Annotated in this window: 206 protein-coding genes, 5 tRNA genes, 1 pseudogene, 2 riboswitches and 1 other annotated feature (2 of these 215 cut by a window edge); of the genes and pseudogenes, 125 read left to right on the forward strand and 87 right to left on the reverse strand. The window is 56.8% G+C overall.

Features of this window, described 5'->3' with window-relative positions:
- Together EBL_RS06395 and EBL_RS06400 are read left to right on the forward strand one after the other, a co-directional pair.
- Positions 1 to 411, forward strand: partial view of a Bcr/CflA family multidrug efflux MFS transporter gene (locus EBL_RS06395; protein WP_002439844.1) — the 3' end only. The gene continues 771 nt to the left of window position 1, outside the view; the window shows 411 of its 1,182 coding nt (coding positions 772-1,182); its start codon lies off the left edge, out of view; its stop codon occupies positions 409 to 411.
- A 346-nt stretch (positions 412 to 757) separates the two neighbouring features.
- The gene (locus tag EBL_RS06400) at positions 758 to 1,102 is read left to right on the forward strand and encodes a YejG family protein (RefSeq protein ID WP_002439845.1); all 345 of its coding nucleotides are present in this window, start codon (positions 758 to 760) and stop codon (positions 1,100 to 1,102) included.
- A 3-nt stretch (positions 1,103 to 1,105) separates the two neighbouring features.
- Here EBL_RS06400 and yejF read toward each other — a convergent pair whose 3' ends face one another.
- The 10 genes from yejF to yeiP all read right to left on the reverse strand — a co-directional run bounded on the left by yejF (position 1,106) and on the right by yeiP (position 13,563).
- Positions 1,106 to 2,695, reverse strand: coding sequence for a microcin C ABC transporter ATP-binding protein YejF (gene yejF / locus EBL_RS06405; RefSeq protein ID WP_002439846.1), 1,590 nt, complete (start codon positions 2,693 to 2,695; stop codon positions 1,106 to 1,108).
- Between the two features lies 1 nt (position 2,696).
- Positions 2,697 to 3,713, reverse strand: coding sequence for a microcin C ABC transporter permease (locus EBL_RS06410; RefSeq protein ID WP_002439847.1), 1,017 nt, complete (start codon positions 3,711 to 3,713; stop codon positions 2,697 to 2,699).
- On the reverse strand, positions 3,710 to 4,807 hold the full coding sequence (locus EBL_RS06415) for a microcin C ABC transporter permease YejB (RefSeq protein WP_002439848.1): 1,098 nt from the start codon (positions 4,805 to 4,807) through the stop codon (positions 3,710 to 3,712). Before EBL_RS06415 ends, EBL_RS06410 begins: the two co-directional genes overlap by 4 nt.
- A gap of 9 nt (positions 4,808 to 4,816) precedes the next feature.
- Positions 4,817 to 6,625 carry an extracellular solute-binding protein gene (locus EBL_RS06420; RefSeq protein WP_002439849.1) on the reverse strand — a complete coding sequence of 603 codons (1,809 nt, stop codon included), beginning with the start codon at positions 6,623 to 6,625 and terminating at the stop codon, positions 4,817 to 4,819.
- A gap of 51 nt (positions 6,626 to 6,676) precedes the next feature.
- Entirely contained in the window at positions 6,677 to 8,233 is a 1,557-nt protein-coding gene (locus tag EBL_RS06425) for a cyclic di-GMP phosphodiesterase (RefSeq protein WP_002439850.1), read from the reverse strand.
- A gap of 186 nt (positions 8,234 to 8,419) precedes the next feature.
- Entirely contained in the window at positions 8,420 to 8,986 is a 567-nt protein-coding gene (mepS, locus tag EBL_RS06430) for a bifunctional murein DD-endopeptidase/murein LD-carboxypeptidase (protein WP_002439851.1), read from the reverse strand.
- A gap of 421 nt (positions 8,987 to 9,407) precedes the next feature.
- Positions 9,408 to 10,121, reverse strand: a complete 714-nt coding sequence (locus EBL_RS06435; RefSeq protein WP_014715936.1) for a phosphatase PAP2 family protein — start codon at positions 10,119 to 10,121, stop codon at positions 9,408 to 9,410.
- Positions 10,122 to 10,150: 29 nt separating this feature from the next.
- A complete protein-coding gene (locus EBL_RS06440; protein WP_002439853.1) occupies positions 10,151 to 11,128 on the reverse strand; it encodes a CobW family GTP-binding protein in 978 nt (325 codons plus the stop codon).
- Positions 11,129 to 11,269: 141 nt separating this feature from the next.
- The gene (locus EBL_RS06445) at positions 11,270 to 12,727 is read right to left on the reverse strand and encodes a mannitol dehydrogenase family protein (RefSeq protein ID WP_002439854.1); all 1,458 of its coding nucleotides are present in this window, start codon (positions 12,725 to 12,727) and stop codon (positions 11,270 to 11,272) included.
- A gap of 263 nt (positions 12,728 to 12,990) precedes the next feature.
- Positions 12,991 to 13,563 carry an elongation factor P-like protein YeiP gene (gene yeiP / locus EBL_RS06450; RefSeq protein ID WP_002439855.1) on the reverse strand — a complete coding sequence of 191 codons (573 nt, stop codon included), beginning with the start codon at positions 13,561 to 13,563 and terminating at the stop codon, positions 12,991 to 12,993.
- A gap of 311 nt (positions 13,564 to 13,874) precedes the next feature.
- Here yeiP and EBL_RS06455 point away from each other — a divergent pair, with 311 nt between their 5' ends.
- From EBL_RS06455 to EBL_RS06465, 3 genes are all read left to right on the forward strand, one after another.
- Positions 13,875 to 15,398 (forward strand): sulfatase-like hydrolase/transferase, encoded by a 1,524-nt coding sequence (locus tag EBL_RS06455; protein ID WP_014715937.1) that lies wholly within the window; start codon positions 13,875 to 13,877, stop codon positions 15,396 to 15,398.
- A 131-nt stretch (positions 15,399 to 15,529) separates the two neighbouring features.
- On the forward strand, positions 15,530 to 15,784 hold the full coding sequence (locus tag EBL_RS06460) for a YkgJ family cysteine cluster protein (RefSeq protein WP_002439857.1): 255 nt from the start codon (positions 15,530 to 15,532) through the stop codon (positions 15,782 to 15,784).
- Positions 15,785 to 15,992: 208 nt separating this feature from the next.
- Entirely contained in the window at positions 15,993 to 19,016 is a 3,024-nt protein-coding gene (locus EBL_RS06465; RefSeq protein ID WP_002439858.1) for an autotransporter domain-containing protein, read from the forward strand.
- A 40-nt stretch (positions 19,017 to 19,056) separates the two neighbouring features.
- Here the strand turns inward: EBL_RS06465 and setB are convergent, their stop codons facing one another.
- Entirely contained in the window at positions 19,057 to 20,238 is a 1,182-nt protein-coding gene (setB, locus tag EBL_RS06470) for a sugar efflux transporter SetB (protein ID WP_002439859.1), read from the reverse strand.
- Between the two features lie 343 nt (positions 20,239 to 20,581).
- Here setB and fruB point away from each other — a divergent pair, with 343 nt between their 5' ends.
- Genes fruB through fruA form a run of 3 tightly spaced genes read left to right on the forward strand, consistent with a single transcriptional unit; the run spans position 20,582 to position 24,349 of the window.
- The gene (gene fruB, locus EBL_RS06475; protein ID WP_034920037.1) at positions 20,582 to 21,712 is read left to right on the forward strand and encodes a fused PTS fructose transporter subunit IIA/HPr protein; all 1,131 of its coding nucleotides are present in this window, start codon (positions 20,582 to 20,584) and stop codon (positions 21,710 to 21,712) included.
- Complete coding sequence (gene fruK, locus EBL_RS06480; RefSeq protein WP_002439861.1) at positions 21,713 to 22,651, forward strand: 1-phosphofructokinase; 939 nt, start codon at positions 21,713 to 21,715, stop codon at positions 22,649 to 22,651.
- Between the two features lie 15 nt (positions 22,652 to 22,666).
- On the forward strand, positions 22,667 to 24,349 hold the full coding sequence (gene fruA / locus EBL_RS06485; protein WP_002439862.1) for a PTS fructose transporter subunit IIBC: 1,683 nt from the start codon (positions 22,667 to 22,669) through the stop codon (positions 24,347 to 24,349).
- Between the two features lie 61 nt (positions 24,350 to 24,410).
- On the opposite strand, the gene nfo is transcribed toward fruA, so the two are convergent.
- Positions 24,411 to 25,268, reverse strand: coding sequence for a deoxyribonuclease IV (nfo, locus tag EBL_RS06490; protein ID WP_002439863.1), 858 nt, complete (start codon positions 25,266 to 25,268; stop codon positions 24,411 to 24,413).
- A 73-nt stretch (positions 25,269 to 25,341) separates the two neighbouring features.
- Positions 25,342 to 26,394: a YeiH family putative sulfate export transporter gene (locus EBL_RS06495; RefSeq protein ID WP_002439864.1), complete on the reverse strand. Its 1,053-nt coding sequence runs from the start codon at positions 26,392 to 26,394 to the stop codon at positions 25,342 to 25,344.
- Positions 26,395 to 26,519: 125 nt separating this feature from the next.
- On the opposite strand from EBL_RS06495, the gene yieE reads away from it, so the two are divergent.
- Positions 26,520 to 27,386: a DNA-binding transcriptional regulator YeiE gene (gene yieE, locus EBL_RS06500; protein WP_002439865.1), complete on the forward strand. Its 867-nt coding sequence runs from the start codon at positions 26,520 to 26,522 to the stop codon at positions 27,384 to 27,386.
- 162 nt (positions 27,387 to 27,548) lie between these two features.
- Positions 27,549 to 29,021, forward strand: coding sequence for an amino acid permease (locus tag EBL_RS06505; protein WP_014715938.1), 1,473 nt, complete (start codon positions 27,549 to 27,551; stop codon positions 29,019 to 29,021).
- A gap of 51 nt (positions 29,022 to 29,072) precedes the next feature.
- Here the strand turns inward: EBL_RS06505 and fghA are convergent, their stop codons facing one another.
- On the reverse strand, positions 29,073 to 29,903 hold the full coding sequence (gene fghA / locus EBL_RS06510) for an S-formylglutathione hydrolase (RefSeq protein WP_002439867.1): 831 nt from the start codon (positions 29,901 to 29,903) through the stop codon (positions 29,073 to 29,075).
- A 268-nt stretch (positions 29,904 to 30,171) separates the two neighbouring features.
- On the opposite strand from fghA, the gene folE reads away from it, so the two are divergent.
- The 3 genes from folE (at position 30,172) to EBL_RS06525 (ending at position 32,435) form a co-directional block, all read left to right on the forward strand.
- Positions 30,172 to 30,840 (forward strand): GTP cyclohydrolase I FolE, encoded by a 669-nt coding sequence (folE, locus tag EBL_RS06515; RefSeq protein ID WP_002439868.1) that lies wholly within the window; start codon positions 30,172 to 30,174, stop codon positions 30,838 to 30,840.
- Positions 30,841 to 30,866: 26 nt separating this feature from the next.
- Positions 30,867 to 32,021 carry a DUF418 domain-containing protein YeiB gene (gene yeiB / locus EBL_RS06520; RefSeq protein WP_002439869.1) on the forward strand — a complete coding sequence of 385 codons (1,155 nt, stop codon included), beginning with the start codon at positions 30,867 to 30,869 and terminating at the stop codon, positions 32,019 to 32,021.
- A gap of 186 nt (positions 32,022 to 32,207) precedes the next feature.
- The gene (locus tag EBL_RS06525; protein ID WP_002439870.1) at positions 32,208 to 32,435 is read left to right on the forward strand and encodes a hypothetical protein; all 228 of its coding nucleotides are present in this window, start codon (positions 32,208 to 32,210) and stop codon (positions 32,433 to 32,435) included.
- On the opposite strand, the gene sanA is transcribed toward EBL_RS06525, so the two are convergent.
- The 5 genes from sanA to EBL_RS06550 all read right to left on the reverse strand — a co-directional run bounded on the left by sanA (position 32,436) and on the right by EBL_RS06550 (position 36,448).
- Positions 32,436 to 33,161 (reverse strand): outer membrane permeability protein SanA, encoded by a 726-nt coding sequence (sanA, locus tag EBL_RS06530; RefSeq protein ID WP_002439871.1) that lies wholly within the window; start codon positions 33,159 to 33,161, stop codon positions 32,436 to 32,438.
- Between the two features lie 129 nt (positions 33,162 to 33,290).
- Positions 33,291 to 34,175, reverse strand: a complete 885-nt coding sequence (gene cdd / locus EBL_RS06535) for a cytidine deaminase (RefSeq protein WP_002439872.1) — start codon at positions 34,173 to 34,175, stop codon at positions 33,291 to 33,293.
- A gap of 127 nt (positions 34,176 to 34,302) precedes the next feature.
- A complete protein-coding gene (locus EBL_RS06540) occupies positions 34,303 to 34,998 on the reverse strand; it encodes a CidB/LrgB family autolysis modulator (RefSeq protein WP_002439873.1) in 696 nt (231 codons plus the stop codon).
- A complete protein-coding gene (locus EBL_RS06545) occupies positions 34,995 to 35,396 on the reverse strand; it encodes a CidA/LrgA family protein (RefSeq protein WP_002439874.1) in 402 nt (133 codons plus the stop codon). The genes EBL_RS06540 and EBL_RS06545 overlap by 4 nt, the downstream gene beginning before the upstream one ends.
- Positions 35,397 to 35,530: 134 nt before the next feature.
- Positions 35,531 to 36,448 carry a LysR substrate-binding domain-containing protein gene (locus EBL_RS06550; RefSeq protein ID WP_002439875.1) on the reverse strand — a complete coding sequence of 306 codons (918 nt, stop codon included), beginning with the start codon at positions 36,446 to 36,448 and terminating at the stop codon, positions 35,531 to 35,533.
- 122 nt (positions 36,449 to 36,570) lie between these two features.
- On the opposite strand from EBL_RS06550, the gene mhbT reads away from it, so the two are divergent.
- The 6 genes from mhbT (at position 36,571) to dusC (ending at position 42,580) form a co-directional block, all read left to right on the forward strand.
- Positions 36,571 to 37,917, forward strand: coding sequence for a 3-hydroxybenzoate transporter MhbT (gene mhbT / locus EBL_RS06555; RefSeq protein ID WP_002439876.1), 1,347 nt, complete (start codon positions 36,571 to 36,573; stop codon positions 37,915 to 37,917).
- 28 nt (positions 37,918 to 37,945) lie between these two features.
- The gene (gene gtdA, locus EBL_RS06560) at positions 37,946 to 39,001 is read left to right on the forward strand and encodes a gentisate 1,2-dioxygenase (protein WP_002439877.1); all 1,056 of its coding nucleotides are present in this window, start codon (positions 37,946 to 37,948) and stop codon (positions 38,999 to 39,001) included.
- A 17-nt stretch (positions 39,002 to 39,018) separates the two neighbouring features.
- Positions 39,019 to 39,720: a fumarylacetoacetate hydrolase family protein gene (locus EBL_RS06565; protein ID WP_002439878.1), complete on the forward strand. Its 702-nt coding sequence runs from the start codon at positions 39,019 to 39,021 to the stop codon at positions 39,718 to 39,720.
- 14 nt (positions 39,721 to 39,734) lie between these two features.
- Positions 39,735 to 40,376, forward strand: coding sequence for a maleylacetoacetate isomerase (gene maiA, locus EBL_RS06570; RefSeq protein ID WP_002439879.1), 642 nt, complete (start codon positions 39,735 to 39,737; stop codon positions 40,374 to 40,376).
- Between the two features lie 13 nt (positions 40,377 to 40,389).
- Entirely contained in the window at positions 40,390 to 41,583 is a 1,194-nt protein-coding gene (locus tag EBL_RS06575) for a 3-hydroxybenzoate 6-monooxygenase (protein ID WP_002439880.1), read from the forward strand.
- Between the two features lie 64 nt (positions 41,584 to 41,647).
- Positions 41,648 to 42,580 (forward strand): tRNA dihydrouridine(16) synthase DusC, encoded by a 933-nt coding sequence (dusC, locus tag EBL_RS06580; RefSeq protein ID WP_002439881.1) that lies wholly within the window; start codon positions 41,648 to 41,650, stop codon positions 42,578 to 42,580.
- An 11-nt stretch (positions 42,581 to 42,591) separates the two neighbouring features.
- Here dusC and EBL_RS06585 read toward each other — a convergent pair whose 3' ends face one another.
- Positions 42,592 to 43,176, reverse strand: a complete 585-nt coding sequence (locus EBL_RS06585; RefSeq protein ID WP_002439882.1) for a DedA family protein — start codon at positions 43,174 to 43,176, stop codon at positions 42,592 to 42,594.
- A gap of 195 nt (positions 43,177 to 43,371) precedes the next feature.
- On the opposite strand from EBL_RS06585, the gene EBL_RS06590 reads away from it, so the two are divergent.
- Both EBL_RS06590 and pbpG read left to right on the forward strand, forming a co-directional pair.
- The gene (locus EBL_RS06590) at positions 43,372 to 43,959 is read left to right on the forward strand and encodes a Yip1 family protein (protein ID WP_002439883.1); all 588 of its coding nucleotides are present in this window, start codon (positions 43,372 to 43,374) and stop codon (positions 43,957 to 43,959) included.
- A 169-nt stretch (positions 43,960 to 44,128) separates the two neighbouring features.
- On the forward strand, positions 44,129 to 45,055 hold the full coding sequence (gene pbpG, locus EBL_RS06595) for a D-alanyl-D-alanine endopeptidase (RefSeq protein ID WP_002439884.1): 927 nt from the start codon (positions 44,129 to 44,131) through the stop codon (positions 45,053 to 45,055).
- A gap of 42 nt (positions 45,056 to 45,097) precedes the next feature.
- Here pbpG and dld read toward each other — a convergent pair whose 3' ends face one another.
- Positions 45,098 to 46,831 carry a D-lactate dehydrogenase gene (gene dld, locus EBL_RS06600; protein ID WP_002439885.1) on the reverse strand — a complete coding sequence of 578 codons (1,734 nt, stop codon included), beginning with the start codon at positions 46,829 to 46,831 and terminating at the stop codon, positions 45,098 to 45,100.
- Between the two features lie 192 nt (positions 46,832 to 47,023).
- On the opposite strand from dld, the gene bglX reads away from it, so the two are divergent.
- From bglX to EBL_RS06625, 5 genes are all read left to right on the forward strand, one after another.
- On the forward strand, positions 47,024 to 49,324 hold the full coding sequence (gene bglX / locus EBL_RS06605; RefSeq protein WP_002439886.1) for a beta-glucosidase BglX: 2,301 nt from the start codon (positions 47,024 to 47,026) through the stop codon (positions 49,322 to 49,324).
- 144 nt (positions 49,325 to 49,468) lie between these two features.
- Positions 49,469 to 50,380 carry a glycine betaine ABC transporter substrate-binding protein OsmF gene (gene osmF / locus EBL_RS06610; RefSeq protein WP_002439887.1) on the forward strand — a complete coding sequence of 304 codons (912 nt, stop codon included), beginning with the start codon at positions 49,469 to 49,471 and terminating at the stop codon, positions 50,378 to 50,380.
- Positions 50,381 to 50,385: 5 nt separating this feature from the next.
- On the forward strand, positions 50,386 to 51,537 hold the full coding sequence (locus tag EBL_RS06615) for an ABC transporter permease (RefSeq protein ID WP_002439888.1): 1,152 nt from the start codon (positions 50,386 to 50,388) through the stop codon (positions 51,535 to 51,537).
- Positions 51,524 to 52,459 (forward strand): ABC transporter ATP-binding protein, encoded by a 936-nt coding sequence (locus tag EBL_RS06620; protein ID WP_002439889.1) that lies wholly within the window; start codon positions 51,524 to 51,526, stop codon positions 52,457 to 52,459. The genes EBL_RS06615 and EBL_RS06620 overlap by 14 nt, the downstream gene beginning before the upstream one ends.
- Positions 52,456 to 53,187, forward strand: a complete 732-nt coding sequence (locus EBL_RS06625) for an ABC transporter permease (RefSeq protein ID WP_002439890.1) — start codon at positions 52,456 to 52,458, stop codon at positions 53,185 to 53,187. Before EBL_RS06620 ends, EBL_RS06625 begins: the two co-directional genes overlap by 4 nt.
- On the opposite strand, the gene EBL_RS20830 is transcribed toward EBL_RS06625, so the two are convergent.
- Together EBL_RS20830 and EBL_RS06635 are read right to left on the reverse strand one after the other, a co-directional pair.
- Positions 53,168 to 53,275 carry a membrane protein gene (locus EBL_RS20830; RefSeq protein WP_014715940.1) on the reverse strand — a complete coding sequence of 36 codons (108 nt, stop codon included), beginning with the start codon at positions 53,273 to 53,275 and terminating at the stop codon, positions 53,168 to 53,170. The genes EBL_RS06625 and EBL_RS20830 overlap by 20 nt on opposite strands.
- Positions 53,276 to 53,393: 118 nt before the next feature.
- The gene (locus EBL_RS06635; protein WP_002439891.1) at positions 53,394 to 55,628 is read right to left on the reverse strand and encodes a TonB-dependent siderophore receptor; all 2,235 of its coding nucleotides are present in this window, start codon (positions 55,626 to 55,628) and stop codon (positions 53,394 to 53,396) included.
- Between the two features lie 253 nt (positions 55,629 to 55,881).
- Here EBL_RS06635 and fes point away from each other — a divergent pair, with 253 nt between their 5' ends.
- The 4 genes from fes to yajD all read left to right on the forward strand — a co-directional run bounded on the left by fes (position 55,882) and on the right by yajD (position 61,816).
- Positions 55,882 to 57,102: an enterochelin esterase gene (gene fes / locus EBL_RS06640; RefSeq protein WP_002439892.1), complete on the forward strand. Its 1,221-nt coding sequence runs from the start codon at positions 55,882 to 55,884 to the stop codon at positions 57,100 to 57,102.
- A gap of 17 nt (positions 57,103 to 57,119) precedes the next feature.
- Positions 57,120 to 57,338, forward strand: coding sequence for an MbtH family protein (locus EBL_RS06645; protein WP_002439893.1), 219 nt, complete (start codon positions 57,120 to 57,122; stop codon positions 57,336 to 57,338).
- Positions 57,338 to 61,237, forward strand: a complete 3,900-nt coding sequence (locus tag EBL_RS06650) for an enterobactin synthase subunit F (protein WP_002439894.1) — start codon at positions 57,338 to 57,340, stop codon at positions 61,235 to 61,237. The genes EBL_RS06645 and EBL_RS06650 overlap by 1 nt, the downstream gene beginning before the upstream one ends.
- Before the next feature lie 231 nt (positions 61,238 to 61,468).
- Positions 61,469 to 61,816 (forward strand): HNH nuclease YajD, encoded by a 348-nt coding sequence (gene yajD, locus EBL_RS06655; protein WP_002439895.1) that lies wholly within the window; start codon positions 61,469 to 61,471, stop codon positions 61,814 to 61,816.
- A gap of 581 nt (positions 61,817 to 62,397) precedes the next feature.
- Here the strand turns inward: yajD and EBL_RS06660 are convergent.
- Genes EBL_RS06660 through fepD form a run of 3 tightly spaced genes read right to left on the reverse strand, consistent with a single transcriptional unit; the run spans position 62,398 to position 65,197 of the window.
- The gene (locus EBL_RS06660; protein WP_002439896.1) at positions 62,398 to 63,204 is read right to left on the reverse strand and encodes an ATP-binding cassette domain-containing protein; all 807 of its coding nucleotides are present in this window, start codon (positions 63,202 to 63,204) and stop codon (positions 62,398 to 62,400) included.
- Complete coding sequence (gene fepG, locus EBL_RS06665) at positions 63,201 to 64,157, reverse strand: iron-enterobactin ABC transporter permease (RefSeq protein WP_373278369.1); 957 nt, start codon at positions 64,155 to 64,157, stop codon at positions 63,201 to 63,203. Before fepG ends, EBL_RS06660 begins: the two co-directional genes overlap by 4 nt.
- 32 nt (positions 64,158 to 64,189) lie before the next feature.
- Complete coding sequence (gene fepD, locus EBL_RS06670) at positions 64,190 to 65,197, reverse strand: Fe(3+)-siderophore ABC transporter permease (protein WP_002439898.1); 1,008 nt, start codon at positions 65,195 to 65,197, stop codon at positions 64,190 to 64,192.
- A 112-nt stretch (positions 65,198 to 65,309) separates the two neighbouring features.
- Between fepD and entS the strand changes: the two genes are divergently transcribed.
- Positions 65,310 to 66,572: an enterobactin transporter EntS gene (entS, locus tag EBL_RS06675; protein WP_002439899.1), complete on the forward strand. Its 1,263-nt coding sequence runs from the start codon at positions 65,310 to 65,312 to the stop codon at positions 66,570 to 66,572.
- Here entS and fepB read toward each other — a convergent pair.
- Positions 66,549 to 67,517: a Fe2+-enterobactin ABC transporter substrate-binding protein gene (gene fepB, locus EBL_RS06680; protein ID WP_002439900.1), complete on the reverse strand. Its 969-nt coding sequence runs from the start codon at positions 67,515 to 67,517 to the stop codon at positions 66,549 to 66,551. The two genes, entS and fepB, sit on opposite strands and share 24 nt — an antisense overlap.
- Before the next feature lie 188 nt (positions 67,518 to 67,705).
- Between fepB and EBL_RS06685 the strand changes: the two genes are divergently transcribed.
- From EBL_RS06685 to kdgT, 9 genes are all read left to right on the forward strand, one after another.
- A complete protein-coding gene (locus EBL_RS06685; protein ID WP_002439901.1) occupies positions 67,706 to 68,878 on the forward strand; it encodes an isochorismate synthase in 1,173 nt (390 codons plus the stop codon).
- 11 nt (positions 68,879 to 68,889) lie between these two features.
- Positions 68,890 to 70,500 (forward strand): (2,3-dihydroxybenzoyl)adenylate synthase, encoded by a 1,611-nt coding sequence (locus EBL_RS06690; RefSeq protein WP_002439902.1) that lies wholly within the window; start codon positions 68,890 to 68,892, stop codon positions 70,498 to 70,500.
- A gap of 19 nt (positions 70,501 to 70,519) precedes the next feature.
- Entirely contained in the window at positions 70,520 to 71,386 is an 867-nt protein-coding gene (locus EBL_RS06695; RefSeq protein WP_002439903.1) for an isochorismatase, read from the forward strand.
- Positions 71,383 to 72,135 carry a 2,3-dihydro-2,3-dihydroxybenzoate dehydrogenase gene (gene dhbA / locus EBL_RS06700; RefSeq protein WP_002439904.1) on the forward strand — a complete coding sequence of 251 codons (753 nt, stop codon included), beginning with the start codon at positions 71,383 to 71,385 and terminating at the stop codon, positions 72,133 to 72,135. Before EBL_RS06695 ends, dhbA begins: the two co-directional genes overlap by 4 nt.
- Position 72,136: 1 nt before the next feature.
- Entirely contained in the window at positions 72,137 to 72,550 is a 414-nt protein-coding gene (gene entH / locus EBL_RS06705; RefSeq protein ID WP_002439905.1) for a proofreading thioesterase EntH, read from the forward strand.
- 260 nt (positions 72,551 to 72,810) lie between these two features.
- On the forward strand, positions 72,811 to 74,916 hold the full coding sequence (cstA, locus tag EBL_RS06710; RefSeq protein ID WP_002439906.1) for a pyruvate/proton symporter CstA: 2,106 nt from the start codon (positions 72,811 to 72,813) through the stop codon (positions 74,914 to 74,916).
- Positions 74,917 to 74,974: 58 nt separating this feature from the next.
- A complete protein-coding gene (locus EBL_RS06715) occupies positions 74,975 to 75,172 on the forward strand; it encodes a YbdD/YjiX family protein (protein WP_002439907.1) in 198 nt (65 codons plus the stop codon).
- 104 nt (positions 75,173 to 75,276) lie between these two features.
- Complete coding sequence (locus EBL_RS06720; protein WP_002439908.1) at positions 75,277 to 76,437, forward strand: pyridoxal phosphate-dependent aminotransferase; 1,161 nt, start codon at positions 75,277 to 75,279, stop codon at positions 76,435 to 76,437.
- Positions 76,438 to 76,810: 373 nt separating this feature from the next.
- A complete protein-coding gene (gene kdgT, locus EBL_RS06725; RefSeq protein ID WP_002439909.1) occupies positions 76,811 to 77,815 on the forward strand; it encodes a 2-keto-3-deoxygluconate transporter in 1,005 nt (334 codons plus the stop codon).
- A gap of 54 nt (positions 77,816 to 77,869) precedes the next feature.
- On the opposite strand, the gene dsbG is transcribed toward kdgT, so the two are convergent.
- Entirely contained in the window at positions 77,870 to 78,637 is a 768-nt protein-coding gene (gene dsbG, locus EBL_RS06730; RefSeq protein WP_002439910.1) for a thiol:disulfide interchange protein DsbG, read from the reverse strand.
- A 339-nt stretch (positions 78,638 to 78,976) separates the two neighbouring features.
- Here dsbG and ahpC point away from each other — a divergent pair, with 339 nt between their 5' ends.
- Positions 78,977 to 79,540 (forward strand): alkyl hydroperoxide reductase subunit C, encoded by a 564-nt coding sequence (ahpC, locus tag EBL_RS06735; protein ID WP_002439911.1) that lies wholly within the window; start codon positions 78,977 to 78,979, stop codon positions 79,538 to 79,540.
- A gap of 162 nt (positions 79,541 to 79,702) precedes the next feature.
- Positions 79,703 to 81,268 carry an alkyl hydroperoxide reductase subunit F gene (gene ahpF, locus EBL_RS06740; protein WP_002439912.1) on the forward strand — a complete coding sequence of 522 codons (1,566 nt, stop codon included), beginning with the start codon at positions 79,703 to 79,705 and terminating at the stop codon, positions 81,266 to 81,268.
- Between the two features lie 84 nt (positions 81,269 to 81,352).
- Here ahpF and uspG read toward each other — a convergent pair whose 3' ends face one another.
- Both uspG and metG read right to left on the reverse strand, forming a co-directional pair.
- Positions 81,353 to 81,781: a universal stress protein UspG gene (gene uspG / locus EBL_RS06745; RefSeq protein WP_002439913.1), complete on the reverse strand. Its 429-nt coding sequence runs from the start codon at positions 81,779 to 81,781 to the stop codon at positions 81,353 to 81,355.
- A gap of 199 nt (positions 81,782 to 81,980) precedes the next feature.
- Positions 81,981 to 84,011, reverse strand: a complete 2,031-nt coding sequence (metG, locus tag EBL_RS06750; RefSeq protein WP_002439914.1) for a methionine--tRNA ligase — start codon at positions 84,009 to 84,011, stop codon at positions 81,981 to 81,983.
- A 152-nt stretch (positions 84,012 to 84,163) separates the two neighbouring features.
- Between metG and apbC the strand changes: the two genes are divergently transcribed.
- Positions 84,164 to 85,273 carry an iron-sulfur cluster carrier protein ApbC gene (apbC, locus tag EBL_RS06755; RefSeq protein ID WP_002439915.1) on the forward strand — a complete coding sequence of 370 codons (1,110 nt, stop codon included), beginning with the start codon at positions 84,164 to 84,166 and terminating at the stop codon, positions 85,271 to 85,273.
- A 62-nt stretch (positions 85,274 to 85,335) separates the two neighbouring features.
- Here the strand turns inward: apbC and EBL_RS06760 are convergent, their stop codons facing one another.
- On the reverse strand, positions 85,336 to 85,656 hold the full coding sequence (locus tag EBL_RS06760) for an RcnB family protein (protein WP_002439916.1): 321 nt from the start codon (positions 85,654 to 85,656) through the stop codon (positions 85,336 to 85,338).
- Between the two features lie 329 nt (positions 85,657 to 85,985).
- On the opposite strand from EBL_RS06760, the gene EBL_RS06765 reads away from it, so the two are divergent.
- Positions 85,986 to 86,621 (forward strand): prepilin peptidase, encoded by a 636-nt coding sequence (locus tag EBL_RS06765; RefSeq protein WP_002439917.1) that lies wholly within the window; start codon positions 85,986 to 85,988, stop codon positions 86,619 to 86,621.
- A 9-nt stretch (positions 86,622 to 86,630) separates the two neighbouring features.
- Here the strand turns inward: EBL_RS06765 and EBL_RS06770 are convergent, their stop codons facing one another.
- Positions 86,631 to 87,599 carry a LysR substrate-binding domain-containing protein gene (locus EBL_RS06770; RefSeq protein WP_174270543.1) on the reverse strand — a complete coding sequence of 323 codons (969 nt, stop codon included), beginning with the start codon at positions 87,597 to 87,599 and terminating at the stop codon, positions 86,631 to 86,633.
- A gap of 81 nt (positions 87,600 to 87,680) precedes the next feature.
- On the opposite strand from EBL_RS06770, the gene EBL_RS06775 reads away from it, so the two are divergent.
- The 11 genes from EBL_RS06775 to arnF all read left to right on the forward strand — a co-directional run bounded on the left by EBL_RS06775 (position 87,681) and on the right by arnF (position 100,810).
- A complete protein-coding gene (locus tag EBL_RS06775; protein ID WP_002439919.1) occupies positions 87,681 to 88,772 on the forward strand; it encodes a tartrate dehydrogenase in 1,092 nt (363 codons plus the stop codon).
- 367 nt (positions 88,773 to 89,139) lie between these two features.
- Positions 89,140 to 90,744, forward strand: coding sequence for a BCCT family transporter (locus EBL_RS06785; RefSeq protein WP_002439920.1), 1,605 nt, complete (start codon positions 89,140 to 89,142; stop codon positions 90,742 to 90,744).
- Between the two features lie 19 nt (positions 90,745 to 90,763).
- The gene (locus tag EBL_RS06790; protein WP_002439921.1) at positions 90,764 to 91,927 is read left to right on the forward strand and encodes an aromatic ring-hydroxylating oxygenase subunit alpha; all 1,164 of its coding nucleotides are present in this window, start codon (positions 90,764 to 90,766) and stop codon (positions 91,925 to 91,927) included.
- A 68-nt stretch (positions 91,928 to 91,995) separates the two neighbouring features.
- Positions 91,996 to 92,958 carry a PDR/VanB family oxidoreductase gene (locus EBL_RS06795; protein ID WP_002439922.1) on the forward strand — a complete coding sequence of 321 codons (963 nt, stop codon included), beginning with the start codon at positions 91,996 to 91,998 and terminating at the stop codon, positions 92,956 to 92,958.
- A 440-nt stretch (positions 92,959 to 93,398) separates the two neighbouring features.
- The gene (gene arnB / locus EBL_RS06800) at positions 93,399 to 94,538 is read left to right on the forward strand and encodes a UDP-4-amino-4-deoxy-L-arabinose aminotransferase (protein ID WP_002439923.1); all 1,140 of its coding nucleotides are present in this window, start codon (positions 93,399 to 93,401) and stop codon (positions 94,536 to 94,538) included.
- A gap of 1 nt (position 94,539) precedes the next feature.
- Positions 94,540 to 95,532 carry an undecaprenyl-phosphate 4-deoxy-4-formamido-L-arabinose transferase gene (arnC, locus tag EBL_RS06805; protein WP_002439924.1) on the forward strand — a complete coding sequence of 331 codons (993 nt, stop codon included), beginning with the start codon at positions 94,540 to 94,542 and terminating at the stop codon, positions 95,530 to 95,532.
- Positions 95,529 to 97,511 carry a bifunctional UDP-4-amino-4-deoxy-L-arabinose formyltransferase/UDP-glucuronic acid oxidase ArnA gene (gene arnA / locus EBL_RS06810; protein WP_002439925.1) on the forward strand — a complete coding sequence of 661 codons (1,983 nt, stop codon included), beginning with the start codon at positions 95,529 to 95,531 and terminating at the stop codon, positions 97,509 to 97,511. Before arnC ends, arnA begins: the two co-directional genes overlap by 4 nt.
- Positions 97,508 to 98,425 (forward strand): 4-deoxy-4-formamido-L-arabinose-phosphoundecaprenol deformylase, encoded by a 918-nt coding sequence (arnD, locus tag EBL_RS06815; RefSeq protein ID WP_002439926.1) that lies wholly within the window; start codon positions 97,508 to 97,510, stop codon positions 98,423 to 98,425. Before arnA ends, arnD begins: the two co-directional genes overlap by 4 nt.
- Positions 98,426 to 98,427: 2 nt before the next feature.
- Positions 98,428 to 100,116: a lipid IV(A) 4-amino-4-deoxy-L-arabinosyltransferase gene (gene arnT / locus EBL_RS06820; protein WP_014715943.1), complete on the forward strand. Its 1,689-nt coding sequence runs from the start codon at positions 98,428 to 98,430 to the stop codon at positions 100,114 to 100,116.
- Positions 100,113 to 100,442 carry a 4-amino-4-deoxy-L-arabinose-phosphoundecaprenol flippase subunit ArnE gene (gene arnE / locus EBL_RS06825; RefSeq protein ID WP_002439928.1) on the forward strand — a complete coding sequence of 110 codons (330 nt, stop codon included), beginning with the start codon at positions 100,113 to 100,115 and terminating at the stop codon, positions 100,440 to 100,442. Before arnT ends, arnE begins: the two co-directional genes overlap by 4 nt.
- Positions 100,442 to 100,810 carry a 4-amino-4-deoxy-L-arabinose-phosphoundecaprenol flippase subunit ArnF gene (gene arnF / locus EBL_RS06830; protein WP_002439929.1) on the forward strand — a complete coding sequence of 123 codons (369 nt, stop codon included), beginning with the start codon at positions 100,442 to 100,444 and terminating at the stop codon, positions 100,808 to 100,810. Before arnE ends, arnF begins: the two co-directional genes overlap by 1 nt.
- 53 nt (positions 100,811 to 100,863) lie before the next feature.
- On the opposite strand, the gene EBL_RS06835 is transcribed toward arnF, so the two are convergent.
- The 4 genes from EBL_RS06835 to EBL_RS06855 form a co-directional block, all read right to left on the reverse strand.
- The gene (locus EBL_RS06835) at positions 100,864 to 101,988 is read right to left on the reverse strand and encodes an LA_2272 family surface repeat-containing protein (protein ID WP_002439930.1); all 1,125 of its coding nucleotides are present in this window, start codon (positions 101,986 to 101,988) and stop codon (positions 100,864 to 100,866) included.
- Positions 101,989 to 102,665: 677 nt separating this feature from the next.
- Positions 102,666 to 103,088, reverse strand: a complete 423-nt coding sequence (locus EBL_RS06840) for a hypothetical protein (protein ID WP_002439932.1) — start codon at positions 103,086 to 103,088, stop codon at positions 102,666 to 102,668.
- A gap of 337 nt (positions 103,089 to 103,425) precedes the next feature.
- Complete coding sequence (locus EBL_RS06845; RefSeq protein ID WP_002439933.1) at positions 103,426 to 103,917, reverse strand: Hcp family type VI secretion system effector; 492 nt, start codon at positions 103,915 to 103,917, stop codon at positions 103,426 to 103,428.
- Between the two features lie 248 nt (positions 103,918 to 104,165).
- Entirely contained in the window at positions 104,166 to 104,687 is a 522-nt protein-coding gene (locus EBL_RS06855; RefSeq protein ID WP_002439935.1) for a DUF2778 domain-containing protein, read from the reverse strand.
- A gap of 231 nt (positions 104,688 to 104,918) precedes the next feature.
- On the opposite strand from EBL_RS06855, the pseudogene EBL_RS20835 reads away from it, so the two are divergent.
- A pseudogene (locus tag EBL_RS20835) lies at positions 104,919 to 105,192 on the forward strand (integrase); the annotation flags it as partial.
- Between the two features lie 39 nt (positions 105,193 to 105,231).
- On the opposite strand, the gene EBL_RS06860 reads toward EBL_RS20835, so the two are convergent.
- The gene (locus tag EBL_RS06860) at positions 105,232 to 105,654 is read right to left on the reverse strand and encodes a hypothetical protein (RefSeq protein ID WP_002439936.1); all 423 of its coding nucleotides are present in this window, start codon (positions 105,652 to 105,654) and stop codon (positions 105,232 to 105,234) included.
- Positions 105,655 to 106,086: 432 nt separating this feature from the next.
- Positions 106,087 to 106,183, forward strand: a riboswitch (TPP riboswitch).
- A 36-nt stretch (positions 106,184 to 106,219) separates the two neighbouring features.
- Here EBL_RS06860 and thiM point away from each other — a divergent pair.
- The 3 genes from thiM to fbaB all read left to right on the forward strand — a co-directional run bounded on the left by thiM (position 106,220) and on the right by fbaB (position 109,023).
- Positions 106,220 to 107,008, forward strand: coding sequence for a hydroxyethylthiazole kinase (gene thiM, locus EBL_RS06865; protein ID WP_002439937.1), 789 nt, complete (start codon positions 106,220 to 106,222; stop codon positions 107,006 to 107,008).
- A 2-nt stretch (positions 107,009 to 107,010) separates the two neighbouring features.
- The gene (gene thiD, locus EBL_RS06870; RefSeq protein ID WP_034920040.1) at positions 107,011 to 107,814 is read left to right on the forward strand and encodes a bifunctional hydroxymethylpyrimidine kinase/phosphomethylpyrimidine kinase; all 804 of its coding nucleotides are present in this window, start codon (positions 107,011 to 107,013) and stop codon (positions 107,812 to 107,814) included.
- A 156-nt stretch (positions 107,815 to 107,970) separates the two neighbouring features.
- A complete protein-coding gene (fbaB, locus tag EBL_RS06875) occupies positions 107,971 to 109,023 on the forward strand; it encodes a class I fructose-bisphosphate aldolase (RefSeq protein ID WP_002439939.1) in 1,053 nt (350 codons plus the stop codon).
- A gap of 224 nt (positions 109,024 to 109,247) precedes the next feature.
- Here fbaB and trhP read toward each other — a convergent pair whose 3' ends face one another.
- On the reverse strand, positions 109,248 to 110,618 hold the full coding sequence (trhP, locus tag EBL_RS06880; protein WP_002439940.1) for a prephenate-dependent tRNA uridine(34) hydroxylase TrhP: 1,371 nt from the start codon (positions 110,616 to 110,618) through the stop codon (positions 109,248 to 109,250).
- 251 nt (positions 110,619 to 110,869) lie between these two features.
- On the opposite strand from trhP, the gene relB reads away from it, so the two are divergent.
- Positions 110,870 to 111,109: a type II toxin-antitoxin system antitoxin RelB gene (gene relB, locus EBL_RS06885; protein ID WP_002439941.1), complete on the forward strand. Its 240-nt coding sequence runs from the start codon at positions 110,870 to 110,872 to the stop codon at positions 111,107 to 111,109.
- A complete protein-coding gene (locus tag EBL_RS06890) occupies positions 111,109 to 111,396 on the forward strand; it encodes a type II toxin-antitoxin system RelE family toxin (RefSeq protein ID WP_002439942.1) in 288 nt (95 codons plus the stop codon). The genes relB and EBL_RS06890 overlap by 1 nt, the downstream gene beginning before the upstream one ends.
- A 76-nt stretch (positions 111,397 to 111,472) precedes the next feature.
- On the opposite strand, the gene baeR is transcribed toward EBL_RS06890, so the two are convergent.
- From baeR to yegD, 7 genes are all read right to left on the reverse strand, one after another.
- Positions 111,473 to 112,198, reverse strand: coding sequence for an envelope stress response regulator BaeR (gene baeR / locus EBL_RS06895; RefSeq protein ID WP_002439943.1), 726 nt, complete (start codon positions 112,196 to 112,198; stop codon positions 111,473 to 111,475).
- Positions 112,195 to 113,589 carry an envelope stress sensor histidine kinase BaeS gene (gene baeS / locus EBL_RS06900; protein ID WP_002439944.1) on the reverse strand — a complete coding sequence of 465 codons (1,395 nt, stop codon included), beginning with the start codon at positions 113,587 to 113,589 and terminating at the stop codon, positions 112,195 to 112,197. The genes baeR and baeS overlap by 4 nt, the downstream gene beginning before the upstream one ends.
- Positions 113,589 to 115,004 (reverse strand): multidrug transporter subunit MdtD, encoded by a 1,416-nt coding sequence (gene mdtD / locus EBL_RS06905; protein WP_002439945.1) that lies wholly within the window; start codon positions 115,002 to 115,004, stop codon positions 113,589 to 113,591. Before mdtD ends, baeS begins: the two co-directional genes overlap by 1 nt.
- A gap of 4 nt (positions 115,005 to 115,008) precedes the next feature.
- Positions 115,009 to 118,095 (reverse strand): multidrug efflux RND transporter permease subunit MdtC, encoded by a 3,087-nt coding sequence (mdtC, locus tag EBL_RS06910; protein WP_002439946.1) that lies wholly within the window; start codon positions 118,093 to 118,095, stop codon positions 115,009 to 115,011.
- Positions 118,096 to 121,218 (reverse strand): MdtB/MuxB family multidrug efflux RND transporter permease subunit, encoded by a 3,123-nt coding sequence (locus tag EBL_RS06915; RefSeq protein WP_002439947.1) that lies wholly within the window; start codon positions 121,216 to 121,218, stop codon positions 118,096 to 118,098.
- Positions 121,218 to 122,477, reverse strand: coding sequence for an MdtA/MuxA family multidrug efflux RND transporter periplasmic adaptor subunit (locus EBL_RS06920; RefSeq protein WP_002439948.1), 1,260 nt, complete (start codon positions 122,475 to 122,477; stop codon positions 121,218 to 121,220). Before EBL_RS06920 ends, EBL_RS06915 begins: the two co-directional genes overlap by 1 nt.
- Positions 122,478 to 122,668: 191 nt before the next feature.
- Positions 122,669 to 124,024, reverse strand: a complete 1,356-nt coding sequence (yegD, locus tag EBL_RS06925) for a molecular chaperone (protein ID WP_002439949.1) — start codon at positions 124,022 to 124,024, stop codon at positions 122,669 to 122,671.
- Between the two features lie 101 nt (positions 124,025 to 124,125).
- Here yegD and alkA point away from each other — a divergent pair, with 101 nt between their 5' ends.
- From alkA to asmA, 4 genes are all read left to right on the forward strand, one after another.
- Positions 124,126 to 124,968, forward strand: a complete 843-nt coding sequence (alkA, locus tag EBL_RS06930; RefSeq protein ID WP_002439950.1) for a DNA-3-methyladenine glycosylase 2 — start codon at positions 124,126 to 124,128, stop codon at positions 124,966 to 124,968.
- A gap of 116 nt (positions 124,969 to 125,084) precedes the next feature.
- Positions 125,085 to 125,726 carry a uridine kinase gene (gene udk, locus EBL_RS06935; RefSeq protein WP_002439951.1) on the forward strand — a complete coding sequence of 214 codons (642 nt, stop codon included), beginning with the start codon at positions 125,085 to 125,087 and terminating at the stop codon, positions 125,724 to 125,726.
- Between the two features lie 103 nt (positions 125,727 to 125,829).
- Positions 125,830 to 126,411: a dCTP deaminase gene (gene dcd / locus EBL_RS06940; protein ID WP_002439952.1), complete on the forward strand. Its 582-nt coding sequence runs from the start codon at positions 125,830 to 125,832 to the stop codon at positions 126,409 to 126,411.
- Positions 126,412 to 126,435: 24 nt separating this feature from the next.
- Entirely contained in the window at positions 126,436 to 128,301 is a 1,866-nt protein-coding gene (gene asmA / locus EBL_RS06945) for an outer membrane assembly protein AsmA (RefSeq protein ID WP_002439953.1), read from the forward strand.
- 54 nt (positions 128,302 to 128,355) lie between these two features.
- Here the strand turns inward: asmA and EBL_RS06950 are convergent, their stop codons facing one another.
- Positions 128,356 to 129,933, reverse strand: a complete 1,578-nt coding sequence (locus tag EBL_RS06950) for a TerC family protein (RefSeq protein ID WP_002439954.1) — start codon at positions 129,931 to 129,933, stop codon at positions 128,356 to 128,358.
- Positions 129,934 to 130,293: 360 nt separating this feature from the next.
- Between EBL_RS06950 and galF the strand changes: the two genes are divergently transcribed.
- From galF to EBL_RS07010, 12 genes are all read left to right on the forward strand, one after another.
- Positions 130,294 to 131,184: a UTP--glucose-1-phosphate uridylyltransferase GalF gene (gene galF, locus EBL_RS06955; RefSeq protein WP_002439955.1), complete on the forward strand. Its 891-nt coding sequence runs from the start codon at positions 130,294 to 130,296 to the stop codon at positions 131,182 to 131,184.
- A gap of 218 nt (positions 131,185 to 131,402) precedes the next feature.
- Positions 131,403 to 132,170 carry an ABC transporter permease gene (locus EBL_RS06960; protein ID WP_002439956.1) on the forward strand — a complete coding sequence of 256 codons (768 nt, stop codon included), beginning with the start codon at positions 131,403 to 131,405 and terminating at the stop codon, positions 132,168 to 132,170.
- A complete protein-coding gene (locus tag EBL_RS06965) occupies positions 132,170 to 132,910 on the forward strand; it encodes an ABC transporter ATP-binding protein (protein ID WP_014715946.1) in 741 nt (246 codons plus the stop codon). The genes EBL_RS06960 and EBL_RS06965 overlap by 1 nt, the downstream gene beginning before the upstream one ends.
- A gap of 13 nt (positions 132,911 to 132,923) precedes the next feature.
- On the forward strand, positions 132,924 to 134,825 hold the full coding sequence (locus tag EBL_RS06970) for a DUF4422 domain-containing protein (protein ID WP_002439958.1): 1,902 nt from the start codon (positions 132,924 to 132,926) through the stop codon (positions 134,823 to 134,825).
- Between the two features lie 17 nt (positions 134,826 to 134,842).
- Positions 134,843 to 135,997, forward strand: a complete 1,155-nt coding sequence (gene glf, locus EBL_RS06975; protein ID WP_002439959.1) for a UDP-galactopyranose mutase — start codon at positions 134,843 to 134,845, stop codon at positions 135,995 to 135,997.
- Complete coding sequence (locus tag EBL_RS19725; RefSeq protein ID WP_002439960.1) at positions 135,994 to 136,890, forward strand: glycosyltransferase; 897 nt, start codon at positions 135,994 to 135,996, stop codon at positions 136,888 to 136,890. The genes glf and EBL_RS19725 overlap by 4 nt, the downstream gene beginning before the upstream one ends.
- Positions 136,891 to 136,898: 8 nt before the next feature.
- Positions 136,899 to 138,032 (forward strand): glycosyltransferase family 4 protein, encoded by a 1,134-nt coding sequence (locus EBL_RS06985; protein ID WP_002439961.1) that lies wholly within the window; start codon positions 136,899 to 136,901, stop codon positions 138,030 to 138,032.
- Positions 138,033 to 138,260: 228 nt separating this feature from the next.
- On the forward strand, positions 138,261 to 139,673 hold the full coding sequence (gene gndA / locus EBL_RS06990; RefSeq protein WP_002439962.1) for an NADP-dependent phosphogluconate dehydrogenase: 1,413 nt from the start codon (positions 138,261 to 138,263) through the stop codon (positions 139,671 to 139,673).
- A 448-nt stretch (positions 139,674 to 140,121) separates the two neighbouring features.
- Entirely contained in the window at positions 140,122 to 141,234 is a 1,113-nt protein-coding gene (locus EBL_RS06995; RefSeq protein ID WP_002439963.1) for an acyltransferase family protein, read from the forward strand.
- A gap of 7 nt (positions 141,235 to 141,241) precedes the next feature.
- Positions 141,242 to 142,219, forward strand: coding sequence for a glycosyltransferase family 2 protein (locus EBL_RS07000; RefSeq protein WP_002439964.1), 978 nt, complete (start codon positions 141,242 to 141,244; stop codon positions 142,217 to 142,219).
- Between the two features lies 1 nt (position 142,220).
- The gene (locus tag EBL_RS07005) at positions 142,221 to 143,486 is read left to right on the forward strand and encodes a glycosyltransferase (protein WP_002439965.1); all 1,266 of its coding nucleotides are present in this window, start codon (positions 142,221 to 142,223) and stop codon (positions 143,484 to 143,486) included.
- A gap of 101 nt (positions 143,487 to 143,587) precedes the next feature.
- Positions 143,588 to 144,937, forward strand: coding sequence for a glycosyltransferase family 2 protein (locus tag EBL_RS07010; protein ID WP_014715948.1), 1,350 nt, complete (start codon positions 143,588 to 143,590; stop codon positions 144,935 to 144,937).
- A gap of 165 nt (positions 144,938 to 145,102) precedes the next feature.
- Here the strand turns inward: EBL_RS07010 and EBL_RS07015 are convergent, their stop codons facing one another.
- The 10 genes from EBL_RS07015 to hisG form a co-directional block, all read right to left on the reverse strand.
- Positions 145,103 to 145,414, reverse strand: coding sequence for a hypothetical protein (locus EBL_RS07015; protein WP_002439967.1), 312 nt, complete (start codon positions 145,412 to 145,414; stop codon positions 145,103 to 145,105).
- A gap of 259 nt (positions 145,415 to 145,673) precedes the next feature.
- Positions 145,674 to 146,684 (reverse strand): acyltransferase family protein, encoded by a 1,011-nt coding sequence (locus EBL_RS07020; RefSeq protein ID WP_002439968.1) that lies wholly within the window; start codon positions 146,682 to 146,684, stop codon positions 145,674 to 145,676.
- Between the two features lie 247 nt (positions 146,685 to 146,931).
- Positions 146,932 to 147,543 carry a bifunctional phosphoribosyl-AMP cyclohydrolase/phosphoribosyl-ATP diphosphatase HisIE gene (gene hisIE, locus EBL_RS07025; protein WP_002439969.1) on the reverse strand — a complete coding sequence of 204 codons (612 nt, stop codon included), beginning with the start codon at positions 147,541 to 147,543 and terminating at the stop codon, positions 146,932 to 146,934.
- Entirely contained in the window at positions 147,537 to 148,313 is a 777-nt protein-coding gene (gene hisF / locus EBL_RS07030; protein WP_002439970.1) for an imidazole glycerol phosphate synthase subunit HisF, read from the reverse strand. The genes hisIE and hisF overlap by 7 nt, the downstream gene beginning before the upstream one ends.
- Positions 148,295 to 149,029 (reverse strand): 1-(5-phosphoribosyl)-5-[(5-phosphoribosylamino)methylideneamino]imidazole-4-carboxamide isomerase, encoded by a 735-nt coding sequence (hisA, locus tag EBL_RS07035; RefSeq protein WP_002439972.1) that lies wholly within the window; start codon positions 149,027 to 149,029, stop codon positions 148,295 to 148,297. Before hisA ends, hisF begins: the two co-directional genes overlap by 19 nt.
- Entirely contained in the window at positions 149,029 to 149,619 is a 591-nt protein-coding gene (gene hisH / locus EBL_RS07040; RefSeq protein ID WP_002439973.1) for an imidazole glycerol phosphate synthase subunit HisH, read from the reverse strand. Before hisH ends, hisA begins: the two co-directional genes overlap by 1 nt.
- Entirely contained in the window at positions 149,619 to 150,686 is a 1,068-nt protein-coding gene (gene hisB, locus EBL_RS07045; protein WP_002439974.1) for a bifunctional histidinol-phosphatase/imidazoleglycerol-phosphate dehydratase HisB, read from the reverse strand. The genes hisH and hisB overlap by 1 nt, the downstream gene beginning before the upstream one ends.
- Positions 150,683 to 151,765 carry a histidinol-phosphate transaminase gene (hisC, locus tag EBL_RS07050; protein WP_002439977.1) on the reverse strand — a complete coding sequence of 361 codons (1,083 nt, stop codon included), beginning with the start codon at positions 151,763 to 151,765 and terminating at the stop codon, positions 150,683 to 150,685. Before hisC ends, hisB begins: the two co-directional genes overlap by 4 nt.
- A complete protein-coding gene (hisD, locus tag EBL_RS07055) occupies positions 151,762 to 153,069 on the reverse strand; it encodes a histidinol dehydrogenase (RefSeq protein WP_002439979.1) in 1,308 nt (435 codons plus the stop codon). Before hisD ends, hisC begins: the two co-directional genes overlap by 4 nt.
- A gap of 5 nt (positions 153,070 to 153,074) precedes the next feature.
- On the reverse strand, positions 153,075 to 153,974 hold the full coding sequence (gene hisG, locus EBL_RS07060; protein ID WP_002439981.1) for an ATP phosphoribosyltransferase: 900 nt from the start codon (positions 153,972 to 153,974) through the stop codon (positions 153,075 to 153,077).
- Between the two features lie 44 nt (positions 153,975 to 154,018).
- Positions 154,019 to 154,144: a sequence feature (His leader region), on the reverse strand.
- A gap of 204 nt (positions 154,145 to 154,348) precedes the next feature.
- Between hisG and EBL_RS07065 the strand changes: the two genes are divergently transcribed.
- Together EBL_RS07065 and EBL_RS07070 are read left to right on the forward strand one after the other, a co-directional pair.
- Positions 154,349 to 155,176 (forward strand): SDR family oxidoreductase, encoded by an 828-nt coding sequence (locus EBL_RS07065; protein WP_002439982.1) that lies wholly within the window; start codon positions 154,349 to 154,351, stop codon positions 155,174 to 155,176.
- Positions 155,177 to 155,660: 484 nt separating this feature from the next.
- A complete protein-coding gene (locus EBL_RS07070; RefSeq protein ID WP_002439983.1) occupies positions 155,661 to 157,022 on the forward strand; it encodes an APC family permease in 1,362 nt (453 codons plus the stop codon).
- Positions 157,023 to 157,083: 61 nt separating this feature from the next.
- Here the strand turns inward: EBL_RS07070 and sbcB are convergent, their stop codons facing one another.
- Positions 157,084 to 158,511: an exodeoxyribonuclease I gene (gene sbcB, locus EBL_RS07075; protein WP_002439985.1), complete on the reverse strand. Its 1,428-nt coding sequence runs from the start codon at positions 158,509 to 158,511 to the stop codon at positions 157,084 to 157,086.
- A gap of 227 nt (positions 158,512 to 158,738) precedes the next feature.
- On the opposite strand from sbcB, the gene dacD reads away from it, so the two are divergent.
- The 5 genes from dacD (at position 158,739) to EBL_RS07100 (ending at position 162,901) form a co-directional block, all read left to right on the forward strand.
- Entirely contained in the window at positions 158,739 to 159,905 is a 1,167-nt protein-coding gene (dacD, locus tag EBL_RS07080) for a serine-type D-Ala-D-Ala carboxypeptidase DacD (RefSeq protein WP_002439986.1), read from the forward strand.
- A 137-nt stretch (positions 159,906 to 160,042) separates the two neighbouring features.
- A complete protein-coding gene (gene sbmC / locus EBL_RS07085) occupies positions 160,043 to 160,510 on the forward strand; it encodes a DNA gyrase inhibitor SbmC (protein WP_002439988.1) in 468 nt (155 codons plus the stop codon).
- Between the two features lie 120 nt (positions 160,511 to 160,630).
- Positions 160,631 to 161,689, forward strand: coding sequence for an FUSC family protein (locus tag EBL_RS07090; protein WP_002439989.1), 1,059 nt, complete (start codon positions 160,631 to 160,633; stop codon positions 161,687 to 161,689).
- A 179-nt stretch (positions 161,690 to 161,868) separates the two neighbouring features.
- Entirely contained in the window at positions 161,869 to 162,207 is a 339-nt protein-coding gene (locus EBL_RS07095; RefSeq protein WP_002439990.1) for a DUF496 family protein, read from the forward strand.
- 232 nt (positions 162,208 to 162,439) lie between these two features.
- Positions 162,440 to 162,901 (forward strand): helix-turn-helix domain-containing protein, encoded by a 462-nt coding sequence (locus tag EBL_RS07100; protein ID WP_002439991.1) that lies wholly within the window; start codon positions 162,440 to 162,442, stop codon positions 162,899 to 162,901.
- A 78-nt stretch (positions 162,902 to 162,979) separates the two neighbouring features.
- Here EBL_RS07100 and EBL_RS07105 read toward each other — a convergent pair whose 3' ends face one another.
- Positions 162,980 to 163,846 carry a GHMP family kinase ATP-binding protein gene (locus EBL_RS07105; RefSeq protein ID WP_002439992.1) on the reverse strand — a complete coding sequence of 289 codons (867 nt, stop codon included), beginning with the start codon at positions 163,844 to 163,846 and terminating at the stop codon, positions 162,980 to 162,982.
- Positions 163,847 to 163,953: 107 nt separating this feature from the next.
- Positions 163,954 to 164,113, forward strand: a riboswitch (cobalamin riboswitch).
- A gap of 101 nt (positions 164,114 to 164,214) precedes the next feature.
- Between EBL_RS07105 and EBL_RS07110 the strand changes: the two genes are divergently transcribed.
- Genes EBL_RS07110 through cobT form a run of 20 tightly spaced genes read left to right on the forward strand, consistent with a single transcriptional unit; the run spans position 164,215 to position 180,686 of the window.
- Complete coding sequence (locus EBL_RS07110; RefSeq protein WP_002439995.1) at positions 164,215 to 165,597, forward strand: cobyrinic acid a,c-diamide synthase CobB; 1,383 nt, start codon at positions 164,215 to 164,217, stop codon at positions 165,595 to 165,597.
- Positions 165,594 to 166,556, forward strand: coding sequence for an adenosylcobinamide-phosphate synthase CbiB (gene cbiB, locus EBL_RS07115; RefSeq protein ID WP_002439998.1), 963 nt, complete (start codon positions 165,594 to 165,596; stop codon positions 166,554 to 166,556). The genes EBL_RS07110 and cbiB overlap by 4 nt, the downstream gene beginning before the upstream one ends.
- A 12-nt stretch (positions 166,557 to 166,568) precedes the next feature.
- A complete protein-coding gene (locus EBL_RS07120; RefSeq protein ID WP_002439999.1) occupies positions 166,569 to 167,198 on the forward strand; it encodes a cobalt-precorrin-8 methylmutase in 630 nt (209 codons plus the stop codon).
- Positions 167,198 to 168,340 (forward strand): cobalt-precorrin-5B (C(1))-methyltransferase CbiD, encoded by a 1,143-nt coding sequence (gene cbiD / locus EBL_RS07125; protein WP_002440002.1) that lies wholly within the window; start codon positions 167,198 to 167,200, stop codon positions 168,338 to 168,340. Before EBL_RS07120 ends, cbiD begins: the two co-directional genes overlap by 1 nt.
- Entirely contained in the window at positions 168,334 to 168,936 is a 603-nt protein-coding gene (locus EBL_RS07130) for a cobalt-precorrin-7 (C(5))-methyltransferase (RefSeq protein WP_002440003.1), read from the forward strand. The genes cbiD and EBL_RS07130 overlap by 7 nt, the downstream gene beginning before the upstream one ends.
- Positions 168,926 to 169,507 carry a decarboxylating cobalt-precorrin-6B (C(15))-methyltransferase gene (locus EBL_RS07135; RefSeq protein ID WP_002440005.1) on the forward strand — a complete coding sequence of 194 codons (582 nt, stop codon included), beginning with the start codon at positions 168,926 to 168,928 and terminating at the stop codon, positions 169,505 to 169,507. Before EBL_RS07130 ends, EBL_RS07135 begins: the two co-directional genes overlap by 11 nt.
- Positions 169,491 to 170,264: a cobalt-precorrin-4 methyltransferase gene (locus EBL_RS07140; protein ID WP_002440007.1), complete on the forward strand. Its 774-nt coding sequence runs from the start codon at positions 169,491 to 169,493 to the stop codon at positions 170,262 to 170,264. Before EBL_RS07135 ends, EBL_RS07140 begins: the two co-directional genes overlap by 17 nt.
- Positions 170,245 to 171,318, forward strand: coding sequence for a cobalt-precorrin 5A hydrolase (locus EBL_RS07145; RefSeq protein WP_002440008.1), 1,074 nt, complete (start codon positions 170,245 to 170,247; stop codon positions 171,316 to 171,318). The genes EBL_RS07140 and EBL_RS07145 overlap by 20 nt, the downstream gene beginning before the upstream one ends.
- Positions 171,312 to 172,037 (forward strand): precorrin-3B C(17)-methyltransferase, encoded by a 726-nt coding sequence (locus EBL_RS07150; RefSeq protein WP_002440011.1) that lies wholly within the window; start codon positions 171,312 to 171,314, stop codon positions 172,035 to 172,037. Before EBL_RS07145 ends, EBL_RS07150 begins: the two co-directional genes overlap by 7 nt.
- Positions 172,034 to 172,828, forward strand: coding sequence for a cobalt-precorrin-6A reductase (locus tag EBL_RS07155; protein WP_002440013.1), 795 nt, complete (start codon positions 172,034 to 172,036; stop codon positions 172,826 to 172,828). Before EBL_RS07150 ends, EBL_RS07155 begins: the two co-directional genes overlap by 4 nt.
- Positions 172,825 to 173,619 (forward strand): sirohydrochlorin cobaltochelatase, encoded by a 795-nt coding sequence (gene cbiK, locus EBL_RS07160; protein ID WP_002440014.1) that lies wholly within the window; start codon positions 172,825 to 172,827, stop codon positions 173,617 to 173,619. The genes EBL_RS07155 and cbiK overlap by 4 nt, the downstream gene beginning before the upstream one ends.
- Positions 173,616 to 174,329, forward strand: a complete 714-nt coding sequence (locus tag EBL_RS07165) for a cobalt-factor II C(20)-methyltransferase (protein ID WP_002440016.1) — start codon at positions 173,616 to 173,618, stop codon at positions 174,327 to 174,329. Before cbiK ends, EBL_RS07165 begins: the two co-directional genes overlap by 4 nt.
- Entirely contained in the window at positions 174,326 to 175,063 is a 738-nt protein-coding gene (gene cbiM, locus EBL_RS07170) for a cobalt ECF transporter S component CbiM (protein ID WP_002440020.1), read from the forward strand. The genes EBL_RS07165 and cbiM overlap by 4 nt, the downstream gene beginning before the upstream one ends.
- On the forward strand, positions 175,060 to 175,341 hold the full coding sequence (locus tag EBL_RS07175) for an energy-coupling factor ABC transporter substrate-binding protein (RefSeq protein ID WP_002440023.1): 282 nt from the start codon (positions 175,060 to 175,062) through the stop codon (positions 175,339 to 175,341). Before cbiM ends, EBL_RS07175 begins: the two co-directional genes overlap by 4 nt.
- On the forward strand, positions 175,328 to 176,005 hold the full coding sequence (locus EBL_RS07180; protein WP_002440025.1) for an energy-coupling factor ABC transporter transmembrane protein: 678 nt from the start codon (positions 175,328 to 175,330) through the stop codon (positions 176,003 to 176,005). The genes EBL_RS07175 and EBL_RS07180 overlap by 14 nt, the downstream gene beginning before the upstream one ends.
- Positions 176,006 to 176,014: 9 nt before the next feature.
- On the forward strand, positions 176,015 to 176,812 hold the full coding sequence (locus tag EBL_RS07185) for an ATP-binding cassette domain-containing protein (RefSeq protein WP_002440026.1): 798 nt from the start codon (positions 176,015 to 176,017) through the stop codon (positions 176,810 to 176,812).
- A complete protein-coding gene (locus EBL_RS07190; protein ID WP_002440027.1) occupies positions 176,809 to 178,314 on the forward strand; it encodes a cobyric acid synthase in 1,506 nt (501 codons plus the stop codon). Before EBL_RS07185 ends, EBL_RS07190 begins: the two co-directional genes overlap by 4 nt.
- Positions 178,311 to 178,859: a bifunctional adenosylcobinamide kinase/adenosylcobinamide-phosphate guanylyltransferase gene (cobU, locus tag EBL_RS07195; protein WP_002440030.1), complete on the forward strand. Its 549-nt coding sequence runs from the start codon at positions 178,311 to 178,313 to the stop codon at positions 178,857 to 178,859. The genes EBL_RS07190 and cobU overlap by 4 nt, the downstream gene beginning before the upstream one ends.
- A complete protein-coding gene (gene cobS, locus EBL_RS07200) occupies positions 178,856 to 179,596 on the forward strand; it encodes an adenosylcobinamide-GDP ribazoletransferase (protein ID WP_002440031.1) in 741 nt (246 codons plus the stop codon). Before cobU ends, cobS begins: the two co-directional genes overlap by 4 nt.
- Positions 179,597 to 179,630: 34 nt before the next feature.
- Positions 179,631 to 180,686: a nicotinate-nucleotide--dimethylbenzimidazole phosphoribosyltransferase gene (gene cobT, locus EBL_RS07205; RefSeq protein WP_174270547.1), complete on the forward strand. Its 1,056-nt coding sequence runs from the start codon at positions 179,631 to 179,633 to the stop codon at positions 180,684 to 180,686.
- On the opposite strand, the gene EBL_RS07210 is transcribed toward cobT, so the two are convergent.
- Together EBL_RS07210 and proP are read right to left on the reverse strand one after the other, a co-directional pair.
- Positions 180,683 to 181,378: a 4'-phosphopantetheinyl transferase family protein gene (locus tag EBL_RS07210; protein WP_002440034.1), complete on the reverse strand. Its 696-nt coding sequence runs from the start codon at positions 181,376 to 181,378 to the stop codon at positions 180,683 to 180,685. The two genes, cobT and EBL_RS07210, sit on opposite strands and share 4 nt — an antisense overlap.
- Before the next feature lie 94 nt (positions 181,379 to 181,472).
- Positions 181,473 to 182,972, reverse strand: a complete 1,500-nt coding sequence (proP, locus tag EBL_RS07215) for a glycine betaine/L-proline transporter ProP (protein WP_126298295.1) — start codon at positions 182,970 to 182,972, stop codon at positions 181,473 to 181,475.
- 474 nt (positions 182,973 to 183,446) lie between these two features.
- On the opposite strand from proP, the gene EBL_RS07220 reads away from it, so the two are divergent.
- The gene (locus EBL_RS07220; protein WP_002440038.1) at positions 183,447 to 184,487 is read left to right on the forward strand and encodes an XdhC family protein; all 1,041 of its coding nucleotides are present in this window, start codon (positions 183,447 to 183,449) and stop codon (positions 184,485 to 184,487) included.
- On the opposite strand, the gene EBL_RS19730 is transcribed toward EBL_RS07220, so the two are convergent.
- From EBL_RS19730 to EBL_RS07245, 6 genes are all read right to left on the reverse strand, one after another.
- Positions 184,381 to 184,989 (reverse strand): nucleotidyltransferase family protein, encoded by a 609-nt coding sequence (locus tag EBL_RS19730; protein WP_002440039.1) that lies wholly within the window; start codon positions 184,987 to 184,989, stop codon positions 184,381 to 184,383. The genes EBL_RS07220 and EBL_RS19730 overlap by 107 nt on opposite strands.
- A complete protein-coding gene (locus tag EBL_RS07225; protein WP_002440041.1) occupies positions 184,989 to 187,247 on the reverse strand; it encodes a xanthine dehydrogenase family protein molybdopterin-binding subunit in 2,259 nt (752 codons plus the stop codon). Before EBL_RS07225 ends, EBL_RS19730 begins: the two co-directional genes overlap by 1 nt.
- Positions 187,247 to 187,717, reverse strand: coding sequence for a (2Fe-2S)-binding protein (locus EBL_RS07230; RefSeq protein ID WP_002440042.1), 471 nt, complete (start codon positions 187,715 to 187,717; stop codon positions 187,247 to 187,249). The genes EBL_RS07225 and EBL_RS07230 overlap by 1 nt, the downstream gene beginning before the upstream one ends.
- A gap of 2 nt (positions 187,718 to 187,719) precedes the next feature.
- Positions 187,720 to 189,102 (reverse strand): cytochrome c, encoded by a 1,383-nt coding sequence (locus tag EBL_RS07235; protein ID WP_002440044.1) that lies wholly within the window; start codon positions 189,100 to 189,102, stop codon positions 187,720 to 187,722.
- Positions 189,068 to 189,604 carry a MarR family winged helix-turn-helix transcriptional regulator gene (locus tag EBL_RS07240; protein WP_002440046.1) on the reverse strand — a complete coding sequence of 179 codons (537 nt, stop codon included), beginning with the start codon at positions 189,602 to 189,604 and terminating at the stop codon, positions 189,068 to 189,070. Before EBL_RS07240 ends, EBL_RS07235 begins: the two co-directional genes overlap by 35 nt.
- Before the next feature lie 212 nt (positions 189,605 to 189,816).
- Positions 189,817 to 189,892 (reverse strand) — tRNA-Asn (locus EBL_RS07245).
- 213 nt (positions 189,893 to 190,105) lie between these two features.
- Here EBL_RS07245 and EBL_RS07250 point away from each other — a divergent pair.
- Positions 190,106 to 191,536 (forward strand): EmmdR/YeeO family multidrug/toxin efflux MATE transporter, encoded by a 1,431-nt coding sequence (locus tag EBL_RS07250; RefSeq protein ID WP_002440047.1) that lies wholly within the window; start codon positions 190,106 to 190,108, stop codon positions 191,534 to 191,536.
- Positions 191,537 to 191,580: 44 nt separating this feature from the next.
- Here EBL_RS07250 and EBL_RS07255 read toward each other — a convergent pair whose 3' ends face one another.
- Entirely contained in the window at positions 191,581 to 193,131 is a 1,551-nt protein-coding gene (locus EBL_RS07255) for an MFS transporter (protein WP_002440048.1), read from the reverse strand.
- Positions 193,132 to 193,823: 692 nt separating this feature from the next.
- Here EBL_RS07255 and uxuA point away from each other — a divergent pair.
- A complete protein-coding gene (uxuA, locus tag EBL_RS07265) occupies positions 193,824 to 194,900 on the forward strand; it encodes a mannonate dehydratase (RefSeq protein WP_002440050.1) in 1,077 nt (358 codons plus the stop codon).
- 181 nt (positions 194,901 to 195,081) lie between these two features.
- Positions 195,082 to 195,996, forward strand: coding sequence for a L,D-transpeptidase (ldtA, locus tag EBL_RS07270; protein ID WP_002440051.1), 915 nt, complete (start codon positions 195,082 to 195,084; stop codon positions 195,994 to 195,996).
- 42 nt (positions 195,997 to 196,038) lie between these two features.
- Here the strand turns inward: ldtA and EBL_RS07275 are convergent, their stop codons facing one another.
- The 14 genes from EBL_RS07275 to EBL_RS07340 all read right to left on the reverse strand — a co-directional run bounded on the left by EBL_RS07275 (position 196,039) and on the right by EBL_RS07340 (position 213,205).
- Positions 196,039 to 197,565, reverse strand: coding sequence for an APC family permease (locus EBL_RS07275; protein ID WP_002440052.1), 1,527 nt, complete (start codon positions 197,563 to 197,565; stop codon positions 196,039 to 196,041).
- Positions 197,566 to 197,668: 103 nt separating this feature from the next.
- On the reverse strand, positions 197,669 to 198,709 hold the full coding sequence (locus tag EBL_RS07280) for a heme-dependent oxidative N-demethylase family protein (protein ID WP_002440053.1): 1,041 nt from the start codon (positions 198,707 to 198,709) through the stop codon (positions 197,669 to 197,671).
- A 14-nt stretch (positions 198,710 to 198,723) separates the two neighbouring features.
- On the reverse strand, positions 198,724 to 199,692 hold the full coding sequence (locus EBL_RS07285) for a PDR/VanB family oxidoreductase (protein ID WP_002440054.1): 969 nt from the start codon (positions 199,690 to 199,692) through the stop codon (positions 198,724 to 198,726).
- The gene (locus EBL_RS07290) at positions 199,689 to 200,288 is read right to left on the reverse strand and encodes a dimethylamine monooxygenase subunit DmmA family protein (RefSeq protein ID WP_002440055.1); all 600 of its coding nucleotides are present in this window, start codon (positions 200,286 to 200,288) and stop codon (positions 199,689 to 199,691) included. Before EBL_RS07290 ends, EBL_RS07285 begins: the two co-directional genes overlap by 4 nt.
- Positions 200,289 to 200,524: 236 nt before the next feature.
- Positions 200,525 to 201,985 (reverse strand): sigma-54 interaction domain-containing protein, encoded by a 1,461-nt coding sequence (locus EBL_RS07295; protein WP_002440056.1) that lies wholly within the window; start codon positions 201,983 to 201,985, stop codon positions 200,525 to 200,527.
- Positions 201,982 to 203,112: a PAS domain-containing protein gene (locus EBL_RS07300; RefSeq protein WP_002440058.1), complete on the reverse strand. Its 1,131-nt coding sequence runs from the start codon at positions 203,110 to 203,112 to the stop codon at positions 201,982 to 201,984. The genes EBL_RS07295 and EBL_RS07300 overlap by 4 nt, the downstream gene beginning before the upstream one ends.
- Before the next feature lie 312 nt (positions 203,113 to 203,424).
- On the reverse strand, positions 203,425 to 204,750 hold the full coding sequence (gene shiA, locus EBL_RS07305) for a shikimate transporter (protein WP_002440060.1): 1,326 nt from the start codon (positions 204,748 to 204,750) through the stop codon (positions 203,425 to 203,427).
- 36 nt (positions 204,751 to 204,786) lie between these two features.
- Positions 204,787 to 206,001 carry an MFS transporter gene (locus EBL_RS07310; RefSeq protein WP_002440061.1) on the reverse strand — a complete coding sequence of 405 codons (1,215 nt, stop codon included), beginning with the start codon at positions 205,999 to 206,001 and terminating at the stop codon, positions 204,787 to 204,789.
- Between the two features lie 204 nt (positions 206,002 to 206,205).
- Complete coding sequence (locus tag EBL_RS07315; protein ID WP_002440062.1) at positions 206,206 to 208,179, reverse strand: PhoX family protein; 1,974 nt, start codon at positions 208,177 to 208,179, stop codon at positions 206,206 to 206,208.
- Positions 208,180 to 208,327: 148 nt separating this feature from the next.
- Complete coding sequence (locus tag EBL_RS07320; protein WP_014715954.1) at positions 208,328 to 208,639, reverse strand: hypothetical protein; 312 nt, start codon at positions 208,637 to 208,639, stop codon at positions 208,328 to 208,330.
- Positions 208,640 to 208,707: 68 nt separating this feature from the next.
- The gene (locus EBL_RS07325) at positions 208,708 to 210,117 is read right to left on the reverse strand and encodes a PAAR domain-containing protein (protein WP_002440065.1); all 1,410 of its coding nucleotides are present in this window, start codon (positions 210,115 to 210,117) and stop codon (positions 208,708 to 208,710) included.
- Positions 210,118 to 210,665: 548 nt separating this feature from the next.
- Positions 210,666 to 210,741, reverse strand: a tRNA-Asn gene (locus tag EBL_RS07330).
- A 168-nt stretch (positions 210,742 to 210,909) separates the two neighbouring features.
- Positions 210,910 to 212,358, reverse strand: a complete 1,449-nt coding sequence (locus tag EBL_RS07335) for an AMP nucleosidase (RefSeq protein ID WP_002440068.1) — start codon at positions 212,356 to 212,358, stop codon at positions 210,910 to 210,912.
- Positions 212,359 to 213,129: 771 nt separating this feature from the next.
- Positions 213,130 to 213,205 (reverse strand) — tRNA-Asn (locus tag EBL_RS07340).
- 287 nt (positions 213,206 to 213,492) lie between these two features.
- On the opposite strand from EBL_RS07340, the gene nac reads away from it, so the two are divergent.
- The 4 genes from nac to EBL_RS07360 all read left to right on the forward strand — a co-directional run bounded on the left by nac (position 213,493) and on the right by EBL_RS07360 (position 216,315).
- Entirely contained in the window at positions 213,493 to 214,410 is a 918-nt protein-coding gene (gene nac / locus EBL_RS07345) for a nitrogen assimilation transcriptional regulator NAC (RefSeq protein ID WP_002440070.1), read from the forward strand.
- Between the two features lie 105 nt (positions 214,411 to 214,515).
- On the forward strand, positions 214,516 to 215,466 hold the full coding sequence (gene cbl / locus EBL_RS07350; RefSeq protein ID WP_002440072.1) for an HTH-type transcriptional regulator Cbl: 951 nt from the start codon (positions 214,516 to 214,518) through the stop codon (positions 215,464 to 215,466).
- A gap of 258 nt (positions 215,467 to 215,724) precedes the next feature.
- Complete coding sequence (locus EBL_RS07355) at positions 215,725 to 215,982, forward strand: AbrB/MazE/SpoVT family DNA-binding domain-containing protein (protein ID WP_002440074.1); 258 nt, start codon at positions 215,725 to 215,727, stop codon at positions 215,980 to 215,982.
- The gene (locus EBL_RS07360; protein WP_002440075.1) at positions 215,983 to 216,315 is read left to right on the forward strand and encodes a type II toxin-antitoxin system PemK/MazF family toxin; all 333 of its coding nucleotides are present in this window, start codon (positions 215,983 to 215,985) and stop codon (positions 216,313 to 216,315) included.
- Positions 216,316 to 216,381: 66 nt separating this feature from the next.
- Here the strand turns inward: EBL_RS07360 and EBL_RS07365 are convergent.
- Positions 216,382 to 216,457: transfer RNA gene (locus tag EBL_RS07365), tRNA-Asn, on the reverse strand.
- Positions 216,458 to 216,556: 99 nt separating this feature from the next.
- Positions 216,557 to 217,342: a DgsA anti-repressor MtfA gene (gene mtfA / locus EBL_RS07370; RefSeq protein WP_002440077.1), complete on the reverse strand. Its 786-nt coding sequence runs from the start codon at positions 217,340 to 217,342 to the stop codon at positions 216,557 to 216,559.
- Positions 217,343 to 217,436: 94 nt separating this feature from the next.
- Here mtfA and EBL_RS07375 point away from each other — a divergent pair.
- From EBL_RS07375 to EBL_RS07395, 5 genes are all read left to right on the forward strand, one after another.
- Positions 217,437 to 217,526, forward strand: a tRNA-Ser gene (locus EBL_RS07375).
- 172 nt (positions 217,527 to 217,698) lie between these two features.
- A complete protein-coding gene (locus tag EBL_RS07380; RefSeq protein WP_002440078.1) occupies positions 217,699 to 218,337 on the forward strand; it encodes a GrpB family protein in 639 nt (212 codons plus the stop codon).
- Between the two features lie 145 nt (positions 218,338 to 218,482).
- Positions 218,483 to 218,746, forward strand: coding sequence for a cell division protein DrpB (drpB, locus tag EBL_RS07385; RefSeq protein ID WP_034920043.1), 264 nt, complete (start codon positions 218,483 to 218,485; stop codon positions 218,744 to 218,746).
- Between the two features lie 172 nt (positions 218,747 to 218,918).
- Positions 218,919 to 220,355, forward strand: coding sequence for a DNA cytosine methyltransferase (locus tag EBL_RS07390; protein ID WP_174270544.1), 1,437 nt, complete (start codon positions 218,919 to 218,921; stop codon positions 220,353 to 220,355).
- Positions 220,339 to 220,812 (forward strand): very short patch repair endonuclease, encoded by a 474-nt coding sequence (locus tag EBL_RS07395; RefSeq protein WP_002440083.1) that lies wholly within the window; start codon positions 220,339 to 220,341, stop codon positions 220,810 to 220,812. Before EBL_RS07390 ends, EBL_RS07395 begins: the two co-directional genes overlap by 17 nt.
- On the opposite strand, the gene yedA is transcribed toward EBL_RS07395, so the two are convergent.
- Entirely contained in the window at positions 220,809 to 221,708 is a 900-nt protein-coding gene (gene yedA / locus EBL_RS07400; RefSeq protein WP_002440085.1) for a drug/metabolite exporter YedA, read from the reverse strand. The genes EBL_RS07395 and yedA overlap by 4 nt on opposite strands.
- 179 nt (positions 221,709 to 221,887) lie before the next feature.
- Between yedA and EBL_RS07405 the strand changes: the two genes are divergently transcribed.
- The 3 genes from EBL_RS07405 to dgcQ all read left to right on the forward strand — a co-directional run bounded on the left by EBL_RS07405 (position 221,888) and on the right by dgcQ (position 225,011).
- Positions 221,888 to 222,802: a DUF808 family protein gene (locus EBL_RS07405; protein WP_002440086.1), complete on the forward strand. Its 915-nt coding sequence runs from the start codon at positions 221,888 to 221,890 to the stop codon at positions 222,800 to 222,802.
- Positions 222,803 to 222,927: 125 nt separating this feature from the next.
- On the forward strand, positions 222,928 to 223,101 hold the full coding sequence (locus EBL_RS19745; RefSeq protein WP_002440087.1) for a YodC family protein: 174 nt from the start codon (positions 222,928 to 222,930) through the stop codon (positions 223,099 to 223,101).
- A gap of 227 nt (positions 223,102 to 223,328) precedes the next feature.
- Complete coding sequence (gene dgcQ, locus EBL_RS07410; protein WP_002440089.1) at positions 223,329 to 225,011, forward strand: cellulose biosynthesis regulator diguanylate cyclase DgcQ; 1,683 nt, start codon at positions 223,329 to 223,331, stop codon at positions 225,009 to 225,011.
- 229 nt (positions 225,012 to 225,240) lie between these two features.
- On the opposite strand, the gene EBL_RS07415 is transcribed toward dgcQ, so the two are convergent.
- Positions 225,241 to 225,477, reverse strand: a complete 237-nt coding sequence (locus EBL_RS07415) for a YodD family protein (RefSeq protein ID WP_002440091.1) — start codon at positions 225,475 to 225,477, stop codon at positions 225,241 to 225,243.
- Positions 225,478 to 225,638: 161 nt separating this feature from the next.
- Here EBL_RS07415 and dsrB point away from each other — a divergent pair, with 161 nt between their 5' ends.
- Positions 225,639 to 225,830 (forward strand): protein DsrB, encoded by a 192-nt coding sequence (gene dsrB / locus EBL_RS07420; protein WP_002440092.1) that lies wholly within the window; start codon positions 225,639 to 225,641, stop codon positions 225,828 to 225,830.
- Between the two features lie 315 nt (positions 225,831 to 226,145).
- Positions 226,146 to 226,937, forward strand: coding sequence for a MurR/RpiR family transcriptional regulator (locus EBL_RS07425; protein ID WP_014715955.1), 792 nt, complete (start codon positions 226,146 to 226,148; stop codon positions 226,935 to 226,937).
- Positions 226,938 to 227,028: 91 nt separating this feature from the next.
- Here the strand turns inward: EBL_RS07425 and yedF are convergent, their stop codons facing one another.
- Positions 227,029 to 227,262: a sulfurtransferase-like selenium metabolism protein YedF gene (gene yedF / locus EBL_RS07430; RefSeq protein WP_002440094.1), complete on the reverse strand. Its 234-nt coding sequence runs from the start codon at positions 227,260 to 227,262 to the stop codon at positions 227,029 to 227,031.
- Positions 227,262 to 228,476 carry a selenium metabolism membrane protein YedE/FdhT gene (yedE, locus tag EBL_RS07435; RefSeq protein ID WP_002440095.1) on the reverse strand — a complete coding sequence of 405 codons (1,215 nt, stop codon included), beginning with the start codon at positions 228,474 to 228,476 and terminating at the stop codon, positions 227,262 to 227,264. The genes yedF and yedE overlap by 1 nt, the downstream gene beginning before the upstream one ends.
- Positions 228,477 to 228,686: 210 nt before the next feature.
- Here yedE and yedD point away from each other — a divergent pair, with 210 nt between their 5' ends.
- The 3 genes from yedD to dcyD all read left to right on the forward strand — a co-directional run.
- Positions 228,687 to 229,103, forward strand: coding sequence for a lipoprotein YedD (gene yedD / locus EBL_RS07440; RefSeq protein ID WP_002440096.1), 417 nt, complete (start codon positions 228,687 to 228,689; stop codon positions 229,101 to 229,103).
- Between the two features lie 139 nt (positions 229,104 to 229,242).
- Positions 229,243 to 230,043 carry a cystine ABC transporter substrate-binding protein gene (gene tcyJ, locus EBL_RS07445; RefSeq protein ID WP_002440098.1) on the forward strand — a complete coding sequence of 267 codons (801 nt, stop codon included), beginning with the start codon at positions 229,243 to 229,245 and terminating at the stop codon, positions 230,041 to 230,043.
- A gap of 120 nt (positions 230,044 to 230,163) precedes the next feature.
- Positions 230,164 to 230,686, forward strand: partial view of a D-cysteine desulfhydrase gene (gene dcyD / locus EBL_RS07450; protein WP_002440099.1) — the 5' portion only. 464 nt of this gene lie beyond the right edge of the window; the window shows 523 of its 987 coding nt (coding positions 1-523); its start codon is at positions 230,164 to 230,166; the stop codon falls past the right edge of the window.

The following is a 230,686-nucleotide window of genomic DNA, read 5'->3' on the forward strand; positions in this document are numbered from 1 at the left end:
AATATCGCCTTTTTATTCCTGGTGACGGTGTTTAACAGCCGCTTTGTGCGCCGGATTGGGCCGCTGCGGATGTTCAGCGCCGGGCTGCTTATTCAGCTGGGTATGGCGCTGTGGCTGGTGGTGAGCCTGCTGCTCGGGCTGGGGTTCTGGTCAATGGTGCTGGGTGTGGCGGCGTTTGTGGGCTGCGTGTCGATGGTCTCCTCTAACGCGATGGCGGTGATCCTTGATGAGTTCCCCCACATGGCGGGGACTGCATCGTCACTGGCCGGGACGTTCCGCTTCGGTATTGGCGCCCTGACCGGGGCGCTGCTCTCGCTGGCGGATTTCCGCTCCGCCTGGCCGATGGTGTGCTCGATTGCGATTTGCGCCAGCTGCTCGGTCTGGTTCTGGCTTGCGGCCCGCCGGGCCTGAGTGCGCAAAAACCTGCCTGAAGGGCGAGATCTCGCCCTTTTCATTAATCCATATCAAGAAAAAAACCGCCAGGAAGACTACAATTGTTTCGAATTTGTAACTCTGTTCATAACAAAAAGCTAAATAATGTAGTGAAAAAAGTTGAGATAGATCTCGAAAAAAGGTACATATAGCGCCAGTAACGAGTTGGTTGCATAAAAATCATTATATTGTTAATGATATGTATGTTTACGAGGTCGCCGCTAAATGGACTGGCAAACCAGAAAATAAAGTCTGCATACAATGTGTTAACGCCAGGCGTAGGGACATTGATGATTTTTTGCGTCACGCTTCCGGGGAATCTGCTGTGAATACTTTACAACTTTCAATTATCCACCGCCTGCCTCAGAGCTATCGCTGGCTGGCGGGTTTTACTGGTTCAAAAGTTGAACCGATTCCGCAACCGGCGTCAGGTTGTGAAGGGTGCCTGGTGGGCCTTAAGCTGCTCAGCCCCAGTGACGAAAACGCCTGGCCGGTAATGTACAGCCTGAGCCAGGCGCTTACGGATATTGCCGTGGACAGCTCCGTGCTTGAGTGTGAAGGGGAGCCCTGCCTGTTTGTAAACAGCCAGGACGAATGCACCGCCACCTGTCGGCTGAAAAATTTTGGCGTGGCCATTGCGGAGTCTTTTTCCGCCACTAACCCGTTCTGAGACTCAGAGCGGGTTGAGTAACCGCCGGGTATATTCCGCCTGGGGGGCGGCGAACACACGCGCACACTCTCCCTGTTCCACCACTTCGCCCTTGCGCAGGACCACCACCTGGTGGCACAAAGAGCGGACCACCTGCAGATCGTGACTGATAAAAATATAAGCCAGCCGGTGTGTACGCTGGAGCGATTTCAGCAGTTGCAGGATCTGCGCCTGCACTGAGCGATCCAGTGACGATGTGGGCTCATCCAGAATAATCAGCTGAGGCTCTAAAATCAGCGCTCTGGCAATGGCGATACGCTGGCGCTGGCCCCCGGAAAACTCCGCCGGGTAGCGGTGGCGGGTTTGTGGATCCAGCCCCACCTCATTCATGGCGCTAATGACCCGCGCCTCCCGCTGTGCGGCACTCAGCGCCGGCTGATGCACCCGTAACCCTTCTTCAATAATCTGTAAGACATCAAGCCGCGGGTTGAGTGATGAGTTCGGATCCTGAAACACCACCTGGATGCGCGGGCGTACCGGCAGCATCTGCTTGCGCCCCCAGTCGCTGATCGGCATACCGTCGAAGGTCATTTTCCCGAGAGACGGAATTAAGCGCAGCAGCGCAAGGCCGGTGGTGCTCTTACCGGATCCGGATTCCCCCACCAGACCCAGCGACTCTCCCGGGCGCAGCGTAAAACTCAGCTGCCGGAGGCCGTAGTGGTAACCCTGAATACGTTTAAGTAATCCCCGCCGGACGGCAAAGCGCACCTGGAGATCTGCCACTTCCAGTAGCGGCGGCGTACCGGCAGGCAGCGGATTGGGCTCGCCGGTGGGCTCGGCGGCGATCAGCTTGCGGGTCCAGGGGTGCTGCGGGGCGCTGAATAACTGCGCGCAGCTGTTGTGCTCAATACAGCGGCCCTGGCGCATCACGGCCACATTGTCCGCCAGGCGTTTTACCAGGTTCAGGTTGTGGGTAATAAACAGCAGCCCCATATTGAGCTCCTGTTTCAGCTCCGCCAGCAGGCGCAGGATCTGGGCCTGTACCGCCACATCCAGAGCGGTGGTGGGCTCGTCGGCAATCAGCAGCTCCGGGCGGGTGAGCAGCGCCATGGCGATCATCACCCGCTGGCGCTCACCGCCGGATAACTGGTGCGGGTAATCCGCCAGCCGCTGGCGGGCGTTGTGGATCCCCACCCGATCCAGGCAGTCGAGGATCTCGCCCCGGGCCGCCTCTTTACGCATGCCCCGGTGCAGGGACAGCACCTCATAAAGCTGCTTTTCCAGGGTGTGCAGCGGGTTGAGCGAGACCATCGGCTCCTGGAAGATCATGGCGATTTTATTCCCGCGGATCTGGCGCAGGATCTTCTCCGGCGCCCGCAGCAGCGGCTGGTCGCGGTAGTAAATCTCCCCGCCCGGGTAGCAGGCGGGCGGCTCCGGTAACAGGCGCAAAACGGACAAGGCGGTAACGCTTTTCCCGGAGCCGGATTCGCCCACCAGCGCCAGGGTCTCCCCGGCATCGACCTGGAGCGACACCTCATTCACCACCTGGTGCAGCTGCCCGGCCTGGCGAAAAGCGACAGATAACTGATCGATACGTAGCAGGGGGGCGGTCATCTTAACGGCTCCTTGACGGGTCGAAGGCATCGCGCACCGCCTCAAAAATAAAAATCAGCAGCGAGAGCAAAATCGCCAGGGTAAAGAAGGCGGCGATCCCAAGCCAGGGGGCCTGCAGGTTGTTTTTCCCCTGTAGCAGCAGCTCCCCGAGAGAGGGCGAGCCCAGCGGCATCCCGAAGCCGAGAAAATCCAGCGAGGTCAGCGTAGAGATAGATCCGCATAAAATAAACGGCAAAAAGGTGAGGGTGGCGACCATGGCGTTAGGCAGCATATGGCGCAGAATAATCACCCGGTCACTGACCCCCATAGCCTGTGCCGCGCGGATATAGTCAAAGTTACGGGTGCGCAGAAATTCCGCGCGTACCACACCGACCAGCGACATCCAGCCAAACAGGGCGGTGATCCCCAGCAGCCACCAGAAACCGGGCTGAACAACGCTTGAGAGCAGAATAATCAGAAACAGTGTCGGCATGCCGGACCAGACCTCAATAAAGCGCTGCCCCCAGAGATCCAGCCTTCCCCCGTAGTAGCCCTGTACCGCCCCGGCCATAACGCCCAGGACACTGGTGCATAATGTCAGCATCAGCCCGAACAGAATGGAGATGCGGGTGCCGTACAGAATGCGGGCCAGCACATCGCTGCCGTTTGCGTCGGTCCCCAGCCAGTTGGTGGCCGAAGGGGGGGAGGGGAACGGGCTCCGGGTGGCAAAATTGATGGTGTTATAGCTAAAGCGCACCGGCGCCCAGAGCACCCAGCCGTGCTGCTCCAGGCGCTGGCGCAGCCAGGGATCCTGGTAGTCTGCCCGGGTGGTGAGCGGGCCGCCGAAATCGCTCTCTGCGTACTGGGTGAATGCCGGGAAGTACCAGCGATCCTGGTAGTGCACCGCCAGGGGCCGGTCGTTGGCGATAAGCTCAGAAAACAGGCTCAGCACAAACAGGGTGGCAAAAATCCACAGGGACCAGTACCCCCGGCGGTTATGGCGAAATCTGGCCCAGCGGGCCTGGTTTACCGGGCTCATCCGCGCCTCTCAAAGTCAATACGGGGATCAACCAGGGTGTAGGTGAGATCGCTGAGAATATTCATCAGTAAGCCAATCAGGGTGAAAATATACAGGGTGCCGAAGATAACCGGGTAGTCCCGGGAGATGGTCGCCTCATAGCCCAGCAGCCCCAGGCCATTAAGGGAGAACATCACCTCAATCAGCAGCGAGCCGGTAAAAAACATGCTGATAAAGGTGGCGGGAAACCCGGCGATAACCAGCAGCATGGCGTTGCGAAACACGTGGCGCCAGAGGATCTGCTGTTCATCCAGCCCTTTGGCCCGGGCGGTGACCACATACTGCTTGCGAATCTCATCCATAAAGGCGTTTTTCGTCAGCATGGTCAGGGTCGCGAAACCGCTAATCACCGTTGCCAGCACCGGCAGGGTAATGTGCCACAGATAATCGGTGATTTTCTGATACCAGGGCAGGGTGTCAAAATTGGCCGAGACCAGACCGCGCAGCGGGAACCAGTCCAGGTAATTTCCCCCGGCAAACAGCACAATCATCAGAATGGCGAACAAAAACGCCGGGATAGCATAGCCGATAATAATCGCCGTGCTGCTCCAGATATCAAAGGCACTGCCGCTGGAGACGGCTTTGCGGATCCCAAGGGGTATCGAGACCAGATAGATAATCAGGGTGCTCCACAGCCCCAGAGAGGCGGAGACCGGCAGACTGTCGCCTATCAGGTGCAGCACAGAGGCGCTGCGAAACAGACTGTTGCCGAAGTCAAAGCGCAGATAGTCCCCGAGCATGGTGAAATAGCGCTCGTGCAGCGGTTTATCAAAACCGTAGCGGCGGGTGATTTCGGCGATCACTTCCGGATCCAGCCCCCGGGCGCCCCGGTACTGACTGTCGCCGATATTGCCCACCCCGGTAGTGGCGTGGCCGGCTCCGGCCATATCGCTGCCGGTGCCGGGAATGCCGCTGGTGTGGCCGAACTGTATGGCGGCAATGGCCTGGTCCACCGGGCCACCGGGAGCAATCTGAACGATAAAAAAGTTAATGGTAATAATGGCCCACAGGGTGGGGATAATCAGCAGCAGGCGCCGCAGTAAATAACTTGCCATCCTTGTCCCTTAACGTCGCGCAGCGGGCAGATGCCGGGCTTTGTTGATGTCGTACCACCAGTTGTCGAACCCCAGGGAGTATACCGGGCGCATGGTCGGGCGGGAGAATTTATCCCACCAGGCCAGATGGTCAGAAGCCACATACCACATGGGCAGCATATACTGGTTCCAGGTCAGCACCCGGTCCAGCGCGCGCCCCAGCGTCAGCAGTTGTTGTTTATCCCCCTGGTGGCGGATTATCTGCCCTATCAGGCTGTCCACCACCGGATCCCGGACCCCGGGCGCGTTCCAGGTGGAATCCACATACGCAGAGGCCCAGAGGATCTGTAAATCTGAGCTGGGCCAGGGGCTGGCACTGTAAACCACGGGGGTCATATCGTAGTCCCGGCTGCGGCGGCGGTTGGTGAACTGGGAGTTATCGACCTGGCGCACCTCCATGGTTATTCCCAGGCGCTCTAAATTGTGCCGGAAGGGGAGCACCCACTGGTTATTACCGGCGCTGCTGAGCAGCAGCTCGAAGCGCAGTGGCTTGCCGGTGTGGGTGTTCACCAGTTGTTGATCTTTCAGCTCCCAGCCTGCCTGCCTGAGCAGCTCCAGGGCTTTCATCAGGTTATTCCGGTCAAAGCCATCCCCGCGGGAGAGCGGCGGTTGCCAGATGTGGGTAAACACCCCGGCGGGAAGCTGCGCTTTCCACGGGGCCAGCAGGATAAGCTCCGCCGCGTCCGGGTAGTCGCGGGCGGCGTATTCCGTATTCTGGAAATAGCTGTCTACCCGCTTGTAGCCGCCATAAAACAGGGCTTTGTTCATCCATTCAAAATCAAAGGCCAGGCTGATGGCCTCCCGTACCCGGCGGTCGGCGAATACCGGGCGCTGGATATTAAACGCCAGCCAGCGGGTATCCTGTGCGGAGGTATTGGGCTGATCCTCTTTGACGATATAACCGGCGGTGAAGTTTTTGCCGCTGTAGCGGGTGGCCCAGTTTTTGGCGCTGCTTTCGCTGCGAAAGTCGAAGGCGCCCGCTTTGAACGCCTCAAAGGCGACGTTATCGTCCAGATAATAGTCGTAGCGGATGGTGTCAAAATTCCAGCGCCCCCGGTTCACCGGCAGGCTGGCGGCCCAGTAGTCTTTTACCCGGCTGTAGGTCACATACTGGCCCATGCGCCAGTCGCTGATACGGTAGGGGCCACCTGCCAGCGGCGGGCGGGAGAGCGGATCGCTGAGTTTATGATCCTGCCAGAATGCCTGCGGCAGGATGGGTAGCGTCAGCAGGCCGAGGATGCGCTCTTTTGCCGGGGTGGCAAGCTCAATGCGCACCGTTAACCGGGAGATGGCCTTCACGCTGGCGCCTTTATAAACCAGGCGGAACTGGGGCACACCCTCGGTCATAAATTTACTGAAGGTGAAGGCCACATCGCTGGCGGTTACCGGTGAGCCGTCGTGAAAGCGCGCCCGGGGGTTAATGTCTATCTCCATCCAGGCGAAGTTGTCCGGGTAGCGGGCCCGCTCGGCCACCAGCGGGTAATAGCTGCCGGGCTCGTCGTCAGAGGTGGTAAACAGCGTGTCGTAGAGCGCGTCGCTCCGGACAGCCGGGTTACCGCGCAGGGCGTAGCGGTTAAAGTTATCAAAGGTGCCAATGGCGGAGAGGGTAACATCCCCCCCTTTGGGGGCGGCGGGATTCACATAATCAAAATGGCTGAAATTAGTGGCGTATTTTGGCTCGCCGAGCACGGCAAATGCGTAACCTTCGTTGATTTGTGTCGCCCCCGCCGGAATGCTGAGCAGGCATAACAGGGCGATGTAAAACAGGCGAGTGAGCATCTGCGGCAGGTATCCTTATACAATGATAATCAATGCGTACCGGTAGAGCGGCTAGGGCTGAACAGGCGGGGTATACTGGCTGTACCACGCGGTCAGCGCTTCTGCGCTCAGTCCCGGGCTGTAATAATATCCCTGCAGGTAGTTGATTCCCTGATCAATTAACCACCGGGCCTGTTGCCGGGTTTCAACACCTTCGGCAACGGTGGCCATATGCAGGCGCCGGGCCAGGGTGAGCACCGTATCCAGTACCGGTGTGGTTACTGTATCTGTTCCGATAGCGCTGATAAAGCCGCGATCTATCTTCAGGTAGTCCATTTTAAAGCGCTGTAAATAGATAAGTGCGCTGTGCCCGGTGCCGAAGTCGTCAATGGCGATTTCAAACCCCTGCTGGTGCAGCCACTCAAACAGCGGCAGCGCCTGGGCTTCATTAAGCATGGTGCGCTCGGTTATCTCAAACACTATCTGAAAAGCCCCCGGTGGCAGGGCCCGGGAAAAGGCCAGAATATCTTTTTTGAAATCCGCAGAGTGTAAATGGCCCGGGGCAAGGTTGATGCCCACCTTGCCCCCGCGTGGCAGTATCGTTTTCAGGGTGTCTGCGTCAGCAAGGATCAGCGAAAACAGGTGCCGGGTCAGCGGGGCGATAAGCTGCTGCGCCTCTGCGTAGCTGATGAACACATCCGGGGAGATCATGCCGTTTACCGGGTGTTTCCAGCGCAGCAGCACTTCAATGCCGTGCATTTTCTGGTCGTCTGCGCTCATGACCGGCTGGTAGACGGTGAAAAACTGCTCCCGGCGGATACCGGACATAATATCCAGCCCGGTCCGGGTGCGGCTGTTAAAGAACCACATGGTCAGCAGGCCGAAAATCGCCCCGCCAAACAGGCCGAACAGAATCGCCAGCTGGATATCCTCCCGGGGCCAGCGGGTGCCGTAAATCCGGATCTCCACCGGTAACCCGTGCAGGCGAGAGGCGCGAATCTCGCGCAGCGCCAGCTCATCTTCCGTCATCATGCGGCGGGAGAAGGTCGACAATATTTTGCCGTGTATCACCAGCGCAATGCCGTAGACCTCCCGCTGTTGTGAGGTGTAGAGCAGGTAGGGGTTCAGGTTGATATTCATCGTGGTGAAGATCCCCCGGTGCAGATCGGTCGGGTGGCGGGACCAGAGCACCACCGTTGGCCGGTTGGGCATCATCGGGGTGCCGGTGACAATATCGGCGTTAACCGGCTGGGTGAGATCAAGCCCCGGAGCCACCCGGGAGATGCTGACATGAATCTCCCCCGTGGCCGACGAGCACCAGGCAACGCCGTCGGTGACCAGGGTCAGTGCCCGGATACTGGTGCTGAAGGCGGCGCTGGTGGTCAGCTGGCGTGATGCCCGGGAGCAGGGGAGGGCTGTCAGGGGCTGGAGGGTGCTGTTGGTCTGTAAAATGGTGTTAAACAGATCGCCAATATAGCGGTTGACCCCGTGGCTCAGGGTATCCCAGTTTTCGGCGCGTTTATGGTAAAGGTAAAGGGCGGTTGCACCGCCAAAAAGCAGCGCGAAAAGTGTTCCCATTGTCAGGGATAGCAGGGCATTTTTTTTGCCGGTCGACAGTAACGGTAGCAAGGAGTAACTCGGCCAGTATGGTTGTCACAGGGGCTTATCGGTACAGATGACTATAGTGTATCCTGGCTAAACCCGATACAGACGTTGCCGTCTGGTTGTATTGTTCCGCCGGGAAACAAAAAACGCTGCCGGAGCAGCGTTTTAGCAGATGTGCAGTTGCACCTGGATATCAAGGGGATGCCAGATTTAACTGCGGCTCAGCACGCGGCGCGCTTCGTTATAGCGCTTGTTCCAGTAAGGCTCATCCAGACTGGAGATTCTGACTCCGCTGCTGGTAGACGCGTGTACAAACTGATTATTGCCGATATAGATACCGACATGGCGCCCGGTAGAGCCGGCACGGAACAGAACCAGATCGCCGGTGCGCAGTTTGCTGCGTGAAACCGGTCTGCCGCTGTCTTGCTGCTCGCTGGTGGAGCGCGGTAAATCTAAGCCAAATTGTTCGCGGAAGGTGCGCTGAACAAACGCGGAGCAGTCAATACCGCGTTTAGTGCTGCCACCCAGGCGGTAACGCACGCCTTTCCAGTCCGCATACTGGTCCATAAGCCGGGATTTGACATCCAGGTTACGCACCATGCTTTCAAATTCATCCTGAGAGGCTTGCAGTAAAAAACTGTCTTTTTGACCCACTGCATGCGTCTCAGAATGCACATTTGCTGTGTTTGTTGAACTACAGGCAGACAGCATAACTGCCACAGTAACTGCGGGGATTGCCCGCCAGATATATCTCAAAAATGGTTGAGACTTGACCATATTATTTTTTATCCCTTGATGTCCTTAACGACAAATATCGTTATGTAAATGCCAACCGCGAATGAGACTAAGATATTCGTATGCAGCGAGACAATTCCTGCCGGGCAGAAATGTGCATAACCGCACACTTTTTATTTGGCTGAAGGTCAGCCAGTCCGCAGGCCCCGGAGCACAAAACGGATTGAGATTACCCTAACAACTTATTCAAGGCGAGCGCTTTTGCGCGCTTTTTTATAAGAAAATGTGATGTAAATAGACATAACCCGACAATGGTCAACAATTGTACTGATAACTGGCGCTACAGGTAACCTGTTCATTCTGTTGTGATTATTTATTATCAATCGTTATGTAATTCAGAATGTGACAAAACGGCGCTGCCAGGGCCGGTGATTCGCCCGTCAGCAGGGTTAACTGTAGGTCATTAATGACGCGGCGGTAGTTTATATTTCCCGGGTAATCGCTGATTAAACCAGCGAATAATTGCGTCGGAAAAGGGGGTCATTAACCACCAGGGAAGCCCGATGAGTGCCAGGGATAATGAGCCGACAAACACATCTGAAAACCAGTGGGCGCCGCTCATCATCCGCGGCACAATAAATACCAGGAAAATAATCACCGCCACCGCGCAGGCTTTTTTGCCGAAATAACGCAACATAAAGCCACAAAATATCAGCAGCATTAACCCGTGATCACCCGGGAAACTATCACGGGAGGAATCTTTGGTGGGAAAGTCCAGTAATTCGCTGACCCGGTAAATATTATGGAAATAGAGGGTCGGGCTTGCCCGCTCAACGGGGATAACTTTGCCCAGCTGATTTAGCACCACGGCACACAGCAACATCACCACACCGGTAATGAGTATCTGGCGCCGCCCCGGCGGGGTTGCCCTGAGCCAGTATGACAGCATCAGCAGCCCCATACATAACAGGGAGCAGAGATCAAACGCCCGGTTGTTGGTGATGGCCACAAACCACACAAACGGGCGGCTGTGGGCCAGCTGCTGGTTGAAAAAGTGAAAGATCCCCGCGTCAATGGCAAACCAGTAACCGTGATTGAGCGGCAGGAACCAGGACAAAAACAGCCCGACACCAAGGATATTAAGTAAAAGAATTGCGGGAATACGAACCATAATCATTAACAACAAAAAGCGGGCCACCGGCCCGGTTAGCTTAAACGAAGTTTCAACAATGAGGATTGCAGGGGATTCCAGTCGGTCTCCTGGCCGTTAATCGCTTCCACTCTGCTGTCCGGCGGGGCGGCATTCTGGGTTTCAATATGAAAATCCTCCCCCTGGCGGTTAATACGCACCAGCCCTTCCGGGATGCGCAGCACGCCTTTAATGCGGCCTACCGGGGCCTGGCGCGCCCACTCAAGCACGCCTACTGTGTCGAACACCGTGTCGCTGTCGAAAATCCAGCCGCAGGCGTAATACCCCTGGCCCTGGTTGACACTGCGCCGCCAGCGCTGGTGCTCCGGCAGGCTTAATGCGCCCAGCCCGCGCGGGGACGAATGGCTGTGCTGGTGAGCGGGGCTGTCGGGCAGCGTCCGGTCAGTGGCCCGGGGGGTATCCAGTAGCGCATTTTCAATGACCCCCCGGGTGGTGGCAACAACATGGCGCTGGTCGCGATGCGCACTGAGCCAGTCGGCCAGTGCCTGGCGGCTGGCGCTGTCTTCCCGGTCTGCTTTATTGGCGACGATAATATCGCAGGCGGCCAGCTGATCGCGGAAGTTGTCATCCTGGCGGATACGATCGTCGAGCAACTGGCGCGGATCGAGCAGGCACAGGGTGGCCCGCAGATCGATCCACGGCTGGTAAACCTCAGCGGTGAGCATATCGAGGATCTGCTTCGGGTGACCAAGGCCGGTGGGCTCGATCAGCAAACGGTCGGGTTTGACCTGGCGCAGCAGCGTGTTGAGGCCCACCTGCATTGGCAGGCCATTAACGCAGCACATACAGCCGCCGGGGATCTCTTTGAGCACTGCGCCGCTGTCTGCCAGCAGGGCTCCGTCGATCCCCACTTCGCCAAATTCGTTTACCAGTACCGCCCAGCGTTCATTTGCGGGTTTATTTGCCAGCAGGTGGAGAATGGTGGTGGTCTTGCCGCTACCGAGAAAACCGGTAATTAGGTTAGTTTTGGTCACAAATCCTCCGCGCCTGGTCAGTGATGTAAAAAATGAATGGCCGGAATTCTTAACCAGTTAACGGGCAGAAGCAAAATAAAAACGTGACATTTTTTTAACCGGCGGCAGCATAACCCCCGGAACGGGGGTTATGTCAGTGGCTTACAGGGCGCTGACCGCCTGGCGTGCGCCACCGGTGCACAGTTGTTGCCAGGCACGCTCAATGGTGTTAACAAACTGAGGATTTTTGGGCAGTTGCTGGCCGAATATGGCGCTCAGCCCCAGTAACCCCTGCACCCGCTGTTGCTCTGTGGTGCTGGCGACAATAGCGCTGATTTGCCCGGCGAGCGGGTCACGGATATCAATGGCTGCGCCCTGGTCATCTGTGCCGCTGACATAGCGCATCCAGCCTGCGATCCCCAGGGCCAGGCAGGACCAGTCGCTTTTGTGCTCAAGGTGCCACTGGACACTTTCCAGCATCCGCTGGGGCAGTTTCTGGCTACCGTCCATGGCGATTTGCCAGGTCCGGTGTTGCAGGGCCGGGTTGGCAAAACGCGCCAGCAGGGTATCGGCATAACGCGTCAGATCCTCCCCCGGCATCACCAGGGTTGCGGCCTGCTCTTCCAGCATCAGGCGGCGTACCGCCCGGCGGTAATGGGGATCGGCCATACAATCGGCAATATGCCGGTAGCCCCCCAGGTAACCCAGATAGGCGAGGAAAGAGTGGCTGCCGTTGAGCATGCGCAGTTTCATGCGCTCCCAGGGCAGTACGTCATCAACCATCTGTACCCCGGCGGATTCCCACCGGGGGCGCCCGGCCACGAAGTTATCCTCAACCACCCACTGAATAAAGGGCTCGCAGCTGATGGCGCAGGGATCTTCCACACCGAGGCTGGCGGTGATTTCCGCCAGTGATTCAGGGGTTGCCGCCGGGACAATGCGATCCACCATGGTGGAAGGGAAGGTCACATGTTGCGCTATCCAGTCCGCCAGCTGCGGATCGCGCATTTTCGCCATCTCCAGCACGGCCTGGCGGACCACGTGGCCGTTTTCGGGAATATTATCGCAGGAGAGCACGGTAAACGGGGACAGGCCCCGCTCCCTGCGGCGGTGCAGCGCCTCTATCAGGATACCCGGTGCGGAGTGGGGCTCGTGGGGGGCGGCCAGATCGTGCTGAATGCGGCTATTACTGAGGTCAAGGTGGCCACTGGCGGGATCAATGCAGTATCCCTTTTCGGTGATAGTCAGGGAGACAATCGCCACCTGGGGCTCACAGAATTTTTCCAGTACGGTGTCCATCCCGTCGAGGGTGGCGCTACAGCATTCGTTAACGGCGCCGACAATAATGGCCTGATTCCCCTCCGGCCCCTTTTCCAGCACGGTATACCGGTGATCCTGGGCCCGCAGCGCGGTCATTAATCCGGCACCGCTAAACAGGCTGATTTCACAAATCCCCCAGTCCCCACCGTGCTGGTTGAGCACGCGATCGGTGAGCAGTGCCTGGTGGGCACGGTGAAAAGCGCCAAATCCGAAATGGACAATGCGGGATTTAAGCTGCTGACGGGGGTAAGCGGGCTGGCTGACGCCAGCGGCCAGTGCTGCGGTGGCTATGGTTTTCATTACAATATCCGGCTAACGTGAGAGTTACCCGTTTAGTGTAAAGTTATATGACAAGAATTTGTAATTGGTGATCCGTATTTCTCGGTTATATGTGAATACGATCAATATATAAGATGTAGGCAGTGCAATTTTGGCGGGTATTTGACCATCTGCGGGCGTTGTTCTGAATTATTGGTATAACAACTTAGGGGTAGGGCGTGGGCTCTCCGGCCAACCGGATGAAAAAAACGCCCCGGGTGGGGCGTTAGTGGCGTGGCGATGGATCAGTCTGCGCGACCCATAAAGCGACGCTCCGGAATATGGATGCGGATTTTTTCACCGCTGGTCAGATATTCCGGCACCTGAATTACCAGCCCGGTATTCAGGGTGGCGGGTTTCGTGCGTGAGCTGGCCGATGCGCCTTTGATCCCGGGCGCAGTTTCAACAATTTCCAGGTCAACAGTCTGGGGGAGTTCCAGGGCCAGCAGCTGGCCATCCCAGGTGAGAACCTGCATATCCGGCATACCGCCTTCCGGGATAAACTGCAGCTCGTCTTCAATCATCTCTTTGGTGAAGATATACGGGGTGTAATCTTCTTTATCCATAAACACATACTCGTTGCCGTCAATATAGGAGAAGTCAACGGCGCGCCGGGTCAGGGTAATGGTGTCGAGGATATCGTCCCCTTTAAAGCGCTCTTCGACTTTCTGCCCGGTGCGGACATCGGAAAAGCGCATCTTGTACAGGGTAGCGGCGCCGCGGGCGCTGGGGCTCTGAATATCGATATCTTTAACCAGCAGCAGTTTACCGTTGTAATTCACGGCCATGCCGCGTTTGATTTCGTTTGCTCTTGCCATCAGAAGATCCTGTCGAATGGGGATTACTAAAATATCGCGTCAAACTACCCGCGAGCCGCCCGCCAGGCAAGTGGATTTCGCGGGAAAAGGCCAACAATCTCGTCATTATTGATCTGCTTTGCCTCTGTTGCAGCAGTGTTGTCACCCAGCTGTGTACACTGCGTGGTTTGGGGCAATCAGCTCATACTACGGCCCGCGCGACACACACTCACTACAACCAGACACATTCTCCCGGGCCGTGGCTTTGCGTATTTTTCCTGCAGGTTAATTAGTTTTTATTTTACATTTCAGCAAGATATGGATTTTTATTGATGGAACAAATAAAAAAAATAAAGGATCAGCTGATAAGGCTGGGGGCTGGCCTTGGCTACCGGGGGATGGGCCGGCGCCAGAAACTTTCTTTTTTAGCGATGTTGTTTATCTCTGCTTTAATGCCCGCCGGTTTGGGGTATGCAGGGGTAATGAACAGTGTGCTGACCTTTCTGATACTGCTGACAGCCAAAGGCAATAAATTAACCCGGATACTTGCGGGCGTTGTATTTCTCGGGCTGTCTTTTTATATTCCGGTTGGGTTGCAATATGGGCGGATAAAATATCCATTAGTTGTCTCCGCCATGCAAACCAGCTACCTGGAAGCCAGCGAATTTTTGCGCGAAGTTGACGTCACATCACTGGTGCTGATGTTGCTGTGCATTGTTGCGATTATTGTCTATATCTCCTCGGCTCGCGCCTTTTCACTGACAAAGAAAATGAAAGTGGCCGCGTTGATTGTCTGTATCGGCCTGACAGTTAACTCTTACCCCAAAAGATCGATAGCAGGGCTCATCGCTTACTATGATAAAGGCAACAAAGAACTGGCCGACCTCGCCCGAAAAACCCAGGGTGTCGATACGCTGGAGATATCCGGTGTTGATGCGAAGTATAAAAATATTGTGGTGGTGATTGGGGAGAGCGTCTCCCGTGACTATCTCTCTTTGTATGGTTATCAGCATGATACCACGCCATGGTTAAAAAGTGCCCCGGGCTACTTTGCCACCCATTATGTCTCTGCGGCACCGAATACATTTATGTCCATCCCCCGGACACTAAGCATCAGCGATGGTCTGAATCAGCAGACCAAAAATAACGCTGTCGTGCTGGCCAATAAAGCAGGGTTTACCACCTGGTGGTTATCTAATCAGGGGTTTATTGGTGAATATGATACGCCGTCAACGGTGATCGCGATGAATGCTCAACATCAATATTTTTTAAAGCAGGGTGACTATTTTTCTGACAATAAAGATGACTTTTTATTGCTGGATAAACTGGAGACGCTGCTGAACGGTGAGCAGAAAAACAGTGTCTTTTTTATTCATATGACCGGCTCTCACCCGGATGCCTGCGAGCGGCTAAATGGCTTTCCGGTAAATTTTGATATTAAAGACATGCCAAAAATAAGCTGTTATCTTGCATCGATAAACAAACTTGATGCTTTTATCAAAAGAGCCGACGGGTTACTGAAGAGAACGAACCAGCCCTATGCGCTGGTCTATTTTTCCGATCACGGCATGACCGTTGACAGGTCTGCTCGGCCGGTACGCCATGGCGGTGAGTTTAAACAGAACTATTCAGTGCCGTTTTTTATTATGGCAAGCGATATAAAAGAACATATTACGGTTAATCAGCCGGTTAGCGCATATGATTTCCTGAGTATTTTTTCATGGCTGAGCGGGATCAAGAGTAAGAATATACCGGCGAAATCCATCACGGATGTGAACTCCGGGGATATTATGGTTTTTGACGGCAGCAGGATGGTCCGGTATGTATCGCTGCCGGACAATAGCCTTGTTGAGTAGCACACCCGGGAGCGATGCTCCCGTTTTTGCCTGAAGGGGCGGGCCATCTTCCGCCGCCGGGCATTAATCATTATCGCCACGGGCGTTCTTCTGATATGGTCTGGCTATCAACCTGCTCAGGAGCGATAGCCATGCAATGCCGCCCGGATTGTGGTGCCTGCTGTACCGCCCCCTCCATCTCCAGCCCGATCCCGGGAATGCCTCAGGGTAAGCCTGCTAACGTCAGATGTGTTCAGCTGGATGAACACGCACGCTGCCGTATTTTTGGCTCCCCGCTGCGCCCGGCAGTGTGTGCGAGCCTGAAACCGTCCCCGGATATGTGTTCTGTGAGCCGGGAAAATGCGATGCGCTACCTTATCCACCTGGAAGAGGCAACCCGCCCTTAAAGGTAAATGGGGCTCTGCATGTTGTCGCATCGCCATCATATAAACATGATGCTGCCTGCCAATCTTTATTAAACAACATGGCTAAATAGCCGCTTCAACGATTGTTGCCATAATAGTATGGCAATTAATTTTACTCCGGATGTTCTGTATGTCTTTCGCGCCATCTCACCGGTGGCGTCATTTTATTCTGCATTCTGGAGTTATTACTATGTACCGAAGAAATAAGCTATCTGGAATTATTAGTCAAATAATTAACAGGAAATATATTCTTGCCGCAGGCGTTTTTCCGCTCAGTTTACTGGCAATTAGCCATATAGCCAGCGCCAGTGCCCCGCCACAGGCCAGCTCCCCCGAAGCGTGGCGTACGCCAGAGTTTGCGATGCAGTGGGGGCTGGCGTCAATTGGGGCAGAATATGCCTATGCCCGGGGGTATACCGGGCGGGATATCACCATTGGCGTGCTGGATGAAACTATCATCGATCATGAGGAATTTAGCGGTAAACTCAGCAAAATTTCACCTGAAGACCCCTATAATTATGGGGTGAGCCCCGGAGGGTGGATAACCATCGGAACCCACGGTAATCACGTGGCCGGTATTGCTGCCGCACGCCGTGACGGTGTGGGAATGCACGGCGTGGCCTATGAGGCGAATATTCTTGCCGCTAAATATCTGGGTAATCCGATAGTCCGTTCTGAGCAAATGATTCAGAGCGCGGCGCGAATTATTAATAACAGCTGGGGGTACCCGATTAGAATCGTCAGAGATGAACAGGGGAACCCCATATGGTTACCAAACGGAACACCCTATTATTCCACGGTAACATTGCGGGATAATATTAATTATTATGCGCCTGTTATCGGAATGCTTAATGAATTAAGTCTGAGTCCCGTTTCTAAGGTGCGTACTAATTACAGTAGTGATATATCCATGCTACGTGCGGCACGGGAAAATAAACTTATCGTCTTTGCTGCCGGTAACGGTAATAATTATAACATCCCGGTAGGGGTGCCATCGCTGCCTTATTTTTCCCCGGATGTATTCGGGAACTTCCTGGTGGTGACCAATCTTACCCCCCGGGATGATCTGCATGTGTCATCCACTTCCTGTGGATTTACCGCCAGTTATTGCCTGTCGGCCCCGGGTACCAATATCTACAGTACGGGCGGGCGTCTGGTTTCCATTACTGGTGGGGGGATAACGGCCAACGCACTGCTGAATGGCGAGCTGGCATTCCGGGAAGGCTACGAGTACATGACGGGCACCTCTATGGCGGCTCCGTTAACCAGCGGTGCCGCCGCTGTGCTGATGCAGCGCTTCCCCTATATGACCAGCGCCCAGATTGCCGACGTGCTGAAAACCACCGCCACAGATCTGGGGGCCCCCGGGCTGGATGCGCGCTTCGGCTGGGGAAAACTTAACCTGCGGGCCGCCATTGACGGCCCCGGCATGTTCGTGACCCCGGAGGATATTCCTGAAGATCTCTATATTTCCGGCACCTATACCGACACCCAGTTTATTGTCAACCTGCCGGGCATCGGCGCCATTCTTGAGCCGGGAACCCCCCAGGAGCGGGTGTGTGCCAGCCATGAATGCGCCTGGGATCGCTGGGATAATAATATCAGCGGCCACGGTGGGCTGACCAAGACTGGCAGCGGCACCCTGGTGCTGAATGGCAATAACACCTACACCGGGCCAACGCTGGTGAATCAGGGCTGGCTGCTGGTTAATGGGGCGCTGACGTCCGGCGTTACGGTGGAGCAGCAGGGGATACTGGGCGGCAGCGGGCAGATTGGCGCATTGCGGGTGGGGGCCGGTGGCACCCTCGCGCCGGGTAACAGTACGGGCACGCTGACCGTGCTGCGGGATGTGCAGTTTGATCCCGGCTCCCTGTACCGGGTTGAGATTAACCGCGACGGCCAGAGCGACGCTATTCACACTGCCGGTGCTGTGACCCTGAACGGTGGCGATGTGTCGGTGTTGCTGGCAGGTCAGGAGAATTTACTTACCCAGGATGAAGTCCACAGCCTGGCCGGGCGAACCTATTCGATTCTGACGGCGGCAAATGGTATTCACGGCGCCTTCAGAACCGTTGCGCCGGACTATCTGTTTATTGGCACACAGCTGAATTATCAGCCAGAGCGCATTGGGCTGGCCGTGGGGCGCAATAGCACCGCGTTTACCAGCGTGGCGGAGACGAAAAACCAGCGTGAAGTCGCCCGGGCCGCCGATCAGTTAGCGGCCGGGCATCCGGTTTACGAGAGTATCCTGGCCAGCACCACAGCGGCGGAGGCCCGCCAGGCGTTCAGTCAGCTTACAGGGCAAATTTATGCGGATGTGGCCGGTGCCTTACTGAGCAACAGCCGCTACCTGCGCGATACGCTGAACAGCCGTTTACGGCAGGCCACTTCCAGCCACGCCCTGTGGGTCGAAACCCTGGGCGGATGGGATAAAGCCACCGGAACGACCAACGCGACCGGATACCGGGCCTCTACCTACGGGGTGCTGATTGGTGCTGATAAGCCAGTCAGTGACAAGGTTACCCTGGGGGTAGCCGGTGGGGTGACCCGCAGCGCGCTGAACGGCGCAAACCGGGCCCATGGGGACAGCAACAACTACCACCTGGCGGCGTATGGCGCGCTGCAGAGTGGGGCGCTCGCACTGCGCGGGGGGCTGGCCCATACCTGGCACCGTATTGATGCCGAACGCCGGGTGAAATATGGCGCTCAGGCCGATAAATTCACCGCCAGCTACCAGGCCACAACCCGCCAGCTGTTTTCTGAACTGGGGTATACCCTCTCCGGGGCCAGCGTCAGCGCGGAGCCGTTTGGCCGCTTCAGCTACACCAGCCTGACCAGTCACGGTTTCTCTGAGCGGGGTGGCGCTGCCGCCCTACAGGGCAAAAAGAAAACCAACGATGCGGTTTTGTCCACGCTGGGGCTGAGGGGCAGTGTCGGCTGGCAGGTCGGGCAGGCAACGGTGAGCTTACGGGCTGAAGCGGGCTGGCAGCACCAGTACAACAGCCCTGAGCGCAGCAGCCGTCTGGCCTTCACCCCCGGCGGCGCGGCGTTTACTGCCGCCACGGTGAAGGGCGCTAAAGATAGCGCGGTCGCTTCACTGAGCGGTGAGCTGACACTGAACCCGCAGACCACGTTGTCCATCGGCTATAGCGGGTTGTCCGGCGCAAAACAGCAGGATAACAGCGTGCATGCCGGGATCCGGATCCGGTTTTAAGATTTAGCCCGCAGCGGTGCTTTACCGCTGCGGGTTACTGTCAGATATCCTGAATGCGCATCAGGCAGTAAACGGTCACGGCTATCATGGCGAGGGCGATATAAAACGCCGCGTAATAGCCCCAGATCTCGGCGGAGATCCCCGCCAGGGAGCCGGCGATAATCCAGCCCACCCGGGTGGTATTGGCGTACAGGGTGGTGGCGGAGCCCGCCTGCCCGGGCATCAGATCCTGAAAATAGAGCATGCCGATCCCCGCCAGAATACCGATAAAAATCGCGTTCAGCAGTTGCAGCCCGAGCAGGCAGATTTCATTTTGCAGTGTCAGCATGCCGAGATAGAACAGCAGCCCGGCCACCACGGCCACCCGCAGCAGAAAGCGCTTACCGAAGCGCCTGGCGTAGTAACCGGCGATAAGCATTGTCGGGATCTCCAGCCCGGCGGCGGTCCCCATCATGATCCCGGCCAGCTTCTCCGGCAGTTTCAGTTCGTTAATGATATACAGCGGCATATTGATGATATACAGGCTGTTACAGCCCCACATCATGGTGCAGGCCACAAAAAGCAGCAGCGCATCCCGGCGGTGGCGGGCGGGGGCCTGGGGCCGGGTGGCGGTGGTTTGTGGGGTTTTGGGCATGGAGGGCAGCAGCCACCAGACAATACCGGCACACACCACAAATGCCAGCCCGGCGCTGAGGTACATCACATCAAAACCAAACCCCATCGCCAGGGCGTAGGAGATAGGCGGCCCGATAACCCACGCCAGTGACACCTGGGCACGCAAAATGGCGCTGAACATTGCCACTTCGCGGCCGGTGTTGTCGGCATGTTCCCGGGCCAGGGCAAACAGCTGCGGGTTAGCGGTAGAACCAAAGCTACTCAGAAACACGCCGATAAACAGCAAAATAAAGTAATTGCGGTTCCAGGCGAAAAGCAGGCAGGCAAGCACGCCCAGCAGGCAGCAGCCCAGGATCAGGGTCTTGCGATCGCCCCGGCGATCGGAGTGTCCGGCCAGAAACTGGCTGACCAGAATGCCAATCACTGCACTGCCGGTAAAAAAGAACCCCACCATGGCCGGGCGGGCATGTACCTCTTCGGTGAGAAACAGGCTCAGGGTCGGGGTCTGGAGCGCGGAGGCAATGCCGGTTAAAAAAGCGACTATTAAGAATGAGGCCGCCGTCAGGTTGCGTTCCCTGGCTGGCGGCGCGATGGATTCACTGTGCATGGGTATCTTATCTGGGAGCCGGAAGCCACGAATTGTACCGATACGCAAGCTAAAAACCAGCGATGGGCAGCAAATACCTGGTAAAAATAAAACGTTATTTTAAAAATAAATTTTTGCTGACGCGGAGCTGAAATCGCCTGAACCTGGCAGCGGGTGTTCAGCAAAATTGTGCAGTAACTCTAAATTTTACCTTCCGGCGGGCGGCAGTACTTGCGGGCGGTGACTAATCGGCACACACTCTCTGAAACGTTTCAGCGTTATTCTGAGGATATCCGCTCCCTGGGATGACGCCTTTTTATCAAAGACGACTGAAACGATTCAACAAAGGCAGGAGAAAACAATGATGTTCCAGTTATCTGTGCAGGATATTCACCTCGCCGCCCGGGCCGCAACCAAAGACGCGGCGATCCGCCAGGTGGCTGATGCCCTGGCCCGCGCCGGTAATGTGGCCCCGGAATATGTCGATGGCATGCTGGCGCGTGAACAGCAAACCACCACCTACCTCGGCAATGGTATTGCCATTCCCCACGGCACCACCGATACCCGCAGCCATGTGCTGAAAACCGGTGTGCAGGTGTTCCAGTTCCCGGAAGGGATCGACTGGGGGGAAGGGCAGACGGCCTACATTGTCATCGGGATTGCCGCGAGCTCCGATGAGCACCTCGGATTATTACGCCAGCTGACCCATGTCCTGAGTGACGATGCGGTGGCTGAACAGTTAAAAACCGCCACCTCGACTGAAGCGCTGCGCAGCCTGCTGATGGGGGAGCAGCAACACCAGGAACTGCTGTTTGACCACCGCCTGCTGGCGCTGGATGTGGCGGCAACGGATATGGTCACGCTGCAGGCGCTGAACGCCGGGCGGCTGAGAGCCGCCGGGGCTGTTGATGACAGCTTTGTGGCCCGGGCGGTGAGCCATGCCCCCCTGAGCCTGGGCCAGGGGATCTGGCTGAGCGACAGCACTGAGGGCAACCTCGCCAGCGGAATAGCCATCAGCCGCCCGGCGGTGCCTTTTCTGGCCGGGGAGCAGCCGGTCGCGCTGCTGATGACCGTGGCGGTGACCGATGATCAACCGCTCCAGGTGCTGAACCGGCTCGGGGATCTGATAACCACACAGCAGGCTGAAAAGCTGCTGAAGGCCGATGCCTCCACCCTGGTCAGCCTGCTGACCCGCGGTGACGCGCCTGCGCAGAATAGCCAACAAGTGGCGGAGTTTGTTATCCGCAATGAACACGGGCTCCACGCCCGCCCGGGTACCATGCTGGTAAATACCATTAAGCAATTTACCAGCGAGATCACCGTGGCAAACCTGGACGGAACAGGTAAACCGGCCAATGGCCGCAGCCTGATGAAAGTTGTCGCTCTGGGGGTGAAAAAAGGCCATCGCCTGCGTTTCACCGCCCAGGGGGATGATGCAGTAGAGGCGCTGAACGCGATTGGTGACGCGATCAATGCCGGGTTAGGAGAAGCATAAATGAGCAGACGTGTTGCCACTATTACACTGAATCCGGCCTATGACCTGGTCGGCTATTGTGACCAGATCGAGCGCGGGGAAGTTAACCGGGTAAAAACCACCGGCCTGCATGCGGCGGGCAAAGGGATTAATGTCGCGAAGGTCTTAAAAGATCTTGGCATCGATGTGACGGTGGGCGGCTTCCTGGGAAAAGACAACCAGGATGGCTTTCAGCAGCTGTTCAGCGAGCTGGGGATAGCAAACCGTTTTCAGGTGGTGCAGGGGCGTACCCGTATCAACGTGAAGCTCACTGAGCAGGACGGCGAAGTCACCGATTTAAACTTTTCCGGCTTCGAAGTCACCCCGGCAGACTGGGAGCGCTTTGTGAATGATTCCCTTTCCTGGCTTGGGCAGTTCGATATGGTCTGTGTCAGCGGCAGCCTGCCTGCCGGGGTCAGCCCCCAGGCGTTTACTGACTGGATGACCCGCCTGCGCAGCCAGTGCCCGTGCATCATTTTCGACAGCAGCCGGGAAGCGCTTGAAGCCGGGCTGAAAGCCTCTCCGTGGCTGGTTAAACCAAACCGCCGCGAGCTGGAGATCTGGGCCGGGCGCAAACTGCCGACCCTTGATGATGTGATTGATGCGGCACACGGCCTGCGCGAGCAGGGCATTGCCCATGTGGTTATCTCGCTGGGGGCGGAAGGTGCCCTGTGGGTGAATGCCTCCGGTGAGTGGATTGCCAAACCGCCTGCCTGCCAGGTGATCAGCACGGTGGGTGCCGGGGATTCGATGGTCGGCGGGCTGATTTACGGCCTGCTGATGCGCGAATCCAGCGAGCACACCCTGCGCCTGGCAACGGCGGTTGCCGCTCTGGCGGTAAGCCAGAGTAATGTCGGCATAACCGATCGCACACAACTGGCGGCCATGATGGCCCGTGTCGAACTGAAACCGTTTCATTAACAGCGGGGACGATACATGAAAACGCTGCTTCTTATCGATCAACACCAGGGCCAGGCCCGCGCCTGGCTGGCAAAAAATGTGCTGACGGCGGCTGCGGCCCGGGCACAACTGACACTTACCGAAAGCGCCGACGACGCTGAGCTGGTTATTGTGGCGGGTGACCGGGTGCCGGCCACCCCGGGGTTGCAGGGCAAGCCACTGTACCGGGGGGATATTGATCAGGCGGTGCAGGATCCTGCCGGGTTTATTGACACCGCCCGGGCCCGGGCTGAACCCTGGGCCGGGGAGGTGATGGCTGCACAAGACGGGGCCGCGCAGAAACGTATCGTGGCGGTAACCGCCTGCCCGACCGGGGTCGCACACACCTTTATGGCGGCAGAGGCCATTGAAACCGAAGCGAAAAAGCGCGGCTGGTGGGTAAAAGTGGAAACCCGCGGCTCGGTCGGGGCCGGTAACCCGATCACCGCAGAGGAGATAGCCCGGGCCGATCTGGTGCTGGTGGCGGCAGATATTGAAGTGGATCTGGCGAAGTTTGCCGGGAAACCTATGTACCGGACCTCCACCGGCCTTGCCCTGAAGAAAACGGCTCAGGAATTTGATAACGCGCTGGACCAGGCGCAGCCCTACACACCGGCCACCCGGGCGGCTGCGGCCGGGGCGAAGCAAGAGAGCGGCGGCGGGGCGTATCGCCACCTGTTAACCGGCGTGTCGTACATGCTGCCGATGGTGGTGGCCGGGGGGCTGTGTATCGCCCTGTCTTTTGTGTTCGGGATTAAAGCCTTTGAACAGCCGGGCACGCTGGCCGCCGCGCTGATGCAGATCGGCGGCGGCTCCGCCTTTGCCCTGATGGTGCCGGTGCTGGCCGGGTATATTGCCTTCTCAATTGCGGACCGTCCGGGTCTCACCCCGGGTCTGATTGGCGGGATGCTGGCAGTCAGCGGCGGCTCAGGGTTTATTGGCGGCATCATCGCCGGTTTCCTGGCCGGTTACGTGGCGAAGTTTATCAGCGGCAAGCTGAAGCTCCCGGCCAGTATGGAAGCGCTGAAACCGATTCTGATCATCCCGCTGGTCTCCAGCCTGATTGTCGGGCTGGGCATGATCTATGTAATTGGTACGCCGGTGGCAAAAATCCTGGCCGGTCTGACCCACTGGCTGCAAACCATGGGGACTGCGAACGCGGTGCTGTTGGGGGCTATTCTCGGCGGTATGATGTGTACCGATATGGGCGGCCCGGTCAACAAAGCGGCCTATGCCTTCGGGGTAGGGCTGCTGAGCACCCAGACTTACGCCCCCATGGCGGCAATCATGGCCGGGGGCATGGTGCCACCGCTGGCGCTGGGCCTGGCGACGCTGATTGCGCCGCGTAAGTTTGACAAAACCCAGCGCGAAGGGGGGAAAGCCGCACTGGTACTGGGATTGTGCTTCATTACCGAAGGGGCCATTCCGTTTGCCGCGCGTGACCCGATGCGGGTACTGCCGTGCTGCATCATTGGCGGTGCGGTGACCGGGGCTATCTCTATGGCGGTGAGCGCGAAGCTGATGGCGCCGCACGGTGGCCTGTTTGTGCTGCTGATCCCGGGGGCTATCACACCGGTGCTGGGATACCTGCTGGCGATTGTGGCGGGCACCCTGATTGCGGGCGTGAGCTATGCGCTGTTAAAACGCCCGGAAAGTGATCTGGTGGCAAAGGCCGCCTGATACAGAGGGCGTTTTCCTGATTATCTGCGGGGGGCTTTGCCCCCCGTTGTTATTGGTGGGCTCAGGCGGTGGCGTTGGCGGTCTGCTGCGCTTTCAGCCAGGCAATCTCTTCGGCCCAGATATCCGGGTTGGTGGTTTCCAGAATCAGCGGAATATTGTCAAAGCGCGCATCGCGCATGATCCAGCTGAACGCCGTATGGCCGATATTCCCCATCCCGAGGCTGTTATGGCGGTCTACCCGGCTGCCGAATGCGCTTTTGGCATCATTCAGGTGCATGCCGCGCAGGTAACGGAACCCCACAACCCGATCAAAGTCAGCAAAGGTGCTGGTGCAGTCCGCTTCGGTACGCAGATCGTAGCCCGCCGCGAAGGCGTGGCAGGTATCAATACATACCCCCACCCGGGATTTATCCTCCACGCCGTCAATAATGGCGGCCAGATGCTCAAAGCGGAACCCCAGATTGCTGCCCTGACCGGCGGTATTTTCAATTACTGCGGTCACCCCCCGGGTGGCGCTCAGGGCGATATTAATGGACTCGGCAATGCGCGCCAGGCAGGCGTCTTCATCAATTTGCAGCAGGTGGCTGCCCGGGTGGAAGTTCAGCAGTGTCAGCCCCAGCTGTTCGCAGCGCTGCAGCTCATCAATAAACGCAGCGCGGGATTTTTCCAGCGCCTCTTCCACCGGGTGGCCGAGGTTAATCAGATAACTGTCGTGGGGAAGGATCTGGCCTGGCTGGTAGCCATACTGCTCACAGGCGCGGCGAAAGGCGTCGATGGTGTCACTGGTGAGGGGGGCTGCGCGCCACTGGCGCTGGTTTTTGGTAAACAGGGCAAACGCGGTGGCGTCCAGTTGGTGGGCGCGCAGGGCGGCATTTTCCAGCCCGCCTGCTGCGCTAACATGTGCGCCGACATATTTCATGACTCTCTCCTGTCAAATCCGCTCCGGGAAAGCCCCATGATAGCGGATTTGGCAGGATTTTTCCGAAGGGTTATTAACCCAGCAGAGACTGAATCACCAGGTTGATAGCGCCACCACCAACAATCAGCCAGATGAACAACACCAGGGCCATCAGCAGCGGGCGTACCCCGGCTTTTTTCAGGGCGCTGACATGGGTAGTGACCCCAAGGGCGGCCATTGCCATTGCCAGGCACAGGGTATCGAAGGTGACCAGCGCGTTAACCAGTGATTCCGGTAACAGGTGGAAAGAGTTAAACACCGCCACCAGGATAAACAGGATAGCAAACCACGGAATGGTGATTTTGCTTTTCTTACCGCTTCCCTGAGGGGTCAGTTGTTTAACACGGGCCGCCATAAACAGCAGGAACGGTGCCAGCATCATGACACGCAGCATTTTGGAGATAACCGCTGCGGTTTCCGTTTCCGGGCTGATGGCATGACCTGCCGCAACAACCTGGGCCACTTCGTGCATGGTGGAGCCGGTATAGATCCCGAAGGTTTCCGGGGTAAACCACTGGCTGACCAGCGGGTACATTAACGGGTACACAAAGATAGCGATAGTACCGAAGATAACCACCGTAGCGACGGCAACCGTCACTTTGCTGGCCTGCGCTTTCACTACCGGCTCAGCGGCCAGGATCGCGGCGGCACCGCAGATGCTGCTACCGGCCCCGATAAGCCAGGTGGTTTCCCGATCCAGCCCGAACACTTTGTGCCCCAGCCAGCAGGCCAGTGCGAAGGTGCTGCACAGGGTTAAGGCGTCAATTAACAGGCCGGAGATACCCACATCGGCAATTTGTGCAAATGTGAGGCGAAAACCGTATAAGATGATCCCCAGCCGCAGAAGATACTGCTTGGAGAAGATAACCCCGTCGCCGCACGTTTGCCCTAATTTGGGGTAGATAGTGTTACCGACAACCATACCGAACAGGATGGCCACGGTAAGGGCGCTGAAGCCTGCGCCTGCGATAGCAGGAACAGAGCCCACCTCAATGGCGATGCCGGTGATGATTGCGGTCAGGACCAACCCGGGGATGTAACGCCAGAGCGGGTGGTGTGAGTGTTGCTTTAATGAAGCGGCGGTCATAAACCCTCCTAATTCCAGATAGCAATAAGGATATGACCAGATGACATAAAAATAAAATTAATTATATATTTATAATTAATCAGTATAACTGGTAAGTAAAGCACACGGGAAAAGTGAATAACCAAATGCATATCACATTGCGTCAACTGGAAGTCTTTACAGAAGTGCTCAAAGGGGGATCGACCACTCAGGCGTCCCAGGCCTTGTCGTTGTCCCAGTCCGCCGTGAGTGCGGCCCTGTCTGATCTTGAAGGCCAGTTGGGGGTGCAGCTATTTGACCGGGTCGGTAAGCGGCTGGTGGTCAATGAACATGGCCGGTTGCTGTATCCGCGGGCGGTGGCATTACTGGAGCAGGGCAACGAGATAGAGAAAATGTTCCGGGAGGATAACGGCGCCATCCGGGTCTATGCTAGTAGCACTATCGGCAACTATATATTGCCTGCGGTCATTGCCCGCTACCGGAGTGATTTCCCCGGCCTGCCCATTGAGTTAAGCGTGGGAAACAGCATGGACGTGATTAATGCGGTGGCGGATTTCCGGGTTGATATCGGGCTGATTGAAGGGCCGTGCCATATGGCAGAGGTGGTGACAGTCCCCTGGCTGGAGGATGAACTGGTGGTGTTTGCCGCGCCGGACTCCCCGGTATTACAGCAGGAGGTTACCCTGGAGACCCTGGCGGCGGCACCGTGGATTTTGCGTGAGCGCGGCTCCGGCACCCGGGAGATAGTGGACTACCTGCTGCTCTCTCACTTGCCGGAGTTTCGTCTGGAGATGGAGCTTGGCAACTCAGAGGCTATCAAACACGCTGTGCGCCACGGCCTTGGGATCAGCTGTCTCTCCCGCCGGGTGATAGCCGATCAGCTGGCGTACGGGGTGCTGGTGGAAGTGCCGCTGCCGTTGCCACGCCTGGTACGTTCTCTTTACTATATTCATCACCGCCAGAAGCATCTTTCCCGGGCATTAATGCGGTTTCTGCAGTACTGTGAAAAGTAGGGGAGAGCGGGTGATTTTTATGAATGACTTCACAGTTTTACCTTTATGCTTATAATGCTGAGCCAATCATGAAGCTCTCTTATAAGTGCGTATTTATTTCAGGTGCAGCGGTAGCTTTCTGCTAGAATTGCGCCTCATTTTTAGGACAGGCATTATTTTTTTATGGTTTCCGAAACGAATACAACAGAAGCGACTGGGCTCCGACGTGAGCTAAAAGCGCGTCATCTGTCTATGATCGCCATTGGCGGCTCCATCGGCACCGGGCTGTTTGTCGCATCCGGCGCAACGATCTCTCAGGCTGGGCCAGGTGGCGCGCTGCTTTCCTATATCATCATCGGGTTGATGGTATATTTTTTGATGACCAGCCTGGGTGAACTGGCGGCGTTTATGCCGGTATCCGGTTCATTTGCGACCTACGGACAGAAATACGTAGAAGAAGGCTTTGGTTTCGCCCTTGGCTGGAACTACTGGTACAACTGGGCGGTGACTATCGCCGTTGACCTGGTTGCCTCGCAACTGGTGATGAACTACTGGTTCCCTCACACACCGGGCTGGATCTGGAGCGCGCTGTTCCTCGGCATTATGTTCCTGCTCAATTATATTTCGGTGCGCGGTTTTGGTGAGGCGGAATACTGGTTTTCTCTGATTAAAGTCACCACGGTGATCATTTTTATCGTCGTGGGTGTGGCGATGATCCTCGGTATTTTCAAAGGGGAGCAGCCCGCAGGCTGGTCCAACTGGGGCATTGACGATGCGCCGTTTGCCGGTGGATTCGCAGCCATGATTGGGGTGGCAATGATAGTGGGCTTCTCGTTCCAGGGTACTGAGCTTATCGGTATCGCGGCCGGGGAATCTGCTGAGCCGGAAAAAAACATCCCCAAGGCCGTGCGTCAGGTGTTCTGGCGTATCCTGCTGTTCTATGTGCTGGCTATTCTGGTTATCAGCCTGATTATCCCGTATACGGATCCGAGCCTGCTGCGTAACGATGTTAAAGACATCAGTGTCAGCCCGTTCACCCTGGTGTTTGAACACGCCGGTTTGCTGTCGGCGGCGGCGGTGATGAATGCGGTTATTCTGACGGCGGTCCTGTCGGCGGGTAACTCCGGGATGTATGCCTCTACCCGTATGCTCTACACCCTGGCCTGTGACGGCAAGGCGCCGCGTATCTTTTCTAAATTGTCCCGTGGCGGGGTGCCGCGTAACGCGCTGTATGCCACCACCGCGATTGCGGCCCTGTGCTTCCTGACGTCAATGTTCGGTAACCAGACCGTCTACCTGTGGCTGCTGAATACCTCCGGTATGACGGGCTTTATTGCCTGGCTGGGGATTGCGATTAGCCATTACCGCTTCCGCCGTGGTTATGTGCTGGCCGGGCATGATATCAATGCGCTGCCGTACCGTTCTGGCTTCTTCCCGCTGGGGCCGGTGTTCGCGTTTATTCTGTGCCTGGGGATAACCCTTGGTCAGAACTATGAAGCCTTCCTGGGCGATCGCATTGACTGGGCAGCCGTGGCGGCAACCTATATTGGTATCCCGCTGTTCCTGGTTATCTGGTTTGGCTACAAGCTGGTGAAAGGCACCCGTTTTGTCCGCTATAGCGAAATGACATTCCCGGAACGGTTTGTGAAAAAATAACCGTTCAGGTTAACCCGAAAGGCGCGATTTTCGCGCCTTTTGTTTTTGTGCTCAGGCAAACAGATAGCGGGCGTGAAAGCGCAGGTGATCTTCAATAAAACTGGCGATAAAGAAATAGCTGTGATCATACCCCGGCTGGATGCGCAGTTGCAGTGGCCAGCTCCGCTGACGGGCAACCTCAGCCAGCTGCGCGGGCTGTAGCTGGGTGGCGAGAAAGTTATCCGCATCTCCCTGGTCTATCATCATTGCCACCGGCTCCCCCTGATACTGCTGCATCAGCGCGCAGCTGTCCCACGCCTGCCAGCTCTGCTCATCTTCCCCCAGATAGGCGCGAAATGCCTGCTGCCCCCAGGGCACCCGGGAGGGATTAACGACCGGCGCAAAGGCGGAAACAGAACAAAAACGCCCCGGGTTTTTCAGGGCCATAATCAGCGCACCGTGTCCCCCCATGGAGTGCCCGCTGATAGCACAGCGCTCAGCACAGCTGAAGTGGGTGCTTATCAGGGCGGGAAGCTCGGTGTGCAGGTAATCGTACATCCGGTAGTGGGCCGCCCAGGGGGCGCGGGTCGCATTCAGATAAAACCCGGCCCCCTGGCCGAGTGAGTAGGCCGGATCGTCGGCCACCTGCTCCCCGCGCGGGCTGGTGTCTGGCATCACCAGCATAATGCCAAGCTCCGCCGCTACCCGCTGGGCACCGGCCTTGGTGGTGAAGTTTTCATCATTACAGGTCAGCCCGGATAACCAGTACAGCACCGGCGGGGGCGTGGTGCCTGCCGGTGGGATAAACACACTCAGGGTCATCGGGCAGTTGAGGGTGGGGGAAAGGTGACGCCAGCGTTGCTGCACGCCGCCAAAGCAGTGATGCGATTCCAGCAGTTCCATCAGGAGTTCCTCCAGGGTTGGGTCAGGACGGTCGGTTGCCGTACTGTATATTTTTCAACGACGGGTGAGGAAGTTTCACTTCACCCGGGCAGGATGATGTTGCATCATACCTTAACACTCTGATCCCGGGGGATGATTCCATAAAAGGTTCAGACGATGACAATAATAATCTGGCAGAGCACTGGATTCCTGAACATTACTGCCGCACAATGAGCCGAAACTTTACCCCATGCAGGGTAAAGGCGAGCCACACCTGCAGGAGAAAATAATGCCATCACTCAGTAAAGAAGCCGCCCTGGTCCATGAGGCCCTGGTTGCCCGCGGTCTGGAAACGCCGCTGCGGCCACCGGTGAATGAACTGGATAACGAAACCCGCAAGCGCCTGATCTCCGGGCATATGACTGAAATTATGCAGTTGCTCAACCTGGATTTGAGTGATGACAGTCTGATGGAGACCCCGCACCGCATTGCCAAAATGTACGTGGATGAAATTTTCTCCGGGCTGGACTACGCCAATTTCCCGAAAATCACCCTCATCGAAAACAAAATGAAGGTGGATGAAATGGTCACGGTACGCGATATCACGCTGACCAGCACCTGCGAACACCACTTTGTGACTATCGATGGTAAGGCTACTGTCGCCTATATTCCGAAAGATGCGGTTATCGGGCTGTCTAAAATTAACCGTATTGTGCAGTTTTTCGCCCAGCGCCCCCAGGTGCAGGAGCGCTTAACCCAGCAGGTGCTGGTTGCGCTGCAAACCCTGCTGGGGACCAGTAACGTGGCGGTTTCTATTGATGCGGTCCATTATTGTGTTAAGGCGCGCGGCATTCGTGACGCGACCAGCGCAACGACCACCACCTCACTGGGCGGGCTGTTTAAATCCAGCCAGAATACCCGTCAGGAGTTTCTGCGCGCCGTTCGTCACCACAACTGATCCCGCAGTCTACAAGGCAGGCTCTTATGGAACGAAACGTCACGCTCGATTTTGTCCGCGGCGTCGCCATCCTCGGCATCCTGCTGCTTAATGTAACTGCTTTTGGGCTCCCCAAGGCCGGTTACCTCAATCCCGCCTGGGCTGGTCATATCAGCCAGGCGGATGCCTGGACCTGGGCACTGCTTGACCTGTTCGCCCAGGTGAAATTCCTCTCGCTGTTTGCGCTCCTGTTCGGGGCCGGGCTGTATATGCTGCTGCGCCGGGGCAAACGCTGGATCCAGGCGCGCTTAACGCTGCTGGTCCTGCTTGGCTTTCTGCACAGTATTCTGCTGTGGGACGGGGATATCCTGCTGGCCTATGGCCTGGTGGGGGTCATCTGCTGGCGGCTGATCCGCGACGCCCACAGTAACCGGCAGTTATTTAACACCGGCGTGGTGCTGTACCTTATGGGGCTTGGGGTACTGGTGCTGCTGGGGGCTATCTCCTCCAGCCATGCCAGCCGCCTCTGGGTGCCGGATGCGGCAACCGTTCAGTATGAAACCTGGTGGAAGCTGAGCGGTGGCGCCGTGGCGATGAAAAACCGCCTTAATCTGCTGGCGGATAATTTACTCGCGCTCGGTGCGCAGTACGGCTGGCAACTGGCCGGGATGATGCTGCTTGGTGCCGCGCTGATGCGCAGCGGCTGGCTGAGCGGGCGCTTCAGTCTGCACCATTACCGGCGTACCGGCCTGTGGCTTATCGTGCTGGGTATGGCTATTAATATTCCGGCGATCATTGCCCAGTGGCAGCTGGGGTGGGCGTACCGCTGGTGTGCGTTCTGGCTGCAAATCCCAAGGGAGCTGAGTGCGCCGTTCCAGGCCATTGGTTATGCCGCGCTGGCCTGGGGATTCTGGCCGCAGCTGGCCCCGCTACGGCTGGTGGCGGCCATTACCTGCGTCGGGCGCATGGCCCTCACCAACTACCTGCTGCAAACCCTGATTTGTATCACGCTGTTTTACCATATGGGCCTGTATATGGCGCTCAGCCGCACCCAGTTGCTGGTGCTGGTGCCGGGCATCTGGCTGGTTAACCTTGCGGTGTCGGTTATCTGGCTGCATTACTTCCGCCAGGGGCCCGTCGAGTGGCTGTGGCGGTATCTCACGGCCCGGGCCGTCGGGGCGCGTAAGGCCCTCTCCCGCTAGACTAACAGTGGCCCTCTGACATGGTCACGATGTGCGATTTTCACCTCCGGTAAGATTTTTGACCCGATTTGTCCGCCCCGGGGGCCGGGTTTGCGGTATGGTCATCCCCATGATTTTTTTGCCATGCCCTGGCCCGCCAACCGTCCGGTGGGGGGGCTGGTTGTGCTCTGCACAGGGAGATTTGCCATGATTTTGCGTTCGGATGGCCACTTTGTCATTGTTATTACCCGGGGATTACCGCGCCTGATGTGCCGGGGAAGGGTAGCGGGGGAGATCAGCTGTGAGGAGCGCCAGTTTGTGGTGCGGGTGCATCCGACCATGATGTCACCGGTTTACTGCGGGCGCTACAGTAATCTTGCCCGGGCAACCGCCAGTTTGTGGCACCACCGCCTGCGGGCCGGGACGCAAGAGTGATCACTCCCCGTGGTGTTTTTTCCGCTCCAGCTCAAGTAGCTGATCCGGGCTGACTGCCGGGTATCCCTGAGCGTCGTCTGGCACCACCTGTTTAGCCGGAATCGGCACCAGCGGGCCCAGGAAGCGCGGCTCGCGTTTAAAAATGTACAAGTCTGCCAGCGCACCCAGCCGGGCGCCCACTTCCCGCAGGCGCACAGACCACATATCTTTGGGTGACGGCACCGCATAGCACTGGGCCTGGATCCCCGTATGCAGGGCGATAAACAGCGCCCGTTCGCAGTGGAAACGCTGGGTAATGATAATAAAGTCGTTGGTGTCGAACACCTTCCGGGTGCGGACAATGGAATCGAGGGTGCGGAACCCGGCAAAATCCAGCACGATATCCGCCGGATCAACCCCGGCGGCAATCAGATCCTTGCGCATGGTGACCGGCTCATTGTAGCTGTTCGTGGCGTTGTCGCCGCTTAACAGCAGGTAGTTTACCTTGCCGCTGTTATAGGCATTGAGCGCCCCCTGGATCCGGTAGCGGTAATACTGGTTGATCACCCCGGTGCGGTAGTATTTGGCGGTGCCCAGCACCACGCCAACCTGGCGGTAGGGCAGGGCCTGCAAATCATCATAAACGTAGGGGGCGGTTTTCCAGCTGATCCAGCGATCCAGGCCAAGCGCAGTCAACAGCATGACGCCGATAATAACCAGCAGACTGAAAAACAGGCGCTTCAACATGAACTTGCGGACTCAGTACCTAAGTGAAAGTAATCTCAAGGTACTGTACCGCCCGCCTCAGCGCAAGGCGTGTGCGAGCAGGTGCGGACTTTTTCGCCAGGGAGGGCACGAAACCCCCCCGCAGCGTGATCAGGCAGGTAAAACGCGCTCAATATTCGTGCAGCCGAGGGATTTTAACGTGGCGACGGTGGCGTCCCACTGCACCAGCAGTGCACTGGCCCGCTCAGCCAGTACCGCCCGGCGGATATCCCGGGGCTGATAACCGGTAAGCCACGCCAGATTCAGCGCGGCCTGTAGCGGCGGGAGCGAGGGATTATAAGCTGCGTTTTCCGCATAACTGCCGGTTACCCGGGTGCCGTCTTTCATTTCCAGCGCCACACCCGAAGGGGAGTCGCTATAGGGGGCATGGCTGCGGTTGGCTGCCGCAATGGCCGCCTGGGCCAGGGCGTCGCCTTCTCCCCGCAACCCGTGGTCCACCTCATCAAGCAGCAGGGTGGTTATCTCCAGATCCCGTGGCCCGAACGCATCCGGTAAATAGTGGCCCAGGGTGTCGGGCTGGCGGCCGGGCAGGTGGATAGCCAGCCCGGTGCCGCTGTTCAGCTCATTCATAAACTGGCGGCAGTGGCCGCAGGGGGTGTAGTTCACGGTAATATCGGTCAGCTGGCGTTCACCGCGCATCCAGGCGTGGGTAATGGCGCTTTGTTCCGCGTGAATGGTCTGCTGCATGGTAGTGCCGGGGAACTCCATATTGGCCCCCAGATAGAGGTTACCGCTTACCCCGCGGGCGACAGCGCCAACATTAAAATGCGAGATAGCCGTATGGGCGCAGGCTGCGGCCAGGGGCAGTAACGCAAAGGCCAGTGCATTATCGTCCAGGCCGCTACGCTGCTTAAGCTGCGCGACGGTGGCGGCACTGAACATGGCCGGGAAATGGTCTGCCGCCAGCAGCGGCCCGAGGGCTGAACGTAACGGCGCTGGCATTGCCGCCAGCACCGGCTCAAAACGAGGATCCATGGCTGTGCCTCATAGTCAGTAACGGACCCGCAGTGTACGGGCCTGGTGCAACTTTATATGTGATCCTCGTCTATCAATTAATGCAAGAAATGTAATTATTGTTTGTTTTATGTGTGTTGGCTCGCATTTAGCCGAAGATCGCCACAATCACCGGGAACAGGAACGGCGCAACAAGCGAGGTAATAATCCCGCAAATTACCAGCGACAGTGAGCTGAATGCCCCTTCCTGGAAGTCCATCTCGGCACAGCGGGCGGTCCCCAGGGCGTGAGAGGCGGCCCCCATGGATAACCCGCGCGCCGCCTTGGTGGTGATGCGCATCAGGCTCAGCAGGGTAGGGCCAAATACCGCACCCAGGATCCCGACGAAAATCACACACACTGCGCTGATGGCCGGAATACCGCCAATGCTGCTGCTGACTGCCATGGCGATAGGCGTGGTGACAGACTTAGGCATAATCGAGGCGGCAATTTGCGGGGTCGCCCCCAGGGACAGGGCCACCGCCGTACCGGTGCACATGGCAACCAGGCTGCCGAAGAAGCAGATGGCAATAATGGATTTCCAGCGGGCGCGGATCTGGTGTAGCTGCTCATAAAGCGGGAACGCCAGGGCAACCACGGCCGGTTGCAGCAGATCATTAAGAATTTTGCTGCCTTTAAAATAATGGTCGTAAGGGATATGGGTAAACATTAACACTGGAATGATCACCAGCATGGAAACCAGCAGCGGGTTTAATAACGGGTTTTTAATTAATGATCCCAGTTTCCGGGCCCCGAAAAATACCAGCAGCGTTAAAGGCAACGACCACCAGATATAACTCATCATTTTTTACCAGCCTCTCTGTGACCAATAATTTTTTTCTCACCGTGGATCAGGTGCGAGCTCCAGCTGACCACCACCAGCACCACTAATGTACTGATAACGCAGGAGACCACCACCGGCCCAAACTGGGTGCGCAGCAGGTCAAAATATTGCATAACCCCAACACCGATAGGGACAAACAGCAGCGCCATATAGCGGATAAGCACATAGCAGCCGGGCATTACCCAGTCAGACGGCATAATTTGCAGCCCCAGCAGCACGAATAAAATCAGCATACCGATAATGCTGCCAGGGATAGTGATAGGAAGCAGGGAGGCAATGCCAATCCCCACATACAGACAGATATAAATCAGGACAAACGCCCGGGCATACTGCCAGATGGTTAATAGTAACTTGTACATGGTGCTCACTCTCTGAAGAACGCATTCATCATACAATTAAACCCTGAAATGTGCTACCGATCACATCATGAATTATGAGCATAACAAAGATTCCGTTAGTGCACGGTATTGCGTGAGGAATTGTTCGCCACTGGTCAGCGTTCTGGTTGTTGCTGAAGGTGCAGAATAAAGCGCTGCAGCGCCGTGGAGGCCTGGAGATCTTTGCGCCAGAACACCCCGACGCTGCCCTGCTGTTCAATGCGCGGCAGGGCCAGAATGGCAAGCTGGCCCTGGCGGGCGTAACGCCGGGCCAGGCGCCAGGAGAGAATGGAGATCATATCGCTGCTTTGCAGCATATTGAGGGTGACATTCATGGAGGCCGATTCAATGGTGTTTTCCGGCATCATGATGCCGTTATCCACCAGCGCGCTGTCGATACTGATACGGATAGGGGTACTGGCAGGCCAGACAATCCAGCGCCAGGAGGCGAGCGCATCCCAGCTGATACCGCTCTGGCGGGCGAGGGGATGATCGGTACGCGCCACAAAACAGACCGGCTCGGTATACAAAACCCGGTAATTGAGCGGCAGATTCAGCGCCTTGCCGCCCACCCGCCCGACCACCACATCCAGATTACCGGCCAGCAGATCCTGTAGCAGCGGCGTCATCACCATTTCAGCTATCTGCAGGTTCAGCTCCGGCATCTCTTCCAGCAGATTCAGGATAGCCTGGGCCACACAGTCGGTCGCCACCGGTGAGCAGCCCACTTTAAGGCTGCCTACCATCCCGCCACGGCGAAACCGCTCCAGCTCACTGCGCGAGCGCTGCACATCGTTGATCACGCGCTGGGCGTGCTCCAGCAGTAATTTGCCGCCCTCCGTCGGGCGCAGCCCCTTACGGTGGCGCTCAAACAGGGCAAAGCCGACATCCTCTTCCAGGGAGAGCAACCATTTGGAGAGCGCAGGCTGGGTGATATTCATCATTCTGGCAACCTGAGTCAGGTTGCCCTGTTCGGCCATCATCACCAGTGTCTGCCAGTGGTGTAAGCGTAATTTCTGGGTCCAGTCTGCCATCCATAACCTCCGGGTTATACCTCTGCCTGAAATACCATTGTACTTTGCATCCCTTCAGTTACAACATCACAACATAAGTAAAACAAACACAACATCTACCCTATATTATCGAGGCACACATTATGACCCTGCGACGTGAGCTCCAGGTGCTGATCGACAGCGCCCCGGTGAGCGCCATTCAGTGGCGCGTCATCATCTGCTGTTTTCTGGTGGTGATGATGGACGGTTTTGATACCGCCGCAATTGGTTTTATTGCGCCGGATATTCGCCAGCACTGGCAGTTAACGGCCGCAGATCTGGCGCCGCTGTTCGGGGCTGGTCTGCTGGGGCTGACGGCGGGTGCACTGCTGTGTGGCCCGTTATCGGACAGATTTGGCCGTAAGCGGGTGATTGAATACTGTGTGCTGTTTTTCGGGGTGCTGAGTTTCGCGTCTGCCTTTGCGCCCGATCTGCACACCCTGATTATTCTGCGCTTTCTGACCGGCCTGGGCCTGGGTGGGGCGATGCCAAACACCATTACCATGACCTCTGAATTTCTGCCCGCCCGCCGCCGCGCGGCGCTGGTCACGCTGATGTTCTGCGGGTTCACCCTTGGCTCGGCGGCGGGGGGAATATTCAGCGCCCTGCTGGTGTCGCTGATTGGCTGGCACGGCATTCTGATTGTGGGCGGGGTGCTGCCGGTTGTGCTGGCGGTGGCCCTGTTCTTCGTGCTGCCGGAATCCCCGCGCTGGCAGGTACGCCGGGGGGCAGACTCCCGCCTGGTTGCTGCCACCCTCAGCCGCATTACCGGTGAGAGCTATCACGGGGTCACCTTCTACCTTAATGAGCCGCCTCCGTCCAGAAACAGCGCCGCAGCCCTTTTTGCCGGGCGCACCGGTCTGATAACCCTGATGTTATGGACCGCCTTCTTTATGAGCCTGTTGATTGTCTACCTGCTGAGCAGCTGGATGCCAACCCTGCTGAACCATCGCGGCATTGATTTACAGCACGCCTCCTGGATAACCGCCGCATTTCAGGTGGGGGGCACTTTCGGGGCGCTGCTGCTGGGCGGGCTGATGGATCGCTACAACCCCTTCCGGGTGCTGGCCGCCAGTTATCTGCTGGGTGCCCTGTGTATCGTGATGATTGGCCTGTCTGAAAACGCATTGTGGATGATGGCGCTGGCGATTTTCGGCACCGGGATCGGCGTAAGCGGCTCCCAGGTGGGCATGAATGCCCTGAGCGCCACGTTATATCCCACCCAGTGCCGGGCCACCGGTGTGAGCTGGGCCAATGCCGCAGGCCGCTGTGGCGCCATTGTGGGCTCCCTGGCGGGCGGCCTGATGATGATGACGAATATCGCCTTTAACACTCTGTTTTTAGTGATTGCTGTACCCGCGCTGATTGCGGCGCTGATGCTGATACTGCTCAACCGGGCCGCTGCGCCCGCCCGCTCAGCCCTGCCGGCGGCCGCGCCGGTGAGCGAGTAAATCAGCCTGCGACTTAAGGAGAATAATAATGTCTGAAACCACCACTGTTACCCCGGACACGCTACAGGCTCGCCGCCTGCAGTATTACCAGCGGATCTCGGATATGAATCTGACCCCGCTGTGGGAATCGCTGCACAACCTGGTGCCGAAAACCCCGAACGCCAACTGCGCCCCGGCTCTGTGGCACTACGATGCCATCCGCCCGCTGTTAATGGAAAGCGGCAAGCTGATTGGCGCCAAAGAGGCGGTGCGCCGGGTGCTGGTGCTGGAAAACCCGCAGCTGCGCGGCGAATCATCGATAACCAAATCCCTGTATGCCGGGTTGCAGCTGATTCTGCCCGGCGAGGTGGCACCCAGCCATCGCCACAACCAGTCGGCGCTGCGCTTTATTATTGAAGGCAGCGGCGCGTTTACCGCCGTTGACGGTGAGCGCACCCAGATGCATCCGGGCGATTTTATTCTGACCCCCCAGTGGCGCTGGCATGACCACGGTAACCCGGGGGATCAGCCGGTGGTCTGGCTTGATGGCCTGGATCTGCCGCTGGTTAACTATCTGGGGTGCGGCTTTGCGGAGGATTACCCGCAGGAGCAGCAGCCGGTTACCCGCCCTGAGGGGGACTATGTGGCGCGCTATACCGCGAATATGCTGCCGCTGCGCCACCAGAAAGGCAACTCGTCACCCATCTTTAACTACCGCTACGAGCGCAGCCGCGAAGCGTTGCAGGACCTGACCCGCTTTGGCGATCCGGATCCCTGGGAAGGCTATAAATTGCGCTACGTTAACCCGGAAAACGGCGGCTACCCGATGCCCTCCATCGGCGCATTTTTACAGTTGTTACCGAAAGGCTTCCGCTCTGAACCTGCCCGCAGCACCGACAGCACCATCTACCACGTGGTGGAGGGGAGCGGCCAGGTGCGGGTGGGCAACCAGACGTTCGACTACCGGGCCAAAGATATCTTTGTGGTGCCCACCTGGCACGATCTCTCCTTCGTTACCCACGAAGAGAGCGTTCTTTTCAGCTTCTCTGACCGTCCGGTCCAGGAAGCTCTGGGATTATTTCGCGAATCACGCCACACATTTTGACTGTAAGGAGCATTAACATGACTCAGTATGTATTCCAGCCACAGCCTGCCGTTACCGTACCGGTTGCCAACAGCGACGCCCAGTTCCCGGTTCACCGCATTTACTGTGTGGGCCGCAACTACGCCGCCCACGCCCGGGAGATGGGGTTTGACCCGGATCGCGAGCCGCCGTTCTTCTTCTGTAAGCCCGCAGACGCCATTGTCCCGGTGGCCGCAGGCACTACCCTTGAGCTGCCATACCCGGCCCAGACCGACAACTACCACTATGAGATTGAGCTGGTGGTTGCCATTGGCAAAGCCGGGCGCGACATTCCGGTAGAGCAGGCCCATGAATATGTCTGGGGCTATGCCACCGGGCTGGATATGACCCGCCGCGACCGCCAGATGGAGATGCGCCAGATGGGCCGCCCGTGGGAAATTGGCAAAGCCTTTGATTTGTCCGCGCCGATTGCACCGCTGCACCCGGCCAGCCAGAGCGCAAGCATTGAAAGCGCGCCTATCTGGTTACAGGTGAACGGTGAAGATCACCAGCGCAGCGATATCCGCCACCTGATCTGGTCAGTCAATGAAACCATCAGCTACCTGTCCGGCTTCTTCGAATTACAGCCCGGGGATCTGATTTTCACCGGTACGCCGGAAGGGGTAGGCCCGGTGGTGAAGGGCGATGTTATCACCGGTGGTGTTGACGGGCTGACCCCGATTGCAGTGAAAGTGGTGTAACGGCGGAGGCAGTCATGAAGTTACTGAGTTTTTTTAACAGCTCCGCCTCATACCGGGTGCGTATCGCCCTCGGGCTGAAGGGCATTGAATACCAGACCGAAGGGGTCAATATCCGCATTGGTGAGCAGCAGCAGCTGGCTTACCGGCGGCTGAACCCGACCGGGCTGGTGCCGACCCTGATTGATGACCAGGGCGATGCCCACGGTCAGTCGCTGGCGATAATCGACTGGCTGGACAGGCAATACCCGGCACAGCCGCTGATCCCGGCGGACGGTGCTGCCCGGGACAAGGTGCTGGAGATTGCCTGCGTGATTGCCTGCGACATTCACCCGATAAACAACATGCGGGTGCTGCGCTACCTGACAGACGAGCTGAAAATCAGCGAAACGCAGAAAAACCAGTGGTACGCCCACTGGATAGCTCAGGGAATGGGTGCGGTAGAGCAGTTACTCAAACGCAGCAGCGGCCGCTTTTGTGTCGGGGATACCCCGACCCTGGCCGACTGCTGCCTGATCCCGCAAATGGCCAATGCCCTGCGAATGAACTGCGACCTGAGCAGCTACCCGCGCTGCCTCGCCGTATGGGAGGCCTGCCAGGGGCTACCGGCGTTTATCGCCGCCGCCCCGGAAAACCAGACAGATAAGATCCCGGCCTGAGGAGGACCCAGACATGGCAAAAGTTAAAAGCGCAATCATTGTTGGTGGCGGTATCGGCGGGGCGGCAACGGCGCTCTCCCTGGCCCGCAAAGGCATTGATGTCATGCTGCTGGAGAAGGCCCACGAAATTGGTGAAATTGGTGCCGGGATCCAGCTGGGGCCTAACGCCTTCTCCGCCCTTGATAGCCTTGGGGTGGGGGAGATAGCCCGCCAGCGTGCCGTATTTACGGACCATATTTCGATGATGGATGCGGTTGACGCTGAGCAGGTGGTGCGCATTGAAACCGGGCAGGCGTTTCGTGACCACTTTGGCGGGCCTTATGCGGTTATCCACCGGGTTGATATTCACGCGACCGTCTGGGAAGCAGCCCTGCGCCACCCGGGCGTGCAGTACCGTACGGCAACCCAGGTGGTGGAGATCCGCCAGACCGGGGACAACGTCACCGTCTGGGACGATAAAGGCAACAGCTGGACGGCGGACATTCTGCTGGGCTGTGACGGGGTTAAATCCGTGGTGCGCCAGTCCCTGCTGGGGGATACCCCCCGGGTAACCGGGCACGTGGTGTACCGGGCCGTGGTGGACGAAGCGGATATGCCAGACGACCTGCGCATTAACGCCCCGGTCCTGTGGGCTGGCCCGCACTGCCACCTGGTGCACTACCCGCTGCGCGGCGGCAAACAGTACAACCTGGTGGTCACCTTCCACAGCCGCGAGCAGGAAGAGTGGGGCGTGCGCGACGGCAGTAAAGAAGAGGTGATGTCCTACTTCCAGGGGATCCACCCGCGCCCGCGCCAGATGCTGGACAAACCCACCAGCTGGCGGCGCTGGTCCACGGCAGATCGTGAACCGGTTGCCAAATGGGGCAATGAGCGCGTAACGCTGATTGGCGATGCGGCACACCCGGTGGCCCAGTATATGGCCCAGGGGGCCTGTATGGCGCTGGAAGATGCCGTCACCATTGGAAAGGCGCTGGAGCAGTGTGATTTTGATGCGGCCCGGGCCTTTGCGCTGTATGAGTCGGTGCGCATTCCGCGCACGGCGCGTATCGTCTGGTCTACCCGGGAGATGGGGCGCATTTACCACGCCGCCGGGGTGGAGCGCCAGGTGCGCAACCTGCTATGGAAAGGGAAAAATCAGCAGGAGTTCTACCGGGCACTTGAATGGCTGTATGGCTGGAAAGAAGAGAATTGCCTGACACCCCGTTAACCCCATTCCGTAACGGCAACGGAGGCGCTACTATAGCGCCTCTTTTTTTTGCTGCGGGCCGAATATGCGTGTATTGCTGGCACCCATGGAGGGGGTTCTTGACTCCCTGGTGCGCCAACTCCTGACCGGGGTTAACGACTATGACCTGTGTATCACCGAGTTTGTCCGGGTGGTGGACCAGTTACTGCCGGAGAAGGTATTCACCCGGCTGTGCCCGGAGCTGAATAACCACAGCCGCACCCCCTCCGGTACGCGGGTACGCATCCAGTTGCTGGGCCAGCACCCCCAGTGGCTGGCGGAAAACGCCCACCGGGCCGCTGAGCTGGGCTCCTGGGGGGTGGATCTGAACTGCGGTTGCCCGTCAAAACTGGTCAACGGCAGCGGCGGCGGGGCGATGCTGCTCAAAGATCCGGAGCTTATCTACCGGGGGGCAAAAGCCATGCGCGAGGCGGTACCGGCCCACCTGCCGGTAACGGTAAAAGTGCGCCTGGGCTGGGAGAGCAGCGAACATAAGTTTGACATTGCCGATGCCGTACAGCAGGCCGGAGCCACGGAGCTTGTGGTGCACGGGCGCACCAAAGCAGACGGCTACAGCGCGCAGGCTATCGACTGGCAGGCGATTGGCGAGATCCGCCAGCGGCTGACCATTCCGGTTATCGCTAACGGTGAGATCCGCGACTGGCAGTCCGCCCGGGAGTGTATGGCGGTGACCGGCTGCGATGCCCTTATGGTCGGGCGCTGGGCGCTGAATATTCCCAACCTCAGCCGGGTTATCAAGTATAACGAGCCCCCCATGAGCTGGCCCGGTGTGGTGGCCTTGCTACAGCGCTATTCCCGGCTGGAGAAAGCCGGGGATACCGGCATGTATCATGTGGCGCGCATTAAGCAGTGGCTGGGGTATCTGCGCAAAGCGTACCCGGAAGCCACGGCGCTCTTTAGCGAAGTGCGGACCTTAAAAACCGCCGGGGAGATCGCCCGGGTTATTCTGGCGCAGTAAAACGCGCCGCGTTATTTACTGCTCTGTGAAGGGGCGCGGCGCTTACGGCGCCGGCGCATCCACAGGCGCAGCCCCACCACCAGTGCCAGCACGATGATCAGCCAGATCCAGTGGCGCAGATGCTGGTTCAGATCGTGCAGCCAGGGGCCAATCAGCTCCCCGCCCAGATACCCCAGCGAGGTAAAAATCAGGCTCCACAACACCGCGCCCAGGATATTCAGCGGCAGAAAAACCCGCGGCGGCAGGTGGCTGGCGCCAATCAGCACGGGGCCGATAATCCGGAAGCCGTACATAAAGCGTGTGCCTATCACAAACAACTTCGGGTGGCCGGTAATCAGGCGCTGGGCCTGGCCGATTTTTTTCCGGTAGCGGGTAAAGCGATTCAGAATCCGGGTGCCAAATTTGCGCCCCAGCAGATACAGCACCTGGTCGCCAATCATTCCGCCCAGCGCCACCGACAGCACCACCAGAATAAACTGCAATAGCCCCTGGTGTGCCGCCACACCGCCTAAAATCGCGAAAGTTTCGCCTTCAGCCATGCAGCCGATGAGCAGGGCCGCATATCCCCAGTGCGCAATAAGAGCGTTGAAATCCATAAAAAAGAAAACCAGCGTGAGGTGAGAATCATCACCGTAAAGCATACACCTTAATTCCCGGCCTGCGAATAATCCGCGCCGGGCCTGCCGGTGGCGGCAAGTGGTAACAAGATATGTGGGCAAAAAGTAAACGAAAGGGGATGCGTTATACTTGCTGATGATGGGTGTTATTGGCGAGATAACCAGGAGGCCTGTATGAACCATATCTGGGGACTTATCTCTCATCCTGCCCGGGAGATGCAGGATATCAAGCGTGAAAATGAAACGGTCAGCCACCACTATGTGCACCATGTCCTGATTATGGCGGCAATACCGGTGGTTTGTGCGTTTATCGGCACCACGCAACTGGGCTGGAATTTCGGCAGCGGCACGAGCGTACGCTTATCGCTCACGACCGGATTTGTCCTTGGTGTGGTGTTCTATGCCCTGATGCTGGCCGGGGTTGCGGTGATGGGGCGGGTTATCTGGTGGATGGCCCGGGACTACCCCCGGCGGCCTTCGCTGGAGCGCTGCATGGTGTTTGCCGGATACGTGGCAACGCCGCTGTTTTTAAGCGGTATTGTCGCCCTGTATCCACTGGTGTGGCTGTGTGTGCTGGTGGGGGCGCTGGCGCTGCTGTATACCGGCTATCTGCTGTATGTGGGGATCCCGTCGTTCCTGAATATCAGCCGCGAAGAGAGTATTAATTTCTCCAGCTCCACCCTGGCTATCGGGGTGCTGGTGCTGGAGTGTCTGCTGGCCATCACGGTGATTTTGTGGGGCTACGGGTATCGTTTATTCTGAATGTGATGCAAAGCCGTGCGATTGGGCGGCTTTGCCGCATTTTGCAAAGATTCCGGGCTGGCGGGGATTATCCTGTGCGGAGTATGATAGGCAGCCAGCTTCGTTGACCTGTGCGGCGCGGGGCGGTGTACATGAACGTACAACAATAAACATCACTTAAAAAGTCACCATGTCGAGAAAATTCCGCCATTCGCTGTTCAGCATGATGCTGGTGGCCGCAATCCCTTTTGCGCCACAGATTGCCCTTGCAAAAGCCCCCTCCGCGCCTGTTCAGGCAAACCAGCCGCAAATTGCCTCCGGCAGTGCGATGGTGGTGGATCTGCAAACGAATAAAATACTCTACGCCAGCCACCCGGATCGGGTACGGCCGATGGCCTCTATCACCAAGCTGATGACGGCGATGGTCACGCTGGATGCCGGGCTCCCGCTCAGTGAGATGCTCAAAGTCGACATCAGCCATACCCCGGAGATGAAAGGGGTCTACTCCCGGGTGCGGCTCAACAGCCAGATAAGCCGCCGCAATATGCTGCTGCTGGCGCTGATGTCCTCGGAAAACCGCGCGGCCGCAAGCCTCGCGCACCATTATCCCGGCGGCTATGATGCGTTTATCCGCGCCATGAACGCCAAAGCCAAAGCGCTGGGCATGACCCACACCCGCTATGTGGAGCCCACCGGGTTATCGGTGCACAACGTCTCCACCGCCCGGGATCTGACCAGACTACTGATGGCGACCCGTAACTACCCGCTGCTGGGTGAGCTGAGCACCACCCGTGAAGATCAGGCCACCTTCGCCAGCCCCGCCTATACGCTGCCGTTTCGTAACACCAACCACCTGGTCTACCGGGATAACTGGGATATTCAGCTGACCAAAACCGGCTTTACCAACGCGGCGGGCCACTGCCTGGTGATGCGCACCACCATCAATAACCGCCCGGTGGCGCTGGTGGTGATGGACGCCTTCGGGAAGTATACCCACTTTGCAGACGCAGGCCGCCTGCGTACCTGGCTGGAAACCGGCAAAGCGTCTAAAGTCCCGGCGGAAGCACTGCAGTATAAAAAGCAGAAATCAGGGCTGATTGCGAAAAACAGCGAGTAATCGGCAAGGGTGCCGGGGAGAGCGTACCCCCCGGCAGGTCTGTCAGTGGTGTGAGTGATCTTCACAGCACCCGGCGTAGTGTTTCTTCTTACTGGTTTTGCCGATCCCCGGGTTCATACTGTTGGTGGGATCGTTCTGATGGTAAAAATCCACCAGCGCAGGCGGCGCTTCATACAGATGCCCGACGTTATGTTCCGCCGGGTACTGGGCGCCGCGCTCGCGCAGCAGGGCCAGCATCTGCTCTTTCACCTCGTGGGGATCGTGGCCTTTTTTAACGATGTAGTCCTGGTGGAATACATGGCATAAGAAGTGGCCGTAGTAGAGCTTGTAGGTCAGCTTGCTGTCTATCTCTGCAGGCAGATGCTCAAACCAGTCTTCATCGTTGCGGCGCAGGGCAATATCCAGCGCCAGGATATCTTCTACCTCATCCGTGTGTACCGCGTGGTAACGAATGGCGGCCCCGGCGGCGGCAAAGCGGTGCAGGAAGGCTTTGGCCCCTTCAGTGGCGGTACAGGCAAAGAAATCCCCCTCTGCGTCTTTGAAAAACTCCGTCAGCCAGGTTTGTGCTTCATTAATCCCGTCACCGGACATCTTTAACAGCAGGTGGTGCTCATACTTGTCGCGCCAGGTCTGCATCCGCTCCGGCAGGTGGCGGGGGAAGAGCTTACCCAGCTTCTGCATAAAGCGGTCAGTAAAGTACGGTTTAACGAACGGCACTTTCGCCAGTGCCGCATCGGTGCGCCCTTTCAGGGTGAAGAAGAACGGCATCTTGTCGGTGCCGAGCTTATCGATCATCAGGAAGGTGTCTTTACCGTACACGGCGGCGATATCGTAGATATCCCGGTGCATATACTCACCGGCCACCGGCAGGTTGCTGAAGTTCGCCAGAATATGGCGGCGGATCTGGCTCAGCACGGCGGGCTGGTTGGTGCCGATATAAAATACCTGCTGGCGTTTTTCCGCCGGGAAGGTGTCCAGCCGCACGGCAAATACCGCCAGCTTACCGGCACAGCCGGAGGCCTCAAACAGGTGGGTGGGGTCCGCGTTGAAACGGGCCGGGGTGTCGGCATCAACATCCCGGACCCGGGCCTCATAGTGGTGATCAGACCCCTGGCGGCCGTCGTGTTCGATATCCGCAGGCTGAATTTGCCCGTCGTCCAGGCGCCCGAGGATCTGCTCCGGGGTGCTCCCCAGGTTGATCCCCAGGTGGTTAACCAGCTGCAGTTTGCCCTCTTCATCAATGCGCGCATACAGCGCCATTTCCGTATAGGCCGGTCCGCGGTGCACCAGGGCGCCGCCCGAGTTATTACAGATCCCGCCAATGACCGAGGCACCAATACAGGAGGAGCCGATAACCGAGTGCGGCTCACGGCCCAGAGGTTTGAGGGCCTTTTCCAGCGAGTAGAGGGTCGAGCCCGGCCAGGCGAGCACCTGCTCCCCTTTGTCCAGCAGTTGCAGGTGGTCAAGACGCAGGGTACTGATGATAACAATCTCGCGATCGTAATCATTGCCGCTGGGGGTTGAGCCTTCAGTCAGCCCCGTGTTGGCCGCCTGCATCAGAATGATTTTGTCTGCGCTGACGCAGGCGCTCAGCACGCGCCACATCTCCAGCAGTGTGCCGGGGAAGACCACGGCCAGAGCATCCCCCTGGCCGGAACGAAAGCCTTTACGGTAGCGGGCGGTTTTTTCCGGGTCGGTCAGAACATGGCTCTTTCCCACCAGGCGCGATAATTCGGAGATAAGCGTTTTGTTGTCTATTGTTGTGTTCGCTGTCATTGTCCACTCCTTGTGGCGGTTTCAGACATGGCCCTAAGCATAGCGCCGCGAAAAGAGTTTATGCTATTAAATTAACTGATTCATCAGCCACTAAGCAGTATAACGTGCTTTTTACCGGCCCCCGGCTGTGTCACACTGCCGGTTTGCTTCGCTGTTACTACTGTTCGCGCCGAAAACAGGAGAACCATAGAGATGAACTGGCGTTTAGCGGCCGCAGTTGCCGCCTGCCTGAGCCTGGCTCCGGCCCTGGCCGGGACCAGCCCCTTCGGGCAACACCCCCTGACGGTACAGGCGCGCGATGCGTTTGTGTCTGACCTGCTGACCAGAATGACGAACGATGAAAAAATCGGTCAGTTGCGGCTTATCAGCGTAGGCCCGGATAACCCGAAATCGGCCATCCGCGACATGATTAAGCAAGGCCAGGTGGGGGCGATTTTTAACACCGTGACCCGCCAGGATATTCGCGCCATGCAGGATCAGGTGATGGCGCTCAGCCGTCTGAAAATCCCGCTGTTTTTTGCCTATGACGTGGTACACGGCCAGCGCACAATCTTCCCCATCAGCCTGGGGCTGGCTTCGACCTTTAACCTTGATACCGCAAGCATTGTCGGCCGGGTTTCAGCCTATGAAGCGGCAGACGATGGCCTGAATATGACCTGGGCGCCGATGGTGGATGTCTCGCGGGATCCGCGCTGGGGCCGGGTTTCTGAAGGCTTTGGTGAAGATACCTTCCTGAGTTCTGCCATGGGCCAGGCGCTGGTGACCTCAATGCAGGGCAAGAGCCCGGCAGAGCGCTACTCGGTGATGACCAGCGTGAAGCACTTTGCCGCCTACGGCGCCGTGGAAGGGGGAAGAGAGTACAACACCGTCGATATGAGCCCCCAGCGCCTGTTTAATGACTATATGCCGCCCTATAAGGCCGCGCTGGATGCGGGCAGCGGCGGGGTGATGGTGGCGCTGAACTCGGTTAACGGCACCCCTTCCACCGCCGACAGCTGGCTGCTTAAAGATCTGCTGCGCGACCAGTGGGGCTTCACCGGTATTACCATCTCTGATCACGGTGCTATCAAAGAGCTGATCAAACACGGCGTGGCCCGGGATCCTGAAGATGCTGTGCGGGTGGCGCTGAATGCCGGTATCAATATGAGCATGAGCGACGAATACTACAGCAAATACCTGCCGGGCCTGCTGAAAAGCGGCGCTGTCAGCCAGCAGGCGCTGGATGACGCCACCCGCCATGTGCTTAATGTGAAGTACGATATGGGGCTGTTTAACGATCCCTACAGCCACCTGGGCCCCCGGGAGAGCGACCCGGCAGAGACCAACGCAGAAAGCCGCCTGCACCGGGAAGCGGCCCGCCAGGTTGCCAGAGAGAGCCTGGTACTGCTAAAAAACCGCCTCAACACGCTGCCGCTGAAAAAGTCCGGCACTATTGCGGTCATCGGCCCGCTGGCCGACAGCAAGCGCGACATGATGGGCAGCTGGTCCGCCGCCGGGGTGGCAGAGCAGTCAGTCACCGTATTGCAGGGGATTAAAAACGCCCTCGGGGAGCAGGCGACCGTCCGCTATGCCAGAGGGGCGAATGTCACTGACGACCAGGGCATAGTGGCCTTCCTTAACCAGTATGAACCGGCGGTCACCATTGATAAACGCACCCCGCAGGCCATGCTGGATGAGGCGGTAAAAACCGCCAGCCAGTCAGATGTGATTGTCGCGGTCGTGGGGGAGGCCCAGGGGATGGCCCATGAGGCCTCCAGCCGCACGGATATTTCCCTGCCCGCCAGCCAGCAGGCGCTGATTGCGGCACTGAAAAAGACCGGCAAACCGCTGGTGCTGGTGCTGATGAACGGCCGCCCGCTTACGCTGGTAAAAGAAGACCAGCAGGCAGACGCCCTGCTGGAGACCTGGTTTGCGGGCACCGAAGGGGGCAACGCCATTGCGGATGTGCTGTTCGGGGATTACAACCCCTCCGGCAAGTTGCCCATGTCGTTCCCGCGCTCGGTCGGGCAGATCCCGGTGTACTACAGCCACCTGAGCACCGGGCGGCCATATAACGCGGATAAACCCAATAAATACACCTCCCGCTATTTTGATCAGGTCAATGCGCCGCTGTACCCCTTTGGCTACGGGCTGAGTTACACCACGTTCAGTGTCTCGCCGGTGCGCATGTCGGCCCCGTCAATGGACAAGCAGGGCAGTGTGACCGCAAGCGTTACGGTGACCAATACCGGCAAGCGGGAAGGGGCCACGGCGGTACAGCTGTACCTGCAGGACGTGACCGCCAGCATGAGCCGCCCGGTGAAGATGCTGCGCGGCTTCAAAAAAGTGGCCCTTAAACCCGGCGAGGCGACCACGGTCAGCTTCCCGATAGACGTTAACGCGCTGAGCTTCTGGAATGCCCGGATGCAGCACGCCGCCGAACCGGGGGCCTTTAACGTTTATATTGGCCTTGATTCCGCCCGGGTGCAGCAGGGGGAATTTACCCTGAAGTAACCCTTTCCCGGGCCGGTTCCTCCGGCCCGGTTACCCCCGGCGTTCTTTTGCGCATTTGTTAGCAATTTATTAACCCATTGTCAGGTATTCGGTTACTCTGTTATAACCGCATGAAAGCGGGAACAAAATGACGAGGATTGATCTATGCGGCGCATCTGTGCGGGTCTGGCCGGGTTACTGGCGCTGGTTGTGGCGGGTGCCCAGGCAGCAGAGCCGGTGAAAGTGGCATCAAAAATTGATACGGAAGGGGCACTGCTGGGTAACGTGATTATCCAGGTGCTGGAAAGCCACGGCGTAAAAACCATTAACCGCCTGCAGCTCGGGCCTACTGCCGTGGTGCGTGGCGCTATTATCGCGGGGAATATTGATATTTACCCGGAGTACACCGGCAATGGCGGGGTCTTTTTTCAGGATCCACAAGATCAGGTGTGGAAAAACCCCCAGCTGAGCTACGAGCGCATTAAAGCCCGGGATCTGGAAGATAACAAACTGGTCTGGCTGAAACCGGCCCCGGCCAACAACACCTGGACCATTGCGGTGCGCCAGGATCTGGCAAAATCACAGGGGCTGGTCTCCCTGGCGGATCTCAGCCGCTACCTCAAACAGGGCGGTAAATTTAAACTGGCGGCCTCTGCGGAGTTTATCGAGCGGGCGGATGCGCTACCGGCTTTCCAGCAGGCTTATGGCTTCGAGCTTAAGCCTAATCAACTGCTCTCTCTGGCCGGGGGGGATACCTCCGTCACCCTGAGAGCGGCAGCGGAGCAGACCTCCGGCGTGAACGGGGCTATGGCTTACGGGACCGATGGCCCGGTAGCGGCCCTGGGCTTACAGACCCTTACCGATCCGCAAAATGTTCAGCCGGTGTATGCCCCGGCGCCCGTGATCCGCGAGCCGGTTCTGGCGGCCTATCCGAAAATTGAAACCTGGCTGGCGCCGGTGTTCTCCGCCCTTGATCAGAAAACCCTGCAGACCCTGAATGCCCGTATTGCCGTAGAAGGGCAGGACGCAGGTACTGTGGCCCGGGACTGGCTGAAAAGCCGCAAATTTATTAAATAGGGCTGATGGCGTCTAACCGGGTTCTGTGGCTACTGCTGGTGCTGATGACCGGCGCGCTGATTTTTCTGCCGCTGGTGAATCTGGCGCCCAACCGCCTGGTGTCCGGCACACCGCTGATGGTCTGGTCCCCGGGGGCGGTGGTGCTCTGGCTGCTGGCCCCGTTGCTGGGGCTCTGGGGGCTGTGCCTGTTGGCACCCGGGCGTAACGGGCTGATCCTGCTCTGCTGCCAGCTGCTCTTTACCTGCGCACTGTGGATGCTGGGCCAGCTGGCAGACCAGCTGATGCAGCACAGCGGCAGCCTGGCCCGGGTCACGCCGGGCAGCGGCTGGTGGGTAGTGCTGGCCGGTAGCCTGCTCGGGGCGATGGATGCCAGCCAGCGCCTGACACCGCGCCCGCTGTACCGGCTGGCGCTGAACCTGCAAATCTGGCTGCTGCCGGTGCTGATGCTGGCGGGCGGCTGCTTTTCTGCGACGTCACTACTGCGTGAATACCACAACCGGGCGGATGTTTTCCAGGCGGCTCTGGCCGGGCATTTGCTGTATCTGCCCGGGGTGCTGGTGCCCGGATTACTGATAGCGCTCCCCGCTGGCTGGTGGTGCCAGCGCTCCGCCCGGGCGCGGCGCACGCTGCTGCCGTTACTCAATATTATCCAGACCGTACCTTCTGTGGCGCTGTTCGGGCTACTGATTGCGCCCCTGACCCGCCTGGCGCAGCGCTTTCCGGTGCTTGGCGAGTGGGGGATAAGCGGGATAGGGCTGGCACCGGCGCTGGTGGCGCTGGTGCTCTATTCACTGTTGCCCCTGGTGCGCGGTGTAATGTCGGGGCTGGACGCGGTGCCTGCACGCGTTACGGAGAGCGCCCGGGGGATGGGCATGTCCCGGGGGCAACTGGCCTGGCGGGTCGAGCTTCCCCTGGCCCTGCCGGTACTGCTGCGCAGCCTGCGGGTGGTGGCGGTGCAAACCACCGGCCTTGCGGTGGTGGCGGCGCTTATCGGTGCCGGGGGGCTGGGCACGCTTATTTTCCAGGGGCTGCTCAGCAGCGCGATGGATCTGGTATTGCTCGGGGTGATCCCCACCGTTGCGCTGGCAGTGGTTGTCGATACCGTCTTCAGATGCCTGCTGGCATTAGTAGAGGAGAGTCCCGGTGATCGAATTTGACGGGGTCAGCAAATTTTTCCAGGGCCAGCCTGCGGTAGAGGGGCTCAGTTTTACCTGCCGGGAAGGGGCGCTGACCGTACTGGTGGGCACCTCCGGATCGGGAAAGTCCACCACCCTTAAGATGATTAACCGGCTGATCGAGGCCGATCGCGGGGAGATCCGCGTTGCCGGGCGGCCGGTGCGCGAGCATGATCCCCTGGATTTGCGCCGCCAGATGGGCTACGTCATTCAGTCTGTCGGCCTGTTTCCCCACTGGACCGTCGCCCGCAATATTGCCACCGTGCCGCAGCTGCTGCGCTGGCCGGCGGCAAAAACCGACGCCCGGGTAGATACGCTGCTGACACTGCTGGGGCTGGCGCCGGAGATCTACCGCCAGCGTTATCCTCACCAGCTTTCCGGGGGCCAGCAGCAGCGGGTCGGGGTCGCCAGAGCGCTGGCCGCCGATCCCCGGGTATTACTGATGGATGAGCCGTTTGGTGCCCTTGATCCGGTCACCCGCCGCGCCCTGCAACAGGAGGTGCGGCGTATCCAGCAACAGACCCGCTGCACGCTGGTGATGGTTACCCACGATGTGGATGAGGCGCTCTCTCTGGCGGACCATCTGGTGCTGATGGACCGCGGGCGGATTGTCCAGCAGGGCACGCCGGAAGCGCTGCTGACCCGGCCGGTCAGTGAGTTTGTTCACACATTTTTTGCCGCCAGCGATTATGGCATCCGGCTGATGGGCCTGCGCCGGGTGGCGGATTATGTCCGCCCCGGGCAGTGGTGTGCCGGGGAGCCGCTGACCGGTGAGCTTACCCTGCGCCAGGCGCTGTCCTGCTTTATGGCCGCCCGGGTTTTGCGCCTGCCGGTGGTCGACAGCGCAGGCCAGCCGCTCGGGGTGCTGCACCTGGAAGATGCGGTTACCGGGGCAGAGTCATGAGCTGGCTGCGTGAACCGCTGCTCTGGCTGCTGGCGCTGTACGGCGGGCTGCTGCTCTGGTTGCCCCACAGTGCGCCGCTGTTCAGCTGGCTGTTTCCTGAACAGCACAACCCCCTGTGGCGCGGGCAGAGCTTCGCCAGCCTGACGCTGGACCATATGCAGCTGGTGCTGATATCCAGCCTGGTGGCTGTGGTGCTGGGGGCCGGGCTCGGGATCCTGGTGACCAGAGACGCCGGGCGTGAGTTTCGCGCCCTGGCGGAGATCCTGGCCGCAGCGGGGCAGACCTTCCCGCCGGTGGCGGTACTGGCGCTGGCGGTGCCGGTGCTGGGGTTCGGGCGGGATCCGGCCATTATGGCACTGATCCTGTATGGCCTGCTGCCGGTGTTACAGGGCACCCTGGCCGGGCTGGGGGCAGTCCCTTCTGCGGTGAAAGAGGTGGCCCGGGGGGCGGGTATGAGCGGCTGGCAGTGCCTGTGGCGGGTTGAGCTTCCCCTGGCCGCACCGCAGATGCTGGCGGGGATCCGGGTGTCGGTCATTATCAATATCGGGACGGCGGCGATAGCCTCCACCGTGGGGGCAAATACCCTGGGGACGCCAGTCATTATTGGCCTGAGCGGGTTTAATACCGCCTGGGTATTACAGGGGGCGGTGCTGGTGGCACTGGCGGCGATGATTGTAGATCGCGGGTTTGAGCGGCTCAGCCAGGCGCTTACCCGGCATGCAGAATAAGGGTATAACCCACCAGCATGACACCGCCGATACCGCCGAGGCTCAGCAGCACCATAGCGCCGATAATCGCGATTTTACTTAAACGCATCTGTTGCTCCTTTTGTTAACCTGGTGATTATACGGTGAAACGAGGCGGTTAATAAAACATTAAATGCGCGCGGGCGGGCGCAAGAGTGCGGGCCGGGAACCGGCCCGCAGGCAGGGCATCAGAACTGGGTGTTAACGCTCATATACCAGGTCCGGCCGGATTCGTTATAGGTATTGGCGCCTGCGCCATACATATAGCCGGTAGCACCGCCGGTGGTCTGGGCATTACCTTCACGCCAGTGACGCTTGTCAAAGACGTTATCCACACCCGCCGTCAGGCTGAGGTTTTTCGTGGCATCCCAGGTGGCGCTCAGCCCCACAATACTGTACGGGCTGACCTGATCTTTCTCAGAGCCGGTGACCGGCTCGCCTTTATAGTTGTATTTCTTCGGAGTCTGTTTGCCATACCAGGTAAAGGTACTTTGCACCGAGAGATCCTCACGCACCTGATAGCTCAGGGTGGAGTTCAGCGTATATTCCGGGATGATCGACAGGCGATCGCCGGTTTTTTTGTTTTTACTCTGCAACATATAGGTGATGTTGTTGGTCCACATGACCTCGTCGGTCAGCGGCAGGTTCAGGGTGCCTTCCAGCCCTTCAACAACGGCTTTTGGCACGTTCTCCCACTTATAGATGTTGCTGGTGCCGTTGGAATACTCCGCCGAATAGCCGGACTCAATCTTGTCCCGGTAGTCGTTACGGAACCAGGTTACCCCGGCCTGGTAGCCGTCGTGCTTCCATTCCAGACCAATCTCTTTATTGATGCTGGTTTCGGCTTTGAGGTCTTTATTCCCCTGCAGGTAGCACGGCGTACCGGTGGCGTAGCACCCCTGACCACGGCTGTAGAGCAGGTAGTTGGGGTTGGTCTGGTACAGGCTCGGGGCTTTATAGGCCCGGGCGATACCCATTTTCAGGGTTAAATCGTCGGTGATGCCCTGGGAGAGGTTCAGCGACGGGCTCCAGTTAGTGCCGACCACGCTGTGGTGGTCATAACGCAGCGCCGGGGTCAGCATGGTGCTGTCGGTCAGCTCAATATTGTCTTCAGCAAACAGGGAGAAGATCTGCGCCTGGCTATAGGGGCTGCGGTTGGTACTGCTGATACCGTTAACGCTGCCGCCAGCCAGTGTCTGGGTGTTTGAGGCGTTATCCTTCATTTTCTGCTGGTTCCACTCAGTCCCGAGGGTCAGGTTCTGGTTAAACAGCAGATCAAAGGGCAGGCTGACCTCACTGTGCAGCATCACATCGCTGAGGTCTATCTGGCTAAAGTTGTCGTTGGAGAAGATCCCCTCCGTACCGCCCGCCAGGCCCTCATTCATGCGCGAGTTACGGGTGCGCTCATACTGTGCCCAGGTGTTGGTGGAGACGCCATTATCCCAGGCGCCGGTCCAGGTCAGGGAGTAGGTCTGGCGATACATACGGTTGGTTTCGTCGCCATATTTTTCCTTAACCAGTGCGTTGGTGTTGGTGTTCTGGGTATCCCCGGCGTAGAGGTTGCCCTGGCGGGTGTAACCCGTTTCAAAGGCCAGGGACTGCATCGGGGCGAAGTCCCAGCGCAGCTGGCCGTTAATGTTTTTATTGATAACCCCTTCACGGCCGGCGGGCATGGTATCGGCGTAGATCCCGGTTCGCTCAGACTCGTGACCGGCGTTGATATTGCGCCCGTCGGCCTGGGTTTTGTCCAGATCGCCCCACAGCCGGAAGCTGACATCCCCGCCCAGCGGCCCGGTCAGGCTGAAGTTGGTGCGCTTTGTGGCCCCTTCGGATTTGTGCTCCGGAACGTTGAAGTAGCTATTCCAGGTGCCGTGCCACTCCTGGCTGCTGGGTTTGGTGATGATATTCACCACGCCCCCGGCGGCACCGTTACCGTAACGGGCCGCTGCCGGGCCACGGATCACCTCGATGCGTTCGATCATCTCCGGCGGCACCCAGTTGGAATCCCCGCGGGTATCGCGCTCGCCGCGCCACCCCTGGCGCACAGAGTTGCGGCTGGTAACGGGTTTGCCGTCTATCAGGATCAGGGTGTTTTCCGGGCCCATACCGCGAATATCTATCTGGCGGTTGTTACCGCGCTGGCCGGAGGTGGAGTTACCGGTCAGGTTAACCCCCGGCATGGTGCGGATGATCTCCGACACGTCGCGGGCCGGCGGGCGTTTTTTGATCTCTTCTGCGGTAATGGTGGAGACCCCCGGCGCCTGCAGGTTTTGCTGGGCGGCGGTCACCACCAGGGTATCTTCGTGCTCTGCGGTCTGAGTGCTGCCCTCGCTGGCGGGGGTTTCTGCTGCCAGTGTGGGAAGCGCGGTGCCATATAACGCCAGCTGAATCAGCATGGCGAGCGTGCGGTGTTTTTTTGTCATTATCAGTATGCCCTGCTTTTAGCTGCCCCCGGTTGACTCCGTCCCACAGGGAAGAGGGCAGCGATGAGAGAGATAACCCCGGGCAGCCCGCGAAATGTGCCCGGGCCGCCTGGTGTAAGCGAACGCTGATGAAATAATTAGCAGCGTAGTTATCGCGGGCAATACGCTATTGCAAATGAAAATAATTATCAATACTATTGCTGTTAATTTTTTACAATTATAATTATTCTCACAATTTACATGAGGTTAGTTAGTGGATCTCTCTACCGGCTCCGCAGTATGGTGGCAGAATATTCTGCGCCAGGGTGTTCCGTCCGTAACCCCTATTGATTCAGAACACTGTCGGGTAGTGTTTTACTGGCGCGATCCGGCCGGTGACGGGGCCCACTCCCCGGTTAAGCGGGTATGGGTTTGTATTACCGGTGTGACAGACCACCACTCACGCCGCGGGCCGCAAACCATGCAGCGGGTGGCGGATAGCGATATCTGGTGCTGGGAGACCACGCTCAGCAGCCGCTGGCGCGGCAGTTACTGTTTTATTCCCTCCGAACGGGAAGATGACTTCCCCCCGCAGGCTTTTGGCCCGCAGCCAGAGAGCATGGCGTTACGCGAGGGCTGGAGCCGGTTATTCCCCGCCGCGATTGCCGATCCACTAAACCCGGATAGCTGGCGCGGCGGAAGAGGGCACCCCGCCTCGGCACTTCAGCTGCCGGATGCCCCGCCGCAACCGGGCTGGGATGCCCCCAACACACCCCATCAGAAGGCCCGCTGCATTGAGTGGCGCAGCAAACGGCTGGGCAACACCCGGCGGGTCTGGCTGTTCACCACCGGTGATGACGCGCCGCACCAGCGCCCGCTGGCCATCATGCTGGACGGGCAGTTCTGGGCCGAAAGTATGCCCGTATGGCCTGCGCTGCAAAAGCAGACCAACGAGGGGGCACTGCCCCAGGCCCTGTATGTGCTTATCGACATCATCGATTTACCCCACCGCAGCAGGGAGCTGCCCTGCAATCCGGCATTCTGGCAGGCGGTGCGTGAGGAGTTACTGCCCCTGGTGCGCAATCATCAGCGCTGGGCCGAAACCCCGGAAACCACCGTGGTGGCCGGGCAGAGTTTTGGCGGGCTCTCCGCCCTGTATGCGGCGCTGTTCTGGCCGCAGACTTTTGGTTGTGTGTTAAGCCAGTCCGGCTCGTTCTGGTGGCCAACTCGCCGGCCAGACGGCGGACCAGGCTGGCTGATAAACCAGTTATCCTCCGGGCAGGTCAGCGCCGCTGGCCTGAAGATTTACCTTGAAGCTGGCCGCAAAGAGCCGGTTATCCTTCAGGCGCATCAGCGCCTGGTCCCCTTATTACAATCTGGCATCGGTGCCGTTAACTACCATCTGGTCGATGGCGGGCATGATGCGCTCTGCTGGCGCGGAGGGCTGATAACCGGCCTGATGGCCCTGTGGTCACCCGCACGGCAGAAACCCTAATGGTTCAGGAGTCTGGCATGGAATACAGCAACCCCTTTGATGATCCCAACGGGCAGTTTTACATCCTTATGAACACATCCGGCGAATACAGTCTCTGGCCCGACTATTGCCCGCTACCGGCGGGCTGGAACAAGGTCTGCGAGCCCCAACCCCAGGCCCTGTGTGTCAGCTGGCTGGCCGGGCACTGGCAGGCCCTGACACCGCAAACCTGGTCGGCCACAGGGGAGGGGCGCTGATGCAGCAGACAACCGCGTTTCCGCTGGTTGCCGCCCAGCCCGGGATCTGGATGGCGGACAAACTCTCGCCACTGCCCAACAGCTGGAGCGTGGCCCACTTTGTTGAGCTTAACGGTGAGCCGGATGTGGCGTGCCTCTCCCGGGCAATAGTGCTGGGCATGGCGGATGCAGACACCCTGCGGATGCGTTTTGATGACACCGGGGGCGAGGTGCGCCAGTGGTTTGATGCCACACTTCCCCTGACGGAGCCCCGGGTGCTGGATCTGCGCCAGGAACTGCACCCGGAGCGGGCCGCCCGCGCCTGGATGGCCCGGGATCTGGACCAGGATTTGCGCCTCGACAGCGGCAACCCCCTGTATTGCCACGCGTTGATCCTGGTCGGCGATCAGCGCTGGTTCTGGTATCAGCGCTATCACCACCTGGTGGTGGACGGCTTCAGCTTTACCGCCATTACCCGGCGCACGGCGGAGATCTACACGGCGCTGTGCCGCCGTGAGCCTGTGGCGAATAACCCGTTTGTTCCCTTCAGTGAGGTGGCCCGGGAGTATCAGCACTATCAGGCATCCCCCGCCTGCGGGAAAGACGCGGCGTTCTGGCGTGAGCAGGTGGCGAGCATGGCGCCGCCGGTCACGTTATCGGACCGGGGGGCCGGGGAGTCCCCCAGCGCCAGGGCGGTGATCCGCGAAAAAATCGCCCTTAACCCGGAGGATTTTGCCGCCATCACCCGGGATATGCAGGCCAGCGGCCTTTCTGCCGCAGACGCCATTCTGGCGCTGGTTTCCCTGTGGCTCGGGCGCCTGAGCGGGCGCCAGGCGTTTTCCGCCGGGTTTATTTTTATGCGCCGGATTGGCTCCGCCGCACTTTGTGCTACGGGGCCGGTGCTCAATGTGCTGCCCTATGATGTGCGCATTACTCCGGGCCAGCGCCTGGTGGATCTGGCCGCCAGCCTGGCCGGGCAGATGAAAAAATGCCGCCGCCACCAGCGCTATGACGCCGAGCAGGTTCAGCGCGATCGTGGCCCGGCGGCCCAGGGGTCCCCCCTGTACAGCACCGTGGTCAACCTGAAAATGTTCGATTACCGGCTGGATTTTGACGGCATCAGCGGTATTACCCACCAGCTGGCATCGGGCCCGGTACGCGATCTGGAAATTGCCCTGTATCTGGATGAACAGAACAACGCCACGGTAGAGCTGCTGGCAAACCCGGATCGCTACGCTGCCGCCACGTTGCGCCGCCATCTGGAGCGCCTGCCCCTGCTGGCCCGCCAGTTTGCCTGCCAGCCTGACTTGCCCTGTGATCAGGCGAATCTGCTGCATAAAGGGGAGCAGCAGCGGCTGGCGAAAGTGAATGATACCGGGCGCATGACCGCCGCCCTGACCCTGAGCGATATTATCGACCGCCAGGCGGCCCTGACCCCGGAAGCGCCCGCCCTGGCAGACGCGCACCACCAGCTGAGCTACCGGGAGATGCGTGCCCAGGTGGTGGCTCTGGCCCGTCGCCTGCAGGGGCAGGGGGTTCAGCCCGGTGATGTGGTGGCAGTGGCGCTCCCGCGCTCGGTGTTTTTATCGCTGGCGCTACAGGCCATTGTGGAGTGCGGTGCGGCCTGGCTACCGCTGGATACCGGCTACCCGGATGACCGGCTGCATATGATGCTGGAAGATGCCCGCCCCCGGCTGCTGATTGCCGACGCCGCGCAGCAGGCCCGTTTTGCCCGCCTGCCGGATCTGGCCATCCTTACCTGTGACCAGCTGGCACCACCGGGGGGGGAGGCCGGTGCGCTGGGTATCTCGCGCCCGGCACACACCGCCTACGTTATTTTTACCTCCGGCTCAACCGGCCGCCCGAAAGGGGTTATGGTCGATCAGCGGGCGATTGTTAACCGCCTGCTGTGGATGCAGGACCACTACCCGCTGGGGGCGCAGGATGTGGTGCTGCAAAAGACCCCCAGCAGTTTTGATGTTTCCGTATGGGAGTTCTTCTGGCCGCTGATGGTGGGGGCGCGCCTGGTGATGGCCCCGCCGGATGCCCACCGGGATCCGGTAGTGTTGCGGGCGCTGTTACAGCACTGGCAGGTGACCACCACCCACTTTGTGCCTTCCATGCTGGCGGCATTTGTCGCCGCGCTGGACGGTGAGCACAGCGTGGCGCAGTGCAGCAGTCTGCGCCAGGTGTTCTGTAGCGGGGAGGCGCTGCCGGTGGCCCTGTGCCGGGAGTGGGAGCAACTGACCGGCATTGCGCTCCATAATCTGTACGGGCCAACGGAAGCCGCCGTGGATGTGAGCTGGTATCCGGCATTTGGCCCGGCGCTGGCGCAGGTACAGGGCAACAGCGTGCCCATTGGCTGGCCGGTGTGGAACACGGGGCTGCGCATTCTTGATGCCAGTATGCAGCCTGTGCCACCGGGGGTGGCGGGGGATCTCTATCTTACCGGGATCCAGCTGGCTCAGGGGTATCTGGGCCGCGCCGATCTGACCGCCAGCCGCTTTGTGGCGGATCCTCAGGCGTGCGGGCAGCGCATGTACCGCACCGGAGATGTGGCCCGCTGGCTGGATAACGGCGCGGTGGAGTATCTGGGGCGCAGTGACGATCAGCTGAAAATTCGCGGCCAGCGTATTGAGCTGGGGGATATTGACCGGGCGCTGTTGCAGTTGCCCGGGGTAGCCCAGGGGGTGGCCCATGCCTGTGTGCTGAACGATAACCTGACCGGCGGCGGAGACGCGCGCCAACTGGTGGGGTATCTGGTGGCGGAGCCGGGCCAGCAGCTGGACTGCGACGCGCTGCGCGACCAGCTGGCGCAGGCGCTGCCGCCGCATATGGTGCCGGTGGTGCTGGTGGCGCTGGCGCAGTTCCCGCTGAGTGCGAACGGCAAGCTGGATCGTAAAGCGTTGCCGCGCCCGCTTCTGGCGCGGCCTGCCGGGCGGGCACCGGCACCGGGGGGGGAAACCACGGTTGCGGCGGCTTTTGCTGAGCTGCTTGGCTGTGAGGTAAACAGCGCCAGTGATGATTTCTTCGCCCTCGGGGGCCACTCCCTGCTGGCGATGCGCCTGGCAGCGCAACTGCGCGAGCAACTGGCCCGGCCGGTGACCGTGGGGCAGGTGATGGAAGCCTCCACTGTGGCGTCCCTGGCGGCAGTGCTGGCCCACTGCAACAGTGAGGAGGCCGCCCGGCAGGCCGGGTTTGATAGCGTGCTGGCGCTGCGGCGCACCAACGGCCCGGCGCTGTTTTGCTTCCACCCGGCTTCCGGGCTGGCCTGGCAGTTTAGCGTGCTGCAACGCTATCTGCCGGAAAACTGGTCGCTTATCGGGATCCAGTCGCCACGCCCGCAGGGCCCGATGCAGCAGTGCGCAACCCTTGATGAGGTGGTGGAGCACCATCTGGCAACCCTGCGCCAGCAGCAGCCCCACGGGCCCTATTATTTACTGGGGTACTCGCTGGGCGGCACGCTGGCCCAGGCACTGGCTGCCCGGCTGGAGCAGGCAGGGGAGAGGGTGGCGTTTCTCGGGTTACTGGACACCTGGCCGCCAGAGAGCCAGAACTGGGCAGATAAAGCCGCCGGTGAACTGGATCCGGCGGTACTGGCAGAAATCGAACGTGAGCGGGAGGCTTTCCTTGCCGCCCAGCGCGGCCAGCCTTCGGAGCATTTGTTCAGCACGATTTCCGGAAACTACCAGGATGCGGTGCGCCTGCTGACCACGGCACATACCCGGCGGTTTAGCGGTAAAGCCACGCTGTTTGTGGCCAGCGAAACGCAGGCTTCAGGAATGGACGCGCGCCAGGTCTGGGCGCCCTGGCTGGGCGGGCTGGATATCTACCCGGTTAACTGCACCCACGTCGATATTATTTCGCCAGCTCAGCTGATGCACATTGGTCCGGTGCTGCGGGAGGTGCTGGCGGGGTAAGGCTGCTGTTTTCCGGGTTGCTGATGGCACCCGGATGCGGGTTAATCTCATAAAAAGCCTGATCTGGCCTTTTCATTTCCGCATGACGGTTGGATGACTGGGCCAGACAGCCTGCCGCCAGTAAGGTCACACCGATAAGAGCGAGGCGCTCCCCGCACTACTCCCGGAGCCTATTCTGGGCTATATTGGGCCCACTATCGTTCACCCCTTTTTGTACAGGTAACACCGGCAATGGCTCTGATCCCTAAAAACTACGCGCGCCTGGAAAGTGGCTATCGCGAAAAAGCGTTAAAAATTTACCCGTGGGTATGCGGGCGCTGCTCGCGGGAATTTGTCTATTCAAACCTGCGTGAGTTGACGGTGCACCATATCGATCACGACCACACCAATAACCCGGAAGACGGCAGCAACTGGGAGTTACTGTGCCTGTACTGCCATGATCATGAGCATTCAAAGTACACGGAAGCGGACCAGTACGGCACCACGGTGGTTGCCGGTGAGGATGCGCAAGATGATGTGGGCGTGGCAACCTACAACCCCTTTGCCGATCTCAAAGCGATGCTGAATAAGAAAAAATAAGGCTGACCCCTGCGGTAAAACAAAACCAGCTTCAGCGGCTGAAATGCCGCTGAATGTCAGTTAATAGCCGCGAGGGTGTTAACCCCCGCATAAAGGCAATCGGCGAAAACGCAGGTGCGGCTCAAGGACTGGCTGCCAGGATGGCAGCCAGAAGGAAGGTTGAGGCATGGATGCCGCATAACATTGTCAGGAACAATGTTAAACAGCGCTTGCGCTGGCCCCGGAGGGGTGAGCCTCATGGATGAGGCGAATAATCCTGACTGGTCCGCCAGAGCAAGCCGGAGTTGCAGCGAACCGCGTAGCGGCGACAACATTGCCGGGAGCAATGTTGAACGACATTCATGTCGGCCCGCAGGGGGAGCCCCAGGGATGGGGCGACTAACGACCGCGGGCCGGCGAGGTCTCCAGGAGGGGGCCGGTCCCCCCTCCTGGAACGCGACCAGGTTCCGTACACAACATATGAGTGCCCATCGTCGGGGAGCGGAACCGGCTCACTGAACGAACATATTCCGGATCACACTGACGACATTAAAGCTGCTACCGGCACCACAAGGCCAGTGTAAATCGCCGGATTCTACTGGTTAGCGCGGACGGTGACGCCCGAGGGGCACCACCAGCGGTGTATCCGCCACCGGATCGCGGATAATGACACACGGCATACCGTAAATCTCCTCAATCAACCCGGCGGTGATTATCTCCCGCGGGTCCCCCTCGGCTACAATTTTGCCGTCGCGCAGGGCAATCAGGTGGCTGGCGTAGCGGCAGGCCTGGTTAAGGTCGTGCAGCACTGCGGCCAGGGTGTAGCCCTTTTGCTGGTTGAGCTGGCTTAACAGCTCCATCAGCTCTATCTGATGGCTGATATCCAGCCAGGTGGTGGGCTCATCAAGCAGCAGAATATCGGTCTGCTGGGCCAGCACCATGGCTATCCATACCCGCTGGCGCTGGCCGCCGGAGAGGTTATCGACCGGGCGATCCGCCAGCTCGGTGATGCCGGTGGCCTGCATGGCGTGCTGCACGTGCTCTTCATCTTCCTGGCGCCAGCGGCTGAACAGGGGCTGGTGCGGGTAGCGCCCGCGCATGACCAGCTCACGCACGCTGATATCCTCCGGCGTGCGGGCATTCTGGGCCAGCAGGCCAATTTTGCGCGCCACGCTTTTCGTCGGCAGCCCGGCAATGGCTTCGCCATCCAGCAGAACCTCTCCGGCCAGCGGTTTCATCAGGCGGCTCAGGGTGCGCAACAGGGTCGATTTCCCGCAGCCGTTCGGGCCGATAATCGCGGTAAATTTCCCCTGCGGAATGGCAACAGACAGCCCGTCGGCCACAATATGTTTCCCGTAGCCGAGGGTTAAGGCATTGCCGCGTAAGCGGGACTCGACAGTCTGGCTCATCGTTTACGGGACTCCTGAATCAGTAACACAATAAGATAGATGCCCCCGAGGCTGACGGTAATCACCCCCACCGGAAGCTGATAAGGCAGGAAAAGCCGCTGGGCGCACAAGTCGGCGGCCAGCAGCAGCACGGCACCGCACAACGCCGCCTGCATCAGACCATAACGCACCGTGCCGGATAACCGGCGGGCGATATGCGGCGCCACCAGCGCAACAAAAGAGATGGGCCCGGCCAGAGCCGTGGCAGCGGCGGTCAGAATGACTGCCGCCAGCATCAGTAACAGCCGGGAGCGCTCAACCGCCACCCCCAGCGCGCAGGCGCTGTCGTCGCCCATCTCCAGCATACGCAGACGGCGGGCCAGCAGTATCACCGCCAGCAGGGTAACGATAATCAGCGGTGCAGAGGGAAACGCCTTCCCCCAGGTCAGGCCATTGAGGGAGCCCGCATTCCAGAGCCCTGCGGAGATAGCCGTTTCCAGCGAGGCGTGCAGCAACAGCCAGGTGTTGATCCCAAGCAGCATGGCCCGCACCCCGATACCGATGATAATTAACCGGAAGGTATCAATGCCGCCGCGCCAGGCAAACGACCAGACCACCAGCGCACTGAGGATCCCCCCGGCCATGGCCGCCATGGCCACGGCGGTGCTTTGCTGGTCAAAAAATACCATCGCCACCAGCACGCCACTCCAGGCCCCGGCGTTAAACCCCATGACATCCGGGCTGCCGAGCGGGTTGCGCAGCAGGGACTGAAAAATCGCCCCGCTGATGCCCAGCGCCGCCCCGATAAGCAGGGCCAGGGCGATGCGCGGCAGGCGCCACTCCACCACCACTAGCTGGACATTACGCGGCGCGCTGCCGGTGAGCACCCCGTACAGCAGCTGGCCGGATAACGGTATGGTGCCGCCTGCCAGGCTCCACCACACCAGGGCGATCGCGCCGAGGATAAGGGCCATAACCGCAAGGTGAAAACGGGAGAGTAACCGCATTATGACCACCCCCCGCTGCGGCGACGGCGCACCAGATAAATCAGCACCGGGGCGCCAATAAACGCGCTGACAATAGCAACCCGCAACTCCCCGGGAACGATAACCCGGCCAATCACATCCGCCAGCAGTAATAAAGAAGGTGTCGCCAGCAGGGTGGTGGGCAGGATCCAGCGGTGATCCGGCCCCACCAGCCAGCGGGCCAGGTGGGGCATCATCAGGCCAATAAACGCAATGGGGCCGGTAATGGCGGTGGCGCTGCCGCACAGCAGGGTCACCGCCAGCAGACCAGCCAGCTGAGTTCCCGCCACCCGGTTACCCAGGGCGGTGGCCGTATCGCTGCCCATGCTCAGGCTGTTCAGGGCGCGGCTGGCGAGCAGGGCAATCACGCACCCGGCCAGCACGGGCAGGAAGGCCGCTTTCAGGGTCTCCAGGGTGCGGATATCCAGGGAACCGGCCTGCCAGAAGCGCAGCTGGTCGTAGACATCGGGGTTGAGCAGGGCAATGCCGTTACTGAGCCCTTCCAGCACTGCCGCCAGCGCCACCCCGGCTAAGGTCAGGCGCACCGGGCTGAGCTGCCCGCCGCCCTGGCTGCCGGTCAGCGCCACAGTGAGCGAGGCTATCAGGGCCCCGGCAAAGGCCATGGACATCATCGACAGTGGCGAGGTAAAGCCCCAGAACGCCGCCCCCAGCACAATGGCGAAGCTGGCCCCGGCGTTCACCCCCAGCAGACCGGGATCTGCCAGCGGGTTGCGGGTCAGCGTTTGCATTAGCGCCCCGGCAAGGCCCAGGGCCGCACCGGCCAGGATACCGGCAAGTGTACGGGGAAGGCGGGCATCCAGAATGATGGTGCACTCTGGCGTCTGGCATGTGGCAAACAGGGCATCTCTGACGGTGGCAGCGGGTATCGCCTGGGCACCGGTGGTCAGGCTGACCACCGACATTACCACCAGTAATGCCAGCAGGCCGGTCAGTATGACTGAGCGGGACACTGGCTGAAAACTGGGCATAATACGCATCCTGATAATTAATAATGATAGTTATTATCGTTATCACTCCGGTTTGCTATGTTAGCATGAGCGGCTACGTTGGCGGTAAGGAAAATTTTGCTAAGGCTATGTAATGAACCGACAATCTTTATTAATTAATCTCAGTCTGTTACGCACCCATTCTGCTTTCCGGGCGGTATTTATCGCCCGTTTTATTTCCATATTGTCCCTCGGGTTGCTGGGGGTCGGCATCCCGGTACAAATCCAGGCCATGACCGGCTCGCCGTTCCAGGTGGGGCTTGCGGTCACGCTGACCGGCAGCACCATGTTTATCGGCCTGATGATGGGGGGCGTACTGGCGGACCGCTATGAGCGCCGCCGCCTGATCCTGCTGGCAAGAAGCGCCTGCGGGCTGGGTTTTGTGGGCCTGGCGATAAACGCCTTACTACCAGCACCTTCGCTACTGGCCATTTACCTGCTGGGCGTCTGGGATGGTCTGTTTGCGTCGATTGGCGTAACGGCGCTGCTGGCGGCCACCCCGGCACTGGTCGGGCGCGAAAATCTGATGCAGGCCGGGGCCATCACCATGCTGACGGTGCGCCTGGGCTCGGTTATCTCCCCTATGTGTGGTGGCCTGCTGCTGGCCTGGGGTGGCCCGGTCTGGAACTACGGGCTGGCCGCCTTTGGTACGCTGATTACCTGCCTGACCCTGCTGAAGCTGCCCCGCCTGGCACCGCCGGAGATGCCGCGAATGCACCCACTCCGGGCGCTGGGAAGCGGTATCGCTTTTCTGTTCAGCCACCCGCTGGTGGGCGGTATCGCCTTAGTGGGCGCGTTATTGACCATGGCCAGCGCCGTGCGGGTGCTGTACCCGGCTCTGGCCGGTGACTGGCAGATGACCACCGGCCAGATTGGTTTTCTGTATGCGGCGGTCCCGCTGGGGGCCGCAGCTGGTGCCCTGACCAGCGGTCGACTGGCACAGCATACCCGCCCGGGTATGCTGCTGTTGCTGAGCAGCTGCGGGGCGTTTATCGCCATTGGTCTGTTCGGTGGGATGCCGGTATGGGCGGGCGGGGCGCTGTTGCTGGTGGTGTTCGGCTATCTGAGTGGTATCAGCTCGCTGTTGCAGTACACCCTTATTCAGCGCCACACGCCGGATGAGATGCTGGGCAGAATTAATGGCCTGTGGACGGCGCAGAATGTCACCGGTGATGCCCTGGGGGCGGCAGCACTGGGAAGCCTGGCCACCCTGGCAACCCCCCAGTGGGCGGCCAGTGTGTCCGGTGCGGTGCTGTCGGTGGTTGCCGTGCTGCTGATCCTGTTACTGGCCCAGCTACGCGGGCTGTATCAGCCCCCCCAGGTGGAGGAGGGGTCACGAAGCGAAGAGGGCGCTTAAGCGTTGCAGAATCAGTGTGGCGCTGTAGTAGTCAAGCCGGAAGGTCTCCGTACCCAGCGCCCAGACCCGTTTATCTTTCACTGCCGGAATATGGGCCAGTAGCGGGTCTTTACTCAGGGCCGCCGCGTCCTGGTCGTTGTTGGCAAACATCAGCAGGGTCTGGCCGTTAAGGCCGTGGGCCAGGTTTTCGCCGCCAAGCTGCACGATATCGTGGCGTTTGCCCATGCTGGTGCTGAGCCGCAGGCTGGCGGGCAGTTCTGCAAGCCGGAACCCCAGCTGACGCAGTAACTGCCCCTGGGCGGATTCGGCCGTCCACAGGTTGGCGCTGTGGGCGGCGGGGGTATAAACCAGCGCGCTGACCGGCTGGGGGGGCAGGGTCATATGCTGGCGGGCTTTTTCCAGCCGGGTGTTGAATTCGGCAATCCGCGCGGCGGCCTGTTTTTCATGGCCGGTAATAGTGCCCAGCTGGGTCAGTAACTGCTGCCAGCTTTTATCGTCATAGTTGATGACAAGCGTAGGCGCAATGGCCGACAACTGGTCATACAGGGGGAGGGCAGAATCCCCCCCGGTCGCACTGATTAAAATCAGATCCGGCATCTGGGCGGCAATGGCTTCGGCGTTGGCCTCGCCAATATACAGGCGGGCCACGTTACGCTGTCGGGCCACATCCCCCCACTGGCGCAAAAAGCCCTGCTGATCCGCCACCCGGTTGTTGGGGGTGGTGGCACCGCTGGCAACCACCGGCGCATCCAGCGCCAGCAGTGAGCCGGTCAGGGTCACACTGGTAGAGACAATCCGCACCGGCGCCTGCTCCAGCGTGTGGCTGCCTTTACTGTCGGTGACGGTACGCGGCCAGCCGCTGCTGGCCTGGGCGAGTTGACTACACGCACAACAAAATAAAAGCGCGGCAGTGAGCGCATTGCGCAGAATTATCGGCTGGATCACAGGGTTATATCTCTTCTTGTTAAGTAATGCGTCTCATTTTCATCGTTGCGCCGGTAAAGCACAAGGGGCAATTTTAGTGAAATCTGCCGTGGTGATGGTTGACACCAGGCGGCGTAACACTTACGTTACCGCTCCAAAATACAAATGATAATTATTATTAAACGCCTTATCATTTCACCGGAGGTTGCATGGCAACGCTTTTACAGGAAAAGCGACCGGGGGTGGCAACAATGCCCGCAAAAGACAGCTTTAGTTTCACGTCACCGTTGCGCAGTTTGATCACATCAGGGTGTTTCTGCCGTATTACAACACCCGCTCAGGGAGGGGCCGATCCCCGCAGTCCGTTCAGCCAGCAGCTGGCTGAGGCGTTTCACAGCGCCCGGCAGGCGGGTATCGCACACCCGCTGGTGGTGGGGGCTATCCCGTTTGATACCCGTCACCCCAGCGAACTGTTTATTCCACAATCCCACCAGGAGATGACACCCGATCAGGTGGCCGGGCATTTTAAGGCGTCGGCCACCGGCCCGCAGCCGGAGCCGGTGCTGAAAGTGGAGATCCCCGGCCATGATGTCTTTACCCAGATGGTGGCGCGCGGTGCCAGCGCCACCCGCCAGCCGGGTATCGATAAAGTGGTGCTCTCGCGCCTGATTGACATCCGCTGTGCCAGCGCACCCGACAGCCACGGGGTGATGGCCCGCCTGATGGCCCAGAACCCGGGCAGTTTTAATTTCCACGTTCCCTTATCTGATGGCGGCACATTGCTGGGCGCCAGCCCGGAATTATTAGTGCGCAAAACCGGCACCCTGTTCAGCTCCCTGCCGCTGGCGGGCACGGCCCGGCGCAATCTTAGCGATGCCCGCGAAGACACCCGGGCCGGTGAGGCGCTGATGGCCTCTGCCAAAGACCGCCACGAGCACGCGCTGGTGGTTAACGCCATGCGCCAGCAACTCCAGCCGCTGGCCTCTTGTCTGAATGTGCCCGCCGCGCCGTCGCTTATCACCACGCCAACCCTGTGGCATCTGGCATCGGCCATTGATGGCGAGAGCACCGCCAGTGTGCTGGCGCTGGCGTGCCTGCTGCATCCCACCCCGGCGCTAAGTGGTTTTCCCCACCAGCAGGCGATGCAGCTGATAGCCGGGCTGGAACCGTTCGACCGGGGCCTGTTTGGCGGCATTGTTGGCTGGTGTGATGACCAGGGAAATGGCGAGTGGGCGGTCACCATTCGCAGTGCCCGCCTGTCTGGCGAGCATATTCGCCTGTTTGCCGGTGCCGGTATCGTGCCGGACTCATCGCCAGAGTCTGAGTGGCGGGAAACCGGGGCCAAGCTGGGCACCATGTTAAATGTTCTGGGACTGAATTAAGGATTGACGTTATGGCGATTGAATTTAACCACTGGCCGGAAGATTTAGCCCGGCACTACCGGGAAAAGGGCTACTGGGTGGATTTACCCCTCGGCGATATTCTTGACCGTCACCAGCACAGTGAGGCCATTGCCCTGATTGACGGTACGCGCCAGTACCGTTACCGGGAGCTGTATCAGCAGGTTAACCGCCTGGCGGGTGCCTTTCAGCGCCGGGGCTTAAAACGCGGGGACACGGCCCTGGTGCAACTGGGCAATGTGGCGGAGCTGTGCATCACGCTGTTTGCCCTGCTGCGCATCGGGGTGGCCCCGGTGAATGCGCTGTTCAGCCATCAGCGTACCGAGCTGGATGCCTATGCCAGCCAGATTGAGCCCGCCCTGCTGGTGGCCGACCGGGAGCATAGCCTGTTTCAGGATGAGCAATATATTGCGTCCCTGCACGCCCGTCTGCCCGGCTTAACAGTGGTGGCCCTGCTGCACGACACCGGTGAGCGGGGACTGGAGTTCTGGATAGCCGAGCCGCTGGATCTCCCGCTGCAGGAGCCCAGCGCCCCCGGTGAAGTGGCCTTTTTCCAGCTTTCCGGCGGCAGTACCGGCACGCCAAAACTGATCCCGCGCACTCACAATGACTACTACTACAGCATCCGGCGCAGCGTGGAGATCTGTGGCTTTAACGGGCAGACCCGGTTTCTGTGCGCCATTCCCGCTGCCCACAATTACGCCATGAGCTCCCCGGGCTGGCTGGGGGTGTTTTACGGTGGCGGCACGCTGGTGCTGGCCGCCGACCCCAGCCCGACGCTGTGCTTCGGGCTGATTGCCCGGCAGCGCATTACCCACACGGCACTGGTGCCCCCGGCAGTCAGCCTGTGGCTCCAGGCGCTGCGCGATGGTGTCGCGGGGGATTTATCAACCCTGCAGCTGTTGCAGGTGGGGGGCGCCCGCTTGTCTGAAGCGCTGGCGCGGCGGATCCCGGCCGAGATCGGCTGCCAGCTCCAGCAGGTATTCGGCATGGCGGAAGGGCTGGTGAACTACACCCGGCTGGATGACAGCGACGAGGTGATTTTTACCACCCAGGGGCGCCCCATGTGCCCGGATGATGAAATCCGGGTGGTGGATGAACAGGGCACCCCGGTGCCGCCGGGAACAGAAGGCCGCCTGATGACCCGCGGGCCTTATACCTTCCGGGGCTATTACCGCAGCCCGGAGCACAATGCCCGGGCCTTCGACCAGGACGGTTTTTACAGCTCCGGTGACCTGGTTATCCTCGGTGAGGACGGCAATATCCGGGTGGTCGGGCGCGAAAAAGATCAGATAAACCGCGGCGGCGAGAAGATAGCCGCCGAGGAGATAGAAAACCTGCTGCTGCGCCATGAGGCCATTTTGCATGTGGCGCTGGTCTCTATGGACGACGCGCTGATGGGGGAGAAGAGCTGCGCTTTTATTGTCGGTCACCGTCCGCTGCGCGCCGTGGAGATCCGCCGTTACCTGCGTGAGCTGGGGGTGGCGGAATTTAAACTGCCGGACCGTGTTGAGATGGTCCCGTCACTGCCGCTGACCCCGGTCGGGAAAGTGGATAAGAAAAAACTGCGCCACATTATCGCGCAACGCCAGCAGGCCCGGTAAGTACATAAAGGAGAAGAACATGACCATTCCAAAACTGACCGGCTATGAGCTGCCGGTCGCGGCTGATATCCCGGCAACAAAAGTAGACTGGGCGTTTGATCCGGCCCGTGCGGCGCTGCTTATTCACGATATGCAGGACTACTTTATTAACTTCTGGGCCCGCGACGACGCGATGATCACGCAGATGGTAGAGAACATTGCTGCCCTGCGCCGGTTCTGCAAACAGCAGGGGATCCCGGTGTATTACACCGCCCAGCCGGATAACCAGAGCGACGCGGACCGCGCCCTGCTTAACGATATGTGGGGGCCGGGCATTAACCAGCACCCGGAGCAGAAAACCATTATTGCCGCCCTGGCCCCGGAGGCGGACGATACGGTGCTGGTCAAGTGGCGCTACAGCGCGTTTATTCGCTCCCCCCTGGAGCAGATGCTAAAAGAGAGCGGCCGCGATCAGCTGCTGATCTGCGGGGTGTATGCCCATATTGGCTGTATGACCACCGCAACGGATGCCTTTATGCGCGATATTCAGCCCTTTATGGTGGCGGATGCGCTGGGGGATTTTAGCCGTGAAGAGCACCTGGCTGCCCTGAAATACACCGCCGGGCGCACCGGCCGGGTGGTATTAACCCGGGAGCTTATCCCGCAGGCGGAGGCGCTGCCCGCCAGTAAGGCGGCGTTAAAGGCGCTGATCCTGCCGCTGCTTGATGAAGATGAACACCCCGGGGACGACGAAAACCTGATTGATTACGGGCTGGATTCGGTGCGGATGATGGCGCTGGCGGCGAAGTGGCGCAAAGTGCACGGCGATCTTGATTTTGTGATGCTGGCAAAATCCCCGACGATAGACGCCTGGTGGGCGCTGTTATCCCGGGGGATACAGCCATGAGCGGGGAGTTCAGCGGGCAATATGTCTGGGTCACCGGGGCCGGTAAAGGGATAGGCTACCAGACCGCGCTGGCGTTCCATGAGGCCGGAGCGCAGGTGACCGGCTTTGATATCGCTTTCCCCCGGGGAGAATACCCGTTTCATACGCAGATACTGGACGTGGCAGACCCGCAGCAGGTGGCCACCGTCTGCCGCCAGCAGCTGCTGGCGCAACCGCACCTGGATGTGCTGGTCAACGCTGCCGGGATCCTGCGGATGGGGGCAACAGACACCCTGAGCGATACGGACTGGCACGACACCTTCGCCATCAATGTGGGCGGGGCATTTAACCTGTTCCGCCACACCATGGGGCACTTTCGCGACCGGCGATGCGGGGCCATTGTGACCATCGCCTCCGACGCGGCCCACACCCCGCGCCTTGGCATGTCGGCCTATGGCGCCTCCAAAGCGGCGCTGAAAAGCCTGGCGCTGACCGTCGGCCTGGAGCTGGCCGGTTACGGGGTGCGCTGTAATCTGGTCTCCCCGGGATCAACCGATACCGATATGCAGCGCGCCATGTGGCGCTCGCCAGAGGCGGAACAGCAGCGGATCCGCGGTTACGCAGAGCAGTTTAAACTGGGGATCCCGCTGGGGAAAATTGCCCAGCCCCGGGAGGTTGCCGACACGGTGCTGTTCCTGGCATCCCCCCGCGCCAGCCATATCACCCTGCAGGATATTGTGGTGGATGGCGGCTCAACCCTCGGAGCCTGAGATGATCTGGAAACGTCAACTGGCGCTGGACGCCCTGAACGCGATGAATGCGGGCACCATGGTGGAGACCCTCGGGATCCGCTACACCCGCCTGACAGACAATAGCCTGGAGGCGGAAATGCCGGTCGACACCCGCACGGTACAGCCCTTTGGCCTGCTGCACGGCGGGGCCTCTGCGGCCCTGGCGGAGACCCTGGGATCCATGGCCGGTTTTCTGACCAGCCAGCAGGGGCAGTGTGTGGTGGGCACTGAGATCAGCGCTACCCACCACCGGGCGGTGAGTGGCGGGGTGGTGCGCGGGGTCTGCACGCCGCTGCACCTGGGCAAAAACAGCCAGACCTGGGATATCGCCATCTTTGATGAGCGGGGACGGCGCTGCTGTACCAGCCGTTTATCCACCGCCATTTTAGGTTAATACTCCCCCGGTATCAGGTGACTGGTGCCGGGGTTTCCCGCCGGTGTTTTAACACATTACCCTTTTCCCCGTGAGCGCTTTTCCCCGCTGAAATGCCCCGCTTTTATCAGGCCATCAAGTGATCCCGCTAACAAGTCTTACTAAAAAAACGTCCATCCGGCGATTTGTTGTTGTTTCGATGTTGTTAATTTCTGGCAAATGTTTTAAATCACTTTGTAAATTTATATTACAGATGATGGAAACAACAATGGGCGACAGATATGAATAAATCAGGGAAACACTTTATCTGGCTAGTGCTCTCAGTGCTGGGGGCATTTTCACTGGGCTACATTGCGCTTAATCGCGGCGAGCAGATTAACGCACTGTGGATTGTGGTCGCATCGGTATGCGTCTATTTGATTGCTTACCGTTACTATGGGCTGTTTATTGCAAAGCGGGTGCTGGGGGTAGATGCCACCCGTATGACCCCGGCCGTGCGTCATAACGACGGGCTGGACTACGTACCGACAGATAAGAAAGTGCTGTTCGGTCACCATTTTGCCGCGATTGCCGGTGCCGGGCCGCTGGTCGGGCCGGTACTGGCCGCCCAGATGGGCTATTTACCCGGTATGCTCTGGCTGCTGGCCGGGGTGGTACTGGCCGGTGCGGTACAGGACTTTATGGTGCTGTTCGTCTCCACCCGCCGCGATGGCCGCTCCCTGGGGGAGCTGGTCAAAGAGGAGATGGGGAATACCGCCGGGGTTATCGCCCTGGTGGCGTGCTTTATGATCATGGTTATTATCCTCGCGGTACTGGCGATGATCGTGGTGAAAGCGCTGACCCACAGCCCGTGGGGAACCTACACCGTGGCGTTTACCATTCCGCTGGCGCTGTTTATGGGGATCTACACCCGCTATATTCGCCCGGGGCGCATTGGTGAGGTGTCGGTCATCGGCCTGGTGATGCTGATTTTCGCTATCATCTCTGGCGGCTGGGTGGCAGAAAACCCGGCATGGGCACCGTACTTTGACTTCACCGGCGTACAGTTAACCTGGATCCTGGTGGGGTATGGCTTTGTGGCGGCGGTACTGCCGGTGTGGCTGCTACTGGCACCGCGTGATTACCTGTCCACCTTCCTGAAGATAGGGACCATTGTCGGGCTGGCTATCGGCATCCTGATTATGCGCCCGACCCTGCAGATGCCGTCGCTGACTAAGTTTATCGACGGTACTGGCCCGGTCTGGGCGGGGGATCTGTTCCCGTTCCTGTTTATCACCATCGCCTGTGGTGCCGTCTCTGGCTTCCATGCGCTGATCTCTTCCGGTACGACCCCGAAAATGCTCGCCAATGAAGACCAGGCCTGCGTTATCGGTTATGGCGGCATGCTGATGGAGTCCTTCGTGGCTATCATGGCGCTGGTGGCGGCCTGTGTGATTGACCCGGGCGTTTACTTTGCAATGAACAGCCCGATGGCGGTACTGGCTCCGGCAGGCACCGCGGATGTGGTGGCTTCTGCAGCCCAGGTCGTGAGTGGCTGGGGCTTTAGCATCACGCCGGATGTGCTCAACCAGATTGCCAGCGACGTGGGCGAGCAGAGCATTATCTCCCGCGCGGGCGGGGCACCGACACTTGCTGTCGGGATGGCCTACATTCTGCACGGTGCCCTGGGCGGGCTGATGGATGTCTCGTTCTGGTATCACTTCGCGATTCTGTTTGAAGCCCTGTTTATTCTGACCGCAGTAGATGCGGGGACCCGTGCGGCGCGCTTTATGCTGCAGGATCTGCTGGGGGTGGTTTCTCCGGGGCTCAAACGTACCGACTCGTTACCGGCCAACCTGCTGGCGACCGCACTTTGCGTTATGGCCTGGGGCTACTTCCTGCACCAGGGGGTGGTGGATCCATTAGGGGGCATCAATACCCTGTGGCCGCTGTTCGGTATTGCTAACCAGATGCTGGCCGCAATGGCGCTGATGCTGTGTGCTGTGGTGCTGTTCAAGATGAAGCGCCAGATGTACGCATGGGTCGCGCTGGTGCCGACCGCATGGCTGCTGATTTGTACCCTGACCGCAGGCTGGCAGAAAGCCTTCAGCCCGGATGTGAAAGTGGGCTTCCTGGCGGTGGCGAACAAGTTCCAGGCGATGATCGACAGCGGCAATATCCCGGCGCAGTACACCGAGTCGCAGCTGGCGCAGCTGGTGTTTAACAACCGTCTGGATGCGGGCCTGACCATCTTCTTTATGGTGGTTGTGGTGGTGATTGGGCTATTCTCAATTAAGACTGCACTGCAGGCGCTGAAAAGTGACCAGCCAACGGCCCGGGAAACCCCCTATGAGCCGATGCCGGAAAACTACCAGCAACTGGTTGATGAGGCGAAAAACGCCCATTAATCTGTCAGTCAGGCCGGGTTTCCCGGCCTGATTTTCTTATTGCCAGGAGGAAAGCACCATGTTTGAGACACTGGCCAAAGCGGGGCGTTACCTGGGCCAGACCGCCAGGCTGATGGTGGGCGTGCCGGATTACGACAACTATGTCGAGCATATGCGGCTTAACCATCCCGACCAGGATCCGATGACCTACGAGGCCTTTTTCCGCGAGCGCCAGGACGCCCGCTATGGCGGCAAAAACGGCGGCCGTTGCTGCTGATTTCTGGATGTTGATATTTTTTCATGGACGTACAGACGTCTGTGGAGCATGACCCGGCCCCGTGCTATGGTGAGAGTCCATAACACGGAGCAAGGGCACCAGCCATGAGTGATATCCCACTGATCCCCCAGAGTAAACTCCCGGGTCTTGGCACCACGATTTTTACCCGGATGAGCGAGCTTGCCCGCCAGCACGAGGCGATTAATCTTTCCCAGGGGTTCCCGGATTTTGACGGCCCCGCCTACCTGAAAGAGCGCCTGGCCTGGCATGTGGCCCACGGGCATAACCAGTATGCCCCCATGAGCGGTGCCGCCCCTCTGCGCCAGGCCATCGGGGATAAAACCGCCGGGTTGTACGGCTATCGCCCGGACAGCGACACAGACATTACCGTTACCGCCGGGGCAACGGAGGCACTCTTTGCCGCCATTACGGCGCTGGTGCGCCCCGGGGACGAGGTTATCTGCTTTGACCCCAGCTATGACAGCTATGCCCCGGCGGTAGCCCTGGCAGGTGGGGTGGTGCAGCGCATAGCCCTTAAGCCACCGGCATTTGGCTTTGACGCGGCAGAATTGTCGGCCCGTATCAGCGACCGCACCCGGCTTATTATCCTGAATACCCCCCATAATCCTACCGCCACGGTCTGGTCTGGCGATGATTTTGCCGCCCTGTGGCAGGTGATCCGCTCGCGGGAGATCTATGTGCTCAGTGATGAGGTCTACGAGCATATCTGCTTTGCCCCCGGCGGGCACTGTAGCGTACTGGCGCACCCGGGCCTGCGCCAGCGCAGTGTGGTGGTGTCGTCATTTGGTAAAACATTCCATATGACCGGCTGGAAGGTGGGCTACTGCATTGCCCCGGCCGCCATCAGCGCCGAAGTGCGCAAGGTGCACCAGTATCTGACGTTTGCGGTTAATACTCCGGCACAGCTGGCGCTGGCGGATATGCTGGATGCGGAGCCGGAGCACTACCTCAACCTGCCCGAATTCTACCGGGCGAAGCGCGATTATTTCAGCCAGGCCCTGGCCGGGAGCCGGCTGCGCCTGCTGCCCTGTACCGGCACCTACTTTTTGCTGGCGGACTATTCGGCAATTTCAACGGCTGATGACGTCAGCTTTTGCCACTGGCTGACCACGGAGGCGGGCGTTGCGGCGATACCGCTTTCGGTCTTCTGTGCCGGTGATTTCCCGCACCACCTGGTGCGGCTGTGTTTTGCCAAACAAAATGAGACGCTGGCGGCCGCTGCCAGTAAGCTCTGCGCGCTCTGATCCCGCACCGGCCGCCACGTCCGGCCGGTTTTCCCGCCCTTCCCATATCCTGCTGATTCACCGGCCAGAGACGATAATTTGATAAAAATGTGACTTGCTCTGTAAAACATAAAACAATGTTTCGTTTTATGTTGATCATTGTTTTGCTATGAAACAAAATCACTGCAAGTAATAAAAAACGGTATGTGCGTATTACCTGAATAAAGATAAATACCGTTAATTTATTTATTAATTAAATAAGCTGTTTTTTACTTCTGCCATGTATGGCGGGCGGATTTTTTTACACCAGAATAAAATATTAACGTATTGAATTTATTGTTTTTAATCCGATTACCTCTGGCAACTCAGATAGCCAGTATCCTGGAGTTTTATTATGAAAATCAAAGCGACAATGGAAAAGATGCCTGGCGGAATGATGCTGATCCCGCTGTTATTATGCGCGCTGTTAAATACCTGTGCTCCTGATGCGGGTAATTACTTTGGCTCTTTCACTAAGGGTATGATATCCGGCACCGTACCGATTCTGGCTGTCTGGTTTTTTTGCATTGGGGCGTCTATTGATTTACGCGCTACCGGCACCGTATTGCGTAAATCCGGTACGCTGGTATTAACCAAAATTCTCACCGCCTGGGTGGTGGCGATGATAGCCGCGGCGTTTATACCGGAGCACGGTGTGGAAGCCGGTCTGTTTGCCGGGCTGTCAACACTTGCCATTGTATCGGCAATGGATATGACCAACGGGGGGCTGTATGCCAGCCTGATGAACCAGTACGGCTCAAAAGAAGAGGCCGGGGCATTCGTACTGATGTCCCTGGAATCCGGCCCGCTGATGACCATGGTTATCCTGGGTTCTGCGGGGCTGGCGACCTTTGAGCCACACCACTTTGTTGGCGCGGTGCTGCCGTTCCTGGTGGGTTTCGCGCTGGGTAACCTGGACCATGACCTGCGTGAGTTCTTCGGTAAAGCGACTTCAACACTTATCCCGTTCTTTGGTTTTGCGCTGGGGAATACCATCAACCTGGGCGTGATCCTCGATACGGGTCTGCTGGGGATCATGCTGGGTGTGGGTGTGATTATCATTACCGGTATTCCGCTGATTTTTGCTGACCGTCTGATTGGCGGCGGTAACGGTACAGCCGGGATTGCGGCGTCATCCGCGGCAGGGGCTGCTGTTGCGAACCCGGTGATTATCGCCCAGATCAACCCGGCATTTGCGCCGGTGGCCGCTTCCGCCACGGCCCTGGTGGCAACCAGTGTGATTGTGACCGCTATCCTGGTGCCGATTATTACCGCGCTGTACGCCCGCCGTTTCAGTAAGACGAAGCAGGATCCGGCGCTACAGGCAGCAGCGAAAAACTCCGCCTTAACCGGCCACTGATCTCAACACACAGACTAACGGCCGGGCTTGCCCGGCCGTTGGCGCAGGTGGGGGTTATTTATCCCCCATAATGACCGGCATTTTCTCTTCTTCCGGTAGTCCCACTTCCTGTTGCAGCACCTGGTCTTTCGTCATGTAGTAGATAGCCGGTGTCCCGCTGGCGCCGAGGGCGTCCATCAGTTCGGTGTTGGTTTTGATAGCCGCCGCCTGGTCGGCAGATGCCCGGGCGCTGGGGGTTATCTTCAGCTTGCCGTTACTTTGTTCAAAGTCGTGCCAGGTTTTAGCCGGATCTTTACTGGCCATAATGGCGGCGGCGTAACCGGCGCTCTCCGGTTTTATTACCCCCACCAGCAGGGTGCGAATCTGCACTTTTCCGGCCTCTACCCAGGGGCGGGCCCGCTGCCAGAAGGTGTGGCAGTAAGGGCAGAAGGGGTCGGCAAAGACATAAATAATATGGGGGGCCTGGGCGCTGCCATCGGCAATCCAGGGGGCGCTGGCCATTTTCTTCCACATTTCGCGGCCTGCCGGGGTATACAGCTCGTGGTTGATAACCTGCTCGCTGAGGTTGGTGCCGCGGGCGTCATACAGATAACCCGACACCGCGTGTTTACCGTCCGGCGTGAGGTAAATAGTAACCCCCATATCCTGATACTTGCCCAGATACCCGGTCATGCCGCCCGGGGCGTCAAATTTCTTGATGATGGTGATGCCCTGTTTAGCAATGCCCTGAACCGGGGCCGGTAAGGTAGACGGATCCAGGTTCTGGGCCATCGCGCCTGCGGAAGATAACAGCAATGCATTGAGTAAAAACCACTTTTTCATAAACGTATCCAGATGCTTATCGGGTAAGGGATGTGGCCGGTTAACGAACCGGATACCAGCCAGGCGTTGTGATATTGGCTGAAGAAGAGGAGAATGGTAACGTAACGCGGCGATAAGTGCGCTTTTTAATAACATATCGACATAATTATTTATTAATATGTCACATTGTTGTCAGGCACAGGGCAGTAAAACCTGGTTACGATGGGTTTTGCGATACCGCAACGCACTCACAGGTAAGTGTTATAGTCAGCGCTTATCGATTCGATACGGTAAACGCATTGGTCCTGATGAGGCAAATTCGTTATCTTACGTTCCAACGAAACAACGGAGAAAGTACAGATGTCTTTGATTAATACTAAAATTAAACCTTTCAAAAACGACGCATTCAAAAACGGCGAGTTCGTGCAAGTTACAGAAAAAGACACTGAAGGCCGCTGGAGCGTGTTCTTCTTCTATCCTGCTGACTTCACCTTCGTTTGCCCGACCGAACTGGGTGACCTGGCAGACCACTATGCCGAATTCGAAAAACTGGGCGTAGACATCTATTCCGTCTCTACCGACACCCACTTTACCCATAAAGCATGGCACGGTAGCTCCGACACCATCGGCAAAATCAAATACACCATGATCGGCGACCCGACCGGTACGCTGTCCCGCAACTTCGAAATCCTGCGTGAAGACGAAGGCCTGGCTAACCGCGGCACCTTCCTGGTAGACCCGCAGGGCATCATTCAGGCAACTGAAGTGACTGCTGAAGGCATCGGCCGTGACGCATCTGACCTGCTGCGTAAAGTGAAAGCAGCACAGTATGTTGCTTCTCACCCGGGTGAAGTTTGCCCTGCCAAATGGAAAGAAGGCGAAGCAACACTGGCTCCGTCTCTGGACCTGGTTGGTAAAATCTAAGTTATCTACCCCTCCGCATGCCATTCAGTGGCAGCGCTGTGACCGCCCCGGTGTGATACACCGGGGATTTTTGGTTCGTTGTCCACTTGTTGTATGCCCATCTGGATAACCTGATGTTTTAACCGGGTGCATCGTGCCCGTTTTTTTTGCCAGGGAGATACTATGCTCGACACCACTATGAAGACCCAACTCAAGGCTTATCTTGAGAGATTAACCAAACCTGTTGAGTTGGTCGCCACGCTGGATGATAGTCCTAAATCAGCGGAAATCAGGGAACTTCTGGCAGAAATCGCCGAATTATCAGATAAAGTCTCCTTCCGGGAAGACAATAGCCTGGCGGTTCGCAAACCTTCGTTTCTGATTACCAACCCGGGTTCACAGCAGGGGCCGCGTTTTGCCGGTTCGCCGCTGGGCCATGAATTTACCTCGCTGGTGCTGGCGCTGTTACAGACCGGCGGGCACCCGTCAAAAGAGGCGCAGGACCTGCTGGATCAGGTGCGTCATCTGGACGGGGATTTCCATTTCGAAACCTATTATTCGCTCTCCTGCCATAACTGCCCGGACGTGGTTCAGGCCCTCAACCTGATGGCTATCCTCAACCCGCGGGTGACACATACCGCTATTGACGGTGGCGTGTTCCAGAATGAGATAACCGAACGTAACATCATGGGCGTACCGGCGGTATTCCTCAACGGTAACGAATTCGGCCAGGGGCGTATGACGCTGGCGGAAATTGTCAGCAAAGTGGATACCGGGGCGGCGAAACGCACCGCCAGCGAGCTGAGCAGCCGCGCGCCTTATGACGTACTGATCGTTGGTAGCGGCCCTTCCGGTGTGGCGGCCTCTGTGTACGCAGCCCGTAAGGGGATCCGCACCGGTCTGATGGGTGAGCGTTTTGGCGGCCAGATCCTCGATACGGTAGATATTGAAAACTATATTTCCGTGCCTAAAACCCAGGGTGAAAAACTGGCCGGGGCGCTGAAATCCCACGTTAATGATTACGATATCGATGTTATCGACAGCCAGAGCGCGGCGCACCTGACACCGGCTGACACCGAAGGTGGCCTGCACCAGATTGAAACCGAATCTGGCGCGGTACTGAAGGCGCGCAGCATTATCATCTCGACCGGGGCCAAATGGCGCAATATGAATGTGCCTGGCGAAGATCAGTACCGCACCAAAGGGGTTACCTATTGCCCGCACTGCGACGGCCCGCTGTTTAAAGGGAAGCGCGTGGCGGTTATCGGTGGCGGTAACTCCGGGGTGGAAGCGGCTATCGATCTGGCCGGGGTTGTTGAGCATGTGACGCTGCTGGAGTTCGCACCGGAAATGAAGGCCGACCAGGTCCTGCAGGAAAAAGTGCGCAGCCTGAAAAATGTCGACATCATTCTCAATGCCCAGACCACCGAAGTTAAAGGCGACGGCACCCGGGTGACTGGCCTTGAGTACCGGGATCGGGTCAGTGGTGATGTGCATAATATCGCGCTGGCGGGGATCTTCGTACAAATTGGCTTACTGCCGAATACCGGCTGGCTGGGCGACGTGGTTGAGCGCAATAAAATGGGCGAGATAATCATTGATGCCAAATGCGAAACCAGCGTCAAAGGGGTATTCGCCGCAGGCGACTGTACGACAGTGCCGTACAAGCAGATTATTATTGCCGCCGGTGAAGGGGCGAAAGCCTCACTGAGCGCGTTTGATTATCTGATTCGTACCAAAACCGCATAATAAAAAGAAGTAAGACAACCTGCACCAGCACCAGTACAAAAGCCCTGGCCCCGTGGCCGGGGCTTTTGCTGTGTGGGGCCTGCCTCAGCGGACCACAAACACCGGTTTTTTGGCGTGGCGCACAATGGTTGCTGCGTTAGAGCCCAGCAGGTGGGTGGCAATGCTCGGGTTTTTAGAGCCAATGACAATCACGCAGGCATCCAGATCTTCGGCGGCCTGGTTGACCTCATCACGAACGCTGCCAAAACGCACGAGGGGCACAACCCGCTCCGGCGGGAAGGTAAAGCGCTCTCGCATTTGTTCCAGTCGGCTTTCCGCCTCTTTTTCCAGATGCTCTTCAAAACGGCGCAGATCATGGGCAAAACCGTGCATAATCAGTTTTGAAGACTGGGGCAGCACGTGCAGCAGGTAGATGGTGCCGTCCTCTCCGGCCAGAAACTCGGCGTGTTTTATCGCCTTGTCGCTGACATCCATTTCGAAGACATCGACTGGCATCAGAATTTTGTTGTACATAAAACGCCTCCTTGTGTGTTTTCGCTGTCTATAGCAAGCCACAATGGGCGAAAAAATAGGTTGCGGTAGGTTACGGTTTTGAATTTTTGAGCAGAAGTTTTTCACCGCTGGCCGGGGAATGGCAAGATTTGTACGTGGGCGGAGAGCGGTGCGGCATAAAAAAACGGCCCGCAGAGCGGACCGTTTCGCGATATTGCGGTTATTTCACCTGCTGACCCGGTAAGGCGCCGCTGTCCGGGCTTAACAGGAAAATATCTTTCCCGCCCGGGCCTGCTGCCATCACCATGCCTTCAGAGATCCCAAAGCGCATTTTGCGCGGTGCCAGGTTCGCCACCATCACCGTCAGGCGGCCTTTCAGTGCCTGGGGATCCGGGTAGGCGGAACGAATACCCGAGAAGACATTACGCTTCTCACCGCCCAGGTCCAGGGTCAGGCGCAGCAGCTTATCGGAGCCTTCCACAAACTCGGCGTTTTCGATCAGCGCAATGCGCATATCCACTTTGGCGAAATCATCAAACGAGATGGTTTCCTGCAGCGGATCGTCGGCCAGCGGGCCGCTCACCGGGGCCGCCATCGCTTTGACTTCCTCTTTAGAGGCTTCCACCAGTGCATCAACCTGCTTCATATCGATACGGTTATACAGGGCTTTAAACGGATTCACTTTATGGCTCAGCAGTGGCTGGCTGATGCTATCCCAGCTCAGTTCCGTATTGAGGAACGCCTCTGCCCGGGCAGACAGCCCCGGCAGTACCGGCTTGAGGTAGGTCATCAGCACCCGGAACAGGTTAATCCCCATTGAGCAGATGGATTGCAGATCCGCATCGCGGCCTTCCTGCTTCGCCACCACCCACGGGGCCTGCTCGTCCACATAGCGGTTAGCCAGGTCCGCCAGCGCCATAATTTCGCGAATGGCGCGGCCATACTCGCGGCTCTCCCAGGCATCACCAATGCTGGCTGCCGCATCGGTAAAGGTTTTGTACAGCTCAGGATCAGCAATATCTGCCGCCAGCTCACCGCCAAAGCGTTTGGTAATAAACCCGGCGTTACGGGAGGCGAGGTTAACCACTTTGTTGACGATATCGGCGTTGACGCGCTGGACAAAATCTTCGAGGTTGAGATCGATATCATCAATACGCGGCGACAGTTTCGCCGTGTAGTAGTAGCGCAGGCTGTCTGCGTCAAAGTGTTTCAGCCAGGTGCTGGCCTTAATAAAGGTGCCGCGGGACTTGGACATTTTGGCGCCGTTTACCGTCACATAGCCGTGCACAAACAGATTGGTCGGTTTGCGGTAGCCGCTGCCTTCCAGCATGGCGGGCCAGAACAGGCTGTGGAAGTACACAATATCTTTACCGATAAAGTGATACAGCTCTGCGTCTGAGTCTTTCTTCCACCAGTCGTCAAAGTTCAGATCCGCGCGCTTATCGCACAGGTTCTTAAACGAGCCCATATAGCCGATGGGCGCATCCAGCCAGACGTAGAAATATTTCCCCGGGGCGTCCGGGATCTCAAAGCCGAAGTACGGCGCATCGCGGGAGATATCCCACTGCTGCAGGCCGGAGTCGAACCACTCCTGCATTTTGTTGGCTACCTGCTCCTGCAGGGCACCGGAACGGGTCCAGGCGTTCAGCATTTCGCTAAAGGCCGGCAGATCAAAGAAGAAGTGCTCAGACTCACGCATCACCGGGGTGGCACCGGAAACGACCGATTTTGGCTCAATCAGTTCGGTGGGGCTGTAGGTTGCGCCGCACACTTCACAGTTATCGCCGTACTGATCCGGGGATTTACATTTCGGGCAGGTGCCTTTTACGAAACGGTCCGGCAGGAACATGCCTTTTTGCGGATCATACAGCTGGGAAATGGTGCGCTGCTTAATAAAGCCATTTTCTTTCAGGCGGCGGTAGATAAGCGTAGACAGCTCGCGGTTCTCTTCGCTGTGGGTAGAGTGGTAGTTGTCATAGCTGATATTAAAGCCTGCGAAATCTGTCTGATGTTCCTGACTCATTTCAGCGATCATCTGCTCCGGCGTGATCCCCAGTTGCTGAGCTTTCAGCATAATTGGCGTGCCGTGCGCATCGTCGGCGCAGATGAAATTCACCTGGTGGCCGCGCATTCGCTGATAACGAACCCAGACATCAGCCTGGATATGCTCCAGCATATGGCCAAGGTGGATAGCGCCGTTTGCGTAAGGAAGTGCGCACGTTACCAGAATTTTTTTCGCGACTTGAGTCATAGTGACAAGGATTCTTCAGTTGTAAAAAGGGGTTTTGATGTTACCTGAAAAGGGCCGCCTTTGGTAAGTCTATAAGCTAATTGTGGGGTAATTATTCCCTTTCGGGTACACTTAGCAGACACGCTTTGTGAGCAGAAAAAAAAGGAGTCGGGATGCACTCTCAATCCCAGGCCAAATCACCGGAAGCCCTGCGCGCCATGGTTGCCGGTACACTGGCTAATTTTCAACACCCTACACTGCACCACAACCTGACAGCGCTGAAAGCGCTGCACCATGTGGCCTGGATGGACGGGCGGTTACACATTGAACTGCAAATGCCTTTTGCCTGGCAGAGCGGTTTTGAGGCGCTGAAAGAGCAGGTGAGCGCAGAGCTGCTGCGCATTACCGGCGCGACAGCCATCGACTGGAAACTGAGCTATAACATTGCCACCCTGAAGCGGGTTAAAAACCAGCCCGGCATCAGCGGCGTGAAAAATATTATTGCGGTCAGCTCCGGTAAGGGCGGGGTCGGGAAATCGTCTACGGCGGTGAACCTGGCGCTGGCGCTGGTGGCTGAAGGGGCAAAAGTGGGCATTCTGGATGCGGACATTTATGGCCCGTCTATCCCCACCATGCTGGGGGCGGAGCATGAGCGCCCGACCTCACCAGATGGCACCCACATGGCGCCGATTATGGCCCGGGGCCTGGCGACCAACTCTATCGGTTATCTGGTTACTGACGACAACGCCATGGTGTGGCGCGGGCCCATGGCCAGCAAAGCGCTGATGCAGATGCTCCAGGAGACCCTGTGGCCGGATCTGGACTACCTGGTACTGGATATGCCCCCGGGCACCGGGGATATTCAGCTCACCCTGGCCCAGAATGTGCCGGTCACCGGTGCGCTGGTGGTTACCACCCCTCAGGATATCGCGCTGATTGATGCCAAAAAAGGCATTGTCATGTTCGAGAAAGTAGAGGTGCCGGTACTGGGCATTGTGGAGAATATGAGCATGCATATCTGCAGTAATTGTGGTCACCACGAGCCGATTTTCGGCACTGGCGGGGCACAGAAACTGGCAGAGCAATACCACACCCGCCTGCTGGGGCAGATGCCGCTGCATATTTCATTGCGCGAGGATCTGGATCGCGGTGAGCCTACCGTTGCCTGCCGGCCGGAAAGCGAGTTTACCACGCTGTACCGTCAGCTGGCGGGCCTGGTGGCTGCACAGCTTTACTGGCAGGGCGAGGTTATCCCCGGGGATATCGCCTTCCGCGCAGTATAAAAAGCAGGTTTCGCAGCCCCGCCCGGGGCTGCGGATTGCCGGTCGCGACCGGCATGAGCCCATCAGTGGCGGTAGAAGATATCGCCAGACATAATGCGCAGCACTTTCTTGTCCGTACGGGACACCAGCACATAATCCCCACCCATATAGGTCCAGAAGCTGTCCGCTTCCGGTGCCGGCAGGTGGCGCTGGCTCCAGTTGGTAATCTCATAGGGTTTTGTCAGATAGAGATCCGGCACCACATCCCCGGGTTTAAACACACGGAAATCTTCCGTGGTTTGTTTGAGCTCAAAGCTGCTGGCGTCGGCCTGGGCCAGGCCGCTGAACGTTAAACCACCCAGTGCCACCATGGCAGATAAAATGATCGCTTTAGATTTACCCATAATAACTCCGATACAGACGGTCTGATGCAGGTCTGGTATGCATCCGTCACCTAAACAAAACAACCCGGTGGGGCGATTTCACCCCGCGTCCTCTGGCCGGGGCAATCCCAAAATGTGTAAAACAGTACCGCCGCCGGGGTCATGGCCCTGGCGGGCGGTTCAGGATGCCGGAATTGTACGCTGAAATTGGCGTAATGTGATACATCCGGTTGCATTGTTGTCCACCCGGGGCGTTTTTTACAGCCCGCGCCGCATAATTCAGACTGATACTCGCACCGCTGGCCGCGCCCGGATAGTATGCCTGCCGGGCATACAGGCAGGAGGGCGAAATGGCGTGGCTGATGATTACCCTGGCCGGTATGGCCGGGGGCGTGCTGGTTTACGGGCTGGTGCTGATACTTCCCCGCCAGATCCTGGCGTCAGTGCCCGGTGGCCCGGGTACCGGCTACAGTCGGGGGCGCTGTCTCGTGGCAGGGCTGGGGGGCGCTATTCTGGCGCTGGTGATGGTGGCGCTGTTTCCCGCCACCGCCCGGGCCGAGTCGTGGTTACTGGCGGCGGCGCTGGTTGCCCTGGCGGCTATCGATTTACGCCACGGGCTCCTGCCGGACCGGCTGACCCAGCCCCTGTTGTGGGGCGGTTTATTGCTGGCGTTGCCGGGGCCGGGCCCGGCCATTACGGGGGCTGCGCTGGGGTATGGGCTACTGTGGGCCACCGGGCGGGGGTTTTATCTGTTCACCGGCCGGGAGGGGCTGGGCTACGGGGATGTGAAACTGGCGGCGGCCCTGGGGGCCTGGCTTGGGCCTGCACTGCTGCCCGGGTGCCTGTTTCTGGCCGCGCTGTTCGGGCTGCTCCACGGGGCGGCCCTGTGGCTGACCGGCCAGCGGCCGCAGACCATCCCTTTTGGCCCCTCCCTGGCGCTGGCCGGGTGGGGGGGCTGGCTTGGGCAGCTGAGTGTTGCCCTGTAGCCCGGCGGGTTACTTGCCGGCGGCGACCGGGTGGCGCGGGCGCGGTTCATAGCCCTGATAGTGGGTGGCAAAATAGTGGCGCAGAAACTCAACCGTAACCCGCACCCGGGCAGACATAGCCAGCCGGGTGACATACACCGCCCAGATATTGGCGGGCTGGTAGTAGTCCGGGAGGATATGCACCAGCTTCCCGGCGGCGATATTGTCTTTTACATCCCACCAGGAGCGCAGCGCAACGCCCATACCGTCCAGGCACCACTGGTGAACGACCTCCCCGTGGTTGGAGGCCAGGGCCCCGGTCACTTTCAGGCTGTGCTCTCTGGCGTCTGGCCCCTGCAGGGTCCAGACACCGAACGGGTGGTCGCGCTCTTTGATGACCAGGCAGGGCATACCGCTGAGCTCCGCCAGGGAGCGGGGCACCCCTTCACGGTGCAGGAACGCCGGTGCGGCGCATAAGATTCGCTGGTTAGCCCCCAGTTTGCGGGCTATCAGGTTCGGGTCAATATCATCACCCACCCGGATATCCAGATCCACCCCCTCATTCACCAGATCGACAATCTTATCCTGCACGTCAAAGCGGATTTCGAGGTTCGGATACTCCCGGGACAGGGCGGAAAGGGCCGGGGCGACAAAACGGCGACCAAAGCCAAAGCTGCTGACTACCCGCAGCGTACCCTGGGGATCCTGGCGAATGTCAGACAGCTCATCCATCATCTGGTCTACGTCGTGCAGGATGCGCTGGGCCCATTCATAAATGCGCTCGCCATCTTCGGTTATGGTCACCCGGCGGGTGGTTCGGTGGAGCAGGGTCACATTCAGCGTACTTTCCAGCAGGGCAATACGCTTGCTGATAAACGCCGGGGAGACGCCCATCTCTTCCGCCGCCGCGGCAAACCCGGCCCGGCGGGCAACAATAATAAAGACACGCAGGTCGCTGAGTATCGGCAGATTATTCATGATCTGTGTTTTATGTTTCACTGGTTTGGGTATTGGAGATAAATCAGTCAATTATAGGATAGAGGGGAAGTCAATTTTCACCAGCCATAAGTGAGATCTCCGATGAAGAAAACCTATCGTATTGCGGCCATTGCGGGTGACGGTATTGGTCAGGAAGTGCTCCCGGAAGGGATCCGGGTACTACAGGCTGCGGCCAGCCAGTGGGGGCTGTCGCTGGTGTTTGAACATATCGAATGGGCCAGCTGCGAATATTATCAGCACCACGGCAAGATGATGCCCGATGACTGGTTCGAGCGGCTGAAATCTTTTGACGCCATCTACTTCGGGGCGGTGGGCTGGCCGGATACGGTGCCGGACCATATTTCGCTCTGGGGATCGCTGCTGAAGTTTCGCCAGGATTTTCAGCAATATGTGAACCTGCGCCCGGTGCGCTTATTCCCCGGCGTTCCGTGCCCGCTGGCGGGTAAACAGCCCGGAGACATTGATTTTTATGTGGTGCGCGAAAATACCGAAGGGGAGTATTCCTCTGCCGGGGGGCGCCTGTATGAGGGCACCGACCGGGAAGTGGTGATTCAGGAGTCGGTCTTTACCCGCCAGGGGGTGGACCGGATCCTGAAATATGCCTTTGAACTGGCCCGCAGCCGCCCGCGTAAGCGCCTGACCTCGGCAACCAAATCCAATGGCCTGGCTATCAGCATGCCTTACTGGGATGAGCGCCTGGCAAATATGGCTGGCAACTACCCGGATATCACCTGGGATAAGCAGCATATCGATATCCTCTGCGCCCGGTTTGTCCTGCAACCGGAGCGGTTTGATGTGGTGGTGGCCTCTAACCTGTTTGGCGATATCTTGTCCGATCTCGGCCCGGCCTGCGCCGGCACTATCGGGATTGCGCCCTCGGCGAACCTGAACCCGGAGCGTGATTTCCCCTCCCTGTTTGAGCCGGTCCACGGCTCCGCGCCGGATATCTTCGGTAAAAATATTGCCAACCCGATAGCCACCATCTGGGCCGGGGCGATGATGCTGGAGTTTCTGGGCAATGGCGATGCGGACTACCTGGCCGCCAGCCAGGGCATTATGCAGGCCATTGAGCAGGTGATTGCCAGCGGGCCGCGCACGCCGGATATGCAGGGGGAGGCGTCGACCCGGCAGGTCGGTGAGGCGATTGCCGGGCGGTTAACCGGCGGGCGTTAATCTGCCACGCCCACCCGCCAAATGTGATTAATTAGCCAGGCTTACCAGTTTAAAACCACGCGCAACGCGTGGTTTTTTATGCTTCGTGAATAATCATCAGTAAAACATTGGCTTAAAAACAGCCCCTTGCTGCCGGTTTATGGCCATTACCTGCGCCAGCTCACAACTCATTATTTCCGCTACGTAGTTTATCCATTCACAGATCGCCGGATTGTCCTTGGTCCGTGATTTCAGGAGACTGGTGTTGTTAATAAAAAGTGAATGCAACGTGACTTTAATGTTCTGTGTGGCCCGGCGTGGTGCAACAGAATAACTGATTGTAAAAGTACCGGCCCCGGGCCGGTGCACCACCAGCAGGAGCAAACCCATGTTGAGCAATTCGAAAAAAGATGTCCCGCTGATTGTCACAAGCCTGGTGGCGATTGGCGCCATCGCGCTTTCTCTGAGCCTGTTTCCTGAGCAGACTCAGCGTATCGCCAATACTATTTTTAACGGGGTCACGCGGATGCTTGGCTCCACTATTCAGGTACTGGTGCTGGCGGCGCTGGCCCTGGTGGTGTACCTGGCGGTGAGCAAATACGGCAATATTCGCCTGGGCGAGGGCAAGCCCCAGTACCGCACTGCCTCGTGGCTGTTTATGTTTATCTGTGCCGGGCTGGGCTCTTCAACCCTCTACTGGGGGGTAATGGAGTGGGCCTACTACTACCAGACACCGGGGCTGAATATCGCCCCCAAAACCCCCCGGGCGCTGGAATACAGCATCAGCTATTCGTTCTTCCACTGGGGGGTCAGCGCCTGGGCGACCTACGCGCTGGCCTCGCTGATCATGGCCTACCATTTTCACGTGCGTAAAAACAAAGGGCTCAGCCTGTCGGGGATTATCTCTGCCATCCTCGGTGTTAAACCCCGGGGGGTCTGGGGGCGGATGGTGGATCTTATTTTCCTGATAGCCACCGTCGGGGCGCTGACCATCTCCCTGGTGGTGACGGCCGCCACCTTTACCCGGGGGCTTACCGCACTGACCGGCATCCCCGATACCTTTATGGTCCAGGCCTGTGTGATTCTGCTGGCGGCGGTGATTTTTTGTCTCAGCTCGTATATCGGGATCGATAACGGCATGCAGCAGCTCAGCAAGATGGTGGGCTGGGGGGCCGTGGGGTTTGCGCTGCTGGTGTTGCTGGTGGGGCCCACCGAATTCACCATTAATAACACGATCAACGCCATCGGCCTGACCACCCAGCACTTCCTGCAGATGAGCCTGTTTACCGATCCGCTGGGGGATGGCGCCTTCACCCGTAACTGGACGGTGTTTTACTGGCTGTGGTGGATCTCCTACACCCCGGGGGTGGCAATGTTCGTTACCCGGGTCTCTCGCGGGCGCAAAATTAAAGAGGTTATCTGGGCGCTGCTGCTCGGGAGCACGCTGGGCTGCTGGTTCTTCTTCGGGGTGCTGGAAAGCTACGCCATGCACCAGTTTATTAGCGGGGCGATTAATGTCCCTGAAGTGCTCAATACCCAGGGGGGCGAAAGCGCAGTGCAGATGCTGCTGATGGCGCTGCCCGCCGGCAAACTGTTCCTTGCCGGGTATCTGTTTATCATGATTATTTTCCTTGCTTCTCATATGGATGCGGTGGCCTACACCATGGCCTCAACCAGTACCCGCGGGCTGCAGGAAGGGGAAGATCCCAGCCGCAATATGCGCCTGTTCTGGTGCGTGGTGATTACGCTTATTCCGCTCTCGATTCTGTTTACCGGCGCATCGCTGGAAACCATGAAAACCACGGTAGTGCTGACCGCGCTGCCCTTTCTGGTGGTGCTGCTGATTAAAACCTGGGGGCTGGTGCGCTGGCTTAAGCAGGACTATGCCGCCATCCCCGCCCACCTGATTGAGCACAGCCCGCCGCAGCGGGCAGAGCCTGAGCAGGTCCCCCTGATCCACCCTGTACCTGAAAACCAGAAACTGCCTGGATGATAATAAAGAGGAGTCAATAATGAGCCATGTAACGCCACTTAACCCTGACTATGACCAGGACTTCACGCTGCCGGAGAACTTCTGTGCCGACCCGGCAAATGCCTGGACTATCCCGGCCCGTTTTTACACCAGCGCTCAGGTTTTTGAGCAGGAGAAGGCGCGCATTTTCGCCCGCAGCTGGCTGTGTATCGGGCATGCCAGTGAAGTTGCCGAACCTAACGCCTACATCACCCGCGAAGTGATCGGCGAAAACATCCTGGTGGTGCGCGGGCGGGATCGGGTATTGCGCGCGTTTTATAATGTCTGCCCCCACCGGGGCCACCAGTTGCTGAGTGGTGACGGCACCGCGCGTAACGTCATCACCTGTCCGTATCACGCCTGGGCCTTCAAACTGGATGGGGAGCTGGCCCACGCCCGCAACTGTGAAAATGTCGCCGGTTTCGATAAAAACGCCGCAAGCCTGGTGGCGCTGAAAGTGGAGGAGTACGCCGGGTTTATCTTTATCAATATGGACCCGAATGCTGACGGCGTAGAGCAGCAGCTGCCCGGCCTGCAAAGCAAGCTGCTGGCCGCCCGCCCCAATGCGCCAGAGCTTAAGCTGGCGGCGCGCTTTGTTACCCGCACCCCGGCGAACTGGAAAAATATCGTGGATAACTACCTGGAGTGCTACCACTGCGGCCCGGCCCATCCGGGCTTTGCGGATTCGGTACAGGTGGATCGCTACTGGCATACCCTGCACGGCAACTGGACCCTGCAATTTGGCTATGCCCGTCCGTCGGAGAAGTCTTTTAAATTTGAAGCCCGTGAAGACGCGGCGTTCCACGGTTTCTGGCTGTGGCCCTGCACCATGTTTAACGTTACCCCGATGCCGGACATGATGACGGTTATCTACGAGTTCCCGGCCGATGCGGATACCACCCTCCAGCATTACGATATCTATTTTGCCAATGAGGTGTTGACCGAAGAGCAGGAAAAACTGATCGAATGGTATCGGGATGTTTTCCGCCCCGAGGATCTGCGCCTGGTCGAGAGCGTACAAAAGGGGCTGAAATCCCGTGGCTATCGCGGCCAGGGGCGGATTATGGCCGATGCATCCGGCAGCGGGATTAGCGAGCACGGTATTGCCCACTTCCATAATCTGGTGGCGCAGGTCTTTGCCCGGCCGGATAACGACACGCTCTGACGTCCGAACACTGATGACTGTACTGGCCTGCCGCCTGCGGCGGGCCTGCCAGATGATGGAGTGGAATTATGGCTGACTACCCGATGTTCAGCGTTATTGTAAGCCAGATAGACCGTATTACCCCGGATATTCGCCGTTTTACGCTCACCCGCCCGGATGGCGGCACACTGCCGGCATTTACCGGCGGCAGCCATATTATTGTGCAAATGGCTCAGGGGGAGCAGCAGTACAGCAATGCCTACTCGCTGATGAATGACCCGGCAGAGCGCCACCATTACCAGATAGGTGTCCGGCTGGAGCCTGACTCCCGGGGGGGATCGCGCTTTATGCACCAGCAGGTCAAAACCGGCGACAGCCTGCTGATCTCCGCCCCCAACAATATGTTTGCCCTGGCAGAGGCCCCGCGCCATGTTCTGATTGCCGGGGGAATAGGGATCACCCCGTTTATTGCCCATGGTTATGAGCTGGCCCGGCGCGGGCAGGCGTTTGACCTGCACTACAGCTACCGGGATGAAGCGGGAGCGCCGTTTGGCGATCTGCTGGCGCAGCCGCCGTTCAGCTCCCGGGTTCAGGAGTACCGCTCCGCCCGGGGAGAGCGCCTTGATGTGCGCCGGTTACTGGCGGATGTTGACCCACAGGCGCACATTTACTGCTGTGGCCCGGCCACGCTCAGCGAAGAGGTACAGCAGTGTGCCGCCGCGCTGGGTATCGCGCCGTCACGGGTTCACATAGAGCAGTTCGCCATTGAGAATAAATCCGGCGCGGCATTTACCCTGGTGCTGGCCCGCTCCGGCACCACGCTGACGGTCGCGCCGGATATGACTATCCTTCAGGCGATTGAGCACGCCAAAGCGGCACAGGTCGAGTGCCTGTGCCGGGAAGGGATTTGCGGCACCTGTGAAACCGCCATTCTGGAAGGAGAGGCGGACCACCGGGATCAGTACCTGAGCGAGGAAGAGCGCGCCGCGCAGAAGACATTGCTTATCTGCTGCTCCCGGGCAAAAGGGGATAAGCTCATCCTTGATTTATAGCCTCCTGCGGGCAGGCTGCCGGTAAATCTGGCGGCCTGTCCCGATTCAGCCCGTCGTTATTGCGCGTAATAATAAAAAAAATGCTATTTTATATAGAGAGCGTTTATCTTTGCCGCTCTGGTACGCAAAGGAAATAAAGTTCCGGCATATTTAACAGATTAATTATCTGTTTCTTAAACAAAGTGTTATTAATCCCCGTCGCCACCGGTCAGTATGGCTGACCAGATAAATACTGCAGGTCGTTTCGTAACAAATAATCAATCGAAACGTTTTATTTTCTTAATCTTTTCCTCATCTTCCTCTGCTAGCGTTGCGTGTCATGGTATTTCCGTGGGCTTCCCGCGCCGTTTAACGACGGGTGTTTATTTATGGTTGACGGGGATAAGTGGAGGATAGCGTCCGGTTTGACTCGATCCTTTTATTTCTGAGGAAAAAAACAGATGAGTGATTTTCTGCCATTTTCCCGCCCGTCTATGGGCGAGGATGAATTTGACGCAGTAAAAGCGGTTCTGCAGTCAGGGTGGATTACAACCGGGCCAAAAACACAGGCGCTGGAAGAGGCGTTCTGTAATCTGACGGGCAATCGTTTTGCCATGGGGGTGAATTCAGCAACCGGGGGGATGCACGTAACGCTGATGGCGCTGGGTATTGGCCCGGGTGATGAGGTTATCACCCCGTCAATGACCTGGGTCTCTACCCTGAATATGATTGTCCTGCTCGGGGCCACCCCGGTAATGGTGGATGTTGACAGGGATACGCTGATGGTCACGCCGGAGGCGATTGCCGCGGCCATCACCCCCAGAACCCGGGCCATTGTCGCGGTACATTTTGCCGGTGCGCCACTGGATCTGGACCCTATACGGGCACTGGGAGAGCAACAGGGTATCCCGGTGATTGAGGACGCGGCCCACGGGCTGGGCAGCTATTATAAAGGCCAGCATGTGGGCAACCGGGGCACGGCGATTTTTTCGTTTCAGGCGATAAAAAATATCACCAGCGCCGAGGGCGGCATGGTGGTTACCGACGATGAACAACTCGCCACCCGGATCCGGATGCTGAAATTTCACGGGCTGGGGGCCGATTCGTTTAATCGTGAAACCCAGGGGCGTGCCCCCCAGGCGGAAGTGATTACCCCCGGCTTTAAATATAACCTTACCGATATTAACGCAGCCCTGGCGCTGGTGCAGTTAGGTAAACTTTCGGCTTTTAATCAGCGGCGTAAAAATATTGCCGAGCACTATCTTGATGAATTAAAAGAGACGCCTTATCAGCCCCTTGGTATTCCGCCGTGGCCTCACCAGCACGGCTGGCATTTATTTATTATCCGGGTTGATGAAGCGCGCTGTGGAATAACCCGCGACACCTTAATGGCTGAATTAAAAGCACGTGGTATCGGCACCGGGTTACATTTCCGCGCAGCCCATACCCAGCACTATTATCGCCAGCAGTTTCCTGCGGTTTTGCTACCGGATACCGAGTGGAACAGCCAGCGAATTTGTTCATTACCCCTTTTCCCGGACATGACCTATGACGACACTACCCGAGTCATCACGGCACTGCGTGAACTTGCGGAACACTGATATGTTTATGACGCCACCGATTAATAAAATATCAGTAGTGATCCCGGTATTTAATGAGCAGGAAAGCCTGCCGGCGTTAATCCGCCGGACGCAGGCGGCCTGCCAGCAAACCGGAAAAGATTTTGAAATCCTGTTAATTGATGACGGCAGCAGTGACGATTCGGCCAGCATGATCACCATGGCGGCCGAAACGCAAGATAGCCCCATTGTGGCGATACTGCTCAACCGTAATTATGGCCAGCATTCGGCAATCATGGCCGGGTTCAGCAATGTGACCGGCGACCTGATTATTACGCTGGATGCGGATTTGCAAAACCCGCCGGAAGAGATCCCCCGCCTGGTGGCCGCGGCAGAGCATGGCTATGACGTGGTGGGAAGCGTGCGCCAGCAGCGCCAGGACAGCTGGTTTCGCAAGAGCGCCTCGCGCCTGATAAACCGTCTGATCCAGCGCACCACGGGTAAAGCCATGGGGGATTACGGCTGTATGCTGCGCGCTTACCGGCGCCATATTGTTGAGGCGATGCTGAACTGCCACGAGCGCAGCACCTTTATTCCTATTCTTGCCAATACCTTTGCCCGCCGGACAACTGAAATCCCGGTGGCCCACGCAGAGCGGGAGTTCGGCACCTCCAAATACAGCATGATGCGGCTGATTAACCTGATGTATGACCTGATCACCTGCCTGACCACAACCCCCCTGCGCCTGCTCAGCATTCTGGGCAGCATTGTGGCGCTGTGTGGTTTTGGGGTCGCGATTCTGCTGGTGGTGCTGCGCCTGGCTTTTGGCCCCCAGTGGGCTGCAGAAGGGGTATTTATGCTGTTCGCCGTGCTGTTTATGTTTATCGGCGCGCAGTTTGTCGGCATGGGGTTACTGGGCGAATACATCGGCCGTATTTACAACGATGTCCGTGCCCGGCCTCGCTATTTTATTCAACGGGTTATCCGCCAGAATAGCAACACCAGTAAAACCGGTGAACAGGAACACAAATCATGAAAGCTGTTGTTTTTGCCTATCACGATATGGGCTGTACCGGTATCCGCGCGCTGCTGGCTGCCGGATATCATATTGCGGCGATTTTTACCCACACGGACAACCCGGCGGAAAATCATTTTTTTGGCTCTGTCGCGCGCCTGGCGGCGGAGCAGGGGATCCCGGTATTTGCCCCGGATGACGTTAACCACCCTTTGTGGGTCGCGCGTATCCGGGCGCTGCATGCAGACGCCATCTTCTCTTTTTATTATCGCCACCTGCTCAGTGACGAGATCCTCAGCACGGCGCGGATCGGCGCCTGGAATCTTCACGGCTCGCTGCTGCCGCGTTATCGCGGGCGGGCCCCCCTGAACTGGGTACTGGTCAACGGAGAAAAAGAGACCGGTGTGACCCTGCACCGTATGGTCAGCCGGGCAGATGCGGGGGATATCAGCGGCCAGCTGCCGGTGTCGATTGACGACAACGACACGGCACTCAGCCTGCACAAGAAACTGTGCGCCGCCGCGACCACGCTGCTGGGTGATGTGCTGCCTGCCATCCGGGACGGTAAAGACCGCGCCTGGCCGCAGGATGAACACCAGGCCACCGTGGTGCGCGGGCGAACCCCTGAGGATGGCGCGCTGCACTGGGAAAACCCCGCCCGGGCGCTGTATAACCTGGTGCGGGCGGTCAGCGATCCCTGGCCCGGGGCGTTCAGCTACGCCGGGAACAGTAAATTTATTGTCTGGTCCTCCCGGGTGCGCAGTGATCTGCCCCCGGCTGTGCCCGGCACCGTGCTGAGTGTCAGCCCGCTGGTGATTGCCTGTGGTGAAGGTGCCCTGGAGATCCTCACCGGCCAGAGTGAAGGCGGTGTGTATATGCAGGGGGCGCAATTGGCCCAGGCCCTCGGGCTGGTGGCGGGGGCCCGAATCGCTGCTCAGCCGCCGGTCGCCGCCCGGCGTCGCACCCGGGTGCTGATCCTCGGGGTGAACGGGTTTATCGGTAACCATCTGACCGAGCGGCTGCTGCAGGATGATAATTACGAAATCTACGGGCTGGATATCGGCACCGATGCTATCGGGCGTTTTCTCGGAAATCCGCGTTTTCATTTTGTGGAGGGGGATATCAGCATTCACTCGGAGTGGATTGAATACCATATTAAGAAATGTGATGTGGTACTGCCGCTGGTGGCTATCGCCACGCCGATTGAATATACCCGTAACCCGCTGCGCGTTTTTGAGCTGGATTTTGAAGAGAACCTGAAAATTATCCGTGACTGTGTCAAATACCAGAAGCGGATTATTTTCCCGTCCACCTCGGAGGTGTACGGCATGTGTACCGACGGGCAATTTGATGAGGACACCTCGAATCTGGTGGTCGGGCCTATCAGCAAGCAGCGCTGGATCTACTCGGTTTCTAAGCAGCTTCTGGACCGGGTTATCTGGGCCTATGGGGATAAAGCCGGGCTGCGTTTTACCCTGTTCCGGCCGTTTAACTGGATGGGGCCACGCCTGGACAGTCTGGATGCGGCGCGTATTGGCAGCTCCCGGGCCATTACCCAGTTGATCCTGAACCTGGTTGAAGGCACCCCGGTTAAACTTATCGAAGGGGGTAGCCAGAAGCGCTGCTTCACCGATATCAGCGACGGTATCGAGGCGCTGTTCCGGATCATTGAAAATAAAGACGGCCAGTGCGACGGCCAGATTATCAATATCGGTAACCCGGATAACGAAGCCAGTATCAAAGAGCTGGCTGAAATGCTGCTGGCATGCTTTGAGCGCCATCCGCTGCGCCAGCGGTTCCCGCCGTTTGCCGGTTTCCGTGAGGTGGAAAGCAGCAACTACTACGGTAAAGGGTATCAGGATGTGGAGCACCGTAAACCGAGTATCCGCAATGCCCGGCGTCTGCTGAACTGGTCACCCGGGGTGCCGATGGATCAGACGGTGGCGCAAACCCTGGATTTCTTCCTGCGTAGTATTTATCCGGATGAACCACAACCATGACAACGCGTGTTGGCTTAAGGATAGATGTGGACACCTTTCGCGGCACCCGGGAGGGGGTGCCGCAACTTCTGGCGCTGCTTGAAAAGCACCAGGTGCGCGCGAGTTTTTTCTTCAGTACCGGCCCGGACAATATGGGCCGCCACTTATGGCGGCTGATTAAACCGGCCTTTTTGTGGAAGATGCTGCGCTCCCGGGCGGTCTCCTTATATGGCTGGGATATTTTACTGGCCGGAACGGCCTGGCCGGGGCGGCTGATTGGGGCCGGTAATGGGGCGGTGATCCGCCGTACTGCCCGGCGCCATGAGGTGGGGCTGCACGCCTGGGATCATCACCGCTGGCAAAGCCGCAGCGGACACTGGTCCCCCGAACGCCTGACCCGGGAGATAGCCCGCGGGATCGCGGCGCTGGAGGCTATCACCGGTGAGCCGGTGACCTGTGCGGCAGCGCCGGGGTGGCGGGCGGACCAGCGGGTCGTCAGTGCGCTACGGGCATTTAACCTGCGCTATACCAGCGACTGCCGGGGCAGCGGCCTGTTTATTCCGCAACTGGCAGACGGCAGTACGGGAACCGTGCAGATCCCGGTGACACTCCCCACCTGGGATGAGGTGGTGGGGCGTGAAACCAGCGCGGCTGATTTTAATCAGTTTTTACTTCACCGTATTCATCAGTTGGCCAGCCAGCCAGGCACGGAAAACTGCCAGGTGTACACCATTCATGCTGAAGTCGAAGGGGGGCACTACGCCCGCCAGTTTGATCAACTGCTGGCCGACGCCGCGCAACAGGGTATCCGCTTCTGCCCGCTGAGTGAACTGCTGCCCGCAAGCCTTGCCACGCTGCCTGGCGGGCAGGTGGTGCGCGGCACAATCCCCGGGCGTGAAGGGTGGATCGGTATTCAACAACCGGTAACATTCTGATGATGAAAACCTGTAAAAATTTTCGTTACTGGGTGGTGGTGTGCGCCATCCTGTACCTGTTTTATTACCTGTTCCCGGTGGAGTATCGCCTGCTGTGGCAGCCGGATGAAACCCGCTACGCGGAGATAAGCCGCGAGATGCTGGTCAGCCGGGAGTGGGTCGTGCCGCATTTTCTCGGGCTGCGTTATTTTGAAAAACCGATCGCCGGTTACTGGATCAACGCGCTGGGCCAGTGGCTGCTGGGAGATTCAAATTTAGCGGTGCGCTTTGGCAGTATCTTGTCCACCACCCTGAGCGCGCTGCTGGGCGGGTGCCTGGCGTGGTCCCTGTGGCGCGACAGGCTGGTGGCGTTGTTGTCTGGCGCTATCTTCCTCAGCGCGATGCTGGTTTATGGTATCGGGACATATGCGGTACTGGATCCGATGCTTACCCTGTGGATGACGCTGGCCATGTGCAGCTTCTGGTGGGGGGCCAATGCCGCCACACCCGGGGGGAAAGCCGGTGGTTATCTGCTGCTGGGGGTCGCCTGCGGCATGGGGGTGATGACCAAAGGCTTCCTGGCGCTGGCGGTGCCGGTGATTGGGGTGCTGCCCTGGGTTATTGCCACCCGGCGCTGGCGCGAGGTGCTGACCTGGGGCTGGCTGTCTGTGGCGGCAGCGGTGCTGGTGGTGCTGCCCTGGGGGCTGGCGATTGCCCGCCGGGAGCCAGACTTCTGGCGTTACTTCTTCTGGGTGGAGCATATTCAGCGCTTTGCCCGCAGTGATGCCCAGCATAAAGCGCCTTTCTGGTATTACCTGCCAGTGCTGATTCTGGGCTGTCTGCCCTGGCTTGGTTTACTGCCCGGGGCGCTGCGCCTGGGCTGGAAGGAAAGCGCCGGGCGGCGGGAGGCGTTATACCTGCTGGGCTGGGTGCTGATGCCGCTGATTTTTTTCAGCATCGCCAAAGGGAAGCTGGTGACATACATCATGCCCTGCTTTGTGCCGCTGGCGCTGCTGATGGCCCGCTATGCTACCGGGCTGGCAACAGCGCAGGGGGCGCAGGCGCTGCGGGTATTCCGGGCCAATGGGGTGATTAACCTGCTGGTGGGTATCGCCGGAGGCGTCGCCGCACTGGTGCTGGCACCCTGTTTTTACCGCGAGCCGCCGCTATGGTTGCCCCCGGAGTTATATAAAACTTTCCTTGCGCTGCTGGGGTTTACTTTCTGGGGGGTTACCGGCTGGTTATTGCTCCGGGATCCGCTCCGGCGCTGGCCCGGGGCGATATTGTGCCCGCTTGGGGTTGCACTGGCGTTTGGCCTGGCGGTACCGGATCGCATTATGGACAGTAAAAACCCGCAGGTGCTTATTGCTTTCGCCCGGGAGCCCCTGGACAACAGCCGCTACATTCTGAGCAATAATGTGGGGGTGGCGGCGGGGCTGGCCTGGATGCTTAAACGCAGCGATATTCAGCTCTATGGCTCAAAAGGCGAGCTGAAGTATGGCATTAATTATCCGGACGGGGCCGGGCAATATGTCAGCCGTGAGGATTTCAGCCACTGGCTGGCGCAACATCGTCAGGAGGGGCGCGTCTCGCTGGTATTACACCTGGGCCATGGCGAAGATCCCGACCATTTACCGCTGCCTGTACCGGACCGTATCTACCAGCCGGGGAGTACAAGCCGCCAGGTTCTGCTGGAGTATCTCCCCCGGTGAGCGGCTGGCTGCTGCTGGTGGGGGCCAGCGTGCTGAGCTGCCTGGGCCAGTTGTGCCAGAAGCAGGCGGCGCTCTCAGGCTACCATCGCTCCCGGGTGGTGGGCTGGCTGGCGCTGGCGCTGTTACTGCTGGCGGGCGGCATGCTGCTGTGGCTGGGGGTTTTACAGCGCCTGCCGGTGGGGGTGGCTTACCCGCTGCTGAGCCTGAATATTGTCTGGGTGACGCTGGGCGCCCGGGCCTTGTGGGGTGAGCAGGTATCGCGGCGCCACTGGCTGGGGATCGGGCTGATTGTGGCCGGGGTGATACTGGTCGGGGGGAGTGCCTGATGGGGGTGTTCTGGGCGTTGTGCAGTGTTCTGCTGGTCAGTATCGCGCAGTTGCTGATGCGCTACGCCATGCAGCAGCTCCCGCCTGGCTCACTGGCGGCGCTGTTTTCCGGCCCGGGGCCGGTGATGATCCTCGCCTGTGGGGTAGGGGGGTATCTGGCCTCGATGGGGTGCTGGTTTATGGCGCTGCGGCGTATTCCGCTAAGCCGTGCTTATTCGCTGTTAAGCCTGAGCTATGTACTGGTGTGGGGAGCGGCACTGCTGCTGCCGGGGTTCGGGGAGCATTTTTCCCGGGCGGGGGCGGCGGGTGTAGTGCTGATTGTCGCCGGGGTGATGGTTATCTTCAGCCCACAGTCGGGCAGAAGATAACGGGTGATTTACCGGAAGCCCGGCGAGGCGGGGCTTCCGGGGCAGAATCACGATCAGAAAGAGCGATGGAAGTTGGCGATGGGCAGTACCGGTACTGCGGCGTTGGTTGCCACGTTAATCAGACCAATTTGTAAACCTTCCAGGTTATTGGTGACGTTCACCAGACCAATCTGGAAGTTTGTCGCGCTGGCGCTGTTTAACAAGCCGAAGTCGAAGGTGCTGCTGCCGGTGGACATGTTTACCACCCCGAGGTTCATGCCGGTCACGTTGTTGGCTACGTTAAATGCGCCCAGGTTCATACCGGTGACGTCATGTGACAAGTTAATCGCCCCCATGTTGAAACCGGTGACATCGCCGGTCCAGTTCAGGGCGCTGATGTTGGCGCCGGTCATATTGCCGGATTTATTAAATCCCGCCACGTTCAGGCCGGTAACATCGCCGGAGACGTTAACAATCCCCGCATTCACCCCGGTAATTTTACCTTCGCTCCAGTTACCCAGTGCGCCAATATTGACCCCCTGAACATCGGCGGTGTGGTTAAGCAGCGAGACGTTCAGGCCCTGCGTGTTGCCCGCGGTCCAGTTAAGTGGCGCAACGTTCACCCCTTTGACTTCGCCTCCGGTATAGTTACCCACCCCGACGATATTGGCACCATAAATGCTGCCTTCGGTATCATTCCCCAGGCCTACGGTGTTCAGGCCGGTAATATTGCCGGTTGAATAGTTCCCAAGGCCCGCCAGGTTCCAGCCGGTGGCATTGGCGGTGGTGTTGGCAAGGCCCAGGTTAAGGCCCGTCATGTTGGCGGTGCCGCTGTAAAGGCCAATGCTGGCACCGTTGAGGTTACCAAGCTGGTTAGCCAGGCCAATATTCAGGCCGTTATCTTCGCCCCCGTGCCAGTTAAACAGGTTAAGCGCCATCCCGTTCATACCGTTACGGATATGGTCACCACCGACACCCAGCTCCAGCCCGTTCAGTTTGTCCATTTCCGTATAACCGAGGATCGGCATATCAACACCGTTAACGGTGCCGGTTTGCCCGTAGAGAAATGTACCGTGGAAACCGTTGACCTCGGTATCATCCGGAAGATTGCCGAAAGAGGAGAGCTGCACCGGGGCCGCATAACCCGCGCCGGATACCAGTGCGCATGACAGTAATAAACCTAGTGTTGAACGTTTCATTTTTTTCCCTGTTTTTCTTATGCAGAAAATCCGCAGTTATGTTGGTGCACTGTTTTAATGGTTTTATTATCCACAGCCATCATGGCAGGTGGGTAATAAATGTACTGGTCATGCATACTTATAAACAGCGACACCCATTGGATATAAAATACCGCGCTGTGTTAATCAGGATTCGCTAAATGTGCCGCTAAGAAATATTAATATGAATGAATTGTGCTTATCGTCCATTGTCAAGTACCATATGGGCGGTGATTATTGCCCCCGGTGATTAATGTCTGACCGGGGCGATAGTTTATTATCCGGTGGAAACCTCTTTCTGCGATTTCCCCGCACAATGGCTCTTTTCCGCTAATCATATTGTCATCGCGGTATGTTATTGATATTTGTGGCAATTAAGGTAATTTTTAAATTTTTCTACCGGTACGGTATTCCGTATTTGGATGATTACGAACAGCAGTGATCACCGCATTCTATCTGTCACTCGGTCTGTTCTGCCACAATGACTGGCTGGGTGAAAAAATTCTGTATCTGCAGCAAACCGTAGGGCACGAGAAAAGCGCAGGGATCTCTAAGGCTGTTTGTATACGTTTCCCTTATCTTCAGTTTCTTATGTAATTGATGGTATTGATTGGGAGTAAATAAAATATCCAGTCGTAAAACCTGACTATTTATTGTCGTTAAATAAATTCTGGCAAATAGAAAACTGATAACATCATAAATAGTAGAATAATACCAACAATGGAAAGTCGCACTTTTACACGTAACCAATTGGTGTACTGATTAGGAAGCTCTTTAATGAAACGTATTTGTTCATTATTCATTCCCCGCGTATGAAATGAGTTTTCTTTAAAGTATAATGCTTTAATAAAGAATGCATCACGCATAAATGAGAAAAATAACCCCCCATCCTGATAAATTAAAACTTCAACTGGTCTTGCTCCAAATTTTTCAACAAATAGCGAGCAAAGAGTAATGAATTTATTTTTCGAAGCACGATCGTAAATGATGGAAATAATAACCGTAAGTATTAGGCATAAACACAATGCTAATCCAATCGGGTTTCGATACATAATTATAAAATTAATTACCGAAAATTTCATACAGCTGTTCTCCACCCTAATGTCCCAACAGCACTTCCCACTGTACTACCAGCGTACCCTAAACCAACACCAGCAACACCACCGCCCGTACATAAAAACCGGGATCGAAGGGATAATTTAATGTCTGGGGTGAGGTAGCCCGGCACCTTGGGAAAAACAATTACAGTGACACGGTGGCAACCCTCAGCACTAAATACAGTTTTAAATAACCCACTGTATTTTTTGTGCTGATTTATTTGATACCCGCCTACAACTTTCCTGGCGAGTATCGTGTTGCAAGTCCTGTAAGTCCATTGTACACAGCAGGCTAGTTTGTTATTGACTTCATTACCGCTCGTTAGGCGGTTGATCTTTCGTTCCATGAGTCTGTGTACTGGATATTACCATCAAGAATTTTCCATGTTATTTTTTCATACTGCAGGCTGACGCTTTCAACGTGATTCATTTTGTCATTACCAGCCAGTTTAACGTTTGGTACGCCACAATTAACGCCTGTTATTTTCACATTTTCCATAAGGACCGAGTAATAACAAACCTCTTGTCCGGCATGGTTGATATGATAAAAACGAATTTCAGCACTTTTCAGAGTTTGTCCTGTTGCTGCTGCTTTGTACAGGTAGGGCGTAGAGCTATCAACTTCTTTTTCAATCATCATTGATGAATGCTGGCGAGTACCGGTAATCTTACCATTGGCATTATCTACTGGAATATTAATCCCGTGGCTTAATCCAATGATCTCTATGCTTCCATCTCGATCCTGAACATCTACAGAACCTTTAATATCTGCTCCACCATCGTCTTTAATCCACATATACGGAGGGATAGGCATTTTATTTTCTCCTGATTAATTTGAACGCTAGCATGGTTAAAATGTAAAGCACGGTTGTTATTGAAAAAATACTGATTACTGATATATAAACGTAGAGTTCATAAAAATTATCTGCTCCAGGCTCTTCTGAATCATAGATAAATCGCCCTAATTCGAGTGTTAAATTGTGATTCATCCATATTTCCGGGGGGCCAATTGCGCGTCCTACACATAAAGACAGAAGGATGTAATATAATATTTTTGAAGTTTTACGAACAAATATAGGTATAGTCACTGGCAACCACCTCAATCCAGCCACGGGCCATAAGGGAACGCATACAGGGAACCTGAATCAGTGATGTGTTCATTAACGCATTACGGATTTGCGCATAATCAGAATTGTGGGCAATGGTGATGCAACCTTCTGAAATAGTTCCTGGGTGAAGTCTGAATAACCCCCTATAGACGCCGTCTATCCATGTTCCGTCATCAATGCCCCAGTCATCCCGATAGAGAGCAAACCATTCATTATGCCCAAATTGGGTGCCGTTATAAATTTTATTAAATAAATCAAGAGATTTTTCTCTTATTTTTGATACCAGTCCACCAGAACCACGATCAACAATCCAGTATTTACCTGGCGGTATTGGCCCTTCTCCTTTAACAGCACCACATGCGCCTTTGTTTCTGTAAATACTATTACCGGAAAAGGCCATAAATACGCCCACACCATACAGATTGAAGGGGGCGTAATCTGCGCCGTTTAATATCATTTTCCCTTGCAGTGCCACAGGAATCCTGTTTCTTCTGACCGTTCAGAACATTAATTTTACAGTTCTCTCCTTCGGCATGCTGGAAATACTTTCTCGGAAAAGAACTTAAAATTAAACGTATTCAGGTTAAATTAAACCTATTTGCTATTCATTATTAAGCCGCTGATAGTTCATTTTATTAATTATGATGAGAGTAATATATAACACGGATACCCAAAAGGGGCTCTGCATACCTGGTGCTGCGCCGTAGTGGCAGGTACGAACATGGCGAAGATCGGCAAAGTGTTTGCTGATGTTCGAGATCAGTTGGGTATTCCTTATCTGGATGATTATGGATAGCGGCGGTTACTGCATTCTATCTGTCATTCGGTCTGTTCTGCCACAATGACTGGCTGGGTGAAAAAATTCTGTATCTGCAGAAAACCGTAGGGCACGAGAAAAGCGCAGGGATCTCTAAGGCTATTTGTATACGTTTCCCTTATCTTCAGTTTCTTATGTAATTGATGGTATTGATTGGGAGTAAATAAAATAGTCAGGCGTAAAACCTGACTATTTATTGTCGTTAAATAAATGCTGACAAATAGAAAACTGATAGCATCATAAATAGTAAAATAATACCGACGATGGAAAGTCGCACTTTTACACGTAACCAATTGGTGTACTGATTAGGAAGTTCTTTAATGAAGCGTATTTGTTCATTATTCATTCCCCGCGTATGAAATGAATTTTCTTTAAAATATAATGCTTTAATAAAGAATGCGTCACGCATAAATGAGAAAAAGAATCCACCATCCTGATAAATTAAAACTTCAGCTGGTTTTGCTCCAAATTTTTCAACAAATAGAGAGCATAGAATCATGAATTTTCTCTTAGCTAACTTGTCATAAATCACGTAAGAAACATAATTAATTATTCCAAGAATCAAAAAGATCCCAGCGATTTCAACTCGATATGTCGTTATAAAATTAATTGCCGAAAGTTTCATACAACTGTTCTCCTCCTAATTCCCCGATGCGGAGCCACAGGAATCCTGTTTCTTCTGATCGTTCAGGACATTAATTGTACAGTTCCCTCCCTCGGCATGCTGAAAATACTTTCTCGGAAAAGATCTTAAAATTAAACGTATTCAGGTTAAATTAAACCTGTTGGCTATTCATTATTAAGCCGCTGATAGTTCATTTTATTAATTATGATGAGGGTAATATATAACGCGGATACCCAAAAGGGGCTCTGCATACCTGGCACTGCGCCGTTGTTCGCCCACCCCGGTGCTGGCGGCTGTAAAGGTAGCGGGACATATTCACAGGCAGCCCTGATACAACGCCAGTGATTCAGGCTACACATTTACGCCGTTATATGATGTACTAATGGACTGTGTGAAAATACGTAATTTACTGTAAGACAAACAGAATCTACGTTTAAAGACTCGGGGTGCCCTTCCTGGTGAAGGCTGAGAAATACCCGTACCACCTGATCTGGATAATGCCAGCGTAGGGAAGTCTGATATCTGACCGGTATCTCTTCCCGCGCCGGGCAGGAGCGTTAACCCTATGCAGCCTGATCTGCTGAGCGGCCCGCAGGCCGCCGATACTCTTCAACAATTACATTCCCGCGCCCCCCTGGTGCACTGTATGACTAACGACGTGGTGCAGGCTTTTAGCGCCAATGTGTTACTGGCGCTGGGGGCGTCCCCCGCGATGGTGACTGATGCCGGAGAAACCCGCCAGTTTGCCGCCATTGCTGATGCATTACTGATAAACACCGGCACCTTAACCCGCCCGCAGGCACAGGCGATGATGGCTGCTATTGAGGCGGCCCGGCAGGCGGCTAAACCCTGGGTACTGGATCCCGTTGCGGTGGGGGCGCTGCACTTTCGCAGTGAGTTTGCCCGCCAGATCCTGGCATTAGCGCCGGCGGCTATTCGCGGTAATGGCTCGGAGATCCTTGCCCTGGCAGGCCTGTCCGGCGGTGGCCGTGGGGTCGACACAATGGAGAGCGCCAGCGCCGCCATTCCGGCCGCCCGGGCGCTTGCCCGGCAGACCGGCGCTGTTGTGGCGGTAACCGGTGAAACCGACTACGTCACCGACGGTGAGCGGGTGCTGGCCGTGCCCGGCGGGGATATTCTGATGACCCGGGTCGTGGGAACGGGCTGCGCCCTGTCTGCGGTGGTCGCCGCCTGCTGCGCGCTCCCCGGGAACCGGCTGGAGCATGTGGCGGCAGCCTGCCGGATAATGTCCGCCGCCGGGAGCCAGGCCGTCACCACCTGTCGCGGCCCGGGCAGTTTTGTGGCGGATTTTCTGGATGCACTTTATCAACTGGATGCGAGGACACTGGCATGACACTGAAACGGATCAACGCCTTAACCATCGCCGGAACCGATCCCAGCGGCGGTGCCGGGATCCAGGCGGATTTAAAAACCTTCTCGGCGCTCGGGGCGTACGGCTGTTCGGTGATCACCGCCCTGGTGGCCCAGAACACCACCGGCGTACAGTCGGTTTATCGGATTGAACCGGCGTTTGTTGCCGCCCAGATGGACTCGGTATTCAGTGATGTGCGTATCGACACCTGCAAAATCGGCATGCTGGCGGAAACGGATATTGTGGAAGCGGTTGCTGAACGCCTGGCGCGCTACCAGGTCACCAACGTGGTGCTGGATACAGTGATGCTGGCGAAAAGCGGCGATCCGCTGCTCTCAGCCAGCGCCGTCAGCGCCCTGCGGGAGACACTGTTACCGAAGGTGGCGCTCATTACCCCGAATCTGCCGGAGGCGGCGGCCCTGCTGGGCTGCCCCCAGGCCACCAGTGAGCAGGAGATGCGTGAGCAGGGGGCGGCGCTACTGGCGCTGGGGTGCGGCGCGGTACTGATGAAAGGCGGCCACTTGCTGGACGATCCCCAAAGCCCGGACTGGTTATTCACCGGTGATGAGGTGATGCGCTTCACCGCACCAAGAGTGGTGACGAAAAATACCCACGGCACCGGTTGTACACTGTCGGCAGCGCTGGCGGCACTGCGCCCGCGCCACAGCAACTGGGGGGAGACGGTGGCAGAAGCAAAACGCTGGCTGTCCGCCGCGCTGGCCCAGGCAGACAGCCTGGAAGTGGGCCACGGCAACGGCCCGGTGCACCATTTCCACCAGTGGTGGTAAACGGGCGTGTCCACCTGAGCTGCCAGCCGTTCCGCCTGTAATCTCCGCCTGCTGCTGGCGAAGATGCCGTTGTGCGACCAGACTTAAACCTGCCCGTTACCGGGCAGGTTTAATGTTCAGCCGGTGAGTGATGACCGGCCATTACGGGAGCACATTATGACGGATATTACACAGCTGCTGGGCAAAGATGCCGACAGCCTGTTGCAGCACCGCTGTACCACCATCGCCGCAGATCAGCTCTATTTACCGGGCAGTGATTATGTGGATCGGGTCATGACGGATAACAACCGCCCCCCGGCGGTGCTGCGCAATATGCAGACGCTGTACAACACCGGGCGCCTGGCCGGTACGGGGTATCTCTCTATTTTGCCGGTTGATCAGGGGGTAGAGCACTCCGCCGGGGCCTCTTTTGCCGCCAACCCGCTCTACTTTGATCCTAAAAATATTGTCGAGCTGGCGATTGAGGCGGGCTGTAACTGCGTGGCGTCTACCTACGGGGTGCTGGCTTCGGTTTCCCGGCGTTATGCCCACCGCATCCCGTTTCTGGTCAAGCTCAACCATAACGAGACCCTCAGCTATCCCACCACCTATGATCAGACCCTGTACGCCAGTGTAGAGCAGGCGTTTAATCTGGGGGCGGTGGCCGTCGGGGCGACCATCTATTTTGGCTCGCCGGAGTCGCGCCGCCAGATTGAAGAGATCTCCGCGGCGTTTGAACGGGCCCACGAGCTGGGGCTGGTCACGGTACTGTGGGCTTATCTGCGCAACCCGGCGTTTAAAAAAGACGGGGTGGACTACCACGTCAGCGCCGATCTCACCGGCCAGGCCAACCACCTTGCCGCCACCATTGGTGCCGATATTGTGAAGCAGAAAATGGCGGAAAATAACGGCGGCTACAGCGCCATCGGCTTTGGCTATACGGACGAGCGGGTATACACCCGGCTGACCACCGATAACCCTATCGACCTGGTGCGTTACCAGCTGGCGAACTGCTATATGGGGCGCGCGGGGCTGATTAACTCCGGCGGGGCCGCCGGTGGCGAGACCGATCTGGCAGACGCGGTACGCACTGCGGTTATCAATAAACGGGCCGGGGGCATGGGGCTGATTCTGGGGCGCAAGGCGTTCAAGAAATCTATGGCCGAAGGGGTGAGACTGATTAACGCGGTTCAGGATGTGTATCTGGATACCCGGGTCACCATTGCGTAATGGTGGCGGATAAAAAATCGGCCTGCCCGAGGGAGATCGGGCAGGCCAAGGAGGTGGTTCCTGGTATAGGTTGCTTTGTAGGATATGTAATTGCAGCACGGCGAATCATACGGATATCCGACAAAACAGTGTGTGACCGGTTTCTAAGATCCTGAACAATTTGAAAAATAACGTAAGGTTACTTCTTTTTTTGTGAGGTCCGATCACATTACGTGCAAAATGGTCTACGCCTTGTTTTTGCCGTGGGGATCCCGGGTCGTGTGTCCCGCCAGGTTGCGCAACAGCAGCCCGTACTCCAGCGCCATATCGTCAGGCACCGGGATCCATACGGTGTGGCCATCCCCCGGAGCGACATCGACCGGCTGGCCTTTGGTGTTTTCCATCTGTTCGAGGGTAAAGACCACGTTGCCCTGCGGGGTCATCATCTCCAGGCTGTCACCTTTGGTGAATTTGTTCTTCACCGCCACTGCGGCCAGCTCACCGCGCCGCTCGCCGGTGAATTCGCCCACAAACTGCTGGCGGTCAGACACCGAATAGCCGTACTCGTAATTCTGGTAATCGTCGTGGGTGTGGCGGCGCAGGAAACCTTCGGTGTAACCACGGTGCGCCAGCCCTTCAAGGGTGTCCAGCAGGGCTGCGTCAAAGGGTTTCCCGGCGGCGGCGTCATCAATCGCCCGGCGGTAAACCTGCGCGGTGCGGGCACAGTAGTAAAACGATTTGGTGCGCCCTTCAATTTTCAGTGAGTGGACCCCCATCCGGGTCAGTTTTTCAACGTGCTGAATCGCGCGCAGATCTTTGGAGTTCATAATATAGGTGCCGTGTTCATCTTCGAACGCGGTCATATATTCCCCGGGGCGCTGGGCCTCTTCGATCATAAAGACTTTATCGGTCGGGGCGCCGAGACCGAGGGTCGGCTCAATATTCTGCACCGGGATCGGCTCATGCTGATGGACGATATTCCCCACATCGTCCTGCTTACCTTCCTGAACCTTGTACTCCCAGCGGCAGGCGTTAGTGCAGGTTCCCTGGTTCGGATCGCGCTTGTTGATATAGCCGGAAAGCAGGCAGCGCCCGGAGTAGGCCATGCACAGGGCTCCGTGAACGAAAATCTCCAGCTCGATATCCGGCACCTGCTGGCGGATTTCGGCAATCTCTTCCAGGGAAAGCTCCCGGGAGAGAATCACCCGGGTAAGCCCCATCTGTTTCCAGAATTTTACCGTCGCCCAGTTAACCGCATTGGCCTGTACCGACAGGTGAATATCCATCGCCGGGAAGGCTTCGCGGACCATCATAATCAGCCCGGGATCAGACATGATTAACGCGTCCGGCCCCATATCCACCACCGGTTGCAGATCGCGGATAAAGGTCTTCAGCTTGGCGTTATGGGGGGCAATATTGACCACCACATAAAACTTTTTCCCCAGCTGGTGGGCTTCCCGGATGCCGAGCGCAAGATTCTCGTGGTTGAATTCGTTATTGCGCACCCGCAGGCTGTAGCGCGGCTGGCCGGCGTAAACCGCGTCGGCACCATAAGCGAAAGCGTAACGCATATTCTTCAGCGTTCCCGCCGGGGAAAGGAGTTCTGGTGTAAACATAATGTTCTCGTTCTGATGTCAGGTCAGGGCCACACGGGCGTGTGGCGGGTAACGGTGGGAGGCCCACAAATTAAGGGCGGGAATTGTAGCGCCCCGCAGGCAGAGAGTAAACCTGCCGGGCGCGGGCTCAGAGATGTTCCCACGCGATTTCTGGGGCAACAGGATCATAACGGTGATATCAGCACACTTGTCATACCCATTTTGTAGTGCGACACTTGTAATGACGTTTGTAATTACAAGAGGTATAAGACATGGGTAGCATTAACCTGCGTATTGATGATGAACTTAAAGCTCGCTCTTACGCTGCGCTTGAAAAAATGGGTATAACGCCCTCTGAAGCGCTTCGTCTCATGCTTGAATATATCGCTGATAATGAACGTCTGCCGTTCAGACAGACACTCCTGAGTGATGAAGATGCTGAGCTCGTGGAGATAATAAAAGAGCGTCTTCGCAATCCGAAGCCGGTCCGTGTGACGCTGGATGAGCTCTGATGGCGTATTTTCTGGATTTTGACGAGCGGGCACTAAAGGAGTGGCGAAAGCTGGGCTCGACAGTACGTGAACAGTTTAAAAAGAAGCTGGCTGAAGTGCTTGAGTCACCCCGAATTGAAGCGAACAAACTTCGCGGTATGCCTGATTGTTACAAGATAAAGCTCAGGTCTTCAGGTTATCGTCTTGTCTATCAGGTCATTGACGCGCAGGTTGTCGTCTTTGTGATTTCTGTCGGGAAAAGAGAACGCCCGGAAGTTTATAGCGAGGCGGTCAAACGCATTCTCTGAAACCCGGCTGGGCATCCCTGTTTAACAGTGAAGGAGCCACCTCTGCTTTGTGTTGATAATCCTGCCGGGCGCGGGCTCAGATAATTGAACCGGCGTCCGCCTCCCAGCGGTAGCCCACACCGTACACCGCACGGATAAAGGACTCTTCGCTGTCCAGCGCTTCGAGTTTACGGCGCAGGTTTTTAATGTGGCTGTCGATGGTGCGATCGGTCACCACGCGGTAGTCGTCATAGAGGTGGTTGAGTAGCTGCTCCCGGGAGAAAACCTTGCCCGGCTCCGCAGAGAGGGTTTTTAACAGGCGAAACTCTGCCGGGGTCAGATCCAGCACTTTACCGCGCCAGCTGGCCTGGAAGCGGCCCTCATCAATGATAAGCGCAGCCGCGCTTTGCGGGTGGTGCAGGGCTTCGCCGCGGGGTTTGCAGCGCCGCAGAATCGTCTTAACCCGGGCCACCACTTCCCGCGGGCTGTAGGGCTTACAGATATAGTCATCGGCGCCAATCTCCAGCCCCAGCAGGCGGTCGATCTCTTCAATTTTAGCGGTCACCATAATCACGGGAATATCCGAGAAGCGGCGAATCTCTTTACACAGGGTTAAACCGTCGGTTCCCGGCAGCATCAGATCCAGCAGGATAAGGTCCGGCGGGGTCTGGCGCACATAGGCGAGCACCTGATCCCCGTGGGTTATCAGGGAGGGGGCATAGCTGGCGGCGCGCAGGTAGTCTATCAGTAGCTGGCCCAGTTTGGGCTCGTCTTCAACAATCAGAATGCGCGGTGTGGAGGCGTCAATGGGTAACTCGGTCATGTTTCTCTCTGTAATGCAGGATCCAGCGGTAGCTCTACTGTAATGCTTACCCCGCCGAAAGGCGAATGCCCGGCGCTGATCTGGCCGCCGTGGGCCGCGACGATATTGTAGCAAATCGCCAGCCCCAGCCCGGAGCCGCCGCTGGCCCGGTTGCGGGAGCCTTCCGTGCGGTAGAAGCGCTCAAAAAGCTGGGTGAGCTGATGGTCGGTCACGCCGGGTGCGCTGTCGGAAAAGGTCAGTATAAACCGCTCACCGGTCAGCTGGCCGGAAATGGTCAGTTGGCCACCTTTGTCCGTATAGCGCAGGCTGTTTTCCAGCAGGTTGTTAAACAGCTGGGAGAGCCGGTCCGGATCGCCAAAGATTATCACATCATCAGGCAGGGCCAGTTTGATCTCCAGCGCGCGGGAGTGGAAACGCTCGCGGAAAATACCGGCGGCCATCTCCAGCAGGGCGATAATGTCTATCGGGCGCTTCTGGTAGGCAAGGGCGCCTTCATCAGACAGCGAGAGCTGGTGTAGATCATTTACCAGCTTGGTCAGGGTGCCCACCTCCATTTGCAGGGAGGCGACCGTATCCGGGGTAAACTGGCGCACCCCGTCCTGGATGGCCTCCAGCTCGCCGCGCAGTACCGCCAGCGGGGTGCGCAACTCATGGGAGATGTCCGCCATCAGGGCACGGCGCATCTGCTGGTTTTTTTCCAGTGAGCTGGCGAGCTGGTTAAAGTCCCGGGCCAGGCGGCCCAGCTCATCGTTGGAGCTGGTCGCCACCCGGGTGGAAAAATCCCCGGCGGCCAGGCGGTGGGTTCCTTCCACCAGGCGTTTTACCGGGCGCAGCAGCCCCCGGGCCAGGGGGAAGGTGACACCGGCGGCCAGCAGGGTAGAGAGCACGACAATCAGCCAGCTGGAGCGGCGCTGCTGGCGGTCGAAATTAATATCCGTGTTGCGGGTCAGCCGCTCCACCGGGGAGGCTATCACCCAGCCAACCACCTCATTATTCACTTTGATGGCCCGGCGGGCCCCGTCCCGGGGGATCGGGGGCGGCGGGCCGACCAGCATATTGTTGCGGGCGTCGGTCACCCAGAACTGGGTGCGCCAGCCGTGGGGCGGCATGTTAATGTCGTTGTCCGGATCCCGGTCAAAAGAGCGCAGCAGCTGGAACATATAGTGGCCGTTATGGCGCAGAAAACGCCAGCTGCCGCGCTGGGCATACTGCTCGCCGAGCGCGTCGCTCAGTAGCGTCAGGCGCTGCTCGTTACCGTGCTTGATATAGTCAATAAAACCGCGTTCAAAGCTCACCCGCACTGCCCAGTGCATCAGTACCAGCACCAGAATGCAGGAGGCGAGGATCGCCAGGAATAACTTGCCGGTGATCCCGGGCCGCCAGATTTTCATCAGCTGTTGCTCCTTTTGCGCCGGGAGATGACGGCGTTTTTCGTGGTGTCATTGGGCACCCGGGTAAACACCAGCGCCGGCAGGGCAATGATCACCGCCATCGCGATATAGGTATATAAAAACAGGCTATGGGTGTCGCCACCGCTGCCGGTTACCGACTGCTGACCAAAGGCACCCAGCAGCAGGCCCGCCACCGACACGCCAATACTCATCGCCAGCTGCATAATCATCGACAGCAGGCTGTTACCGCTGCTGGCGAGGGCATCGGGCAGATCTTTGAGTGTCAGGGTATTCATGGAGGAAAAGCGGATTGCGTTCACCGAGCCCTGGAACAACAGCACAACAGGCAGCAGCCAGAACCAGCCGAGCATCCCCACCACCGCCAGGCTCAGGCTGACCAGCGCCAGGCTCAGGGTGCTGGTCACCAGCACCCGGCGGTAACCAAAGCGGTTAACCACCTGAACCACAATGCGCTTCATGCCCATATTGCCAAGCACCATCGGGATCATCATCAGCCCGGCGTGGAACGGCGACAGCCCCATTCCCAGTTGCAGAAATACCGGGGTCATAAAGGGCAGCATACCGCTGCCGATACGCCCCAGCAGGCTGCCCAGCAGGCCCACGGAGAAGGTCCGGGTGTTGAACAGCTCAAGGCTGAACAGGGCCCGGGCGTTCCCCCGGGCGTGCCACAGGTAGCACAGGATCGCCACCAGCCCGGCGGCAATCAGCAGGGTGAGATAAAGGCTGGAAATTCCCAGCCCGCCTTTGCCGTCCAGCGCCAGGGTCAGTGCCGCCATACCAAAGGCCAGCATAAAAAAGCCGCTGAGATCAAAAGGCCGGGTCTGCATGGTGTAGTTGGGCATCAGCCACAGGGTGGCGATGGCACCAATAATGCCCACCGGCAGGTTAATTAAAAAGATCCAGTGCCAGGAGGCGTACTCCACCAGCAGGCCGCCGAGTACCGGGCCCAGCAGCGGCCCGACCTGGCCGGGCAGGGTGACAAACGTCATCGCCGCCATATATTGCGCCCGGGGGACGATTTTCATCACCGTCAGCCTGCCTACCGGCACCATCATGGCGCCGCCGATCCCCTGAACAACCCGGGCCATAACCAGCTCATCCAGGGTGGTGGAGCGTGCGCACAGTAACGAGCCGAAGGTAAACAGCACAATGGCGCAGAAGAAAATATTACGCACCCCGACCCGGTCCGCCAGCCAGCCACTGGCGGGCAGCATAACCGCCACCGTCAGCACATAGGAGACGATAACCATATGCATATGCAGCGGGCTCTCTCCCAGGCTACTGGCCATGGAGGGCAGGGCCGTATTGACAATAGTGGTATCAAGGGTTTGCATAAAAAAACCGAACGCCACTATCCAGAGTTGCCACCGCACCGTGGCCGGGAGATCCGTCATGCTGTTACTCGCTTATTGTCATGCTGTCGCTCTGGTGCCGCCTGCGGTGAAAACGCAGCCGCAGCCGGTCAAAAAATAAATAGACCACCGGGGTGGTGTACAGGGTCAGCAACTGGCTGACGATTAACCCGCCGGCAATGGTTATCCCCAGCGGCTGGCGTAATTCGGCGCCGTCACCGCTGGACAGCACCAGCGGCAGGGCGCCAAACAGCGCGGCGAGGGTGGTCATCATAATCGGGCGAAAGCGCAGCAGGCAGGCCTGAAAAATGGCCTTCTCCGGGGAGATATTGCCGTTGCGCTGAGCCTCAAGGGCGAAGTCCACCATCATAATGGCGTTTTTCTTAACGATCCCGATAAGCAGCATGATCCCGATAAGCGCAATCAGGCTGAAAGGGGCATTAAACAGCTCCAGCGCAAGCAGGGCGCCCACCCCGCCAGAGGGCAGTGTCGAGAGGATAGTCAGCGGGTGAACATAGCTCTCATACAGGATCCCCAGCACGATATACACCGTGGCAATGGCCGCCAGGATCAGGATAACCTGGTCGTTCATGGTCTGCTGAAACACCTGGGCGGTTCCGGCCCAGGAGCCGCGTACCGTACTGGGCACGCCAAGCTGGGTTACCGTGCGCTCAATGGCGCTGCTGGCCTGGGAAAGCGAGACCCCGGCAGGCAGGTTAAACGAAATGGTAGAGGCCGCAGAGAGCCCCTGGTGGTTAACCGAAAGGGGGGCATTGGCAGGCTGCCAGCTGGCGAAATACGAGAGCGGGACCGTTTTGCCCTCTTTGTTGATAACAAACATCTGCTGCAGGGCGCTGATATCCTGGGTGTAGCGCTCGTCTACCTCCATCACCACATGGTACTGGTTCAGGGGCTGATAAATTGTCGACACCTGGCGCTGACCAAAGGCGTTATTCAGCAGGTTGTTGACGTCGGAAACGTCTATCCCCAGCCGGGCCATGGTTTCCCGGTCATAGGTCAGGTCCATTTCGGCGCCTTTGTCCTGCTGATCGGAGTTAACGTCGGCCAGCTGGGGGAGTTTTGCCAGCGCCTGGCGGATTTTAGGCTCCCAGGCGCGCAGATCGCTGAGATCGTCAGAGAGCAGCGTGTACTGGTAGCTGGCGCTGGACTGGCGGCCGCCTACCCGGATATCCTGCACCGCCATCAGAAACAGGCTGGCGCCCGGCTCGTTGGCCAGCTTACCGCGCAGCCGGTCGATAACCTGCTGTGCCGAGTCCTGGCGCTCGCTCAGCGGTTTGAGGGTGATAAACATCATGCCGCTGTTCACCCGGGAGCCGCCGGTAAAACCGGTGACGTTGTCCACGTCTTTATCGGTGCGGATAATCTGCATAAAGTCCTGTAATTTCCCGCGCATCGCCTGGAAAGAGATACTCTGGTCCGCCTGAATGCTGCCCATAATAACGCCGGTGTCCTGCTCCGGGAAGAAGGTCTTCGGCACGTTGATATACAGCCAGATATTAAGCGCGATGGTCGCCAGCAGCACGCAGCCGGTCAGGCGGGTGTGGTTCAGCACCCACTTCAGGGAGAGGGCATAGCGCATCTGCAGGTTGACCAGCAGGCGGCCGAAGCCTTTTTTGCGCGCCCGGCGGTTTTTTTCGGCTTTCAGCATCCAGCCGCACATCATCGGGGTCAGCGTCAGGGAGACGACCAGCGAAATGGCAATAGCGACCGTGAGCGTAACGGAAAACTCCCGGAACAGCCGCCCGGGCAGGCCGCTCATCAGCAGCAGCGGTAAAAAGACCGCCACCAGCGAAACACTCATCGACAATACGGTAAAGCCCACCTCCCGGACCCCCTGGAGCGCGGCCTGGAGCGGCTTAACGCCAGATTCCAGATGGCGGGCGATATTCTCCAGCACCACGATGGCGTCATCCACCACAAAGCCGGTGGCGATGGTCAGCGCCATCAGCGACAGGTTATTCAGGCTGTAGCCACACAGGTACATGGCGGCGAAGGTGCCAATCAGCGACACCGGCACGGCCACGGCGGGGATAAACGTCGCCCGGCCGGAGCGTAAAAACAGAAAAACCACCAGGATAACCAGCGCCACTGACATCACCATGCTCTGCTCGACCTCATGCAGGGAGGCGCGGATCGTCGGGGAGCGATCCTGGGCGATTTGCAAGTCCACCGAGGCGGGGATCTGGTCGCGAAGATCCGGCAGTTTCGCGCGGATCCGGTCAACCGTTTCGATGATGTTGGCCTCCGCCGATTTACGGATCATCAGCAAAATGGCCGGTTTCGCGTTGGTCATCCCGGCGGTGCGGGTATTTTCCACCGAGTCGGTAATGGTGGCCACATCGCTCAGGTGAACGGCGGCCCCGTTGTTGTAGTGGATAATCAGCGGTTGATATTCCGCGGCGGTTTTCAGCTCGTCGTTGGTCTGTAACTGCCAGCGCTGATCGCCGTTTTCTACTGCCCCCTGGGGGCGGCGCACGTTGGCCTTGTTGATGGCGTCGCGCACGTCATCCAGCGCGACGCCCTGGTTAAACAACGCCTGGGGGTTGAGGGCCACCCGCACGGCGGGCAGGGAGCTGCCGCCCACGTCCACATCACCCACACCGTCCAGCTGGGCAATGGTCTGGGCCAGCTTTGTGGAGGCCACATCATACAACTGCCCCTGGCTGAGGGTGTCTGAGGTGAGGGTCAGGATCATCACCGGCATGTCTGACGGGTTAGCCTTGCGGTAGGTGGGGCGGCTTGGCATGCCGCTGGGCAGCAGGCTCTGGGCGGCGTTGATCGCTGCCTGAACATCGCGCGCGGCCCCGTTAATATCGCGGTTAAAATCGAACACCAGAATAATGCGCGTACTGCCAAGGGAGCTTGAGGAGGTCATCTCAGTGACCCCGGCAACCCGGCCAAGGGCCCGCTCCAGCGGTGTTGCCACTGAAGAGGCCATGGTCTCCGGCGAGGCGCCCGGCAGTGAGGCGCTTATCATAATCACCGGAAAATCCACCTGGGGCAGGGGGGCGACCGGCAGCATTTTCAGCCCCAGCAGGCCACACAGGGTGACCGCGATGCTCAGCAAAATGGTGGCGACCGGCCGGTGAATAAACAGGGCAAAGAGATTCATTTACGCCTCCTCACGGGGGCGGCCTGCGCGCTGGCGCACGCGGATAGCCAGGCTGTCGAACAGCAGATAGATAACCGGCGTGGTGAACAGTGTCAGCACCTGGCTGACCATCAGCCCACCCACCATGCCTATCCCCAGCGGGCGGCGCAGCTCGGCCCCGACCCCGGTGCTCAGCATCAGCGGCAGGGCACCCAGCAGGGCGGCAAGGGTGGTCATCAGGATCGGGCGAAAACGCAGTAAACAGGCCTGATAGATGGCCTCCCGGGGGGGCATGCCCTGCTCACGCTCGGCGGCGAGGGCAAAGTCTATCATCATGATGGCGTTTTTCTTGACGATACCGATAAGCAAAATAATCCCGATAATCGCGATAACGTCCAGCTCGCTGCCCGCCAGCATCAGCGACAGCAGTGCACCAACACCGGCGGTGGGCAGGGTAGAGAGGATAGTGATCGGGTGGATAAAGCTCTCATACAGCACCCCCAGCACGATATACATGGCAACAATGGCCGCCACAATCAGCCACACGGTGCTGCCCAGCGCCGCCTGGAAGGCCAGCGAGCTGCCCTGGAAGCGGGTAGTAATATCTACCGGCAGATCGAGCGCTTTTTCAGCGGCGGTAATGGCCTTAACCGCATCCCCCAGTGAGTAGTTATCCGGTACGTTAAACGAGATAGTGGCGGCGGGGAACTGGTCCAGATGGTTGATGGTCAGCGGCCCGAAGCGCTGTTCAACCCGGGCAATGCTGCCCAGCGGAATGGCATTACCGTCGCTGCTGGTCAGGCGGATATTATTCAGCGCATCAAGCCCCGGGGTGGTACTGGTATCGTGACCAAGAACCACGCGATACTGGTTCGCCTGGGTATAGATAGTGGAGATCAGCCGCTGACCAAAGGCGTTATACAGGGCGTTATCGATATCCGCCATGCTGATCCCAAGGCGGCTGGCGCTGGCCCGGTCCACATTGATATAGCCCACCAGCCCTTTGTCCTGCCAGTCGCTGCTGACATCCGCCAGCTGGGGCAGGGTACTGAGCTGCGCCACCAGTTTCGGCACCCACAGGCTCAGCTCATCAAGGGAGGTGGCCTGCAGGGTGAACTGGTACTGGGTGCGGCTGACCTGGGTATCGATGGTCAGATCCTGGGTCGGCTGCAGGTACAGCTGCGCCCCCGGGAGCCCGGCAGTGTTTTTCTGCAGGCGCTCAATCACCGCGGCAACCCGGTCTTCACGCTGGGCCAGCGGCTTGAGCATGATTTGCAGACGCCCGGTATTCAGGGCCGGGTTGGTGCCGTCAACGCCGATAAACGATGTCAGACTTTCAACGGCCGGATCGCGCATAATGATCTCTGCCGCCTGCTGCTGGCGCCGGGCCATACTGGAAAACGACACCGACTGGGGCGCCTGCAGGGTGCCCTGGATAATGCCGTTATCCTGCACCGGGAAGAAGCCTTTGGGGATAATCACCCACAGGATAACCGTCAGCACCAGGGTGCCGGTTGCCACGCCCAGGGTGAGCCACGGGTGGTTCAGTACCCGGCGCAGCCCGTGGCCGTAGTATTCAATAACCCGCTCGAAGATGCGCTCGCAGGCCCGGGAAAAACGGTTCTGTTTACGCAGGGATGCATGGCTGAGCATCCGGGCGCACATCATGGGGGTCAGCGTCAGGGAGACGATGGCGGAGATAAGGATCGCCACCGCCAGGGTCACGGCAAACTCCCGGAACAGGCGGCCAACAATATCCCCCATAAACAGCAGCGGGATCAGTACCGCAATCAGGGAGAGGGTCAGGGAGATAATCGTAAAGCCGATTTCGCCTGCTCCCTTAAGGGCGGCCTGGAGCGGTTTTTCGCCTTTTTCGATATAGCGCGAGATGTTCTCGATAACCACGATGGCGTCATCCACCACAAACCCGGTGGCGATGGTCAGGGCCATCAGCGTCAGGTTATTGATGGAGAAATCCAGAAACACCATGGCTGCGAAGGTGCCCACCAGGGAGAGCGGCACGGCAACCGCCGGAATAATGGTGGCCGGGACATTGCGCAAAAACAGGTAAATGATCATCACCACCAGGGCGATAGCCAGCATCAGCTCGTGCTGGGTATCGCTGACGGAGGCGCGGATATTGCTGGTGCGATCCGCCAGCAGCTGCACATCAACCGATTTCGGCAGGCTGGCGGTCAGGGCCGGGAGCATGGCGCGGATACTGTCGGCGGTGTTAATAATATTGGCCCCGGGCTGGCGCTGCACATTCAGCACGATGGCCGGTTTTTTGTTGGCCCAGGCGCTCAGCCAGCTATTTTCCGCCCCCTGTTCAACGGTAGCCACATCCCCCAGGCGCACCGGTGCGCCGTTCTGGTAGGCTACCACCAGGTCGCGGTACTCCCCGGCGGATTTCATCTGGTCGTTGGCTGACAGGGTGATAGCCCGGTCCGGCCCGTCAAGGCTCCCTTTGGCCGAGTTTACGTTGGCATTGCTGATGGCGGTGCGGATCTGCTCACTGGTGAGCCCAAGGGCGGCGATGGCCGGGGCATTAAGATTCACCCGTACTGCCGGGCGCTGGCCCCCGGATAAGGTAACCAGACCCACCCCGGAAACCTGGGAGATTTTCTGGGCTATCCGGGTTTCGACCATATCTTCAACCTGGGTCATCGGCAGGGCGCTGGAGGTGACCGCCAGGGTCATAATGGGTGGATCTGCCGGGTTAACCTTGCTGTAGACCGGCGGGTTTGGCAGGTCGGTGGGCAGCAGGTTGGTGGCGGCGTTAATCGCGGCCTGCACTTCCTGCTCGGCAATATCCAGCGACAGGGCAATATCAAACTGCAGTGTCACCACGGAGGCGCCGCCCGCACTGCTGGAGGACATTTGCTTCAGGCCGGACATCTGGCCGAACTGGCGCTCCAGCGGGGCGGTAATGGCGGAGGTAGTCACATCCGGGCTGGCCCCCGGGTAGAGGGTCACCACCTGGATGGTCGGGTAGTCCACTTCCGGCAGGGCGGAAATGGGCAAAAACCGGTAACCGACAATACCGGCCAGTAAAATGGCCAGCATCAGCAGGGTGGTGGCAACGGGGCGCAGAATAAACAGCCGGGAGGGCCCGCCGGTAGCGCCGGGTGGAAGTACCTGCATCAGGAATGTGCCCCCTGCTGCTGAGCCCGGGGGTTATCTGCCGGGGCCTGGGGGGAGCTGGCGTCGTGGGCGTCCACCACTTCCACTTTTGCCCCTTCAGTCAGGCGGTCGATACCGTCGGTGACCACCCGGGTGCCGGCAGAAATCCCGGCGGTGATCACCACTTTTTCGCTGTCCTGAATACCAATGGTCACCAGATGCTTGCTGACCTTGTTCTCGTCGTTCAGGGTCCAGACAAAGTGCCCCTCGCTGCCCATTTGCAGCGCCGCAGAGGGGATAACCACCGCGTTTTGTTCGGTGTCTACCAGCAGCCGGGCGTTGACAAACTGGTTCGGGAATAGCGCGTCGTCCTGGTTGGTAAAGCGCGCCTTGAGTTTGATGGTGCCGGTGGTGGTGTCTATCTGGTTGTCGAGGCTGAGCAGGGCCCCGTCGCTGAGCTTCCGGGTGTTGGTCCGGTCCCAGGCTTCAACACTCAGGGCTTTGCCTGCTTTTTGCGCCTGTACAATGGTGGCGATGTTGCTCTCCGGCAGGGTAAAGACCAGATCAATCGGGTGGGTCTGGGTGAGCACCACAATACCTGTGGTATCACCGGTGGAGATCTGGTTACCGATATCGACCTGTTTCAGGCCAACCCGGCCCGCTATCGGGGCGGTGATGCGGCTCCATTCAAGCTGTAACCGGGCGCTGGCAACACTTGCCTGATCCGCTTTAATGGTGCCGAGGGTTTCGCTGACCAGTGCCTGCTGGGTGTCCAGCTCCTGGCGGGAAACCAGGTTGGTTTTTACCAGCTGCTGGTAGCGGGCCAGATCCCGGCGGGCGTTAGCCAGGGTGGCCTGATCTTTTGCCAGTTGCCCCTCGGCCTGGGCGAGGGCGACCTTAAACTGGCTTGGGTCGATTTCTGCCAGCAACTGCCCGGCTTTTACCTGCTGGCCTTCGGTGAAGTGAATGGCCATCAGCTGCCCGTCTACCCGGCTGCGCACGGTGACGGTATTCGCCGCGGTTACCGTTCCCAGGCCGGTTAAGTAACGGGGGACGGCCTGGCTGGTAGCGGTTGCCGCCTGAACCGGTGCCAGAGGCCCACTGTGACGGCCACCGCGCTTGCCGCCGGCTCCCGGGCGCGACTGGCCGCTGGTCTGGCTTTTTGCTGTGCTACCGGCATCCGGCGCTGATGAGTGGTTGCGCCAGAAAAGCAGTGCAGCAATCACAATGACAGCGATGCTGCCAGGCCAGATCCAACGGGAGTGCTTTGAGCCTTTCATAAGTGGTGTCGTTCTCTTCCTGGAATCATATTTCGGGGCGTGATGATACTAGTTTAGCCAGTGGCCTGCGCCGAAAAATGGAGGAAATATGGAAGCGGGTTCAGAAGTGGGGGATTATGGCGTTTTTCTGCACAATAGCGGCTGTTTTTCGGAATATACTGCCCCGCAAGCCATGGCTGCGGGGCGATACCTCAGTCGCGAAAGACCACCCCTGCCCAGCGGGCAAGGCCCGCGGTGACGGAGCCGAAATCGTCCCCGCCCATAACCGGCAGGCCCGGCAGCAGGGTGCTGAGCGCCTGGCGAATCAGCGGTGAGCGGGCACTGCCCCCGGTCAGGTAGATGACATCCGGCTTTTCGTGGCTGGCCTCAAGGGTCAGGGTCACTTGCTCCAGAATGCGCTGTAGCGGCTGCTCTACGGCGGCGTTGAGATCGCTCTGGCGCAGCAGGGTGTGCAGGCTGTCGCGCACAAAATCCAGATCCACCTGGTATTCCGCCTGGCCGGAGAGGGCAATTTTGCTCTCTTCGGCACTGCGCACCAGGCGATAGCTCAGGCGCTGGCGCCAGACTTTTTGCAGCAGGGCGACCAGGTCCGGCTGGCGGGCGTCACGCACCAGATCCGCCAGCTGCCTGCCGGTGGCGGTGCTGTAAAAATCACTCTGGGCCGGTACGTCGTTAATGGCGACCGCATTCCACCAGGGCAGGATAGGCAGGGCGGTGCCTTTTTCGGTTTGCCCGCCCATGCCCAGCAGCGGCATTAACTGGCGAAAGGCGAGCATAATATCCAGATCGTTACCGCCAACACGGCAACCGCTGTGGCCCAGCAGGCTTGCCTGGCGCTCCCGCTTGTTTTGCCACCGGGGGCCCATCAGCAGTAAGGAGCAGTCTGTGGTGCCGCCGCCAATATCCACCACCAGCACCCGCTGTTCACGGGTGAGGGTGGCTTCAAAATCGAGCCCGGCGGCAACGGGCTCGAACTGGAATACCACGTCATTAAAACCGGCGCGGCGGGCGGCGCGATCGAGAATACCTTCCGCCTGGCGGTTGGCCTCTTCACCCCCCAGCCCCTGGAAGTTGACCGGCCGGCCAATCACCGCCTGGTCGATAACCTCGCCGGTCTGCTGTTCTGCCTGGTGGCGGATATGCAGCATCATGGCGCAGACCAGATCCTCAAACAGCGCGACCTGCTGGGGCTTCAGGCCACTGGCCCCGAGGAATGACTTCGGGGATTTTACGAACCAGACCTCGTCCGGGCAGTCCATATATTGCGCCAGCGACTGCAGACCAAACTGAACGCTGCCCGGCTGTACGCGGATGTCTTCATCGCGGTTATAATTGATGGCGCGGCGCAGCAGCGCCTGAGTCTCGTCTCCCGGGGTGGGCACGCTGTGGTGGCGCCACAGCCATTCACTGACAGACTCCCGGGTGGGGGCGCAGATCATTGACGGCAATAACGGCGCGCCGTTTTCCAGGGCCAGCATCTGCGGCTGGCCGTTGCGCATTGCGGCTACCGAGCAGTTTGCCGTGCCGTAGTCAAAACCAATAAACATAAAACGCCCCCGGGTCGTAAAGAAGGGGGGCGACTTTAGCGGAATGTCTGCCTGGCGGCAAGCGGTGTGGCCCGGTACGGCGAAGAGAGAAGGAATCGGTAATGTATCAGCTGTACTGGCAACCCCCTTATGACTGGGCGTGGATAGCCGGGTTTCTCGCGGCGCGTACTGTCAGCGGCGTTGACAGCGTCTCTGAGGCGGGATACCAGCGTGCGCTGGCCATCGGCCCCCATCATGGTCTTATCCGTGTGCGGGCCGATGCCGGGCAGCACTGCCTTGTGGTGACACTCAGCCCCTGGCTACTGCCGGTGGCAGACGAGGTGCTGGCGCGGGTGCGTAGGATGTTTGATCTCGACTGCCCGGTCGCCGAGGTGGCGGATGTTCTGGGTGGGCTTGCCCGTCACAGGCCGGGCATCCGCCTGCCCGGGTGTATGGATCCGTTTGAGCAGATTGTCCGCGCCGTGCTCGGGCAACTGGTGAGTGTGGCGATGGCCGCCCGGCTGACCTCCCGGCTGGTGGCGCTGGCGGGCACACCGCTTGAGGATAATCCCGGCTGGTGGCTGTTTCCGACACCGGCGCAACTGGCCGCCATTGATCCTGTGGCCCTGAAAGGGCTGGGGATGCCCCTGGCCCGGGCCCAGTGTCTGGGCCATATTGCCCGGGCCTGTCTTGACGGGGAGTTTCCGCTCCGGGCCCCGGATGATCCCCAGGCGGGCATTAAAGCGCTGACCCGCTACCCCGGTATCGGCCCGTGGACCGCCAGCTATTTTGCCCTGCGGGGATGGCAGTCGGTGGATGTTTTCCTGGCGGATGACTACCTGATCCGTAAACGCTTCCCCGCAATGACCAGTGCGGCTATTCGTAACTATGCCCGGCGCTGGCAGCCGTGGCGCTCTTATGCGCTGTTGCATATCTGGCATCATGATGGCTGGCAGCCGCAGTAATGGCGGGATATTTCTGAAACATTTGACTGGTACTGACTTACGCGGATCCCTATAATTGCCGCGTTTGGTGCCCTAGCGCGCTCTCCTCAATTTTGTTTAATCAGGTCGTTAATTTTATGACTGACAAGTCTCATCAATGCGTCATCATCGGGATCGCCGGTGCTTCAGCTTCAGGGAAAAGTTTAATTGCCAGTACACTCTACCGGGAGTTGCGCGAACAGGTCGGTGATGAACACATTGGTGTTATACCGGAAGATTGCTATTACAAAGACCAGAGCCATTTGTCGATGGAAGAGCGTATAAAAACCAATTACGACCATCCCAATGCTATGGATCACAGTTTGCTGTTTCAGCACCTGCAGATGCTCAAAGCGGGGAAAGCGGTTGAGCGCCCGGTATACAGTTATGTTGAGCATACCCGCACCGCTGAAACGGTACATATCGAGCCGAAAAAGGTGATTATTCTGGAGGGGATCCTGCTGCTGACCGATGCCCGCCTGCGCGAGGAGATGAATTTCTCTATTTTCGTTGATACCCCGCTGGATATTTGCCTGATGCGGCGCATTAAGCGCGATGTGAATGAGCGCGGCCGGTCAATGGATTCGGTTATGGCCCAGTACCAGAAAACCGTGCGCCCGATGTTTTTGCAGTTTATCGACCCGTCTAAACAGTATGCGGACATTATTGTGCCGCGCGGCGGGAAAAACCGCATTGCCATCGATATTCTGAAGGCGAAAATTAGCCAGTTTTTCGAATAACGCTCAACATCCGTGATGGGGGGTTACCATTCGTGGCGGCTGTCTGGTCAACCAGGGCGGGCTGTGGCAAGGTAACGGGCAGAAAAGAGAAAGGAGATCGTTAATGCGTCTTTGCGACCGCGATATTGAAGCATGGCTGGATGATGGCCGTTTATCTATTACACCGCGCCCGCCGGTTGAGCGAATCAATGGCGCCACGGTAGATGTGCGTCTGGGTAATAAATTCCGCACTTTTCGTGGCCATACGGCGGCGTTTATCGACTTAAGCGGCCCGAAGGACGAAGTGAGCGCCGCGCTCGACAGAGTGATGAGTGACGAGATTGTCCTGGCCGATGGCGAGGCCTTTTACCTGCACCCGGGTGAGCTGGCGTTGGCGGTGACGCTGGAGTCTGTCACGCTGCCTGCGGATCTGGTGGGCTGGCTGGACGGGCGTTCGTCCCTTGCCCGGCTCGGGTTAATGGTCCATGTGACCGCTCACCGCATCGATCCCGGCTGGCAGGGCTGCATTGTGCTGGAGTTTTATAACTCCGGTAAGCTGCCGCTCGCGCTGCGCCCGGGAATGATGATAGGTGCCCTGAGCTTTGAGCCGTTATCCGGCCCGGCAGACCGCCCTTATAACCGTCGCCAGGATGCGAAGTATCGCGATCAGCAAGGGGCCGTGGCGAGCCGTATTGATAAAGACTAAGCCTGCCCCGGAGCAGAGGAATTCATGAGACGATTTATAACCACGCTGATGATCCTGCTGGTTGTGCTGGTTGCCGGATTATCTGCACTGGTGTTGTTAGTCAATCCGAATGATTTCCGCGCCTATATGGTGCGCGAAGTGGAGCAGCGCAGCGGTTACCAGCTGACGCTGGACGGCGGATTGCGCTGGCATGTCTGGCCGAAGCTGAGCATTTTATCCGGCCGTATGCAGTTAACCGCCCCGGGGGCATCGCACCCGCTGGTGAGTGCTGAGCATATGCGCCTGGATGTGGCCCTGTGGCCGCTGCTGTCCCATAAGCTGGCGGTTGAGCAGGTGATGCTCAAGCGGGCGGTGATCGAACTGACCCCTGAGACTGAGGCCCGCCGCCCGCAGGGGGCGCCGAAGCAGCCCGGTAATGACCGGGACGATATTCCGCTGGATCTGGGCCGCGGCTGGTCTTTTGATATTGGTAAATTGTCGGTCACCGACAGTTTGCTGGTGTTCCAGCATTCGGACGACGAACAGATAACGGTGCGTGATATTAATCTGCACATGGAGCAGAACGAAAATCACCAGGGCCGCCTCTCTTTCAGCTCGCGGATTAACCGCGATCAGCGCGATCTGACCCTCGCATTTGACGCGGATCTGGACGCCAGCAGCTATCCGCACATTCTGCGCGCCGGTTTTAATAATCTCAGTTACCAGTTCCAGGGGGCAGATCTGCCTACCCAGGGGATCCGTGGTCAGGGGAAAATGCAGCTTACGTGGCTGGAGGCGGATAAACAGCTTTCGGTGACGGATTTTGGCCTGACGGCCAATGACAGTACCCTGAACGGTAATTTTTCAGTCAATCTGGCGGATATCCCCCAGTGGCAGGTGGCCCTCTCTTCACCGCGGCTGAATCTGGATAACCTGCTGGTGACCCATGACGCTGCGCCAGCCAGGAGCGATACCGGTATCGTACCGGCCACCGACAGCACGCCTGGCGTGCTCCCGCGACCGGTCATTTCCGGCGGGCTGGATAATTCTACCGTGTCGGCTCTGAAGGGCTTTAGCGGTAATCTGGCCCTGAACGCCCAGGCGGTTATCTGGCGGGGGCTCTCGTTTAATGAGGTGGCATTCGCGGCGCACAATGAGCAGGGGCTGGCGACGGTTACCCGGCTTGAGGGTCACTCCGGCGAGGGGAGACTCAGCCTGCCTGCCACGCTGGATGCCCGTGGGCCACAGCAGCAGGTTTCCGTGAGCCCGCAGGTGGATAATCTGGAGATTGGCCCGATTCTGACGGCGTTCCATTATCCGCTGGCCCTCTCCGGCCAGGTATCCCTGAAGGGCCACTTCACCGGCAACAGCTTTGATGCTCTGGATTTTCGCCAGCACTGGCAGGGGAGTGCGCAGGTGAGTATGCACAACTCCCGGATGCAGGGCATGAACTTCCAGCAGATGGTTCAGCAGGCGGTGACCCGCAACCGCAGCGATATTAAAGCGCTGAAAAATTATGATGATGCAACCACGCTCAGTATCTTTAGTGCGCAGGCGAACCTTGATGAGGGGGTGCTGACACTCGGCAATATGGCGGGTAAATCTAAAGTGCTGAGCCTGACCGGTAACGGCACGCTGGATCTTAACCAGCAACTGTGTGATTCACAGTTCAGTATCATGGTGACCGGCGGCTGGGAAGGGGACAGCAAACTGGTTGAACGGCTGAAGCAGACGGCGATCCCGCTGCGGGTATATGGCCCGTGGCAGCGGCTGAGCTACAATCTGCAGATTGACCAGCCTCTGCGCCGCCAGCTCCAGGATGAGGCGAAACAGCGCCTTAAAGAGTGGGCGGAACGCAATAAGGGCAGCAAGCACAGTGATGATGTAAAACAACTGCTCGATAAGCTGTAACGCAGGCATCAAACATAAACGCACAAGGCCGGGATATTCCCGGCCTTGTTGTTTTCAGACTTCGTAATCCAGCGCCCGTGTGCTGTGGGGGGAGGTGATGGTCACCTTCTGTACCCGGTGGCTGTCGACCTCGTCGGTGCGGATCCGGTAGCCGCCGATATCGATGGTCTCTCCGGGGCACGGAATATGCTGCAGGTGCTCCATCAGCAGGCCGGCAACCGTGTGGTATTCGCGCTTTTCATCCAGGGGCAGGGGGATTATCTGCACCAGGTCCTCCAGGGGCATATGGCCGTTAACGGTCCAGCTGCCGTCGTGGTTTTTATGGATATCGTAGCGGGCGTCCGTTTCGTCGACCTCATTGGGCAGGTTCCCGGCAATGGTTTCGGTGACGTCGCTGAGCGTAACCAGCCCTTCTACAGAGCCAAATTCATCCGCAACAAAAGCAAAGTGGGTGCGTGCGTGGCGGAACTGCTCCAGGGCGTGCAGCAGCGGTAGCCCTTCAGGAAACACCAGGGGCTGGCGCACCAGGGCCTGCAGATTAAGCGGCTGGTTGTGCAGCAACTGGTGCAGCAAATCGATAACGTGCACCACGCCAATCGGGTTATCTGCCCCTTCGGTGATAACCAGCCGGGTATGCTGATTTTTATCCAGCAGGCTGCGGATGGTCGCGGCTGAGGCATTGAGGTCAATATGCTCAATATCGTGGCGTGAGGTCATAATGCTGCTGACGGTGCGCTGGTTGAGATTCAGCACCCGCTCAATCATCCGCCGCTCCTGGGGGTTAAATACGGTTTTGTTGGCCCCGTCGGCTACCAGCGTGGCGGTTTCAGCCCCCAGCTCGGCCTGCTCCTGGCGGCCACTGAGGAGCCGCATAACCGCTTCTGCCGTGCGCTGGCGTAATGACAGGTTGGCTGTCAGGTAGCGGCGACGGTTGAATATGGCCAGCTGATTAAGCGCTTCGATAATGACCGAGAAGCCGATGGCCGCATACAGGTAACCTTTGGGAATGGCAAAACCAAACCCTTCCGCCACCAGGCTGAAACCTATCATCAGCAGGAAGCTCAGGCAGAGGATAACAATGGTCGGGTGGCTGTTCACAAAGCGGGTGATGGGCTTGCTGGCGAGGATCATCAGCGAGATGGCAATGACCACTGCCGCCATCATGACCGCAAGATGGTCCACCATGCCTACGGCGGTGATAACGGAGTCCAGGGAGAATACCGCATCGAGGATCACTATCTGGGCCACTACCGGCCAGAAGCGCGCCCCCCGGCGCTGAGGGACATTTTCATGGTCCTTCCCCTCCAGCCGCTCGTTGAGCTCCACCGTGGCTTTAAACAGTAAAAACAGCCCCCCGAACAGCATGATCAGATCCCGGGCGCTGAAGGCGAGCTCCCGAAAGTGGATAAGTGGTGTGGTCAGCGTGACCAGCCAGGATATCGAGGCCAGCAGTACCAGGCGCATCAGCATCGCCAGGATTAAACCGGTGATACGGGCCCGATCCCGCAGCCCGGCGGGGAGCTTTTCCGCGAGGATGGCAATAAACACCAGGTTATCAATACCCAGTACCAGTTCAATAACTATCAGAGTAATCAGCCCCACCCAGATTGAGGGGTCAACAAGCCATTCCATACAAAAACGTGGTTACCTTCAGTAAGATGACGAATTTCACACTAATAGGATGGATAAGCAGCGGGGGAAATGCAATTTTTGTCTGGCAGGCGGCGCCAGTAAAAGTGAAATAAACCAGAATCATCCCATTACCCTGGTGCAATATATGAACGGGTAAACTATTTGTGCGCTAATAACCCATGGAATTCTGCGCTTTTACGATAATTCCTGGCTAACTCTGTATCTCTGACCGGTATTTTTCCTGCACCAGACCTTTTGCCCTGGCCGGTGGCGGCGCGATGGGTGTTGTATCGTAAAACCTGCTGGCTTCGGAGCACGAAAAGGCTATAATTCACCAACCATTTTGAGGTGGGATTGAGAATGACTAATTTAAAAGCTGTTATCCCTGTTGCAGGCCTGGGGATGCACATGTTGCCTGCGACCAAGGCAATTCCTAAAGAAATGCTGCCAATCGTCGACAAACCGATGATTCAGTACATCGTAGACGAAATTGTCGCCGCCGGGATCAAAGAGATTGTGCTGGTTACGCACTCATCCAAAAATGCCGTTGAAAACCATTTTGACACCTCTTACGAGCTGGAAGCGCTGCTGGAGCAGCGTGTAAAACGCCAGCTGCTTGCGGAAGTAAAATCCATTTGTCCGCCGGGCGTAACTATCATGAACGTGCGTCAGGGTCATGCGCTGGGTCTTGGGCACTCCATTTTGTGCGCTAAGCCGATTGTTGGCGAGAACCCGTTTGTGGTGGTGCTGCCGGACATTATTCTGGATGACGCAACAGCGGATCCGCTGCGCTATAATCTGGCCGCGATGGTGGCACGCTTTAATGATACGGGCCGCAGCCAGGTGCTGGCGAAACGTATGACCGGTGATCTCTCTGAGTATTCCGTTATCACGACAGATGAAAAGCTGGAAAACGAAGGGCAGGTGGCCCGGATTGTTGATTTCATCGAAAAACCCGATGAGCCGCAGACGCTGGATTCTGACCTGATGGCGGTAGGGCGCTATGTGCTTTCCGCGGATATCTGGGCTGAGCTGGAAAAAGTGCAGCCGGGTGCCTGGGGACGTTATCAGCTGACAGATGCAATTGCGGCGGTGAATCAGTATCATCCGGTGGAAGCGATGCTGATGACCGGGCAAAGTTATGACTGCGGCAAGAAGCTGGGCTATATGCAGGCGTTTGTCCAGTACGGGTTGCGCAACCTGAAAGAAGGGCAGAAGTTCAGGGCGCGGGTTGAGTCGTTGCTGGATTGAGCCGATAATCACGCGCAAAACAGTAGCAGTAGTTAGGGGGGGAACCCCCTGTTTTTTAGGTAATTTATTGATACACGGCACATTTATCACAAGTTAGCGATTTATGTTGGGAATGTTGTGAGAGCATTGGTATCTCTAAGCCAAGGGCGGTAGCGTTGCCATTTCTGTACTGCATAAACTCTGACGGGCAGTGTGGCAAGAATAATGAGCACTTAATAATGAAGTATAATTTAGGCTATTTGGTTGATTTAGTTGTAGTTATCACGAATAAAGAACTTAAGGTTCGGTATAAAAGCAGTTTTTTTGGTTATTTGTGGTCTATCGCAAATCCGCTGCTTTTTGCCATGATCTATTATTTCATTTTTAAACTGGTTATGCGGGTACAGATTCCCAATTACACTGTGTTTTTGATCACTGGCTTATTTCCCTGGCAGTGGTTTGCCAGCTCAGCAACCAACTCATTGTTTTCGTTTATTGCTAATGCGCAGATTATCAAAAAGACAGTTTTTCCGCGCTCGGTGATTCCACTCAGTAACGTAATGATGGAAGGTCTGCATTTTTTGTGCACTATTCCGGTCATCATTGTTTTCCTGTATGTCTATGATATGTCGCCATCTTTCGACTGGTTGTGGGGGGTGCCGCTTATCGCTATTGGTCAAATTATATTCACTTTTGGTGTGTCGTTAATTTTCTCCACGCTTAATTTGTTTTTTCGCGATCTGGAGCGTTTTGTGAGCCTGGGGATTATGCTGATGTTCTACTGCACCCCCATCCTGTATGCCTCCGATATGATTCCGGAAAGCTACGGCTGGATCATCACTTATAATCCCCTGGCGAGTATGATTATTAGCTGGCGTGATCTGTTTATGAATGGTGTGTTAAATTATGAGCACATAGGTATTCTTTATCTTTCAGGGATTATTTTGTTAATCGCTGGTCAATATGTGTTCAATAAGCTGAAATATCGATTTGCAGAGATCTTGTAATGGAACCAGTAATAAAATTTGATAATGTAACAAAGCAGTATCCGCTTTATCATCATATTGGTTCTGGTATTAAGGAGCTGCTTTTTCATCCACGACGCGCATTAAATTTGTTCCGTGGTCGTAAATATATGGCGATTGAGAATATCTCATTTTCTGTCAACAAGGGCGAGGCTGTTGCTCTGATCGGGCGTAATGGCGCAGGGAAAAGCACCTCGCTGGGGCTGGTCGCTGGTGTGATGAAACCAACCAGTGGGACTGTGACTACACATGGACGCATTGCGTCAATGCTGGAGCTTGGCGGTGGTTTTCATCCGGAGCTCACCGGGCGGGAGAATATTTATCTTAATGCCACGTTGCTGGGTCTGCGCCGTAAAGACGTCCAGGCCCGTATTGAGCAGATTATCGAGTTTTCCGAACTGGGTGATTTTATCGATGAACCGATCCGCGTTTATTCCAGTGGTATGCTGGCGAAGCTGGGATTCTCGGTAATTACTCAGGTAGATCCTGATATCTTAATTATTGATGAGGTGCTGGCAGTAGGGGATATTGCGTTCCAGGCTAAATGTCTGAAGACAATTAATGATTTTAAAAGTCGGGGCGTGACGATTCTGTTTGTAAGTCACAATATGAAAGATGTTGAAAAAATTTGTGATCGGGTTGTGTGGATTGAGAACCATCACCTGCGCGAAATTGGCTCTGCTGCAGAAGTTGTAGAAAAATATAAACAAGCCATGGCTTAAATTGAGATTTAACATGAACGATATTAAAATTTATACTTGTCATCACAAGCCAAGCTCCTTTCTTTCTGCAGCAACAATTCACCCGCTACACGTTGGTAAAGCAAATTCACTGAATGACATTGGTTGCCCTGGTGATGATACTGGTGACAATATATCTTTTAAAAATCCGTTCTACTGTGAACTGACTGCACACTATTGGGTATGGAAAAATGAGCATCTGGCCGATTATGTCGGGTTTATGCACTATCGTCGTCATCTGAATTTTTCACCTAAACAGGATTATCCTGAAGACGTCTGGGGGGTTGTTAACTCTCCTGTGATTGATGCCGCTTATGAAGCTAAGTTCGGGCTTAGTGACGAAGTAATTAGTGAAAGTATTAGGGGCTATGACCTGGTTGTCCCCCGTAAATGGTCAGTGACTTCCGCGGGAAGTAAAAATAATTTTGAGCATTACGAAAAAGGTGAATTCCTTCATATTGGTGATTATCAGGCTGCGATTGAGGTCGTTACTGAACTGTATCCCGATTATGCTTCGGCGATAAAAACGTTTAATACGGCAGCAGACGGTTACTATACTAACATGTTTGTAATGAAAAAGAACATGTTCACTGCCTATTCTGAGTGGCTGTTTTCTATATTATCTGTGCTCGAACATCGCATTTCGATGAATAACTATAATGCGCAGGAAAAGCGTGTTATTGGACATATCGCTGAGCGTCTTTTTAATATCTACTTAATTAAGCAACAAGAAGAAAAACAGCTTAAAATAAAAGAGCTGCAGCGTACATTTGTTACTGAAGAAACATTTAATGGTAAGCTAAAACCCGCTTTTAGTGAGAATGCTGCCCCGATAGTTATCAGCTTTGATGATAACTATGCAATCAGTGGCGGCGCGTTGATTAACTCTATCGTCCGGCATGCTGAACCTACTAAAAATTATGATATAGTAGTGCTGGAAAACAGAGTGTCTGCACTAAATAAAAAAAGACTAATGCTTCTGGTTCATGGGTTTTCTAATATAAGTTTACGTTTTTTTGATGTGAATGCATTTAGTGAGATGAACGGTGTACATACTCGTGCGCATTTTAGCGCATCAACCTATGCCCGTTTATTTATTCCACTCCTTTTTCGTGATTTTCCGAAAGTTATTTTTATTGACTCAGATACTGTGGTTAAAACCGATCTTGCTCAGTTAATGGAAATTGAGCTTGGTAATAATCTGGTCGGTGCCGTAAAAGATATTGTAATGGAGGGGTTTGTTAAGTTTGGCGCAATGTCGGAATCCGATGATGGTGTTATGCCAGCAGAGCAGTATCTTAAGTCAACATTAAATATGGATGATCCGGATGCCTATTTTCAGGCCGGTATTATTATTTTTAATATCGCCAAAATGGTTGAAGAAAATACTTTTTCCAGGCTGATGGAAACCATGAAAGCGAAGAAATACTGGTTTCTGGATCAGGATATTATGAATAAAGTATTCTATGATCGGGTTGTATTTCTACCGCCGGAATGGAACGTATATCACGGTAATGGTAATACTGACGATTTTTTTCCTAATTTAAAATTCGCTACTTATATGCGTTTTTTGCAGGCCAGAAGATCGCCTAATATGATCCATTATGCAGGTGAGAATAAACCATGGAATACAGATAAAGTTGATTTTTTTGACGATTTTATGGAAAATATTACAGGCACTCCCTGGGAGAGAATAGTCTATGGGCGTATTCTAACGGAACAGTTAGGCATTACTTCTGATCGGGCTACGAGACCTGTAAAGAATAGAGTGTTGCTTCAAACCAGAATTAAAAATCAGCTTAGACTTTTAGTCAATAAGTATGCTCCGGTTGGTACCTCCCGGCGTAACCTTATTACAAAATGCTATTATAAAGTAAGACGTGCAATTTCCGGATAATGATTTAAGGGCCAGCAATGAACAGAAAGAATATATTAATCGTCGGTGCCGGTTTTTCAGGAGTGGTTATTGGCCGCCAACTTGCGGAGCATGGGCATAAAGTTACCATTATCGATCAGCGCAATCACACTGCTGGTAATGCCTATGATGCGCGTGATAAAGATACTGATGTTATGGTACATATCTATGGCCCGCATATTTTTCACACTGATAATGAGACAGTATGGCAATTTGTAAATAGATTTACAAAAATGATGCCTTATATTAATCGAGTCAAGGCGACGGTTAATGGGCAGGTATTTTCACTGCCGATCAATCTGCACACTATCAATCAATTCTTTGGTAAGACCTGTTCTCCGGACGAAGCAAAAGCCTTAATTGCTGAAAAAGGTGATAGCTCAATTACTGAACCCAAAACCTTTGAGGAGCAGGCTCTGCGATTTATTGGCAAAGAGTTGTATGAAGCCTTCTTCAAAGGTTATACGATTAAGCAGTGGGGTATGCAACCTGCTGAGTTACCGGCTTCTATTTTGAAACGTCTGCCGGTGCGTTTTAATTATGATGATAATTATTTTAATCATAAATTCCAGGGGATGCCTGAGGATGGCTATACTTGCCTGATTAATAGTATTGCTGATCATGAGAATATTACGCTGGAACTTAACCGCAGTTTTAATCATGAGGAGCGCGCCAGTTATGATCATGTTTTCTACAGTGGTCCTCTGGATGCCTTCTTCGGTTATCAACATGGTCGCCTGGGTTACCGTACGTTAGATTTTGAAAAATTTACCTATCAGGGGGATTTCCAGGGTTGTGCGGTAATGAACTATGGTTCAGTGGATGTGCCCTACACTCGAATCACCGAACATAAATACTTCTCTCCGTGGGAGAAGCATGAAGGTTCTGTTTGTTATAAAGAGTACAGCCGATCATGTGGTGAGAATGATATCCCGTATTATCCTATCCGCCAGATGGGTGAGATGGCACTGCTGGATAAATATTTGACGCTTGCAGAGGCTGAGCAAAATATTACTTTTGTTGGGCGTCTGGGGACTTATCGTTATCTTGATATGGACGTGACTATTGCAGAAGCACTAAAAACGGCAGATGACTATCTTAACTCACTGGAAAATAAACAGTCTATGCCGGTGTTCACGGTAAGCGTTCGATGAGATGTACTGCTCTAATTGTAACGTTTAACCGGCTGGAAAAGTTAAAAAAGACGATATCTGAAACGCTGAAGCAACCCTTCAATGATATCGTTATTGTCAATAATGGTTCCACGGATGGAACCTCAGCATGGTTAGACTCTCTGACGGATGAGCGGCTATCACTGCTTAACCTCCGTGTGAACGGTGGTGGTGCGGGGGGCTTTAAAGCAGGGAGTGAATATATTAACCAGCAAATCGATTGTGACTGGGTTGTCTTCTATGATGATGATGCCTATCCTGAAGCGAATATGCTGGAAAATTTTTCCTCCTTTGCTTCGCTGGGACATGAGGTATTTTGTGGTGCTGTTCGGGATCTCAATGCGAATATCTGTGGCATGAATCTTCCGTTTAGTAGAATTCCGGCTACATTCAGTCAAAATGTTGACTATGTACGCCATCCGGAAAGATATCTGCCCGATATGCAACGGGCATCAGTAGTGCAGAGCGTGTCCTTTGTTGGTATGATTATTCGCAGCGATATCTTAAGAAAATATACAAAAGATATTCATTCAGAACTATTTATTTATTTTGATGATTTATATTTTGGCTACCGTTTATCATCTGATGGATGTAGCATTCTTTTTTGCCCTGAACTACGCTTTAGACATGATGTCAGTATTCAGGGGCGATGTATTAATCCTGAGTGGAAGATATATTATCTGATTCGTAATCTTTTTCTTGGTCAGAAATATTTTCCGGATAGACCTGTTTTTAGTTATGGTGCAATTTATCTGCGAATTATTAAATATATAGCACAACTTCCGTTCCAAAAAAATAAATGGCGTTACTTATCATTTTTATGCAAAGGAATTACGCATGGCATAAAAAGAATAAGTGGCAAGCAGCATCAGTGAGCACATAAATGAAAAAATTGTGTTACTTTATTAATTCGGACTGGTATTTTGATTTACACTGGGTCGATCGGGCTATTGCTGCGCGTAATGCTGGTTATGAAATCCACGTGATAAGTCATTTCACTGATGATAGAATAGTAGGTAAATTTGCTAACATTGGATTTCATTGCCATAACCTTCCCATCGAAGCGCAATCTTTTAATCCATTAGTTTTTATTAAAGCATTTCAACGGGCAGTTAAAATTATAAAGAAAATAAACCCTGATCTTATTCATTGCATTACAATTAAACCTTGTCTAATCGGTGGAGTTATTGCCAGACGTGCCAGAAAGCCTGTGGTTATCAGTTTTGTAGGGTTAGGTCGTGTATTCTCTGCACAGGGAATGTTACTGAAATTATTACGTCACATTACTATTCATGCCTACAAATTTATTGCTAACAATAGACACAGCGTATTCATGTTTGAACATGAGCGAGATCGTATCTGCCTGAGTTCTCTGGTTGGTATCAGTCAGGATCGCACTATTGTTATTGACGGTGCAGGTATTGATCCCGAAATTTATAAATACTCACTGGAACAATATAGAGAAACTCCGGTGGTGCTGTTTGCCAGTCGTTTGCTGTGGAGTAAGGGGCTTGGTGATTTGGTAGAAGCAAAAAAACGTCTTCATCAACGTGGTATTCGTTTTACGCTGAATGTGGCAGGCATTCTGGTGGAACATGATAAAGACGCAATCTCTGTCGATGTTGTCGAGCGCTGGCATCAGGATGGGCTGATTAACTGGCTGGGCCGGTCGAATAATGTCTGTAACCTCATTGAAGAGTCTAATATTGTTGCCTTACCATCGGTTTATTCTGAAGGTATTCCGAGAATTCTTCTGGAGGCATCTTCTGTAGGTCGGGCCTGTATTGCTTATGATGTCGGAGGATGTCAAAGCCTGATTATCAATAATGACAATGGGCTTATTGTTAAAAGTAATTCTATAGATGAGTTAACGGAGAAACTAGAATATTTGTTGAGTAATCCTGATGAGCGAATCCGGATGGGGATTCGTGGACGTAAAAGAGTTATCGACAAATTTTCCAGTAAGTTGGTTATTCATAATACCCTCAAAACGTACCATGATGTGGTGAGAGGTTAGGTAGTAAAATTTAGATAAGATTAATTTTTGTCTTTAAATACAGAACACTGTATAAATTACTCATCGTTTAATTAGGTAGTCAGAGAACAAATTAGCTGGTTTATCCTTAACCATTATTCGTCATCAGGCAATAGGTGCACAGAAAATGGCGTTCTTTGTGCTATTATGCTTCAACGCGTTACCGGCCTGTAGGGGGCCGATAATAAACATATCCAACAGGAGTTTGTAATGTCCAAACAGCAAATCGGCGTCGTCGGTATGGCGGTGATGGGGCGCAACCTGGCACTTAACATCGAAAGCCGTGGCTATACCGTATCCGTTTTCAACCGCTCTCGTGAGAAGACTGACGAAGTCATCGCTGAGAACCCGGGCAAAAAACTGGTTCCTTATTATACGGTGCAGGAATTTGTTGAGTCTCTGGAAAAACCACGCCGCATCCTGCTGATGGTGAAAGCGGGCGAGGGTACCGATAAGACTATCGAATCTCTGAAACCTTATCTCGACAAAGGCGATATCCTGATCGATGGCGGCAACACCTTCTTCCAGGACACTATTCGCCGTAATCGTGAACTGTCTGCAGAAGGTTTCAACTTCATCGGCACGGGTGTTTCTGGTGGTGAAGAAGGTGCACTTAAAGGTCCTTCTATCATGCCTGGTGGGCAGAAAGAGGCCTATGAACTGGTCGCACCGATTCTGAAACAGATTGCGGCGGTTGCTGAAGATGGTGAGCCTTGCGTGGCTTACATTGGTAATGATGGCGCTGGCCACTATGTGAAAATGGTGCATAACGGCATCGAATATGGCGATATGCAGCTGATTGCTGAGGCCTACTCCCTGCTGAAACATGGCCTGAATCTGACCAACGAAGAGCTGGCTGCCACCTTCACCGAGTGGAACAAAGGCGAGCTGAGTAGCTACCTTATCGACATCACCAAAGATATCTTCACTAAAAAAGATGAAGAAGGTAAATACCTGGTTGATGTGATTCTGGACGAAGCCGCGAACAAAGGTACCGGTAAGTGGACCAGCCAGAGCTCCCTGGATCTTGGTGAGCCTCTGTCCCTGATCACTGAGTCTGTATTTGCCCGCTATATCTCCTCCCTGAAAGATCAGCGCGTTGCGGCCTCAAAAGTGCTGACTGGCCCACAGGCTAAGCCGTTTGCCGGAGATAAAGCTGAATTTGTTGAGAAGGTTCGTCGTGCCCTGTATCTGGGCAAAATCGTCTCTTATGCTCAGGGCTTCTCTCAGCTGCGTGCGGCTTCTGAGGAGTACAACTGGGATCTGAACTACGGTGAAATCGCGAAGATTTTCCGCGCTGGCTGCATTATTCGCGCCCAGTTCCTGCAGAAAATCACCGATGCCTACGCAGAAAATAAAGCCATCGCGAACCTGCTGCTGGCGCCATATTTCAAAAAAGCGGCTGATGAATACCAGCAGGCGCTGCGTGACGTGGTTGCGTATGCGGTACAAAATGGTATCCCGACCCCGACGTTTTCTGCGGCCATCTCTTACTATGACAGCTACCGTTCTGCGGTTCTGCCGGCGAACCTGATCCAGGCTCAGCGTGATTACTTTGGTGCACATACTTATAAGCGTGTTGATAAACCAGGTGTATTTCATACAGAGTGGTTAAGTTCATAAGAGTAATGTAATAAAAAAAACAGGCCATCTTATGATGGCCTGTTTTAAATCGCATCTCAAGCTGTGAATGATTGACGCTATAAGCGTTATAGCCTGAAAACGTTCATATCGAAACATTTATGCTTACTTAGATAAGCACTAGGAAGTAAATTGATATGAGGCGTTACAGATGTTCATCGCATGTATACTTACGTTGTAAAGACCATACAGTTTGGCCGTCAAAGCTCCGATTTAATATCTCTAAAAGATAAGTTACTATAGAGGCTATCTAAAAAGTTACAGTATCATTAAAATTAATTCATATGTGATGCTTTATTTTAGGGGGAATTTTGACTTCATTCACCATGATGTATTCTGGTTCTATTTTTGTATTTTATTTTCTGTCTTATTTGTGAAATTTACAAGGTGGTTAGCATTTTAATTATTTTGGATTAATTTATTAATTATTATGAAAAAAATAGATTATTTAGAAGGGTTGCGAGGAATATGCTGCTTTATCGTGATAATTGATCATTGTATCAATTTCTATAAACCAGATATAAGATTTACAGGTATGTCTGGAGTTGGAGGCGAATTTCGCAGACTCATTGCCTGGACGCCATTAAATATTATCTATAGTGGGATTGCTCCTGTTTGTATTTTTTTTATTTTAAGTGGTTTTGTTTTATCATTAAAATTTAATCAATCACATGATAATAAAATTATTTTCTCAGGCGTAGTGAAGCGTTATCCTAGATTAATATTACCAATACTTGCATCAATGATAATAATGTATTGTGTTTATTTTCTATTATACCATTATACCGGGTATAATATGAACTTGACTTTTTGGGAGGCCATTACACAAGCATTATATTTTGCACCATTTGAACATACAGCATTGACTAATTATGCATTATGGACCATTTCCTATGAGATGTATGGTTCTTTTCTCGTTTTTGCTTTACTTTCTTTTTTTGGGAGTCATAAGTATAGAATTTTATTCTATTCTATAGTGTTTCTTTTCTTATATATAAATAATTCCTTCTATTCGCTATTTGTTTTTGGCATGATCTTAAGCGATATGTTTGTTCATGGTAAATGTTCATTTACGGCGTATGCTCGTATCATTTTCCTGGTGCTCGGTATCATTTTTGTAACTACGCCATATCAGCGAGATGGCGTAGAACTATATAGAGGCATGTACTCCTATATTTCTTATTTTGATGGCGTAGAATACAAGACTTTGTATCAGTTATTTATGCTAACAGGAAGCATGCTTCTTTTTTGTTCTTTATGTGGATCTAATATTGCTGAGCTGATTCTTAATAAAAAACCATTCCAGTATCTTGGGAAAATATCTTTCCCACTGTATGTAATGCATGCAACCATATTGACTGTAGTAACGTGGGTACTAAAAAACACTGTATCTGAAGTTTCCTTAACTAACTTCCTGGTTACATTTTTTGGTACAGTGGTTCTATGTTTTATGATTTCATCATTATTTGAAAAATATATAGACGTCCCTGCGATAAAAATTTCCAGTAAGCTGTCAAAAAAATTAAGTGAAAAATATTTTTGAGGTTCCTATGGCTTCACAAGAAGTTAAATTATCTATAATTATACCAGCTTATAATGCCAGTAAAAGTATTGGTAGAACGCTGTTATCCTTTTCATCTGCAATTACTTGTAGTTATGAAGTTATTATTGTTGACGATTGTTCAACTGATAATACAGTTGAAGTTATTAGTAATTATGCAGAGTTACATCAGAACATCCACGTTATATCTCTGCCTGTGAATAGTGGCCCTGGTGTTGCTCGAGATGAGGGGCTTAAGCATGCTATTGGCGAGTATATTTTATTTTTCGATAGCGATGATTTGATGCGTAGAAATGCGGTTGACCGTACAATTGCTTTTCTTGATAAAAATAATATTGATGTTGCAGTGTTACGATACGCTATAATGTTTGGTAAAGAGAAAAAAGATATTGGCATGTGGGAACGTGATAGCCAAATCTATATGGAGGTTCAAAATAAATTTGGATTAATATTTGAACCAGCTAAATTTCCTTATTTTCTGACGGTCACAAATTATCCATGGACCAAAATATGTAGAGCAGATTTCTTGCGTTCAAATAATATTGAGTTTGGTAGGTTGCGATTGCATGAGGATATTCTTCCTCATTGGATGATATTAATGAACGCCAAAAAAATATATGTTTCTACTGATGTAATTTGCGATTATATATTTGATCCTGATGGTGGAAATATAACAAATAATAAAAGCGCATTACGCTTGCAGTGTGTTGATGCTGCTAATGTGCTCTATAGTACTTTACAAAGTAAACCCATATATAAGCCTTACTTGTTTGAATTTTGGAAATTTGCAGCCTGCTTATTAGATTGGGCAAAAGATGTGATTGATACATCTTATAAACAGCAACTACTATCTTCAATACAGAATATATTTTTAAAAATATCATTCGAAGAGTTGCAACGAATTTATCATACAGATAAAGATACGTATTCCGTCATATATAAATTTATTCTGAATAAAGGATTCTAATATGTCCCCGAAATTATCTATTATTATTACGTCATATAATATTGAAAAATATATAGGGGATAGTATTCAGAATGTAATAGATCAAACAATTTCAGATATTGAGATTATTATCGTTGATGATGGCTCCAGTGATAAAACTTGCGATATTATACGTGAGTATGCTGCTAAAGATAATCGGATTGTACCTATTCTAATGGGAGAGAATTCGCCAGGTGGAGTCGCAACTCCAGCTAATATAGGTATTGAAGCGGCTACTGGTGATTATATCGGGTTTGCCGATGGTGATGATTTGTATGACCCTACAATGTTTGAAAAACTCTATTTATCAGCAGAAATAAATAGTGCTGATATTGCTATGTGTAATTTTATGGAGTTTGAATCAGAGTCTGGGTTAAAAAATGCCCCTTTCGAGCCCGGATGGAATAAATTATCAGGTATATCATCTTTAGATATTCGTTCATCAGATAATAAGAAGATGGTTCTTGATTTACTACCAGTTCCATGGCGGAAAATATATAAAAGAGAGTTACTGGTTAACAATCACTTACTATTTCCTGTTGGTGACTATTTTTTTGAAGATAATGGTTTTCATTGGTTTACAACATTAAATGCTAATCGGGTTAGTTTTGTTGATGAGATTCTCTGTTTTCATCGACGTAATAGAGTCGGTCAGACTATGTCTGCCGGAGGTGAGCGTTTATTAGGAGTTTTTCATCAACATGAAGTTATCTATAACTATTTAGTTGAAAAGAAATTAGTTTCGGAATATCGTGATTACTCACTAAATTGGTTGATAGGTCATTTGTCGTGGGTTCAACAAGAACTGAACCCAAAATTCTCACATCAATTCTATCAGATTATGATCTCACATATTAGTAAATATACTCAAGATGAGGTCAGGAAGTATCTTGCTAGTAAATATTATGATCGTAAAAGTATAGAGCTAGTAGTTTGCTTACTTAGGAAGGATGAAAAATTCTTCATTGAAATAATGAATGGTAAGCAGTCATTATCTATAAAACAAAAGATTATATTTAACTACTATAAACTTGGTATGGTTGATTTTATATTAATGTCTATAAGACATTTGGTTTATAAAGTTAAGGGAGGGATTAAATATAAACATGTATCAAATAATGAGCTTAGAAATTTATTATGGCAAAGTAATGAAAGAATAGAAAGATTAAATTCAAAAATTAATGATTTGGAAAGAATTATTGAAACCGGTTTTATTCTGACAGAGTCAAAACTAAACAACAAAAAATAATATATCTGGCTGCCGGAAGAATGCTCTCTTCACGGCAGATAATTTTATATATTAGTTAAATAGCCTACATTTAAATCTACACTGCATCAGGATAAATGAATATGAATAACATACAACCTGCGGTTAGTGTTGTTATACCTATTTATAATGCAGCATCTTACTTCCCTACTGTATTATCTAGAATATTAGAACAAACACTAGCCAATATTGAAATAATAATTGTTGATGATCATTCATCTGATACTACTTTAGATATGATTGGTGAGTATGCTAAATATGATTCGAGAATTATTATTTTAAGTAACGATAATAATAATGGGGCAGGTGAATCACGGAATAAAGGGCTTCAGATAGCTACAGGCGAGTATATAATTTTTCTGGATGATGATGATCTCATTGCTGTCAACATGTTAGAGAAATTATATGCTACTGCATCAGCATGTAATGCTGATATTGCTGTTTGTCGATCACAATTTATTGACTGGAATACAAGAAAAGTTACAGATACTCCATGGACTATTAGAGATGATTTATTACCATCAAAGTCGGTTTTTTCGGGGGGGGAGATAGAATCAGATTTCTTTCGGGCTTTTGTATGGTGGCCATGGGATAAGTTGTATCGCCGTGAAAGAATAATTTCTAGTGGAATTTTCTTTCAGGAAATAAGAACAAGTAATGATCTTTTCTTTACTGTTACTCAGATGCTCATGGCTAACCGAATAACTATTGTTTCTGATATTCTGATTGAACATGTGGTAAATAGAGCATGTTCTTTGGAAAATACACGAAATATCTCATGGCGATGTGCTATTGATGCTTTAGAGAAAGTTCGACTTTTTCTAGAGGAATATTCATTATACCCCAGGCGAAGAAAAGATTTTGTAAATTATGCACTCTCTTTTTTAAAATGGAATATTGATACCCTATCTGGTGATGCTTACAAATTATTTTATGATTGTTCCAGAGAAACTATCGCTGCATATAAAATTGATAAAAATGAACTCTATGAACAAGAGCTTGTTATCTTTCTTGATGACTTACTACAATTAAATTATTTTGAATATTTAATTAAGCTACGTGATTTTCTTTCGAAAAAATGTGGGTTGTTTGAAGGGGAATTAAATGATGTAAATGATGCACTGAAAGTTTCGAATGAAAATATAGAGAGGCTACATGATAATTTGAATAGTATCAATGAGCTACTTTCTTCGAAAGAGAACGATATCGAAATATTGAGATTATCCTTGGATACAGAGAAAAATAAAAATCATATTCTTCTATCATCATTGTCCACAGAAGAAAAAAAGAATGATATATTAAAGTTATCACTGGATTCGGAAATTAGAAAAAATACAATACTTCACGATCAAATTGAAGAGTATAAAGTACATATTAGAGATATAATGACGTCAAAAACCTGGCGTTATACTAAAGTCTTCAGAAGAAAATAATTTTGAAAACTAATGCAAATATGAATGAATGTCGTTCCTAACCTGAATGCGGTGCGATGTTATGAGAATATCGCTTTTATCGGCAGTAGGTTTACCGTTATTCTTAAATAGACTGTTATCGCGCTTACTTTTTGAAACTTTCTGATTTTCAGCCATTAGCTATCATTATAAATGATGCTGTATGCCACTATTCCCACTGTAATCATCCCTGCAAAGTGAACCATTCTCTTTTAGAGATCTTCCGACATACTGATTATGTCCTCCAGAGGAGATCGCCATGCGTAAAGCCTGACTCACCGAACACCAGATCATGCCGTTCTGAAGTCCGTCGAAGCCGGATGTACTGTCAGGGATGCGGTAAGTGTCAACGGAGTTATCACCCCTGACGTTTATTATGCTGCCTGCTTTTCCCGCTCCGGATTCAGCCTGTTTAAGAATCGCGATGATCTGGCTGTCGGTAAAACGTGATCGTTTCATAGAAATCCTCCTGCATCAGGTTAGGAGAAAATTCCACTTATGCCTGCACCGGTTTTTCGGGAGGATTACCCCCCCTCAGGATGATTTTTCAGACAGGGTGACAACTATTCTGACATTGAGGACTCAGCCCAGAATAGTTTGAAAACCAGAACCTCGCTTAGAGCTGTGCCCACATTACGTGGGTAGGATCATGGCCACTGAACTTCGGATGATAGAATCCCTCTTTATCTAGATTTATACTTACATCGAGTTCTTTGATTTACTTAAATAGACTAGCTATCCGTTGTTTAAGATAACGATAAAGATAGTCATCAACGAATCTGGCATATAAAAATGCGATCAAAATAGCACTTGAGGATGCCAGAATTAGAGATAGATAATTTTGTGGTAAGACAGAAAGAAAACCAGACACGATAATTGATTCGTGTAGTAAGTATAGCGGAAAGCTGATATATCCTAAGAAGGAAAAAAAAGATGATGATAGTATTTTAGTGATATATGATCCTTCAGGAAGAAAATCTGTAAATAAGAGAGGGATAAAAGCAATGAGTAGGAAAAAGTCTAAGCGACTTTTATTCAATGCATAGATTCCTGTTAGGCAGATAATTCCGCAAAATGTGATAAATATAAGGCTATATTTTTCACGAATAAAGGTTATTGCCATGTTATTTTTTGTGAGTTGGTAGCAAATAGATCCTATTAGCATTGAAAGAGCTGCAGTGGAGAAGGTCGGGGGGATACCGCTTTTATTCTTCAGATAAAGTACAATAAATGACATTGCAGCGATAATTATTTTAATGCTCAAACTTAACCGGGTAAAAATCAGCGGAATAAGTAAGGATGCCCAAAATTCAATGCTAATACTCCATGATGGCTCATTGATAAGCTGAAAAGAATAACTGGTAACTCCATGGAGAAATAATATGTTTTTTATGTACGTGGAGATCATGAATATATCTGGGCTGGATACATATCCTCCATGGCGTTTATTATATAAATATACTAAAACCATCAAAGTGGTTGATATAACATGTAATGGCCACAGTCGGGCTAATCGGGTTAGCAGATATTTTATAAAGTTTCCGCCGGAATGAGCGTGAGTTAATACAAAACCACTCATCATAAAAAAGTAAACCACACAAAGATAAGCGCCACTGAATGGACGAACCAGTGGCCATCCCATAAGGCTACCAAACATATGACTGAGCATAACCATTACAGCTAACACACCGCGAATGCCATCGAGAGCAGTAAATCTTAAAGTAGACAAATCATAAACCTTCTACAGTGACGCTAAAAAAGACAGGCAGTATATTATCAGTAGAAACATCTATAATACATTTTATATTTATGTGATTTAATTTGAGAAACTCACAAAAATAATTGACTTTTTATGTCACATGTGAAAATGGTTTTTTTAGTGGTTATAATTTAACCTTTTTATATGAAAAAGAGTCCTGACCTTCTATCAGAACTCGTTTTCATAATGTCACTCATTAACATAAAAGGGATATTAACTACCGGTGCCGCCCCTCTAAATTCCCAATCACGTCCCCGAGGCTAAGCCCCTGATCCTGCAACAGCACCAGCAGGTGATACACCAGGTCAGACGCCTCATTCTTCAGCTCAAACTTATCCTGCACCGTTGCCGCCAGCGCGGTTTCCACGCCTTCTTCACCCACTTTCTGGGCAATACGCTTAGTCCCGCTGGCATACAGCCGGGCGGTGTATGAGCTTTCCGGATCTGCCGTCTTGCGCGCAGCCAGCAACTGCTCCAGCTGATACAGAAACAGCCACTGAGGTTGCGCCCCGGCGAAGCAACTGGAAGTGCCTTTATGGCAGGTGGGCCCGATGGGGTTGACCAGCGCCAGCAGCGTATCGTTATCGCAGTCCGGAGTCAGACTCACCAGATTAAGAAAATGGCCGGAGCTCTCGCCCTTGGTCCACAGTCGCTGCTTCGTACGCGACCAGAATGTCACCTTGCCGGTCTGCTCAGTCACCGCCAGCGCTTCCTGATTCATATAGCCCAGCATCAGCACCTCGCCGGATTCTGCATGCTGCACCACCACCGGCAGCAGTCCGTCGGTTTTTCCCCAGTCCAGTTGTGCCCGCTGTTGTTCTGTTAACACTGTCGAATCTCCACGCCATGCTGAGCCAGATACAGCTTTAGCTCTGCAATATTAATAATTTGTTTATGGAACACCGAGGCTGCCAGCGCCCCGTCTACCTGCGCTTCCTGGAACGCCTCCAGAAAGTGCGCCATCGTACCGGCACCACCGGAAGCAATCAGCGGCACTTTGCATTTTGCGCGCACTTTTTTCAGCTGCGCCAGATCATAACCATTGCGCACGCCGTCCTGGTTCATCATATTCAGCACTATCTCACCAGCACCGCGCCGCTGCACTTCCTCTACCCAGTCCAGGGTCTCCCACTGGGTAATGCGGGTGCGGGATTCATCCCCCGTATACTGGTTAATGTGGTATTTCCCGCTGGTCTCATCAAACCAGGTGTCGATACCTACCACAATACACTGCACCCCGAAGCGATCCGCCAGCCGGGTAATCAGCTGAGGATCGGCCAGGGCAGGGGAGTTCACCGAAATTTTATCCGCCCCGAAAGAGAGGATCTGCGCCGCATCGTCGATAGATTTGATCCCCCCGGCCACACAAAACGGAATATCGATAACCTCAGCCACCCGGGAGACCCAGCTCTTGTCCACCACCCGGCCATCACTGGAGGCGGTAATATCGTAAAACACCAGCTCATCTGCGCCTTCTTCGGCGTAGCGTTTTGCCAGCGGCACAATATCGCCAATAATTTCATGGTTGCGAAACTGCACGCCTTTCACCACCTGGCCGTTACGCACGTCCAGACAAGGGATTATCCGTTTTGCCAGCACTGGATTGCCTCCGTTACGCTGAATTTACCTTCCAGCAGGGCGCGACCGGTAATCACCCCGCTCACACCGCTGCCGCGCAGGGCCGCAATATCCGCCAGTGAACCAATACCGCCGGAGGCCTGGAACCCCACCTGCGGGTAGCGGGCACACACCTCCTGATACAGGGCCACATTGGCCCCCGCCAGGGTACCGTCCCGGGAAATATCGGTACACAACACATGCTTCAGGCCAGAGGGCAGGAACTGCTCCACCACCTGCTCAAGGGTCACGCCGGATGTCTCCTGCCAGCCGCTGACCGCCACGCGTTTTTCGCCGTTCTCAATTCGCACATCCAGCGCCAGCACCAGGGCATCAGCCCCGAAGCGGCTAAACCACTGGCCCACGCGCTGAGGATCTTTTACCGCCGTGGAGCCCACCACCACCCGGCTGACACCGGCAGCCAGCAGGGCCGCCACATCCTCTTCGGTGCGCACACCGCCCCCCACCTGGACCGGCACGCTGACCCCGGCCACCAGTTTGGTTAACAGCGGGATCTGGCGACGGGCCGGATCTTTCGCACCGGTCAGGTCAACCAGGTGCAACACCTGCGCCCCCCGGGCCTGGTAATCCTGCAGGCGGGGGAGCGGATCGCTGCCGTAATCCCGCTGTTGGGCGTAATCACCCTGGTGCAGGCGCACCACGGTGCCGTCAATTAAATCAAGCGCCGGAATAATCATCACATCTCCAGGAAGTTTTTCAGAAGCCGGGCGCCTGCCGCACCGGAGCGTTCCGGGTGAAACTGTACGCCGTAAAAATTATCTTTCTGTACCGCCGCCGTGAAAGGCTCACCGTACTGGCAGTGGGCGATGGTCGACTCATTGACCGGCATGGCGTAACTGTGGACAAAATAGAACCAGGCCCCTTCATCAATACCGTTAAACAGCCGGCTTCCGGCTTTGGGGACTATCCGGTTCCAGCCCATATGGGGCAGGGGCAGGCCACAGTCGCGCATTTTTTCCACCGGCGCGTCGATGATCCCCAGGGTATCAATGCCATCACTTTCATCGCTGCGGCTGCCCAGCAGCTGCATCCCCAGGCAGATCCCCAGCACCGGCTGGGTACAGGCTTTGATCATCTCAATCAGCCCCCGCTCGCGCAGCTGCTCCATCGCCGCCCGGGCGGTGCCCACCCCGGGTAAAAATAATTTATCCGCATTCAGCACCACATCCGCATCACGGCTGACAAGCGGCGTATAACCTAAGCGCTGCACGGCCCACTTCACGGAAGAGAGGTTCGCACAGCCGGTGTCGAGGATCACAATGCTCATCACAGCACCCCTTTAGAAGAGGGCAGCACATCCCCCTCCACGCGGATAGCCTGGCGCAGGGTGCGGCCAAAGGCTTTGAACAGGCTCTCTACCCGGTGGTGATCATTTTTACCTTTGGTTTTCAGGTGCAGGGTCACGCCCATGGCGTAAGAGAGCGAGCGGAAGAAGTGCTCAACCATTTCGGTGCTCAGATCGCCCACCCGCTGGTAGTTATATTCCGCTTTATATTCCAGGTGCGGGCGCCCGGAAATATCCAGCGCACAGCGCGCCAGGCATTCATCCATCGGCAGCACAAAGCCAAAGCGGTTAATACCGCGTTTATCGCCCAGCGCTTTTTTCAGCGCCTCGCCCAGGGCCAGGCCGGTATCTTCCACCGTGTGGTGGTCGTCAATATAAAGGTCGCCTTTGACCTTCACCGCCATCTGAAACCCGCCGTGGGTGGCTATCTGATCCAGCATATGGTCAAAGAAGCCCACCCCGGTTTTAATTGTGCTCGGGCCTTCCCGATCCAGCCATACCTGGACATCAATCTGGGTCTCCCGGGTGTTACGCTCCACATGAGCATAGCGATCCCGGCGGGTGAGCTGCTCGCTGATGGCTTTCCAGCCCAGGGTGTCACGCTGGTAGCGCAGCCCCTGGATGCCCATATTCTCCGCCAGTTGCAGATCCGTCTCCCGGTCGCCAATCACATAGCTGCGGGCGCGGTCCATCACCCCCTCGGCCAGATACCCGGTCACCAGCCGGGTTTTCGGCTTCCGGCAGTCGCAGTTATCCGCCGGAAAGTGCGGGCAGATCAGCACATCGTCAAACACCACCCCCTGGGAGGTGAAAATCTGCATCATCAGATTATGGGGGCCGTTAAAGTCCTCCTGGGGAAAACTGTTGGTGCCCAGGCCATCCTGGTTGGTTATCATCACCAGCCGGTATCCGGATTGCTGCAGCTTCAGCAGGGCCGGGATCACCTCCGGCTCAAAGGCCAGCTTGGCCATGCTGTCCACCTGGAAATCTTCCGGTGGCTCTGCAATCAGGGTGCCGTCGCGATCAATAAAGAGGTACTTCTGGCTCATGGGTTCTCCGCCGTTGTCAGTGAAGGTTGTTTGCTGAGGGCATCCAGCACCCGCTGGCATTCTTCCCGGGTGCCCACGGTGATGCGCAGGCAACCGCGCAGGCCCGGCTGTTTATTCTGATCACGTAAGATAATGCCCTGATCCCACAAGGATTTAAAGGCCGGATCCGAGTCCGCCAGCCGCACCAGCACATAGTTGGTTTGTGAGTCGTACACCTGCGCAATGCAGGCCGTCTGGCGCAGCTGCTCAGTCAGTAACTGGCGGTTGCGTAACACAGTGGCGACCTGTTCACGCATGGCGGCGATCCCCCGGGGGGTGAGTGCCTGGGCGGCAATGTCCGCCACCGGGGTAGAGAGCGGATACGGGGCAATCACTTTGAGCAGCAGGTTGATCACCGTTTCACTGGCGAGGGTAAAGCCGCAGCGCAGGCCCGCCAGGGCGAAGGCCTTCGACAGGGTGCGCAGAATAACCAGGTGCGGATACTCCGCCAGCCAGCCGGCGAGGCTTGCCTGGGGGCAGAACTCAATATAGGCCTCATCCGCCACAACCAGCGCTTTCCCGCGGGTCATCTCCAGCAGGGTGCGCATGTCGTCCGGGTTGATAAGCTGCCCGGTGGGGTTATTCGGGCTGCAGACAAAAACCACCTTTGCGCCGTCAAGCTGAGCCTGGATCCCGGCTAAATCCAGCTGCCAGTTTTCATCCGTGGGCACAGTGCGGCACGCCACGCCAATGGTTTGCGCGCTCACGCTGTACATCCCGTAAGTGGGCGGGCAGTAGATGATGGCGTCCTCACCGGGCTCGCAAAAGGCGCGGATAATCAGCTCAATACCTTCATCTGCGCCGCGGCTGACCAGCACCTGCTCCGGCGCGACCCCGGCATAAGCGGCATAGCGCTCGATAACCGCTCCGGGCTGGCACTCCGGGTAGCGGTTAAGGGTCTGCTGAGTAAGCTGAAACTCAACCGCTTGCGGGTATTCGTTCGCGTTCAGCCAGACATCACCCTTACCGCCCAGGCGGCGGGCAGACTGGTAAGGCGTGAGCGCGCGGACATTGGCGCGGGCCAGTTGTTCAGTATTCATGGCATCTCCTTCAGGGCGGCAACGCGCAGAGTCACGGCATTTTTGTGGGCAGTCAGCTGTTCAGCGGCGGCCAGAATCTCAATGGTGGAGGCCAGGGCGCTGAACCCCCGGGCAGACAGCTCCTGAACGGTCATCCGTTTCTGGAAGTCCGCCAGCCCGAGGCTGGAACAGGTGGCGGTGTAGCCATAGGTGGGCAGCACATGGTTAGTGCCGGAGGCATAATCCCCGGCAGACTCCGGGGACCAGTCGCCCAGGAATACGGATCCGGCGCTGGTTATCTGGTCAACCAGCTCCCGGGCGTTACGGGTCTGAATAATCAGGTGCTCCGGGCCATACTGGTTGGAGATAGCCACACACTGGGCCAGATCCCGGGCCACAATCAGGCGGCTGGCAGAAAGCGCCTGGCGGGCGGTCTCTGCACGGGAAAGGCAGGCCAGCTGCTGCTCAACCTCTGCGGCTACCCGGCGGGCCATGTCGGCATCCGGGGTCAGTAAAATCACCTGGGAGTCCGGGCCGTGCTCCGCCTGGGAGAGCAGATCAGAGGCCACAAACGCCGGGTTAGCGCCGCTGTCGGCGATCACCAGCACCTCGGAAGGGCCCGCGGGCATATCAATGGCCGCCCCGTCCAGCCGCTGGCTCACCTGGCGCTTCGCTTCGGTCACAAAGGCATTACCCGGGCCGAAGATTTTGTCCACTTTCGGGATGGAGCCAGTACCAAAGGCGAGGGCGGCAATCGCCTGGGCCCCGCCGACCTGGAACACCTGCTGCACGCCGCACAGCCGGGCCGCATAAAGAATCTCATCCGCCACCGGGGGTGGGGTACACAGCACCACTTTACGACACCCGGCAATCTCCGCCGGGGTAGCTAACATTAATACCGTTGAAAACAGCGGTGCCGAGCCGCCGGGAATATACAGCCCCACGGAATCCACCGGGCGGGTGACCTGCTGGCAGCGTACCCCCGGCATGGTTTCAATATCGACTTCCGGCAGGCGCTGGGCAAGGTGAAACTTGCGGATATTCGCCACAGCACAGGCCATGGCGGTTTTGATTTCATCGTCCAGACGGTCGCAGGCGGCGCTGATGGCCGCGTCAGACACCGCCAGGGCATCAAGCTGGGTGTTATCAAAGCGGGCGCTGTATTCGCGCAGGGCCTCATCACCGCGGGCTTTAACATTTTCCAGAATATCGCGCACGGTGCGGGTAATGCTGTCCGAGGCGGAGATAGCCGGGCGCATCAGGAGCGCGCGCTGGCGGGCTGCATCACAGTCGTTCCAGTTGATGATTGTGTTGAAGGTCGACATCGCTATCACTCCATCATTTTTTCAATAGGCAGCACCAGAATGGAGCTGGCGCCCAGCGCTTTCAGTTTTTCCATGGTTTCCCAGAACAGGGTTTCGCTGCTGACCATGTGCATGGCTACGCGTTGCTTATCACCGGCCAGCGGCAGAATGGTCGGGCGCTCAGCACCCGGCAGCAGGGCGATCACTTCGTCCAGGCGCTCGCTGGGAGCGTGCAGCATAATGTATTTAGACTCGCGGGCCTGAATCACCCCCTGGATACGGGTCAGCAGTTTGTCGATAAGCTGCTGTTTGGCGGCGGTGATTTCGCCATCGCGCTGGATAAGGCAGGCTTTAGAGCGGTAAATCACTTCGGTTTCCCGCAGGCCGTTAGCCTCCAGGGTGGCGCCGGTGGACACCAGATCGCAAATCGCATCCGCCAGCCCGGCCCGGGGGGCCACTTCGACAGAGCCATTAAGCAGGCAGGATTTAAACGGAATGCCTTTCTGATCGAGATAACGCTTTAACAGGTGTGGGTAGGAGGTGGCGATACGTTTATTGCGCAGACATTCCGGGCCGTCCCAGGCTTCATCGACCGGGGCCGCCAGCGACAGGCGGCAGCCGCCGAAATCCAGGCGCCTCAGGGTGTAATAGCGCGGGTCTTCCCCCTGGGCCCGGCGGCTGAGCAGCTCTTCTTCCAGCACGTTCTCACCGATGATGCCTAAATCAACCACGCCATCCATCACCAGGCCCGGGATATCATCATCGCGCACCCGCAGGATATCGATAGGCATATTTTCGGCCAGCGCAATCAGGCGCTGGGTGTGCAGGTTAATTTTGATCCCGCAGCGGGCCAGCAGCTCCCGCGAATCATCGCTCAGGCGCCCGGATTTCTGCATAGCTATGCGTAAGCGTGAATTATCTGACATGGTCTCTATCCTTAAATTTGCTAACGGTCTGCGTTAAAACGGTAATAAAAAAGCCCCCGGAAGGTTGACCTTCCGGGGGCTCATTAACAGCTGGTTCGCGCCACTGGAAGATCTGTATGTCTTCCAGCACCAATCGCCTGAAAGACTAGTCAGGATGATGGTGGTGATGGTGATGGCGAGTAACCGGGAAGCTGTTCATTAAATTCTCTTTGTGAATGTCTATTCAACGTGTGCATTTAACCTAAACCAGAACCGCTGAATAAGGCAAGTGCTTTTTTTACACAATCAGATAATCTCATCCGGGTGGATGAATTGTCAGTTCCCGGATGCTGGCGTAGCCTTATCACGGTAAGCAAAATGCGCAGGAGAAAGTCATGAAGAAGGTCGCTATTGTCGGGCTGGGATGGTTAGGGATGCCGCTGGCGCTCTCACTGATGGGGCGGGGCTGGGAAGTGACCGGCAGTAAAACCACCCCTGACGGGGTCGAGGCCGCCAGGATGTGCGGGGTGGATAGCTGCCTGCTGAATCTGCAGCCGCAGCTTGAGTGCGACAGCGACGATCTGGAAACGCTGCTGGCCGGTGCCGATGCGCTGGTTATCACACTTCCCGCCCGCCGCAGTGGCGAGGGGGATGACTTCTACTGCCAGGCTGTGCAGGAGATAGTCGACAGCGCGCTGGTTCACCATATTCCGCGCATTATTTTTACCAGCTCCAGCGCCGTATACGGGGACGCGGAAGGGGTCGTCACAGAGCGTTCGCCGCTGACGCCGCGCACCGCCAGCGGCCAGGTGCTGTGTGAATTAGAACACTGGCTGCACGATCTGCCGGGCACCTCGGTAGATATTCTGCGCCTTGCGGGGCTGGTGGGGCCGGGGCGACACCCGGGGCGCTTTTTTGCCGGTAAATACGCAGCGAATGGTAATCACGGCGTGAATCTGGTGCACCTGGATGATGTGGTCGCGGCAATCACGCTGCTGCTGCAAACCCCCCGTGGGGGGCACCTGTATAATTTATGCGCCCCAGGGCACCCGGCCCGTGAGGCATTTTATCCTTATATGGCCCGGGATCTGGGGCTGGCCCCGCCCACATTCAGCCATGCACCGGCCCATACCACGGGTAAGCGGGTTGATGGCGATCGCATTTGCCGCGAGCTGGGGTTTCAGTACCAGCACCCGGATCCGATGACAATGCCAGTGCGTTAATTTCCTGTCATAAAACATCAGTAATTATAAAGAGAATTTGATAACCGCTATGGATACCGGCAAAAGCAGGAATGCCGGTCCGCGCTGACAGGGGTAAAAACCGACCGGATTTTACGCCAGAATGGGGGAAAACCCCGGTAAAAATACCGGATTGTGATTATTTTTTATCATTTAAAATCAACTAATTATGTTGCTATAACCCGGGGATATAAAAGAAATCCCCCCCACTGCACGTAAAGTCTTGTCTTTGTGGCCAGAAATGGGGCAAAATACGCGCCCGGTAAAATGGAATATGGCCGACGTTTAAACGCGTCGGTTATTTTTTTACCGGTGCATTACCCAAACTAATCAAATCAAAGAGGCCGGGCTCAGTACCGGATAGATATTTACTTTTAGAAATCGACAGCAGTGTCGCCGAGGAAACATGTAAAGATGGTGCAATTATTTGCTTTTGCGTCAGGTTCCTTCACTGGGGGAAATGTAAATGTCGCTTAACGTAAACGGTCAGCCAACTTCTCGCGTGGAATTACGTAAAACTCTTACGCTGATTCCGGTTGTAATGATGGGTCTTGCCTATATGCAGCCGATGACGCTGTTCGATACATTTGGCATTGTATCCGGGCTCACAGGTGGGCACGTTGCAACTGCCTATGCCTTCGCGCTTGTCGCTATCCTGTTTACCGCACTGAGTTACGGTAAGCTGGTGCGTCGCTTCCCGTCTGCGGGTTCAGCATATACTTATGCGCAAAAATCCATTCACCCGACTGTCGGTTTTATGGTGGGCTGGTCCTCCCTGCTTGATTATCTGTTTATGCCGATGATCAACATTCTGCTGGCCAAAATCTATTTTGAAGCGCTGGTGCCTTCCGTTCCGTCATGGATTTTCGTGGTGGCGCTGGTGGGCTTTATGACGGTGTCTAACCTGCGCAGCATCAAGACCGTGGCAAACTTCAACACGGTTATCGTTGTGCTGCAGATGGCTATCGTGGCAGTGATTGTCGGTCTTATCGTCTGGGGTCTGACCCACGGCGAAGGCACCGGCACCCTGGTGAGCGCGAAACCGTTCTGGAGTGAAGATGCCCACGTAGTGCCGATGATTACCGGTGCGACTATCCTGTGCTTCTCGTTCCTTGGTTTTGACGGTATCAGCTCCCTGTCTGAAGAAACCAAAGACGCAGAGCGCGTGATCCCGCGGGCAATCTTCCTGACGGCGTTAATTGGCGGGTTGGTCTTTATTGCGGCCTCTTATTTCCTGCAGCTGTACTTCCCGGATATCTCGCGCTTTAAAGATCCGGATGCCTCTCAGCCGGAAATTATGCTCTACGTTGCCGGTAAAGCCTTCCAGTTCGGGGTGCTGATTTTCTCCAGCATTACGGTTCTGGCCTCAGGTATGGCGGCACACGCCGGGGTTTCCCGCCTGATGTATGTGATGGGCCGCGATGGCGTCTTCCCGACCCGTTTCTTCGGTTATATCCATCCGAAGTGGCGTACTCCGGCATGGAACGTGCTGCTGGTTGGCGCGATTGCTCTGCTGGCGATTAACTTTGATCTGGTTACCGCAACCGCACTGATTAACTTCGGCGCGCTGGTGGCGTTCACCTTCGTGAACCTGTCTGTGATTTCACAGTTCTGGATCCGCGAAAAACGCAACAAAACCATCAAAGATCACATCCAGTACCTGGTGCTGCCCCTGTGTGGTGCCATGACGGTGGGTGCCCTGTGGATCAACCTGGAAGAAAGCTCCATGATCCTGGGCCTGATCTGGGGTGCGGTGGGGATCATCTACCTGGCGTGCGTGACCAAAAGTTTCCGCAACCCGGTTCCTCAGTACGAAGATGTGGCCTAAGCGCCACGGATAAGAACGTTACATGGAAATGGCACCCGGATGGGTGCCATTTTTTTTGCGCTTACCCCACCAGCTGCTGCACATACTGATACAGCGCCTTTAACAGGGCGATTTTCTCCCCGTCGCCTTCGTACTGGGTGTAGAGCATCTCCAGCTCGCGGGCGTATGCCTCCAGCGCCCCGGGGCTGAAGACCTCCCGGCGGTGCTCCAGCCAGCGCTGCTGCTCGGCCTCGCTGAGGGTGCCGGGAAAGTTACGCGCCCGGTAGTTAAACAGCAGTTTTTCAATCCGCTTATCGGCAAAGGTGATATCCAGAGCGGGCAGGTTCTGCGGCTCAGTCTCAAGGATAATCTTCATGGCGGTTTTGTCCGCATCGCCGAAAAAGCCGTTATACAGCTGGCTGTCCACATTATCCGGCACCGCAAAGGGCTCTGCCCGGGCATAAAGGGCGACGATTTTTTCTCGCAGCTGAGGATTCGCGCGCAGCAGGGCCAGGTTATCCATGCAGTGCTGGCGGTCTATTCCCAGCCGCTGGGCATCCTGGGGGCGCAGGGCGTTATCTTTTGCCAGCACCGGGCACTTATTCAGGTGCACCAGTTTCACCGGAACGGGCAGGGCATCCCCCAGCTCGCTTTTTGGGGTGTAGAGGCGCTCGCGCAGCGCGTCTGCATCCAGATCAAACAGCGGGGAGATATCCGCCGCCAGATCCACCACAATCACCGCGTTGCGGTTATCCGGGTGCCAGGCCAGGGGGGCAATCAGGCTGGTGTTACCGCGCCAGGCACCGAACATTCCGGAAACATGAACCAGGGGCTGCATCTGCACAATGTCGATAAGCGTGGCCAGCTTCTGCTTACCCCGGTAGTTCAGCAGGTAGTCAAACAGGCGTGGCTGGCTGGCTTTGATTTTGCGGGCCATGGCAATTGTGGCGTAGACATCCGCCATCGCGTCGTGGGCGTTGGCGTGTTCAATACCGTTGGCGGCAGTCAGGTGCTCCAGGCGGAAGCTGGGCAGCCCGTCGTCATTTTCCGGCCAGTTGATCCCCTCCGGGCGCAGTGCGTAACAGGCGCGCATCACATCCAGCAGATCCCAGCGCGAATTGCCGTTTTGCCAGCTCCAGGCGTAGGGATCGTAAAAATTCCGGTAAAAGATATTGCGGGTCACTTCGTCATCAAAACGGACATTGTTGTAGCCCACCACGCAGGTGCCGGGCACGGTAAAAATATCGTGAATGCGACGGGCAAAATGCGCTTCATTTTCCCCCTGCGCCAGCGCCTGCTGCGGGGTAATGCCGGTCACCATTACCGCGCCGGGCTGGGGCAGGTAATCGTCGGCCGGGCGGCAGAAAAAGACCTCCGGCTCGCCGATAATATTGAAATCCATATCAGTACGCAGTGCGCCGAACTGGGCGGGCCGGTCCAGAGAGGGGCTGGTGCCGAAGGTCTCGTAATCATGGAAGAGGAAAGTGGGCGGGTTGTCCTGATGCTTCACGGTCTGTTTCCTGGCTGGCGAAATAAACCCTAAGTATCTCCGGTTTGCCCGGCACATACCAGTATTGCGCCCGGGGGCCGGGCGGTTTTTCGGGATTTATCCGGAAAGCGAGCCATCGGGTAGCAGAAAACGACGAATGTCACATTTTTTTGCAATTTCTCAGTGAAACTATATAAAAACTCCCGTACAACATGCGGCAGATATCGGCCCGCTGTGAGGATAATTCGTTGAAGTTTCGTGCTCTTTTGACTGTTTCACTATTTGTAACTCTGATTCATAACGCGGCGGCAGATGTCGCCCTCGACCACGCTCCCCAGCCGCCGGATATTCAGGCCGCCTCCTGGGTGTTAATGGATTACACCACAGGCCAGGTGCTCACGGCCCATAACGAACATGAAAAACGCAACCCCGCCAGCCTGACCAAGCTGATGACCGGCTATGTGGTTGATCGCGCCATCGACAGTAAAAAGATCTCACCGGACGATATTGTCACCGTCGGGCCGGATGCATGGGCAAAAGGCAACCCGGTATTTGACGGCTCCTCGCTGATGTTTCTTAAAGCCGGGGATAAGGTCTCGGTCCATGATCTGAGCCGCGGGCTGATTGTGGACTCAGGAAACGATGCCTGTGTCGCCCTGGCGGACTATGTGGCCGGGGGCCAGCGCGAGTTTGTCGGGATGATGAACCACTATGTGAATAAGCTCGGCATGCGTGATACCCACTTCGAAACGGTACACGGCCTGGATGCGCCCGGGCAGCACAGTACCGCATGGGATCTGGCGCTGCTGAGCCGGGCGATTATTCACGGTGAGCCGGATTTCTACCATATGTACAGTGAAAAAAGCCTCACCTGGAACGGGATCACCCAGCAAAACCGCAACGGCCTGCTGTGGGATGACACCCTCAATGTCGACGGCCTGAAGACCGGCCACACGGCCAGCGCCGGGTTTAATATTATCGCCTCCGGCGTGTATGGTAACCGCCGCCTGATTGTGGTGGTGATGGGCGGCGAAAGCCCCAAAGGCCGCGAAGAGCAGGCCCGCAAGCTGCTGAACTGGGGGCGTCAGAACTTTGACACGGTCCAGATCCTGACAAAAGGCCAGCGCTTCGGAACAGAAAAAGTCTGGTACGGGGATAACGAAACCGTGGATGTGGGCGCCGATCAGGATTTCTGGATGGTACTGCCCAAAAGCGAACTGGCCCGGGTTAAGGCCCGTTATATCCTTGATAAGCCCGATCTGGAAGCGCCGATGGCTCTCCACCAGCGTATTGGCGAGATTGAACTGCACGACCGGGACAAGGTTATCGCCCGCTGGCCGCTGGTTACCCTCGGCAAAGTGGAGCAGGGGGGCATGTTCTCCCGCCTGAGCGACTTCCTGCATAAGACACTGTAACAGCCGCTGTAACGCACCGGGGGAGCTATGCTCCCTCTTTCTTTTTTATGGCGTCCTGCGCCCCATCCTTCATACTTAATGACAGGCCAGTGGAGTGGCCGGTACAGCCTGAATGCGTAACGCGTGGAGGTGACAGGATGAAATATCAGATTGAGCATTATCCCGGCAGTAGCGTGGTCGGGTTTCACAAAGTGGGCCCCTGGGAGCTCACGGTCCAGGAGGGGTTTGAGCAACTGGCGGCCTGGGTGAAACGCCAGGATATTCACAGCGGTCAGTGGATGGCTATCTACTATGATGATCCGCAAGTGATCCCGCCAGAGAAACTGCGTTGTGACACGGTCATTACGGTGGCGCGCAGTTTTCAGCTGCCGGAGCCGGACAGCGGCGTGATAAAAACAACCGTTGCCGCCGGGGAGTATGCGGTGGCCCGGGCCCGGGTAGACGACGAAAATTTCGCGAAACCCTGGATGCAGTTTTTTGCCAGCCTGCAGGATGAGCAGACCTGGCAGCCCACAGGAAAACCCTGTTTTGAGCACTACCTGAATGAGGGCTCAGAATGCGGTGTCTGGGAGTTCGATATGTACGTGCCCGTTGAGCGTCAGTAATCATGCGCCAGTGCGCCTTGCCGGATAAGCCGGGCGCACGAAGGAGAAATTTTTCCCTTCCGGGGCTGCCTCCCGGGTCCGAAAACTCATACAATACCCCCTTTTTAAGGGAGAGCCGTAGTGCGCCCCGACAAACCATTAACCCCCTTTGAACTCCGGGTTTACGGCCATTACAAAGTTGTCCACGGCTGCCGGATTGCGCTGGCCTTCGTGCTGACATTTTTACTGGTCCGGCTGCTGGATGTGCCGGAAGGCACCTGGCCGCTGATCACCCTGGTGGTGGTGATGGGGCCCATCTCATTCTGGGGAAACGTGGTCCCCCGCGCCTTACAGCGGATCGGCGGGACTATCACCGGGGCGGCCATCGGCCTGGTGGCCCTGAAGCTGGAGCTCTGGTCACTGCCGCTGATGCTGCTCTGGTGTGCGCTGGGAATATTTCTGTGTGGCTACCTGGCACAGGGGAAACGCCCCTACCAGGCACTGCTGATAGGCATTACCTTGTCGGTGGTGGTGGGGGCCCCCCCGGGGGATATGGAAACGGCCCTGTGGCGCAGTGGCGATGTGATTTTTGGCTCGCTGCTGGCAATGCTGTTTACCAGTATCTGGCCCCAGCGGGCGTTTATTCTCTGGCGCATTAAAATGGCGGCGTTTATCAGTGATTTTGATCGCCTGCACCATGCGGGGTTCTCGCCGAATCTGCTGGAGCGCCCGCACCTTGAAACGCCCCTGCGTACCATGCTGGGAAATATGGAGAAGCTGCGCACGCTGGTGGTGCCAGCCAGTAAAGAGACCCGGATCCCGAAAAGTATTCTCGACGGTATCCAGACGGTGGCCCGCAATATGGTCTGCACTCTGGAGCTGCAAATTAATGCCTGGTGGGCCTCCCGGGAGAGCCATTTTCTGATGATCAATGCGGTCACGCTGCGTGAAACCCAGCGCATGACCCACCGGATGCTGGCGGCCATTGAACTGGCGCTGCATGACGGTAACCTGAACGCGATACAGCACGCCAGCGTGCGCCAGGCCGAAATTGTTGATGAGCTGCGGCGCCTGATGAAGGAAACCAGTGCCGGTAAAATGCATGAAGCGCCGGTATATGGCTACGTGTGGCTGAGCCTGGAGCTGGCGCAACAGCTGGAGCTGTTATCCCAGCTGGTCAGCCGCGCATTGCGCAAATAATCTGCGCCTGTCACAGTAAAAACGCGAGGTTGTTTCGATTCAGCAGCGTTTAAGGTTATGATGGGGTCAGTGAAACGATTGTCACCAGCCACCGCGACCGGTGCGCTTTTGCCCTATAGTTACTGGTCAGACTGTGGTTGTCTTAACGAATCCGAGTATCACATAGCAGGGGTGTAAAAATGGAAAATACTAAGCCTTCTTTTCAGGATGTTCTGGAGTTTGTCCGTTTGTTCCGTCGCAAGAACAAACTGCAGCGTGAAATCCAGGACGTAGAGAAAAAGATCCGTGACAACCAGAAACGTGTACTGCTGCTGGATAACCTCAGTGACTACATCAAGCCTGGTATGACTGTTGAAGCTATTCAGGGCATCATCGCCAGCATGAAGAGCGACTATGAAGATCGCGTTGATGATTACATCATCAAAAATGCTGAGCTGTCGAAAGAGCGTCGCGATATCTCTAAAAAACTGAAAGTGATGGGCGAGATGAAAAATCAGGATCCGGAAGCCAAAGCCTGATAGCCCGCCACTGATTCTCCCGGCCGCATCCTGGTATGCGGCTTTTTTGTGCCTGCGCCTCAGCCAGGCCGGAGATAATGCGGGGTACTTGCATATTCTCTACCTACCTACTCACATCTGTATATTTTCTGTGTGTTTCGTTTATTGCGATTTTCGTTTATTTCGACTAGCCTGTGTGATAAAGCCTCTTGGGGCTGAAAGCTGAAACTACACCTTAAACCTGGATACTAAAATGACAAACTCAATTCTTGATAGCCTGAGCCTTCCGGCTCAAGAGGAGATTGAGGCCGCTGTACGTGGGCAAAGGGAGCTTGCTGCTTATCTCTCCACTAAAACGGAAACACAAAAAATTTCGATTCAGGATGCAGACAACAACACTCACCAGATTGAGCTCCCAACATCTTCATTGACTTTGCTTATGTCTATTCTCGGAGAGTTGGCCGCTGGAAATGCGGTTCAGGTTGTTCCTGTGCATGCTGAATTAACAACCCAGGAAGCTGCCAATATTCTGAATGTTTCTCGCCCTCACATGGTGAAACTTCTGGAGGACGGAAAGCTGCCTTTTCACAAAACAGGTCGCCATCGCCGCGTACTTTTCGCCGATTTGATGAAATATAAAGATCAGCGGGATAATGAAAGTAGCAGAGCCATGCAGGAGTTAGCAGACCATAGCCAGGAACCTGGATTTTACTAATGACTCATTCACCTTATCCCGTAGTCTTAGATGCCTGCGTTCTCTATCCATCCCCTGTCAGCCCCACAGCCATACCCCTCAGCCCACGCCGCCGGAAATCATCCGCAGTAAATGCTGGCGCGGATAATACCGCCCTGCCTCCCGGGTGCGCAGGGTGGCGATAATCTTCTCCACATCGTGCCGGTGGCGATCGAGCAGTAACCCCACCACGCTACCGCTGTGGGCCACCGCTAAACCGTACATATCAAATTCCTCAACCAGCGCCCGTAACTGATTAAACCCCGGCTTGGGTAAAAGGGCCTGGCTTGCGATGGCGCTGCACATGGCCGCTTCACCGGCCAGCCGGGGATCGTTATGCAGGCAGGCGCGATACAGCAACTGCCAGGCCCGCTCCAGCTGGGGGGCACCGTCCAGCAATAGGGCACGGCGATCCCGCCGGTGGTAATCCGCCGTGGTCAGTTGCTGGTCGCTTTCCAGCACCAGAACATCCAGCACCGGGGTCCCGGGGCAGGGAATCCGCTGCTGGCCCTGCAAATGGTCAAACAGGGTCAGCGAGCGGAACAGGGTACTGTCTGTGGGCTCCAGGGCCACGCACCAGCGGGCAATTTGCTGCTCGCAGGCGGGGTAGTCCAGTAGCCGGGCAGTGGCCAGGGCCGTGGCGGCCAGATCCGCCGTCGAGCTTGCCATACCGCGCGCCACAGGGAGCGTAGAGTGCCAGCGGATAGACAACTCGCTGGCGTAACTGGCCGGGTAGCCCAGCCACTGCACCACCTGGCTGACCATGGCGCGCATCAGCGGGCGTTCAGCCGCGTGGGGCGCCCCCCGGCATACGGTCACCTCGCTGAACCAGTCCACCGGGCAGGAGACCAGTTTTTCAGATCCCAGAATCCACCCCTGGATTAACTCCCCACAGGAGCCGGGGCAGCGGGCTTGCGCGCTTTGCATGGGTATTCCTCAGATATTCAGTCGCCCGCATTTTTACCGGCAAAGAATGACGGGTAACTTGTTATAGCTCAACAAATCTTTACACAAGGTTTATAAACTAGGGGCCGGAAAATAATATATGACCGGATACCGGGAAAGGGGTGTGACTCCCCTGCAGCCCCCGCTGCTGTAATGCTGACGAGTCCGCATAGCCACTGATGATAACATCGGGAAGGGCGGATAAGAACGACGCAGAGCCAGAAGACCGATCCGTTCATACCCGATCAACACCTTCGGTGGGGAGGTTGTGGACAGCGCAAAACGCAGCCGTGAGGCTGGGGTTTCGCACATGCCCGCATTGCCATGCCCCCCGCAACACAGGAACGGCAATGGCCTCAACCCACAAGCACGCATTCGTCCTCGCCGGCACCAGCAGCGGGTGTGGTAAAACCACCCTGACACTGGGCCTGTTATGCGCCCTTGCCGGGCGGGGGCTTAAGGTCCAGCCGTGCAAAGTGGGGCCGGACTACCTCGATACCGGCTGGCACCAGGCCGTCAGCGGGGTCAGCTCCTGCAATCTGGACAGCTTCATGCTGCCGGAGCCCGCCCTTAACGGGCTGTTCAGCCACCACCTGCGCCAGGCGGATATCTCCGTTATCGAAGGCGTCATGGGCCTGTATGACGGCTACGGTAGCGACCCTCACTACTGCAGCAGCGCGGCCCTTGCCAGGCAGCTTGGTTGCCCGGTAATCCTGGTGGTGGATGGCAAAGCGGTGTCCACCTCCATTGCCGCCACGGTACTGGGATTTCAGCAGTTCGATCCGGCGCTGAATATTGCCGGGGTTATCGTCAACCGGGTAAACAGCGACGGTCACTACCAGCTACTGAAGCACGCCATTGAACATTACTGCCGGGTGCCGGTGTTGGGTCGGGTGCCGGTAATGGACGATGTGGCGCTGCCTTCCCGCCACCTCGGGCTGGTGGGGGCCGGTGAGCAGACCATCTGCCTGGAGACCTGGCGCAAATTTGGCCAGCTGCTGACGCAAACTCTCGATATTGATCGCCTGCTGGCGCTCAGCACCCTTGATCAGCTCCCCCCGGGGGCGTTGCCCGCTTTCCCGCACCCGCAACTGGCCGAAGGGCTGACCCTCGCTCTGGCCCGGGACGAGGCCTTCAGTTTTTACTACCCGGACTGCCTCGATTTACTGGCCCGGGCCGGGGTCCGGCTGGTGCCGTTCAGCCCGCTGCATGATAACCAGCTCCCGGCCTGCGATATGGTGTGGTTTGGCGGCGGTTACCCGGAGCTGCATGCCCGGGCACTGAGTGCCAACCAGCGCATGCGCCAGTCTGTGCAGGCGGCCCACCAGCGGCGCATCCCCATATACGGCGAGTGCGGCGGGCTGATGTACCTCGGCCAGCAACTGATCACCAGCGAAGGGGAGCCCTTTGCCATGGCCGGTGTGCTGGAAGGCGTAAGCCAGATGGGGGCGCGCCTTACCCGGTTCGGCTATTGCGAGGCCACCGCCCGCCACGACACGCTGCTGGCGAAAGCCGGTGAGAGCCTGCGCGGCCATGAATTCCACTATTCCGATTTTACTACCCCGTTATCCCCGCAGTTTGACTGCCTGAAAACCCGGGACGGCGCCGTACAGCGGCGCTGGCAGGGGGGCTGGCAAAGTGGTGCTACCCTTGGCAGTTATCTGCATCTGCATTTTGCCCGACGACCGGCCATGCTGACCGGCTGGCTACGGGCCGCAAGGAGTCATCTGTGACACTTATTTCTCTGGTTGTCAGCTGGGTTATCGCCTGGCTGCTGGATCTGATTATTGGCGACCCTCAGCGCTGGCCCCACCCGGTGCGCTGGATAGGCAGCATGATTACCCACATGCAACGCCAGATTCGCGAACACTGCCACACCCCGGAATCCCTGCGCTGGGGGGGCGGGCTGCTCTGGGTATTCGTGGTGGGGATCACCTGGCTTGCCGCCGCAACCCTGCTGCGGGTTGCCAGCCATATCCACCCCTGGCTGGGCTGGGTGGTGGAAGTGTGGATGATTTTCACCACCCTTGCCGGGCGCTGCTTAAGTGACGTGGCCCGGGAGGTCGGGCAGGCCCTGCGCCACGGCTCGCTGGCCCAAAGCCGCGAGAAGCTCTCCTGGATTGTCGGGCGCGACACCTCAGAGCTGGAGGCACCACAAATCACCCGGGCGGTTGTGGAGACCGTGGCGGAAAACACCGTAGACGGGGTGATTGCGCCGCTGTTCTTTTTACTGCTGGGCGGTGCGCCGCTGGCGATGGCCTATAAAGCGGTCAATACCCTTGATTCGATGGTCGGTTATAAAAATGCCCGCTTCCGGGATATCGGCATGGTCTCGGCGCGCATGGATGATGTGGCGAACCTGATCCCGGCGCGCCTGAGCTGGCTGCTGCTGAGTATTGCCGCCGGGCTGAGCGGGCTGAACGCCCGCCGGGCGCTGGCTACCGGCTGGCGGGATCGCTACCAGCACAGTAGCCCCAACTGCGGCTGGCCAGAGGCCACCGTTGCCGGGGCCCTTGGGGTCCGGCTTGGCGGGCCAAATAGCTACTTTGGTCAGCGGGTAGAAAAACCGTGGATCGGCGACGATCTGCGGGAGATCAGCATCGATGATATCCCGCGCACCATTCGTTTAATGATGCTTTCCAGCCTGCTGGCACTGCTGCTGTTTGCGGCGATCCGCCTGCTGGTGGGCTAACCGGAACTGACAATGAAATATATCCAATCCCCCCAGACTATAGAGAACGAAAGTTTTCATATTATCGGCGACATTATTGCCCGGGAGCGCCCGGACTACCGTTTTGCCAGCCCGCTCCATGAGGCGGTGATCAAACGGGTTATCCACACCACGGCGGATTTCGACTGGCTGGATATTTTATGGTTTTCTGACCACGGGCTGCCCCGTCTGCAGGCGGCGCTGCGCAGCGGCTGCACCCTGTATACGGATACCACCATGGCCCTGTCGGGGATCAACAAACAGCGCCTTGCCGACTGGGGCAGTGAATGCCGCTGTTTTATCCGCGATCCGCGGGTGGTGGCGGCAGCCAGAAATCAGGGTATCACCCGCTCCATGGCGGCGGTGGATCTGGCACTGACAATGCCCGGCAAAAAAGTGTTTGTCTTTGGTAACGCCCCTACGGCGCTGTTTCGCCTGCTGGAACAACAGGGGGAGGCCGAAGGCGTTATCGGTGTGCCGGTGGGCTTTGTGGGGGCGGCAGAATCCAAACAGGCGCTGATAGACAGCAACCACACCGGGGTGGCAGCCCGGGGGCGCAAAGGCGGCAGCAACGTGGCGGCCGCCATTGTCAATGCGCTTCTCTATTTCAGCGGAGAAGCGTAATGGAGAGCACCACCGGGCAGGAGACGGTCTGGCATAACGGCAAAGCGCTGCGCCGGGGGTATACCACCGGCTCCTGCGCCACGGCGGCGGCGAAAGTGGCGGCGCTGATGGTGCTGCGCCAGCACCTGATCCACCAGGTCTCCATCACCACCCCGTCCGGCGTGGTGCTGAATCTTAACGTTGAGCAGCCCCACATTGAAGGCCAGCAGGCGGTTGCGGCTATCCGCAAAGACGGCGGCGATGATATCGACGCCACCCACGGCATGCTGATCTTCGCCCGGGTGCGGCTTAACCACAGCGGCACCATCAGCCTGCAAGGCGGCGACGGGATAGGAAAAGTGACCCGCAACGGGGTGGGGCTGGCCATTGGCGAGCCCGCTATTAACCGCACCCCGCGCCAGACCATAGAAGCCGCCGTGCGTGAGGCCATCGGCCCGGCGCGCGGGGCTGAGGTGGAAATCTTCGCCCCTGAAGGGGAAGCGCGGGCGCAAAAAACCTACAACGCCCGGCTGGGGATCCTGGGGGGCATTTCGATTATCGGCACCACCGGCATTGTCACGCCCATGTCCGAAGAGAGCTGGAAACGCTCCCTGGCCCTGGAGCTGGAGGTCAAACACGCCGCCGGTCTTAACCGGGTGATCCTCGCCCCGGGCAACCATGCGGAGCGTTTCGTGCGTGACCAGCTGCACCTTGACGGGGAGAGCGTCGTCACCATGAGCAACTTTGTGGGATACATGATTCAGGAGGCGGTGCGCCTTGGCTTCAGCCAGATTGTGCTGCTCGGCCACCCGGGGAAACTAATCAAAATTGCTGCCGGGATCTTCCACACCCACAGCCATATTGCGGACGGGCGCATGGAAACGCTGGTGGCCCACCTGGCGCTGATGGGGGCGCCTCACCCGGTGCTGGTGGCGGTGAGCGAATGCGACACCACCGAAGCGGCCATGGAGGTCATCAGCGCCGCCGGGCTACAGGCTATCTGGCCACTGCTGGCGCGGCGTATCTGCCAGCGGGTCGAAGAGATGCTGCGCTACACCCGTAACCCGCCGCGCTGCGACGCGGTCATGTTCGCGTTTGACAACCAGGTGCTGGGCAGCAACCGCCCGCTGGCGGATATTTTCGCCGGGTGGCCCACATGCTGACGGTCGTCGGTATCGGGCCGGGCCAGCACGAGCTTCTCACGCTGGCCGGGCAGGCCGCCATCGCCCGGGCGGAGATCCTGGTCGGCGGCAAGCGCCACCTGGCCCTTTACGGGCGCGCCGGGGTGCTGTGCCGCCCGCTGGATGCGGATCTCGACGGGCTGATGCACTGGCTGGCGGACAACCGGCAGCGCGAGGTGGTGATCCTCGCCTCCGGCGATCCGCTGCTGTACGGCATCGGCAACCGGCTGGTGGCCCATTTCGGGCTCGCCGGGGTGACGGTTATCCCCGGGATCAGCGCCGTTCAGTATTTATGCGCCCGGGCGGGGATCCCGCTGAATGATATCTACATCACCAGTAGCCACGGCCGGGTTGCGGATTTCGACCAGATCCTCGCCTATCCCCGGGTGGCAATGGTGACCGACAACCACACCGGCCCCTGGCAGATAGCCCGGGCCATTATGCAGCGCAACCTGACGCGCACCCTGATTATTGGCGAGTCGCTCTCCTTACCCGGGGAGCGCATCCACCGGCTGAAGCCGCACCAGGTCGCACAACATTACGCAATGAACGTGGTGGTAATACTGAATGAAGGATGAGCTGTTTTTACGCGGCCAGCAGGTGCCGATGACCAAAGAAGCGGTGCGGGCCCTGGCCCTGTCGCGCCTGGAGCTGCACAACGCCACCACCCTGATAGACGTGGGGGCGGGCACCGGGAGTATCTCCCTGGAGGCGGCGCTACAGTACCCGCGCTTACGGGTCACCGCCATTGAGCGCAAACCGGAAGCCCTGGCCCTGATGGCGGAAAACTGCCGCCATTTTGGCTGTGAGGACAATATCCGGCTGCTCCAGGGCGAGGCACCACTGCCGCTGGCGCAGCGGGCAGACGCCATCTTCATTGGCGGCAGCGGCGGCCAGCTGGCGGCGCTGACGGACTGGGCCCTGGCCCACCTTAACCCCGGCGGGCGGCTGGTAATGACGTTTATCCTGCTGGAGAACCTCCACCAGGCGCTGGCGCACCTCAGCGCCCGCCCGGTGGCGAATCTTGACTGCCAGCAAATACAGCAATCGGCACTGACCCGGCTGGGCCAGGGCCACTATTTCAAACCCAATAACCCGGTGTATCTGATGTCCTGCACCCTGGAGGCGGCTTATGACGCACGCTATTGATCGTCACTGTGTCTGGTTTGTGGGGGCCGGTCCCGGCGACTGCGAGCTTATCACCGTAAAAGGGCTGCGCCTGCTGCAACAGGCCGACGTGGTGATTTACGCCGGATCGCTGATTAACCCGCAACTGCTGGACTACTGTCCGGCACAGGCCCGCTGCCACGACAGCGCCGGGCTGCACCTGCAGCAGATTATCGATCTGATGCGCGAAGGCATTGCGGCGGGCAAGCTGGTGGTGCGCCTGCAAACCGGCGATCTCTCCCTGTACGGGTCGATTCGCGAACAGGGGGAGGCCCTCAGCCAGTTGCAGATCCCCTGGCAGGTGGTGCCCGGGGTGAGCGCATTCCAGGGGGCCGCCGCCCAGCTGGGGCTGGAGTACACCGTACCGGAAGTCTCCCAGAGCCTGATTATCACCCGCATGGAAGGGCGCACCCCTATGCCTGCGCGGGAGTCCCTGGCGGGCTTTGCCGCGCACCGCACCTCAATGGCGATTTACCTGTCAGTGCAGCGGATCAACAAAGTTGCCGAACAGCTGATCGCCGGGGGCTACCGGCCAGAAACCCCGGTAGCCGTGGTCTACAAGGCCACCTGGCCGGAAAGCCAGACCCTGCGCGGCACCCTTGCGGATATCAGCGAGCAGGTGCGGGCGGCGGATATCCGTAAAACGGCCCTTATCCTGGTGGGGGACTTCCTGGGTGATGAATACCACAACTCAAAACTGTACGACGCCGCATTCAGCCATGAATACCGCAAAGCCTGAGCCCCTGGCCCTGTTTTGCCTGACCCCGGGCGGGGTGGCACTGGCCCGGCGCCTGCAGCCCCACCTGGCGCTGGCCTGTTTTACCAGCCCGGCCCTGGTGGCCCCCGGGTTTCACCCCTTTGAGGGGGGGCTTATGGCCCACGTGCGCCGGGCATTTACACAGTATCCGGCGCTGATCATCATCGGCGCTACCGGGGTGGCGGTGCGCGCCATCGCCCCGGTAGTGCAGGATAAGTTTCGCGATCCGGCAGTGGTGGTTATTGATGAGCAGGGGCAGCACGTGATCAGCCTGCTCTCCGGCCATATGGGCGGGGCCAATGCGCTGACCCGGCAACTGGCCGGGCTGCTGGGGGCGGACCCGGTGATCACCACCGCCACAGACGTTAACCAGCTGGCGGCGCTGGATCTGCTGGCCCGCCAGCTGAACGCGCGCAGTGACCATTTCCGCCACCATGTGAAAACCATTAACCAGGGGCTGGTCAGCGGGCAGCGCATCGGCCTGTGGTGGGATAACGCCACCCTGGGGCAGCCGCCGGAGCTGGATCTGCGCGGGTTTATCCCGGTTGCGGATATCCGCAACCCGGGGGCGCTGGATAACCTGGTGTGCATTACCCTGGCGGACACCTTGCCTGCCTGCGGGATCCCGCTGGTGAAGCTGGTCCCCCGGCGGGTGGTGGCGGGCATGGGCTGCCGACGCCACAGCGATCCGGGCACCGTGGAGAGGCTGCTGCGCCAGCAACTGGCGGCCAACCACCTGGATCCTCTGGCCCTGGGGGCCATCAGCAGTATTGATCTGAAACGGGACGAACCGGCGCTTATGGCGCTGGCGCAACAGTTCGACGTTCCGTTTCACACCTTCAGCGCAGAGACGCTGCGCCGCTATGAGCATCAGGTGCCCGGTTCGGCGTTTGTACGCCAGATAACCGGGGTGGGGAATGTGTCGCAAACCGCCGCCTGGCACCTGTGCCAGGGGGATTTTATCGGTGAGCCGCTGCGTGAGCAGGGGGTCACTATTGCATTAGGCAGGCTGCCTGGAGTGGAAAACAAATGTTAACTGTAATCGGAATTGGCCCCGGGGCCGTAGCCACCATGACCGGGGAAGCCGTTGAGGCACTGGAGCAGGCGGAAATTATTGTCGGGTACAAAACCTACACCCACCTGGTGAAAAGTTTTACCGGTGACAAGCAGGTGATCAAAACCGGCATGTGTAAAGAGATAGAGCGCTGCCAGACCGCCATTGACCTGGCGGCAGAGGGCCACAATGTGGCGCTGATCAGCAGTGGTGATGCGGGGATCTACGGCATGGCCGGTCTGGTGCTGGAGCTGGTCAGCCAGCAGCAGCGCAACGTAGAGGTGCGGATTATCCCGGGGATGACCGCAAGTATTGCGGCTGCCGCATTGCTGGGCGCCCCTCTGATGCACGACTTCTGCCACATCAGCCTCAGTGATCTGCTCACCCCGTGGCCGGTGATTGAGAAACGCATCATCGCCGCAGGCGAGGCAGATTTCGTTATCTGCTTCTATAACCCGCGCAGCCGTGGCCGGGAAGGGCACCTGGCCCGGGCCTTTGAGCTGCTTAAAGGGGTCAAGGATCCGGCCACCCCGGTGGGGGTTGTTAAGGCCGCCGGGCGCAAAAAACAGGAGAAATGGCTCACCACCCTCGGGGAGATGGACTTCGAACCGGTCGACATGACAAGCCTTGTGATCGTCGGGAACCAGACCACCTATGTGCGTGACGGGCTGATGATCACCCCCCGGGGCTACAACCTGTGACCTGCGGGGAGCTCCTGCTGGTTGGCGGCACCAGCGATGCCCGGGAACTGTGCCTGATGCTGGACCAGGCCGGGCTGGCTTATACCCTTTCTGTTGCCAGCGAGGTGGGCCGCCAGCTGGCCGGGCCGATTCATGGCGCGGTCCGCACCGGCAAGCTGGATGCCGCAGGGCTGAAAGCGTGGCTGTGCGCTAACCGCACCCGCCAGGTGATTGATGCTTCCCACCCCTATGCGCAACTGGTCAGCGCGAATCTGGCCAGTGTCTGCCGCGAGCTGGCGATTCCGTTGCTGCGCTGGCAGCGCCCGGGGCTGATTGATGCCATCGACCACCCGCTGCTGCTGCGGGCGGCGAGCCTGGCGCAGGCCTGCGCCCTGGCCGCCCCCCTGGGGCCGCGTGTCCTGCTGACCACCGGCAGCAAGGATCTGGCCCACTGGCAGCGCGGCCTGCCGGGGAAAACCCTGCTTGCCCGGGTGTTGCCGACCTCCGGCGTGCTGGCCCAGTGTGAGGCTCTCGGCCTCGGGGTCGGGCAAATTTTTGCCCTGTGCCCGCCATTTAGCGAGGCATTTAACCGGGCTTTTTATGAACAGTGTCAGCCGGATGTGGTGATCACTAAAGAGTCCGGCAAAGAGGGCGGGTTTATCGAGAAAGTGCGCCCGTGCCTTGAGATGAAGATCCCCTGCATTGTGCTGACCCGCCCGGCCAGTCCGCTGCCTGTCGGGCAAATTATTACGACTTATGGCGAATTCGCCGATTTTCTGGCAACCCTGGCGTTGCCGAGGAGCCACCCATGAAAAAAGCCCTGCTGGTTATCAGCTTCGGCACCAGCTATGCGGATACCCGCGAGAAAAACATCACCGCCTGCGAACAGGCACTGGCGGCCAGTTGCCCGGGGCGGGATCTGTTCCGGGCATTCACCTCGGGGATGATTATCCGCAAACTCCGCCAGCGCGATAACCTGGTTGTCGACACCCCCCGCCAGGCCCTTGAGCGGCTGGCGGCGCTGGGATATCAGGATGTGGCTATCCAGTCTTTGCATATTATTAACGGCGACGAGTTCGAAAAAATCACCGCCGAAGTGCAACAGATGCAGGGGCGTTTTCAGCGCCTGACCCTCGGTATGCCGCTGATCAGCAGTTTTTCCGACTACGAAGCGCTGCTGGCGGCCCTGGTGCAGCAGTCGCCCGCCCTCGGGCCGGACGACCGGCTGGTGCTGATGGGGCACGGGGCCAGCCACCACGCCTTTGCGGCCTACGCCTGTCTGGATCATATGATGACCAGCCGCCGCCTGCCGATGCGGGTCGGGGCGGTGGAAAGCTACCCGGAGATCGATCTGCTGGTGGCGGATCTGGTGGCGCAGGGGGTGCGCAAAGTGCACCTGATGCCGCTGATGCTGGTGGCCGGGGACCACGCGAGGAACGATATGGCCTCCGACGATGACGACGCCTGGAAAATGCGCTTTATCCGCGCCGGGATCCCGGCCCAGGCCTGGCTACAGGGGCTGGGTGAAAACCCGGCAGTCCGCGCTCTGTTTGTGCAGCATTTACACCAGGCGCTGGGTAGCGCCGGGCAGGAGGCAGCATGAGCGGACGTCTGTACGCCCTGGGAACGGGCCCGGGAGCCAGTGATTTAATTACCGTGCGCGCTGCCCGTCTGCTGGGCCAGCTGGATGTCCTGTTTGCCCCGGCCGGGCGCAAAGGCGGGGACAGTCTGGCGCTCTCGATTGTGCGTGAATACCTCGGGGCCCACACGGAGATCCGCTGCTGCCACTTCCCGATGAGCGCCGACAGCGCGGAAAAACAGCAGGCCTGGGATACGGTCTGCGCACAGATAACCGAACAGGTGCAGGCCGGGAAACAGGTGGGGTTTATCACCCTCGGGGATGCGATGCTGTTCAGCACCTGGGTCTTTTTGCTGGCCCGTCTGGGTAACCCGCCGTGGCTGGAAATTGTTCCGGGGGTGACCTCATTTGCGGCCATTGCTGCCCGCAGCGCGATGCCACTGTGTATGGAGCAGCAGTCCATGGCGGTGGTGGCCTGCACCGCAGGCGACGAGGCCATTGTCCGGGCGCTGCGCGATAATGAGTGCGTGGTGCTGATGAAGGTCTATGGCCGCTTTGCCGCCATAAAAGCCCGGCTTCGCGAGCTGGGCCTGCTGGAGCACGCCCTGATGATGTCAGAGGCCACCCTGCCGGGTGAGCAGTGCTGGCGGGATCTGGCAAGCCTTGCGGATGACACGCCGCTGGCCTATTTCTCCACCATTGTGGTGAACAAATCCTGGAGCGCTGCACAATGAAGGCGCAGATCCGCTACCTCGCCATGAGTGCCGGGGCGCCAGCCCTGGTCCTGATGGCGGTGCCTGCCGATGCCTGGGCGATGCACATCATGGAGGGTTTTTTACCGCCTCTTCACGCCCTGGTGTGGTGGCTTTTGTTCCTGCCGTGCCTGTGGCTGGGGCTGGTGCGCCTGCGCCAGATAGTCAGCGCAGACAGCAACCAGAAAGTGCTGCTGGCCCTGTGCGGTGCGTTTATTTTTGTGCTCTCGGCACTGAAGATCCCCTCCGTCACCGGCAGTTGTTCACACCCGACCGGCGCGGGGCTGGCGGTTATTCTGTTCGGCCCCGGGGTGGTGGCTATTCTCGGGGCGATTGTGCTGCTGTTTCAGGCACTGCTGCTGGCCCACGGGGGGCTGACCACCCTTGGCGCTAACGGCATGTCGATGGCGGTTCTCGGCCCGGTGGTCGGGTATCTGGTCTGGAGGCTGGCTACCCGTGCCGGGCTGCGCCGGGATGTGGCCATATTCCTGTGCGCGGCGCTGGCGGATCTGGCGACCTATGTGGTCACCTCGCTACAGCTCGGGGTCGCCTTCCCGGATCCCCACAGCGGGGTTGCCGGATCGGTGATGAAATTTATGGGGATCTTCTGCCTCACCCAGGTGCCTGTCGCCATTGCCGAAGGGCTGCTGACGGTGCTGATTTATGATCAGCTGAGTAAACGCCACCTGGTACAGGCCCCGGGAGTACGCGGATGAAAAAGAGCCTGTTATTGCTGGCCCTGGTGGCGGGGCTGATGATCCTGCCGTTTTTTGTTTCCCACGGGGGGGAATATGGCGGCACGGATGATAAGGCCCGGGGGCAGATTCTGGCGATAAACCCTGAGTATCAACCCTGGTTTACGCCCCTCTATACCCCTGCCAGCAGTGAAATTGAAAGCCTGCTGTTTACGTTGCAGGGCTGCCTGGGCACGGCGGTGATTTTTTATATTCTGGGTTACTACCGGGGGCGGCGCGGCAGCCATGCTGGCGATTGATAAGATCAGCGGGCGCAGCCGCTGGTGCCACCGGGATCCCCGGCTCAAGCTGGGGTGCTGGGTGGTGCTGATGAGCCTTGCGCTGGGGCTACCGCCTGCCGGTCAGGCCGTGCTGGCGGCACTGATCGCCGCCCTGAGCTGCTGGATGCTGCGTGTCTCCCTGCGGCGCTGGCTGGGCTGGATTGCCATTCCCTGCGGTTTTTTACTGCTCAGCACCCTGACTATGCTGCTCAGTGCGGCGGCACAGCCCGCCGGGATGCTGTGGTCTGTTCCGCTGGGGTTTACGTATCTCGGGGTGCTGCCTGCCGGGCTTGATATGGCGAACCACACCCTGTGGCGCAGCCTGGCGGCCATTTCGGCCACCTTCTGGCTGGTGCTGAACCTGCCGTTTATTCAGCTGATTGCGCTGTTACAGCGCTGCCGGGTGCCGGTACTGCTCACTGAGCAGATCCTGCTGACCTGGCGGTTTATTTTTATTCTGCTTGATGAAATGCAGGCCATTTACCAGGCCCAGGCCCTGCGTTTTGGTTACCGCACCCTGAGGGGGAGCTACCGCTCCCTGGCGATGCTGGCGGGGATGTTGTTCTCCCGGGTGATGGTGCGCTATCAGCAGATGGCAACCGCCCTGGAAGTTAAGCTCTATCAGGGTGATTTTCATCTTTAAGGAGGCGTCATGCTGGCGACGGATGACCTGAGCTTTGGGTATCAGGATGAGGATGTTTTGCACCATCTGAGCCTGGATTTCTCCCGTTACCCTGTCACGGGGCTGGTGGGGGCGAACGGGTGCGGCAAATCCACGCTGTTTATGCTGCTCAGCGGCCTGCTGCGCCCGCGCCGGGGCCAGGTGCTGTGGCAGGGCAGCCCGCTGGACTACAGCAAAAAAGGGCTTCTCGCCCTGCGCCAGCGGGTGGTGACCGTGTTCCAGGATCCGGATCAGCAGCTGTTTTATACGGATATCGACAGCGATATCGCCTTCAGCCTGCGTAACCTGGGAATGGCGGAGCCGGAGATTGCCCGGCGGGTTGATGAGGCCCTGAAGCTGGTAGACGCAGAGCACTTTCGCCACCAGCCGATCCAGTACCTGAGCCACGGCCAGAAAAAACGCGTTGCCATTGCCGGGGCACTGGTAATGGAGGCGGACTACCTGCTGCTTGATGAGCCCACCGCCGGGCTGGATCCCGCCGGGCGCCAGCAGATGATAACGCTTATCCGGCGTATTGCCGCCGGCGGGAAACATGTCATTATCTCCAGCCACGATATTGATCTGATGTATGAGATTTGCCACGGGATCTACGTGATGCAGCGCGGGCGGCTGGTGGCCAGTGGAACACCGGACCAGGTCTTTCAGGATGCGGAGCTTATCCATCAGGCCGGGCTGGTGCAGCCCTGGCTGGTTAAGCTCTCCCGGTTGCCGGGGTTTGGCCTGTACCGTAGCGAACAACAACTTTTTAACCCCCAGGATACCCTATGACACGGGCAATAATGGTGCAGGGCACCGCCTCTGATGCAGGCAAAAGCGTGCTGGTGGCGGGACTGTGCCGGATTTTTTATCAGGATGGCCTGCGCTGCGCGCCGTTTAAATCCCAGAATATGGCGCTCAATTCCGGCATCACGCCAGACGGTAAAGAGATGGGGCGGGCGCAAATTTTCCAGGCCGAGGCGGCCGGTATCGCCCCGGATGTGCGCATGAACCCGGTGCTGCTCAAGCCCACCAGCGACAGCAAAGCCCAGGTGGTACTGATGGGCAAAGTGGCTACCGATATGGACGCCCGGCGCTATCACGACTATAAACCCCGGCTTAAGGCCCGGGTGCAGGCGGTCTACCGCAGCCTGGCCGCAGAGCAGGACGTGATGGTACTGGAAGGGGCAGGCAGCCCGGCTGAGATCAACCTGCGCGATCGGGATATCGTCAACATGGGGATGGCGGAGCTGGCCGAATGCCCGGTTATCCTGGTGGCGGATATCGATCGCGGCGGCGTTTTTGCCGCCATTTACGGCACCATTGCCCTGCTACAGGAGCACGAGCGCTGGCGGGTCAAAGGGGTGATTATCAATAAGTTCCGGGGGGATGTGGCCCTGCTGCAACCGGGGCTGGAGCAGATAGAAGCCCTGACCGGGGTGCCGGTGATTGGCGTGATGCCCTGGCTGGATATTGACCTGGAAGACGAAGACGGGGTGGCGATTCAGCGCGGTAAATATCACCATATGCCGCAGCAGGCGCTGGATATTGCCGTGGTACAGCTGCCGCATATCTCCAACTTTACGGATTTTAACCCGCTGGCCGCCCAGCCCGATGTACGGGTGCGCTATATTCGCCACCCGGCAGAGCTTGAGGGGGCGGATCTGGTGATTCTGCCCGGCAGTAAAAACACCCTCGGTGATTTACAGTGGCTGCACCACACCGGCATGGCAGAGGCCCTGGGGCGCTGGCGTGAAGCCGGGCACCCGCTGTTCGGGATCTGCGGCGGTTACCAGCTACTGGGCCGCCAGATTGACGATGATGTCGAGTCCGGCCTTGGCAGCCTGCCCGGTCTGGGGCTGCTGGCCGTCACCACCCGGTTTGCCCGGGATAAGGTCACCGTTCGCACCCGGGCCCGGGTACTGCCCGGGCTGCTGGATGACAGCGGCGGGCACCCGGTAGCCGGTTATGAGATTCATATGGGGACAACCCTGGTCGCGCCCGGCGTGCGCCCCCTGCTGGCCCTGGAAGAAGGTGGCGAAGATGGCGCCATCAGCGCCGACGGGCTGGTGGCCGGGTGTTATCTGCACGGTATTTTTGATAATACCGGCTTCACCCGCACCCTGCTGGATGCGCTGCGCCGCCGTAAAGGGCTGGCGGCCTGGCAGGGGGACGTGGTCGACTACCGCCAGTGGAAAGAGGCGCAGTTTGACACCCTGGCCGCCGCCATGCGCCAGCACATTGATATTGAAAAGGTCTACAGCATTATGGAACAACATCAGGAGCGCGCATGATTACGCTGATTACCGGCGGGGCGCGCAGCGGGAAAAGCGGCCACGCGGAACAACTGGCTGCCGCCGCCGGGGAAAAAGTGCTCTATATCGCCACCTCACAGGTGTGTGATGAGGAGATGGCTGAGCGGGTTGCCCATCACCGGGCCAGCCGCCCGGCCCACTGGCGCACGGTGGAGTGCTGGCGCGATCTGGCGAGTGTTATCACCCCGGAGAATGATCCCGAAGAGGTTATCCTGCTGGAGTGCATAACCACGCTTATCAGCAATCTGCTGTTCGAGGTGACCGGGGAGACCCCCGAGTCAGAGTGGGATTACGCGGCGATTGAGCAGTTTATTGGTCAGCAGATTGATACACTGCTGGCCGCCTGCGCCCGCTGCCCCTCGCCGGTGCTGCTGGTGACAAACGAAGTGGGGATGGGCATTGTGCCGGAAAATCGCCTGGCCCGGCACTTCCGAGATATGGCCGGGCGGGTCAACCAGCGGCTGGCCGCTGCGGCGCAGGATGTCTGGCTCGTGGTTTCAGGAATAGGAGTAAAAATAAAATGATACGGTTGTTCTGGGCAACACTCTCTTTTATGAGCCGCTTACCGGTGCCTCAGCGCTGGAGCCGCGGTGTGGAAATTGACCAGTATGTGCGCGGCATTGTCACCTTTCCGGTGATTGGCCTGCTGCTGGGGGGGTTAAGCGGGCTGGTGTTTTTGTTTATCCAGCCCGGTGGCGGGATCCCTGTGGCGGCCTTTGCCTGCGTACTGGCCCTGGCGCTGCTTACCGGCGGCCTGCATCTGGATGGCCTGGCGGATACCTGTGACGGGGTCTTTTCCGCCCGCTCCCGGGAGCGGATGCTGGAGATCATGCGCGACAGTCGGCTCGGCACCCACGGGGGGCTGGCGCTGATTTTTGTGCTGCTGGGGAAAGTGCTGGTAATAAGCGAGCTGGCGGTACGCGGTAATGCCATGTTACCGGTGCTGGCCTGCGCGTGCATTGCCGGGCGCAGCGCGGTGGTGATGATGATGTACCGCCAGCGCTATGCCCGGGAACAGGGCATGGGCAATTTGTTTATCGGCAAGCTGAGCGCTCAGCAGGTGCTGACGACGCTTATCCTCGGGCTGGTGCTCTGTTTTGCCGGGCTGCACCTGCGTGGGGTGCTGGCAATGCTGGCGACCATTGTGCTGGTCTGGGTGCTGGGGTGCGCACTGAAAAGAACCCTGGGCGGCCAGACCGGGGATACCCTTGGCGCCGCCATTGAACTGGGCGAGCTGGTATTTTTACTGGCGCTGTTATAACCATAAAAACGGAGAAGAGCAGGTGAACACTGACATAGCAAATATCGCCGCCCTGGTCGCGCAAATCGACGCGCCGGACCAGCAGGCACAGGGCGAGGCCGCACGCCATATTGACGGGCTGTTAAAACCGGTGGGTAGCCTGGGGCGGCTGGAGTCTCTGGCAATCCAGCTGGCCGGGATGCCCGGCTGGCGGGGGCAGGTCAGTAAACCGGCTCACAAGGCGATTCTGGTGATGTGCGCCGACCACGGCGTTTATGAGGAAGGGGTCGCCGTCTCGCCCAAGGCGGTTACCGCGATTCAGGCCCTGAATATGACCCGCCACAATACCGGCGTGTGTGTGCTGGCCGCCGCCGCCGGGGCGCAGGTGCACGTGGTGGATACCGGTATTGACTGCGAGCCGCTCCCGGGGGTGAAAGATTTACGGGTTGCCAGAGGCTGCGGCAATATTGCCCGGGGCCCGGCCATGAGCCGCCAGCAGGCAGAGGCGCTGCTGCTGGCCTGCGCAGGCTATACCCGCGAGCTGGCCGCCGGAGGGGTGAAACTCTTTGGGGTGGGTGAGCTGGGGATTGCCAACACCACCCCGGCTGCGGCCATGGTCAGTGTGCTGACCGGCAGCGAGCCTGGCGAGGTGGTGGGGATCGGGGCGAACCTTCCCCGGGAGCAGTTGCAGCATAAAGTAGAGGTGGTGCGCCGGGCGCTGGCGGTAAACCAGCCGGACGCCAGCGACGGCCTGGATGTGCTGGCGAAAGTGGGCGGTTTTGATCTGGTGGGGATGGCCGGTGTGATGCTGGGTGCTGCCTCCTGCGGGCTGCCGGTGGTGCTGGATGGCTTCCTGTCTTATGCCTCGGCGCTGGCTGCCTGCCGGATTGCCCCCGGCCTGCATGATTACCTGATCCCGTCGCACTTCTCTGCGGAAAAGGGCGCGCGCATTGCGCTACAGCACCTTGATCTGGTGCCGTACCTGAATATGGATATGCGCCTGGGTGAAGGGAGCGGGGCGGCCCTGGCCATGCAACTGGTGGATGCGGCCTGCGCCATGTACAGCCAGATGGGCACCCTGGCGGAGTGCGCCATTGTCCTGCCCGATTAACCGGCGCAAAACAGCGATGTCATCACCCCGCCGTTAGTCAGCGAAAAGTTGCCCCGGTACAGGGTTCCCCTGACCGCTGCCGGGGCTAGCGTTTCCCTGAGCTGCAACACGAACTGCTGCTGCGCCATATCCAGTGCGTAAAGCGCGGCCGCATCACACCCGAAATAGCGCCCCACCTGCGGATACAGCGCCTTAAACAGGCTCTCTTTGGCGCTGAATGTCAGCAATAACCCGTGATAGTCCGTTAAGCCGCAGGTGGAAAACTGTGCCTGCTCCTCTGGGGTGGCAATGGCACTGGCGATACTGAGCAGGGTGCGCGCGTCGGCCATTTCAATATCAACACCGGGGCTCAGCCCGTAGCGTGCCGGGATCAGCAGCGCCAGCGCCCGCTCTGCGCTGTGTGACAGTGATCCGGCCACCGCGGGCGGCCACAGGGGCTCACGGTTGCTGCCGCTGGTAATATCGGCGGTGATCCCCCAGTGGCGCAGGATCTGCTGGCAGGCATAGCGCCCGGCGAGGTATTCCGCGAGCCTTTTGGGCACGGCCCGGGCAAGGTGTGCCGGGCGCAGAATGCCCAGCTGGCTGAACAGCGTATCCTGCCAGGCGGCCGGGTTGAAGTGCACCTCGCAGCAGAGTGCCCCGGGCTGGTGAGGGTGGGGGCTCAGGGTAACGTTGCGGATAAAAGCGGGCATAAGCGGCTCCGGGCGGTGATAAGCCCGGCTACTATAGGCGACACCGGGCCCGGAGGGAATGAAAAAACATGGCGGGGCAGCCCCCGCCACAGGGTCAGGCGGTAATACGCGGGTGCTGATCCACCAGGCTCTGGCGCTGGAGCATCAGGCGGGCGATCTCTTCGTCGATATTCTCGATTTTATGCTCGATATTATCGTGGTGCTCGCGCAGGATCTCCCGGGCTTCCTGAATGTCTGAGGCGGCAGGCGTTGCGCCTTTCAGGGGCCGGTTTGCCGTCTCTTTCATGGTCAGCGCGGTAGCCAGACCAATCACGGCGATAGCCATCAGATAGTAGGCGGGCATCAGCAGGTTGCTGGTGAACTCCACAAGCCAGGCGGTCAGTGTCGGCGTGATACCGGCAATCAGTACCGAGATATTAAACGCCAGTGCCAGGGCACTGTAGCGGATCTGGGTCGGGAACATGGCTGGCAGACAAGACGCCATCACCCCGATAAAGCAGTTAAGGATCACCGCCAGAATCAGCAGACCGGCAAAAATCAGCCCGATAACGCCGCTGTTAATCATCATAAAGCACGGTACTGCCAGCACCAGCAGGGCAAGGCTACCGCACAGGATAAACGGGCGGCGACCGATCCGGTCACTGAACAGGCCGATAAGCGGCTGCACAAACAGCATACCTATCATAATGGCGATGATAATCAGCACCCCGTGGTCTTCGGAATAGTGCAGATTGTGCGACAGATAGCTCGGCATATAGGTCAGCAGCATGTAGTAGGTCACGTTGGTGGTGATAACCAGGCCAACACAGACCAGCAGGCTGCGCCAGTGGCGGGTAGCTATCTCTTTAAACGAGATCTTCTTGCTGCTCAGCCCGTCGCGGTTTGTCTGTTCCTGCTTTTCCATATGCTGCTGGAAGGCCGGAGTCTCTTCCAGGGCGTGACGCAGATAGAGGCCAATCACCCCCAGCGGCAGTGCCAGGAAGAACGGCAGGCGCCAGCCCCACTCAAGGAAGTTTTCTTCACCGACCAGGGCGGAAATCAGCACCACCAGCCCGGCCCCGAGGACAAACCCGGCAATGGATCCGAAATCCAGCCAGCTGCCCATAAAGCCGCGTTTGCGGTCCGGTGAGTATTCCGCGACGAAGATGGACGCACCGGTATATTCGCCCCCGACAGAGAACCCCTGGGCCATTTTACACAGCAGCAACAGCACAGGAGCCCAGAGACCAATGGTCTCGTAAGCGGGGATGAGCCCGATACAAAATGTACTTAGCGACATAATGACAATGGTGATTGCCAGGATGCGCTGGCGGCCGTACTTATCCCCCAGCATACCGAAAAACAGGCCGCCGAGCGGGCGGATAAGAAAGGGCACGGAAAAGGTGGCCAGGGCGGCAATCATCTGAACGCCCGGGTTGGCATCCGGGAAGAAGACCTTACCCAGTGCGTAGGCGACGAATCCGTAAACCCCGAAGTCGAACCATTCCATTGCGTTGCCAAGAGAGGCGGCGGTGATAGCTTTACGTAGTTTGGCGTCATCAATAATGGTGACGTCACTTAAGGTAATCGGCGTGAGCTTTTTCCTTCTGCGGATCATAGGTGTTTGTCCTCGCGGCTGATGTTCGGCACGCCGGGGGTAACTGCAGGTCACGGGGCATCCGTGCCGCAACCGGTTGAACGGTGCGGTGCTGTCCGGCGTGGCGTTCAAACGCAGCAGGTTTAGTTGCATTAAAAATAAAATGCGATACAACCTAACCTGTTGGCGTCTGTTTGTTAGTTGAATATCCTATTTACCCTAACATGATAAATGAGTGTGATCAAATTCACACAAATTGACCTGTTCTGACAATCGGGGTCAGAGGGGGGAAATGGGGGGTAAAAAAGCCCGCTGCATTTTCTTCTTTTATTGCGCTGTAAATGACCCGCATCTCACTTTTGTGTAATTTATGCTGTTCAGTTGTTAATTTTATGTTTCCATGCATACTTGTTTGCAAAAGCAAATAATTATCATATTGCATTCGGGTGGGCGGCTGATGCGGTCTTAGCCTGATTAAGCAGGGATATCATAATGTTATCGAGAGATCATTTGGATGTTCAGGTGATTAAGCAGGCGCTCGCATGGTCGATGCAGCAATCTGTCTGGCTCTGCACGGTTGTTGGCACATGGGGCTCCTCGCCGCGCAATCCTGGCGCGCTGCTGGTGGTTAACGAGGCGCTGCAGTGGTGTGGTTCGCTCTCGGGGGGCTGCGTGGAAGAGGCCTTTCTTCAGCAGCTGAAAGCCGGGGCGTGTCGTGAACACAGCCAGATGATGATCTGGGGCGAGGGGGGGTTAACGCCGGATATCCCGCTTCCCTGCGGCGGGCGTCTGCAGGTGCTGGTGGAGTACCTGGCGGCGACGCAGAAGACACAAGATTATTTGCGGCGTATTTTGCACGCGCTGGAAGGACATCAGCCGCTGAAAAAGAGCCTGATTTTGCCCAACCCCTGCCACGGGCTGGAAACGCCGCGGGAAGGGCGCCATCCGCGAACGGAATATGCCGCGCCCCGTGTCACTATATGGCATACGGCGCCGCCCCGGCTGGTTGTCGCCGGGTTCTCGCCCGTGGCCCGGTACTGCATTGATTATGCTGTCAGTCTTGGGTTTGAGGTCATTCTGTGTGAGCCCCGCCCTGCGTTTCTGGCGCAGGTGAGCGGCACGCTTCCTGACGGTGTGCGGCTGGTTGAAAAGCTCCCGGCGATCTACCTGGAAAAGGAGGGCTGCCACGGGCACACCGCGATAGTGGCGCTGACTCACGATGCGCGGATGGATGACCTGACGCTGATGGAGGCGGTGCTGACGCCCGCGTTTTATATCGGCGCTATGGGGTCGGTGGCAAACAGCCAGGCGCGTTTGCAGCGGCTGCAGCGCGTGGCCGGGTTAAGCGCGGCTGATGTCGCCAGAATTCATGCGCCTGTTGGTCTGCCGCTCGGCAGTAAAACCCCGGCGGAGATTGCGCTGGCGGTTATGGCCGATATTGTGCGGCACAAGAATGGGCTGACGATGGCGGAAGATCGTGATCGATCAGCACACCCGGATGCGCCTCCAGCACCAGAAGCTCTGCCGGTGTAAGCAGAGACTTCGCCCCCACATCTCCCGACAGCGCGGTAAGGCTGTCCCGCCATCGGGCCGAGAATGCAACCGGATGGCCAGGTGCGCCTTGCCAGTAAAGCCGGGCCTGTGAGTGCCGCGTGAGGGCGGCGGCCAGGCGCTGGTAATCCCCCGGGCGAATGTGCGTCATATCGGCAGGCTGAATCAGCCAGCCTGACCACGCTGGCGTATCGCGGACTCCCCGGGCAATGCTGTGCCCCATTCCCTCACTTGCCAGCATGCTGAAGGAGGCGCCATAACGGCGCGCAATGGCCTGTAGCGCCACCGCCTCTGGTCGCAGAACGATATGCAGCGGCAGCCCGCTGGCCTGTGCATGGTGAAGGCAGATGTCGAAAATAGGCCGTGGCCGGGCGTCGCTGCCGGTGTGACAGGACATGAGCTTATTGCCCACCCCTCCGGCACGGGTATAGCGGCGGCCAAGACCGGCCGCCAGAATGAGAATGCCGGGAGGTGGGCTTGCCATTAGCCGGTCACCGTTCTGGCATGCGATTTGTTGAGAAACGGCATATGGCGTACCGGCTGCCCCGTTGCGCGTAGTACGGCGCTGGCAACCGAAGGCGCCACCACCGCGGTGGAGACTTCACCCGCCCCCTGGGGGGGACGATCGCTCTCCAGCAGTACCACCTCAATTTCCGGCATATCCTGCAACTGGATAACGCCAAAATCGTGGAAGTTGCTTTGCTGTACACGTCCGTTGTCGAACGTGAGCTGGCTGTAGAGGGCGCCGCTGAGACCAAATCCGAGCCCGCCCTCAATCGCCGCTTTGACCAGGTTTGGGTTAATCACTTTTCCGCAGTCGACACCGCAGGTCATCCGTACCACGCGCCACTGAGAGCCGGTCACTTCCACTTCGGTTATCAGCGCCACCCAGGATAAAAATGCATGATCGCGGGCGACCCAGAAATTGGTGGCTAAACCACGATGGCGGTTCTTCGCCGGGGGCGTGTCCCATCCGGCGGCTTTGGCGGTGGCGTCAATCACGCGCAGCATCTCCGGCGAGTTACTCAGCAGATGGCGGCGATAGGCAATGTCGTCTTTTTTCGCTCTGTAGCTCAGTTCACTGATAAAACTTTCCATAAAGAACAGGCTGGTGGTACTGCCGACGCCGCGTAAAAAGGTTAACGAGATATTCTGATCGATATTACCGCAGTCCACGCGCTGGTTGGGGATCTGATAGCGGTTGTTATAAACACACTCCACCATGGTTTCATCCCAGCCGCCGTTATCCTTTACCCGGTCGTTTCGGTGTACCTGACAAAATAGCCCCTGACCGACATGTTTTGCCCACATGGCTACCGGATAGCCGTCGTCATCCAGCGCTGCCTGATAGTGGCTGGAGTTGCCCGGTCGGTAGTAACCGTGCTGAACATCGATTTCCCGCGGGTAGATAACTTTCACCGGGCGCTTCACCGCTTTTGAGGCAAAAAAAGCGTGCATCACGGAATCCGGGGTAAATTTACGACCGAAAGAACCGCCGAGGAACGTGGTGTGCACCGTGACCGCCTCTGGCGTCAAATGCGCCATTTTCGCCAGGATCCCACGGACTAGATCCTGCCCCTGGAATGGCCCCCATGCTGTTACTTTGTCCGTCTCGACATAGCAGGTGGCATTGTAGGGCTCCATCGTGGCGTGCGTAATATAGGGGCCGGTATAAAACGCTTCGTAGAAGTTATCGCCATTGCGCTGCGCGTCGATTAACTGCTCCGTCTCGCCCCGTCGCATCGCCGTGACCAGCTCGCCGTGTAGCAGCAGTTCCCGGTTCAGGGAGTCAATCGTCTGGCTGGAAAAGTGGTCTTTCTCGGTTATCTCATAGTCAACGTCGAGCAGGTCAGCCGCTTTCTTCGCCTGCCAGTAGCTTTCAGCCACCACCAGTATGGTGTTAAGGGACATATCGCTGTCCAGCTTAAACATATTGAGCGTTGACCAGTGGCGTGTTTTAACGATATCCACCACGCCAGACATGCCGCGAATTGCGGATTCGTTTTTAATCGCGATGATTCGCCCGTTCAGGGTAGGCACCATCCAGGGAACGGCAATCAGCATATTGGGCACGGTGACATCTATTCCAAAAATGGCTTCACCATGCACCTTAATGGCGCTATCAATGCGTTTCACCGGCTGGCCGATAAGCGATGATTTTTCCTGCTCCGGGGTTTTCAGCACCACGGGTAAACGGGCGAGGTCAATTTTTTCCGCCCACGGGATCAGCGCCCCGTAGCTGACTTTTGCGCCTGTCGGGCGGTGGATGACGTGGCTTTTTTCGCAGTAGCAGTGGTCGGCGGTGGTGGCAAAATGTTGTGCGCCCGCGGCTAAAAAGAACGCGCGGGCCTGTGCGCCAGCCTGGCGCATACGATCGTAAAAATGGGTCATCGACAGCGACGCCGCAACGTACTGGGCAACTTCTTTCTCACCGCCACCGGAATGACGATAGGCGTCGCGCCCGGTCACAAACTGCACGGAGACATTCTCCCAGTCTGCTTCCATTTCCGCCGCAACAACTTCAGCCAGCCCGGTAAAAATGCCCTGGCCCACTTCACACTGGGAAACGCCGATCACCACCTGGTTATCGGGGCCCATCCAGATCCAGTCGTTAAACTCCCGGCTGCTCTCTGGCGGTGTTCCGCTTTGCAGCACTCTGGCCGCGTGGGCTATAGGGGCCAGCGGGATAAGCAGCGACAGTACGCCGATATTTTTCAAAAATTGACGCCGTGTAAATGCCATTATGCTTGCTCCTTACCCGGGCTTTTTGTCGTCGCGCATACTCGGTCGATGGCTTTTTTAATGCGGTGATAGGTTGCGCAGCGGCAGATATTACTGATTTTCTGATAGACCACCTCGCTGTCGGGAGGCGGGGATTGCGCCAGCAGCGCCGAGACGGCCATGATCATGCCCGGCTGGCAATAGCCGCACTGGGGAACATCTTCATCAATCCAGGCCTGCTGTACCGGGTGGCGCTGTTCGGCGCCAAGCCCCTCAATGGTGACGACGTGGCGGTTTTCCGCCAGCTTAAGTGGATAACAGCAGGAACGGACCGCCTCGCCATCTACGTGTACCGTACAGGCACCACAGGCCCCGACACCGCAGCCGAATTTGGCCCCGGTAAGCTGAAAACTTTCGCGGATCACCCACAGAAGGGGGGTGTCGGCGTCGCCGTTAAAGGCAACTTTTTTTCCATTTAAGATGAATTCCATACTTACCCCCGTGAGTGATGACGTGCATTTTTGCGGCGCAGTAACCAGACCGCGAACAGGATGACCACTATCGCCAGCAGCAACCATGGCGCCATCCCCATCAGCACAACGCTGAGTGGGCGTTCTCCGCCCTGACGCTGCTGCGCCACGAAGGCCGGAGTGACCCGGGTTTTGCCATCGCCAAACTGCGCGGTGATGTAATTGGTCACATCAGCGATCTGGGCGTCGTTCAGGGCGTTGCGAAATGCCGGCATTGAGGTGGAAACAAAGTCGCCTTCGCGGTGGACGCCATCCAGTATGGTCATCACCAGATTGGACGGATTCAGGCTACCGACGGTGGAATTTTGCGTCAGCGACGGGAAGCGGTTGTCATAAGCGCCTTCGCCGCCCGCCCGGTGACAGGCTGCGCACGCGCTTTCATACAGGGCCTTACCTGCCGTCTGAGTGGTGATGTCGCGCGATGTCTGCGGATGTGTCCAGGCGGCCAGTGTTTCGTTGTCCTGGCGAACGGGCGGGATCTGGCGCAACCAGGTGGCAATGGCCTGCAGATCGTCATCGCTTAAATGACTCAGGCTGTGTTCAATCACTTCCCCCATGCCGCCTGCGGCCACGCCTTTACCGGGTGTATTACCGGTTTTCAGGTATTGCACCAGTTGCTGATCGCTCCAGCCGCCGATACCGCTGACAGGATCGGATGTGATATTCGGCGCGTGCCAGCCATTCTGGTCGCCGCCAGAGAGGCGACGCGTGGATGATTCCCCCATCAGAGTGTTACGCGGGCTGTGGCAGGCAGAGCAGTGCCCGAGCACTTCGGTCAGATAGTAACCGCGCTGTAGTTCGGGCGTCGCCAGCGGAACCGCGGGGGCTGGCGGCGTGTTGTTAAACAGATTCCAGATACCCATCAGCGGGCGGACTGACCAGGGAAAAGCGAGGGCGGTCTGGGGGGCGGCTTTATCGACAGCGGGAACCGCATGGTTTATCCACACCCAGAGCGCATGGATATCCGCGTCACGCATTCCCTGATAAGCGGTGTAGGGCATGGCGGGATAGAGGCGACTGCCGTCTGCGCGGATACCCCGGGTTACGGCTTGTTTAAACTGCGCCTCGGTATAGCGGCCAATTCCGTATTGTTCCGAGGGGGTAATATTGGTGGCGATAATATCGCCCATGGGCGTGGAGATGGCTTTTCCGCCGCTTAAGCCCGAGGCGCCTGGCCCGCTTCCCTGGTGGCAGGCTACACAATCTGCGGCTCTGGCGACCCATTCTCCCCGCGCAAGCAGTGACTGCTCAGGGGCGTTACCGGCGGCACTCGCCTGCTGACAAACGCTAAAAAACGTGAATAACGCGAGACTAACGAGATGACCCAACCGATTTTTTATTTTCATGATCTTCATTCTTATTGTTATCAGAAAGAGACTCATTACCGGAAATAAACAGCGGCTGCTCAATGATTCTGGCGGCCTTGTCTTTAATGGAGTCCAGCACATGGAGGAAGGTTGCCAACTGTTCGGGTGTGATATCGGCCAGTAATTTCTTACGCACTTTTTCGGCGCTGATATCTATTTCGTGGTGGATAGCGTGCCCAAGATCCGTCGCAAATAAACTCTTTGCCCGCATATCTTCACCTACGGCTTGTCGGGTGATGAGTTCGTTTTTCTCCAGGAAAACAATCGCTCTGGAGCAGGTTGAGATTTCACTGTGCAAAAAGGTGGATACCTGTGTGAGCGTGCAGCCATCGCCAAGTTCAATAATTGCGCGCAATACCAGCCAGTGCGGGTGGTTGATGGCCGTCTGGAAAACAGATTTGTCCATTGCGCTTCGCCACAGGCGATTCGCCACGTCCAGATGAATACCTACGGCGCAGAGATGTGTTTTTTTATCGACCATAATCCTCTCGTATTGTTTGCATATGCAATATTTGCACATGCAAACATGGTAGGTTATGGTTTTCAGGTTAGCAACAAATCACCACAATAATTAACATTGCATTGTTATCTGCCAGGGCGTGATGATCGGAGGCAATACTGAGCTGATGCCCGGAGGGAATGGGGAAATGCAGAAAAGCAAAAAGCCCGCTAAAAAAGCGGGCTTTTTAAATTTGGCTCCTCTGACTGGACTCGAACCAGTGACATACGGATTAACAGTCCGCCGTTCTACCGACTGAACTACAGAGGAATCGTTGTGGAGGCATATATTAGCGGCGCGAAAAAAATTGTCAAACGGCAATCGGCAAATAGCGGTTTAACTGCTGAAGTTCTGGTCAGATGGCAGTAAAAACCGGCATTCCGGCCCGCAGATATTGTGCAGGGGAATAAATCCCTTTCGCTGTGAGGGGTGTTATACTTTGATAATCGAAATGAAGTTTCAATTCTCCTGCAGTGGGCTCCCTTGAACATACAATTACCGTTTCGCCGACTGGTGTCGGGCACCTCGTGGTTTCGTCACCGTAAGGGGTATAAAACGCTATTCTGGCGTGAAATTACCCCCCTTGCGGTGCCGATCTTCCTGGAAAATACCTGCGTCTTGCTGATGGGGGTGCTGAGCACCTTCCTGGTCAGCTGGCTGGGAAAAGAGGCGATGGCCGGGGTCGGGCTGGCAGACAGCTTTAACATGGTGGTGCTGGCGTTCTTTGCCGCAATTGACCTCGGGACCACGGTGGTGGTGGCGTTCAGCCTGGGCCAGCGTAAAGGCGCCCGGGCGCGGGCCGCCGCCCGCCAGTCGCTGGTGATTATGACCATTTTCGCCATTGTGCTGGCCGGGGTGGTGCATATTGCCGGCGATGCGATAGTCAATGTCATTGCCGGAGAGGCCAGCCCCCAGGTTAAGGTGCTGGCGCTGAGTTATCTGCAGTATACCGCCTGGAGTTACCCGGCCGCAGCCATTGCCCTGATCGGCAGCGGCGCGCTGCGCGGGGCCGGGAATACCCGCATTCCGCTGCTGATTAACGGCGGCATGAATATCCTCAATATTATGATCAGTAGTGTGCTGATTTACGGTGCGCTGGGCTGGCCGGGGCTGGGGTTTGCCGGGGCCGGGCTGGGGCTTACGGTATCGCGCTATATTGGCGCGGTGGCGATTATCTACGTGCTGATGGTGGGGGTTAACCCCGCACTGCGTATCCACCCGCGCAGCTATTTCCGGCCGCTGGATATGGCCATTTTGCGAGATGTGCTGGGGATCGGTGTTCCCGCAAGCGTAGAGTCCGTCCTGTTTACCGGCGGTAAACTGCTGACCCAGATGTTCGTGGCCGGTATGGGCACCAATGTGATTGCCGGTAACTTTATTGCCTTCTCGTTTGCGGCCCTGATCAACTTACCCGGGAATGCCCTCGGCTCCGCCTCAACCATTATTACCGGACGGCGTCTCGGGAAGGGGCAGATAGGCCAGGCCGAACGCCAGTTGCGCCACGTTTTCTGGATGTCGACATTTATCCTTACCGCCATCGCCTGGCTGACGGCGCCATTTGCCGGTGTGATCGCCTCTTTTTATACTCGCGAGCAGGACGTTATCGATGTGGTGAAAATTCTGCTGTGGATGAATGCGGCGTTTATGCCTATCTGGGCGGCCTCCTGGGTTCTGCCTGCCGGGCTGAAAGGGGCGCGGGATGCGCGTTTTGCCATGTGGGTTTCCATGCTCGGCATGTGGGGCTGCCGGGTGGTGGCTGGTTATATTCTCGGGATCCATTTCGGCTTTGGCGTGGTTGGGGTATGGCTGGGGATGTTCCTTGACTGGGCGGTACGGGCGGTCTTTTTCTACTGGCGTATGGTCAGCGGGCGCTGGCTGTGGAAGTATCCGCGGCCGCCGAAACATACCGGCTGACCGCAGAAAAAACAGCGGGCCGGTAGCGGCCCGCGTGGTCAGGATTACGAGGTGGCTGAACTATAGTGTCCGGTCGCCGGTTTTGCTTCCGGTGTTGTCTCCGGCCACAGGGTGTCATAAGAAACACCGGTCAGATCCTCAACAATATGGCGCACTTCCGGGGTCACATCGCCAGGTTTACCGTTCTGCTTCATGCGCTCCATCTCTTCGACAAACAGCCCGTGTGTTTTCTTATTCAGGCGGAAGGTCAGCGCCTGCCACAGGGCCAGCAGTAACAGCCCGGTGGTGCCGATAAACAGCGTCATGGCGATGGTGTGAACCGCTTCCGGCGGCTGCTCAAGGCTGCCTTTGATGAAGCCACCAGACTGCAGCACAAACCCCACTACAAAGGTCGCGATGGCGACGGTTGTCTTGCGGGAGAAGGTCATCACCGCAGCGAACAACCCTTCGCGACGCTGGTGGGTGATCATCTCGTCAATATCCGGGATAAACGGGAACACCGTCCAGGGGGTGAATTCCAGGGTAGAACGGCCCACCTGGTACACCACGGCCAGGATTATCAGCAGCAGCGCTTTTTCCTCGGCAGGGAAGAGGTACATCACCAGGAAGCCGCCCAGGCACAGGATCATCAGGCTGTAGGCGAGGACATACAGGCGTGACGGGCCAATTTTAATGATGGCGAAACCCGCAAGCAGCGTGACCGGAATACCGATAATACTCATGGAGAGCAGGCTACCGGCAAATGCCGATGACACATGCAGGCAGTAAACACAGAAGAAGACAAAAACAGTGTTGTAGATATCTTTCGCCGTAAAGGAGAACAGATAAATTGCCAGATGCTTACGGAAGGCGCGCACCTTCAGGGTGGAGAAATACTCGCGGAACAATGCACCCAGTGCCGCCAGACGCTGGCCCGCAGTGCGCGGCTCTGCTTGCTGTTTTTCCAGCTCGGCAAGCATTTCCGGGGTCAGCTCCCGCTCCCAGGTCACTTTCCAGGAGATAAACACGCACACCATAAAGACAATCGAGAAGACAATACCGTTGATCAGGTAGGCATCGGCATTGTTCTCCCCGAGCTGGCTAATCAGAATGCCGGGAATAAACGTGGCGAGGAAGGTCCCGGTCGCAGAGAGGAACATCCGGCAGGTGGAGAGCTTGGTCCGGCCGTTAAAATCCTTGGTCATCTCGGAGGGCAGCGTTTCCCAGGGGATCAGCACCATGGCGGCAATCACCTCGAAGGCGAGATACACGGCAAGATAGAACCAGTAATTCATGCCGTTAAGCCACAACAGGGCATAAACCAGCATGAGTGGCGCGCCGATCAGCAGGAAGAAACGGCGGCGGCCGAAGCGGCGACCAAGCGCATTTTTGTAGAAGTGATCGGTAAAGCTGCCCATAAACAGGCTGATGACCGCATCCACAATCCTTGCGATCGCCACGATAGAGGCGGCCTGCATCGGGGAGAGGCCGACAAACGTGGTGTAATAGAATAATAACCAGGCGCCGATCACAGTAAATGCGCCGCCGCCCATAATATCTGTTAATCCGTACCCGATCCCGACCGGGATGGTGATTTTTCTTTCTCTGGATTTCATCGCGATATTCTCCGTAATGACTTCGTTAACGGAAATAAACTGGATAGTCGTGCTGAGCGGTTGCTTCGGCGCGGGTGTCTGCGTTTTCCTGGTATACCGTTATAACGGTTGCGCTGGCGACGATATGGCCGGGAAAAGGGCGACCACGAAGTGAAAACGCCTGATTCAGCAGCATACTGAGTGCGTCAGTCCGGGAGCGTATTCTGGCCGATATGGTAATAAATAAGTTAAAAATCAAAGGCATTTAATTTGCTCCTCAAGGGCAGCGTTTTGTCGTTATACGTCGTAGGGAGGGCGTAAACGGCCCGTTGGGTACAAGATATACGCCGTTTGATTTGCGTGTCTACTACCATACAAGAACTACTGTTATTATTGTGATAATCATCAAAGTATATCGCCGTACTATTTACATGCTGCGTTTCTTGCTCCGTTTTATTTTCCCCGCACAAAGGGGAGCCGGCCATTACACTGTTTACTGATACGGCGTATGCCCCGGTAGCGAGGTGGCGGATACCCGGGGGCGGATTTTGTGCGCTGGTCGTGGTTTTAACCGGCCAGATCAGATTTTGTTATCCGGCCCTATTGATTCCTGCGCTGGCGGCATCTATGCTTTGGTCATTGATACTAGTATGGTAGGTGCCATTCACTCTGACCCACCATCACTATTCCATTGCAAATTAAGAGGCGTGATTATGCAGATGACAATGCGCTGGTTCGGGCCAGATGAAGATAAGGTAACCCTCGAAAATATCCGCCAGGTTCCCGGTGTGGAAGGGGTGGTGGGTGCCTTATATGATGTACCCGTCGGTGAAGTGTGGCCGCTGGATAAAATCGAAGCCCTGGTGGGCCAGGCTCACCGTGCCGGGCTGAAGATGGAAGTCATTGAAAGCGTGAATATTCATGACGACATCAAAATCGGTACGCCGGAGCGGGATCGCTATATCGCCAACTACCAGCAAACCATTCGTAACCTGGCCAAATTCGGCGTGAAAGTTATCTGCTATAACTTTATGCCGGTATTTGACTGGATGAAGACCGACATGAACTATGTGCTGCCGGACGGCTCGCTGACCATGGCTTTCGAAAAGAAAGACATTGATAAGAGCCTGGAAGAGGTGGTGCGTGAAGTGCTGGATAACGCCAACGGCTTTGCCCTGCCGGGCTGGGAGCCGGAGCGTCTGGCGAAGGTTCAGGAGCTGTTTGCCCGCTACCAGGATGTGGATGACGACAAACTGCGTGAAAACCTGGTCTACTTCCTGAAGGCGGTAGTCCCGGTATGTGAAGAAGTGGGCGTGAAGATGGCGATCCACCCGGATGATCCGCCGTACTCTATCTTTGGCCTGCCGCGGATCATTAAAAACCGCGAGGATCTCGACTGGCTGTGCAACGCGGTAGACTCCGAAGCGAACGGTATTACCCTGTGCACCGGCTCGATTGCGGAAGATCCTGATAATGACGTGTGTGAAATTCTGGCTGAGTTTACCCGCCGTAAACGCATCCATTTTGCCCACGTGCGCAATATCAAGATTATTAAAGATAAAGACTTTTATGAGAGCGCCCACCCGTCACAGTACGGCTCCCTGGATATGTACCGGGTGATGCAGGCACTGCACGACAACGGTTTCGACGGCTATATCCGTCCGGACCACGGGCGCTTTATCTGGGGTGAAACCGGCCGCCCGGGTTATGGTCTCTATGACCGTGCACTCGGTGTGACTTACCTGACGGGCCTGTGGGAAGCGCTGAACAAGCAAAAACAGCCTGCATAATCTGTCTGCTGCGTCTTACCAGCCCCGGGGGGATCTCCCCGGGGCTTTTTTTATGGTTTTTTGCCCCTACAGGGCCTGCGCGGTGGTTATCTTTTCCTGCTACCGGGCGGGGGGGAGCGAAACGTTGCCCGGATTAAAACGCTATAATAAACACATCTTCAGTATGGCTAAGGAGGGGGAAATGCGCCGTATACCGATGTGTGCTCTGTTTATTGCTCTGCTGGCCTGGCAAAGCGCGCAGGCCGTGAGTTATCCGCTCCCTCCGTACGGCAGCCGTCTGGTGGGGCAAAACCAGACGGTTACCGTAGCGCCGGGCAACCGCCTGCCTCTGGAGGCGTTTGCCGCGCAGTACGGCCAGGGGCTGAGTAATATGCTGGAGGCGAACCCCGGGGTCGATGTCTGGTTACCGCGCCCGGGAACGCAAATGATCGTGCCGCAGCAGCTGATCCTGCCGGACACGGTGCGTGAAGGGATTGTGGTGAACGTGGCGGAAATGCGGCTCTATTACTATCCACCCGGGGGCAGCAGTGTGGAAGTGTTCCCGATAGGTATCGGCCAGGCCGGGCGCGAGACCCCGCGCAACTGGGTGACCTCGGTGCAGCGTAAGCAGGAGGGCCCCACCTGGACCCCCACCGCCAATACCCGGCGGGAATATGCCAAAGAGGGCAAAGTGCTGCCGGCTTTTGTTCCTGCCGGGCCGGATAACCCTATGGGGCAGTACGCTATCTATATTGGCCGGCTGTATGCCATTCACGGTACTAACGCGAACTTTGGTATCGGGCTGCGGGTCAGCCAGGGGTGCATTCGCCTGCGGGATGCGGACATTAAATACCTGTTCGACAATGTGGCGCCCGGCACCCGGGTACAGCTGATTGATCAGCCGGTGAAATACACCACCGAGCCGGACGGTAGCCGCTGGATAGAAGTGCACGAGCCGTTATCGCGCAACCGGGCAGAGTTTGACTCCGGGCGTAAAGTGCCGCTGCCTGTCACCGCAGAGATGCGCACGTTTATGGATGATCCGGCGGTCAGTTACAGTAAAGCCCAGGGGGCGCTGGAGCGCCGCTCCGGGATGCCGGTTAATCTGGGCCACTGACAGCAAACAGCCCGCCAGTGGCGGGCTGTCTGGTTCAGGGGGTTATTCGGCAAGCTCCATCGCCCCGGGTGTGCTTTGGGGGCGGGGGGCCGCCTGCTTCCAGGCATCCCCGTAAGGGGCGGTGCCTTTGTCATAGGGTTTGGCCAGCAGCATGTAGACAAAGCCCGCGCCCATCACCACGACGGTTGTCAGGATCATGGAGTAGTTAATATACCAGGCGGCGTCCGGTGTCCGCGGCCACACCATGTTGATTATCGCCCCGATACCGTAAACCAGCGCACCCAGGTTCACCAGCAGCCCCCAGCCACCAAGGGTGAACTGGCCGGTGGGGCGCCAGCCCCGCACCCGGGCAATGAGTGCTGCAATCACGATCAGCTGGAACGCGATATAGATCCCGATGGCCGCAAAACCCACAATGGTGGCGACCGCATCGGCCATAAACAGCCCCAGGCAGACAATCGCCGCCGGGATCACGCCACTGACCAGCAGCGCAATGGAGGGCACCTGGTTGGTGGAAAGGCGGCGCAGCAGCCCGCTGCCGACAATCATCTCATCCCGGGCGTAGGCAAACAGCAGGCGACTGGCCGCCGCCTGCAGGCTGAGCACGCAGGAGATAAACGACACCATCACCACCGCCATGACCAGTTTGGAGCCCACCGGCCCGAAGGCGTTCGCCAGAATGGTCGACACCGGATCGGTATCTTCCCCGGCCAGCACTTTCTGGATATCCGGCACCGAGAGGATCAGCGCCAGGCAGGCGAACATCGCCGCCGCGCCGCCGATATAAATCGTCATCCGCATCGCTTTAGGGATGCGACGCCCGGGGTTCGGGGTCTCTTCGGCCACATCGCCGCAGGCTTCAAAGCCGTAATACTGGAACAGCCCCGCCAGAGAAGCAGCAAGGAAGGCCGGGAGGTATGAGCCGTGACTGTTCAGCCCGAAGGTATCAAACAGCACGCTGAGCGGCTGGTGGCGCTCGAACATCAGCAAATAGCCGCCCACCAGAATGGCGCCAATCAGCTCACAGAGAAAGCCGAACATGGCAACCCGGGCCAGCAGTTTTGTGCCCACCAGATTCAGGCAGGTGGAGAGCAGGATCAGGACCAGGGCGATATAGATGCTGGCGTCAGAGCTGGCGGCAAACCCCAGCATGGCGGAGAGGTACGGGCCCGCCCCCACCGCGACACCGGCGATAGTGGCGCACAGCGCCCAGGCATATACCCAGCCCACCATCCACGCCCAGCGTTTACCCACCAGGCGGCGCGCCCAGGGGTAGACCCCGCCGGAGATCGGATACTGGGAGACTATCTCGCCAAAGACCAGACACACCAGCAGCTGGCCGCAGCCTATCAGCAAGTAGGACCAGAACATCGGCGGCCCACCGGCGGCCAGGCACAGGCCAAACAGGGTATATACCCCCACCACCGGCGAGAGATAGGTAAAACCGAGGGAGAAGTTCTCCCACAGGCTCATGGAGCGGTTGAAGTTGGAACTGTAGCCGAGGGCGCGCAGCTGTTCGGCATCCTGATCCACAGAACCGTGTGATTGCGATGCAGACGATCGACTCATATTGCCTTCCTTACCAGAATGACGTTCTTGTTGTGGCCCGGCGGTGCAGGTTCCGCCGGTGCAGTAAATAGTGCGTTGTTGTTATAACCGCGAGTAGTCAGTGTCAGACGGCGTTTTCGGTCTCCTCGTTGTAGTGCGGATCAAACTGGGATAACCACTCCACCGCCTGGTCCCGGTAGCGGGTAAAGCCTTTGTAGTCCACCAGTTGCTGATCGAGGGTTTTCAGCACCCGGTGCATACGTTTCGCCCAGGCCGGATTGGTGGCGATATCCTGAAGGCTGAGCATATAGGTGCGGATCGGGAAGACGATGGCGTTGCTGCGCGGCAGGCGGTGCAGCGGTTGCAGCTCAATACGCAGGTACACTTTTTCACCGGCGTTTTCCGCCGTGACGGTGGTGCGATCCGGTGCCCAGTCGGGCAGGCTCTCTGCGGAGACATCCAGCCGCGGGTTCACCGTCAGTGACCAGTTCAGGCGGCGCACCGGGTGGCCGTTGCGTAAACGCAGCAGAAACTTCAGCGCCCGGTCGAGCATGCCGCTTTCTTTGAGCAGCGGCACCGGGCCGTGGAACTCATGCCACGCCATACCGAGGTTAAAGCGCAGGGAGTAGTCGGCGCGCTGGGTGGCGATACCCGCCCCCCAGTAGAGGGTGCCGTCGCGCTCTTCCTGTAGTACCCAGTCCCCCTGGGCCTGGCGGGTGACGTACTCCATCGGCTCGTAGGGCAGGGTCGCCGGATCGCCAAAGGTGAAGGTATCGTCGATATTCAGCAGGTTATTGGTCCAGCGCCAGCGGGTGCCGTTGCGCTCCAGGGTGAAATACTGGGGATAATCGCTGGCGTAGGAGGTCATGATAAGCTCCAGCAGATCCCACTGGGCCTCCATCATATGGGGGGCGGAGACATAATGCATGCCCGGGTCTTTTTCGAGGGTGATAGCCCGGTCCCGGCATTCGCTGATGTAGTGCTCATCAATATCAAAGACCGCTTTCAGGGCACCATCGCCCACCGGAACATGGGGCTCCAGGTTCATGGTGTACATGTATTCGTCATCGGGGAACGGCCAGGGGGCCCGGGCAATACATTCCGGGCTGTTGGCAAAGGTGTAGTCATCACGGTAGGTTTCATCAGGGCGAAATGTAATGGTCATGGGAAGTTCTCCGTTCAGCAGTCAATGACGAGTCGGGTGCATTTGGCCCGGGAAACGCAGGGCATGATTTTGGTGTTACTGGCTTTGTCTTCGTCAGACAGCCAGTCGTCGGTGTGGATAAGCTCACCGTCCAGGTCCAGTACCCGGGTTTCGCACATGCCGCAGGCGCCGCCCCGGCACAGGTAGGGGATGTGGTGGCCTGCGGATTCTGCCGCTTCCAGCAGGCTCTGATCCGGGGAGACATTCACCGTTGCGCCGCTGCGGGCAAGGGTAACGCTAAAGGCCTCCCCGATGCTGCCCTGCTCCAGGAAGCGCTCGTAGTGGATATGGCTGTCGGTCCAGCCGTGATGGCGGGCGGCGTTGACCGTGTCCTGAATCATGCTTTCCGGGCCGCAGACGTAAACATCACTACCCAGTGGCCGGTCCGCCAGTACGGCGGAAATATCCAGCCGCTCGCCCTGGTCGCTGTGGTACAGGTGGATGGCGCTGCCGTATTCGGCCCGCAACTCTTCACCCAGCAGTGCGTGCTCTGTGCCGCGTACTGCAAGGTGCACCTCAAACGGCGTGCCGCGCAGGCGCAGCTCGGCCAGTTGTGAGCAGACCGGGGTGATCCCCACGCCACCGGCAATAAACAGATGCAGCCGGGCGTGCTTGCTCAGGGGGAACAGGTTCACCGGCCGCAGGACCTCCAGCTGGTCGCCTTCCTGTACGTTATCGTGCATTCGTACGGAGCCGCCCCGGCCCGTGTCGACCCGGCGCACCGCAATCTGGTAGCTGCTGGTGTTATAGGGGGAGCTCATCAGTGAGTACGCGTTACGGTAGTAGCCCGTGGCATGGGGGATCAGCACCACCAGGTTACTGCCGCCGGAGAAGGGCGGCAGGGGCTCGCTATCCAGCGGGGTGAGCGTAAAGCGCTTAATTTCCGGGGTGACATTCTCAATGCGGGAAACCCGCACGTTAAGGGTGCCGTTATGGGTATTCATGTGTCCAGCTCCTCTGCTTCCGGCAGTTCACCGGGGACTTCGGCATCAGCCTTGACGGCCTGGAACGCGGCAAGGCGTCGGGAGTAATGGTCACGGACGACCAGGGTCCGCTCACAGTGCGGGCAGTCAAATACCCGCTGGGTGACATTTTCGGTATAACCGCTACAGTGCACACACCACACCCGGCGCACAAAAGAGCCGCAGTGTTCGCGCAGCACTTCGTCTTTGTTGAGGTTGATGGCGTCTGCCGCCTGCATGGCGGTGCCGATAAAACTCTCAGAACCGGCCAGGTAGAGCCGGGTGCCCATGTATGACTCGGCCAGCAGGCTGTGCAGGGCGCTGACCAGGGCCTGGCTTGTGGGGTAGATTTCCGGGCTAATGCCATCAACGGCTTCTATTTCCCGCAGATAACTGTTCCCGGAGAAACTCTCCGGCGAATAAAGCACCCGGATGGTGTCGGTGTGCGGCATCTGCTCCAGTAAGCGCAATAGCGCTGCACCGCCGCTGCCCTGGCCGGCAATAATGTGGCATTTGCCACCGGCAAGGGGGTGCAGAACATCGTAAATGGGTCTGCTCTTGATACCCGTAATGAGCATGGCTGTATTCCTCCTGCGCTGCTGGCCTTCCCGGCTCAGCGTTATGTATTTTTCCACCTGTTATAAAGGTGACTTTATTGTTAAGCAAATGCTGTGCCAACCAATTAACTTATTGATAATAAGCAATTTACTATTTTTCATAACCGCAGGGTGATGGCGAAATTGCACCGGCTGTTGGCATTTTTGCAGCGCGGTAAATCAGGGGGGGAGGGCGCACTTCCGTGTGCCGGAGGGGGTTAACTGCGCTGAAGTTTGCGGATAAGCGTGCCGACATCGATATCAAGGTGGCGGGCGGCTTTACGCTTGCTGCCCTGCAGCTGCACCGCCTGCATGATGAGCTGGCGCTCAAACTGCTGCACGCGGGCTTTCAGATTACCGGCCAGGGTATCCGCCGCGCCATTAAGGCCGGGGGCGTTGTCCGGTGCGTGCGCGTCATGGCCGGTGGCGGGGAGCGCAGCGCACTGCCCCAGCACCTCCGGGGGGAGGTGTTGTTCCGTGGCTTCCTCGTCGGCCAGCACCGCGAGGCGCTCAAAAATATTGACCAGCTCGCGAATATTGCCGGGGTATGAATAGGCCAGTAAACGCTGGCGGCAGCACGGCGAAAGGCGCAGCGCAGGCAGGCGATCCTGGTTGATCCGCTCAAGCAGGATATCGATAAGGACCGGCAAGTCGTCCAGGTGCTGGCGCAGCGGGGGAATTTCAACCGGCAGCACCGCCAGGCGGTAGTAGAGATCGGCCCGGAACTCACCGGATTCCACCAGGCGGCGCAGATCTTTATTGGTGGCGGTGATCACCTGGACCTGTACCGTTTTGGCCAGCGGCGAGCCCACCGACTGGATCGTGCTGTCTTCAAGGAACTTCAGCAGCTTGGCCTGCACGTGAATGGGGATCTCCCCGATCTCGTCAAGAAACAAAGTCCCCCCGGCGGCGCTTTCAATATAGCCGCGCTTGCCCCCCTGCAGGGCGCCGGTAAACGCGCCGCGCTCGTAGCCAAACATTTCCGATTCGAACAGGCTTTCCGGAATACTGCCGCAGTTAACGTGAATAAACGGGCGATCGCCCCAGCCTGCCGCCCGGTGGATATGGCGGGCGATGACGGTTTTCCCCACCCCCGGCTCCCCCAGCAGCAGTAAGCGTGCCCGGCGGCGAAAGGCGCGCACGCCGGTATCCGCAATGCGCGAGAGCAGCGGGGAGAGGTGCAGGGCATTGTCCTGGGGATCGCCCAGCCCGCGCTCTGACGCCGGGGTAAAGTGCGGGGCACCGGAGGGGGCGCGGTTGTCCCGGTTATCCGTGTGGCGCAGCACCAGCAGGGTGTAGGGTTTTTCACTGGTGCCGGTGGGCACGGCCTGGGCACTGGTGATAAAGCTGCGCCCGTCCATGGCGCGGGCCATACCGCTGGTGGCCCCGCGCCGCATGGACAGCTGAACGTCGTCAAAATTCAGGGCCGAGCGCTGGAAAAACTCGGTATTGGCAAGGCCGGTGGCCTCCTGGCGCGACAGGCGGTTAATACGCTCGGCGGCGAGGTTCATAAAGCGGATGCGTGAATCCCCGTCACAGAGAATGATGGCCTCACTGAAGCTGTCGAATAAGGCGTGCAGCGCCGGTGTTTCCAGTAATGCCGAGAGCACGTCACTGCTGATACTGACCGCAGAGCGCATGCCGATTTTCATGGTGGGCAGAAAAGTATTGTCACTCATGGATGTAACTCGCGACTGGGTTGTTGCTCGCTCCCGGCGTTACGCAGTACGGCCACCTTCCAGGTTACGCCTTCCTGCATCACGATAGGGGAACAGTGAATATTATAGGGCCGGGGCTGGCCGCTGAGATCGGGCAGCAGCAGGCTGTGCCAGGCCCGCTCCGGCAGTGATTCGCTCAGCAACCGGCTGGCAATTCCGGCCCCCCGGGTGATGCCAAACTCGCGCTCAAAGGCGGCGTTGCGCCACTGGGGCTGGCGCTGCTCGTCGATAACCATGACCGCATCGGGGACGGCGTCAAACACCCGGCGCAGGGCGTCGATACGCTGCCGGGCATCGTGCTGGATGCGCAGCTCCTGGCTCACATCCCGGATGCTGCCCCACATGCGCAGCAGGCGGCCATTCTGGATGCTGGCGCGCACGTCGTTTTCCACATAGGCGGGTGAACCGTCGTGGCGGCGATCCACGGAGAGGGCGCCATCTACGCAGAAGTCGGTCTCGACCAGGCGGCGGACAAACTCCTCATTGGCCGGGCTGCGCGGCCAGTAGAGGTGCACCGGCTGCTGGTTAAACACCACATCCGCCGGCATTTCATAGACTTCTGCCATGGTGCGGTTGCACATTCGCCAGCAGGAGCGGTTTTCAAACACCTGGCGCACCACTTCATCGGTGGTGGCGGTGATATCCACCGGATCGAACCACTCAATACACCAGTAGGCTACCCTGGCGCTGTACAGCATCTGGCTCATCACGTCGTTGGCGTTTTGTAATTCGCGCAGCTGGTTACTGAGCGGGCCCAGGGGGATAAACGCCAGATGGATGCGCGGGGCATCGTTACGCCGCTCCAGCAGGCCGCAGGCCAGCACCGGGTAGAGGCTGCCGGTGTGCTGGATCAGGGTCAGCTCAAGGTGCGGGAGCTTTTCATCCGCCGGGGGGCAGGCGAACAGGTTGCGCAACTGGCGGATGGATTCGGCGGTAAACACGCGGGAAATACCGAAGCCGCGCATTTGCGGCGGCGCATAGCCCAGCTGATCGCTCAGGGCGGGGGAGACATTGAGCAGCAGCCCATTTTCACTGACAGTACAGCTGTGAATCAGCCCGCGATCGGCCAGGGTTTCAGGAATATGCATAATATGCCCGCGTTGTGATGGGTGAGAACGAAACGGCCTGCAATACGCCTCTCCTGTGCGCAACAGAGCCAAATCCGGATGCTGCATAATTGCAGCACAGGTCCGTAAATTAACAACGCCACCAAAAGCAGGGTTATTGGCCGGCTCCGGCTGCGTCATAGTAAATTGTGATGAATTCCGGTGATTTTTCGGCGAAAAAAGGCGATGGCGCAGGAAATTCCGCCAACGGCGGATATCAGTAACTGCAACGAAAGTCACATTACAGAATCGTATTATGTGGGGAATATTGCCGCCCGGCCGGGCGGCTTATCCTTACCGGGAGCCCGGTGTGGGGGTTTTCATCACCATGGCGGTCACGGCCGAGATTAGACAGCCACACAGCAGATAGACCGCCACCGAGTGCCAGGCGCCGCCGGAGAATGTCACCAGCGCGGCGGCGATAAACGGCGTGAAGCCACCGCCCACCACACTGGCGACCTGATACCCGACCCCGGCGCCGCTGTAGCGGTATCCCGCACCGAACAGCTCGGTAAACATGGGTTGCTGCACGCACACCACCATATCGTGGGCGATATTGGCCAGCAGCAAAGAGAAGATAACCACCCCGGCCACAGAGCGTGCTTCCAGCGCCATAAAGAACGGAAAGGCACTGGCCGCGCCCAGCAGGGCCCCGGTAATGTAGACCCGGCGGCGCCCGTAGCGGTCCGCCAGCCAGGCGAACAGCGGGATAGTCAGGCAACTTAGCCCGCCGACCAGGAGCCCGATATTCAGAAACAGCTCGCGCGGCAGGCCGAGGTTCTGGGTTGAGTAGTTCAGGGCGAAGGCGGTGACGATATACATCGTCAGCAGCTCGCACAGGCGCAGGGCGATAATTTTGCCAAAAGCACCCGGATGGCGGATAAGGGCTTCAAACACCGGCAGGCGCTTTTTCCCCTCGGTGGGCTGCTGCTTGCGGGCGTGTTCAAATTCGGCGGACTCTTCCATGCCGTTGCGGATCCACAGGGCACCCAGCACCAGCACGATGCTGAATAAAAACGGCAGTCGCCAGCCCCAGCTCAGGAACTGCGCGTTGGTGGTCAGGCTGCTTATCAGGGAGACCAGACCGGTTGAGAGCAGCAGGCCGACACCGTAACCCACCTGGACCCCGCTACTGTAAAAGGCTTTTTTACCGGCGGGGGCACTTTCGACCGCCAGCAGCGCCGCACCGCCCCATTCACCACCCACTGCAAACCCCTGAAGGGCACGCAGGGTGACCAGTAATGCCGGTGCCCACCAGCCGATGGTGCTAAAAGAGGGCAAAATGCCGATGCAGGCGGTCGCAAGCCCCATGATCCAGACGGTCATCATCAGCATGCGTTTACGGCCCAGCCGATCCCCAAAGTGGCCGAAAATAATGCCGCCGAGCGGGCGGAACAAAAAGCCCACCCCGAAGGTGGCAAACGCGGCCAGGGTGCCCATGGCCGGATCGACCCGGGGGAAGAATTCACTGTTAAACACCAGTGCTGCGGTAATGCCATACAGCAGAAAGTCATACCAGTCGACAACCGCACCGGCGAAGCTGCCCCAGGCGGCCCGGCGGGCGCGGTGATGTGGCGGTGACGGGTTGGCTGAGTCGGTGGTGGCGAGGCTGGAGTCCATAATTGTCCTGTTGTGTGCTGAGTTTAGCGTGATGTTTTACCGGGAGCCCGGGGGCGATGACGCTTTTTGTTGTTGAACCGGGGAGATCTTTATCACCAGCAGGGAAAGAAGACAAATAACCGCACCTGAATAGAAGGTGGATGGGGCGCCCCATGTCTCCCACAGCAGGCCCGCACCAAGGCTTGCAAACAGCAGGGCGATACCGCTTACCAGGTTAAACACCCCGAAGGCGGTGCCGCGCAGGGCGGGCGGGGCCGTGTGTGCCACCATGGCGGCCAGTAGCCCCTGGGTCATTCCCATATGGATCCCCCACAGACCCACCCCGGCCAGCAGGGTAAGCCAGTGGCCGCTGAGCGCCAGCACCAGATCGGCGGCAATCAGCACCACAAGGCCCCACTGCAACAGCTTGCGGTGGTCGACCCGGTCGGAGAGTTTCCCGAACGGGTAGGCACTCAGCCCGTAGACGATATTCATGGCGACCATTACCAGCGGAATGGCAAACAGCGGAATATGCATCTGCTGCGCGCGCAGCACGAGGAATGCCTCACTGAATCGGGCAAGGGTAAAAATGGCGCCCAGTGCCACTACCCACCAGTAGCGGGAGGAGAGCTGGCGCAGATTATCCCGGCGCAGCGGGTTGCTGCGTTTGTGAACGACCGGCGATACGGGCTCTTTCAGGCCAAATGCGAGCAGGGCGATGGCGATAACCGCAGGGATCACGGCCACCCAGAAAATGGACTGGAAATCGTTGTGCCACAGAAGCATCAGCGCCACGGCAAGCAGCGGTCCGAGAAACGCGCCGGTGGTATCCAGCGCCTGGCGCAGGCCGTATGCCGCGCCGCGAATCTCTGCCGGGGTGACATCGGCAACCAGTGCATCCCGCGGGGCTCCGCGGATCCCCTTGCCTATCCGGTCAATCATTCTGGCGCTAAAAATCATGGTGGCAGAGGGGGCCAGGGCAAACAGCGGTTTACTCAGGGCGCCAAGACCGTAGCCGAGCAGCGCCAGCCCTTTGCGCTTGCCGATATAGTCGCTTATCACACCGGAAAACACTTTCAGGATCAGGGCGGTGGCCTCCGCAACGCCTTCAATCAGGCCAATAATCAGCACGCTGGCGCCAAGTGTCGTGGCCATAAACAGAGGCAGCAGGCTGTGGATCATTTCCGATGATATATCCATCATCAGGCTGACGACGCCAAGCACCCAGACACCCTTTGGTATCTGTTTTAGGGTGGTAAAACGGGAAAACATAAGGCCATCCTTAACACGGTTGTTTGTCAACGGGGCTGCCGGGTGGTTTTTTATCCTTATCTGTCACTGGTTTTTCAACGGCGTGCGTATTTATGGCAAGGAGCGACGCCTGTTTAAATATAGCGATAGCGGGGGTAAGTGACGGGATATTACACCGGCCCGCTCAGGTTTCCGTAAACGGGCCGGTGAAGAGGAGGCCGGGCATCAGCTACCGATGATGCCGCCATCGGATTTGGTGATAACCACCGTTGAAGAGCGCGGTCGTCCATCTGGCCTGGCGTCCGGCCAGTTGGAGACCGCACGAGGATTATCCGGATCGGTAATACTGTCGGCGCTTTCACCCGGGTGCTGGATATTGATAAACAGGGTGCGGTTATCCGGTGTAAAGGCGATACCGGTAATTTCACAGCCGCAGGGCCCGGTCAGAAAACGGCGATATTCATTGCTGCCGGGAATGGTCGCGAGCATCTGGTTGTTTCCCATGCCTTCATACGCTTTTTTGTTTATGGTGCTGGAGGAGACGTCGGTCTGGATCCACAGTACGCCCCGGTTATCGAAAGAGAGCCCGTCCGGGCTGCCGAATGCGGCCCCCTGCATGGAGCCTTTCACGCCGGGATCGTCACTGTCTGTACGCCCGGCCAGCACCAGAATGTCCCATGTAAAGTGTTCTGCGGCGGGATCGGCCTGCGCTTCGCGCCAGTGCATGATGTGGCCGAACTGGTTGTGGGCCCGTGGGTTGGCGGCGTCTGCCGGGGCCCGGCCTTCTTTGCCGCGATCGGTGTTGTTAGTCAGGGTGCAATAAATACTGCCCGGCTTATGGGGATCTACTGCTATCCACTCAGGACGATCCATTTTGGTTGCGCCAGCTGCATCGGCGGCAAGGCGCGTTTTAATCAGTAAATCCCCCTGACTTTCGAATCCTTTGCTTTCATCAAGGCCATTTTCGGCGTAGATAAGCGGCAGCCAGTCGCCGGAGCCGTCTTCGTTGAACCTGGCCACATAGAGTGTCCCTGACTCCAGCAACTGCATATTTGCCTGGCGATCGTCGGGGAGATATTTTTTATCAGAAATGAATTTATAGATGTATTCAAATTTCTGATCGTCACCCATATAGACCACCACGCGATTATCCGCTGCCAGTGTCACGGCGGCGCCTTCATGTTTGAAGCGGCCTAATGCGGTGTGTTTACGCGGTGTGGAGGTCGGATTGTACGGATCTATCTCCACCACCCACCCGAACCGGTTCGGTTCATTGGGGGTTTTATCAACGTTAAAGCGCGGGTCTACCTCGCTCCAGCGGTAAGATTTATCGCTCTCACTGATGCCGTAACGCTTTTCCAGCGCATTGCGCGGTGCTTTTTTAACAAAAATATCGGACCAGTTTTCCTCACAGGTCAGGTATGTTCCCCAGGGGGTATAGCCGTTAGCACAGTTTTGCATGGTGCCTGACACCCTTTCTCCTTGCGGATCGGCGGCGGTTTTCATTAATGGCTGATGACGTGCCGGACCACTCAGTTCCATTGGGGTGTTAGCGGTAATACGGCGGGCAAATGCGGACGGGCGCACCACGTGCCAGCCATCGGTGCTTTTTTTCACCTCAATAACGGAGACGCCCATCGCATTCTGCCCTTTACGGGCTTTATCAAGATCCCAGCTGGCCGTGCCGTCTTTAAACAGCATACCGTTATCAATGTACTCATGGTTTAGTGCCAGAAGGCCATGGGTCGGGTTATCAGCACCTTGCGGCAGGCTAAACCAGGCCATCCCGTCATGATGCATACCGGCCTGTACGGCCTGCTCGTCGGTCGTGTTGCTGGCGTCGAATTTAAATTCAGGCAGATTATCGCGAATGCCCACGGCATCGCCCCAGCGGTAAAGGGGGCGGGCGATATAACCCCGGGGCACGGTTACGGTGTCTGCGGCAGAGACGGGAATGCTGGTGAAGCCCAGCGCCACGGCTTGCGCCACTGGTGATGGCTTAGCCACTGCTGCGTGGGCATTTTCCGGCCGGATTAAAAAAGGAAACGCTGCGCCAGCCCCCGCTATCATTCCCATTTGTAAAAAGTGGCGCCGGGACAAAACGGCATCTACCACGTCAGAAAACACGGGGTTGGTGCTGTGGTTGCTTATCTCATCGCGGTGCTCTTTTTTAAACACCGGTTTATGTGGTCTGCTCATCGTCTTTCCCTGTTATTTCCATCGAGTTGAGTGGCAATGGAGAGCAGTGTAAGAAGTATTTGTTACAGATTTATAACGCAGGAAATTATCTGATCACCGCAGAGATGGGGAAGAGCATGCCGCGACTAATATACTTTATAAACTATGTTTAAATGGGCAGGACAGATGTTATAATAGTCAGGAAAAATAAAACGATCATTACTAAAAACAAAGTGAACTTAACTTTTAGCCATAATACCATTTCGTTGGGTAACTCTTTGATGAAATCATAATGTTCAGAGTCCATATTTCTGACGGGAAAGCTCCCCTTTTTAAATACGAATGGGAAGATGAAATAAAAATCCTTCTGAAAGGTTAAGAATATCCCACCGGCTTGTGCAAGAATGATTTCTGCTGGTACATAACCGAATTGTTCTTTAAAAGCATCGCATAATAAAAGATGTTGTTTGTTTTTTAGCACAGAATATCCTATTGCGATAAACCCGAAGAATATACACAATAACGTTAAGATCGCAGACAGGATGCCCACTATTCACCTACCGTTTTATAAATGAGTTCGCCGAGACTTTCACCTTGATCTGACAGAAATTCACCGCCTAAATAACCTCCACTAGTACCAAGAATTACACCACAAGCTAGTGCACCTGCTCCTGCTGCTTCTATTGTCAAAGCACCTAATACTACAGTGCATATACCTGTGCCTATCGCACCACCTCCGATGCTTCCAATGATGCTACCAGAAAAACTACCAACCTCGGTATATTTCTTTTTGGTGCATTCACCTTCACGACCAACAGAACAAGCCTCGTTTATTTCATTGATTGAATTCAATGCATTAAAACCGATTCCTACATAGCCAACATATCGCATAGCCTTAATATACTTAGCTGCCCGCTCTAAGTGGGTCGCATAACCATCGATATCGCTAATGCCCGTTTCATTCCATTTATGCGTTATCGATTTAGTTGACAGACCAAGTGCACTTTTTAGACTGTTATATTCACCGAGTGCCATGCCTTTATTAAGGAAGCCAACTTTAAGTACACGATCAAGTTCCCTGAATAGTTGAGTACGTCTTACATAGAACTGCTCACCAATCAAAGCTCCTCTTGTCATGTAAGTATTTTTGTACGTTTCCTGAATTTCTTTCAGGATCCTCTCTATATTCTCAAAATATTTTCCGACAGGTTCAGCAGCAAGACCAATTCCTTTATCAGCGATATTGCTGAAGTTGGCTATTGTTGCATAGTGATTGTGTAAAAAATTAGCTTCTTTATGTGTAAGCGGTTCTAATGCTGTATCAATACGTTGTTTAGCAGCCTTCATATGCTCGATCTGATCGCTGTCCTGTTTTTCAGGATCAACAACCAGCAGAATAGAACCAGCTTTGTATTCCTTATCAGCACCGTTAAGAGCACGATAAAGTTCGCGTGTTCCTGCTGGTGGCTCGCTTTCAAACAACCACGGCTCATAGGCTCTCGTTTCAGCCCCATAGGGAAGAACGCAAAATCCGGCATCCACAGGTTCACGTTTTGCTTCTACCTTCTTTTTAGCAGCCTGAGCATGTTGTTCAGGCTCTGCAGCTTTTGCAGGTTCAGGAGAAGGGGCAGCAGCGACCAACGGAGCCGCAACAGGAGCAGCTTTGACTGGTTTGGCATCTTCGAGCCAATAAGAGGCGTTTGGGAGTGAAGGAATAAATCTTGCGTTGCAGGGACATGTACTACGGCTATTCAAAGTACCTGCGGCTGCTACACCACGAATCATATAATTGGGTATCCCACCCGCAATATGATAAATTTTGCCGTCTTTACCACACGATACAGAATCACCATTTCTTGCCGTTGCAATCCCTCCAAAACTGTGATGTGGGGACCCTGAAAGAATGCTGCCGCCGCAAGTTGTCTTGTCGCCAATGCGAAGAAAATAACCCGTTGCCATATGTCTGATCCTTAATGAAGTTTATTTGCCGGTTTAGCCCCACCAACAGCCAGCGAAGACACGATCCACTTTTGTTTTTCGATTGAATAAGTACTTACTCCTCATATCAGTAATCATTCATCCCCTCAAAAAGGGTCGCATCAAATTTAAGTACTGCTTTATTCGAAACAAGATCAAAATCATCACTAATTGTGAATGATTCAGGAAACTGTACACTGCGGTAATGCTCTGAACATAAAACAAGATTTCTGAAATCATCAATTGAAAAGCCAAATACCAGCATGATGCAGTACTCTGGTTTTCGGGTTCTCTTTTGCTTTCAATCCTGCGGCGAATAGCCAGTTCGTTAACGTTGATGGGATATGAAGATGAAAAAATCTTACTTATGACAGGCGCTGCGTTGGTTTTGTCGGATTACCAACATTTTTACCAGCAAACGGGTACGGCTTCGAGTGGTTTTTAGTGAACGAGGTGAACTTAAAGAAGGGGATAACCAACTGATAAAAATGCAGAAAGCAGACGTCAGTGAACGTCTGCTTCCCTTAATTTGGCTCCTCTGACTGGACTCGAACCAGTGACATACGGATTAACAGTCCGCCGTTCTACCGACTGAACTACAGAGGAATCGTGTGAACGGGGCGAATATTAGCGGCGGGGTGCGGGCTTGTCAAAGCCTGATTGCAAATTCCGGCGCGTTTGACGATAAATTCCTCATCTGGCTGTAAAAACAGCCATTAAGTGGCGATTTCAGCCCCCGAACGGTGCCTGAACTGTTACCGGGGGCTGAAAAAATCAGCGGAAGGGGGGCTCGTTAAAGGTGCGTAGTTTGCGTGAGTGCAGGCGCTCTCCTTCGGCGCGCAGCAGATCGATGGCCCGGATACCTATCTGCAAATGCTCAGAAATCGCCCCTTCATAGAAACGATTGGCCTGACCGGGCAGTTTTATTTCGCCGTGCAGCGGCTTATCAGAGACGCACAGCAGCGTGCCGTAAGGCACCCGGAAGCGATATCCCTGGGCGGCAATGGTGGCGCTTTCCATATCAATCGCGACTGCCCGGCTCAGGTTAAAACGCAGGGCAGAGGCCGAATAGCGCAGCTCCCAGTTCCGGTCATCGGTGGTGACCACAGTGCCGGTACGCAGCCGCTGTTTTACCTCCTCCCCGGGCATACCGCTGACCAGTTTTGTGGCGTCGTACAGCGCGCGCTGCACTTCGGCAATGCTCGGGATCGGAATATCCGGCGGCAGCACCGCATCCAGCACGTGATCATCGCGCAGATAGGCGTGCGCCAGCACATAGTCGCCGATATCCTGGCTTTCACGCAGCCCGCCGCAGTGGCCTATCATCAGCCAGACATCCGGGCGCAGTACCGCCAGATGGTCACAAATGGTTTTCGCATTCGACGGGCCCACGCCAATATTAATCAGCGTGATGCCCTGGCCATCTTCCGTAATCAGGTGCCAGGCGGGCATCTGGTGTTTCTTCCAGGCCAGATCGTTAATGGTGCGCTCCGGCGCTTCGGTATCTGCGGTGATCCAGTGGCCACCGGCGCAGGACAGCGCAATATACGGGCTGTCGGGATCGAGGATCTGGCTGCACCCCCAGCTGACAAACTCATCCACGTAGCGGGTGTAGTTGGTAAACAGCACAAAGGGCTGAAAATGCTCCGCCGGGGTGCCGCTGTAGTGTTTCAGGCGGGCGAGGGAGAAATCCACCCGCCGGGCATCAAAGTGGGAAAGCGGGTAGCTTTCTGTCGGGTGGAACAGGCCGTCTGCGGTTTCATCACCAATTTGTGAGAGTTCCGTTGTCGGGAAATGGCGCGTCAGCCCGGCGCTCATGGAACGATCAAGCGATAAGCTGGAGCCGTCAATCACATAAGGGTAGGGAATTTCGTGCTCTGAGGGTTCAACCTCAATACGGGCACCATAGTCATTCACCAGCAGGGTGAGCTGCTCAAGCAAATAGGCCCGGAACAGGGCAGGGTTGGTGATGGTGGTGGTATAGCACCCCGGGTGGGTAAAGCGGCCAAAGGCCCGGGTCTTTTTGTGGCGCACCGCATTGCCATCCCAGCTGACTTTAAGGCGCGGGTAAACGAACAACCCACCGGCCCGGGCCTGGTCGTCTGGCAGGGTTCCCTCTTTGATAAATTTGGCGATTGCCTCACGCAATGCCGTAACCGATGCGGTGTACAGGGCGTCAAGTCGGTCCAGTGCCTGGACCGGTGTCAGCGCAGTAGGGCTCATGTTCTCTCCTTTGATAACGCGTAAAGCAGGAACGCGTGTTAACAAAGTGTATGCCATTGGCCGTGGGGGGCGAAGCAGAAATTAGCGTGACCGGCAGAGCGCGGTAGTCATGGGGGCGTGCGAAAATGGCGCAGGTTAAAAAAAAGCCCCGACAGGAATTATTGCCGGGGCTTCAGACTACTTTATATTCAGGGTTAAACATCAATTAACTTTACAACTCAAACACGTTTATCAGTACTGCGGTTAGCACTGCTACTAATGTACCGTATTACGCTGAAAGCGGCGCAGATACGGACATCCCCCTCGCGATATATACTCTTTGATGCGTGGCTTTATGTGTGTCGCCCGGTAACTGCCGCCGACACGGTGATACTGTAGAGCAAAGCCTTACATCATCGCGTTCTGGTCCACACCCTGCGATTGTCGTGACTGACTACATGGCCTGAAAGCATCACTGAAGAAAGCGTACCATCCACCTGCTTCAGTATCCCATACAACATACTTCGTGGCCTTTATCGCATTAGCACAATGTCATTCGGACATTTACGTTAACCATTAAGGCTTACAGCCCGTGTGGTTAACGACCAACATACAGGGTTAGTACAGCATGTCAATACTGTTATTGCATCCATGTGTTTGAGGTGTCTGACGGGGGCCAGGGCATGGGCCTGGTGGCGGGGGATTCGGGCGGCCAGCTTCGTATATTTCTGGGTTACCGGACGCACGAAATGCAAAAACCCGCTTAAGTTTCCTTAAGCGGGTTCTTAAATATGGCTCCTCTGACTGGACTCGAACCAGTGACATACGGATTAACAGTCCGCCGTTCTACCGACTGAACTACAGAGGAATCGTGTGAACGGGGCGAATATTAGCGGGGTGCTCTTATCTTGTCAAAGGTGAAATTCGCTAAGTTGTACTGTTTGCTGACAATTTCAGCAGTGCGCGGTAAAAAAATGCAAAGCGGTGAATTTTTGCACTCCAATGGTGCGTCCGTGCCCCTTTTCCAGGGCAGGCGCGCCTGTAAAACGGTGCGCTGTGCTGATTAACCGCCCGCCAGGGCAGGGGGCGCCATTCTGGCAAGCATTTTGCATTTATTACCAGGACCCCGTATCCGCTACCCGTTCTGGAGGCAATATGAACTTAAGACGACTCAAGTATTTCGTGAAAATCGTGGATATCGGTAGCCTGACCCAGGCCGCAGAGGTATTGCATATTGCACAGCCCGCGCTCAGCCAGCAGGTGGCCACCCTGGAAGGTGAAATGGATCAGCAATTACTGATTCGCACTAAGCGTGGGGTTACGCCTACCGAAGCCGGAAAAATTCTCTACGCCCATGCGCAGGCGATTCTGCGCCAGTGCGAACAGGCACAGCTGGCGGTCAGTAATGTGGGGAATATCCTGAGCGGCCAGGTGTCTATTGGCCTGGCGCCGGGAACGGCCGCCTCCTCGGTGATGACGCCGCTGCTGCAGGCGGTGCGCAATAACCTGCCGGAGGTACAGATTTTCCTGCATGAAAACGGCGGTGGCCAGCTTAACGATAAACTGCTCTGCGGGCAGCTGGATATGGCCGTATTGTATGAACGGGCCCCGCAGGCCGGGATCCTCAGTAAGCCGCTTCTTAAAGAGGATCTGTATCTGGTGGGGAGTGGTGAGAGCCCCGGTAAGAGTGTGGATTTGTCCGCCGTTGCGCAGATGCGGCTGTTTCTGCCGCGTGATTACAGCGCCGTGCGTAAGCGGGTGGATGAGGCGTTTTCGCTGCGCCGTCTGACGGCGAAAGTCGTTGGTGAGATCGAGTCGCTCTCCACTATGGCGGCAGTCATTGCCAGCGGTACCGGGGTGACACTGCTGCCGGAGTCTGCCGCCAGATCCCTGACGGCCAGTACCGGGAGCTGGATGGCCCGCGTTACCACACCATCGCTGACGCTGCCTTTGTCGCTGAATTTATCCGCGCGCATACCGCTGACACCACAAGCCCAGGCGGTAAAAGATATTCTTATGGCGCTGGTGACCCACCCGATGATGGAGAGCCGCGAGCTGCAACTGGTGGGCTGATTGCGTTATTCTTGCTGGTTATAAGTTGCTGGTTTTTATTATTTGTTGCCATCACCGCAAGGCCTTAACAATAGGCTATCGCACCTGATGAGCCGTGGAGGCAGAGTGAACTTCCAGCAACTTAAAATTATTCGTGAGGCGGCGCGGCGGGACTACAACCTGACCGATGTCGCCAGTATGCTTTATACCTCGCAGTCCGGCGTAAGCCGCCATATCCGGGAACTGGAAGAGGAGCTGGGGATTGAGATTTTTATTCGCCGGGGAAAGCGCCTGCTGGGGATGACAGAGCCGGGTAAAGCCCTGCTGGTAATTGCCGAGCGTATTCTCAACGAAGCCAGTAATGTACGCCGCCTGGCGGATGTCTTTACCGACAATGCGACCGGGGTGCTGACGATTGCCACAACGCACACTCAGGCGCGCTACAGCCTGCCTCCGGTGATTAAAACGTTTCGTGAGCGCTTCCCTGAGGTGCGCCTGGAGCTTATCCAGGGCACGCCCCAGGAGATAGAAACCCTGCTCCATAACGGGGGGGCCGATGTGGGGATCGCCACCGAGCGGCTGAATAACGATCCGCTACTGGTCGCTTACCCCTGGTTCCACTGGTATCACACCTTACTGGTGCCAGCCGGTCACCCCCTGGTGAACCACACCCCGCTTACACTTGAGCATATTGCCCAGTGGCCACTCATTACCTATCGCCAGGGGATAACCGGGCGTGGCCGGATTGACGATGCATTCCAGCGCCGGGGGCTGATACCGGATGTGGTGCTCAGCGCTCAGGACTCCGATGTGATTAAAACCTATGTTGAGCTGGGGCTGGGGATTGGCCTGGTCGCCGGGCAGGCCGGGGGGGAGGCCGGAAACCCGGCGCTGGTGCAGCTGGATACGCGCCACCTGTTTGAGGCCAATACCGTGTGGCTGGGGATCAAACGGGGCCAGTTACAACGTAACTATGTCTGGCATTTTATTGAATTGTGTAATGAGGCGCTCTCATTTGAAGAGATTAAACGCCAGGCGCTGGAGCCGGAAGAGGCTGTCCTTGATTATCAGATCTAATTTTCCCGGTCGGGAGCTGTAACGGAAAAGCAAAAGCCTGCTTGAAAGCAGGCTTTTCTAAATCTGGCTCCTCTGACTGGGATCACCTGAGATGAAACAGATTTTCTGATATTACGGGCTATTATCAGCCGGTCTGAAAATAGTGCCTCTTCGCTGCCAGCGCTTTCGCGCCTGAACCAATCCACCATGAATCTGATGAATAATTGTGCGTCGTCCGCTGTGGATGTTATATTAAAATATAATATCCGGAGGTGCTCTATGTATACCACTCGTCTGAAAAAGGTTGGCGGATCCGTCATGCTGGCGGTTCCTCCCGTCGTGCTGAAAACCCTGAGTCTGTCGGTGGACAGCGAAGTGGGTATGACCATTGAGAATGGCTGCCTGATTATTGAACCCCAGAAACGGCCCCGTTATTCGCTTGAGGAACTGCTGGCACAGTGCGAACCGCACGCCGAAATGAGTGAAGAGGATCGGGAATGGATTGATGCGCCTGCGGCAGGTAAGGAGATCCTGTAAATGGACAGAGGGGAAATCTGGCTCGTTTCACTGGATCCCACAGCCGGACACGAACAAAGCGGGAAACGCCCGGTGCTTATCGTATCGAAGGCCTCGTTCAACACGTTCACCCGGTTGCCCGTTGTTGTTCCTGTCACCAGCGGCGGGAATTTTGCCCGTACGGCTGGTTTTGCTGTTTCACTGGATGGTGCAGGGACGAAAACAACGGGCGTTATTCGCTGTGACCAGCCCAGAACTATCGATATGGCGGCCAGAAATGGTAAGCGGCTGGAACGTCTGCCTGATGCTGTTGTGAATGAAGTGCTGGCCCGGCTGGAAGCCATACTGAGCTGATACCCGGACATAATGGGGAAACGCAGAAAAGCAAAAAGCCTGCTCGAAAGCAGGCTTTTCTAAATATGGCTCCTCTGACTGGACTCGAACCAGTGACATACGGATTAACAGTCCGCCGTTCTACCGACTGAACTACAGAGGAATCGTGTGAACGGGGCGCATAGTAATAGCCCGGCATTTTGCTGTCAATACTAAAACTAATTTCCTGATTTAAATGGTTATATTGCCATCATTTTGCTGATTAATGCAGCGCACAGGATGCATCTTCATCATTTTGCAGGCGCCGGAGCGGGTCCTGACCATAAAAACGGCAGAAGTGCTGCCAGAGCACCGGGAAGCGCGGGGCAAACAGGGTGGGGGCGCTGAAGAAGTATTCCGACAATACGGCGAAACATTCCGCCGGATCGGTCGCGGCGTAGGCATCTATACTGGCGCCGGTTTCGCCCACCTGGTCTATCTCATCCTGGATATGGTCCATGGCGGCATGCAGCGCATGCTCCCAGCTGGCCACCTCGCTAAACGGGATCTGCGGAATACCGCTGGCGCAGGCACCATTGCGCATATCCAGCTTGTGGGCCACTTCATGGATTATCAGATTAAAACCGGAGGCGTCGAACGAGTCCTGAATATCGAGCCAGTTCAGGACCACCGGCCCCTGCTGCCAGCTTTGCCCGGACTGGACTACCCGGCGGGTATGGACCAGGCCGATATCGTCCTGCCATTCGTCATCCACCAGGAAGGGGGCCGGGTAGATCAGCACGTCATGGAAGCCATCGAGAGATTCAATACCCAGCTCCAGAACCGGCAGCGCGAACAGCAGCGCAATGCGCGCGCGCTGGAGTGGTGTTAGTTCCAGACCCTGAAGCGGGATCAGGCGCTTGTGGCGCAAAAACTTCGTGGCCAGCGTGATAAGGCGGCTGGTCTCTTGCGTTGTCAGGGTCGAGAGTAATGGAATACTGAGCGCCTGTTCCCAGGGGAGGGCGGGGTTTGCTGTGCATGATGTTGCTTTCCAGGGCCACTTAATCATCATTACCTGCTCGTAAAGTCGTCACTTAAACGAAGATACCCGGATCAGAGCTGTTAAAATGCCAAAATACCTGGCATTATTGCAACCGTTTTACGGAGAGATGCCGGAGCGGCTGAACGGACCGGTCTCGAAAACCGGAGTAGGGGCAACTCTACCGGGGGTTCAAATCCCCCTCTCTCCGCCACTTCATGACTGTTTTTTCTTACTGATTTTCTGTTGAAAACCCTTCGTTTTTACCCGCCAGATGTTACACACCATGGTGAGATCTGTCATGTGCACATCTCTCATAAAACGCAATATAATGTGTTATTTCCCCGCCGGTTCCGGGCGGTCGCTGCCAGCGCAGAGGAGTACATATGCATAATCAGGATCCTGAGCTGTATGCTCTGGCTGAAGATTATCTTAGTGCCATTATGCATTTTGAAGACGGAGACCCCAATGAAAACCCCTGGGTTTCAGGTAAGCCCAGGCAGCTTAATATTAATGTGGACAGGTATGATCCTGAGTGGCCGCGAATATTTACCCGGGAAAAAGCGCGTATTATATCTGCCCTGGGGGATGTGGCTCTGAATGTGGTGCATATTGGCTCTACGGCAGTGCCGGGGCTGTCGGCGAAGCCGGTTATTGATATTGATTTAATTGTGGCCCGCCCGGGCGATGAACACCGTTATATTCCGCAATTAACCTCACTGGGGTATATCCATACGGTTCGCGAGCCGTCCTGGTATGAGCACCGAATGTTGTATCTTGATGATCCGGAAGTTAATTTGCATGTATTCCCGCCCAGTTGCCCTGAGCATCTGCGCCATCTGTTATTTCGTGACTGGTTAATCCGCCACCCTGAAGACGTTATTGCCTACGAGGCCAGTAAGCTGCAGGCAAAAAACGGTGTCACTACCATGATGGATTACAACCAGAAAAAGAGTGCGACCGTGCGGAATATTTATCACAAAATATTTACAAGTCTGCAAAATAATCACCAACAAAAAACCTGAGCTATATTCAGCCAGCCACTGGCTGCGAATTTTCGGACTGTTTCACCAGGATACCGGTATTGAACTGTGATATAAATCACGCGGTAAAATGCGTGGTTACGCAGGTAAGCAATTAATCATTTGAGAAGAAGGTATGTCTCAGGTAATGGACGAAAAACCAACGCGGGACCCGGGTGGGCGCCTGGCGCTGTGGCTATTTTATGGTTTTTGCCTCTACTCTGTATGGGCAATGGTACGTTATTTTTGGGTAGTCAGCGGGGCCGATCCCGCCGCCAGTGGTCCGGGGATCTCTGAACTGAACTCCTCTACGGGGATCTGGCTGAGTGCGCTGTGTGGCTTTATGGTCCTGGGCGGTGTCTGTGCGCTGCTGGGGGGGCTGGCCTGGTATACCCGGCCACGACAGCGTTAATCGCGAAGCTAATCTGGCCTGGTGCCGGATCTGTGTTCTGATGTTATCCTTGCGCCCTGCAAACCCTGTCTGGTGTTTGCGGGGCCTGCCGCGCTTTACGATCAAAACCCTATTGTATTAACCGCTTTGTGATACTCTGGTCCTTATTTCGATTTGTTAAATGGTCGACGTGATGCCCGAAGTCAGCACACTGAAAAATCAACCTCTGCCTGATCACCACGCCGCACCGGATGCCGCCCGGGCACGGGATGTGCTTACCCGGGTGCTGGATATCTACCGCCCGGTTGCGCTGCTGGCGCGGATGAACGCCGTTGGCGATCGCAAATGGACCCGCGCGCTGTTATCACGCCTTCTGGAGCAGGAGGACGACAGCACGCTGCTCACCCCCCGGGAGTACCGCGAGCTGGCACAACTGTTGCCCGCGCCGCCTGCCATACACCCCAACTACCGCTTCCGCTTTGTTGATTTATTTGCCGGTATCGGCGGTATTCGCCGTGGCTTTGAAGCGATCGGCGGGCAGTGTGTCTTTACCAGCGAGTGGAACAAATTCGCGGTGCGCACCTATAAAGCCAACTGGTACTGCGGGCCGGAGCACCATTTCAACCAGGATATCCGCAGCCTGACTCTGAGCAACCAGCCCACCGTCAGCGAGGCACAGGCGAGCGCGCATATTCAGCAGAATATGCCGGATCATGATGTGCTGCTGGCCGGCTTCCCGTGTCAGCCCTTTTCGCTGGCCGGGGTCTCCAAAAAGAATGCCATGGGGCGCGCCCACGGGTTTGCCTGCAAAACTCAGGGCACTCTGTTCTTTGACGTGGCGCGGATTATCGCGGCAAAACAACCGGCCATTTTTGTGCTGGAGAACGTGAAAAACCTCAAAAGCCACGACGGGGGCAACACATTTCGCATTATTATGCAGACCCTCGACGAGCTGGGCTATGAAGTGGCAGACGCAGAGGCCAGCGGCGTTGCGGATCCGAAAATTGTCGACGGCAGGCACTTTTTACCCCAGCACCGGGAGCGCATTATCCTGGTCGGATTCCGCCGGGATCTGAACCTGCATCCGGGCTTTACACTGCGCGATCTGCCGCAGTTTTACCCTGAGCGTCGCCCGACGTTCGGCGAGCTGCTGGAGCCGGTTGTCGATGCCAAATATATTCTGACCCCGACCCTGTGGCACTACCTCTACCAGTACGCCCGCAAGCACCAGGCAAAGGGCAACGGGTTTGGCTACGGGCTGGTGGATCCTGCCAACCCCGCAAGCGTGGCGCGCACCCTCTCTGCCCGTTACTTTAAAGACGGGGCGGAAATTCTGGTCGATCGCGGCTGGGATAAAACCCTGGGGGAGCAGCACTTTGCGGATCCGGAAAATCAGAAACGCCGCCCGCGCCGCCTTACCCCGCGCGAATGCGCCCGGCTGATGGGCTTTGAAACCCCCGGGGGGCAGCCGTTCCGCCTGCCGGTCTCTGATACCCAGGCGTATCGCCAGCTGGGAAACTCGGTGGTGGTGCCCGCCTTCGCGGCGGTGGCCCGGCTGCTGGAGAGCCGTATTTTGCGTGCGGTGGCGCAGCGCCCGGCAGAGCAATGTGCCGATGGATGTCCACAGTAAGGCGATTCGCAGTAAAAATATGCGGGCCATTGGCACCCGGGATACGGCGATTGAAAAGCGCCTGGCCGGGCTGCTGAACCAGCTGGAGATTGCCTGGCAGCCCCAGGGGCAGGGGCTTCCCGGGCGGCCTGATTTTGTGATTACCGGCTACCGGGCGGTCATTTTTACGCACGGCTGCTTCTGGCACCACCATTCCTGTTATCTGTTCCGCTTACCGGCCACGCGCACCGCGTTCTGGCTGGAAAAAATTACCGCCAACGCCCGGCGCGATGAGCAGGCCGTGCACCAGTTGCTGGCCGGTGGCTGGCGGGTGCTGATTGTCTGGGAGTGCGCCCTGCGCGGTAAACAGCGCCGGGATGACCACTGGCTGAGCGAGCGGATAGAAGAGTGGCTATGTGAAGGCGGGGCCCTGGCGCAGATAGACGCGGCAGGTATCCACGGGGCCCCGTTGGGCTAACCGTTGCGGCTCTGATTGCGGGCCGGAAACAGGGATTTTCCCAGCGTGACCAGCACCACTGCCGCGATAATCACCCCCAGCGCCGCCCACTCCAGCGTGGAGAGGGACTCGCCGGCGAACAGGGTCCCCAGCAGCACCGCCACCACCGGGTTCACATAGGCATAACTGGTGGCAACCGCCGGTGTAACGGTACGAATCAGGTACATATACGCGCTGATGGCTATCATCGAGCCAAACAGCGACAGATAACCTACCGCCAGCCAGCCCCGGAGCGGGGGCATCCGGGTGAGGGTCTCGCCGCTCAGCCCTGCGGCCGCCAGCAGAATTATCCCGGCGGCAATCATCTCAATGGCGCCCGCCATCAGCCCGGTGGGCAGTTCAATACGTGAGCCGTAAACCGAGCCAAACGCCCAGCACAGGGAGCCCACCAGGATCATGGCCGCCCCCCACGGGTTGCCGCTGAGATTGCCGCCGCTGTTGAGCATAATAATACCGCACAGGCCAAGGGCGATGCCTGCCCACTCCAGTTTCCGGGTGGCAATACCAAACAGGCGGCTAAAGCAGAGGGTGAACAGAGGAACGGTGGCGACCATCACCGCCGCAATACCGGAGGGCACATTCTGGTGCTCGGCCACGGTCACGCCGCCATTACCCATCGCCAGCAGTAAAAAGCCCAGCAGGGCGGCATTGAGCATCGGCCGCAGGGCGGGCAGTTTATGGCCACGCAGCAGTAAAATCCCCAGCATCAGTAACCCGGCGATGCTGAAGCGGACACCGGCCATCATTAGCGGGGGCCAGCTTTCGACACCGATACGAATCGCAAAATAGGTGGAGCCCCAGATGATATAGAGCGCAAACAGCGCACCAACCAGGGGTAACAGGCGACCTGCGCGCATACTGCCTCTGTAATAAAAGTGTTAACAAAGGGCAATAGTAAACGGGAAAAATCGTTAGCTGGCGAGCAATTTAATTCGCGGTGGTTAAGAGATTTCCGTTGACGCGGTAAAGTGTTTCCGCTCTGCGGCTTTTCATCCATACTAACGGGCGTTTGTAAGCGATAAAAAAGGATCAAAAGTTGGCCGGAAGTAGTTTATTAACCCTGCTGGATGATATTGCCACATTGCTGGACGATATTTCGGTGATGGGAAAGGTGGCGGCGAAAAAAACCGCCAGTGTACTGGGGGATGATTTATCGCTGAATGCGCAGCAGGTCTCTGGCGTGCGCGCGAATCGTGAATTGCCGGTGGTGTGGGGCGTGGCGAAGGGCTCCCTGCTGAATAAAGTTATCCTTGTGCCCCTGGCGTTACTGATCAGTACCTTTATTCCCTGGGCGATTACGCCGCTGCTGATGCTGGGCGGGGCGTATTTGTGCTTTGAGGGGATGGAGAAAGTGGTGCACAGTCTGACGCGCCACAAAGATACCGATCCGGAGCAGGCGCGGATCCAGCGGCTGGAGGCGCTCAACAGCGCCGAAATGCAGACCTACGAGCGCAATAAGATAAAAGGCGCTATTCGCACCGATTTTGTGCTGTCAGCCGAGGTGGTCACCATCACCCTCGGAATTGTTGCCCAGGCACCGCTGCTAAACCAGATCCTGGTGCTGAGCGGTATCGCGCTGCTGGTTACGGTGGGGGTTTACGGCATTGTCGGGGTTATCGTCAAGCTGGATGATATGGGCTACTGGCTGGTCGCCCGCAAAGGGCAGGTGGCGCATATTCTGGGCCGTGGCCTGCTGGCGCTGGCCCCCCGGCTGATGCGCTTTTTGACGATCGCCGGTACCCTGGCTATGTTTCTGGTTGGGGGGGGCATTGTGGCCCACGGCATTGGTCCGCTGCACCATCTGACAGAGCAGTGGGCAGCGGCGGGCGGAGCTGCCGGGGAGATGCTGATACCGCTGGTGGTGAACATGGTTGTAGGGGCTGTGTGCGGCGGAATAATTATTTTGCTTGTTGAATTCATTCAGCGCCTGCGCGGGGGTGGTGACAGTTAAAAAAATGCTGTATATATGTTGCGAAAAGTTGAGCCTGGTGGCGATACCCTGATTACTGAGCGTGCAGGCAGAGGGTAACAGATTAGCTGTTATCCCTGCTGTTTCCCCTGATACCGGAGTCATTTATGGTCTATGTGGTCAGTGATGAAGTGATGCACAAAAGCGGCGGGCAACGTATGGTGGTAACCGGCGAGTCCGGCGGCATGGTGGAATGCCGCTGGTATGACGGTTACAGCGTGCAGCGTGAGGCGTTCCATGAGGATGAGCTGTTACCTGGTGAGTGCGCCAGCGGGGAGTAATCCACCGTATACCGCTTAGCCTGTTGCCTGAATGATTGCCGGGCATAACGCAAACTGCCCGTATCTGCAAACCCTCTCCGGAGGGTTTTTTTACTTGCCTCCCGGGAAGACTATAATCGCCACGTGTGGCAGAAAGGCGGCCACTATACTTTGTGATATCTGCCGGATCACTGGTCAGGCGCATCTGAGTATTCAGATAATTTCTCGCGGTTTCAGGGAGTTCAGTTGTGTCAGACAGGTCTATCCGGCAAATTCTGGGGCGGTTCAAAAATCCACTACGGGTGGTGCATTGCTGTTTCAGTGCCGTGCTGGTGCTGTCGCTGATGCTGGCATGGCGGGTCGCTGTGGTGCTGGAGCAGGCCTACGTGGCAGAGCAGGTCTCCAGCCTCGAAGAGGTGGCCTCAGCACTGGATCGCCAGTTTCAGCATAGTGTGGATAACCTGCTGTTTTACCGCAATACCATGCATTATGCTCTGCAGTCACCCTCCTCAACGGATAAAACTCGCCTGGCAATTGAGCAGTTTGCCGAGCGTCGCAGCGCCCCGGACTGGTCTGTCCGGCTGGCACAGCGCCGCGGGCTGCCGGTCTACGGCACTTCCGATGATTTTGTTACGCGCCATCCGCCCCTGTCCCGGGATATACCAGAGCTGAATAACGAACTGACCGCCGCGCTGGAGCTCAGCTACATCCTGCAGCTTGCCGACTACAGCCAGGACTTCCAGCGGCGAATTTTTTATGTCTCCCGGGCGGGCTATTACCTGGCGACCACCCCCGTTCCCTCAGGCAACCGGAGCGAATACCTGTTCGGGAAGATCCTCAATGCCCCCTGGTTTGAGGGAAATAAAGAGCATATTAACCGCGCCCGGGCGGTGGTCTGGACAGACAGCGTATACCCGCTCCACGGTGTAGCGGCCAGTGTGCCGCTGGATCTGAACCACTACTGGTATGGCGTGCTGGGCATCGATTTCTCTCTCGACGCTATCCATGCGTTCCTGCTGGATAATATCCAGGATAAAAATGAAGGCACGGTTTTACTGTATAACCGCGCCTTCAGGCAGATAGCCTCAAGTGCGTTTTTCCCGCCCCAGGCCCCCTGGTTCAGCGCCGGGCAAATCGCCCGGCTCCAGCAGGCGATGGACGGTAACCTTATGGAAGGCTCCCTGCGCATGGGCACGCGCTTTGTCACCTGGGCCAGGCTGAACAGTTATGACGGGGTGCTGGTGCGGGTTCACACGCTACATGAGGGGCTGCGGGGTGGTCTGGGGAGCATCAGCCGTATCCTGCTGATGCTCGGCATACTGTGCAGTCTGGTTTTGCTGCTGAGCTGGTACGTTATGTTACGGCTGGTGAAGAGCATGATGAAACTACAGGGGGCCCTGAGCTGGCGGGCGAATTTCGATGCCCTGACGCGCCTGTACAATCGCGGCGCATTTTATGATCTCGCCAACCGCCAGATGGAAATATGCCGCAATCAGCACCAGCCGCTGTCGGTGATTCAGATGGATCTTGACCATTTTAAATGGATTAACGACACCTACGGCCACAACACCGGCGATAAAGTGCTGGCCCATACAGGGGCGATGATTCTGTCTGCCTTACGCAGTGCCGATATTTCCGGCCGGGTAGGCGGGGAGGAGTTCTGTATTCTGCTGCCCGGGGCGACACTGGCCGATGCCCGGATGGTGGCCGAGCGTATTCGCCAGCGGCTCCGCAATAAAGCGTTACTGATCGATGCAAAAACGACTATCCACTTCACCGCCTCTTTTGGCGTGAGCTGCTCCACGGAGCTGGAATCGGCGGATTTCACCCAGTTGCAGATCCGGGCGGATGAGCGCCTGTACTACGCGAAAGTTCACGGTCGCGATCAGGTGTGTGCCGGGGAGATGCCCCCCACCAATAATGGTGATTGACTGATGGCTCGGGCCATCTCATCAGATATGGTAAGCTGCGCCGGGCCTGGCTTCAGGGCGTGATAGAAGAAAAAATTATACAGGCAGAATATTTCGCTCTTAAGAACGGCCTTGTGCCGTAGATTGAACCAAGATATTTTGTTCTGACACTGGATTACTGGTGTAACGAATTTTCAACTGCTTCTTGCTTATGCAAGTTTGATCCCCGCGCCTGCGGGGATCTTTTTATTCAGCGGTTGCATTCCAGCGTGCTGAAATCCCGGATATCCAGCTCAAAGGCCTCCGCCAGCTCGGTTAGGGTATGGTAGCGGGTGCCGCCGATTGTCACCCTTTGCGGATCGTCATCGCTGATGGCGGGCTCGATCTCACTTTCACAGATCTCGTTGATCGCGGCCAGTAACGCATCAACATCGATATCTGCCTGATTCCGTACCGTAGCACGCAAGCCTGGTGTGAACCGTTTCATGGTGCCTGTCCTCTGTTGCTTCTTCCCTTTAAAAGTATAGCGGGCAGTGCTGATTTTAGTGATGGGCAGGAGGAATTAGCAGGAATGATTCTCATTGCGCGAACAGCTGAATCCTGGCCGGGTTTTAGCTACACTGCGGGTAACGGAATCAGGAGGATGTTATGAAGATAAATGACCGGGTGACAGTCAAAACCGATGGCGGCCCGCGCCGGCCCGGTGTGGTACTGGCGATTGAGGAGTTCAGTGAGGGGACCATGTATCTGGTCTCCCTTGAGGAGTATCCGCTGGGGATCTGGTTCTTTAACGAGAAGGGGCACCCGGATGGCATTTTTGTTGAGGCCTCCGCGGAATAGCCCCGCTGTGTCATTTAATTGTTATTTAAATGATAAGCTCAGCAACAATGGTTAAGATCCCCTTCCGGTGCCAGGGTATAGTGTGTTTACCCCTTCAAGAGCTAAGCCACCCTCGGTCGGTGAGTGCCGGAGATAAGCGCCGGATGGGGTTGAGGCCAGCCCGGGTATCTACCCGGGTTTCGCTATTTTGAGATATTGATCCTGTTCTCATATTTTCTTCCGCCACTTCTGCTTTATTCACGATATAACACTGTGATACTTCATTAATCGTTATCAGTTACCTGCGGGTTACACTGGATCGTAACCAGGATTAAAATGATGCATCCCAGACAACGTATACAGCAATTTTTACCGCTCCTTACCCCTGAGCTGCAGCGTGCGGCGGGTTTTACGCTGACCCACAGCCACGATGTGATGACCCTGTCAATGCGCGCCTATGCGCAAAACGCCGGGGTGAAGCCCGCCACGCTGCACCGCCTGGCCCAGCGCCTGGGATATGAAGGCTGGTCCGCGCTGAAAAACGATTTTATTGCCAGTATGACCGTCAGCGCAGAAAGCCCCACCTCCCGGGCCTCCCGGCTGGTGGAGCTCAATGATACGGCCCGCCTGTATGACGATATGTTCGCCGCCCACACCCGCAATATGGCCCGTTGCCACGATGAAAACCGCGCCGCCATGGGGGAGACCATCGCCCTGATGGATAACGCCGAGCATGTCTATATCTGCGGGTTTCGCGCCAGCTTTCCGATTGCCTGGTCGGTCTATTATGTCTACCGCCTGTTTTATAAGCATGTGTCGCTGATAGACGGCTTCGCCAGCAATGATGAGATGTTCACCCGGGATATTGGCCCCGGTGATGTGCTGGTGATAATCGGCTTTGCGCCGTATTCGCGTGAGTCATTACTGGTACTGGAGGCGGCCCGCAGCGTGCAGGCGACCATTATTGCCCTGACAGACTCTGCAACATCACCGCTTGCCGTCGGGGCAACAAAATCCCTGTGGTTTCCTACCGATGGCCCGTCGTTTTTCCCGTCGGTGGTGGCCGGTATGGGGGTTGCTGAATCGTTACTGCAGCGCTGGTTAACCGCCACGGAGAGGAGGCCGTAGAGCGCATCAGGCATGCGGAAAATTATATGGTGCGCAGCGGGGCGTGGGTAGTACCGGGGAAATAGGCCCGGGTTGCCCCGGGCCGGGAAGGTTAGCGCTGGATCAGATAGTGAATAGTGGGCCCGTCCTGCTGCACATCAAGCACGGTATAACCGTGATTACGGGCATCCTGCGGGATGTTATTAATCGACTGGGGGCAGTCGCTGATCACTTCCAGAATCTGGCCCTTTGCCAGTTGCGGCAGCGCCTCCAGCGTGGCTACTGCCGGGTAAGGGCAGGGCTCACCGCGCATATCAAGGCAAAAATCAGGTACGTACTGGCTCATTACAGGTTCTCCATCGCGACAGGCTGAGGGGCGGTTTTTTTCGCGCGGAAGAAGCGTTTCTCCCAGGCGACAAGCAGCAAAAAGGCCGCCAGTAACAGCAGATACGTCACCAGCAGGCCGCCCAGGGGGCCAAAACTTTCCAGCAGGTTGATTTTCGGCCAGCGGGTTGCCAGCGGTGCGGAAATATCATCCCACACCCAGGCCAGCAACGTGGAGCCCAGCACATTGCCGAACCCGACCCACCAGTAATGCACCTGGCCTTCAACGGCGCGGTACATCCAGCCGGTTTCGCAGCCGCCCGCCAGCACAATACCGAAGCCAAACAGCAGCCCGCCAATCACCGCATTCGGGCCCGCCCACATAATTTTGGGTGCCATTCCCAGCTGAACATAACTGAAAATCCCCAGCGCGCTGACGGCAATACCGGCAAGAATCGCTTTGGCCATCTGGGTGCGCCCGGTGATCCACAAATCACGAAAGGCTGAGGTAAAACAGATCTGCGCCCGCTCAATCAGCAGGCCGAACCCGACCCCGAACAGCATTGCCATGCCCAGTTTCGGCTGATGTAACGCCAGCGCAGCGCCCCAGGCCAGCATGGCGGCGAAAACCACCATCCCGAGGCGAAAACGACGCCTGGCGCGATCGACCTTCTGGGTGAAGGGGGCCGGAGCGCTGACTTTCTGCAGTTTTACCGGAATACGGAACACCGGCAGCAGGGTAAAGCGGGCACCAAACCAGGTGCCGATGGCCGCCGCCAGGGCAAAAATCCAGGCATGCAGTGAGAACTGAGGAATGCCGGTAAAAAATGCCGCCAGGTTGCAACCCATGGCAAGACGGGCACCAAAGCCCGCAATAGCACCACCAATGATGGCCTGAAACACGCGGATTTTATGCTGCGGCAGGCGCAGTTTTACGTTATTGGCCCATAAAGCGGCGGCAAAACAGCCCCCAAACATGCCGATAATCATCACCCCGTCAATGCGGGTCAGCGGGGTGCCATCCAGATGCATCAGCTTGTAGTAGCCCCAGTTTTCCGCATGGACCCCCGCCAGCTGGAGCAGCTCGCCCCCCCAGCGGGTGAACTCACCGGTCACCGCCCAGAAGGTGCCGGTGATCCCGAAGTAATAGGTGGAGAGTAATCCGGCAGCAATAACGGCAGGAACGGGTGACCAGAATTTGATCAGAAATTGTTGTTTAAAACTGTGCCAGGACATGGCGTTTATCCTCTGAACTCAGACGGAACGATAATGGTATGCGCCACGGCGCAAAAAGGTGAGGCGCGGATCATACGCCGAATTCATCAGTACAACTCATCAATATTACGATTCATTATCCATGATCAATTTTGGGCGTATCGCTTACGGGGATGGCAGGCTGCGCCCTTTAATGCCAAAATGTTACTTTGCTCCGCGTTGGGGAAGAGGATGAAAAAAATAGCAATTCTGGCCACTGTGCTGGCGCTTGGTGGTTGTGTTCAGGTGGATAATTATCAACAGGTGGTGAAGGTTCCTGCGCCGCAGGGAATTGCCGGATACTGGCAAAGCACCGGGCCTCAGAGCAAGCTGGTCAGCCCGGAGGCTATCGCAAGCCTGCTGGTCACCCCGGAAGGGGATACGCTGGACTGCCGCCAGTGGCAGCGGGTGATTGCGGTGCCGGGGAAACTTATGCGCCGCGGCGATGATTTATATAACGTCACCAGCAAACTGGAGATTTACGACATCTCTCCTGACGGCGCCAGCCTGGATTATGCGGGCATGACGCTCCATAAAGTGGACCGGCTGACCGGGGAGTGTGAGGATTTCCTGGCGAAACACCCGCTGGCCTCAGAGGTGGCGCCGTGACAGCACGGCCGGGAGCACGGTAAGCAGAAAAAGTCTACTCTCGTTATATAGCGAAAAAGCATAATTTGTAGCGTTCGGTTTTAACGCTGTGACGCGCCGTCGTTCTACACTAGCTGTAACTAGCTGATTTGGGGTGTCTATGAATTTTGTAAAACTGGGTCGTCAGTCTCTGATGGGAGCCCTGGCCGTGGCGCTGATTGCCGGTGCCAGCGTGCAGGCGTTTGCGGCAGAGGGTCTGTTAAATAAGGTCAAAGAGCGCGGTACATTACTGGTCGGGCTGGAGGGGACTTACCCGCCGTTCAGCTTCCAGGGGGATGACGGCAAACTGACCGGGTTTGAAGTGGAATTTGCGCAGCAGCTGGCGCAGCACCTCGGGGTGAAAGCCGCGCTGAAACCCACCAAATGGGACGGTATGCTCGCCTCGCTGGACTCCCGGCGTATTGACGTGGTGATTAACCAGGTCACTATTTCCGATGTGCGCAAGAAAAAATATGATTTCTCCACCCCTTATACCGTGTCCGGTATTCAGGCACTGGTGAAAAAGGGCAATGAAGACACCATCAAAACCGCCGCCGATCTGAAAGGCAAAAAAGTCGGGGTAGGGCTGGGCACCAACTATGAAGAGTGGCTGCGCCAGAACGTACCCGGGGTGGATATCCGCACCTATGACGATGATCCGACCAAATACCAGGATCTGCGGGTGGGCCGTATTAACGCCATTCTGGTTGACCGCCTGGCAGCACTGGATCTGGTGAAAAAAACCAATAACACACTGGCTGTGGCGGGCGAACCCTTCTCACGCCAGGAGTCTGGCGTGGCGCTGCGTAAGGGCAATGAAGATTTGCTCAAAGCCGTGGACGACGCACTGGAAACCATGAAAAAAGACGGTTCCCTTGAGAAACTGTCCCAGAAATGGTTCGGTGCAGACGTCACGAAATAACGAGCCATGACCCGTGGTAAAGGTGCTGAAAACAGCACCTTTTTTCATTTTCACTACAGGGGGCCGACCCTGTCTGGCTGATCACGATGTCCTGCCAGTATTGTTGTGTCCGGAGGCCATATGCCACTACAACATCTCACTCACTTTCCGCGCCTGGAGCTGATTGGCGCCCCCACGCCGCTGGAATACCTGCCGCGGCTTTCTGATCACCTCGGGCGGGAAATCTACATTAAACGCGATGATCTGACCCCCATGGGGCTTGGCGGAAACAAACTGCGCAAGCTGGAGTTTCTTGCTGCCGATGCCCTGCGCGAAGGGGCCGATACGCTGGTTACCGCCGGGGCGATACAATCCAACCATGTGCGCCAGACGGCGGCGGTTGCCGCCCGGCTTGGGCTGCACTGCGTTGCGCTGCTGGAAAACCCCATCGGCACTACGGCGGAAAACTACCTGACTAACGGCAACCGGCTGCTGCTGGATCTGTATAACGTGCAGGTGGAAATGTGTGCGGCGCTGGATGCCCCGGATCAGCAGCTGGCTGACCTGGCGGAAAAACTGGAAGCGCAGGGATTCCGCCCCTATGTGGTGCCGGTAGGGGGCTCAAATGCCCTGGGATCGCTTGGGTATGTGGAAAGTGCCCTGG

This window comes from Shimwellia blattae DSM 4481 = NBRC 105725 (assembly GCF_000262305.1).
Lineage (GTDB): Bacteria > Pseudomonadota > Gammaproteobacteria > Enterobacterales > Enterobacteriaceae > Shimwellia > Shimwellia blattae.

Coding starts and splice junctions, on each gene's coding strand:
- EBL_RS07360 (WP_002440075.1), top strand. CDS start 215,983: ATGGACAGAGGGGAAATCTGGCTCGTTTCACTGGATCCCACAGCCGGA.
- ldtA (WP_002440051.1), top strand. CDS start 195,082: ATGCGCCGTATACCGATGTGTGCTCTGTTTATTGCTCTGCTGGCCTGG.
- EBL_RS07100 (WP_002439991.1), top strand. CDS start 162,440: ATGACAAACTCAATTCTTGATAGCCTGAGCCTTCCGGCTCAAGAGGAG.
- ahpC (WP_002439911.1), top strand. CDS start 78,977: ATGTCTTTGATTAATACTAAAATTAAACCTTTCAAAAACGACGCATTC.
- EBL_RS19725 (WP_002439960.1), top strand. CDS start 135,994: ATGAGATGTACTGCTCTAATTGTAACGTTTAACCGGCTGGAAAAGTTA.
- drpB (WP_034920043.1), top strand. CDS start 218,483: ATGGACGAAAAACCAACGCGGGACCCGGGTGGGCGCCTGGCGCTGTGG.
- dld (WP_002439885.1), bottom strand. CDS start 46,831: ATGACAGCGAACACAACAATAGACAACAAAACGCTTATCTCCGAATTA.
- EBL_RS06760 (WP_002439916.1), bottom strand. CDS start 85,656: ATGGGTAAATCTAAAGCGATCATTTTATCTGCCATGGTGGCACTGGGT.
- EBL_RS06765 (WP_002439917.1), top strand. CDS start 85,986: ATGGCGTGGCTGATGATTACCCTGGCCGGTATGGCCGGGGGCGTGCTG.
- EBL_RS07285 (WP_002440054.1), bottom strand. CDS start 199,692: ATGAATACCCATAACGGCACCCTTAACGTGCGGGTTTCCCGCATTGAG.
- EBL_RS20830 (WP_014715940.1), bottom strand. CDS start 53,275: ATGCGTTTAAGTAAAATCGCGATTATCGGCGCTATGGTGCTGCTGAGC.
- ahpF (WP_002439912.1), top strand. CDS start 79,703: ATGCTCGACACCACTATGAAGACCCAACTCAAGGCTTATCTTGAGAGA.
- EBL_RS07275 (WP_002440052.1), bottom strand. CDS start 197,565: ATGAGTCGATCGTCTGCATCGCAATCACACGGTTCTGTGGATCAGGAT.
- arnB (WP_002439923.1), top strand. CDS start 93,399: ATGAGTGATTTTCTGCCATTTTCCCGCCCGTCTATGGGCGAGGATGAA.
- arnD (WP_002439926.1), top strand. CDS start 97,508: ATGACAACGCGTGTTGGCTTAAGGATAGATGTGGACACCTTTCGCGGC.
- fruB (WP_034920037.1), top strand. CDS start 20,582: ATGTTCCAGTTATCTGTGCAGGATATTCACCTCGCCGCCCGGGCCGCA.
- EBL_RS07290 (WP_002440055.1), bottom strand. CDS start 200,288: ATGCTCATTACGGGTATCAAGAGCAGACCCATTTACGATGTTCTGCAC.
- cobU (WP_002440030.1), top strand. CDS start 178,311: ATGATTACGCTGATTACCGGCGGGGCGCGCAGCGGGAAAAGCGGCCAC.
- EBL_RS06775 (WP_002439919.1), top strand. CDS start 87,681: ATGAAGAAAACCTATCGTATTGCGGCCATTGCGGGTGACGGTATTGGT.
- EBL_RS06615 (WP_002439888.1), top strand. CDS start 50,386: ATGGCGTCTAACCGGGTTCTGTGGCTACTGCTGGTGCTGATGACCGGC.
- EBL_RS06915 (WP_002439947.1), bottom strand. CDS start 121,218: ATGCAGGTACTTCCACCCGGCGCTACCGGCGGGCCCTCCCGGCTGTTT.
- EBL_RS06460 (WP_002439857.1), top strand. CDS start 15,530: ATGCAATGCCGCCCGGATTGTGGTGCCTGCTGTACCGCCCCCTCCATC.
- alkA (WP_002439950.1), top strand. CDS start 124,126: ATGTATCAGCTGTACTGGCAACCCCCTTATGACTGGGCGTGGATAGCC.
- hisB (WP_002439974.1), bottom strand. CDS start 150,686: ATGAGCCAGAAGTACCTCTTTATTGATCGCGACGGCACCCTGATTGCA.
- dhbA (WP_002439904.1), top strand. CDS start 71,383: ATGAGCGGGGAGTTCAGCGGGCAATATGTCTGGGTCACCGGGGCCGGT.
- cbiD (WP_002440002.1), top strand. CDS start 167,198: ATGGAGAGCACCACCGGGCAGGAGACGGTCTGGCATAACGGCAAAGCG.
- EBL_RS06715 (WP_002439907.1), top strand. CDS start 74,975: ATGTTTGAGACACTGGCCAAAGCGGGGCGTTACCTGGGCCAGACCGCC.
- fbaB (WP_002439939.1), top strand. CDS start 107,971: ATGACGGATATTACACAGCTGCTGGGCAAAGATGCCGACAGCCTGTTG.
- EBL_RS07010 (WP_014715948.1), top strand. CDS start 143,588: ATGAATAACATACAACCTGCGGTTAGTGTTGTTATACCTATTTATAAT.
- EBL_RS06685 (WP_002439901.1), top strand. CDS start 67,706: ATGGCAACGCTTTTACAGGAAAAGCGACCGGGGGTGGCAACAATGCCC.
- EBL_RS07095 (WP_002439990.1), top strand. CDS start 161,869: ATGGAAAATACTAAGCCTTCTTTTCAGGATGTTCTGGAGTTTGTCCGT.
- arnF (WP_002439929.1), top strand. CDS start 100,442: ATGGGGGTGTTCTGGGCGTTGTGCAGTGTTCTGCTGGTCAGTATCGCG.
- EBL_RS06860 (WP_002439936.1), bottom strand. CDS start 105,654: ATGAAACTTTCGGCAATTAATTTTATAACGACATATCGAGTTGAAATC.
- apbC (WP_002439915.1), top strand. CDS start 84,164: ATGCACTCTCAATCCCAGGCCAAATCACCGGAAGCCCTGCGCGCCATG.
- uspG (WP_002439913.1), bottom strand. CDS start 81,781: ATGTACAACAAAATTCTGATGCCAGTCGATGTCTTCGAAATGGATGTC.
- dusC (WP_002439881.1), top strand. CDS start 41,648: ATGCGTGTATTGCTGGCACCCATGGAGGGGGTTCTTGACTCCCTGGTG.
- EBL_RS07300 (WP_002440058.1), bottom strand. CDS start 203,112: ATGCATATTCCTGAAACCCTGGCCGATCGCGGGCTGATTCACAGCTGT.
- yedA (WP_002440085.1), bottom strand. CDS start 221,708: ATGCGCGCAGGTCGCCTGTTACCCCTGGTTGGTGCGCTGTTTGCGCTC.
- EBL_RS06795 (WP_002439922.1), top strand. CDS start 91,996: ATGGCTGACTACCCGATGTTCAGCGTTATTGTAAGCCAGATAGACCGT.
- yeiB (WP_002439869.1), top strand. CDS start 30,867: ATGGAACGAAACGTCACGCTCGATTTTGTCCGCGGCGTCGCCATCCTC.
- entH (WP_002439905.1), top strand. CDS start 72,137: ATGATCTGGAAACGTCAACTGGCGCTGGACGCCCTGAACGCGATGAAT.
- cstA (WP_002439906.1), top strand. CDS start 72,811: ATGAATAAATCAGGGAAACACTTTATCTGGCTAGTGCTCTCAGTGCTG.
- EBL_RS06420 (WP_002439849.1), bottom strand. CDS start 6,625: ATGCTCACTCGCCTGTTTTACATCGCCCTGTTATGCCTGCTCAGCATT.
- EBL_RS07240 (WP_002440046.1), bottom strand. CDS start 189,604: ATGGTCGATAAAAAAACACATCTCTGCGCCGTAGGTATTCATCTGGAC.
- mtfA (WP_002440077.1), bottom strand. CDS start 217,342: ATGATTAAGTGGCCCTGGAAAGCAACATCATGCACAGCAAACCCCGCC.
- EBL_RS07175 (WP_002440023.1), top strand. CDS start 175,060: ATGAAAAAGAGCCTGTTATTGCTGGCCCTGGTGGCGGGGCTGATGATC.
- EBL_RS07105 (WP_002439992.1), bottom strand. CDS start 163,846: ATGCAAAGCGCGCAAGCCCGCTGCCCCGGCTCCTGTGGGGAGTTAATC.
- EBL_RS06965 (WP_014715946.1), top strand. CDS start 132,170: ATGGAACCAGTAATAAAATTTGATAATGTAACAAAGCAGTATCCGCTT.
- arnA (WP_002439925.1), top strand. CDS start 95,529: ATGAAAGCTGTTGTTTTTGCCTATCACGATATGGGCTGTACCGGTATC.
- trhP (WP_002439940.1), bottom strand. CDS start 110,618: ATGTTTACACCAGAACTCCTTTCCCCGGCGGGAACGCTGAAGAATATG.
- hisA (WP_002439972.1), bottom strand. CDS start 149,029: ATGATTATTCCGGCGCTTGATTTAATTGACGGCACCGTGGTGCGCCTG.
- EBL_RS07065 (WP_002439982.1), top strand. CDS start 154,349: ATGAAGAAGGTCGCTATTGTCGGGCTGGGATGGTTAGGGATGCCGCTG.
- yegD (WP_002439949.1), bottom strand. CDS start 124,024: ATGTTTATTGGTTTTGACTACGGCACGGCAAACTGCTCGGTAGCCGCA.
- EBL_RS07165 (WP_002440016.1), top strand. CDS start 173,616: ATGAGCGGACGTCTGTACGCCCTGGGAACGGGCCCGGGAGCCAGTGAT.
- EBL_RS07130 (WP_002440003.1), top strand. CDS start 168,334: ATGCTGACGGTCGTCGGTATCGGGCCGGGCCAGCACGAGCTTCTCACG.
- EBL_RS07415 (WP_002440091.1), bottom strand. CDS start 225,477: ATGAAACGGTTCACACCAGGCTTGCGTGCTACGGTACGGAATCAGGCA.
- mhbT (WP_002439876.1), top strand. CDS start 36,571: ATGACCCTGCGACGTGAGCTCCAGGTGCTGATCGACAGCGCCCCGGTG.
- EBL_RS07015 (WP_002439967.1), bottom strand. CDS start 145,414: ATGAAACGATCACGTTTTACCGACAGCCAGATCATCGCGATTCTTAAA.
- EBL_RS06970 (WP_002439958.1), top strand. CDS start 132,924: ATGAACGATATTAAAATTTATACTTGTCATCACAAGCCAAGCTCCTTT.
- EBL_RS06545 (WP_002439874.1), bottom strand. CDS start 35,396: ATGTACAAGTTACTATTAACCATCTGGCAGTATGCCCGGGCGTTTGTC.
- EBL_RS06660 (WP_002439896.1), bottom strand. CDS start 63,204: ATGAGCCAGACTGTCGAGTCCCGCTTACGCGGCAATGCCTTAACCCTC.
- relB (WP_002439941.1), top strand. CDS start 110,870: ATGGGTAGCATTAACCTGCGTATTGATGATGAACTTAAAGCTCGCTCT.
- cdd (WP_002439872.1), bottom strand. CDS start 34,175: ATGGATCCTCGTTTTGAGCCGGTGCTGGCGGCAATGCCAGCGCCGTTA.
- gtdA (WP_002439877.1), top strand. CDS start 37,946: ATGTCTGAAACCACCACTGTTACCCCGGACACGCTACAGGCTCGCCGC.
- EBL_RS19730 (WP_002440039.1), bottom strand. CDS start 184,989: ATGGCAAGCCCACCTCCCGGCATTCTCATTCTGGCGGCCGGTCTTGGC.
- EBL_RS06465 (WP_002439858.1), top strand. CDS start 15,993: ATGTACCGAAGAAATAAGCTATCTGGAATTATTAGTCAAATAATTAAC.
- EBL_RS06950 (WP_002439954.1), bottom strand. CDS start 129,933: ATGGAATGGCTTGTTGACCCCTCAATCTGGGTGGGGCTGATTACTCTG.
- EBL_RS07395 (WP_002440083.1), top strand. CDS start 220,339: ATGGATGTCCACAGTAAGGCGATTCGCAGTAAAAATATGCGGGCCATT.
- EBL_RS07145 (WP_002440008.1), top strand. CDS start 170,245: ATGAATACCGCAAAGCCTGAGCCCCTGGCCCTGTTTTGCCTGACCCCG.
- mepS (WP_002439851.1), bottom strand. CDS start 8,986: ATGGTCAAGTCTCAACCATTTTTGAGATATATCTGGCGGGCAATCCCC.
- yedD (WP_002440096.1), top strand. CDS start 228,687: ATGAAAAAAATAGCAATTCTGGCCACTGTGCTGGCGCTTGGTGGTTGT.
- sanA (WP_002439871.1), bottom strand. CDS start 33,161: ATGTTGAAGCGCCTGTTTTTCAGTCTGCTGGTTATTATCGGCGTCATG.
- hisC (WP_002439977.1), bottom strand. CDS start 151,765: ATGAATACTGAACAACTGGCCCGCGCCAATGTCCGCGCGCTCACGCCT.
- EBL_RS07150 (WP_002440011.1), top strand. CDS start 171,312: ATGTTAACTGTAATCGGAATTGGCCCCGGGGCCGTAGCCACCATGACC.
- EBL_RS07295 (WP_002440056.1), bottom strand. CDS start 201,985: ATGAGTGACAATACTTTTCTGCCCACCATGAAAATCGGCATGCGCTCT.
- EBL_RS07135 (WP_002440005.1), top strand. CDS start 168,926: ATGAAGGATGAGCTGTTTTTACGCGGCCAGCAGGTGCCGATGACCAAA.
- mdtD (WP_002439945.1), bottom strand. CDS start 115,004: ATGACGGATCTCCCGGCCACGGTGCGGTGGCAACTCTGGATAGTGGCG.
- EBL_RS06525 (WP_002439870.1), top strand. CDS start 32,208: ATGATTTTGCGTTCGGATGGCCACTTTGTCATTGTTATTACCCGGGGA.
- cobS (WP_002440031.1), top strand. CDS start 178,856: ATGATACGGTTGTTCTGGGCAACACTCTCTTTTATGAGCCGCTTACCG.
- EBL_RS07180 (WP_002440025.1), top strand. CDS start 175,328: ATGCTGGCGATTGATAAGATCAGCGGGCGCAGCCGCTGGTGCCACCGG.
- dcd (WP_002439952.1), top strand. CDS start 125,830: ATGCGTCTTTGCGACCGCGATATTGAAGCATGGCTGGATGATGGCCGT.
- yeiP (WP_002439855.1), bottom strand. CDS start 13,563: ATGGCAAGAGCAAACGAAATCAAACGCGGCATGGCCGTGAATTACAAC.
- maiA (WP_002439879.1), top strand. CDS start 39,735: ATGAAGTTACTGAGTTTTTTTAACAGCTCCGCCTCATACCGGGTGCGT.
- EBL_RS07070 (WP_002439983.1), top strand. CDS start 155,661: ATGTCGCTTAACGTAAACGGTCAGCCAACTTCTCGCGTGGAATTACGT.
- yedE (WP_002440095.1), bottom strand. CDS start 228,476: ATGTCCTGGCACAGTTTTAAACAACAATTTCTGATCAAATTCTGGTCA.
- EBL_RS07005 (WP_002439965.1), top strand. CDS start 142,221: ATGTCCCCGAAATTATCTATTATTATTACGTCATATAATATTGAAAAA.
- osmF (WP_002439887.1), top strand. CDS start 49,469: ATGCGGCGCATCTGTGCGGGTCTGGCCGGGTTACTGGCGCTGGTTGTG.
- EBL_RS06590 (WP_002439883.1), top strand. CDS start 43,372: ATGAACCATATCTGGGGACTTATCTCTCATCCTGCCCGGGAGATGCAG.
- EBL_RS07210 (WP_002440034.1), bottom strand. CDS start 181,378: ATGCCCGCTTTTATCCGCAACGTTACCCTGAGCCCCCACCCTCACCAG.
- EBL_RS07355 (WP_002440074.1), top strand. CDS start 215,725: ATGTATACCACTCGTCTGAAAAAGGTTGGCGGATCCGTCATGCTGGCG.
- EBL_RS06690 (WP_002439902.1), top strand. CDS start 68,890: ATGGCGATTGAATTTAACCACTGGCCGGAAGATTTAGCCCGGCACTAC.
- yajD (WP_002439895.1), top strand. CDS start 61,469: ATGGCTCTGATCCCTAAAAACTACGCGCGCCTGGAAAGTGGCTATCGC.
- EBL_RS07425 (WP_014715955.1), top strand. CDS start 226,146: ATGATGCATCCCAGACAACGTATACAGCAATTTTTACCGCTCCTTACC.
- bglX (WP_002439886.1), top strand. CDS start 47,024: ATGAACTGGCGTTTAGCGGCCGCAGTTGCCGCCTGCCTGAGCCTGGCT.
- baeR (WP_002439943.1), bottom strand. CDS start 112,198: ATGACCGAGTTACCCATTGACGCCTCCACACCGCGCATTCTGATTGTT.
- EBL_RS06650 (WP_002439894.1), top strand. CDS start 57,338: ATGCAGCAGACAACCGCGTTTCCGCTGGTTGCCGCCCAGCCCGGGATC.
- kdgT (WP_002439909.1), top strand. CDS start 76,811: ATGAAAATCAAAGCGACAATGGAAAAGATGCCTGGCGGAATGATGCTG.
- EBL_RS06995 (WP_002439963.1), top strand. CDS start 140,122: ATGAAAAAAATAGATTATTTAGAAGGGTTGCGAGGAATATGCTGCTTT.
- glf (WP_002439959.1), top strand. CDS start 134,843: ATGAACAGAAAGAATATATTAATCGTCGGTGCCGGTTTTTCAGGAGTG.
- yejF (WP_002439846.1), bottom strand. CDS start 2,695: ATGACCGCCCCCCTGCTACGTATCGATCAGTTATCTGTCGCTTTTCGC.
- cbiK (WP_002440014.1), top strand. CDS start 172,825: ATGAAAAAAGCCCTGCTGGTTATCAGCTTCGGCACCAGCTATGCGGAT.
- EBL_RS07310 (WP_002440061.1), bottom strand. CDS start 206,001: ATGTTTTCCCGTTTTACCACCCTAAAACAGATACCAAAGGGTGTCTGG.
- nfo (WP_002439863.1), bottom strand. CDS start 25,268: ATGAAATATGTCGGCGCACATGTTAGCGCAGCAGGCGGGCTGGAAAAT.
- EBL_RS07140 (WP_002440007.1), top strand. CDS start 169,491: ATGACGCACGCTATTGATCGTCACTGTGTCTGGTTTGTGGGGGCCGGT.
- yieE (WP_002439865.1), top strand. CDS start 26,520: ATGCATATCACATTGCGTCAACTGGAAGTCTTTACAGAAGTGCTCAAA.
- EBL_RS06890 (WP_002439942.1), top strand. CDS start 111,109: ATGGCGTATTTTCTGGATTTTGACGAGCGGGCACTAAAGGAGTGGCGA.
- shiA (WP_002440060.1), bottom strand. CDS start 204,750: ATGGACTCCAGCCTCGCCACCACCGACTCAGCCAACCCGTCACCGCCA.
- asmA (WP_002439953.1), top strand. CDS start 126,436: ATGAGACGATTTATAACCACGCTGATGATCCTGCTGGTTGTGCTGGTT.
- EBL_RS07380 (WP_002440078.1), top strand. CDS start 217,699: ATGCATAATCAGGATCCTGAGCTGTATGCTCTGGCTGAAGATTATCTT.
- cbiM (WP_002440020.1), top strand. CDS start 174,326: ATGAAGGCGCAGATCCGCTACCTCGCCATGAGTGCCGGGGCGCCAGCC.
- hisD (WP_002439979.1), bottom strand. CDS start 153,069: ATGTCGACCTTCAACACAATCATCAACTGGAACGACTGTGATGCAGCC.
- gndA (WP_002439962.1), top strand. CDS start 138,261: ATGTCCAAACAGCAAATCGGCGTCGTCGGTATGGCGGTGATGGGGCGC.
- EBL_RS19745 (WP_002440087.1), top strand. CDS start 222,928: ATGGTCTATGTGGTCAGTGATGAAGTGATGCACAAAAGCGGCGGGCAA.
- EBL_RS07190 (WP_002440027.1), top strand. CDS start 176,809: ATGACACGGGCAATAATGGTGCAGGGCACCGCCTCTGATGCAGGCAAA.
- fepD (WP_002439898.1), bottom strand. CDS start 65,197: ATGCCCAGTTTTCAGCCAGTGTCCCGCTCAGTCATACTGACCGGCCTG.
- nac (WP_002440070.1), top strand. CDS start 213,493: ATGAACTTAAGACGACTCAAGTATTTCGTGAAAATCGTGGATATCGGT.
- sbmC (WP_002439988.1), top strand. CDS start 160,043: ATGAAATATCAGATTGAGCATTATCCCGGCAGTAGCGTGGTCGGGTTT.
- EBL_RS06550 (WP_002439875.1), bottom strand. CDS start 36,448: ATGGCAGACTGGACCCAGAAATTACGCTTACACCACTGGCAGACACTG.
- EBL_RS06505 (WP_014715938.1), top strand. CDS start 27,549: ATGGTTTCCGAAACGAATACAACAGAAGCGACTGGGCTCCGACGTGAG.
- EBL_RS06790 (WP_002439921.1), top strand. CDS start 90,764: ATGAGCCATGTAACGCCACTTAACCCTGACTATGACCAGGACTTCACG.
- uxuA (WP_002440050.1), top strand. CDS start 193,824: ATGCAGATGACAATGCGCTGGTTCGGGCCAGATGAAGATAAGGTAACC.
- EBL_RS07335 (WP_002440068.1), bottom strand. CDS start 212,358: ATGAGCCCTACTGCGCTGACACCGGTCCAGGCACTGGACCGACTTGAC.
- pbpG (WP_002439884.1), top strand. CDS start 44,129: ATGTCGAGAAAATTCCGCCATTCGCTGTTCAGCATGATGCTGGTGGCC.
- EBL_RS07120 (WP_002439999.1), top strand. CDS start 166,569: ATGAAATATATCCAATCCCCCCAGACTATAGAGAACGAAAGTTTTCAT.
- EBL_RS06585 (WP_002439882.1), bottom strand. CDS start 43,176: ATGGATTTCAACGCTCTTATTGCGCACTGGGGATATGCGGCCCTGCTC.
- fruK (WP_002439861.1), top strand. CDS start 21,713: ATGAGCAGACGTGTTGCCACTATTACACTGAATCCGGCCTATGACCTG.
- EBL_RS06445 (WP_002439854.1), bottom strand. CDS start 12,727: ATGAAAACCATAGCCACCGCAGCACTGGCCGCTGGCGTCAGCCAGCCC.
- EBL_RS07325 (WP_002440065.1), bottom strand. CDS start 210,117: ATGGCAACGGGTTATTTTCTTCGCATTGGCGACAAGACAACTTGCGGC.
- EBL_RS06720 (WP_002439908.1), top strand. CDS start 75,277: ATGAGTGATATCCCACTGATCCCCCAGAGTAAACTCCCGGGTCTTGGC.
- EBL_RS06835 (WP_002439930.1), bottom strand. CDS start 101,988: ATGAAACGTTCAACACTAGGTTTATTACTGTCATGCGCACTGGTATCC.
- EBL_RS06435 (WP_014715936.1), bottom strand. CDS start 10,121: ATGATTATGGTTCGTATTCCCGCAATTCTTTTACTTAATATCCTTGGT.
- EBL_RS06695 (WP_002439903.1), top strand. CDS start 70,520: ATGACCATTCCAAAACTGACCGGCTATGAGCTGCCGGTCGCGGCTGAT.
- yedF (WP_002440094.1), bottom strand. CDS start 227,262: ATGAGCCAGTACGTACCTGATTTTTGCCTTGATATGCGCGGTGAGCCC.
- hisH (WP_002439973.1), bottom strand. CDS start 149,619: ATGAGCATTGTGATCCTCGACACCGGCTGTGCGAACCTCTCTTCCGTG.
- galF (WP_002439955.1), top strand. CDS start 130,294: ATGACTAATTTAAAAGCTGTTATCCCTGTTGCAGGCCTGGGGATGCAC.
- baeS (WP_002439944.1), bottom strand. CDS start 113,589: ATGAAAATCTGGCGGCCCGGGATCACCGGCAAGTTATTCCTGGCGATC.
- EBL_RS06410 (WP_002439847.1), bottom strand. CDS start 3,713: ATGAGCCCGGTAAACCAGGCCCGCTGGGCCAGATTTCGCCATAACCGC.
- dsrB (WP_002440092.1), top strand. CDS start 225,639: ATGAAGATAAATGACCGGGTGACAGTCAAAACCGATGGCGGCCCGCGC.
- EBL_RS06960 (WP_002439956.1), top strand. CDS start 131,403: ATGAAGTATAATTTAGGCTATTTGGTTGATTTAGTTGTAGTTATCACG.
- EBL_RS06625 (WP_002439890.1), top strand. CDS start 52,456: ATGAGCTGGCTGCGTGAACCGCTGCTCTGGCTGCTGGCGCTGTACGGC.
- EBL_RS06455 (WP_014715937.1), top strand. CDS start 13,875: ATGGAACAAATAAAAAAAATAAAGGATCAGCTGATAAGGCTGGGGGCT.
- arnT (WP_014715943.1), top strand. CDS start 98,428: ATGAAAACCTGTAAAAATTTTCGTTACTGGGTGGTGGTGTGCGCCATC.
- EBL_RS06985 (WP_002439961.1), top strand. CDS start 136,899: ATGAAAAAATTGTGTTACTTTATTAATTCGGACTGGTATTTTGATTTA.
- EBL_RS06635 (WP_002439891.1), bottom strand. CDS start 55,628: ATGACAAAAAAACACCGCACGCTCGCCATGCTGATTCAGCTGGCGTTA.
- arnC (WP_002439924.1), top strand. CDS start 94,540: ATGTTTATGACGCCACCGATTAATAAAATATCAGTAGTGATCCCGGTA.
- EBL_RS06495 (WP_002439864.1), bottom strand. CDS start 26,394: ATGACCGCCGCTTCATTAAAGCAACACTCACACCACCCGCTCTGGCGT.
- fghA (WP_002439867.1), bottom strand. CDS start 29,903: ATGGAACTGCTGGAATCGCATCACTGCTTTGGCGGCGTGCAGCAACGC.
- EBL_RS07230 (WP_002440042.1), bottom strand. CDS start 187,717: ATGGAATTCATCTTAAATGGAAAAAAAGTTGCCTTTAACGGCGACGCC.
- EBL_RS07390 (WP_174270544.1), top strand. CDS start 218,919: ATGCCCGAAGTCAGCACACTGAAAAATCAACCTCTGCCTGATCACCAC.
- folE (WP_002439868.1), top strand. CDS start 30,172: ATGCCATCACTCAGTAAAGAAGCCGCCCTGGTCCATGAGGCCCTGGTT.
- EBL_RS06845 (WP_002439933.1), bottom strand. CDS start 103,917: ATGCCTATCCCTCCGTATATGTGGATTAAAGACGATGGTGGAGCAGAT.
- EBL_RS06785 (WP_002439920.1), top strand. CDS start 89,140: ATGTTGAGCAATTCGAAAAAAGATGTCCCGCTGATTGTCACAAGCCTG.
- EBL_RS07110 (WP_002439995.1), top strand. CDS start 164,215: ATGGCCTCAACCCACAAGCACGCATTCGTCCTCGCCGGCACCAGCAGC.
- entS (WP_002439899.1), top strand. CDS start 65,310: ATGAACCGACAATCTTTATTAATTAATCTCAGTCTGTTACGCACCCAT.
- EBL_RS07220 (WP_002440038.1), top strand. CDS start 183,447: ATGTTATCGAGAGATCATTTGGATGTTCAGGTGATTAAGCAGGCGCTC.
- fruA (WP_002439862.1), top strand. CDS start 22,667: ATGAAAACGCTGCTTCTTATCGATCAACACCAGGGCCAGGCCCGCGCC.
- EBL_RS07225 (WP_002440041.1), bottom strand. CDS start 187,247: ATGGCATTTACACGGCGTCAATTTTTGAAAAATATCGGCGTACTGTCG.
- setB (WP_002439859.1), bottom strand. CDS start 20,238: ATGCACAGTGAATCCATCGCGCCGCCAGCCAGGGAACGCAACCTGACG.
- EBL_RS06575 (WP_002439880.1), top strand. CDS start 40,390: ATGGCAAAAGTTAAAAGCGCAATCATTGTTGGTGGCGGTATCGGCGGG.
- EBL_RS06540 (WP_002439873.1), bottom strand. CDS start 34,998: ATGATGAGTTATATCTGGTGGTCGTTGCCTTTAACGCTGCTGGTATTT.
- tcyJ (WP_002440098.1), top strand. CDS start 229,243: ATGAATTTTGTAAAACTGGGTCGTCAGTCTCTGATGGGAGCCCTGGCC.
- EBL_RS07235 (WP_002440044.1), bottom strand. CDS start 189,102: ATGAAAATAAAAAATCGGTTGGGTCATCTCGTTAGTCTCGCGTTATTC.
- EBL_RS06840 (WP_002439932.1), bottom strand. CDS start 103,088: ATGAAATTTTCGGTAATTAATTTTATAATTATGTATCGAAACCCGATT.
- EBL_RS06920 (WP_002439948.1), bottom strand. CDS start 122,477: ATGAAAGGCTCAAAGCACTCCCGTTGGATCTGGCCTGGCAGCATCGCT.
- EBL_RS06565 (WP_002439878.1), top strand. CDS start 39,019: ATGACTCAGTATGTATTCCAGCCACAGCCTGCCGTTACCGTACCGGTT.
- EBL_RS06415 (WP_002439848.1), bottom strand. CDS start 4,807: ATGGCAAGTTATTTACTGCGGCGCCTGCTGCTGATTATCCCCACCCTG.
- hisG (WP_002439981.1), bottom strand. CDS start 153,974: ATGTCAGATAATTCACGCTTACGCATAGCTATGCAGAAATCCGGGCGC.
- EBL_RS07255 (WP_002440048.1), bottom strand. CDS start 193,131: ATGAAATCCAGAGAAAGAAAAATCACCATCCCGGTCGGGATCGGGTAC.
- metG (WP_002439914.1), bottom strand. CDS start 84,011: ATGACTCAAGTCGCGAAAAAAATTCTGGTAACGTGCGCACTTCCTTAC.
- EBL_RS07000 (WP_002439964.1), top strand. CDS start 141,242: ATGGCTTCACAAGAAGTTAAATTATCTATAATTATACCAGCTTATAAT.
- EBL_RS07315 (WP_002440062.1), bottom strand. CDS start 208,179: ATGAGCAGACCACATAAACCGGTGTTTAAAAAAGAGCACCGCGATGAG.
- fepG (WP_373278369.1), bottom strand. CDS start 64,157: ATGGCCCTTATCCTCGGCGCGATCGCCCTGGTGTGGTGGAGCCTGGCA.
- EBL_RS06645 (WP_002439893.1), top strand. CDS start 57,120: ATGGAATACAGCAACCCCTTTGATGATCCCAACGGGCAGTTTTACATC.
- thiM (WP_002439937.1), top strand. CDS start 106,220: ATGCAGCCTGATCTGCTGAGCGGCCCGCAGGCCGCCGATACTCTTCAA.
- udk (WP_002439951.1), top strand. CDS start 125,085: ATGACTGACAAGTCTCATCAATGCGTCATCATCGGGATCGCCGGTGCT.
- EBL_RS07185 (WP_002440026.1), top strand. CDS start 176,015: ATGCTGGCGACGGATGACCTGAGCTTTGGGTATCAGGATGAGGATGTT.
- mdtC (WP_002439946.1), bottom strand. CDS start 118,095: ATGAATCTCTTTGCCCTGTTTATTCACCGGCCGGTCGCCACCATTTTG.
- dsbG (WP_002439910.1), bottom strand. CDS start 78,637: ATGAAAAAGTGGTTTTTACTCAATGCATTGCTGTTATCTTCCGCAGGC.
- EBL_RS07280 (WP_002440053.1), bottom strand. CDS start 198,709: ATGACCATTACATTTCGCCCTGATGAAACCTACCGTGATGACTACACC.